This is a genomic window from Streptomyces sp. NBC_01390, from assembly GCF_045040105.1.
In the GTDB taxonomy this organism is placed as follows: domain Bacteria; phylum Actinomycetota; class Actinomycetes; order Streptomycetales; family Streptomycetaceae; genus Streptomyces.
Genome location: NZ_CP109551.1, coordinates 10,847,158 through 11,076,992, shown reverse-complemented (window position 1 = coordinate 11,076,992; position 229,835 = coordinate 10,847,158). Strand labels below are relative to the sequence as shown.

Here is a 229,835-nt window from a genome sequence, read left to right as displayed (position 1 = left end):
CTGATCCCGTAGGCGAGTTGTTCGGTCGCGCGGTGAGGTCTCGATCCCGGGAACCAGCCGGTGACTATCTCCCGATCGCCACCACTACGTAAAGGCACCCGAGAACCGCGACCACAAGAACAACAGCCAGGGCCAGCAACGCACAGCCGAGTGTCCCCACGCTTCCGGCGATCACTCCCCAGCCGAACCGCGTTGCTCGTTCGGCCCGTTGGACCGCCTGGTCGCGGTCACTGTCGTCGTACCAACCACGATCAGCCATGATCACACCCCCTCGCGGACCCTACAGGCCAGCTGCGAGACCGGGTAGGGACGGTGAGGTCAAGGGCAATGCAGGCGACGACCAAGTCGGCCGCGGGGGCTGGCCTCCGAGGCCGACTTCTGCGCGTACCGCGTCAGCTGATGCGGTGCACTCGCTGAGTGGTCAGCTCGTAGCGGGCGCCGACGATGGCCAGGGCGCCCGAGTCCACCTTGGCGGCGAGGTCGGGTTCCGCTGCGAGCCGTGCCCGTATGAGCCGTATGTTGGCGTCGATCGTCGCGTCGACACGCGCGTCGCCCTCCTTGCTGCGATCGATGGCCGGGGTGATCTGGTCGGCCAGGTACTGGATGTGGGCGGGCAGTCGCTCGCCCGACTGATCCGCCTGGACCGTGGCCTTCACTGCCCCGCACGACTGGTGGCCGAGCACCATGAGCAGGGGGATCCCCAGTTCGAGCACGCCGTACGCGAGGCTGCCGAGCACGGCCTCGTCGAGGACCTGACCTCCGCTGCGTATGGTCATCAGATCACCGAGGCCCTGGTCGAAGACCATCTCCGGAGGCACCCGTGAGTCGATGCAGCCGAGCACGAGCGCGAAGGGGTGCTGACTGGTCGTCAGCGCCTGCCGGACGGCGGGAGACTCGTCGGGGTGCTGCTGCCGGAAGGTACGCCAGCGACGGTTGCCCGCGGACAGCTCCCGCAGGGCCTCGTCGGCAGTCGTGGGCCGCTTTCGCGGAGCGGCGGCGTAGGGGGCGGGGGCGGCGACCGCGGGTTCGGCTCCGATGACCAGGCCGGCGCCGAGGACCGTGGTTCCGGTGAGCGCGGCACGCAGAAGGGAGCGCCGAGCGGGGGGTGTCGCACCGGAGAGCGGGGCGACGGATGCCGTCCGCTGCGGGTGGACGGCAGTGTGGGGTGCTGCTTGAGAGTTCACGAAAGGGAACGTATGTCCGACCCTGTGCGCTCCCGCACGGGTTGCCGAATCATGATCAAATACTGAACCGTTCTTGGCCGGAGCCGGGGGAATCCCTTGGCCAACGCTCGAATCCGGTTCGCGCAGGGCGGCTGGGCCGGCGCATGGACGGCCGGGTCCTGTGGCCTACGTGTCAGCCGATGCGTGTTCCCGCGCCGCCGACCCGGACGCGTGGGTCGCCCGCGCGCAGCGTCACCGTGAGTTCGCCGGGGCGGCCCAGGTCCTCGCCCTGGTGCAGGGTGAGGACGGTGTCCTCGGGGACCAGGCCGAGCTCCCGGGCATACGCGCCGAACGCTGCGGCGGCCGCGCCGGTGGCCGGGTCCTCGACGACACCGCCGACGGGGAACGGATCACGGACGTGGAAGACGGTGGCCGACTCGCGCCACACCAGCTGGGTCGTGGTCAGGTCCAAGCGGTGCATCAGGGCTTCGAGGCGCTCGAAGTCGTACGCGAGATCCGCGAGGCGGGCGCGTGTCGCCGCTGCGAGAACGAGGTGACGGGCGCCGGCAAAGGCGATGCGGGGCGGGAAGGCCGGGTCGAGATCATGGGCAGGCCAGTCGAGCGCGGCCAGTGCCTCCGTGAGGTCGGTGCCGGTGATCTCCTCGATCCGTGGCTCGACGCTGGTGAGTGTGGCGCGGAGGGTCCCGCCCTCCTCGGCCACCACCACCGGCACGATGCCGGCGCGTGTCGCGAACACCAGCTCTCCGGGGCCCCATCGCTCGGCGAGTGCGATGGCGGTCGCGACGGTCGCGTGCCCGCAGAACGGCACCTCGGCGCGGGGACTGAAGTAGCGGATGGCGTACGCCCTGCCGTCCTGGCCGCCGAGGCCGGCCGGCGGCGCGGTCAGGAACGCGGTCTCCGAGTATCCGAGGTCGGCGGCGATGGCCACCATGTCGCTGTCGTCCAGGCCGGTGGCGTCCAGGACAACGCCGGCGGGGTTTCCGCCGACGGGTGAGGTGGAGAAGGCGGTGTAGCGCAGCACCTCGGGCTTCGGCGTGTTCGTCGTCATGCCTGCCGCAACACGGGGCGAGGCCGCTGCTGTTCCCGGGCGTCCGGTCGCCTCGACGGACCAGCTCCGGGTTCCGGCGGCGCGGGACGAACACGTCGTAACGCTTCCGTGTCGCATCACGCGTCGCCTCACGTATCGCCTCACGTGTCGAAGGCGACTTCGAGCTCGCGCTTCAACCGGTACAACCCGCGTCGTGCGTGGCTCTTGACGGTGCCCAGCGGCCAGCCCGTGCGCTCGGCGATCTGGCTCTGGCTGAGGTCCTCGTAGAAGGCGAGCCGCAGCACCCGCTGCTGGGCCGAGGCCAACTTGGCGATTTCGGCGCGCACCACCATCCGGTCGAGGGCCCGCTCCAACCGGTCGTCCACGGGATCGGCGAGCGCCGGCCAGGAGTCCGGCGCGGCGACCGGCCGGCAGCGGCGGGTACGTGCGGTCAGCGCGTCGGCGATCCGGTGCCGGGCGATGCCCACGATCCACCCGGCGAGCGGCCCTCGGTCCGGCCGGTAGCCCCGCCGACCTCGCCAGACGCTGAGGAAGACCTGTTGGGTGACGTCCTCGGCCTCCTTGGCGTCTCCCAGGGAGCGCCGGGCCAGGGTGTGCACCAGTGCCGACCAGCGCCGGTACACGGCCGCCAGGCATGCTTCGTCGCCCGCGACGAGGCCCCGGACCAGCTCCTCGTCGTCCGGCGACGCGGCCGGCGCGGCGACCGGAGCGGTGCACTGGGGCATGTTCATGAGGGACTCCTCGTACGGGACCGAGCCGGCCGCCGCGATCCGGCGTACGGCGGTCCCGTCATCGTCGGAGTCCCTGGCACAGGGCGGCAACTCGCATCGATTCTGCGTCGTATGGGTGGCGGAAGTCGTAGAGTCGGCCCATGGACGGCACTCCGGGCGACAGGGCGGTGATCCGGAGCGAGCCGACGCCCCAGGACGTCGCGACCGGTCTCAGCACCGGCGGGCTGGCCCGCCGGCTGGGGGTGTCGCCCACCACGCTGCGTTCCTGGGACCACCGCTACGGCATCGGGCCCGCGATCCGCCCCGACGGCCGCCACCGCCGATGGGCCCCGCGCGATGTGGCCGTACTGGAGACGATGTGCCGGCTCACGTCCGCCGGTGTGCCGCCCGCAGAGGCGGCTCGCGCCGCGCGGGCGGCGGCCGGGGCCCCGGGCGACAGCCGGGCGTCTGCCGACGCGCCACGGCCGGCTGCCGGCGCCCGCTCCCACGCGGCGGGCCCGCTTCCGCTGGGCGATGTGCGCCGGGAGTGCAGGGGACTCGCCCGCGCCGCCGTACGTCTCGACGTGCCCTCCGTGGAGCGACAGCTGGCCAAGGCGGTCGAGGCGCACGGTCTCGTGGTCGCCTGGCAGGAGGTGATGGTGCCGACGCTGCGCGCCGTGGGCCGCAAATGGGCCTCGTCCGGCGACCGTTACGTCGAGGTGGAGCACCTCCTGTCCTGGCACGTGTCGACCGCGCTGCGTCGCTTCGCCCCACCGGCGGTCGGCAGCGGCGGTGGCCCGGCGCCCGGGCCGGTGGTTCTGGCCTGTATGCCCGGCGAACAGCACACGCTGGCGCTGGAGGCGCTGCACGCCGGACTGGGTGAACGGGGCCTGCCCGCCCGGATGTTCGGGGCCGCCGTCCCCGCGGAGGCACTGACCGCGGCGGTCGAGCGGCTCGGCCCGGCGGCCGTCGTCCTGTGGGCGCAGGTCCGCTCCACGGCGAGCCTCCCGCTGGCCCGGCGCGTCGCCCGCGCCCGGTGGGGGGTGAAGGGCGCCCGCCTCAGCCCCCTGGTGCTGCCGAGCGGCCCGGGCTGGATCGGCCGGTCCGACCCGGGCATGCCGTGGCCCACCTCCCTGAAGGATGCTCTGGACACACTGGGGGCTCTGTACAGCGGCGACGCTCCCCCGACGGGCCGGTGAGATCGTCCGCGACGGCCACTGTGGTCAGGGCGGTCAGAGCGGTCAGAGCGGTAGAGCGGTCAGGGTGACGGCTCAGTCGAGTCCTCGAGCCCGCTTGAAGCGGTCGAGCCCGTCGGACAGGCCGACGATCGGGTCCGGGTAGTCGACGGCGGCACGGTCCAGGCCGCGCAGTTTCCACGGCTCGTGCACCGCCGGGCCTGCCAGTGACCGCAGTTCGGGCACCCATCGGCGCACATACGCGCCGTCGGGGTCGTACCGCTTGGACTGGGTGACGGGGTTGAGGACCCGGTTGGGCCGCGAGTCGGTCCCGGTACCGGCCATCCACTGCCAGTTGAGCTGGTTGTTGGAGATGTCACCGTCCACCAGCAGGTCCAGGAAATGCCGGGCGCCGACACGCCAGTCGACGTACAGCGTCTTGGTGAGGAAACTCGCCGTGAGCAGCCGTCCCCGGTTGTGCATCCAGCCCTCGTGCCGCAGCTGGCGCATCGCGGCGTCGACGATCGGGTATCCGGTGCGGCCCTCCTTCCACGCCTCGACGTCCTCGCGCGCCTGCCGTCCGGACCGCCAACGGTCGTGCCGGGTGCGGTAGTCGGCGGCCGCCGTGTCCGGGCGGGCCGCGAGCACCTGACGGTGGAAGTCGCGCCAGGCGAGCTGCCGTACGAAGGCGTCAGCGCCCGCTCCACCCGCACGGCGGGCCCTGTGCACGAGTTCGACGGCGGAGAGCGTGCCGAAGTGCAGATGCGGCGAGAGCCGGGAGGTGGCGTCGCCGGCCAGGTCGTCATGGCGGTCCTCGTACGACGCCACCCCGGCGCGCAGCCATGCGGTGAGCCGGGCGCGGCCCTCGGTCTCACCCCCGGCGGCGAGCCCCTCCGAGAGTCCCGGCAGGCCGCTCCTGGACGGCAGGGAATCGGACTCGACGCCCTCCGGCACCCGTACCGTCCGCGGCGCCCCGAGCGGCTCCCGCAGCGGGTGCCGCGACCAGTGCCGGAAGTAGGGCGTGAAGACCGCGAAGTGGTCGGAGGCGGCCGGAACCACCGCACCCGGGGCGACGGCGACCGTCACGGTGTCGTGGACGTGCAGCCGTACGCCGTCGGCCTCCAGGGCGCGTCGCAGCCGGTCCTCCCGGCGGCGCGCGTGGCCGCTGACGTCGGCCGCCATGTGCACCTCGTCGGCGTCCACCTCGGCGGCGACCCGGCACACCTCGCGCACCAGGTCGCCGTGGCGCAGGACCAGCCGTCCGCCCCGCTCGCGCAGACCGGCGTCGAGGTCGCGCAGACAGTCGGCGAGGAAGGCCAACCGGTTGGGTACGGCGAACCCGGCGCCGTCCACCGCCGGGTCCCGCACGAACAGCGGGACGACCGTGCGGCTGTCGTCCAGCGCGGCCCGCAGCGGCGGATGGTCGTGCAGCCGCAGGTCGGCGGTGAACAGGACGACCGAGACGTTCATGGTGCGCACTCCGGGGAGCAGGAGGAGGGACTGACGGGCGGTGCCCGCTGGTGACCACTTCCAGGTGTGGGCACGCATTGGATGCGCACCGGCGGAATCCGTGTTCCCGGGACACAGTTCATATCACCACAAAGGCGTCATTTTTCCGCCAATTCCTCCTTCTACTCCTCTCTACATCCTCACTACTCCTCTGCGATGAGGCGGATCAGCAGCACAGCGGGCGTGCGCGGGAGCGACACCGTCAGCTCGTCGCGGTCCCCGTCCCAGGCCGCCGAGCCGGCGGTCTCAGCGGTCTCAGCGGTCGGGTGCAGGATCTCCGCGCGGACGTCCCGGCCCGCCAAGTGCGCGACGGGCAGGCGGAGTTCGGGCTGTCCGCCACGGCGCCAGACGGAGAGGTAGGACGTACGGTCTCCGGGCACCCGCATGCCCAGCGCCAGCCACTCGTCCGTCCACCCCGGCAGACCGAGCGGCCAGAACTGTACGGCCCGCGCGAGATCGCCGCGGAGCGTCTTGTACACGGTCACCGCGTCCCGTACGAGGGCGAGCTGGTACTCCGACATCCGGTCCAGATGGCCGGAGAGATGGATCCGGCCGAGCAGCGCCCCGCCCAGGGTGAAGGTGATCAGGTCGTCGTCGAACCCCGGCTGCGGGTAGGCCCAGACGGCACCCTGCTCGGGCGGCACCGCAGTGGGCGCGGCGGCGGCGATCGGCGGGTACCGGAGCGGGTCCTGCTGGTCGCTGGTGGACTGGAGCTGGGTGACGGCCAGGGTGGCCCCGTCCATGCGCATCCCGCCCGAGGCGCAGTTCTCGATCACCAGGCCCGGGTGCCGGTCCAGTACCTCGGAGAGCCAGGCCAGATACGCCTCGGCGTGGCCGAGCAGTCCCGCTCCCGGCGCGATGTCCCCAGGGGCGCAGGTGCCCGGGTCGACGGCGATGTTGTAGTCCAGCTTGAGGTAACCGACACCCCAGTCGCCGACGATGCGGTCCACCGTCTTGTCGAGGTGCGCGCGGGCTGCGGGGTGCCGCAGGTCCAGCTGGTGGCGGCCCTGTTCCGTCAGACGTACGCCGTCCCGCTGGAAGAAGGCCTCCGGCGGGAGTTCCGACGCGACGGGGCTGCGCACGCCCACGACCTCCGGCTCCAGCCACAGGCCGGGCACCATGCCGCGCTCCCTGATCCGGGCCAGGACCGCCTGGATGCCTCCGTCGGGGAAGCGGCGCGTCGAGGGCAGCCACTCGCCGACGCTGTCCCACCAGCCCTCGGTGCTGTCGTCGTACCAGCCGGAGTCGATACAGAAGTACTCCGAGCCGGCCCGGGCCGCGGCGTCGATCAGCGGCAGCAGTTTCTCCGTCGTCGGGTCACCCATCAGGGTGTTCATGTAGTCGTTGAAGACGACCGGCAGCGCGCTGTGGTCCGGGTGCGGACGACGTACGGCGCGGCGGTACGAGGTCAGGGCGGCGAAGGCGTCGTCGAGCCCCGAGCCGAGGGCCAGGACGCCGGGCACGGTGGTGAACTCGGCGCCGGGCGCGAGGCGGACCCGCCACTGGTGTTCCGCGTCCACGGGCCCGTTCAGCGCGAGATACGTGCCGTGGTCGCGCTCGCCCGCGTCCCAGCGCCAGCCGGCCGGGGACTCGACCTGCCACAACCAGGCCCGGCCACCGCCGCGTTCGGTGATGGCACCCATCGGAAGGTGCCCGTCGGAGGGCCAACTGCCGCGTCCGGTCAGGGTCAGTGCCGCCCGGCTGTCGTGCTGGTGGACGTCGACCTGGATGTCGCTGACGGTGTCGCGCAGCGGCTCGGTGTACCAACGGCACTCCGCCAGCCAGTCGTTGCGGGCGCGGTGGATGTCGAGGCGGTCGGGAGAGGGCAGTGCGCCGAGCAGCAGGCTGCTCACGGACTGGATGACGAGCGGCTCCTCTCCCCCGTTGCGGAGGCGGACTCGGGAGCGCAGCACGGGCAGCCCGAGGGGCGAGGACAGTTCGACGGATGCCGTCAACCCGGTCCCGGCATCGTGGAGTTCGACGGTCAGATACGTCCAGCCGCCGGCTTCCCGGGTGGTGTGGCTCCGGTGCCGCAGCCGGGCGCCGAACGCCGTGCCGGTGAAGCGGGGGCCCGACCAGCCGCTGCCGTGGCCGAGGGCGGTGAGCTCCACGAGGTGGAGGGGTGCGTCGGGGCCCGGTACGGGCGCCGAGTCGCCGGTGCGGGACCCCGCGTCGGCACCGGGCCGCGGATCGGGACGCGGATCGGGACGGGTCAGCCGGACCAGGCGCAGGATCCCGTCGGCGCCGGTGGCGAACTCGGCCTCCAGGGCGCGGTGGCCCCAGACAAAGTGCTGCTCAGTGGCGGTGCGGGGGGCCGTGCCCGCCGAATCCGACGTACCGGTCAACGTCTTCCCCTCCCGAAGCCGCCTGGGCCGACGGTCTGATTCTGCCGCGTGAACTGATGGTTACGGTCTCTTGACGACCCTCATGTGACCGGTCACAATCCTGGCATGAATGTGACCGGTCACACAAGACGCTCAGTGAGCATCCGGGATGTCGCCACCGCGGCCGGAGTCTCCTACCAGACCGTCTCCCGGGTGATCAACGACCACCCCAGCGTCAAGCCGTCCACCCGTGACAGGGTGCTCGCCGCCATCGACGAGCTGGGGTTCCGGCGCAACTCCAACGCGCTCGCCCTCGCCAGCGGACGCACCCGTGCCGTGACCGTGCTCACCTCCAACACCACGCACTACGGCTACGCCTCGATCCTCCAGGGCATCGAGGAGGCCGCCCGCGCTGCCGCGTACACCGTCGGGGTCGGCGTCCTCGAATCGACCGGCGGCTCGGACGAGGCCGCCGACGAGGCCGCCGTCGGCGCCCAGGTGCGGCGGGCGGCGGACGCGGGCGGCGGACTGATCGTGATCGCATACGATCCCGCCGGTGTACGGGCCCTGGGCGCCGTCCCCGCCGACCTCCCCGTCGTCGGCGTGGTCGAGACCCCCGCGAGCCCGCCCGGCGGCGACCGCCCCTGGGTGTGGACCGACGACCGCGAGGCCGCCTACGAGGCGACCCGCCATCTGCTCTCCCTCGGCCACGAGACCGTGCACTACGTCGCCATCCCGTCCAGCACCCGGCGCACCAGCGCCCGCACGACCGGCTGGCAGCAGGCGCTCAGGGAGGCTGGAGCACCCGAACCCCGTCCCCTGCAAGGGAGTTGGGGCCCGGCAGGCGGTCACGCGGCGGGCCTCGAGCTCGCGAAGGACACCGCCGTCACCGCGATCCTGTGCGGCAACGACGACCTCGCGCTGGGAGTGATCCGCGCCCTCCACGAGACGGGCCGCGCGGTCCCCCGCGAGGTGAGCGTGGCCGGCTTCGACGACGCCCCGCACTCCGCCTATCTCACCCCGTCGCTGACGACCGTACGCCTGGACTTCACGGGCCTCGGCCGGTCCGCGTTCGCCCTACTGCACGGCGTGCTGGAGGAATCCGCGCCGATCGCCCCGCACCCCGTGTCCGTACCGGAACTGGTGGTGCGTGAGAGCTCGGGGCCACCGCCGGAAGGCGGCTGAACCCGTCACCACTGGAGCCTCGTCCTCATCCTGGGCGCCGGAGCCGCCTGGCTCGCGCCCCGCAGGTCGAACCTGGTCTCGGCGGCGTACGCGATCCGCTTCAGCGGACTGCTGTTGCCGCCCGCCGTCATCACCATCGTCATGGAACCGCGGCAGCTGGGGCTCTCGGGCACCCGGCCCGGAATGACCGGAGGTCCCTCAGCGTGAGCACCCCGACCCCCACACGAGCCCGCGCAAGATCCCGTACCGCAACTGTCCTTGTTTCAGCCGCACTTGGAGCAGCCGCCATGGCAGGCACCCTCCCCGCCGCAGGTCCCGCAGCAGCTGCCGAGCCGCAGCGCGTCACCGTAGACCTCGGCGCGTCCGAAGGGCCGGTGACGCTCGGCGCCAACGGCACCCTCTACGGGCTCAGCGACGACGGCGTGCCGAGCGACGCCATGCTGGTCCCCTTGAAGATCACCAGCATCTCGCAGAAGCCGGAGGGCGGCGCCCAGCACCCCAACGGTGACGCGCTCACGGTCTCCCGGTCGTTCTTCCGCAACGGCGGCGGCGAGATCAACGTGATGATGCAGGACATCTACGCGAAGTGGCCGTACGAGGACCTCGGCATCGAGGACTACCTCCCCAAGGTCGACAAGATCGTCAAGGAGGTGTCGGCGGACCCGAACAGCGAGCACTTCGTCTACATCCCCTTCAACGAGCCGGACCAGATCTGGTACAACCTCGGCACCTCGGACCAGGCGCAGTACGAGGTCAACCGCGACCGGTTCTTCAAGGACTGGAAGACGGTGTACGAGCGCATCCGCGCGATCGACCCGGACGCCAGGATCGCCGGCCCGAACGAGTCCGGGTACCACAACCGCCTGCTGACCGACTTCCTCGCCTTCGCCAAGCGGGAGAACGTCCTGCCCCAGGTCATGACCTGGCACGAGTTGGACTCCAGCTCACTGAAGAACTTCCAGGGGAACTACGACAACTACCGCTCGACAGAACGCCGACTGGGCATAGCGCCCCTGAAGATCAACATCGATGAGTACGCCAACCGCCGCGACCTGTCCGTGCCGGGCCAACTCGCCCAGTGGGTCTCGATGTTCGAGCGCAACAAGGTGTACGCCAACCAGGCCTACTGGGACGCCGCCGGCAACCTCGACGGCAATGTCGTACGCAGCAACATCCCCAACGGCGGCTGGTGGTTCTTCCGTTGGTACGCGGGAATGACCGGCGACACGGTCAAGGTGACCCCGCCGCAGGCCAACACCGTCGACACCCTGCAGGGGCTGGCCTCGTACGACGAGAAGCGCCGCCAGGCGCAGGTCCTGCTCGGCGGCTCGGCCGGTGACGCCGACGTCGTCGTGCGGAACGTCTCCCGGTCCGCCTTCGGGCGTACGGTCACCGCGACCGTCGCCGAGGCCGCCTGGTCCGGCTACGAAGGTCAGCACGCGGCGCCCCGTGTCCTCGCCCGTACGAAGGTGAAGGTCGCGGCCGACGGCACGGTGACCGTCCCGCTGCGCGGCCTGCACAAGATGTCGGCGTACCGGATCGTCCTCACCCCCGGCGGCTCCGGCACCCCGTCCGCCGCGACCGTCCCCTGGTCGGCGTCGTACGAGGCCGAGGACGCGGCCATCACCGACGGCAAGGTCTACACCCAGGGCACAGTCAGCAACGCCAACGGTTACGCGGCCTCCGGGACGAAGGACGTCGGCTCACTGAACGCGGCCACCAGCAAGGTCGACTTCACGGTGGACGTGCCCGCGGCCGGGACGTACGACCTGGCGATCCTCTACGGCAACCAGTCCGGGACGCCGGCCACGCAGAAGCTGTCGGTCGACGGCCAGGACCCGGTCACGGTCTCCTATCCCTCCACCGAGAACTGGACCTACCGCGCCAAGAAGGACGTCACCGTCGAACTGCCGGCCGGGCGCCACGTCCTGACGCTCGCCAAGGGCGACACCGAGGTCACCCTCGACCGCATCGACCTGACCGCCCGTACCTCCGCCGCGCCCTCGGCGTCGTACGAGGCCACGCTCGCGGACATCAGCGGCCGGCCGTCCTTCGACTACTCGTCGTCCGCCGGGGTCGGCACGGGCGCTCTCGTCCTGCACGCCGGTGACAAGGCGGTCTTCGACGTCTACGCGCCGCGCGACGGCTACTACTCGGTGGCGGCGCGAACCTCGGCGCCGGTACGGCTGGAGCTGCACGGCCAGAAGGTGACGGCGGTACCCGGCAAGGCGCTGCGGCTGTACCTGGTCGCGGGCAACAACCGCGTCGCGATGACGACCGCCAAGACCGCCGCCGTCCGTTCCCTCGATGTCTCGGGCAACGGCTCGACCGACGGCACCCTCTCCTACGAGGGCGCCTCGGCCACTCTCGCGGGCGGCGCCGAGCTCGTCGACTCCCGCTACGCGTCCGCCGGTTCCTACATCGGCCGGCTCGGCAACAGCGCGGCCAGCACCGCCGAGTTCACGGTGCAGGCGCCCAGGTCTGGCCGCTACATGCTGGTCATCAGCTACGCGCACAACGAGCGGCGCGACAACGGCCACTCCTACAACACGGACATCATGTCCCGTACGGCGGACCTCACGGTGGGGACGAGCGCTCCTCGGACGGTCACCTTCAAGAACACCTGGAGCTGGGACGACTACTGGACGCTGGGCGTCCCCGTCGACCTGAAGGCGGGCTCCAACAAGGTGACGTTCGGGAACGCGAGCGCGTGGGCCCCGAACATCGACCGCATCGAACTGGGCCGGGTCATCGGCTAGTCGGCCGACTCCGCAACAGGGCCGGGCCGGATCTCCACGTCAGATGCGGCCCGGTTCCGCGTCGGGGCCGTTGTCAGGGCGGTCAGAGATTCGCCGCCAGCGGGTTCAGGAACGTCAGCACGGAGGCGTCCTCCTCGATCAGCGGGACGAGGGCGGCGTTGAAAGGGCCGCCGTACGGGGCGTTCAGGTGTGCCTGGAAGGCGTCCTCGTCCCGGTACACCTCGAAGATCCAGAAAGCGCGTGGGGCGGTCGCCTTGGTGTAGACGTCGAAGGCGATGTTGCCTTCCTCCTCGCGCACCTTCAGGGCGTAGTCCCCGATCATGCGGGCGACCTCGTCCTGCGCTCCCTCGCGGGCGGTGAACTCGGCGAGCAGGGTCTTCTTCATGGTCTCGTGTCCTTGTGGGTCTGGGGCATCGGCTGTGGTCGTCGGTCTCGGGCGTCTGTTCTGGGCATCGGTCTGGGCGTCACTGGTGGGCGGAGCCGAGGTGCCGGACGACGGCACTGTCCAGGTTCACCGAACCGTTCTCGGCGAAGACCTCCACTCCCTGGCTCGCGGGGTCGGGGAAGATCTGGTCGGTGATCACGGCCTCGCCGCTGCCGCCGAAGACCTCGACCGAGGACCAGTCGACGAGGATCCGCAACGTCACCTTGCCGTTCCGCGCCGTCAAGGGTGCCGTCTGGACGCCGGGAAAGGTGCTGTCGAAGTCGACGGCGCCGGAGTGGGTGCGGTCGACGTACATCTCCTGTGTCGTGGTGTCATAGCCGATGACGGTCTCGTCGCCGTTCGCGCCCGTGCGCACCTTCAGGCCGAACCGGTCGGCGTCCTCGAGGGAGAACGTCGCCTCGATGTCGAGTGCCCTGCCCTGGGCCGCCGGGCCGATCAGAGGCTGGGAGGTGTTCTCGAGGGCGACGCCGGCCGCGGTTGCCGGCGCTCCCTGCCGCAGGGACGACACGCTGTTCACGGGCAGACTGGTCAGCCGGACCCGGCCGTCGACCGTACGCAGGGCCATCTCCCGGGGGATGCTCTGCGCGCCGCGCCAGGGGGATGTGGGGACGGCGCCGCCGTAGTCCCAGTTGTTCATCCATCCGATCATGTACCGCTTGCCGCCCGGGGCGTTCTCCCAGGACACGGCCGCGTAGTAGTCCTTGCCGTAGTCGGCCCAGTCGGCGCGCTGCACGACGGACTTCGCGGGCGCGTCGGCGACGGTGAACCGGTCGGCGAGGAGGTGGCCCCAGCCGGCGGTGTTCATGTCCACGAGCTGGATCCGCGCCTGCTTGCCGGCGTAGGGGCGCATGTCCCAGGAGGCCCAGTCCAGGGTTTCGCTGTTGGAGCCGGTGGCGCTGCGGACGACCTGGCCGTCGACGATCAGGTTGACGGCCGTCTCCCGGGAGACGGGCCGGGCCTGGGTGTCCGACAGCATGATGTGATCGACGTTGAGGTGTCCCCAACCGCCGGTGTTGTCGTCGACGATCTTGATCTGGGCCTTCTTGCCGACGAGGTCCCTGACGTCCCAGGAGGCCCAGTCGAGTGCCTCGGCGTTCTGTCCGGTGGCGCTGCGGACCACCTGGCCGTCGACGAGGAGTTCGACCGCTGTCGGGTTGTCGGAGCCGGCGGGGTGGTTGCCACCGCCGACCAGGAAGTTGACACGGTCCTTGTCGATGGTGAACTCGGGCGAGGTGAGGGTGCCGGTGGTGGAGTCGCCGGAGTGGAAGCTGTTGACCAGGCCGCTTCCCAGGTAGCCGGAGACCTGCTGCTGGTCGGGGAGGGTGCCTGGGGCCGGCGCCGTGCCGAAGGCGTCCCCGGTGGTCGTCCAGTCGCCGTAGGTGCCGCCCTCGAAGTCGGCGAGGACCGTGCCCTCGGGCGGCGGGCCCTGCTCCAGGACGGTTCCGTTCACGTGCGGGTGCCGGCCGCCGCCCACCTTGAAGTTCAGGTACTCGCTGTCGACGGTGAAGGAGGGCGAGGTCAGGGCACCGGTGGCGGAGTCGCCGGAGTGGAAGCTGTTGGCGAGACCCGTCCCGTCGTAGCCGTCGACCGTGCCCTGCCCGGCCAACGCACCGGCTGCCGGCGCCGCGCCGAACGCGGTGCCCGTGGTCGTCCACGAACCGAAGTCGGTGCCCTCGAAGTCCTGCGTCACCGTGCCGGTGGGCGGCGTGTAGGTGCCCTTGTCGTCGGCGGTGAACTTCCTGCCGTCGAAGTCACCGACGAAGTACTGGGCGGCCGAACCACCGGCGATACCACCGGGGTTGATGTTGACGACCAGGACCCACTTGATCTTCTTCTTGTCCCCGTCGACCGCCAGGGGGAACAGATCGGGGCACTCCCACACGCCGCCCGTGGCACCGGCCGGTCCGAACTCGCTCAGCTGTGTCCAGTCCTTGAGGTTCTGGGACGAGTAGAACCGCACCTTGTGCTCGGCGGACATCGACACCGTCATCAGCCAGCTCTTCGTCGGCGCGTACCACTGGACCTTGGGATCGCGGAAGTCCCTGGAGCCGATGTCGATGACGGGATTGCCCCCGTACTTGGTCCAGGTGCGTCCGCGGTCGGTGCTGTAGGCGAGGGACTGCGACTGAACGCCCGTGTCCTTGGCGTAGCTGGTGTAGATCGCCACCATGGCCGGGTTGCTCTTCGTGCCGAAACCGCTGGTGTTGTTCTGGTCGACGACCGCGCTGCCGGAGAACACCATCTCCTTGTCGTCGTGCGAAAGGGCGAGCGGCAACTGCTGCCAGTGCACAAGGTCCGTGCTCACCGCGTGGCCCCAGGACATGTCGCCCCAGGAGTTGCCACTCGGGTTGTACTGGTAGAAGAGGTGGTATTCGCCCTTGTAGTACACGAGACCGTTGGGGTCGTTCATCCAGTTCCGCTCGGGTGTGAAGTGGAACTGTGGCCGGTAGGTCTCGGAGTACGGCGGAGTGTCGGCGGCTACGGCCTGAGGCGAGAGCGGGGCGGCGGACAGGGCGCAGACGGTCGCCACCGCCGCGATCATCCGTGTGCGGGCATGCCGGGACACACGTCCAGATCTCATGGTGTCTCCTGTGCTGTGACCGTCCACTGGCCGGAACGTGCGGCACGTGTGGACCGGCCGAAGAGTGAGACCCCTGGGCAACGCCGTCGTCCACGCCGACGCCCACGGGTGTCAACGCTGACTTGTGTCATCGATGACATCGAGTGGCCCGATGATGGGCGGAAGCCGGGCCGCGCGTCAACGGGTGCGACAGACCTGTCCCTTTGGGGCCGCCCGGGGCGTCAGGCGCCACCTGCGGCCGTGACCTCGGCCAGCTGGTTTCCCCACGGCGGATTGGGACCGGCGACCGAGCAGGTCAGGGATGCCACCCGAGCGCCGAACCGGCAGGCGTCGGCGACCTCGTCGAGACCGAGCCCGACGAGTCGGCCGCCGAGGAGTCCGCGGGCGCCGAGGTGGTGCAGCAGGCCGGCCGTGAAGGAGTCGCCCGCCCCGACCGTGTCGACGACCCGCGTGGTCACCGCGGGCACCCGCAGCCGTTCGCCGTCGAGCGAGGCCAGGGCGCCACCGGCGCCGAGCGTGATCACGACGAGCCGCACTCCCGCCGCATGCCAGGTGTCGCACGCCTCCTCGGGCGCGGTACCCGGCAGGAGGAGTTCGAGGTCGTCCTCGCTCAGGCGCAGGATGTCGGCGAGCGCGCACCAGCGGGCCAGCCGGGCGCGGTAGACCTCGGGGCGCACCAACAGCGGCCTGACATTGGGATCGATGCTGATGGTAGCCCCCTCGGCCGCTGCCGCCGCGGCCAGGAACTCCTCCACCACCGCCCCGCCGGGCTCGCGGACCAGCGCCAGCGATCCGGTGTGCAGGCAGGCCGTTGTGGACAGGTCCACCTTCGCCAGTTCCGCCGCTGTCCACTGCCAGTCGGCCGTGTTCTGCGCGTGGAACGAGAAGGCGGCCTGCCCCTCCGCGTCCAGTTCCGCCACGGCCAGCGTGCTGGGCTCGGCGGCCGCGACGGCGTCCGACAGGTCTACGCCGGACGCCTCCAGGTGGGCCCGGAACAGACGGCCGAACACATCGCCGGACAGCCGGGCAAGAAAGCGGGCCGGGGTGCCGAGGCGGGCCAGGGCCACCGCGGTGTTCGCGGGTCCGCCGCCGGGCAGCACCCGCAGAGCGAGTTCGTTCGAGGCGCCTTTCGCCGGTTCGGTGAAGGCATCCGCGACGCACTCTCCCAGAACAGTGATCTGACGCGGGCTCATGGGCTGCTCTCTCTCGCAAAGGGCTCGGAAGGGACTCGGCAGAGCTCGGACGGGCTCGGTAGGGCTCGAACGGCAAGAAATGACGGGTACCGGAGAGGCTCGGCGACCCGTCCCCGACCGGCTGCTCGGAGACGGCGACGGGAGCGTTGCCGATTTGTGACGGGCGGAAGGCATTGACGTTGCCGGGATCCGGAGTCCATCATCCTCGCCAGGCAGTGTCAACGATGACATAAGTCAACGATGACACCTCGGACGGCATGCGCTGATCCCAACCCCAGTGCCGCTCGCTATCTCACAGGAGTCGATCATGTCTCGCACCACTCGCCTGTCCTCGTCCCTCCTCAGAGCAGCCGCGGTCACCGGGGTCGCGGCGCTCACCCTGACGGCCTGCGGGTCCGGCTCCGGATCGGGCTCGTCGGGCTCCGGCTCGGGCGAGGTCAAGGTAGGTCTCATCACCAAGACCGACACCAACCCCTTCTTCGTGAAGATGAAGGAGGGCGCGGAGCAGGCCGCCAAGGAGAACGGCGTCCAACTGTCCACCGCCGCAGGCAAGTTCGACGGGGACAACGCCGGTCAGGTCACCGCCATCGAGAACATGGTCGCCGCCGGAGTGAAGGGCATCCTGATCACTCCGAGCGACTCCAAGGCGATCGTGCCCGCGATCGCGAAGGCCCGCGCCAAGGGCGTTCTGGTCATCGCCCTGGACACCCCCACCGAGCCGGAGAGCGCGGTCGACGCCCTCTTCGCCACCGACAACCTGAAAGCCGGTGAGCTGATCGGCGAGTACGCCAAGGCCGCGATGAAGGGCAAGACGGCGAAGATAGCCGCGCTCGACCTCGCGCCGGGCGTCTCCGTCGGCGTTCAGCGGCACGACGGCTTCCTCAAGGGCTTCGGCGCCACCGAGAAGGACGTCGTGTGCGCCCAGGACACCGGCGGTGACCAGGCCAAGGGCCAGACGGCGATGGAGAACTGCCTCCAGAAGGAGCCGGACATCAACGTCGTCTACACGATCAACGAACCGGCGGCCCTGGGCGCGTACACCGCGCTGAAGAACAAGGGCCGGGAGAAGGACGTGCTGATCGTCTCCGTCGACGGCGGCTGCACCGGCACCCAGGCCGTCAAGGACGGCAAGATCGCCGCGACTTCACAGCAGTACCCGCTGAAGATGGCCGCCGAGGGCGTCAAGGCCGTCGTGACGTACGCCAAGGACGGCAAGAAGGCGTCCGGTTACACCGACACCGGCGTCACGCTGATCAGCGACAAGGCTCAGGACGGGGTCGCTTCGAAGGACACCGGCTTCGGTCTGGAGAACTGCTGGGGCTGAGCGGGCCGCTCCTCTGGGGGGCGCGGTGTTTTGCTGCGGGCCCGGTGGGGGCTGGTCGCGCAGTTCCCCGCGCCCCTTGAAGGCGCCCCTGCGGGGCGGCCTTCACCAGAACCACCCCCTTCACCCCGTCCCTCGCCCGCCGACAAGGACATCTGTCTTCCGACAAGGACTTCGCATGACAGCCACGACAACGCCGTACTCGGAGCTCAAAGCGCCGACCACGGCGCGCAGACTGCTCACGGCGCCGACCACCGGGCCTCTGGCCGCCCTCATCCTGGCCTGCGCCTTCTTCGCCTTCTCGACCGACCAGTTCCTGACCGGCGGGAACTTCTCGCTGATCGTGCAGCAGGTCATGGTCGTGGGCACCCTCGCCATCGGGCAGACCCTGATCATCCTCACCGCGGGCATCGACCTGTCGTGCGGCGCCGTGATGGCGTTCGGCAGCATCGTGATAGCCAAGATGGCCGCCGAGGGCTCCCTGCCCCCGCTCCTCGCCATCGCTCTGGGCCTGGTGGTCTGCGGTGGGTTCGGGCTGCTCAACGGTCTGCTGGTGCAGAAGATCCCGCTGCCGCCGTTCATCGTCACCCTCGGCATGCTCAACGTGGCGTTCGCGCTGACCCACATCTACTCCGAGGAGCAGACGGTCGCCAACCTGCCCGGCCCGCTGACCGCCCTCGGGGAGACCTTCCCGATGGGTCACACGGACATCACCTACGGCTCCCTCGTCACCATCGCCCTGTTCCTCCTGCTCGCCTACGCGCTGAGCAACACCGGCTGGGGCCGCCACGTCTACGCCCTGGGCAACAGCGCCGAGGCCGCCCGGCTGAACGGCATCCGTACCTCCCGCCTCACCATCGGCATCTACACCGTGGCCGGTCTGCTGTACGGGGTCGCCGCCCTGCTGCTCATCTCCCGTACCGGCGTGGGCGATCCGCAGGCCGGGCAGACCGACAACCTCGACAGCATCACCGCCGTGGTCCTCGGCGGCACCAGCCTGTTCGGCGGACGCGGCTCGGTTCTGGGCACCTTCATCGGCGTCCTCATCGTCGGGGTGTTCCGCAACGGCCTCCAGCTGATGGGCGTCGCCTCCATCTACCAGACCCTGATCACCGGGGTCCTGGTGATCCTCGCGGTGACCGTCGACCAGCTCTCCCGGAAGAAGGCCCGATGACCGCCACCTCCTCCCCCACGCCCGTGCTGCAGGCCCGCGGTCTGGTCAAGCGGTACGGACAGGTCACCGCCATCGACGGCGCCGACTTCGACCTGCTCCCCGGCGAGGTCCTCGCGGTCATCGGCGACAACGGCGCGGGCAAGACCAGCCTCATCAAGGCCCTGACCGGCGCGGTGGTCCCGGACGCCGGCGAGATACGGCTGAACGGCGAACCCATCACCTTCTCCGGGCCCCAGAGCGCTCGCGCCCACGGCATCGAGACGGTGTACCAGGACCTTGCCGTCGCCGCCTCGATGGACATCGCCTCGAACGTGTTCCTCGGGCGGGAGCTGCGCCGCCCCGGTGTCCTCGGCAGTGTCTTCCGCATGCTCGACAAGAAGCGCATGCGTCAGGAGGCCGCCGAGCACATGGCCGACCTGAAGATCGGTCTGCGGTCACTGACACAGTCGGTGGAGACGCTCTCCGGCGGACAGCGGCAGGCCGTGGCGGTCGCCCGTTCCGTTGCCTGGGCCAGCAGCGTCGTCGTCATGGACGAACCCACCGCCGCCCTCGGCGTCAAGGAGTCCGGCCAGGTCCTCGACCTGATCCGCCGGGTCCGGGACAAGGGCATGCCGGTCGTGCTGATCAGCCACAACATGCCGCACGTCTTCGAGATCGCCGACCGGATCCACGTACACCGTCTCGGCCGGCGCGCCGCCGTGATCAAGCCCTCCGACTACTCCATGGCCGAGGTCGTCGCCATCATGACCGGCGCACTCACCGTCGACGAGGCCGGAGATACTGTCGTAGCGGATTCGGAGGCCGCGAAGGCCGCCGGAGTCCAGGCCACCTGACAGAACAACCCCGCTCCCGCAGTTGCCGGCCGAGGCCGCGGCCGCAACCGAGAGCCCTCAGGAGACGGTTTCCTCCATGGCAGCGAACCGCCGCCCCACCCTGGCCGACGTCGCCCGCGAAGTCGGCGTCAGCGCCAAGACGGTCTCCCGGGTCCTCAACGAGGACGGACCCGCCTCCGCGCAGACCAGGGAACAGGTACTGGCCGCAGTGGCCAAGCTCGGCTTCCAGCCGAACCTGATGGCCCGCAACATCCGCGTCGGCGGCCCCGACACCACCATCGGCCTGGTCATTCCCGACCTCGCCAACCCCTTCTTCGGAGCCGTGGCGCGCGCCATAGAGGACACCGTCCGCGAACGCGGACTGACCCTGCTCATGGGCTCCTCGGCGGACGACCCCGAGCGCGAACGCGCCCTGACGGACAAGTTCCTGGCCCGCCGGGTCAGCATCCTGATGGTTGTGCCGTCCGTCGGCGCCGACCACTCCCACCTCAAGTCGCACCGTACGGCGGGACTGCCGGTGATCTTCCTCGACCGGCCCGGGGTCGGACTCGCCACGGACAGCATCGTCAGCTCCAACCGGGCCGGTGCCCACGACGGCGTCGCCCATCTCGTCGCCCACGGGCACCGGCGCATCGGTTTCGTCGGGGACCTGCCCCTGAACCTGTACACGCGCCGTGAACGTCTGGCCGGCTACCGCTCGGCGCTGCAGGAGGCCGGCCTCCCGCACGACCGCGCGCTCGTCACCAACGCCCATGACCAGCGGGGCGCCGAGGCAGCGACCGCCCAGCTCCTCGGTCTCCCCGATCCTCCCACCGCCCTGTTCGCCGGCAACAACATCATGGCGATGGGCACGGTCGCCGAACTGGCCCGCAGCGGGCGCAAGGACGTCGCCGTCGTCGCCTTCGACGACGTGGCGCTCGCCGAGGCGCTGGAGCCGGCGCTGACGGTCGTCGCCCAGGACGCGGAAGAACTCGGCAGGGCCGCGGCGAACACCGCCCTGGCCCGGCTGGACGGCGACCGCACCCGGGCCCGAACCGTCACTGTCCCCACACGCCTCATCGTCCGGGGTTCCGGCGAACTCCCTGTCCCCGTACTGCAGGAAGCGTGACCCGACGACGGGCGAGGAGGCGCGACCGGGCGAAGGCGCAGGTCGCATCGCCGGCGCTCCCGGTCCGCTGAGCGGAACAGAACGCGACAGAGGGTTTCCCGCCATGCCACGCTGTCGACCGGAATTCGACATCCCCAAAGAGATGTCGATCGCACGGTACCCATGTCAATCGCGGGGGCGAAAGTGACATCAGAGACAGTTGCGCTGGAATTGCGCGTGCTGGGACCGTTGGAGACCGTCGTCAACGGCAGATCCGTGGACCTCGGCGGTCCGCAACTGCGGTGCGTCCTCGCCCGGTTGGCGGTCGTACCCGGTCGGACGGTGAGCGTGGGGGCGCTCGCGGCCGAGTTGTGGGGTGGGCGTCCGCCGGCGGACGCCCACCGGACGGTACGTACGTATGTGTCGAGACTGCGCACCGCGTTGCGCTGCGCCGCCGGCCCGGAGGAACTGCTGGTCACCCGGCCGCCGGGTTACCAGCTGCGCGTGGATCCGACGGTCGTCGATGCCACGCGGTTCGAACAGCTGGCGGCGTCGGGTCTGCAGGCGCTGGCGGCGCGGCAGCCGCAGCTCGCCGTCCAGCGTCTGACGAACGCGCTGGGCCTGTGGCGGGGCGACGCCTTCGCCGAGTTCGACCACCACCCGGCGATCGCGGCCGAGGCGACCCGGTTGGAGCGGTCACGGATGTCGGCGATCGAGGCGCGGACCGAGGCATCCCTGGTCATGGGACTGCACGTCCAGGTGGCCGTGGAACTGGAATCACTGGTCCGGATCCATCCCACGCGGGAGGTGCTGTGGGGGCAGTTGATGACCGCGCTGTACCGCTCGGGACGACAGGCGGAGGCGTTGTCGGCGTTCCGGATCGCCCGTACCGTCCTGATCCAGGATCACGGGGTCGAGCCCTCACCGGGGCTTGTCGAGATCCATCGCCAAGTCCTGCAGCACGATGCGGCGTTGAGTCCCGCCAGGCGTTCCCCGTCCGCCGGCTCGGCCGTCATCCCGCTCGCCCGGAGTGACGACCGGCGGGCCGAGGCCGGGTCCGCCGGGGCGTTCGCCGCCCTCGGCGCCGCCCCGGACCATGGCTCACCCGTCGTACCGTGGGGCACGGCTGTCTGACGCCACGTCCTCGTCGGTCGCGTCACCGCCGAGCAGGGCGCGGTTCGCCAGACCCTGGCCGTACGGGGTCAGCAGCTTCATCAAGGTCATGGCGAACTCGACGGCATCCATCGGGTGGCTGTTGCGGAAGTCCGCCCACGTGAGATACCAGGCCGGACCGGGCAACCCGCCGGGCAGGCCGGAGACGAGGCTGAACCCGTCCGGGAGGCCGCCGCCGAGGAAGACCCAGTTCGCCACCTGCTCTCTCGTCACCGCCATGGGGAAGAGCAGACGCCATTGCGCGTGACCGGGGAAGGTGAACACCTTCGCCACGGGAGGCGCGGCGTTCGGCGGTTTCCGCCGGTCGCGTGCGGTTCGTGGCGCGGCTGTGGCCGGCGAACCGCCGGTACCCGCACTACCCGTACTGCCCGCAGGAAGCGAGCCCGCCGCGCGCAAGGGAACACCGACCGGGTCACCAGCCCCGCCGGCGCCGTCAGGGAGCCGGTGGAGACCGTCGGCGGACCGTCCGGGCCCGCCGACGTACGGCTCCGCGGCCGGCCCCCGTGCGGGCGTGGGTAAGGTCGTCCCGGCCGGGGCGACCTTACCCACGCCTCGGGCGACAGCGGCCAGTACCGTCGCGGTCAACCGCCGTCCCGTCTGCCGGGACATGCTGTCGGAGAGGGCGTCCGCTCCCTCGGCGACGCCAGGGAGGTGGTACTGCGGCCTCATCGAAGTCTCCCTAGTGGAGGTAGCGACCGAGGTCGGCGGCCGGGACCTGGACGAGGTCGTCGCGCTCGACCCAGAACTCGTTCAGCTCACCGATCGCGGCCGTCAAGCCGATGTCGGGATCGGGGTGCCGGTGATAGCGGGTGGTGCCGAAGCGAGGGTCTCCGGGCTTCGGGCCGGCGACGAAACTGTCGAGGACGTCGACGATCCTGCCCTCCCCGGGCTGCCGGTCCACGATCGGGCGACCGGCTTCCCTCACCTCGTCGAAGACGTCGTGGATGTCTCCTCCGACCCAGTACGCAGCGGCCAGTGCGACCCGTTCGGCGTCCGCGTTGGCCGGAGTGACACGGACTCGTAAGTCGGTGCTGAACCAGCCGCCGACATCCGTGTCCGGTCCGACCGCGCGCACCCATGGATCGGGCCCGAACAGTCGCTGGGAGTTGAGAATCCGCTGCTCCAGCCGGCCGCCCTTGTGCGCGGCCCGGTAGATCGTGGTCTCCGCGCCGTGCCTGAGCCGGAAGATCTGATGACGCTGGCCGGCGGAGAGAGTGCTGGTCCTGTCGCGCATGCCGGCATCGAGGGCGGCGAGCGCTGCGTCCCTGATCGGTGCGATCACCTCGGTGAGGTTGTACCGGTGCCGCCTCCCGCGATCGTCCTTGCTGACCTCGGCGTAGTACTGGACGTGTTCGGCCTGTGCCCGTTGCAGGGCGTTCGGGTGGTCGGGGATCTCCGGGTGCTCCACGATCGTTGCGAGTTCTCTGGCCGTGTTTATGAAGTACAGGAAGTCCCGGTAACTCCGTATCACACCGGGCAGGTTGCGCCGCAGCGCGTCGACGTCGATGTCGACCACGTACGGCCATGAGGAGGACCCGAACGTGCTGACGTCCGGTTCGCTGCCCGGCGGCAGCGGGCCCTTCCAGCTGTCCCACACCCCGGGGGTCGGTCTGGCGCCGGCCCAGGTCCAGAAGGCGAGTTCGGCGTTGCCGAGGTCGATGTTGTGCTGGGCCGAGCCGCGGGCGAGGTTGACGTAGGTGAGGATGTCGTTGACCGCTGCGATGGCCAGCGCCGCGCCCGCCACCGTCCGCTGTCCCCCGCTGTACCGGCTCGTCACCTCCGGTGGTCGGGGCGCCGTCGGCCGAACCGGCCCCGCGCCGACGGGCCCGACGCCCTCGGTCACCACGGAGGTCGGCGGGGTGCCCGCTCCGGGTCCTGGGACCGGTGGCTCCGCCGGGGCCTGCTCCGGCGTGGGCCGCGGCACGACGGGGGTCTCCGCCACCGCCTGGGCCGCGGCAGCCGTCGGCGTGCCCGGCGTGGCCGTACCGCTGATGGGCCGGAACGTTCTCGATCCGCCCATCCAGACGTACTTGATGATCGCGCGGGTTCGGCCCGCCGCTCTGAGCATGACCTCCCGGCAGGCCGAACAGGGGTTGTACTGACCGATGATGGTCATGACGTCCCCGGGGCGGAGGTCCGCCTCCCGCACTGCCCGCGCCTCGGTATGAGTGGCGTTCACGTTGTGCGGGAAGGGCAGGGCCGCTTCCTCGCTGGTCATGTTGCCGCTGACGAGATCTGTCCGCCGCCACACCTCGACGCCCTCGCGACGAACGGAGGCGGTGGCGTGGTGCGGCGGGCGGTAGTCGCTCTCCACCGCCTTGGCACGCGCGCTGTCGTTCGCCGGAATCCGCTGCCGCATGACGGCGCGCGCCGTTTCGTCGCCGTCCGCCATGCGGCGTGCCAGTTCGCGGTCGGACATGCTCGTGTATCTGTCGACCAGTTCGTGCGCGGCTGACGCGTCGGTCCGGGCCCGCCGGCGCAGGTCCTGGAGCCTGGGCGGCTTCGGCGGCTGCGGTCCGGCTGTGCCGGTCGCCCCCGGCGTTCTGCGCGGCGATGCCTTGGCCGGTGTTCTCGTGGCGGGCGGCGCCGCACCGGTTGCCGGGGCCGCCGGTGGTGTCTCGGCGGTCGGCGGTTCGGAACGGGGTGCGCCGGCCACCGGCCGGGTGCTGTCCGGGGTCGTCGCGGCCGGCGGTTGGGCACCGGTGGTCTCGGCCGCCGTCGGTGTCGTGACCGGTGCCACGCCGGTCGGCGGTTCTCCACCGGCGTTCTCGGCCGCCGTCGGTGCCTTCGCGGGCGGCGGCTCCGCACCAACTGCCTTGACTGTGGCGGGCGTTCGGGTTGCAGGTGGGCGGGCCGAAGTCCGTACCGCCGGTCGCACCGGAACGTCTGCCGGCGCTCCCTCGTCCTCATGGGCCGGTATGGCGTACGCGGCAGCGGCCCCCTGACCGGGTCCGTACGGTTCCCAGTCCGCCGGAGCGACCGCCGTGTCGCCGTGGTGCCGCTCGGCCAGTACCCGCTCGGCGTGCGCCAGCCGCGCCGCCACCGTGCGGGCCAACAGCTGACCGAGCGCCTCCAGTTGCGCCGGCGTCGGCTCCCCCACCATCCGCACGGCAATCGGGATGTGGCAGTTGGTCCGCATGTCACCACCTCGGGAACTGTCCGACAGATACGGGCTACAGGTACGGGCTACAGGTGCAGGGTGATCGACGCCGACGCCGACGCGGTCCCGCCGCGGGAGTCCGTGGCGGTGACCGTGAGGGCGAAGGTTCCGGTGGTGGGCAGCGCGATCTCGGCCCGCCAGGTCGACAGGTCACCACCGGCCGCGGTGTTCACGGCGGCCCCCGAGGGACCGTTCGCGACCGAGTACCGCACCTCAGTGACCCCCGAAGACGCCCCGGGTGTCGTCCCGGTCAGGGTGAGCCGGTAGGGCAGCGAGGCCACCTCCACGTCGCCGGCGAAGGCGTCGAGCGTGACCGTGGGCGGTGCGCCGTCGTGTCCCACGACCGAGCGGGTCTGGGTCGACGCGCGACCGTCCGGATCGGTGCACTTCACGGTGATCGACCGGGTTCCGAGCGGCGCCGGAGCGAGAGCGACGGTCTTCCGGAACTCGGATCCGCTGTACTGCTGGGTCGTTGTCATCCCGTCGAAGGTGATGTCGACCGAGAGCGGGTAGTACTGGTCGGCCGACGTCAGCACCACCTCCAGCGAGGCACCGCCGGGGGCCAGGTCGACGACGGTCCCGTCGGCCGGCGCCGCCCACGTGAAGACCGGCGGACCGGCGGGTGACACATGGACGTTCACCGGGTCCGCCGTGATGCGCGCTCCGTCGGACGTCACTCCTGCCGCCGACACCGTGTAGCCGCCCGGCCGGGGGAAGGTGACGGAGTAGGTTCCGCCGCCGCCTCTGTGGTCCCTGATCGACTCGACGCCCGGGATGTCCACCTCCGTCTCCGTGTAGGTGACGAAGTCCTCGCTGTCCCAGCTCTGGTCGGCGGGGATCCACTTCCAGCGGACACCCTCGTCGGCGATCACCGTGATCTGGACGGGCGTATTGGCCGTGACGTTCCCGGGCAGCGGCTTGATCTGCACCGAGGGCGGCCTGTTCTTCGGCGGAGCCACGGAGGCCGGGGTGTTGGTTGGCATGGGAGTTCCCTCAGGGGTTGGTGTAGGTGACCTGGACGGAGGCCAGGGTGACCGGGTCGGTGGTTCCCACTCCGGTGTTCGCCGAGATGACATAGCGGAAGTTCGCGAGATTGACGACGTTGACTTCGGCCGAGGGCAGCGTCAGCTCGGTGTTGAGCGGAACGGTGCTGGTGTCGAAGCTGATGATCTTCTGGCTGGTGCCGTCGCTCACGGACACCCGGTTGAAGAAGAAGCTCGTGTTCTGTCCGCTGGGCGCGACGCCCTTGCCGCGGACCCGCAGCGAGGTGATCGTCACGTGGTCGGGCAGTGCCAGGGGCAGCATTCCCGCCGGTGCGCCGGTTGTGGGTGCCACGGCGTTTCCCGAGGTCTGCAGTGCCCAGGCCGGTGAACCCTGGACCGGCAGGAGAGTCGGCGGGAACGACAGGGTGACCGTGTGCGGCACAGGTGGTACCCGTGCGTTGAGAAGGTCGAGTTGGGTGCCGATCTGGGCGACCACCGTGGACACGCCGTGGAGGTCGCTCTCGATGGTCTCGAACCGGATGTTGAAGCCGTTGGTGCCTCCGGCCTCGCACCGGTCGATGTTGTCGACCCAGGCGAAGTGGTGGAATTTCGGCGTGTAACTGAAGTCAGCCACGAGTGTTGTCCCTTCGTAGCGGTGGCAGCACGCTGCGGATGCGGAACTTCGGGAAGGTGAAGTCGGGGTTGACCTCGGCCAGATTGCCGCGGACCTCGACGGTGTGATCCCGGATCAGCTGGGTGTTGACCTCGATGCCCACCGGGTGCAGGGCGTTGAGGATGTTGAGGATCAGGTCGTACTGGTCCTTGGAGATCACCGTGTCCGGGTTGTCGAGCTCCGGCCGCAGGCCGACCCGGAAGGTGTACGGAGCGGGCAGGTCGCCGAGCAGGTAGCTCGCCTGCACCCAGGCCGGTCCCGCCGAGTCACCGCGCAGGACGGTGGACGACTGCTTGGGGTTGCCCAGGGAGACGTGGGCTGTGCCGAAGGTGCCCGTCGCCCAGCCGAGCCGGATACGGCCGGTGCCGGCCGGTCCGGGGGGCGCGTCGGGGTTCAGGGCCGGTTGTACCGACAGGTCCAGCGTCTCGCCCTCGTCGAGTTCGATGACCGGGGTTTTGTCCCTGGCGTCCGGGCCGTGCACCACGACGGGGTCCCCGGGGGCCTGCCGCACGGTCACCGTGTCGCCGGTGTGCGTGACATGGCCGAACCCGACGGCATGTGCCAGCCCGGCGAGCGCGCCGGGCGGGACGGTGGTGTGCTGCAGGGCCAGCATCCGGCCGTGGGCGCCGAACTCGTCACCGGCCGGACTGAACGCCGACGTCACCGTGAGCCGGCCGGCGGTCGATCGCCGGTCCAGTTCGGCGAGCAGGGCGTCCAGCGTCCGCCGGACTGCCGGCTGCATGAGGTGGTTGTTGTCGTCGCTGCCGTAGTTCACCCGTGGGTCGTCGTGGCGTGCCAGGAACTCCCGGTCGAAGAACTCGTCGGGGTCGCTCACTGTCCCGGCCGGTGCTCCGAGGGTGCCGTCGGCGGCGATCTTCCCGCCGTCCGGCAGGTCGGGCAGCCCGATGCGCAGGGGGCGACTCGCGGACACGGTGTGTCTGCCCCGGGTCACCTCCGCCTTGACGATCAGACCGCCGGGAGCGGCGGCCCGTATCTCCGTGACCGACGTCGGACGGCCCAGCACGCCGGTCGTGGTCAGCGTGGCGCGTCCGGGTCCGGCCGGTACGGTCAGCCAGCGCAGCACCGAGTCCGCGGGCGGCGTCGGACGCAGCGTCAGCGCCGCTGTCTGCCCGACGTCCAGGTCGGTCGGGCCGGCCGGGGCGGGGTCGAGGTCGAGGTCGACTGCGAAGTAGTCGCCGGGGGCGCTCGCCGCGTAGACCGACGCCCCGTCGCCCTTGCCGTCGGTGCGGAACTGCACGAAGTCGAAACCGGCGCGGTGGGCCAGCGCGGCCAGCCGGCCCGGGGCGATTCTGCTGTGTCCGAGCAGCACCGCCCGTCCGGTGGCCCGCAGGTCGGCCGCGCGGGGATCGAAGGCGGCGCCGATCCGCAGCCGGCCGGGGGCGCCCGGCTCCGCCGCCAGGGTGACCAGTCGGTTCAGGGTGTCCGCCAGGCAGACCTGCACCAGGTGCGGGTCGGGCGGGAGTTCACCGGGGTCGAGGTCGCGCGGTGGCGGCACGGTGAAGTCGACCGCCGTACTGTCGTAGCGCAGCAGGAACACGGGGTCGAACCGCTCCTCCTGCTGAGCGGTGCCCACGGTGTCCGCCTCGTTCACCCCGCGCCGCCCCGCCGCGTCGATGCTTTCCCCCTCGCGCAGCGCCACCGGCCGTATGCGGACCAACCGGCTGCCGCGGACGAGGGTGGCGTTGGTGTCCTGCACGACCAGGGGATCCCGCTTGCCGCCGATGGTTCCGACCAGTTCGTTGAGCATCGCCGCGAGGTTGGCCGGGGTCGGCAGCGCCCAGCGCCGGAACAGCCTGAGGCGCCTGCGGTAGTGCTCGTCCGCCTCGCCCAGCGCGGGCGCGAAGTCGGTCCGGGCCGTCGCGGAGATCCGTACCTCGTCGATCACTCCCCGGAAGGCGCTGTCCGCCGGGCCGATCCGTAGCGGCGCGGTGTTGACGACGGCGCCGAGTCGGCCGAGTGGCATTTCGGCGCGCAGTACCCCGTCGACGTAGAGCCGGAGCCTTCCCGCGGTCCGGTCCAGCACGCCGGCCAGGTGGGTGAAGGCATCCGTCGACAGGCTCAGGTCGGCGAACAGGGTGAGGGGTGGCGTGGTCCCGTCGCTGACGAGCAGCCGTGGGTTGCGGGCCACTCCGCGGCCGAACTCGCCGACGGAGAGCAGCCAGCCCGCTCCCGCGCCGCCCGGAGCCGGGTGCCGGAACAGCACCTGGCCGTCGCCGCCATCGGCGTCGGGCCGTACGAAACACTCGACCGTGGCGCTGCCGTTCGGGGCGATGTCGAACGCGGTGTCGGTCGCTACCTCGACGACCGCGTCCGGCAAGTTGAAGCCGAAGGCGGCGCCGTACCGGCCGGCCGCGCCTCGCTGTACAGACGTGTTCGGGGACCCTGGGTGGCCGGTGCGGCCGGGATACTGGCCGGTGACGTCCTGGGCCACCGTGCTGCCGGGGGCGTCGTCGAGGTGGTAGAGGGCGACGGTCGCGTCGTCGAAGCCGTAGGGCAGCGGCGGGAACCTCGGTACCCCGAGGTCGGCGCCGATCAGGTCGAGGCTGCGGCCGGTGGCCCTGGGCAGATGGCGCTGGGCGACCGTCCGGGCGAACTGCCCGCGCAGCTGGTCACGTTCACCGCCGAGCACCCACAGCACCTTGGCCGTGTTGCCCAGCAGGGCGGTCAGCCGCCAGGCCTGGTCCGGGTGGCCGTCCGGTGCGGCCGGCGCCGTCCGGAGGCCGGTCAGCCTCAGCTGCGCGGAGACGGGTATACCGAGCGCGACGGAGGCGCCGGCCACGGTGCCCGCCGGGAAGGTCGCCCGTACCGTCAGCGGTGGCCGGCCCGGCTCGGCGCAGGTCACCGTCACGGTGGTGTCGGCCGGCACGTCCCTCGCCGCGGCCAGCACATAGCTGGGCTCGGGCGGCCGGTCGAAGCGGCTCTGGTGTTCGGTGAAGTCGTACGGTGCCACCTCGGCGGCCGACGGGTCGGCGCCCGGCAGCAGTCGTAGCGTCAGGGTGTCGGCGCCACGTGCGAACGGCGTGGTCAGCCGCTCGCTCATCCGGACGGCGGCGAGCGTCGGCGCCGTCATGACGTCACCAGCGCGATGTCCAGGACGTCTCCGTCGGCCGAGAAGATGGCCAGTTCGGTCGGGCCCATGACCAGGTTCTCCCCCACCTCGGCCTCGATGGCGACGCTCTGCCCGGATGTCACCGGGCTGCGGCGCAGGTGCAGTTGCCGCACGTCGACCACTCCGGGCTGGGTCACGAATGCCCGCACCACCTGCGAGTACAGGACGTCACCGCCGAGCCGCAGACTGCTGATGTCGGTGGCCAGGCGCTGCCGGATGGAGGCCAGCAGGGCGGCCCCGTCGGAGCCGGGCTGTACGACGACCTTCGCCCGTACGCCGACCTTGACGTGGATGGCTTCGACGATGTTCGGGTGGACGCCGACCGGCCGGACCGTGTCGACGGCCGCGGTGACGCGCTCGAAGATCCCCTGGACGGGGCCGATGGTCCGCCACGGCGCTCGGGAGTCGTGTGCCACCAGGACGTTGAAGAAGTACGGTTCGCCGATCCGCCGGGCCTCTGAGCTGAAGGCGCGCTGATCGAACGCGAAGGTTCCGAAGTAGCTCTGTGAGACGTCCACTCCGCCGAGCGGATCGGAGAGCACCACGTCCAGCACGCCGCTCACGCCCAGGGCCGCCTGCGCCACCGACTCCACGGTCCACAGGTTGCGGGCCAGTCCGGCGAGCCGGGCGCGGTAGGTGTCGTCGGGTACGACCTTGTCGCCACCGCTGGTCGCCTTCGGGTTCGTCACGGTCAGGGTGGCGGTGCCGAGGTCGGCCAGGAATGTCGAACGGTACGTGGGGTCGACGGCGGCGATCGCGCCGGCGGCGACGTTGCCGTCGGGCCCCGGTTCGAAGGCGACCACGTCCACCGTGGTGGTCTGCTGTGTCGCGTCCAGTGTCACCGCGGCCGTGGCGGCGAAGGCCCGCACCGGCGCCGCGGTGACCAGGATGGTGCCCTCGGGCACGACGTAGCGTCTGCCGGGCGCGCCGCCGTCCAGCGTGATGCGCACTGTGCCGGTACTGGGAAGGTGCGGCCTGGCCAGGCCCATGTCCTCGCCGAGCAGGTCCAGGTTGTCGCCGGAGGCGGTGGAGACGAAGTTGCCGTAGTACAGGTCCTCCATCCGTTTCCACAGTTCGCCGTCCTCGGCGGCGGTGACCTCCAGGATCTTTCGCAGCGGGCTGGTCTCGGTCAGGTCGATGTCGTCGAAGACGGCACGGGCCCGCTCGAACGCCTCGCTGAGGATCCGATCGACCGGTTTGAGCACGAAGCCGTCGTCGGTCACTCCGAAGTCGCTCATCCCTCCCTCACACCCCCACATCGGCGAGCAGTGTCAACGGGTCGCCCGCAAGGGTGTCCAGCTCGACCCGCACGGTCCACACGCGTCGGTGGCGCGCGGCCGGGTCGTCGTCGAAGACGATCCGGCGGATGTCACGGACTCGTGGATCGGTGCCGAGGGTGCGGACCAGGTTCAGCTGCACCAGCTGCTTCACCACCGACACGGGGTTGGACTGCGTGAAGATCCGGCCGATGTCCAGGCCGTAGCCCGTGTTGAAGGGATCGGATCCGAGCGGGGTGAGTACGCGCAGCGTCAGCGCCTGGCTGAGGTTGGCCACCGACTCGACTTCGCGCAACTGCCCCTGGGTGACTACCAAGTCGCCGTCGTCGAGCAGCAGGCTGCGACCGAACGAGATGGTCATGCTGCCTCCAGTTTCGTCTGGCCCGCGTCGCTCGCCTGCCAGGTGCCGGCGTTGGTCGTCCCCTTCGCGGTGGCCAGCAGCACGGGCCGGCCGCCGACCGTCAGCGTCGTACTGACTCCCGCGGTGACCGCCGAGATCCGGACGCACGGAGCCTGAGCGATGCAACCGCTGATCACGGCGAGCCCCAGATCGTCCGCCAGCAGCACCGGCGATCCGTCCACCGTGAGCGTGTGCTGGCCGGCCGTCGCCCGCACGGTCCCCTGATGTACGCAGGCGAGCTTGGACGCCGTGGTCAGGACGGCCGGCATCACGTCACCGCCACGGAGGAGCCGTCGAGCTTCATGCTGACCGAGCCGTTGGTCAGGGTGATGGGCCGGTCCGATGTGCTGATCGTGACCGCGCCCCCGGAGTCCACTGTGATCATCGTTCCGCTCTGGTGTTCGATGGTGATCGAGTTGTCGGTGGGTGGATCGGGCCGGGTGCCGACCTCGGGCAGGGCGTCGGTGCCGACGAGTACGTGCAGGGCGGCCACCTGGATGACCCGCTGTCCGGCGCCGTCGGTGAGGTCGTTGGCCCCCTTGCCCCGTGGCAGGCCGTCCGCGCCCAGCTCGGTGGGCAACGCCAGCCAGTGGTCGCCCACCCGGTTGGGCGGACGCTCCTGGGCCGGGTTGTCCGGCCAGACGAAACCGGTGATCAGCGCGTCGTCGACCTGGCCGCGGTTGTGCGCCAGCACCGCGCGCATCTTCGGGTACACCGGAGTCATCAACCCGGTCCGGTGGAAAGCGAACGGCGACGCGATCGGCTTGTCGTTCAGCTCGACGGTGGTGTCGATCGGGGTGGCGACACTGGGCGCCACCGTTCCGGGCTCCGGCCGCTGCCCGTAGTACAGCGACGCCGCATGCCTGCCGTCGGCGCCGGGGACGTACTCCGTCACCTCGCCCAGATCGACCGACGGGTGATCCTCACGGCTTCGGTCCACGACGTCACGCCAGCGGTCCACCACACCCTGTACGCCGGTCCGGACCTGGGCCCGCTCTCCGGGGACGGCGGCGATCAGCAGGAGCCGCGCGGTGTAGCCCGCGCCGACCCGGAAGGAGTGCTCCACGTGAGACACCCTCAGCGGCCCGGCCGGCACACCGGACAGGCCGGTCGTGGTGGCCACCTGTCCCACGCGCAGCCGGGGATGGCCGAGCACCGTCAGGTCCAGTGTGGTGCGGACCGGAGGCAGCACCACCGGCGCGGCGCCGGGTACGTCGTCCTCGGCGGGCCGGGGCGGAAACGCGGGGCGGGCCTCGGTGTCCTCGGAGGTCGAGCTGCTGAGGGAGACCAGGTTGGTGTCCGGGTCGAACACGACCGGCGCCGGGTCGGTGAACGCACCGACCGCCGAGCCGAGGTAGACCTCGCCGTCCCGCACCACCAGCGGCACGTCCGCCTGCGCCGCCAGCTCGCCGAGGGCGTCAAGGGCGGATCCGGCCCGGACGGTGAGGTCCTTCGGGCCGCCGCCGATCGTGGAGCCGTCCGCCAGCGACACCCCGGCCGCCTTGGCCAGGGACTTGGCGAGGTCGACGGTTTCGGTGCCCGCGCGGCGGTCCAGCTCCACCGGCGTGTTGCGCAGCAGGTATCCGCCTTCCTCCTGGCCGCGGAGCACGGTGCGGGACAGTCCGTCGGCGCCGACACTGCCGGTGACGGTGACGACCCGGCCGACCAGTACCTGTCCCGCGGTGGTCCTGGTCGTCGGCTCGTCGAAGTAGCCGAGATGGATGGTGGCGTTCACCGGCCCGGCGGCATGGGTGTTCTTGATCAGGTCCGTGACCTGGCCGGGCAGGTTGATCAGGCTGATCTCGAACGTGTCCGCCGAAGCGCCGTCGGTCATCGTCACGGTGACGTCCGCGTCGATGACCAGTGAACCGCTCAGCACGTCGTTGGACACCTTGAGCGGCAGGCCCGGGCCGGACCGTGCGGCCACCGCCCCCGTCACCCGACCGCCGGGCAGGTCGGCCTCGGCGATCTCGATCATGTACCAGAGCACGAAACTCATCCGACTGCCACCCCGCCGACCACCTCGGAGCCGAACGAACCGGCCGAGTTGAGGTTCCGAAGGTCCAGCCGCAAGGTCCGGAAGGTCAGGACCAGTTCGGCCGCCCGGTACTCGACGCCGGACACCAGCTTGCGGCGCAGGATCGAGACGGGTCCGCCGGGTTCCTCCCGGTCCACCGAGAGCACCAGGAACGCCTGAGCGGCCGGCAGTTGGAGCGGCCCGGCCGGCGCGCCGCGGACGACGTCCTCCGCCACGTTGGCGTACAGCCGGAACTGGTAGTTGCGACCGGCCACGGCCAGCCGGAACGCCTGTGGGAAACCCTCGTCGGCGTCGATCGGCAACCGGAGAAAACTGCGCGTCGCCACGGATCGCCTCCTTCTCGTCCTGGTTCTGGTCCTGGTCCTGGTCTGGATCCGCCGGTCCGCCGATCCGTCGAGCGGCTACAACAGGCCCTGCACGGCACGGGCGATCGGGTTGGGTGCCACCGAGCCCGGCAGCAGCGCGGTCCCGGCCGCCACGGCGAGATCCGCCACCTCGCCGATCACCGCGGTCAGGCTGGACCGGGGCACCTCCAGCAGCGAGATCGACACGTCCAGGGCTTCCCGCCTGGCCACGCTCTGCGTGAAATGCAGCTCGGTGATCTGCATGTCCAGACTGATCGTCAGACCGGACACCACCGGGATGCCGTTGGGCAGCAGCGCCACCGAGGTCGCCACCAGCGCCCTGGACGTCAGCGCCAGGGCCTCCAGCGCCTTCTTCAGCCCCCACCGGCTCGGACCGATCAGCAACGCCTCGATGCTGATCTGCTTCTTGGTGGGATGGGTGGCCTGAAGGAACCGGCTGCCCATGATCCGCTCGATCTCGTAGCCCTCGACGACCGTCATCTTCTGTACGTAGAGCAGCGGCACCGGCCCCACCAGCACCGGAACGTTCGTCCCCGCAGCCATGTCTCCCCCTGCCCTTGTCGATCCGGCCCGCGCCCGGCGTCAGAGCCGGCTGGCGAGCTCCCGCCCGATCTGGTCGAACACCCGGCCGACCAGCTGCTCGCTCTCGCTCTCGGGCAGTGCGCCCAACGCCTGTATCTCGACCGGAAAGTGGTAGTTGATCACCGGGCCGGTGCCAGCTGCGTGCGGTGCGACCGCGAGCGGGTCGCCCGCCTCCTCCTCCGCGTCCACGGCGGCTATGCCTCCAGGCCCACGTCCAGCGCCAGACAGCTGAAGCTGGCCTGCGGAACGCCGTCGATCACCACGTTGCTGGGATTGGCCGAGGTGACGACGCAGCGGGCGAACTTCATGGAGTCGAACGCCCAGTCGGTGCCCTTCTTCTCGGCGACCACCACGGAGAACTCCTGACCGTTCGCGGCCAGTTCGGTCAGATCGGCGACCGCGGCCGCCACCGCCGGCACCGCCATCATGAAAGTGAAGGTGAACGGCTGGCGGACGAATCCGACGTTGTCCGCCTCAATGCTGTGCAGCACGGTGTGCGGCACGTTGAACGTCGGGGTGAAGCTCGAGATCGGGGTGATGGTGCTGTCCCCGAGCTTCACCTCGAGCCGTGTGTTCCAGTCCGGCATCGATGCTCCCTCAGTTGAAGTTCATCGCGATGGAAAGCCTGTGCGTGACACCGGCGTAGTGGATCGCGATCATGACCTGCACCATCCGCCCTACCTCGGCCTGGTGGATCTGCTCGGCCTCCGCGGCGGTGAGCGCCGCCGGGTCCTTGTCCAGCAGGGTCAGCAGCGGCACGAAGACCTCGAACCCGTTGAGCACCTCTCGCTGCACTTCCGGTCCGAGGATCGCCTCCAGCCGGGCGATCAGGGCACGCAGCCCCGAACGGCTGATCCGCACGTTCCCGATCGTCTTGATGAGCGACGCGTTGAGGCGGAAGTTGAGGTCGTCGACCGTGCGCATGGCGTCGATGTACTTCGTTCCGCCCGGATTCCCGGTGTAGCCCTCTCCCATGTAGACGCCGCTGCCGGGGATGATCGACGGGCTGGTCAGCCAGTTGACGCCGCGTCCGGCCGGGCCGGATTCGAACGTCTCCGGGCCATTGAGGGTCTCGATCGAGGCCTGGCTGAACGACGGGCTGGTGATGTTGACCGGCTTCAGCAGCAGGGAGATGTGCGGCTGGTGGCCGGCGATCGCGCCGGCCACGGCCGCCGCGGCGTCCTGGGTGCTGCGATGGGCGACGTAGACCATGCGGTCGTGGGCCAGGGTGCCCTGTACCGGGCCGGGGTCGGACGAGTCCTTGGGCAGCATGGCCACGCCCAGCCGCTGCCTGCCCTCGCCGCCGGTCTCCGACACCGAGGCGACATGCTTGGCCAGCGTCACCAACGCGCCTTCCGGGGCGTCGACATGAGCGGTGGTGGCGTTCAGCGGCGTGTTGGCGAGCACCACGAGTTGCACGTCCAGGCTCGCGACCACGTCCAGCGCGGCCTTCCAGTCCGGATTCTGCTCGTCCACCCGGACCGCCGTCACCAGGGACGGGCCCGGCGACTGCTGGAAAGCGAGCGCCACAGCTTCCCCGAGGTCGCCCGGAGCGCGTCGACGCGCCTCGGCCGGGTCGGTGAAGTCGATCGGTGTGTTCACCTTCGCCGGATCGGTCGGCGGTGACTTCGGCGGCAGCGTGACCTTGCCGACCACGGCGATGTTGCCGTAGGCGCGAACGGCTGGTGCGAACAGATCGACTACCGGGTTCATGCGGACGTAGCGGACGGTCATCGGCCCCTCCTCAATCTCTGTCAGGTATCTCTGTCGGAAATCTCTTCCGGGAATCTCTTCCGGGCCTGAAGTGCGCTGACTTTCAGTGGTATTTGCGCAGGAGCCGGGCGCGCAGGCGCAGCAACTCCTGGTGGGAGAGAACGGCGGGTGCGGGAGTTGCCCCACCGGGCGGCTCATCGGATTCCGCGCGGGTCTGCGCGTCAGCGATTCGGGCCGGTTCACTCTCGGCCGGTGTGCCCCGCTTCTCAGGATCCGGAGTGGGTGTGGATCGTTTTCCGGACGGCGTGTCGGTCGGCATGTCGAATTCCTCAGCTCGTGTTCAGGAAGAGCGCGGCCACACCTGCACCTGCGAACAGTCGCCCGACCTCGGCGGAGGTGATCCCGTCTTTTCCGGGGGCCTCCTCGGCGAAAATGACGGCGACCGCGTAAGCGGCGGTGCATTCGGCCACCACCGCCTTCGGTGGCGCCCCGGTGAGCTCTCTGCTTGCTTCCCGGACCGTTCGGGCGGCGCGCAGTCCCTCGGCGAGATCGAAGGGATCCACTGTCAGGGCGGCGAGCGCGACATTCAGGGTGTACGTGTTGGCCGGGTCGTCGGGATCGAAGGGCGCGGCGGCCCGCAGACGTACCGTCGTCCGCACGTACTGGGAGGCGTCGCGGAGTTGTTCCACGGTGCTGATGCCGTGCTCGGCCATGAACGCGTCCAGGTCGATGAACGGGAACTGCCGGCGGAACTCGTCCAGTGTGGAAAAGCTGTCAGCCGCCTCGGAGACGACCGATTCGGCACCGGCCGGATCGATCTCCGCGACCACCGTGACCCGTAACCGGGCCAGGATGTCGATCCACACCGGGTTCCGTGACGTCGTCCCGTCCAGGGCGAGTTCCGTCCGGGCAAAGCTGGGCACCGTCTGTGTCCAGGTGCCGGTCTTCCGGTCCGTCGCGAAGAGCGGGTGCTGCAACTCCAGTTCGCCCACCGTCACGTCCCGGACCCGGTCGATCCGCACCGCCGACAGGTCGTACGTCGCGGCCAGCATCGTACGGATCAGCTGCCGGTCGGGATCCCCGGCGGGCAGCAGCAGCGCGCCGAACGCGGCCGGATCGCCCAGCTCCAGCATCACCCGGTCCCTGAATGACGTCACGTGCGTGATCCCATCGGCTACAGGTGCAGGTTGATGGTTCCGGAGGCGGAGACGGTGCTCCCACGGGAGTTGGTGGCGGTGACCCTGAACGTGTAGCTCCCGGTGGTGGGCAGGGCGTCCCGCAACCGCCAGGCCGACCAGTCACCGCCCGGCGACGTGTCCTGCGCGACCCCCGACGGACCGTTGTCGAATGCGTAGGAGACCTCGGTGATCCCGGACGGCGCGCCGTTCGTCGTCCCGGTGAGGGTGATCGGGTGCGGCAGCGAGGTGACGGTCTGGTTCCCCTCGAAAGGGTTGAGCGCCGCGGTGGGCGGCACGCTGTCACGTCCCATCAGCGAGCGGGTCTGGGTCGAGGAGAGACCGTTCGGATCGGCGCACGTCACGGAGATCGACCGAGCGCCCACCGGCGTGGGCCCGAACGGGACCGTCTTCGTGAACTCCGTACCCGTGTACTGGTCCGTCGTTGCTGGAAGACCGTCGTGCGCGATGCTCACTGTGAAGGGATAGAACTGATCGCTCCCCGAGGTCAGCCGCAGGGCGACCTGCCCACCGGCCGGCCCCAGATCGACCATGTCACCGACGGCCGGAGTCGCCCAGGTGAACGCCGGCGGGCCCTGGGCGACCAGCGTGATGGTTCCGGAGGCGGAGGCCGTACTCCGACGGGAGTTGGTGACCGTGACCATGAACGGGTAGGTCCCGGTGGTGGCCAGCGGAGCCTGCACCCGCCAGGCCGACCAGTCCCGGCCGGACGAGGTGTCCTCCGCGGACCCCGACGGGCCGTTGGCGAACGCGAAGGCGACCCCGGTGACCGCGGACGCCGCCCCGTTCGTCCTCCCGGTGAGGGTGACGGTGTGGGGAAACGACCTGGCCGTCTGCCTGTCGCTGAAGGGGTCGAGTGTCACGGTCGGCGGCACGCTGTCACGCCCCACCAGCGAACGGGTCTGCGTCGACGAAAGCCCGTTCGGATCGGCGCACTTCACGGAGATCGACCGAGCGCCCACCGGCGCCGGACCGAACGTGACCGTCTTCGCGTACGAGGTGCCCGAGAACTGCTCGGTGAGAGCGGGCAGACCGTCGCGCGTGATGCTCACCGTGAACGGCTGGAACTGATCGCTCCCCGCCGTCAACCTCACCTCGGCCTGCCCACCGCCCGGCCCCACATCGAGCGCCGCGCCATCGGTCGGCGCCGTCCACGTGAATGCCGGAGGGAGCGCCTCGGCCACCGAGATGATCCGTGCGGGGGCCTGCAGCCAGGCTCCGCCGGTTGTCTCAGCGTCCGCCGAGAGGCCATGGTTGCCGGCGTTCGGGAAGGTCGCGGTATAGGTGAATCCGCTTGCTCCGGGAGAATTGATTTTCCTGCCCAGAATGTAGAGATCCGACTGGGTGAAGGTGACCAGAGGTTCCTTTTCCCATTTCCTTCGCTCCTGGTCCCAAGTCCAACCGGTGCCGCGGTCGACATTCACCGTGATCTTTACCGGCCTCCCCGCCCACACCGTTCCGGTTGGCCAGAAGATACTCACACTCGCCGGTATATCGGCCGGCTTGGTCGTCGCGTCAACAGACTCCGGCGATTCATCGACGGTCACGGATTCCCCCTTCAGGTAATGGCCGCTCACTCCGGACAACCGTCGCAGAGCCCGTCGACAGTCCGTCGACAGTTCATCGACTGTCGGCGGAACGAGTCATCTGGCGCCCAGCCGAGCGCTGATCGTCCGCCCCGTCTGCTGAACGACATCCACGAGCCGGTCCAGGCTGTGCGCGGGATCGGTCACGACGCTCAAGGAGGCCAGCGACACACCACTCGACCCGTACAACGGCACCGCCACACAGCACGCCCCCGCCGCCACTTCCTCCCGGTCGAAGGCGACACCCCGGTCACGGATGGCCTCGGACTCGCGTCGCCAGGACGCGGGCAGCGGCCCCAGCGGGATACCTGGGTGCGCCCCGGCCACCAGCACCTTGCCTGCCGCCGTGAACCAGGGCCAGACCACGCCGTTCGGCACGAGGTCGAGCGCGTCGCCGGTCTTGCAGGCCGTCCAGTCCAGGACCAGCGTCCGCCCCTCCCGCAGTACGTTGACCCCCACCACCGCGCCCGTGACCCGCGCCAGCCGGTGGGCCGGCCCCCGGGCGGCGGATCGCAGCCCCGGATACGGCTGCCACGCCTGCCCGAGCCGGAACAACCGCGAGCCCATGCGATAGCCCGCGCGGCTCCGCTCGACGGCGCCGAGGTCGACCAGTTGCTCCAGCAGCCGGTACGCGGTCGTCTTGGGCAGCCCGCATTCCGACGCGAGCCTCGTCAGTCCGGCCTGGCCGGCCCGCTCCACCGCGTCCAGTAACCCGAACGCGCCTTCCAGCACGCTCCGCCCGCCACCGTCCGGCGCCGTCGGCGCGTACACCCCCGCGACACGCTCGGACTCGGACTCGGCGGGCCGGTCCAGCCGCCGCACCGACAGAGCCGCCGTTCCTGCCGCTCCCCATGGCTCGTCCACGTTCGTCTCCCCCCCCACACAGCCCTCCACGCGCTCTCCGGCTCATTCGCTCCGCGCGCCACCGTCCCCCGGGTGCGGAGCGCCGCCGTGCGTCGACGCCTCTTCGACCCTCAGACTGGGGTTCGAATGTGGCTCAGAACGTTGTCGATAGGTTGTCGCGCAGCGTGAGATTGTGCGCGACACGTGGAGAAGATCTGCACGGGGGGTGCGGAGAGTGTGATGGATGTGCGACTTCTCGGTGCGGTGGAACTGTCGGTGCGGGGCCGGCCGGCGGAGGTCGGGCCACCCCAGCGCCGGGCCGTGCTGGCGGCGCTGGCGGTGGACACCGGCCGGCCCGTCACGGTCGACGTCCTGATCCAGCGGGTCTGGGGAGCGGATCCGCCCGACGGGGCACGACGCGCACTGCACGCCCATATCGCCCGGCTCCGGCGGCTGTGCGAGCAGACCGTGGACAGGGAGCGGGAGGACGCCCGGTTACGCCTGCTGCGCCGCTCCGGCGGTTATCTCCTGGAGGCTCACCCGGACCGGGTCGACATCCACCGATTTCGACAACTCACCTTGGCAGCAAGGGAGTTGGGGCGCACGGAGGAAACAAGGGCTTCGATGCTGCGCGAGGCCCTCGGCCTGTGGCGCGGCGAACCACTGGCCGGGCTGGACGGGCAGTGGGCGGGGCGGGTGCGGGAGGCGTGGCGGCAGCAGCGGGTGGACGCCGCCGTCGGGTGGGCCCACCTGGAGTCACGCACAGGTGATCCCGTCGCCGTGATCGGACCGCTGACCGAACTGGTCGGCGAGTACCCGTTGGTGGAGCCGCTCACCGGGGCGCTGATGCGGGCCCTGCACGCAGCCGGGCGCGGCGCGGAGGCTCTGGACCGCTATGCCACCGTCCGGCGGCGGCTGGCCGAGGAGCTGGGCGCCGACCCCGGGACGGCGTTGCGGGAGACGCATCAGGCGATCCTGCGGGGAGACGGGCCGGGCCCCTCGTCATGGCCGACACCCCGGCCGCCGGCCGAGGTCGCCCACCTCGCCGCTCCCCCGGCGCCCCGGCCGGCGGCGACCGTGCCGTGTCCGGGCGGGATTCCCGTACAACTGCCCATGGGTGTACGCGGATTCACCGGGCGCAGCAAGGAGCTCGCGCGGCTCGACGAGATCCTCGAATCGGCGTTGGACCAACCGTCGGCGGTGGTGATCTCGGCGGTGTCCGGTACCGCGGGGGTGGGCAAGACCGCGCTGGCCGTGCACTGGGCACGCCGGACCGGGCAGGCCTTTCCCGACGGGCAGTTGTACGTGAATCTGCACGGGTTCGATCCCGGCGGGCCGGCGGTGGGTCCGGCGGAGGCGGTACGGGGGTTCCTGGACGCCTTCGGGGTGCCGCCGGCCCGTGTCCCGGCCGGCCTGGAGGCCCAGGTCGGGCTGTACCGCAGCCTCCTGGCCGGGCGGCGGGTGCTGGTGGTGCTGGACAACGCCCGCGACGCCGAACAGGTCCGTCCGCTGCTGCCCGGGGCACCCGGGTGTCTGGCGCTGGTCACCAGCCGGAAGTCGCTGACCGGGCTGGCCGCGGCCGAGGGCGCCCATCTGCTGACCCTCGGCCTGCTCGGTCCCGTCGAGGCCCGGGAGCTGCTGATCGGCCGGCTGGGAGCGGACCGGGTGACGGCCGAACCCGCCGCCGTGCGGGAGATCGTAGGCCAGTGCGCGGGGCTGCCGCTGGCGCTGGCGATCGTCGCCGCCCGCGCCACCGCCCAGCCCGGTCTTCCGCTCGCGGCGCTCGCCGGGGAGCTGCGCCGGGCCGACGGACGCCTGGACGCCCTCGACGGCGGGGAGGCGGCCAGTCAGGTGCGGGCGGTGTTCTCGTGGAGCTACCAGGCGCTCGGCCCCGACACCGCCCGGCTCTTCCGGCTGCTGGGCCTGCACCCCGGACCCGACGCCGCCCTCCCGGCCGTCGCCGCGCTGGCCGGCGTACCGACACCGCGTGCCCGGGTCCTGCTGGCCGAGCTGGTTCGCGGGCACCTCCTCACCGAACAGGTGCCCGGCCGGTACGCCTTCCACGACCTGCTGCGCGCCTACGCCGCCGAACTCGTCGCCGCGCACGACAGTGCGGACGTCCGGCGCGGGGCCACGCACCGGATGCTAGACCACTATCTGCACACCGCCCACGCCGCCGACGCCCTGCTGACTCCCCGGCCCCACCCGACACCCCTGCCACCCGCCCGGCCGGGTGCCGCGCCCGAGGAGTTGTCGGACCATCCCCAGGCGCAGGCCTGGTTCGCCGCCGAGCACGCGGTCCTCCTGGCCGCCGTGGAACAGGCAACGCTCCAGGGCTTCGACAGCCATACCTGGCGGCTCGCGTCGGCGCTCACCACGTATCTCGACCGGCACGGGTACCGGCGAGCACTGACGGCCGTCCACACCACCGCGCTGGACGCCGCGCTGCGCCGGGGTGACAAGGAGGGGCAGGCCGACGCCCATCGCGGTCTCGGACTCGCCCAGGACCGGCTGGACCGTCCCGACGAAGCCCGCGCCCACTACCTGCGCGCGCTGGACCTCTTCGGCCAGGCCGGCAGCCACGCCGGCCAGGCCCGTATCCACCAGCACCTCTCCCGGATGTCCGAGACACAGGGCCGGCACCACCAGGCCCTCGGCCACGCCCACGACAGCCTCCGGCACCATCGGGCGGCCGGTGACCGGGCCGGGCAGTCGGCCGCGCTCAATCACATCGGGTGGATCCTCGCCCAACTCGGCGACCACCCCCAGGCTCTGGCGCACTGCCGCCAGGCCCTCGCTCTCGCCCGGGAGACCGCGGATCTCAACGGACAGGCCCATATCCAGGACAGCCTCGGCTACATCCACCACCGCCTCGGCCGGTACGAGGAGGCCGTCGCCTGCTACCGGCAGTCCCTCGACCTGTTCCACCGGACCGGCGACCGCCACGGTGAGGCCGCCGGGCTCGTCTGTCTCGGCGACATCCACCACGTCACCGCCCACACCCACGCCGCCACCGGCGCCTGGACCCAGGCCCTGGCGGTCATCACCGATCTCGGTCTCCCGGACACGGACCCCTTGCGTATCGGCCTCCTGGAACGTCTCGGTCCCGCTTCCGCACCCGCCGCCGCGTCCTCGCCGTGGATCGGCCGGGGCCCGACACCGGTCGCACCGGGCAGCGGAAGCGGGCCGAGCCCGGAGAGCCGTACTCCGGTCCGCCCCTAGAACTCCGTTGGAACTCCGTCCAAGCCCCGTCGATCTTTGTCCATGGACGGTTCCACCCGCCGGGAGTAAGGGTGGAGGGATGCGACGGATGCCGAGTGGACTGATCGCGCTGGCCCTGGGCGGTTTCGGTATCGGGCTGACCGAGTTCCTGATCGCCGGGCTGCTGCCGCAGGTGGCGTCGAGTTTCGACGTGTCGGAGGCTGTCGCCGGCCGGCTGATCTCCGGGTACGCGCTCAGTGTCGCGGTCGGCGCGATCGCGCTGACCGCTGCGACGGCCCGGCTGCCCCGCAAACAGGTGCTGGTCGGCCTTCTGACGTTGTTCGTCATCGGCAATCTGCTCTCCGCGGTGGCGCTCACCTATGAGGTGATGATGTTCGGCCGGATCGTCGCCGCGTTGTGCCACGGTTCGTTCTTCGGTATCGGCTCGCTGGTCGCACGCGGTCTGGTCGCGCCGGAGAGGAAGTCCCGGGCGGTGGCGGTCATGTTCGCCGGGCTGACGGTGGCGAACGTGCTGGGCGTGCCGTTCGGCGCACTCGTCGGTGAACGCTGGGGCTGGCGGGCGGCCTTCTGGGCGGTCACCGCGATCGGCCTGCTCGCGCTGGCCGGCATCGTCACCCTCGTACCGGGCCCGGCCGGTGAGCCCCGGCCGTCGGAGGTGACGGACCGTTCGGAGCAGGTGCCGCCCAGCGGTCTGCGGGCCCAGTTCCGTACGTTCCGCTCCTGGCAGGTCTGGCTCACGCTGACGGCCACCGCGCTCGGCTACGGCGGCATGTTCGGCGCGTTCACCTATATCGCCTACACGTTCACCGAGGTCGGCGGCTTCTCGTCGTCGGACGTCGCCTGGCTGCTGATGGTGTACGGCGTCGGCCTGGTCGTCGGGAACCTGGTGGGTGGCCGGGCCGCCGACCTGGACCGCGACCGTACGCTGGTCCTTTCCCTGCTCGGACTCACCGTCACCCTGGCCCTGTTCGGACTGCTGGCCACCAGCTCCGCCGCGTCGGTTGTACTGGTGTTCCTGATGGGAGTCACCGGGTTCGCCAGTGTCCCCGGCCTGATCACTCGCGTCACCGACCACGCCCATGGAGCCGCGCTGGCCGCCGGTGCCAATGTGTCGGCGTCCAACGTCGGCAACGCCCTGGGCGCCTGGCTCGGCGGCCTGGCCATCACCGCGGGCCTCGGCTACACGGCGCCGCTCTACGTCGGCGCCGGCCTCGTCCTGATCGCCGTCGTCGTCATGGCCGTTGCCGCACATCAGGCACGGTCGCCCGCACGGCGGTTGGAGCACCGCGTGTGAGGGGATGCCGGTCAGCCGTCGAGCACCGGGCCCGCACGCGACGCGGCGGCAGGCAGGCTTCCGGTGGCCCGTGGGGTCGCAGTCCTACGAGAGCTCTGATCCTGTCTCCACGCCCGGGAGTCGGCCCGCGCCGCCCTGGGACGGAAGGCTGGTGGGCCGGGTGCGGAGCACCTCTTCGACGGAGGAGAGGGCGAACCGTACCGCGCCGGTGATCACGGCCTCGTCGCCCAGGGCGGACAGCCGCCACTGGGGCAGGTCGACGAGGAGACTGCCGGCTTCCTCCTCGGCGGCCTTCAGGAGGAGTTCCGCCGCCGGCAGCAGGCCGGGCACCGGAAAGAGGCTGGTACCGAGCACGACCAGCGCCGGATCGAGGGCCAGCAGCACGGGGGCGATGCCGGCGGCCAGCCTCCGCCCGTACGAGGTGACGCCGGCGACCGCTTCCGGGTCCCCGGCGGCGGCGCCCCGGACGATGTCGGCGCCCGCGCGGTCCGGGGCGGCGCCGGCCGGTACCAGGGGTTCGAGGCCGGGTTGCGAGGAGGTGCTGCCGGGGAAGCGGATGAAGCCGATCTCCCCGGCCGCGCCGCGGTGTCCGCGCAGCAGGCGCCCGCCGGTGATGACTCCGGCGCCGAGGCGTTCACCGAGCAGGACGAAGACCATTTCGTCGGCGGCGCCGCCGACTCCGCGCCACTGTTCCCCGAGTGCGGCGAGGTTGGCGTCGTTCTCGACGGCCACCGGGCAGCCGAGGGTGTCGCCGAGAACGGTGACGATGTCCGCCTCGGCCCAGCCCTTGAGGTTGTCGGCCTGACGGATTCGGGTGTTGCCCCGGTTCACCAGGCCGGGGGTGCCCACGGTCGCGGCCCACACCCGCCGGGCGTCGGCTCCCGAGCCCTCAATGGCGCGCTGTACCACCGCGGTCACCGCGCGGGCGCGGGCTTGGCCGCCCAGGTCCGCGCGGACCGCCCGGCGTTCGACGGCCACCGTCCGGCCGTCGAGGTCGGCCAGACAGGCGCTCACCGACCGGGCCCGTACGTCCACGCCGACGACGAAACCCGCGTGCGGGCGGAAGCGGAACCGGCGGGCCGGGCGCCCGGGCGACCGCTGGCCCCGGGCGGAGACGGCGGGGGCGACCTCGATGAGGCCGCAGTCGGTCAGTTCCTCGACAATCGCCTCAACTGTGGGGCGGGAAAGCTTCGTTGCCTCGGCCAGCGCGGCGAGCCGGGGGTGCGGGTCCGTCGAGCGGACGGCGGCGAGAACCGCTGCCGCGTTCGTGGCCCGCAGGTCCGCGACGCCCACCACCGCGGGCAGTTCACGCCCCGGGGAGAGTGGCTGCGGCAGTCCTCCGAGCGGCCACCACACCTGCGGGGCGGGGGCCGTGGACGGGGAACGGTCCCTGGACGTGGCCAATGATCAACCTCCTGTGAAGCGGCACAACGGGACCGGCGCGGACCGCCCCGACGATAACAATCCAGCCATGACTCCTTGACGCATGCCGGAGCCACTCCGATTATAAAACGCAACTGCGTTATCGAACCAGGGCGCCTCCTCCCCTCGCGCCCTCTCGGCTCTCCTCTTGCTCCCTTCTCCCCTCGCGCCCGCTTCCCCGGCTCCCCACAGTCCCGTCATGTCTGTCCTGTCATGCCCAGGAGACCTCATGAGCCCCAGCCCGTCGTCCCTGTCCAGACGTACGTTCCTCACGGCCACCGGCGCGCTCGGCGCCGCGGCACTCACCGCCTGCAGCGATCTGACCCCGGGCGCCTCGTCGTCCGACAAGAGCAGCACCGGTCCCGTCTCGACGGCCGTACCGGCCGACAAGATCACACTGGTGGTCGCCGACGCCGACGACACCACCATGACCCCGGGCCTGATCGCGGCCTTCCGCGAGAAGCACCCCAACATCAGCGTCAAGCGCCAGTACACCGGCTGGGACGACTACCTCAAGAGCATCAACACGACCATGTCCGCCGACAGCGCTCCCGACATCGCCCAGTTCACCTCGGGCATGCAGAACCTCGTCCCCGGACGACTGCTCCTCAAGGTCGGCGAGTACGGCAAGGCGTACGGCTGGGCGGGGAAGTTCCCCGGCCTGGACCAGATCACCCTCACCACGGACGGCAAGACCGTCGGGACCGGTGACCTCTACGGGGTGGGCGCGGGCCTGTCGTTCGAAGGCGTCTACTACAACAGGACCAAGGCCAAGAAACTGGGCCTGACCGTCCCCCCGGCCACGCTGGAGGAGTTGGAGGCCCTGTTCGCCAAGGCCAGGGCGGCCGGTGAGACCGCGCTCGTCGCCGGCAATCTCGACGGCGGTCTCAACCACCCCTTCAACGTGCTGCTGTCGGCCTACCTGGCACCGAAGGACCGCGAGGCCTGGGCCTACGGTCACAAGGGCGCAACCATCGTGCTGCCGGAGGCGAAGACGGCGGCCGAGACGCTGCTGCGGTGGGTCGACAAGGGGTACGTCACGGCGAAGGTCAACGGCGTCAGCGACAACGACGCCACCGCCTCGTTCGCCAAGGGCGAGGGTGTCTTCAGGATCAGCGGCAACTGGGCGGCGGCCGCGGTGGCCAAGGGACTGGGCGAGCGGGCCGGGTACTTCAACATGCCGCCCGTCACCGCCGGCGGGAAGGTACGCACCACCGGCGCCGGGGTCTACTACTGCGTGTCCAGCAAGTCCCGCAACGCGGCCGCGGCCGCCGCGTTCCTCGACTTCGCCGCCAGTGCGCAGGCCGCCGCCGTCACCGCCAAGGCGGGCTTCATGGCTCCCGACGCGGGCGCCATGCCGAGCCAGAGCGGGCTCCTCGCCGATGTCCAGCAAGGCTGGCAGACGGTCGTCAAGGACGCCGGTCTGCAGCCGTTCATCCAGAACTCCTCCAGCCCGACGATGGGCGACACGCTCACCACCCAGCTGCAGCTCCTCGTCGGCGGGAAGGCCACCCCGGAGAAGTTCCTGGCCGGGCTCCAGACGGACTACGAGAACTACCACAAATGACCACTGCCGACCCTCGACCGGCCGACCCCCGACCGGCCGGTCCCGCCCTCGCCTCCCTCACCCCGCCTCCGACGGAGCGCGGCGCGGAGCACGCCCCGCGCCGAGGCCTTCGTACGGCCCGCTCCGACCGCCGCCGACGACGGGCCGTGGCGTTGCTGTACCTGCTTCCGGCCCTGCTGCCCTACACGCTCTTCGCCGTGCTGCCGACCCTGCACACCGCCTACCTCTCACTGTTCGACTGGGACGGCGTGACCCTCCCGTCCTTCGTCGGCCTCGACAACTACCGCCGTATCGCCGCCGACCCCCAACTGCGCGCCGCCGCCTGGCATGCCGGCGCACTGATCCTGTTCTTCTCCGTGCTGCCGATCTGCGTGGGCCTGGTCGCGGCGGCGATCGTGTCCCGGCGGGCAGGGCGCCGGGGTACCGGTCTGGTCCGCACGGTGCTGTTCCTGCCCCAGGTCATCCCGCTGGTCGCGGTCGGCATCCTGTGGCGCTGGGTGTACGCCGAGGACGGCATCCTCAACCAGGGACTGCGGGCGCTCGGTCTGGGCTCTCTCGCCGACGCCTGGCTGGGCAGCTTCACCTGGGCGCTGCCGGCCGTCGGACTGATCGGAACCTGGGTCGTCTCGGGCCTGTGCATGGTGCTGTTCCTGTCCGGGACCCAGCGCATCGACCAGGAGATCTACGAGGCGGCGCGGATGGACGGAGCGGGCCCGGTACGCGAGTTCGTGTCGATCACCGTCCCTCTGCTGCGACCGGAGTTCGCGGTCGCGCTGTCCATCACCGTGATCGCGGCCCTGTCCAGCTTCGACCTCATCTACATCACCACCGGAGGAGGCCCGGGCAACAGCACCGTCGTCCCCGGGATCCTCATCTACCGGCTGGCCTTCGGGGGTGGCGCCGTCGGGGTGGCCAGCGCGCTGGCGATCGTCCTGACGGCCGTCATCTCCGTCGCTGTCCTGGTGATCAACCGGCTGTCCAGGGAGGCACCGTGACCACAGTGATCTCAGCGACCTCGCCGGCGAGAGCGGTCGCGGGACGCTTCACCGCGCCCGTCGTCCTCGCGGTGTTCATGGCCGCCGTACTCGTGCCGTTCGCCTCCCTGCTGCTCGCGGCACTGCAGCCGGCGGGCGCGCCGCTGACCGGCTTCGCCCTGCCGGACGGGCTGCATCTGGAGAACTTCTCCCGCGCGTGGTCCGCGGCGGGGTTCGGCACGCTGCTGCGGTCGAGTGTGGTGATCGCGGTGTGCGTGGTGCCGGCCGCGGTGGTGTGCGCGACGCTGGCCGGGTACGCGCTGGCGACCCTGGACGTTCCCGGCCGGGGACGGTTCTACGCGTATCTGCTGCTCGGCCTGTCCATCCCCACCGAGGGCACCGTCATCCCCCTCTACTACGACCTGCGGGCCGTGGGGCTGACGAACACGGTGCCGGGGCTGGCCCTCGCGGAGATCGGCGCGTTCATGCCGTTCGGGGTGTTCTGGATGCGCGCCCACTTCGCGACCATGCCCCGCAGCCTCATCGAGGCGGCACGGCTGGACGGTGCCTCGTCGTGGGCGACGCTGTGGCGGATCCTGCTGCCCAGCTCCCGCCCCGCGGTGACCACCCTGGGCGTCCTGTACTTCGTCTGGAGCTGGAACCAGTTCCTGCTCCCGCTCATCCTGATCCAGGACCCGGCACGCCGTACGGCACCCGCCGGACTGGGCTTCTTCACCGGGCAGTTCGGCGTCGACGTGCCGCTGCTCGCCGCCGCCACCCTGATCGTGATCGCCCCGGTGGTGCTCGTCTACCTGTTCTTCCAGCGGCACTTCATCAGTGGCGTGCTCAGCGGCGCCCTCAAAGGCTGACCGCACCCGTGAACGAACGCACAGGAGGTCGGAGATTTCCATGGCAGAACTCGAAGTCGCGCTGATCGGCGCGGGCGGCATCGCCCGCACTCATCTGCCCGCGTGGACGGCCCTCGGCGCGCGGGTACGCATCTACGCGCCCGACGGCCAGGCCCCCGCCCTGGCCCGCGAGTTCGGCGCGACATCGGTGGGCACCCTGCGTGAGGCGATCACCGGCGCCGGTGTGGTGGACGTGTGCACGCCGACCGACAGCCACCGGGAGATCACACTGGCCGCCGTCGCGGCCGGGGCCCATGTCCTGTGCGAGAAGCCGCTCGCGCTCGGCGCCGCCGAAGCCGAGGAAATGGCTGACGCGGCGGAGGCGGCCGGGGTGCGGCTGTACCCGGGCCATGTCGTGCGCTTCTTCCCCGCCTACGCCCGGCTGCGCGACCTGGTCGCCGGGGGCGGCCTGGGCCGGGTGGCGGTCGCCCGGTTCACCCGGACCGGCCGCTATCCCACCTGGAGCGGCTGGTTCGCCGATCCGGCCCGCTCCGGCGGGATTCTGACGGACCAGATGATCCACGACATGGACATCGCCCGCTGGCTCTTCGGCGACGTCGTCCGGGTCCACGCGTCGCAGCAGGGCCATCTCACCGCGCCGGCCCCGGAAGGCGCGGTCGCCACCGGTACTGCCGTGCTCACCCACGCGGGCGGCACCATCACGCAGGTCGTGGGGGTGTGGGGGCCGCCGGCGACACCGTTCCGCACGACGTTCCATGTGGCGGGCACCGGCGGCACCGTCCAGCACGACTCCCAGGCCCACCTCGACCTGCGGATCACCGGCGGCACGTCCGGCGGTCCGGCGCAGGGCATACCGGCCGGGGACTTCGGGGAGTCGCCCTACCTCACCCAGATCCGTGAGTTCACCGAGGCGTTCGCGGGCGGTCCGGAACCCCGGGTGAGCGGCCGCGACGGTGTGGCGGCCGTCCGTATCGCCGAAGCGGCGGCCGAGTCGGCCCGTACCGGGCGGGCAGTGGAACTCGCCCCGCTCCCCACCACCGTCTCCACGGAGGGAATCGACCAGTGAGAGTCGCCGTACTGTCCTTCGCCCATCTGCACGCCGCCGCCTACATCGGGCTGCTGCGCGACCGCGAGGGCATCGAACTGATCACCGCGGACCCCGAGGCCCCACCCGGCGACCCCACCCGCGGCCGGCGCCTCGCCGAACGGCTGAACGCGGACTACGTCGACACCTGGGACGAGGTGTTCGCCCGACGCCCCGACGCCGTCGTGGTCACCAGCGAGAACGCCCGCCACCGGCACCTGGTCGAACGGGCCGCCGCGACCGGGGCACATGTGCTGTGCGAGAAGCCCCTCGCGACCACGGAGGCCGACGCGCAGGCCATGATCGACGCCTGCGCGAAGGCCGGGGTACGGCTGATGACGGCCTATCCCGTACGGTTCAGCCCCGCGTTCACCGCCCTGCGCCGCGCCCTTGCCGACGGCTTCCTCGGCGGGCTGATCAGCGTCCACGGCGCCAACAACGGCTCGAACCCGGCCCTTTCGCACCCCTGGTTCGCCGAACCCGAGCTGTCGGGCGGCGGAGCGCTGGCCGACCACACCGTCCATGTCGCCGACCTCGTCGACGCGCTGCTGGACGGCGAACAGGCGGCGGAGGTCTACGCCCAGGCGAACCGCGTCCTGGACGACGGCGGCCCCGAGCCGGCCGTCGAGACCGCGGGCCTGGTCACCATCCGGTACCCCAGCGGGCTGGTCACCGCGGTGGACGCCAGCTGGAGTCATCCGCCGAACCATCCGACCTGGGGCGGGCTCGCCATGACCTGCGTCGCCGAGAAGGCGATCGTGGAGTTCGACGCCTTCCCCCCGCTGCTCGGCGGCTTCGACTCCACCACCGGCCGCGGCCGTTGGGAGGCGGGCGGGGCGGATCTGGACGCCGCGATGCTCGACGAGTTCCTCGACGCCGTACGCACGGGACGGCGACCGTCCCCCGACGGCGAGGCGGGCCTGCGCACCCTGCGGATCGTGCTGGCCGCCTACGAGTCGCTGCGCACGGGACAACCGGTCGCCCTGCCGACGGGGTGAAGCCAGGCCTTCACACTGTCAGGGGTTGGCCACGCCGAGCAGGATGTCCCGCATGGACCCCATCCCGTACTTGTCCTCGCGGCTGGACAGTTCCGCCACCTCGCGCAGGATCGGTCCGAGGTCGACCCCCGCCGTCCGCGCGTCCGCGCACAGATCGCGCAGCGCGAGAAGTTCGTCGCGCGTGTCGGAGCCCTGGTCGACGGCGGACATGTGCAGCAGGCTCTGCCGGAAGCCTTCGGGGGTGGGTTCGAAGGGCAGATGGGTGGCCCAACGGAAGGAGGGGTGCCGGGAGAGGAGCGCGCGGACGGACACGCGAAGCGCCTCGTCGCCCTGTGCGTAGAGGGCGATGAGGGCCCGCAACGCCGACTCGGCCTCCGCCCGCACACCCGCTTCGTCCAGTGGCGCCGGCCCCTGCCGCATCCTTGTCACCCAGTCGGGATCGTTGACGTCCACCGGCCGGTTCGCGATGGGCCGGACAGCCGCGTCGACCAGAGCGACGCGTTGCGCCAGCTCCTCGATCCCGGTCGGCTGCTCCATGTCCCGCTCCCCCAGGGGCTGTTCAGTGCTCGGTCTTCTGCAACGCCGGCCCGGGTGCCTGGTCCACGACCTGGTCGTCCGTGTCGCCGCTGTGGTGTTTTGCCCGCTGGATCTGTTCGTAGACATGGGCGCGCAGTTCGGCGAAGCGGGGGCTGGAGCGGGTGTGCAACTGGTCGCGTTCGTCGGGGAGATCGATGGTGACGTCCTCCTGCACGACGGTCGGCGACTTGGACAGGATGACGGTGCGCTGACCGAGGTAGACGGCCTCGTCGATGTCGTGGGTGACGAACAGGACGGTGACGCCGAGGTCCCGCCACAACTGCCGGATAAGGTCCTCCAGTTCGGCCCGGGTCTGGGCGTCGACGGCCGCGAAGGGCTCGTCCATGAGCAGGACCTTCGGTTCGAAGGCGATGGCCCGGGCGATGGCGACGCGCTGCTGCATACCGCCCGACAGCTGCCACGGGTAGGCCTGGTGGGCGTCGGCCAGGCCGACCACCTCCAGCGCGTGGTCCACCAGTTCCGCCGTCCGCGCCTTGCCGAGCTTCTTGCGGCGCAGAGGCAGAGCGACGTTGTCGCGGACGTTCATCCAGGCGAACAGCGAGCGGCCGTACTCCTGGAAGACGACCGCCATTCCGGGCGGGGGCCCCACGACCGGGCGTCCGTCCAGGAGTACTTCGCCGTCGGTGGGTTCGAGCAGTCCCGCCATGCACTTCAGCAGCGTGGTCTTGCCGCATCCGGAGGGGCCGACCAGGCAGACGAGTTCACCGGCATCGATGTGGAACGTCAGGTTCCGAACGGCTTCGACGTTGCGGTTCCGTCCGGTGTAGATCTTCCGCAGGTTGCGTACGTCGAGCATCGACGGCTCCGTTTCAGGGGTTGCGCTGGGCGCGGCGCAGGCCGTGGTACCAGGCCAGGACCCGGTTCTCGGCGATCCGGAAGAGCAGGGACAGCAGGAAGCCGAGGATGCCGAGCAGCAGGACGCCGCTCCACATCTCGGGGATGGCGAACGAGCGTTGGAACTGCACGATCGTGAAGCCGAGGCCGTTGCTGGCGGCGAACATCTCGCTGATGACCATGAGGATGATCCCGATCGACAGCGCCTGGCGCATGCCCGTCACGATCTGCGGGCTCGCCGCGCGGAGCACCAGATGCCGCAGACGGGCGGCACCGGTGATGCCGTAGGACCGGCAGGTGTCGCTGAGCACCTCGTCCACGGCGCGGACGCCCTCGACGGTGTTGAGCAGGATCGGCCACACGCATCCACTGACGATGACGATCACCTTCATGGTGTCGCCGATACCCGCGAACAGCATGATCACCGGCACGAGTACGGGCGGCGGGATGGCCCGGAAGAGTTCGAGGACCGGTTCCAGGACGTCTCGTACGGCTCGTCGCATACCGACCAGCAGGCCGAGTCCCACTCCGGCGGCCACGGCGATGAGGTAACCGGCCGTGAGGCGCAGCAGACTCGGGACGACGTCGGACAGCAGCCGCTCCCCCGTCCAGACCTTGCCGAAGGCTTCCAGGATGCTGGACAGCGGCGGCACGTAGAAGTCGGTGCTGTCGGCGGTGGCGTACCACCACACGGCGAAGAGGACGGCGGGCAGGCCCAGCAGAAGCAGGGCGCGCCGCAGGACGCTGAGGACGGTCATCCGGCCACCTCCGTGCGTACGGACTGGTGCCAGTGCAGTGCCCGTCGCTCGACCGCCCGCGCCACCAGGTTGACGGCGACGCCGAGCAGTCCGGTCACCAGGACGAGAGCGTAGACCTGTGGCACTGCTCCGGACGTCTGTGCGACGGCGATCTCCTGGCCGAGACCGGGTGCGCCGATGACGAGTTCGGCGGTGACGGCGAGGATGAGCGCCACGGTGGCGGCCAGCCGTACACCTGTCATCACGTACGGCAGGGCGGTTGGCCACATGACGTGGCGCAGCCGTCCCCAGGTGCCGAGCTGATAGCTGCGGGCGGTGTCGTCGGCGACCGGGTCGACGTCCTGGATGCCGGCCAGTACCTGGACGATCACCTGCCAGAAGGCCGCGTACACGACGAGCAGCAGCTTGGACCTGAGGTCGGCGCCGTAGAGCAGGACGGCGACGGGGATCAGGGCGACGGACGGGATGGGGCGCAGGAACTCGATGGTGGAGGCGGTGACCGCGCGCAGGGCGGGTACGGAGCCGATGACGAGCCCGGCCGCCACGCCCGCCACGACGGAGATGGCCAGGCCCAGACCCCAGCCGGTGAGGGTGTCACCGAGCGCGGTCCAGAACGTCTGTTCGGCGAGCAGCGCCCACAGTGCCCGGACGGTCACCGAGGCCGGTGGCAGATAGTCGGCGGACACCAGGCCGGTGTGCGGCAGCACCTCGATCACCGCGACGAGCCCGGCCAGTCCGGCGAGCCCGCGCAGCGGAGCGACGGCCCGCTGCGGCAGCCGCCGGGCGGAGATCCCGGCGGGGCCCGTCGCATCGGCGGTGGCGGCGACGCGGGTCATGAGAAGAGGGCGTTCAGGTCGGGCTTCTTGCCGTCGAACAGGCCGTCCGTCTCACCCAGGGAGGCCAGCTTCTGCAGGGACGCCATGTCGATCTCCGCAGGCCAGGCGGGCAGCGTGAGCTTGTTCAGGACATCGCCGCCGATCTTCGTGTACGTGGTGAGGATCTGGCGTGCCTCGTCTGGGTGGTCGGTGGCGTACTGGAGCGACTCGCTCATGGCGGCGGCGAACTTCTTGACCAGGTCGGGCTTCTGCTTCGCGAGCTGAGTGGAGGTGAAGTAGGTCGCCACGGTGAGCTTGGGGTCCGTCTCGGCGAACGGCGAGGCCACCACGCGGGCCCCCTGTGCCTTGGCGATCGTCATCGCGGGGTCACCCATCCAGGCAGCGTCCACCCGCCCGCCGTCCAGTGCGGCCGGCATCTGATCGAACGGCATTTCGACGAACTTGACCTTCGACGGGTCGCCACCGGCCAGCCGCACCGACTCACGCACCGTGGTGGACCCGATGTTCTGCAGGGTGTTGACGGCGACCGTTCGCCCGGCGAGGTCCTTGGCCGACTTGACGGGGCTGTCCTTCTTGACGGCCACCCCGGTGACGTCCGCCCCGACCTTGCCGTTGGAGGCCGCGCCGTTGACCACGGACTTGATCGGTACGCCCTTGACCTGGGCGATCATCAGCGACGTGGTGTTGCTGAACCCGAACTGGAACTGGTCGCTCACCACACCCGGGATGATCGCCGCGCCGCCCTGGGCGGGCACCATCTCCAGGTCGATGCCCCTGCTGCTGAAGAACCCCTTCTTCTGGCCCAGGTAGAGCGGGGCGACATCGATGATGGGGATGATGCCGACCTTGACCTTCGTGGTGCCGCCGCCCGAGGCCGACGAACCACCGCCTGCCGGGTCCGACGACCCGCATCCGGCCGCGCCGACGACCGTGATCACTACTGCCGCAAGCCCGAGAACACGCCTCTTCATGGGCCTCTCCTGACGGAATCAACGGTGAACGGGGAGGGGACGCCCCGACGTGACGGAAGGGGTCGCGCGGACCTGCGACCCAAATGTTGTGCACTTTCTTGACGGCCGCAATGTACACACCTATGTTCGCGCTGTCAGTACTCAGGACAAGAGAGGCCCCGACAACTTCGACGAGCGCGGCTTTGCCAACGAGGCTCAGCCAAAAGGGAGTTCCGTCTGTGCAGCCCCGCATGACATTCCGCGGCCCCGTCGGCCCGACATCCACGTGACCTCGTCCGTCCCCCCTGACGCCGGGGATCTACCGGTCGGCCGTACCCTTTCCGACGTGCACGACGAGATCACCCAGGCCGCCGAGGAAACTCCCGCCGGACCGCAGCCGCGCCCCCAGTCACTCATGTTCGCCCTGTTCGGCAGTTACGTTCTGGAGGAGGAGCTCGGACACGTCTACTCGGGCAGCATCATCGACGTCCTCGCCCGCGCCGGAGTCGGGGAGCACGCGGTCAGGTCCACCCTCACCCGCATGGTCAACCGGGGTCTGCTGCGGCGTCAGCGCCATGGGCGCAGGATGTACTTCGGCCTGACCGAGCAGACGGCCGAGATCCTCCTGGACGGAAAACGGCGCCTCTGGCAGACCGACGCCGTCAACGACGACTGGGACGGCACCTGGACGCTGCTCGGCTTCTCACTCCCCGAGTCCTGGCAGCGCCAGCGGCACGATCTGCGCTCCCGGCTCACCTGGTCGGGTTTCGGCGCCCTGTACAGCGGGCTGTGGATCGCGCCCGGTGACATCGACGCCTCCGCGCTCGTCTCCGAACTCGGCCTGGCCGCCCACGTCAAGATCTTCCACGCCAGGGCCGACGACGCCACCGACATCGGTCTGATGATCCGGGACACCTGGGACCTGGCCGGCGTGGGCGCCCGGTACGCCGAGTTCGAGCAGCGCTGGTCCGGCTGGCCCGGCAGCGGCGCCGACGACCCGCTCGGTGTCCGGCTACGGGTGATCAGCGAATGGCTCGACACCATCCGCACGGACCCGAGGCTGCCCGCCGGCCATCTGCCTCCCGACTGGCCGGCGCGCTCGGCCCAGGAGACCTTCCACCGCATCGCGCGACAGACGGAGGCACCCGCCCGCCGGATGGCCGGCGAACTCCTGGAGACCACACCGGTACAGGTGCCCTGAGCGCCGGCCCCGCCCAAAGATCACGTGTCGGCAAAATCTCCCCATCACCACACGTATGAAGCAATGCTGATCCATTCGGTCGGAATCGAGATCAGGGAGTCACCAAGTGCCCATAAGACAGGCCAAGTTGGCAGCGCTTCTCTGCACAGCGGTGCTCGTGACCGGATGCGGTGGCGGCGGCGGTGACGATTCCGACGCGAAGGCCTCCCCATCGGGGGCCCCGTCCGTTTCCGCGCCCGCGTCCACAGCCACCTCGGCGTCCGCGTCCGCACCGGAGCCGGAGGCTGCCGCCGACCCGCTCGACGCGGCCGAGCTGAAGTCCGCGGCACTGTCCGGCACCGAGGTGGACGGCTTCCAGATCACCGACTTCCCCGCCAAGCCCGCCGGCGGCGGCACCGCCCGTCCCGCGGTCTGCCAGCCGCTGGAGGACATGCGCACAGCGTCCCCCAAGCCTGCCCCGAAGCAGTTCCACGGTCTCCTCGCCTACGCCACCGCCGGCTCGTCGGCCGGCTCCGCCACCACCATCGGTCTGATGGCCTACGACCAGCCGGACGCCGAAGGCGTCCTCGACGGCCTGCGCACCGCCCTGAAGGACTGCACCGCCTACGAGGGCGGCGTCCCCGCCCGGACCACCGCCAAGCCGGCCACCGCACCCGACGTGGGCGACGACGCCGTCGCCTTCGGCCTGCAGACCCAGGGCGACTCCCCGGACGCCTTCGTGGTCGTCCGCAGCGGCGCCACAGTCGTCATGTTCTACGCGGTGAGCGGCACCGGTTCGGCCGCCGAGGTACCGGCGGAACTGGTCTCGGCCCAGCTCGGGAAGCTGAAGCAGGCCTGACGCTCGGTTTCACCGCGGTCAGGTCTGCCGCAACGGCTCGTACACGTCTGCGCCGAGGCCGAACGTCCAGGCCACACCCTCGCGGGCGGTGCGGGTCGTCGGCGGCACCCGCAGCCAGTACGTACGGCTCGTACCGTCGGGCTCGGGTGTGGAGTTGACAACCTCGACCATCACCACGTCCTCGTCGCCGACGAGTTCGACCCGCCACAGCACCCCGGTCTCGTCACGGTGGACGGGCTTCGCGCCGGACTCGTCCAGGTACCGGTCGTAGCCGTAGAACTCCAGCATCACGCGCCGGAGTTCGGCGTTCTCCTCGCCGCGGATCCGCTCCGGGGTCAGTGCGGTCAGCTCGTCCAGGAAGTCCCGCGGCACCGGCATGCCACGCCAGGCGTACAGCTCGAACCCGTCCGAGTAGCCGAGGGCCGGGCCGTCGCCGCGGTCCAGGCGGCCCGCCTCGTCGCGGTGCAGGGTCAGGGGGCGTTCACTGACGATCGCCGTCTTCTCGTAGGGCCACCACCAGCCCGCTTCACGTGCCACGGCGGCCAGGCCCGCCAGGGGACTGTCGACGTCCGGCTCGAACGCGCACAGCCAAGCCGCGTCGTGCTGTCCCAGCGCGGCGTCCAGGAGCAGCAGGCGGACCTGAGCCTCCTGCTGCCGGTCGGCGGCGAGTTCCTCGACCACTCCAGCCCGCACCCGGTCGACCAGCATGCGGGTCGAGTCCCACAGGCCCGCTCCGGTGGCCCGCCAGTGCCCGCTCCACCGCTCCGGGCCCAACTCCGCGTGCAGCCGCTCCCGTTCGGCCGCCCAGGGCGCGCCCAGCACGGCGTCGCGGACACCGGCGCCGAGGGGGCCCAGCGCCGAGCCGTCCGCGTGAGCGGCCATGAGCACCTGTACGGCCTCGCGGGGCGAACGCGTCCACAGGACGCGGTCCGGTTCCGGCAGTCCGGCACGCCGGTACGCGAGCCGGACGCCCCTCTCGGCCGCCGCCCGGTCACCCGGTCCCGTCGCCGCTGCCGCCGTCCGCCAACTGCCCTGATCCGTCAACGCCGTTCCTCTCCAAGTGCCGTGCCAGGCCGCATCCCCGTGCCGCCCGGTCCTACGCTTCGCCCGTGTGTCCCGGTGTGTCAGTCGGCGACGACGCGCACCGAACCCGGGATGTACTCCCGCTGCCGGATCACCCGGTACCAGCCCTTCGGCAGGGGGATCGCCGCGTGCTCCTCGTGCACGACACGCGCGCCCTCGGGCACGTGCAGCAGCATCGGCCCGAACACGCCGGCCTCGCGGATCAGCCGTCCCGGACCGGCCACCGCATGGGCGTGGCCGGTGACTTCACCGAGGGCCAGGACGAGTCTGCCCCGGCCGTCACGCGGTTCGGACGCCGCGTCGAGCGCGTACTCCGGCACCGCGTCCTCGGCCAGCGACACGATCAGTACGTCTCCTTGCCGGTACATGGGTCTCCCTCCCGATGCGGCACTCCGTGTGCCATGGGAACGACCGTAGAGGCGACCACTGACAATCGGCCCTGGTCCGTGTGCCGTTCGGCCGTCCGCGACTCACCCACCGGTTGTCGGACCTGCCTCGGTGGGGCCCCTGTTCGCGGCGTTGTCAGTGGGGCTTGGTAGAACTCCTCTACCTGGACGCGGTCGGCGCGCGCCGGGCGCATGACCACGACCGCCGATCCACCGGCCTCTGGATCAGGGAGCACGCACGCATGACACTCGGTAGCCACCTCGGGGAATTCCACGGCCTGCCGGCCTTCGCCTTTCCCGAAGCCGGTGACGCCCAGGCGGACCTGTCCGCTCTTCCGTCGCCCGAGTCCGTCGCCTGGCGCATCGCCGCCGACTCCTACGACGCCAAGGAGCAGTGGGAGGAGACCTTCGCCCGCTTCCTGGAGTCGGTCGACACCCGGCGGGTGCGCGCGCTGATCGTCGGTGCGTGGAGCGACATGTACGACAGCGGCCCCGACGAGGTGATCGGGGCGCTGGTGGCGGCCCGCGACCGGCTGCCCGCCCTGCGCGGTCTGTTCCTGGCCGATGTCCTGTCGGAGGAGTGCGAGATCTCCTGGATCACCCAGGGCGATGTCACTCCCTTGCTGGAAGCCTTTCCCGACCTGGAGGAGTTCGGGGTCCGCGGCGGCAACGAGCTGTCCTTCCCCGCCGTCCGGCACGAGCGGCTGCGCACACTGACCGTCGAGACCGGCGGCCTGCCCGTCGAGGTGGTGCGCGGTATCGCGGGCAGCGATCTGCCCGCCCTCGTCGAACTCGACCTGTGGCTGGGCACGTCCGAGTACGGGGGCGACGCCGACGTGGCCGACCTGGAGCCCTTCTTCGCCGGCACCCGGCTGCCCGGCCTCAGGCGGCTCGCCCTGCGCAACAGCGAGATCCAGGACGCCGTCTGTTCGGCGCTCGCGTCCGCGCCGGTGGTGGCGCGTCTGGAGGTTCTCGACGTCTCGATGGGCGTGCTCACCGACGACGGTGCGACCGCCCTGCTGACCGGTCAGCCGCTGACCCATCTGAAGAAGCTCGACCTGCACCACAACTACCTCAGTGAGGCGCTGCGTACGCGGCTGCTCCAGACACTGGAGCCCGCCGGTGTGGAGGTCGACGTCGATCCCGACGACGCCGACTCCGACGAGGAGGACGACGGCACGGTGTGGCGTTTCGTCGCGGTGGGCGAGTAGCCCGACGGCGTCCGGACGGAACAGACCAGGGCACGCAGGCAGACAAGGGGGGGAGTGAGCGGCATGCGGTACAGGGAGGCGGAGAGCGCCCCGCCGAGATGGGCGGTGGTCGCCAACGGGGACAACCGCCGGGTGAGCCTTTTCCGCGCGGCCACCCGGGCCGCCGGTCACGGCACGCCGCGCGTGGTCGAGTGGCGGGACGTCCTGCGCGACGGGGGACACGACTTCGCCGACGACGAGTTCGTCCGCCTCGACTCCCCCGGGGAGAGCGCCGAGGTGGACGCGTTGTTGCGCGGTGTCGACGATCCGACGCGGGTGGAGGGGTCCGCGCGCTGGTACGGACGGTTCCTGCAGGGGGTGGCCTCGTTGCGCGGCGGACGGCGGCTCGACGACCGGGTGGATCTGGCCGTGATGTTCGACAAACGGCTGTGTCACGACCGGCTCGTCCGGGCGGGCGTGCCCGTACCGTCCTCCCCCACCTCCGGGGGCGGGGCGCCGGTGCGGGACTGGGCGGACGTACGCGCCCGTATGGCGGAGGCGGGCCTGCGGCGGGTGTTCGTCAAGCTCGCGCACGGCTCCTCCGCCTCCGGTGTCCTGGCGATCGAGACGACCGCGTCGGGGCGCATCCGCGCGACCACGTCCGTGGAGCGGACCGAGGAGGGCCGGCTGCACAACTCCCTGCGGGTGCGCCGCTACACCGAGGAGTGGGAGATCGCCGCGATCGTCGACACGCTCGCCCCCGACGGGCTGCACATCGAGCGATGGCTGCCGAAGGCGTCGCTCGGCGGCCGGTCGGCGGATCTGCGCATCGTGGTCGTGGGCGGCCGGGCCACCCACGCCGTGGTCCGCACCAGCCGTTCTCCGCTGACCAATCTGCATCTCGGCGGAGCGCGCGGCGACCTGGCGGCCGTACGGGCGCTCGCCGGTGACCGCTGGGCGACCGCCCTCGAAACGAGTGAGCGGGCTGCGGCCTGCTTCCCCGGCACCCTGTGCGTCGGTGTCGATCTGCTGCCGGCCATCGGCTGGCGCCGCTTCGCCGTCGGAGAGGTCAACGCGTTCGGTGACCTGCTCCCCCGTCTCACCGGCCTCCCCGGCAGCGGAGCGGAAGGCCTGGACACGTACGCAGCGCAGGTCGCCGCGGCAACGTCGTTCGCCCCCGGCCACTTCCAGCAGGCGCCGGAGCCGGGGCCGACGACACCAGCGGCATCAACTGTCCCACCCGTTGCACCCGTTCCACCGCACGAGCTTCCGAGGACCGCGCATGCCACCGTCTGAGCCCCTTCCCGCCCCGGCCGCCGGGCCGGACATGAACGACGTGGTGGGCCGTGACGACCTGTTGCTGCTCACCCTGGACACCCTCCGCCACGACGTGGCCGTCGAACTCGCCGCCGCCGGACGGCTGCCCAACCTCACCGCCCATCTGCCGGGCGGCACCTGGGAGAAGCGGCACGCGCCCGGCAGCTTCACCTACGCCTCCCACCAGGCGATGTTCGCGGGCTTCCTGCCCACACCGGCGGCTCCGGGGCCGCATCCCCGGCTGTTCGCGGCCCGGTTCGCGGGCAGCGAGACGACAGCGGACGGCACGTACGTCTTCGACACCCCCGACCTCGTGTCCGGACTGGCCTCGCACGGCTACCGCACGGTGTGCATCGGCGGCGTCGGCTTCTTCAACAAGCAGGGCGCCCTGGGCGACGTACTGCCCGGGTTCTTCCAGGAGAGCCACTGGGAGCCGGAGTTCTCCGTGGCCTCCCCGACCTCCTTCGAGGCACAGGTGGCGCGCGCCGAGAAGACGGTGTCCGAACTGCCGCCCGAGCAGCGGCTGTTCCTCTTCCTGAACGTCTCCGCGCTGCACCAGCCGAACTGGTTCCACCTGCCCGGCGCGACCCGGGAGGCGGGCGACAGCAGACTCACCCATGCCGCCGCGCTGGAGTACGTCGACCGTCACGTCGGGCGGCTGTTCAAGGCGATGAGTTCGCGTCGCCGCTGCTTCGCCATCGTCTGCTCCGACCATGGCACCGCCTACGGGGACGACGGTCACACCGGTCACCGCCTCGGCCATGAATCCGTGTGGACCGTGCCCTACGGCCACTTCTTCCTGGAGCCGTCCACATGAGCCCCACCGCCACCTCGACGGACACCTCCGCCACGGACACCGTCGTCCAGCCGCCGCGGCCCTACCAGAGCTATACGTACGCGTACCCGCACAAGACCGCCTACCGGCCGCTCACCCACGGGCCCCGGCTCGCGGACCTGTGGGCCGGGGAGTCCCGCCAGTCGCTCTCGCTCTACCTGCACATCCCGTTCTGCGAGGTCCGCTGCGGCTTCTGCAACCTGTTCACCCGGATCGGCGCGCCGGACGGTCTGACGGGCCGCTACCTGGACGCCGTGCGCCGCCAGGCCGTCGCGGTCCGCGAGGCCCTGGGTGACACGCAGGCCCCGCGGTTCGTCAACGCCGCGTTCGGCGGCGGCACTCCGACCTTTCTGGAGGCGGCGGAGCTGGAGCGGCTGTGCGACATCGCCGAGCAGGAGATGGGAGTGGATCTGCGGGCGGTCCCGCTGTCCGTGGAGGCGTCACCGTCCACGGCCACCGCCGACAGGCTGGCCGTGCTCGCCGAGCGGGGCGCGACCCGTATCAGCCTCGGCGTGCAGAGCTTCGTCGAGGAGGAGGCGCGGGCCGCCGTACGCCCGCAGCGCAGGTCCGACGTCGAGGCGGCCCTGGCCCGCATCCGTGAGGCCGCCGTGCCCGTGCTCAACATCGACCTGATCTACGGTATCGACGGGCAGACGGCGGCCAGTTGGCGCTACTCCCTCGACGCGGCCCTCGCCTGGCACCCGGAGGAGATCTACCTCTACCCCCTCTACATCCGTCCGCTGACCGGCCTCGGCCGCCACAGCGACCGGGGGGCCGCCGACCGGGAATGGGACGAGCAGCGGCTGCGCCGCTACCGGGAGGGCCGCGACCACCTTCTCTCCTCCGGCTACGAGCAGGTGTCGATGCGTATGTTCCGGCGCTCGGACGCGCCGCCCCAGGGTCCCGACGACTACGCGTGCCAGACCGACGGGATGATCGGTCTGGGCTGCGGTGCCCGCTCGTACACCTCCCGGCTGCACTACTCCTTCGACTACGCGGTCTCGATGCGGGAGATACGCGGCATCATCGACGACTACACCGCCACCGAGGACTTCTCCCGCGCGCTCCACGGCAGACGGGTCGACGAGGGCGAGGCACGGCGCCGGCACCTGCTGCAGTCCCTCCTCCAGGCCGAGGGCATGCCGCTGGCCGAGTACCGGCTCCGGTTCGGGTCGCAGGCGTACGACGACTTTCCCGCCGAGCTGGACACCCTCGCCGCGCGCGGCTGGCTCGACGACGGCGGCAGCACCGGTGCCGGTGCGGAGCGGCTGCGGCTGTCCGCCGAGGGGCTGGCCCACTCGGACGCCATCGGCCCGGAGTTCTTCTCACCGGACGTGCGCGACGCCATGGCCGCCTACGAGACGAAGTGAGAGGCGCCCGGTGGATCTGACGCTGCTGTACCGCGGGCCGCTCGCCTCCTGCGACTACGACTGCCCCTACTGCCCGTTCGCGAAGCGCCGCGACAGTACCGCGCAACTGCGCGCCGACCGCGCGGCACTGGAGCGCTTCACCGCGTGGGCGGGCGAGCAGCGGGAGGACGAGCTGTCGGTGCTCTTCACCCCGTGGGGCGAGGGGCTGGTCCGCTCCTGGTACCGGCGCGCGCTGGTCGAACTCTCCCACCAGCCGCACATACGCCGGGTCGCCATCCAGACCAACCTGAGCTGCCGCACCGACTGGCTCGCGGACGCGGACAGCGACACCGTCGCCCTGTGGTGCACCTACCACCCCGGGCAGACGCCCTACGAACGGTTCCTGGCCAGGACGTACGAGCTGTCCGCGCTCGGGATCCGCTTCAGCGTCGGCATCGTCGGCGTACCGGACCATCTGGAGCACGCGCGGAGGCTGCGCGCGGAGCTCCCGGAGCAGGTCTATCTGTGGGTGAACGCGGCCGAAGGGCACACCTACACCGACGAGCAGGCCGGTGAGTGGACCGCGTTGGACCCGCTCTTCCCGTTCAGCCGCCATCCGCACCGCTCGGCGGGCCTGCCGTGCCGCACCGGGGAGTCGGTCCTCTCCGTGGACGGTGAGGGCACCGTACGCCGCTGCCATTTCGTCCGCGCGGAACTCGGGAATCTGTACGACGGCTCCTACCGGGACGCGCTGCGCCCGCGGGCCTGTCCCTCGGGAGTGTGCGACTGCCACATCGGATACGTGCACCTGGAGACACTGCCGTTGTACGACGTGTTCGCGGGCGGCGTCCTGGAACGCGTCCCGAGGGCGCTGCCGGACCGGCCACTCCTGTCACTGGTCCCCGTCGAACGAACTGGCGTCGACGCGGCCGCCGTGACAGGGTCGCATCGATCGTGAACGTGTGAACGTGCAGTTGGTGAGAGGAAGTTCGTGGACACGCAGACCTGGGACGCCCTGGCCGCATCGATGAGGAACGCGTACGTCGCGGGCCCCGGCGAAGGGGAGCTGCCCCGCCCGGTCATCATGCCGCTGGTTCGCGGTGAACTGGTCGGCCTGATCTGGCTGCGTCCCGTCGAGACCGGCAAGGACGCGCTCACCGGCATCGCCCAGCTGTCGAACATCGCGGCGGCGGCCGGTGCCGACGAGGTCGTCCTCGCCTGGGAGACCCAGGACGTCGCCGCCACCTGCGAGTTGCCGGTCACCGGCCCGTCGCCGTGCCTGAACCTGGTGCACGCCACGAAGGACGGCCACACCCTGCACCGGTTCCCCTACGCCGAGCAGACCCCCACCGACTCCCCCGTGGGTCAGGCCGCGGCCGCCCCGGAGTGGCTGCCCGCACTCGAGCCGCTGCCGGGCGGCGAGCTGATCCCGCCGGTCCGGGCCGCGGTCGACTACTCGTTCATCCCGCTCGACATCGACCACCCCTCGCCCTTCGGGGTGACCGTCGTCCTGATGGAGGAGGACGGCTACAGCGTGCGCCTGACCGAGGCGTTCGCCCTCTGACGACGGGGTTCCAGGCAGCCCTTCCGGTCTGCGACCGAGAGGCTCCCGGGCAGGCTCCGGCCCGTTCCCGGCTCGGTGTCAGCGGCCCTTGCGGACTCGGGCAGCCGCTCGGGCTTCGGCCGTCTTGCGGGCCTCGGCGGCTTTGCGGGACTCCTTCGCCGGGCGGCCCGGGCGGGTGCCGATGCCCCGGAAGGGAGCGTTTCCGGTGTTCGTTTTCGTCTCGGTCGGCGGGCGCTTCGCGCCGGTGATGGCGGTCAGCTTCTCCTCGCCGGAACGTACCTGTGCGACCGTCGGGCGAATCCCGGCCTCCGTCATCATCCGGTTGACATCGCGCCGCTGGTTGGGGGTGACCAGGGTGACCACCTTCCCGGACTCCCCCGCGCGCGCCGTACGCCCACCACGGTGCAGATAGTCCTTGGCGTCGGCCGGCGGGTCGACGTTGACGACGAGGTCGAGGGCCTCGATGTGAATGCCCCGCGCGGCGACGTTGGTGGCCACCAGCACGGTGATCGCGCCGTCCTTGAACTGACCGAGGGTGTGCGTGCGCTGCGGCTGCGACTTCCCGCTGTGCAGCGCTCCGGCCCGTACCCCGCTGGCCCGCAGATGACGGGTGAACTGGTCCACACCCGTCTTGGTGTCCAGGAACATCAGCACCCGGCCGTCCCGCGCGGCGATCTCGGTCGCGGTCGCGTACTTGTCGGCGGCGTGGATGTTCAGGACGTGGTGTTCCATCGTGGCGACCGAGCTCGCCAGCCGGTCGACCGTGGCGAGCACCGGGTCGTGGAGGTGGTCGCGCACCAGCTGGTCGACGTTGCGGTCGAGCGTGGCCGAGAAGAGCAGCCGCTGTCCGTCGGCGGGGAGCTGGTCCATGAGCTCGGAGACCTGGGGCAGAAAGCCCAGGTCACACATCTGGTCCGCCTCGTCCAGCACCGTGATCCGCACGTGGTTCAGGACGCAGTCCCGGCGCGACACCAGGTCGGTCAGCCGCCCGGGGGTCGCGATGACCACGTCGGCGCCGGCCCGCAGCTCGGCCTGCTGCCGGTTGATCGACAGGCCGCCGACCACCGTCGCCAGTCGTACGTTCAGGGTCCGCGCGTACGGTGCCAGCGCGTCGCCCACCTGCTGTGCGAGTTCCCGGGTCGGCACCAGCACCAGTGCGAGCGGGCGCTTGGACTCCGCGCGGCGACCCGCCGTCCGGACGAGCAGAGCGAGCCCGAAGGCGAGCGTCTTGCCGGAGCCGGTTCGCGCTCGGCCGAGGACGTCACGGCCGGCCAGTGCGTTCGGCAGGGTCGCCGCCTGGATCGGGAAGGGCTCCGTCACCCCGAGGCCCGCCATCGTCTCCGCGAGCTCCGGCGGCAGCCCGAGCGCGTCGAAGGACACGGCCGGGGGCAGGCCCGGGGACACCGTCCGCGGGGTGGTGAGCTCACCCTGCGGCGCGTTGTGAGCCGACGGTTTGGCGTTCATGAGGAGCCTTCCTGGTCTGACGCCCGCAACGCACCGGGGCCCGTACCCCTTGGCACGGGCCCCGGCGGTGTCGAAGCGTGACCCCATTTTATCAGCGGTGGCATCGTCATTCAGTTGTGCGAGTGCTGAATGCGTTCGGATTCCCCTGTTGGACCTCTGGGCGTCGGCGAGCAAGGGTGGTGGGGCACATCCTTACGCCGCGACACCCGGAAGAGGTCACGAGCAATGCAGACTCGACGCATCGGTGACGTGGAGGTCAGCGCGATCGGTCTGGGCGGTATGCCCATGTCGATCGAGGGACGGCCGGACGAGGCCCGTTCGCTCGCCACCATCCACGCCGCGCTCGACACGGGCGTGACCCTGATCGACACCGCGGACGCCTACCACCTGCGTGCCGACGATGTGGGGCACAACGAGACCCTCATCGCCAGGGCGCTCGCCTCCCACGAGCGCGGCCCGGACGTCCTGGTCGCCACCAAGGGCGGACATCTGCGTCCCGGTGACGGCAGCTGGACCCTGGACGGCTCCCCCGCACACATCAGGGAGGCGTGCGAGGCCTCGCTGCGCCGCCTGGGCGTGGAGGCCATCGGGCTGTACCAGTTCCACCGCCCCGACCCGAAGGTCCCGTACGAGGAGTCGGTCGGCGCGGTCCGGGACCTGCTGGACGAGGGCAAGATCCGTATGGCCGGAATCTCCAACGCCGACCCGGATCAGATCCGGCAGGCAAGCGAGATCCTCGGCGGACGTCTCGTCGCCGTGCAGAACCAGTTCTCCCCGGCGTTCCGCTCCAGCGAGCCGGAGCTGCGGCTGTGCGACGAGCTGGGCATCGCGTTCCTGCCCTGGAGTCCGCTCGGCGGTATCTCCCGGGCCGGCGACCTCGGTTCGGCGTACGCCCCCTTCGCCAGGATCGCCGCGGCCCACGGCGTCAGTCCGCAGCGTGTGTGCCTGGCCTGGATGCTCGCCAAGTCGCCGGTGGTCGTGCCGATCCCCGGCGCCAGCCGTCCGGAGACGATCCGGGACTCCGCCGCCGCCGCTCAACTGACGCTCTCCGCCGAGGAGTCGGCGGAGCTGGACGCCGTCTGAGCCACTGGGCGCCGGGCCCGCCCGGACCCGGCGCCCTCTCCCTCCGTCACGGGCGGACAACTCGACGCGGTTTGACGGGAGTTTGGCCCCCCCGACGTGTGTGCATGGTCAACAGCGACCTAGAGTCTCCCCTTGGCCTCCGTGTGAGTGCCTTGTACTCAGTTTCACCGTGACATGGGGGGATCGGCGTGAGACGTCGATGGGTGAAGGTTCTGCTGATCACGGTCGTGGTGCTCGCCGCGCTGTTCACAGCGGCGGACCGCGTGGCCGTGCACTACGCCGACAAGGAGATCACACAGCTCGCCAAGGAGAAGTACGGCTACGCCAACACCACCGACGGCCACATGGACGTGTCGATCGAGGGTTTTCCGTTCCTGACCCAGGCCGCCGCCCAGAGCTTCGATCATGTGACGCTGACCGCCGAGCGGTTCCTGATCGACACCACGACCAACGCCCAGGGCGGCTATCTGGACGTCGACCGTCTCCACCTGGACCTACGGGGTGTGACGGTGACCTCGATGACCGCGCGCAGCGCCGAGGCGAACACCGCCACCGGCACCCTGACCCTCTCGTACAAGGAACTGTCCGGGGTGTTGACCCGACTCGCGGGCAACGGCGGCCCGCTGCAGGTGTCCCAGGCGCCCGGATCCAACGGCCAGGCGGCCCGCGTCAAGGTCTCGGGCACGGTCGACGGGGCGGCATCGAACACCACGGGAACACTGCTGGCGCAGGGCACGGAACTCTCCCTGACGGTCCCTGGAGTCGAACGGGCCGAAATCTCCTGGCGGGTCGGCCTCCCGCAGGGCGTCGGCTTCGAGGTGGCGCGCGCCACGGAGGACGGCGTCGAGATCAGCCTCGTCGGTCACCAGGTGACGCTCGGCTCGTCGCGCTTCGACGGCTGAGGTGCCCGTCGGTCGCCGAGGATGCCGCAGGGGCGCTACGGGAGCAGGCCGGCCCGGCGGGCCGCGGTGACGGCTTCGAGACGGGTGCTGGTGCCGAGCTTGCGCATCACCGAGCGCAGATAGCCCTTCACGGTCTCCAGGCCGATGTCGAGCCGGTCGGAGATGTCCAGGTTGGTACAGCCCCCGGCGACCGCGGCCAGGACGTCCAGTTCACGCGGGGACAGACTCGCCGCCGGTCGGGGTGAGGTCCGCTCCGCGCAGCAGCCCGACTCCAGCAGGGAACACACCTCGTGGAAGCGTTTCTTGAGGTGGTCCTCGCCGATCGTCTCCGTCAGGTCCAGCAACTCGGTGTGGACCGCGTGCACCTGTTTCAGGGCCGTCGTGTCATGGGGCGAGGGAGTGCTCGGCACGGCCCGCGCCTCCGAGAGGAGCCGGTGCGCGTGCTCGTGGGACGCGAGGAACTGCTCCAGGTCGCGAGCCGCCGCCGTCACCGCCGTCAGTACGCGGTCACTCAGCCGTACCGCCTCCCGTGACCCCACGAAGAGCGCGGCTCGTACCGTCGTACCCACGATCACGGGCGCCGCCACCATCGCCCGCACCTCCTCCTCCGTGATGAAGGAGTCGTACTCGTGGCTGATCTGCCGCGCCGCCCGGTAGTCGGTCACCGCTGCGAGCCGACGTGTCGTCAGCACCTTGCCGACCAGTCCCGTGCCCGCGGGCACGGGGAATCCTCGGCGTCCCTGCGTCTTCCTCAGTCCGCTGGTCTCACCGATCCGCAGCAGCCGCGGGTCGACGACCCAGGCCACTCCCGCGACAGCCATACCGCTGTCCCTGCGCAGCGCCAGCACCGCGGCACGGGCGGCCGCAGCCTCCGCACTGTCCTCCGCCGGCAACACGAGCGGGTCGACTCCTTGTCCGAGCACAGCGCCAACGACTTCGTCGGGACGGCGGTCCGCTGCCTCTCCTGGTGCGCGGAGGGGGCTGTTCCACTGTCGCCAGGAGAACAGTTCTGCAACAGTTCTTCGGCGTCAAGTCTCTTTCCAGAACGGGTAGTTGACTGTTTCTCACCTTCACCCGGAGGGGTGCGCCCACCCTCGGGATCCGGTACGCCCGCGGACGACTTTCGGCGACCCCTCATCCGGGGGTAGCTGTGCGGCCCGGTTTAGCTCAATCTTGGTGCCAGTAGAAAGCCGTTCCAGGTCCGGAGAACGGGATGTACAACCGTATGACCCGTCGCCCGGGCCACGCGCACCACCCCAGCGCGAGGCCCGCCGAGCCCGAGGTAGTCGTGTGCACCCGTCGGCTCCGAGCCTGCACCGCCCAGAGAGGAACCCCTCCCCCATGGATTTCTCCCGATTACCGCTTCCCGCCGGCCTCGGAGAAAGCGCTGTCGTCGACCCGCACCGCGGGCCGGTCGGCGCCTCCGGCACCCACGGATTCGGGATGCCGCCGCCCGCGCTCTCGCGGACCTTCGCCGGCTGACCCGCGCCACGGACACGGGCCCCACATCCGTCTGGTGGTACATGTGACACACACCGATCCGAGCAACTCACCCGCGACGAACCCCGATTGCCAGGGCCTACGGGACCGGCTGGAACCGCGCCGGCTCGTCCACACCCACGCGGCCGCCCTGGACCGGCGGAACCCAACGGTGTTCGCCTCGCTGCTCGACGGCGGCGGCGAGCTGATCCTGAATTCCCGGCCGGCGACAGCGCCTCGGGGGAGACCGACTCTCTCGCGCACGAGATGTACGCCGCTGCCGACGCCCACGCCAGAATGCGCGTGCGCGGCATCCGCTACCGCGACTCCTACCGGCGTACGACAGGAACCTGGCGCTTCTTCCGCCGGGAACTGACCGTCGACCGGGCCGAGGACCGCGTCCTCACAGCACCAACCGGCCACTGACCCCGGCCGCTCCCGCCCCCAAGGGAACGCACCACCGGAGCACTCTGTGCTCCCGCGCAGACCGAGGAAACGTATGACAGTGAAACCACCCCCCGTCTCGGACGAAGACCGCCAACTCAAGCGTGCCATCGACGCGTTACGCCACACCACCGACGTGGATCTCACCTTCGGCGGCGTCGTGACCAGAGGGCGGCACGCGCAGCTCACCGAGTTCGCCGGCAACTCGACCAGAGCCCTCATGGGACTGACTCTCGGGTTCGGTATGGGGCTCGGCGGCAAGGCGGTGGCTCTGCACCGCCCCATCGCGGTCAACGACTACGCGAACTCCAAGCGGATCAGCCATCACTACGACCTCATGGTCGCCGCGGAGGGCATCCAGGCCGTCGTGGCGGCGCCCGTGGTGGTGAACCGCACGGTACGGGCGGTGATGTACGGCGCGGTCCGCCAGTCCGTCGGGCTGGGCGACCGGACGGTCGACGCCGTCATGGACACCGCCCGCGCCCTGGAGCAGAACCTGGCGGTGCGCGACGAGGTGGTGCGGCGCCTCGGCCTTCTCGACGAGCCCATGGCCGCCGGCGAGCGCCCGCCCGAGCCGGCATCCCCTCACTGGGAGGCTATTCGCGAGGCATACGCCGAGCTTCGGGTGCTCGCCCAGCGCGTCACGGACACCGACCTGCGCGAGCGGGTCGCCGCGTTGAGCGACAAACTGGCCGGCGCCGGGGCACCCGCCTCCCGGCGTCCGTCCGACCCGGCCCTCTCGGCGCGAGAACTCGACGTCCTGTCGTGCGTCGCACTGGGACGGACCAATACCGACGTGGCGGACGAACTCGGCCTTCGGGCCGAGACGGTGAAAAGCTATCTGCGCAGCGCCATGCGCAGGCTGGGATGCCATTCACGGTTGGAGGCGGTCATGACCGCCCGCCAAATGGGTCTGCTTCCCTGAGAGGGGAAAAGGCCGCTGACGCATTCCGTGAGAGGACACGGTTCAAGAAGTGAGTGCTTCTTTGCGGAGCTGTTCGAGGACGGCCAGCCGGTCTTCCTGCTCGATACGCGCGGTGGTGGAGCGGTCGGGATAGCAGCGCATGAACATGTTCGTGAAGTGCGTGCCGTAGTGGATGAATTCGTCCGCCTCGGGCGCGTCCAAAGGACGGGCCACGGCCTGGAAGGACGGCTCGTGGAAGTACGCCATCGTAAAGCGCTCACGGTCGGCCAGGCGCACCTTGTGCGGGGTGGAGAGGAGGGTTCCCCCGGTGATGAACTGCATGATGTCGCCGGGGAAGACGGTGAAGACCGAGGGGGCCGGGGCCACGAAGGTCCAGGGGCCCTCGTTCTCGTAGCGCCCGGCCATGGACTCGTCGGGCAGCCAGTTGCGTCCCCGGGCCTCGCCGGGGACGGGCGGGCGGATGTAGAGGCCGCCGACCTCGTCCTGTGCGGCGATGACGAGCAGACCGTAGTCGGTGTGGGAGCCGATACCGCGCTCGGAGGTGGCGTCCGCCGGCGGGAAGCGCAGCACCCTCATGTGGTGCCAGCCGTCCTCGGTGAGCCGTGTGAAGTGCTCCATGTCGTCCAGGCCGAGGCCCAGCGCGGTCAGTTGGAGCAGTCGGTGGCCGATGTCTCCGACGACGTCCATGTAGTCCTTCATGGCGGCGGCGTACTGGTCGGACGGCCAGGGGGCGGGGCCGTGACACGGCCACCTGTCGAGGACGCGGGGGTCGTCGGCGGGGATGTCGGGGCAGACGGTGAAGATCTCCGAGCCGTCCTTCTCGCCGGCCGTCTCCTCCTCGCCGGATGCGACATAGCCGCTGTAGGTGAGGTCGGAGACGTACTGGGCCTTCTCCTTGAGCGGCCGGCCGACGAAGGCCCTGGATGCGTCGAGGGCCCGTCCAGTGGCAGCATCCTGTTCGGGGGTGGCCTGGATCTGGAAGATACCGTCGACCTGCCAGGCGGCTATGAGTGCCCGACCGAGTTCCCGGTCGGCTTCACTGCCTTCGACGGTCGCGGGCAGTGGGAATGTCTGCAGTTCGGTCATGCCCCCACCATGAACCGGACGCAGACGATCCACTACCCCCTTCTGAGGGGGCCGGACCGGCAAAGACCTGTCAGCAACACCCGTACCGACAAAGGGACTTACGAATGATTGTCTTCGGCACCAAGGGATATCTGTACCAGCTCGCGATACTCACACTGGTGTGCGGCCAGTGCGGGAATCCGTCGGCGCACGCGCTCCGGAAGCGCGTCACCAAGTTCACCCTGTTCTTCGTGCCCCTTTTCCCTTTCTCGACCAAGTACCTGACGCAGTGCACCTTCTGCGGTGCGGAGCAGAAGGTGACCAAGGAACAGGCGGAGCAGCTGCTGAGCGGCGGCGGCGACCGGACGAACACGCCGCCGCAGCAGTCCTACCGCCCCTGAACCCAGGTGCCCGCGGTCGTCATCGTGTTGCGTTCCTGATGCGGCGAAGCAGCAGGAAGCCGGAGATCAGGAGAAGCGCCCCGAGCCCGGCCGGCCACAGCTGGGTTCCCGTGTCGGCGAGATCGCCGGTGACGGCCTGCGGTTCGGGCCGTGTGGCGGAGGCGTCGTCACCGTTGCCCTCGTCGGCGGTCGCCGCGCTGCCTGTGTCGCCGCCGGCGTTGGTGTCCTGCGCCTGCGTCGGCGAGGCGGCCGTCTCGGCCCGCTGGGTGGCCGGCGGTGACGTGTAGGCCTTCGGCTCCGCCTCGACGGGCTCCTTCGAGGGAGCGGCGCTCGCCGGGTCCGGGGTCCGTGTACTCGGGGACGGCGAGAGCGAGGGCTCCGGCGTCTCGTCCTCGCTCGGGGTCACCGTGGGGTCGGTGGTCGGCTCGTCGGTCCCGCCGGACGGGGGGTCGGGAGTCGCGGTCGGCGTCGGGGTGTTCTCCGGGTCCTCACCGTTCGAGGAGCCGGCGCCGCACTGCCGTCCGGAGTTGATGCAGTCGACCATGTCCCGCATCAGGTTCTCGTCGAACACGTTGATGAAGTCACCGTGGTCCGTGACCGGTTTGTGCAGCTGCTCGGGGAACGAGTCGACCGCGAACAGGGGCGTCGTACGGCCGCCGTCCTGAAGGCTCGGTGCGTCGACGTCGTAGACGATGCGCTGGACCAGCTGCGGAATCGCCTGGAAGCCGTTCCCGCAGTTTCCGGCGGCGTCGGCGAAGGCCACATGGGTGCGGTGGTTGGCGCTGTCGATGTTCCTGCCGTCCCAGCAGCTCTGGAACCTGAACGTGCGCACAACGTCACTGCCCTGGGGGCACAGCGGGTACTTGTCCTTGAGCTGCCGGTCCTCGAACCCGGTGCAGCTCCAGGACGCGTTGGCGTTGGCGGTGCCGTTGACGAACGCCTTGGCGTCGCCGGTGATGATGCGCAGCAGCTTGGGCATGGCCACGACCTGGCTGCCCGGGTTGCCCACGAACGTCATCGTGACCTGCTTGGCCGTGACGATCTCGCCGGCGTTGCCTTCGATGCCGCCGCCGGGAGAAGCCGCGTCCTGTTCCTGCGTGCCGTTCTGCAGGCGCAGCACGGGCCAGAAGTAGGAGGACCTGTCGCCCTGGTCCACGCAGCTCGTCTGCGCTGCGGCCAGGTCGTCGTTGCTCGCGAACGCGTTGTTGGCCTGGTTGCCGACGTAGTCGTGGAAGTGGTGTGCGCCGTTGGACACGCCCGGGGCCACGATGACGTTGTCCGAGTTGAACAGACCGTTCGCGTTCACTCCACAGCTCGTGGCGAAGGTGCCGCGCGAGGCGTTGTTCTGCGGGGAGGGGTTCTGCGCGGTGGGCTGGACGGTGGTGATGTCCGCGTAGTCGTCGGCGACCGGGCCGTTGCCGGCCTGGCCGCCGTTGCCGTTCTGCTGGTCACCCTGGTCCTGGCCACCCTGACCGCCCTGGCCGTCACCCTGACCATCGCCCTGGTCCTGGCCGTCCTGGCCGGCGTCGTTCTGGTCGCCGTTCTGGTCCTGTCCCTCCTCGGACTGATCGTCGGAGGCGCGGAAGGTGCAGGCCGCCAGGTTCTCGAGTCCCTGGGGGCGGTCTCCCACCCGGTCGATGGCGATCGCGATCCGCTCGATGGTCGCGGACCGCTTCTCCTTCAGTGGGTTCATGATCGCGGAGTCGGCGAAGCCGCCGTCCTCACGTATCGCCTGCGCCGAGTTCTGCAGCCGCTGGTAGGCCTCGGCGATCTGCTGGTCCAGGGCGGCGAGTTCCTGGTCGACCTCCGAGCGAGCCTCGTCCGGTACGTCCGCCAACTGATCCCCGACATCGGGGCAGTCGATCGTCGCGGCTCCCGACGACAGAGTCCGGTCGGCCCAACTCTGCTGAGAGGAGTCGCCGTTCGGGCCGTTCTCGGTGGCCGAGGCGTAGACGTTCGCGACGACCAGTCCACCTCCGCCCAGCATCAGGGCGACCGCCGCAAAGGTGGCTCGGCGTGGACCTGTCGGGCGTCTGCGCGTGTTACGTCCCACGGATGTCTCCTGCGCTGCATGGCCGGTTCGGCATGTGAATGCCCCCAGCGTCATACGCGGGCGGACGCCCGGGTGTTCAAGCGCCACTCGGATTCATAGGAATCTCTCAGAGAACGGGGTCCCCGGGAGCGGCATCCAGACTCATAAGTCCACTTTATGAGCTCATAACCCCGACCCCCGTACCAGCTTAGGCTTGCCTTAGTTTAGGCTTCCTTCGAAGATCTCTTGTCATCACTCGAAGGGAACCTGATCATGCCTCGCGCACTGCGGGTGGCCATTGTCGGAGCCGGCCCCGCCGGGATCTACGCCGCCGACGCGTTGCTCAAGTCCGCAGTGGCCGCGGAGCCCGGCGTGTCCATCGACCTCTTCGAGCGGATGCCGGCCCCGTTCGGCCTGATCCGCTACGGCGTCGCCCCCGACCACCCGCGCATCAAGGGCATCATCACGGCCCTGCACCAGGTGCTCGACAAGCCACAGATCCGGCTCTTCGGCAACGTCGACTACCCGCGTGACATCAACCTGGACGACCTGCGCGCCTTCTACGACGCGGTGATCTTCTCCACGGGGGCCACGGCCGACCGGGCCCTCGACATACCCGGCGTCGAGCTGGACGGCTCGTACGGCGCCGCGGACTTCGTCTCCTGGTACGACGGGCACCCGGACGTGCCGCGTACGTGGCCCCTCGACGCGGAGAAGGTCGCGGTCCTCGGAGTCGGCAACGTCGCACTCGACGTGGCGCGCGTCCTGGCCAAGACGGCGGACGAGCTGCTGCCGACGGAGATCCCGCCGAACGTCCACGAGGGGCTCAAGGCCAACAAGGCGATCGAGGTCCACGTCTTCGGCCGTCGCGGCCCGGCGCAGGCCAAGTTCAGCCCGATGGAGCTGCGTGAGCTGGACCACTCCCCCAACATCGAGGTCATCGTCGACCCCGAGGACATCGACTACGACGACGGCTCGATCGCGACCCGGCGCGGCAACAAGCAGGCCGACATGGTCGCCAAGACGCTGGAGAACTGGGCCATCCGCGACGTCGGCGACCGGCCGCACAAGCTGTTCCTGCACTTCTTCGAGTCGCCCACCGAGATCCTCGGCGAGGACGGCAAGGTCGTCGGCCTGCGGACGGAACGGACCGCTCTGGACGGCACCGGCAACGTCAAGGGCACCGGCGAGTTCAAGGACTGGGACCTCGGCGCGGTCTACCGCGCGGTGGGCTACCTCTCCGACAAGCTGCCCAAGCTGCCCTGGGACGTCGAGTCGGGCACCGTTCCCGACGAGGGCGGCCGAGTGCTCCAGGAGACCGGCGAGCACCTCCCGTCGACGTACGTCACCGGGTGGATCCGCCGCGGCCCCGTGGGGCTGATCGGGCACACGAAGGGCGACGCCAACGAGACCGTCGCCAATCTGCTGGACGACTACACCAACGGCCGCCTTCCCGAGCCGGCTTCGCCCGCACCCGAGGCGGTGGACGCGTTCCTCGGCGAGCGGGCCGTCCGCTTCACCACCTGGGAGGGCTGGCACCGGCTGGACGCCGCGGAGAAGGCTCTGGGCGAGCCCCAGGGCCGCGAGCGGGTGAAGCTCGTCGAGCGCGAGGACATGCTCCGGGCCAGCGAGGCGTAGGCAGGACCAGTAGAACCAGAGAGACCAGAGGGACAACGACGACGGGGCTCGGCTCGCGGAATTCCGCGAGCCGAGCCCCGTCGTCGTTGTCGTCCCTCACCAGTTCTTGTCCGGGCGGGCGGTCGGCGGGGAGTCGAGTTCCGGCCCGCCGCCCAGTTCCCGCGCCTGTGCGCGCAGGCTGCGCAGGGCCAGCAGGAGTACGCCGATGTCGTCCAGGTAGACGGGGTCGGGCAACAGGTCGGTCGGCAGCACCAGATAGGCGACCGCGCCCCAGAAGACCCAGCGCGAGCCCGTCGGCAGACCGGCGCGGCGCAGATCCCGCCGGGTGCGGACCAGCCGTACCAACAGGGTGCCCGCCACGGCCAGCGCGGCCACCGCCAGGACCGCGACGATCAGGATCAGTGTCGTGGTGGAATCCATCGCCCCTCCGCCGTTCAAGGCCGGCCTTCGCCGCGACCTTCCTGCCCTTCGCTTTCCCCTTCACGATGTCTCCACACCGCGCTTCCCCACCTCTTCGTACAGCACATCCGTACGGCACATTTGAGCCAGTACTCAATAGTAATTCACAGCCGGTTGATTGTTCCGGAGTGCCACTGCCATAATCCGCTTCCAAACCCGTCGTCACCCCTGACGGGCCCTGGGCAGCCACGAAACTCCCCCGATGCTCCGCACCGGAATTCCTCGGCTATACGTCCGGATTCACGACTCCCCCACCAAGTCCGCACAAAAACGCAGCTCCGGCGTCCTCCGCCACCCCGGTGAGCTGGATGATCAACGGCTCGGAAGAGCTGGATGCGCGACATAATGCAGCGAAGAAGGTGCGTTCATGTCCAATTACTTCATGCGGCCGGACCAGCCGCCCGCATACAGGCCGACGTACACCGAATCCGCATCGGGACAGGCCATACACAGCCATCCTGAATTTCAGTCATTGCGGAACGGGTACCGCCGCTTTGCAGCCGCGTCGACAGCGGTCGCCGTCGGCGGGTTCCTGTTGTACATCCTGTTGTCGAACTTCGCACCCGGCATCATGAACCAGCCGATCGCCGGTCATCTCACCCTCGGTCTGACGCTGGGGCTGGGGCAGTTCGTGGTGATGGGGGTGACCGTCTGGCGCTACGTCCGGCGGATGCGCACCCACTTCGACCCCGTCGCCCGGGGGCTGCGCGCCCAGTCGGAGCAGCGTCGGCCCGGTCAGCGCCCGCCGGCCGAGCAGACCGGTCCCCGTCCGCGGAGCACGGGGGAGTACCGCACGTGGTGACCATCGGGGCCGGCGTCGTCGATCCCTTCAGCCGGCAGCTGACCTTCGTGCTGTTCCTGTCGGTCGTCGTGGTCACACTGTTCGCCGCGCTGCTGATCGCCCCGCAGCGCGACGAGGTCGGCGAATTCTATCTCGGCAACCGGGAGATGTCGCCGCTGCGCAACGGGCTGGCGATGTGCGGGGACTATCTCTCGGCCGCGACCCTGCTGGGCAGTACCGGGCTGGTCGCCCTCACCGGCTACGACGGACTGCTGTACCTGTGCGGCACCACGGTCGCCTGGATGATGGTGCTCCTGGTGATCGCCGAACCGCTGCGCAACTCCGGCAAGTTCACTCTCGGGGACACAGTCGCGCTGCGGCTGCCCCAGGGCGGACGGGGGGTCCGGATCGCGCTCGCCCTCTGCACCCTGACGATCTGCTGCCTCTATCTGGTGGCTCAACTCGTGGGCAGCGTCGCCCTGTTGACCCAGTTCACCGGCGTGCCCAGCACCACCACCCGCACGTTGTGCGTCGTCGTCATCGGCACCATCGTCATCGTGTACGCCTCGCTCGGCGGTATGCCCGGCGCGACGTTCATCCAGATCGTCAAGGCCGTCATGCTCGTGTCCGGCGTCGCCGTCACGGCCGTCATGGTCCTGCACCGCTTCGACTGGAACTTCGACGCGCTGCTGGAGGCCGCCACCGAGAACAGCGGCATCGGCCAGCGGTTCCTGGAGCCCGGTCTCCGCTACGGCGCGAGCACCACCAGCAAACTCGACTTCCTCAGCCTTCAGTTGGCCATCGTGCTCGGGCTCGCCGCACTCCCCCACGTGATGATGCGGCTGCTCGCCCCGCGCTCCACCAACGTGCTGCGCTCGTCGGTCGTCTGGGCCGCGGGTCTGGTCGGCTTCGTCTGTCTGGCCGCGGGCGTTCTCGGTCTGGGCGCCACCGCGCTCGTGGGCCGCGAGTCCATCATGGAGACCGACCCGAAGGGCGACGCGGCGGTGCTGCTGCTCGCGCAGTCCATCGGCGGCGGGATTCTCACCGCGCTCCTGTCCTGCCTCGCCTTCGTCACGCTGCTCGCAGTCGCGGCCGGCCTCACCCTCGCGGCGGCCTCGTCCCTCGCCCACGACCTGTACGGCGAGGTCATCCGCAATGGGCGCGCCACCCAGGCGGAGGAACTGGGCGCGGCCCGGCTGGCGGCGGTCCTCATCGGCGTGCTGGGGATGGGCCTGGCTCTGCTGTCGTGGGAGACCAACGTGTCCACGCTCGCCTTCCTCGCCTTCGCCATCGCCGCGTCCGCCCTGCTGCCCACGCTTCTCTACAGCCTGTTCTGGCGGCGCTTCAACTCCCGGGGCGCACTGCTCAGCCTGTGCGGAGGGCTGGTCTGCTCGGTGCTTCTGGTCGTGTTCTCGCCGGTGGTCTCGTCGACCGCGTCCTCCATCTACCCGTCGGCCGACTTCGCCTGGTTCCCGCTGCAGAACCCCGGCATCGTCTCCATCCCGGCGGGCTTCCTCCTCGGCTGGCTCGGCACCGTGCTGACTGACCGTCAGGACACGTCCGCGTACGAGGAGTTCGAGGTCCGTACGCTCGTCGGGGCCGGAGCCGACACCGACTAGCAGGTACGACGCCCGGGGGCGAGGTCCGCCTCTCCCCCGGGGCCGGCCGGGTCAGCGGCGTGGCAGCGGGCGTCCGCGCGACCAGCCCAGCAGGACCAGCGAGCAGAGCGCGGCGAGAGCGCACCAGGTCGACACGAACTCCAGTCGCCACAGCGCCCAGCACGCCGACGCGCCCGTCCCGGCCAGCAGCCCGAACACCACCAGACGGCGGTCGCCGGAGAGAAGCAGAGCGCCGACCGTGGCGATCAGATAGCCCGCGAGGATCGGTCCGGAGTGGGACAGGCGGATGCCGTAGCCGATCGTATGGCCGCGGATGTCCGCCGTGACCCGGTGGTTCGCAAGGTTGTACGCGAGTGCCGCGCTGGTCACGACACCCACGGCCAGCGGCAGCAGAAGACGGTGCCGCGCTCTTCTGGGCGCCGCGCACAGGACGGCCGCCGGCACCCACAGGACGAGGAGCGGAAGGGCGATGACCGCCCACGCCACGGTCGCCGGGCCGGATCCGCCGTCCGCCCGCCAGACCAGGGACTCGACGATCTGGTGGGCCCCCAGGAGCAGGGGCAGCGCGGCCAGCGGCAGATCACGGCCCCTGCCGGCCCGGGCCACCGCTGTCACGCACGCCACACCCACGGCGGCGATACCCATGCCCGCCGCCAGATCAGCCGTCGCACTCCAGCACATCGCGCCGCCACGGGGTCCGTCGTCGCCTGCCTCGGCTTCACAGCGGACCACGGCCGGGCTCGGGCCGCATGCCGAGCCCGGCGACACCCTGGGCAGGTCAGACCGGCCGGTGGGCCACCACGGCGAACATCGTCACCGACATGTGCAGCGCGCCCCGCTCCGCGGCTTCGGTCAGCCCCGCGTACAGGCGGTCGCGCTGCTCCTCGGTCATCAGTCCACGCCGTACGGTCGACTCGCCCATCATCCGGACCAGGGGCCAGGGCACCGTCGTGTGGTCCTGGAGCAGTGCCTGCGAGCCCCGGTCGTCGACGACCAACCCCGCCGCGGACAACTGGTCCGCGAGCCGCCGTCCGGAGTACGGGTTGGCCGCCGCGGCCACGGTTCCCGCCATCAGCGCAGCCACCGCGTCCGGCTCACCGGGGTACAGGAGCGCGGTGGCCCAGTCCGAGTCGATGAGCGCCACGCGTCCACCGGGGCGCAGGACCCGCGCGATCTCACCGACGGCCTTGTCCGGTTCGGACAGATGCTGCAGAACCCGTTCGCACCAGACCACGTCCACCGTGGCGTCGGGCAGCGGAAGGGCGAGCGCGTCGCCGTCCACGAAGCGGGCCGTACTGCCGGCCGCCGCCGCCCGCTGCTCGGCGACCTCGCGCAGCGCCGGGTTCGCCTCGACGCCCACGGCGTCGCCGGACGGGGCGACAGCCGCCGCCAGTGTCAGAGTGTGCGACCCCGTACCGCTGCCCACGTCGATCACGTGTTCGCCGGGGCCCGGGTTCAGCGCGCTCTGTGTCCAGGCGCGCAGCCGCCGTACGCCGTCGGCCCGGTCCTGCGCGTCGAGGGCCGCCACCAGCCGTCCGACATCCGCCGTGGAGAAGTTGCGGGCGTGGAACTCCGAGCTGGGCCGCGTGTCAGGTGATTCCCCCATGCGGCCCACTCTATGAGCCGGGGCACGCACCGACGACCGGAAACCGTCACTTCCTGCCGGAGCCGCCGCTGCCGAAGGAGCCGCTGTTGCCGGGTGACCAGCGTGGGCGGGTCTGGTCCTCGCCGCGCTTCGTGCCGGCGGAGTGGAGGTTGTGCGGATTGAGCCGCTCGCTCTCCTCCATGGTGTGCGGCACCTCGTCGGGCTCACGCATCTCGCGCTCCTCGTGCACCGGCCCGGACTCCGGCAGCCTGGGCTGCTCGTCGGGCCTGGGCGGGGGCGACTCCGCCTCCTTGGCCTTCACTCCCAGCCGTACGGCCCAGATCAGCAGGGCCACCACGATCAGGCCACCGGCGAAGGCGGCGATCACATTGAGTACGTCGCTCGATGCGGCGAGCACCTGTCCCGCGTCTGCTGCTTCTGCCAGTCTCATGGCGCCCGAGTGCCCAGGAACCCGTCGGCTACTCGCACCGCTCACCTGCGACGGCGACGACCGGGCTGGGGAGGGACGGGACCTGGTGCCGGAGGTTACGCGAGCGCGGGGGTGCGGCCGCACCCCCGTGCCGGCCGCCTCCCCCGCACCCGCGGGTCCTCGGGGCCGGTTTCCGGCCAGGCACCACGGCGCGGACACCGACGCTCCCGCACCCCGCCGGGGGAGGCGCGCAGACCGGAGCACCGACGTCCCGGCGAACCTACGTGCGGGCGGGCACGGTGTGTATCGCGCCCATGCCCCTTCTCCCCGGCCGAGGACTCACTCGTGCACGGTCCCGCCCGGCTGGCCCCGTTTCGTCCGGTCGGCGGCGGGTTCGTCGAGGTCACCGAGTGCCAGATGGGCGAGGACGACCTCGTACAGGTCACTGCCGCCGGCGAGCAGCTGGCGTTCGAGGACGGGTTCCGCGCTGCGTACGTGGTCGCGCACGGTCTGCGCGTGGATGCCGAGCACCTGTGCGGTGCGTTCCGCGTTGCCGCCGACGGCGATCCAGGTGCGGACCGTCCGTCGCAGGTCCCGCGTGTCCGTGGCGAGGCGGCCGAGGAGATCGTTCGCCCAGGCCAGCAGCGGATCCGTGCGCAGCAGTTCGGTCAGTCCGGCCGGCGGGGCCGCGGCCGGGCGCGGCTCGTCCGGGGCCGCCGCCTGGGTGTTCAGGGCCAGTTGGACTGCGGCCCGGGTCGTGAGGTCCGAGAAGTCGGCGTCGAGCAGCCCTTCCACGCGTTCCATCCGGGCACGCACGGTGTTGCGGCTGACGCCGAGGATGATCGCCGTCTTGACCGCGGTGAACGAGAACCCGAGCCGGGTGGTGGCGAGGAGTTCGGCGCGGGTGTGGTGGGGCAGGTCGTCGAGCGGGCTCAGCAGCCGGTCCGCCCAGCCGCGCAGCGCCAGTGGGTTCATCAGCCGCTCGGGGTGGGTGCGTTCGGCGTACACGGCGGCCCGGTCCGTGCGGAAGCGGGCCACGGCGAGGGCGCTGACGGCCTGTCCGTAGGCCGTGGCGGTCTGGGCCAGGCCGTGCCGGACGCTGCCGCCGACGAAGGTGTCCGGGCGTTCGCCGACGACCGAGCGCAGTTCCGGACCCGCCAGGTCCTGGCCGTGGTCGATGGGCGCGACGACGATCAGATGCTCGTCCACGGCCGGACAGCGCACGATCAACGCGTGTCCCCCGGCTGCCTCCTGGCACTCCACCGCGAGGTCGTCGCGGTGTACGGAGGGGACTTCCAGTACGTAGACACAGGTCGTGTCGGTGTCGAACAGGCCGGGCCAGAGACCGGCGGCGACCCGACGGGCCGCGATGGTGTCACCCACCATCAGCAGCTGCAGGATGGCGAGTCTGAGGTCGGCGGTCGCCCGGTCCAGCCGGTGTTCGGCGCTCACCGTTCCGCGTTCCCGCAGGAGCAGTTCGAGCACCCAGACCGTGCTGGCGACGATGTCGGTGGCACGCCGGTCGAACGGCCCGGTACGGGCCACCGCGAGCACACCCATGGTGCCGGGGTGTCCGAGTCCGGCCAGCCTGACGTGGCGTCCGTGTGCGTGCACCGCCGCGGAAGCGATTCTGCCGGTGGAGACGTCCCGCACCAGGTCGTCGTCCGCGGGCAGCCGGGGGCCGGCGAGGAGGGCACCGGTCACGTCCTGGAGGGACACCTCCGCCTCGATGGCCGCGGCGAGCCAGTCGGTCACCCTGCCGAGGTCACGGGCGCCCGGTCGCAGCTGGTCGAGGAGTTCGCCGGCCCAGCCGCCGGAGGCGTCGGCGCCCATGCCTCCGGTCCTGCTGCCTGGCACGACGGCTCTCCCCCGGTCGATCTGGTTCTCACGGCATCACCGTCCGGAACCTACCTCACCGAGGGCATAGGCTCGACGGATGGCAAGGTACTTCGACGTCCATCCCGACAACCCGCAGCCCCGCACGATCAGTCAGGTGGCGGACAGCATCCGCTCCGGCGCGCTGATCGCGTATCCGACGGACTCCTGCTTCGCGCTGGGGTGCCAGCTCGGCAGCCGTGACGGCATCGACCGCATCCGGTCGATCCGGCAGCTCGACGACCGTCACCACTTCACTCTCGTGTGCCAGAACTTCGCGCAGCTCGGCCAGTTCGTGCAGGTCGACAACGATGTGTTCCGGGCCGTGAAGGCGTCCACTCCGGGCAGCTACACGTTCATTCTCCCGGCGACCCGCGAGGTGCCGCGCAAGCTGCTGCACCCGAAGAAGAAGACCGTGGGTGTACGCATCCCCGATCACACGGTCGTGCAGGCGCTGCTGGCCGAGCTGGGCGAGCCGCTGCTGTCCAGCACGTTGCTGCTGCCCGACGAGAAGGAGCCGCTGACGCAGGGCTGGGAGATCAAGGAGCGACTCGACCATGTCGTGGACGCTGTCGTCGACTCCGGGGACTGCGGTACGGAGCCGACGACGGTCATCGACTTCTCCAGCGGGGAGGCCGAGATCGTGCGGCGGGGCGCGGGAGACACGTCACGGTTCGAGTGACGGCTCCCTGACCTCGTACGCCCCGAGTTCGTCCCGCGCGCGGGAGGCCGCCCCGACGGCCACGGCGTCGCTGCCGAGCCCGGCCCGTACGACGCTGACGGGCCGTCCGCTGACGGGCGGCTCGGCGGCGAGGGCCGCGCGGACGGCCGGTTCGAGCAGATGCCAGGCGCGGCTGACGCCGCCGCCGACGACGTAGTCGGTGACGTCCACCAGCCCGGCGGTGATGAGAATCGCCCGGGCGACCGCCTCCCCCGCCTCCTCGTAGACGACGGCGGCGTCGCGGTCGCCGGCGTCCGCGGCTGCCGCGACCGCTTTCGCGGTGAGCCCGGCGCGACCGGTGCGCTCGCCGTGGCGTCGCCCGATCGCCCGCCCGGAGGCGAGCGTCTCCAGATGTCCACGGCCACCGCACGTACAGGGCAGGTCACCGAAGCCGGGTACGTGCCCGATCTCCCCGGCCGCCCCGTGCGGACCCCCGTACAGCGCCCCGCCCATCCACAGCGCCCCACCGACCCCGGTGCCGAGCGTCATACCGAGCACATGGGGTACGCCCGCCACGGCGCCCCTGGTCGCCTCGCCCCGCAGGAACGCGTTGACGTCGTTGTCGAGGTACGCCGGGACCCCGAGCGCGCCCCGGATCGTCGCCGCCACCTCGAAGCCGGCCCAGCCGTGGAAGGAGTCGCTGACGACGAGCACACGCCCGGCCTCCGCGTCCACGATCCCCGCCGCTCCCACCCCCACACCGAGAAGCCGGGCCGGTGTCCGGGCGAGGAGACCGACGAGCGCACCCAACGCCGCATCGATCACGGCCTGCCCGCCGTGCGCCGCCGGGGTGGGCACCTCGGCCCGGGCGAGAACCGCGAGGTCGGGGGCGCACAGCACGACCTGCGTGGTCGTCCCGCCGATGTCGACACCGGCGTACACCTCGGGGAGGGGGCGGGTCACGCGGTGACCCCCGTTCCGTCGGCGGCGGGGGCGGCCCGGCGTCGCAGAACCGGGTCGGTCACCGGCATGGCGGCAGTCGGACGCGGGGGGTGATCCGCACCCGGGTACAGGAAGGTCGTCACGCCGAGGCCCCCGTCCCACCGGCAGCAGGCACAGCCCGGCGCTCCGTCCGCCGCCGGCGTTGCAGAACCGGGTCGGGGACGGGCACGGCGGCGATGAGGCGCCGTGTGTAGTCCGTGCCGGGGTGCAGGAGGGTCGTCGCCGTCGGGCCCTGTTCCTCGACCTGTCCGGCGCGCATCACGACCACCCGTTGTGCGAACTGCTGGACCACAGCGAGGTCGTGGGAGACGAAGAGGCAGGCGAAGCCCAGTTCGTCCTGGAGTTCGGTGATGACTTCGAGGACCGTCTGCTGGACGCTCACATCGAGGGCGCTGGTCGGTTCGTCGGCCACGAGGAGACGTGGTTCGAGAACGAGCGCGCGGGCCAGGCTGACCCGTTGACGCTGCCCGCCGGACAGCTCGCGCGGGCCGCGTCCCGCCAACGCCCTTGGCAGGCGGACCCGTTCGAGCACCTCGGCGACCCGCGCCCGGCGCTCCGCCGCCGGCATGCCCCTGCGGTGGACGCGCAGCGGCTCGGCGACGCATTCGCCGACGCTCATCCGCGCGTCCATGGAGGCCACCGGGTCCTGGAGGACCACGCCGACTCCCGCGAGCAGGGCGCGCCTCGCACGTCCCCGGGCCCGGCCCAGGTCGGTGCCGAAGAGCGCGACCGAGCCGGACGTCGGCGGGACGAGGCCGAGCGCAACCCTGGCCGCCGTCGACTTGCCGGAGCCGGACTCGCCGACCAGGCCCACGGTTTCGCCGGGGGCGACGGTGAGGGAGACGTCCTGCAGGGCCCGTACGGTACGGCGACCTCGGCCGAAGTGGACTGAGATGTCCCGGAGTTCGACCACGGGAGCGTCGGTGCGGACCTCGGGGGCCGGTGCGGGCACGTCTCCCGGCCCGGCGACCGTCAGTCTCGGTACCGCCGACAGCAGTCGTCGCGTGTACTCGTGGGTGGGCCGCAGGAGCACCTCTTCGGCGGGGCCCGTCTCGACGATCCTCCCCTGGAGCATGACGGCGACCCGGTCGGCGAAGTCCGCGACGACGCCCATGTTGTGCGTGACGAGCAGGACGCCGGTGCCGGAGTCGGCGGCCAGGGCGCGCAGGAGGTCGAGGATCTCGGCCTGGACGGTGACGTCGAGGGCGGTGGTCGGTTCGTCGGCGATGAGCAGGCCCGGCGAGTTGGCGATGGCCATGGCGATGACGACGCGTTGGCGTTGGCCGCCGGACAGTTGGAAGGGGAAGGCGGAGGCCCGCGTCCCGGGGTCGGGTATGCCTACGCGGCGCAGGAGTTCGACCGCTTCCGCCGCGGCCTCCTTGGTGGAGAGGGGGCGGTGGTTGCGTACGACCTCGGCGATCTGGGCGCCGATCCGGGTGAGCGGGTCGAGGGCGGTGGCGGGTTCCTGGAACACCATCGATGCCGTAAGGCCGCGCAACCGGGACAGGTCGGCCTCACTCGCGCCCACGACGTCCACTGCCCCGATCTCGACCCGGCCCGTGGCCCGTGCGTTGCCGGGCAGCAGCCCCAGAGCGGCGAGCGCGACCGTCGACTTGCCGGAGCCCGACTCACCGACGAGGGCCAGGGTTTCGCCGGGGCGGACGTGCAACGACACCTCGTGGACGGCGGGTACGTCGCCGGTCTCCGTGGAGAAGGTGACGTCCAGGTTCTCGATCTCCAGGATGTTCATCCACGCCCCTTGACGTCGAAGGCGTCGCGCAGCCCGTCGCCGATCGCGTTGAACGCGCAGACGACGAGGATGATGGCGAGGCCCGGTGGCACGATGAGCCACCAGCGGCCCGAGTACGCGGCGGTGAGGCCGGCCGACAGCATGCCGCCCCAGTCGGTCGACGGCGGCTGGACGCCGAGGCCGAGGTAGGAGACGTACGCGACGAGCAGGATCGCGTCGGCGACCTGGAAGGTGGCCGCGACGACGATGGTCGACACCGAGTTGGGCAGGATGTGCCGGGCGATCGCGCGGCCGTGGGTGCCGCCGATGGCGCGCAGCGTCAGGACGTAGTCGCGGTTCTTGAGGGTGAGGGTTTCCGCTCTGATCAGGCGGGACGGTACGAGCCACGACACCAGGCCCAGGACGACGATCAGGCCGAGGGTGTCCGGCGTGGTGATCGCGGAGACGACGAGCAGGATGAACAGCGCCGGGATGGCGATGCCCGCGTCGACGACCCGCATCATCACCGCGTCGATCCAGCCGCCCGCGTACCCCGCGACCGCGCCCCACAGCGTGCCGATGACGGTGGCGAGGATCCCGGCCGCGAGCCCGACGAGGAGGGACACCTTCCCGCCGTACATCAGGCGTCCGAGTTCGTCGTGGCCGACGGCGTCCGTGCCGAGCCAATGGGAGCCGTTCGGAGCGAGGTTGACCTGGGTGAGGTCGGTGTGGGTCTGGTCGGTGGAGTGGAGAAGCGGGCCCACGAAGCAGAAGAGGAGGAACAGAATCACTGCCGCCAGTCCGGCGACCGCGAGCCGGTTGCGTGCGAACCGGCGTAGCGGCAGGCGGTGTCCGGCGGCCGCCTCCACCGGTGGGGTCGTCGTCCGCAGTACGGCGCTCATGCTCGGCCGACCTTCACCCAGGTTCGCCCTGGGATGTTCACGCCGGTCATACCAACTGACCTGCCTTTCTGCTGGGGGTCCGGGAGTCATCCCCCGGGAGAATGCAGCACTCGGGGGTCGACCAGTCGTTGCACGATGTCGGCGAGCAGGGTGCCGACGACGGTCGCGACCGAGATGACGAGAACGCAGCCGAGCAGCACCGGGTAGTCGGATGACTGGGCCGCGCTCCAGAACAGCAGCCCCATTCCCGGGTAGTTGAAGAGCTGCTCGACGACGAGGGCGCCGCCGAAGAGCACCGGCACGTAGTAGCCGAGCATCGCGACGACGGGCGTGAGGGAGTTGCGGAACACGTGCCGGCGCAGGATGGCGCCCTGTCGTGAGCCACCGGCCCGGGCCGTGCGGACGTAGTCCTCGGAGAGGTTCTCCAGAGTCGCGGCACGCATGTAGCGACTGAAGACGGCGACCATCGAGGCGGCGCCGGCGACGACCGGCAGGACGAGTGCGTTCGGCTGGGAGAGGACCTGGCCGAGGGTCTCGCCCTGGGGTGCCTGGGACGGGAACCAGGGCAGCAGCTGGGTGAAGACCAGCACGAGGATCAGGCCGAGGAAGTACACGGGGGTCGCGTAGGCGACGAAGCCGAGCGTGGTGATGACGTAGTCGACGGGCTTGTTGCGCCGCACCGCCTGCCACATGCCGAGCGGGATCGCGAGCAGCAGCCCGACGAACGCGGACAGGACGGTCAGGACGAGGGTTTTGGGCAGACGCTGTTCGATGAGCGTGGAGACGGACTCGTTGAGGGTGTACGAGGTGCCCAGATCGCCATGGAGCAGGGTGCCCAGGTAGTGGACGTACTGCACGGGCAGTGCCTGGTCGAGGCGCTGTTCGTGGTTGAAGGCGGCGATCTGCTGGGCGGTGGCCTGCGGGCCGAGGATCCCGCGTGCGGGACCCCCGGGCAGCGCGTGCAGGAGGCAGAAGACCACCACGGTCACGATGATGATCACCGCGAGCGCCTGGAGGATCCGCCGGCTCAGGTAGAGGAAGGTGTCCATGCGAGGGGCCTCAGCTGGTCCACTTCCACTGGGCGGGGTGGAAGTTGGCGAGCGAGTCCTGGGAGAAGCCGCCGAGGCCGTTCCTGACGACGGAGATCTGGTAGACGGGCTCGGGCAGCCAGACCACGGGCAGGTCCTTGGCGAGGGCCGAACTGTAGTCCTGGATGGCCTGGTTGGACGTGGATGTGGTGGAGGCGGTGATGAGCTTGTCGACGTCCGGGTTGGAGTAGTTGCCGAAGTTGGAGCCGCCCTTGGTCTGGAAGAGCGAGTCGCCGGTCGGGAAGGCGTTGAAGTACCAGCTGCCCGCCGTGCCGAAGAAGGACAGCTGCCACTTGCAGATGGCCTGGCTCGCGGTGCACTGCGGGGTCTGCGCCAGCACGGAGTTGACGGGCGCGGTCTTGATCGAGAACTTGATGCCGGTCTTCGCGAGGGACGACTGGATCGCGCTCATCATGTTGTCGGTCACGGTCGAACCGGACTGCGACAGCACCTGCATCTCGAAATTCGTTCCCTTGGCGACGCCTTCACCGCACTGGGTCGCTCCTGTGCCCGCGTCCGTGCAGACCATGACCCCGCCCTGTTCCGTCCAGCCGTGACCGGTGAGAAGGGACTTGGCCTCCTCGGTCGAGAAGGGGTACGGGTTGCTCTTCTGGGTGGCGGAGAGGAAGTCGGAGGACTGTGCCTGCGGGATCGGGCCGTAGCCGGGGACGGCGGTGCCGTTGAGGATGACCTTGGCGAGACCGGCCTGGTCGATGGACTTCTGGACGGCCTGGCGGGCGTACAGCTGCTTGAACACGGCGCCCATGGTGGGGTTGTTGAAGTTGTACGGCAGATAGGTGATCGCCCAGCCGGACCAGGGCTGCACGGCGTAGCCCCGGTTGGTGAAGCTGTCCTTCTGGTCGAGGTCGGTGGCCTCGATGTAGCCGTAGTCGACGCTTCCGGAGCGCAGGGCGTTCTTCTCGGCGTCGGCCGTCGTGAACGGCAGGAGGTTCACGGTGGCGATGTCCGGCTTCTCACCGCCGTCGTACTTCGTGTTGGCGGCGAGGACGACCTTCCCCGACGTGGCGAACGACTTGATCGAGTAGGGGCCGCTGATGGTCTTCCACAGGGCGTCGCTGTCGTAGCCGGAGATGTTCTTCGCGGCCGTGTTGAGGTACGTCCACACCTGTTTGGCGCCCGCGGCCGTGCGGTCGGCGTCCGACACGGCGGCCGAGGTTCCGGCCTTGTCCCAGGCGTGCTGGGGCAGCGGGGTGATCTGGCTCAGCTCGTTGGCCAGCATCCACTGGGAGTTGTAGGCCTGGTCGAAGGTGATCGTGAAGTGCCGGTCGTCGACGGCCTTGAACGCGGTCCAGTTGTCGGGGGCCTTGCCGGGGTTGTAGCCGGCCCACTCAGCCTTGTTCGCCTTGATGACGTTGAACCAGAACTCGACGTCCCGTGCCGTGATCGGCTTGCCGTCGCTCCAACTCCGGTCGCCGAGCGTGATGGTGACGCTCTTTCCGTCGGCGGCGAAGTCCGCGGCGGTGGCGATCGACGCCTTCTTGTTCCAGGCGATCTTCCCGGTGGAGCCGTCGTACGCGATGAGCGGCTCCCACAGGCCGGCCGCGATGGAGTTGTTGTTGGTGTTGAGGTGGGCCGCGGTGCCGATCGGCAGGATCCAGTTCGGGGTGAAGTTCGCGGGCAGGGCGTAGTTGATGGAGTCCTTCGACGCGGACGACGTGTCACTCGTGCCGGAACAGCCTGCGAGCAGCAGCGCGCTCGCCGAGACGACGACACCGGCGACGAGCGCGGTGCGAGCAGGGGACGACATGGTTCTCCTCGGATCACCGGAGATGTGATGTGCGATCGATGAGCCAGTCAACGACTCGTGGGTACGAAGAAACAGACGCCCAGCCGTAAAAAGCCTGTTTCTGCTCTTCTGGAAAAAGCCGGAGGGCACGATCTGCGACCTATGCTCGTCACTCAAATCCCCGCCGTCGGAAGTTACTTCGCCCATGACCGAAAAAAGTGCCCCGCACCGAAGGACCTCCCCCGGTGTCTCCTCGCTGGCCGGGCGGGTGCTCGAACTGCTGTCCTCCGGGCAGGCGACGACACGGACCGAGCTGGCTGATCTGCTCGGCGCCGCGCCCTCGACGATCTCCTTCACCGTCGGCCAGCTGGTGACCCACGGGCTGGTCGCGGAGCACGGCACACGGTCCTCCACGGGCGGGCGGCCCCAGAAGGTGCTGCGGCTCGGCGGCAGTGACGGGTTCGCGGTCGCGGCGGACCTGGGCAGCAGGCACGCCCGGGTCGGGGTGGTGTTCCCCGGGGGCGGGCTCACCGACGTGTCGACGGTGCCGTTCGCCACCGCCGAGGGGCCGGAGGCGGCGCTGCCCGGTCTCGCCGAGACCCTGGACACGCTCGCCGCCCGGCACGGCCGGGAGCTGCTGCGGGGCGTCGGGCTGTGTCTGCCGGGCCCGGTGGACGTCGATTCGGGCGTCGTCACTCTCCCGGCGCGGATGCCCGGTTGGAACAGGTTCCCGGTACGGTCCTGGCTGGAGGACCGCTTCGGTGTCCCGGCGGCGATCGAGAACGACGCCAACTGCATGGCCGTGGGCGAGCACAGCGTCCAGCCCGCCGAACGGCGCCAGTCGATCATGGTCAAGATGGGCTCCGGCATCGGCGCCGGTGTCATCGCCGACGGCCGGCTGTACCGGGGCGGCACCGGAGCGGCCGGCGAGATCACCCACGTCCGCGTCGAGAACGAGAACGGCACGCCCTGTTCGTGCGGCAACACCGGTTGTCTGGAGACGGTCGCGTCAGGTGCGGCGCTGGTGCGGATCCTGCGGGAGCGGGGCGCCCGGGTCGACTCCATCGAGGACGTGGTCAAGCTGGCCACGGACGCCGACCCGGAGGCGACCGGTGCGGTGCGCCGGGCCGGCCGCCATCTCGGCACGGTCCTGTCGGCGAACGTCAACTTCTTCAACCCCGACGCCGTGTATCTGGGGGGTCTGCTGTCGACGCTGGAGCCGTTCGTGGCAGCAGTGCGAAGTCAGCTGTACGAGGGCTGCCATCCGCTGGTGACCGAGCAGCTGGTGATCGAGCGGGCGAGTCTCGGCGCCGACGCCGGACTGGTCGGCGCGGGACGGTTCGCGCTGCAACGGGCACTGGCGCATGCCTTGCGGACCCTGACCGGCCCCTGACCGACCCCTGCCCGGTCGCTCTCCGTCATCTCACCTCTGACCCCCTGCCGAGGAGCCATGCCCCAGTCCCGTACCGCCACAGCCCGTCCGGTGATCGCCGTCGCCGGGCTCGGTATCGAGTCGTCGACCTTCTCCCCCGCCCGCACCGAGGCGCCCGCCTTCCATCCGCAGCGCGGCGCGGACGTCCTCACGCGTTACCCGTTCCTGGCTCCCGGGGAGCCGTTGCGGGAGGCGGCAGAGTGGCGGGGCGCGCTGGTCGGCAAGGCGCTGCCCGGCGGGACGGTGACGGCTGCCGCCTTCGCTCTGCTCGCCGACGAACTCATCGACAGGTTGCGGGAGTCGGGGCCCGTCGACGGCCTCTGGTACGACATCCACGGCGCGATGACGGTGGAGGGTGTCGACGATGCCGAGGTGGTCCTGCTGGAGCGGATCCGGGAGGTCGTCGGCCCGGCCGTGATCGTCTCCACGTCCATGGATCTGCACGGCAACGTGTCGCGCGAACTCGCCCACCGGAGCGATCTGATCACCTGCTACCGGACGGCCCCGCACGAGGACCACATGGAGACGAAGGAGCGGGCGGTACGGAACCTGGTGAACGTCCTGGTCAGCGGCGCTCCACGGCCGGTCAAGGCCTGGATCCCGGTGCCGGTGCTGCTGGCCGGTGAGCAGACCTCGACGCGGATCGAGCCCGCGCGGAGCGTCTACGCGGCCGTCGCCGAGGTCGAGGCGGCCGACGGTGTGCTGGACGCCGCGATCTGGGTCGGATACGCGTGGGCGGACGAGCCGCGCAACCGGGCCGCGGTCGTCGTCACCGGGTCCGACGAGGCCGCCGTTTCCGCCGGCGCCGAGCGGCTGGCGCGCGGCTTCTGGGAGGCGCGGAGCAGGTTCGCGTTCGTCGCGCCGACGGGCTCGCTGGACGCGTGTCTGGACGAGGCGCTCGCGTCGGACGCCCGGCCGTACTTCATCAGCGACACCGGCGACAACCCGACGGCGGGGGGTGCGGGTGATGTGACCTGGGGGCTCGGGCGTGTGCTGGACCGGCCCGAGTTCAAGGACCCGGACGGTCCGACCGTGATCTACGCCTCCGTGCCGGGGCCCGCCGCCGTCGAGGCGGCGGTGACAGCCGACGTCGGGGCGGTTGTCACGGTCACCGCCGGCGCCGAGGTGGACGACCGGCATGCCGGGCCGCTCACCATGACCGGGGTCGTGCACGCGGTGCGGCACGGGGACCGGGACGCCGGGACCGAGGTCGTGCTGCGGGTCGGCAGCGTGCACGTGATCCTCACGCGGCTGCGGAAGCCGTACCACCACGAGCACGACTTCACCGACCTGGATCTTGATCCGCGCGGTGCCGATCTTGTCCTCGTCAAGATCGGCTATCTCGAACCTGAGCTGTTCGACATGGCTGTGGGGTGGAAGCTCGCGCTGACCCCCGGTGGTGTCGACCAGGACTTGGTGCGGCTGGGGCACCGGCGGATCCGGCGGCCCATGTTTCCGTTCGATCCGGAGATGGGTGAACCGGACCTCGCGGCGAGGATCGTTCCGCCGTCCGACCAGCCGCTCGGCGGAGAGGACGAACAGGGGGCCTCGTGAAGGTGCGGGGTGCGCGCGGGGCGTGGGCCGGGCATGGTGGTAGGGAGTCCGGTCGAGCAAGGAGACGTCATGCCGATCCAGCACTCCGATGCGCCCTCTCCCTCCGACGACACCACCACCCCCGACGCCCTGCTGCACACCGGTGCGGAGCATGGGGCGTCGGCGGAGGACCTGGTGCTGGCCACAGGCCGCGACCTCACTCCGCGCAACCTCGCCTGGGCGGAGCGGAAGCTGGCGAAGGAGGGTCGTGCGGCGCTGGACAAGTTGTTGCCGTGAGGGTCGTCTGTCGACTGCGGGCCGGTGGGGGCTGGTCGCGCAGTTCCCCGCGCCCCTAGCGGGGCGCGTCGTGCCGCACGGTCAATGGGTCGAAGGTGATCCTCGTGCGGGTGCCGTCCTCGGCCCAGGTGATCTCTGCGGTCGTGTCGGTCACCTCCACGTCCGAGACGACCCGCTCGGGCACCAGTGGTTCCGGGTCGGCCGTCAGGACCGCCAGCGCCACGTGCAGTGACGTGCCGGAGGTCTCCCCTGTCAGGCGTGGGACCACGGCCCAGCGGGTGTAGGCGGTGCCCTGCGGGGCGCGTGTCTCCTCGGCGTCCGGATTCCAGCCGTACAGGCCGTGCAGGGTGGATGTCACCTCCTCCTCGGGGCCCGTCGCCCAGCCCGTGTGGGTGACCCGTGCCCCGGCCGGAGCGCCGGTCACGCGGTGGACGCGCACTTCGTGGCGGCCCCGTACCACCGTGACGCTCTCCACCCGCAGCCCCGGCACCATGGGCGGCCCGGCGGTGAAGACGGGGCGGTGCCAGGACGCGGCCCAGCCCCAGCCGTCCCCGTGGCCCGCGCCCAGCGGGTGGATACGGCGCCGGACACTGCCCCGGCCGCCGATCTCCACGGAGAGGTGGTTGTCGGCGATGTTGGCAGGGGCTGTCGGACCGGAGTGGGTCGAGTAGGCCTGGCGGCCGTAGTGCGGATCGTCCTCGGCCGCCGACTCGCTCTCGTGCGGGCGGACGTGATCGCTGCCGTGGTTGTGCAGCCGTACGATCCCGTCCGCGCGGGTCGACTGCGCCAGCAGCCCCGGTGCGGGCAGCGCGAGCACCCGGTCGCGCTCCTCGACGGGCGCCGGTTCCTCGCGGGCCGTCCACAGCGGCGCGTCGGCGGGTGCGAGCAGGGACACGAAGGCCTTCGAGGCCCAGTACGGCGATGCCGGGCCCGAGTACGTCTGCAGGGTGGCCTGGTGCGGGCCGTGCCAGCCGAGAGTGAGCAGGCCGTCCTCGGTCAGGGCGCCCCGGTCCAGGAAGTGACGGAAGCTGCCGCTGATCAGCCGGCGGCTCGTGCCCGGGGTGAGCGGGGTGTGACCGGTGAGGGCGCCCAGGCCGACGGCGGCGGAGGCGGCGAAGCGGTACGAGAGGGAGCGGCCGAAGTGGATCGGGGCGCCGTCCCCGCCGAACATCAGCCCGAAGCCGTCGAGGTGTTCGCGCAGGCGGGGGCCGTAGCGGGCGGACAGTTCCCGGTCGTCGCCGAGGTGGGCGTCGAGGACCGGGTACAGGTGCAGGGCCCAGCCGTTGTAGTGGTCGAAGGCCCGGCCGTCGCCGTCCGCGTACCAGCCGTCGCCCCGGTACCAGGTCTCCATCAGCTCCAGGGCCCGCTGACGTGCCCTGGCCGTCTCGGCGTCGCCGCGTCCGACGGACTCCAGGAAGCCGGCGACCGTGTAGGGGAAGAGGTACCAGTTGTTGGGGGCCGGCGAGTGGCGCAGCGAGCCGCGCAGCCATTCCTCCGCCCGGTCCTGTACGGCGGAGTCGAGCCGTTTCCACAGCCAGGGCGCCGTCAGCCTGAGGCCGAGGGCCACGGACGCCGACTCGACCATCGGCTGGCCCTGCACGTCGTGGTCGAGGATGAGCGGCCAGGACTCGGTGTCCGCGCGGCCGGGGGTGAGGGTGCCCGCCGTGAGGCCCTCGGCGTACCGGTCGAGCCAGCCGTGCGGGTCGTCCCCGTTCGCGCCCGCGACACGGAAGGCGGCGGCGAGGAAGGTGCGGGCGTAGCCTTCGAGCCCGTCGGAGCGCACTCCCGAACGTGACGGGACGCCGGGCAGGTCGAGCAGGGCGCCGCCGGGGGTGCTCCAGCGCCACGCGGCGGCCAGCAGCCCGTCCGCCACGGCCTCCCAGTGGGTCCGGGTGTATCCGGTGTACGGGCTCGACTCGCGGTCCTCGGGCGGGAACTCGAAGGGGATGCCGCTGCTGCTGATACGGGTCGTGCTGCTCATGCGAGGAAGGCCAGCCTTTCGCGTCGTACGGGGTGGCGGAAGCCCGCGCCGGATGCCCAGTGTTCCGTCTCGGCGACGGCGAGATCGGCCAGGCGGCGCCACTCGTTGCCCTGGGATCCGGCGAGGTGGGGGGTGAGAAGCGCGTCGGGGCAGTCCCACAACGGGTGTTCGGGCGGCAGGACTTCGGGGTCGGTGACGTCGAGGACGGCGCGGATGCGGTGCTCGCGGACCGCGTCCGTCAGGGCGTCCTGATCGACGACGCCTCCCCTGGCGGTGTTGATGAACACGGCGCCGGGGCGCATGGCGTCGAGCAGGGCCCGGCTCACCAGGCCTCGGGTGCTGGGCAGCAGCGGGGTGTGCAGGCTGACGGTGTCGGCCCGGGCGAACAGTGCGTCCAACTCGACGCGTTCCACGCCGAGTTCGGCCACGTCGGCGTCGGCGACGTAGGGGTCGTACAGCAGGATGTCGAAGTCGTGGGGGCGTAGCAGTTCGATGACGCGTCGGCCGACCATGGAGGCGGAGACGATGCCGACGGTCCGGCGGTAGTTGCCGATCGTGCGGGAGGTGCGCAGCCAGTTGTCGCGGGTCTTCGTGGCGGCGTAGGCGTGGGCCCGTTCCAGGACCTGTTTGCCGCTGAGCAGGATCATGGCAAGGGTGTACTCGGCGACCGGCAGGGCGTTGGCGGCGGCGGCGGACGACACCTCGATGCCGCGTTCCCAGCAGGCGTCGGTGACATGCGGCCGGACGCTGCCCGCGGTGTGCACGACCGCCCGCAGCCGGGGCGCCGCCTCGAGAGCGTCGGTGTCCAGTACGGGGCAGCCCCAGCCGGTGACCAGGAGGTCGACGTCGGCGAGGATCCCGCGGGCGCGCTCGGTGGAGAAGTCGTCGAGTACCGGCAGCGGGGCGAGGTCGCAGACAGCGGCGAGGGCGGCCAGCGAGGCGGGGTCGAGGACGGCGGCCGCGGCGTCCGGGGACATGGCGAGGGCTGCACGGGGGCGGAAGCCGGGGCCCGGCGAGGACACGGTCATTCGGGGTCGGTCACTCCTTGCTGGTCGGGAACTCCGTTGATACGAACCGCTACTTGACGGAACCCGCGGTCAGACCGCTGCGCCAGAAGCGTTGCAGCAGGGCGAAGGCGAGGACGAGGGGAAGGACGGCGAGCAGCGATCCCATGATCACCACGGGGTAGTACTCGGGCGACACGGAGGCCGAGCTGTTCCACTGGTACAGGCCGAGGCTGACCGGATAGAGGTCCTGGTCGGAGAGCATCACCATGGGCAGGAAGAAGTTGTTCCAGATGGCGGTGAGCTGGAACAGGAAGACGGTGATCAGCCCGGGTCCGAGCATCCGCAGCGCCACCCGTACGTACGTGGTGAGTTCGCCCGCGCCGTCCACCCGGGCGGCTTCCAGGACCTCGTCGGGGACATAGCCCTGACTGAAGACACGTCCGAGGTAGACCCCGAACGGGTTGAACAGGACGGGGATGAACACGGCCCAGAAGGTGTTGACGAGGCCGGCCTTCGAGGCCATCAGGTACAGCGGCAGCGCGAGTACCGTCTGCGGCACCATGACGGCGGCCAGGACCAGACCGAACAGCTTCTCCTTGTGCTGGAAGCGGTACTTGTCGAAGGCGTAGCCGCAGGCCACGCTCACCAGGGCGCCGATGCCGGCGCCGAGGACGGCGTACAGCAGGCTGTTGCCGTACCAGCGGCTGTACAGGCCGTCGTCCATCGCGAACAGGTCGCGCAGGTTCTGCACGAACGAGAAGTCGCTCAGCGACAGGATGTTGCTGCTGAACAGCGCGTCCCGGTTCTTGCCGGCGGCGAGGACCAGCCACAGGACGGGCAGCAGGGTGTAGAGGACGGAGAGCGCGACCACCACGTTGACCGTGGCCCGGCCGAGCAGACGCGGGCGCATGAGGGTGCTGTCGCCGGTGCTCATCGGGCCGTCTCCTCGGGGGTGTTGGCGCGGCTGGTCCAGCGGGTGACGCCGTAGGACAGGGCGATCGTGCACAGGAGCAGGACGACCGATGCGGCTGCCGCGAGGCTGTAGTTGTTGCGGGTGAACGCGGCGTCGTAGATGTACATGCTCGGCGAGAAGCGGGAGTTGATCATCGGGGAGGACTGGCTGAGCAGGACGGGCTCGGTGAACAGCTGCAGCGCCCAGATGAGGGTGAAGATGGCGACCATCACGATCGACGTGCGCACGAGGGGCGTCTTGACCTGGAGTGCCGTGCGGACGGGGCCCGCGCCGTCGACGACCGACGCCTCGACGACCTCGCGGGGTACGGCCTGGAGGGCGGCGTAGAAGACGACCATGTTGTAGCCGAGGTTGCTCCACAGGGCGATGTTCACGATCGACGGGAGGACGGTGTGGATGCCGAGGAAGTCGATGGTGATGTCGGCCTTGGCGAACAGGTCGATGATCGGGCTGATGCCGGGTGTGTAGAGGTACAGCCAGATGAGGGCGGCGATGATGCCAGGCACGGCGTGCGGCAGGAACAGGCCTAGCTGGGCCCAGGCGCGCAGTCGTACGACGCCGGAGTCGAGGAGCAGGGCGAGGGCGAGGGCGCCGATCACCATCAGGGGGATGTAGATCAGGCAGTACAGGGCGACCGTGGCGAGCCCGGACAGGAACGTCGGGTCGGTGAGGACGGCGGCGTAGCTGCGCAGTCCGACGAAGACCGTACGTTCGGGGCCGAAGCCGAGGCCGGGCTGGTCGTCGCTGAAGAAGCTGAGGTAGACGGCGGTGCCGACGGGGATCAGGAAGACGGTGACCAGGAGGGCGAAGAACGGTGCCATCAGGACGGCGCACGCGGCGAGTCGACGGCGTCGGGCCGCCTTGCGGGCGCGGTGTGCCGAGGCCGGGGCGGCGGTGCGGGATGCGGCGGCAGGCGCGGTGTGGTGGGCCTGCGTGGTCGCGGTCATGGGGTGTCACCTGCCTTTGCCTTTCGGGCGGCTCGGAGGCCGTGTTCGGCGCGGGTGCTCATGTGGTGTGCTCGGTGGTCGACAGGCCGAGGGCCTTGAGGTCGGGCATGGTGCCGTCCTGCGCCGCGCGTACGGAGTCGATGAGGGAGCCCTGACCGCCGCCGACGCGCGCGAAGTTGTCCTGCATCACCCGCTGGGTGGCGGTGAAGCGAGGTCCCCAGACCCAGCCGTCACGGATTCTGTGGGCCTCCTCCTCGAAGAGGGAGTAGATGTCCTGACCGCCGTAGTAGGAGCGGTCGAACGCCTCGCGGCCCACGGCGACCAGTGCGGACGCGGCCGGGTACTGGCTGCTGGTCCCGCTGGAGAGACGGGCGCGCAGCGAGTCGGGGTGGGAGACCTGCCAGGCGATGAACTCCAGTGCCGCTTCCGGGTGTCGGCTGTCCTTGGTGACCGCGAAGGTCGAACCGCCGTGTGTGCCGACGGCCGGGTGGCCGGTGTCCCACCGGGGCAGCGGGGCGATCCGCCACTGGCCGGTCTGTGCGGGCCGCGCCTTCATCTGGGCGCCGGCGTCCCAGGCTCCGCTGAGCCGGGTGAGGACGAGTCCGTTCGCGATCTGCGCGTCGGACTGTCTGCTCTCGCCGGCGTTCATGAAGACGAGGTCCTCGTCGATGAGACGCTGCCAGTAGGCGGCGACGCGCCGGGTGGGGGCGTCGGCGAGGGAGACGTTCCAGGCGCCGCCCGCCGTGTCGAACCACTGGGCGCCGGCCTGCCAGGCGTAGGCGGCGAACTGGGTGCCGCCGTCCGTGGGGAAGAGGACCAGCCGTCGGCCGGGCAGCTTGCGGCGGACGGCCCGGGCCAGGTCCTCGAACTCCTCCCAGGTGCGCGGGACTTCGAAGCCGTACTTGGCGAAGAGGTCGGCGCGGTAGTGCATCACCATCGGTTCGACGTCCAACGGCACGCTGAACACGCGCTGTTCGAAGGTGGTGAGACCCAGCGCCTGGGGCAGGAGCTTGGCGCGCAGTTCGTCGCTGATCATCGAGGTGAGGTCGCGGGCCACGCCGTCGATGGCGAAGCCGGGCACCTGCGGGTACTCGATGGTGGCCACGTCGGGAGCGTTGCCTGCGCGGGCGGCGTTGCTCAGTTTCGCGTAGCCGCCCTGGCCGCCGGACGGGATCTGCTGGAAGTCGACCTGGATGCTGTCGTGGGTGCTGTTGAAGGCGTCCACCACCTCCTGGCTGCCGCGCAGCGCGGACCAGAAGGTGATGCGGGTGACTTTTCCGCCGGTACCGCTCGACGCGGAGTCCGCTCCTGCGCTGCAGGCGCTCACGGCGCCGGTCAGTGGCAGTGCGGCCATCGCGGCGAGCACGGACCGGCGGCTTCGTCGACGGTGACTCTGTCGACCAGGCATGTGGTGCCTCCCGCGGCTCCGGCGTGTCCCTGAGACACGTCCTGTTCGAGATACGGGAATCCTGATCGGCACAAGGAAAGCGGTCAAGACATCGATCAGAAGAAAATAAAGCGGTCAAACGCTCATCCAGCATCGGATCCGCGTGCGGATACGGACGCTCAGGAGGTCACCGCCCGGGTCGACCCGCGCACCTTCAACTGCGGCAGCAGCTCGATGCGCCGCACCGGCCCCGCCCCGCTGCCGCGCGGATCCCTCAGCCGCTGCAGAAGCAGTTCGGCGGCGGCCCGGCCGACCTCACCCTTGGGCGGGGACACAGCGGTGAGGGGGGTGCTGCCGAGGGCGGCCACGACATCGTCGTACGCCACGACCGAGCAGTCCTCCGGCACCCGGACGCCGTGTGCGGTCAGCTCCTGGACCAGCATCAGCGCGTCCACGTCGCCGTGCAACACGCATGCCGTGGCGTCGAGTTCGCGCAGGACACCGGGCAGGTCGACGGAGTGCCGGTCCACGCCGGACGTACGGTCGGGGCCCGCGTCGGGGGAACTCAGGGTGAGGGTCCAGGCGTCGAGGTCCGGATGGACGCCGGCGATCCCGGTGAGGGCGGTGCGCAGGGCGCGCGCGGTGGGGCTGTCGTCGCGGGTGGCGAAGACGATCCTGCGGTGACCGAGGGCGACCAGGTGCTCGACAGCGAGATGGGCGCCGTACCAGTGGTCGGAGCAGACGGAGTCCAGGGCGTGCATCGCGCTGCCGGGGCGCGGCCTGCGCTCCATCAGGACGGTCGGTACGCCGAGCCCGCACAGCCACTTCGCGTCGGCCTCCTCGGCGGCGAGGGTGCGCCAGCGGGGGGCGATCAGGACGCCCCGGGCGCCGTCCGCCAACGCCCGCTCCACCAGCGGCTGTTCGGCGCCGGCGACCTGCGGGGCGATATGCAGCGCGATACGCACGCCGGCCTCCGCCAGGACGGGGCGGGCGCCGTGCAGGGTCTCGTAGAGGTAGGAGTGGCGGGCGGGGACCACCAGGGCGACGATGTCACCGTCCCCGGCCGCGGTGACGGGCTCGGGCGGGGCGTCCGGCACCGGGAGGGTGGAGCGGGCGACGCCGTGGCCGCGCCGGAGCCTGCCCTCGCGGGCGAGTTCCTCCACGTCCCGGCGGACGGTCACCACCGAGACCTCCAGCTCGGCGGCGAGGTCGGTCACCCGGGCCGCGCCGCGCGCCTGCACGGCGGCCAGGATCCGCTGCCGCCTCAGTTCGACCGGCTCACGCATACCGTTCGCCCCCCTTGCTTCGTGCGCCGGCACACCCGCCACCGGAATGTTCGTTTGAGCGCTTTCCGCGCAGCATAGCGATCAGCGGTCCGGACGGCAGCATCAGCACCGGAACAAGGGCTTCCGGCCGATTCCCATCCCTTTTCGACCGTTCTTGACCATGGTTCAAACAAAATTCACCGAGTACTCGCGGTAACTGCTTGCTTTACCCACACTCGGGGCGAGAATTTCATCCCTCAACATCTTGCACCTCGGGGGGAATTGGCATATGCGAGGAACAATTGACGGATTCAGCTACGGGTTCGTCACCCCAGTGGCCGCCTACATCATGGCCTGCCTGGGAAGCGCCCTGGGGCTGCGCTGCGTGGTCAGATCACTGCTCAACCAGGGCTCCTGGAAGCCGGGTTGGCTGGCGCTCGGGGCGGCGGCCATCGGGTGCGGGATCTGGACCATGCACTTCATCGCGATGATCGGGTTCCAGGTCAAGGAGAGCGCGGTCCGCTACGACGTCGGGCTGACCGTCACGAGCCTCGCCGTCGCGATCGTCGTCGTCGGTATCGGCGTGTTCGTCGTCGGCTATCGCGGCGCCACACCCGCGGCACTGTCCACCGCGGGCATCGTGACCGGCCTCGGCGTCGCTGCGATGCACTATCTCGGCATGGCGGCGCTCCAGGTGAACGGCGCGATCCACTACGACACGGCGACCGTGGCACTCTCCGTGGTGATCGCCATCGTCGCCGCGACCGCCGCACTGTGGGCGGCCGTCTCCATCCGGGGCTTCGTGACCAGCCTCGGAGCCAGCCTGGTGATGGGCGTGGCCGTCAGCGGTATGCACTACACGGGCATGGCCGCCGTCAGCGTCCACCTGCACGAGGCGTCCAGCACCACCTGGTCCGGCACCTCCCCGACCTCACTGCTGCTGCCGATGCTGATCGGCCCGACCATCTTCCTGCTGCTGGCCGCCGTCGTGGTGATGTTCGACCCGCTGCTGGTCATGGGTGACAGCGAGTGGGGCGCGAAGGGCTCCCGGCAGACCGAGCCGACGTCACTGATACCGAAGCAGCCGGCGAAGCGGGAAACGTGGCGGCCGGCCACGAACCGGCAGCGGACCGCGACCCGGACGGATCTTCGACTGTAGGACATTGCTACGGTGCCCCGATGGCTGACTCCGCACCTGCCCACTCCTCCCGCGACACCGCCGAGGGCGCGGGCTGGGGCCTCGAAGACCCGGGAACCTACCGGGAGTTGATGCCCCGTCGGGTCGAGAAACTCTCGTGGGTCAATCCCCGGACGCTGTGGCCCGCCCGCAACGGCGTGCTGGCCTCCTGGTTCGGGGACCCCACGGGCCGTACCCGAAGCCGCTGGGCCGACCAACGGACAGCCGCGGGCGCGCCCGCCGACAAGGTGGTCAGGCGCGGCGACCCGGACCGCTTCTCCTTCATGGTCATCGGCGACACGGGCGAGGGCGACGCACCCCAGTACGCCGTCGTCCCGGGCTTCCTGAGGGTCGGTCAGGACACGGCGTTCACCGTGCTCGCCAGTGACGTGATCTACCCCGTCGGAGCCACCGACGACTACGGCACCAAGTTCTTCCGCCCCTACCAGGACTACCCCGCACCCATCTACGCGATCCCCGGCAACCACGACTGGTACGAGGATCTGAACGGGTTCATGCGCGTGTTCTGCGACGCCCCGCCCCTCCCGGCGGAGCCCGCGCCCCGCGCGCTCACACCCGCCCGGCTGCGCTCACTCCTGTGGCACAGGCCGAGCGCCGTCGACGAGCAACGCCTCGCCGAGGCGGCCAAGTTGCGCTCGGACCCCGCCCAACAGGCGGTCCAGCCCGGCCCGTACTGGGCGATCGACGCCGGACCCATACGCGTCATAGGCATCGACACCGGGCTGCTGGGCACGCTCGACGCCGAACAGGGCCGCTGGCTGAGGGAGGTGTCCGCCGGGCCGGTCCCGAAGATCCTCATCACCGGTTCGCCCCTGTACGTGGACGGCGAGCACCACCCCTGCCCCATCGATGGCGGCGGCACGGTCGACGACCTCGTCCGCGACCCGGAGCGGAACTTCGTGGCCGCGATAGGCGGCGACATCCACAACTACCAGCGCTATCCGGTGAGCGTGCCCGGCGACACCGGCCACCCCGGCCGGAACAGCCGGACCAGCCGGACCGTCCAGTACATAGTCTCGGGCGGCGGCGGCGCGTTCATGCACGCCACCCACACCATCGAGCGCGTCTCGGTCGCCGACGTCACCGAGGACGAGTTCCGCTGCTATCCGCTGCGCGGCGACTCGCTGGCCTTCTACAGCAGGCTCTACGGCCGACGGCTGCACCTGCGCCGCTTCTTCACCCTCACCGAGGCCGAGGCGACGGCCGTGATCGCCGAGCGCCTGGGCATCCGTCCGACCCGCGCGCCGGGCGAGTCGGTCCGCCTCACCCGGCGCATCCGGCTGGTCGCCGCTCTGCTGGGCACGGCCCGTCGTCCCGACCGTGCCCGGCGTCTGCGGCTCCCGGTCCGGAAGGCGTACACGCAACTGTTCTCGCCCGGCTCGGCGACGTACAGTCCACCGTTCTTCAAGAGCTTCCTGCGTCTCGACGTGTCCCCGGAGGCAATCCGGCTGCGCTGCTTCTCCGCGACCGGCAAGCTCAGGCAGGAGCTGGATCCGCCGGTCGAGGACGAGGTGGTCATCCCGCTGACCCGGCCTGCTGGCACAATCGACGAAGCGTGAACATCCGTACGACGATCGTTGGAGGAGCCCGTGCCGTCCCCCTCACAGCCGCTGCGCAAACTGGGCTTTCTCACCATCGGACTCTTCGACGGCGACGATCCGCGCGCCGGGCACGAGTCGACACTGGAGATCATCGAGCTGGGTGAGCGGCTGGGCTTCGACAGCGCCTGGCTGCGCCACCGTCATCTCCAGTACGGGATCTCCTCCCCCGTGGCCGTCCTCGCGGCGGCCTCGCAGCGCACCAGCCGTATCGAACTGGGCACCGCGGTCACCCCGCTCGGCTGGGAGAACCCGCTGCGCCTGGCGGAGGACTGGGCGACCGTCGACGTCCTCTCCGGAGGCCGGCTCAACCCGGGCCTGAGTGTGGGCCCGCCGATGAACTACGACCATGTCAAGGGTGCCCTGTACCCCGACACGGCGGACGCCGAGGACTTCAGCTACCAGCGGGTCGAGCGGCTGCTGGACCACGTACGTGGGAAGGCGGCCAGCGACTTCAGCGGGGTACAGGGGTTCGAGGTGTTCTCGGACCGGGTGCAGCCCCATTCCCCGGGCCTCGGCAGCCGGCTGTGGTACGGCGGCGGGAGCGTGCGGTCGGCTCGGTGGGCCGGTGAGCACGGCATGAACTTCCTGACCAGCAGTGTCGTCAAGGCCGAGGGGGACGACGAGTCACCCGACTTCGCCGAGATCCAGCTCGCGGGCGTCCGGGCCTTCCGCGCCGCACACCCGGACGGCGACCGGGCCCGGGTCTCCCAGGGGCTCGTCGTCATCCCCACCGACAGCGCCTCGCCCGCGCAGCGCGCGAAGTACGAGGAGTACGCGGCGAAGCGGCTGCCGCGCACCGCGACCCCGCAGGGTCCGGCGCGGCTGATGTTCGCGCCGGACCTCGTCGGCACCTCGGCCGAGATCGCCGAACGCCTGTACGCGCACGTCGCGTTCCAGGAGATCGACGAGGTGGCCTTCGCGCTGCCGTTCACCTTCGACCACGAGGACTACGTCCAGATCCTCACCGACATCGCGACCCGCCTCGGTCCCGCCCTGGGCTGGAAGCCGGCCACCGGCTGACCGCCCGCGGGCCCCTCACCACCGCCCGGGTTCGGTTCCGGTGACCGCCTCCGACCGCCTGCCGTCCACGCCCGCCGGGATGTCGCCGGTCAGCATCACGCGGTGCATGACCCGGGGGTGGCCGAGGTGGGCGTTGTCGCTGGGCGCGAGGTGAATGGTGGCCCGGTTGTCCCAGAAGGCGACGCTGCCGGGCTCCCAGCGGAATCGGACCGTGTACTCGGGCCTGGTCGCCTGTTCGAGCAGCATCTCCAGGAGGAGCCGGCTCTCCGCGCGCGAGACGTCCACGATCTGCTCAAGGTAGTAGCCGTTGACGAACAGCACCCGCTCCCCCGTCTCCGGGTGGACCCGCACGAGCGGATGCACCGAGGCGGTCTGGTGGTCGAGGAGATGCCGGAGATACGCGTCGTCACCGGGCCGCGCCTGGTAGCCGACGCCCAGCCGGTGCTCGGCCCGCAGACCGTCCACGAACTCCCGTACGGGCGCGGAGAGTCCAGCGTACGCGGCGGCCAGGTTGGACCAGGTGGTGTCGCCGCCGTACGGCGGGACGGTCTCGGCGCGCAGGATCGTCGCGGCGGGTGGGTCGATCCGGGCGCCGTGGTCGCAGTGCCAGCCGCGCAGAGTTGAGTGGCGGCGCCGCTCCAGCCACTCGGCGTGCTCCATGCCGTAACGTCCGCCCAGCTCCAGCCGGTCGGCGGTCGTCTCGATCTCGGGGAAGCCGGACGGCGAGGCGCCGCCGCGCCGCCCGAGGACGACCGGTTCGCCGAACCGGCGCGCGAAGGCGATGTGCCCGGCGTGGTCCAGCCGCTGGCCGCGGAAGAACACCACCTTCCAGCGCAGGACGGCCGCCCTGATGCCGGCGACCACGGTGTCGTCGAGGGGCTCGGTCAGATCGACTCCCGAGATCTCGGCGCCGATGTGCCCCGCGACGGGCCGCACCTCCACCCCGGCGACGTCCGCCGGCCTCCTCAACTCCTCGGCACCCGGCTGCACTTCACCGTTCATGGCCCGGTCCGTTGTCATGCACACTCCGCTCGTGGGTCCGTCGTGTCGGTCTCGTCCGTCGCGCCGGTCGATCTCGCTGGCGAGCGTGCCAGGATTCGGCGGGCGCGGCGACCGGGCGTCGGGCTCCGCCGGTCGTGCGGAGTCGGTACGGGGCTTCAGTGCGGCGGGCGTGACTGCGAGACTGCGGCAATGACCACTGCCGAGTCCGGTGACCCCCAGCCCAGTGCCTTCGTCCGGCGGCTGCCGGTCGGGGAGCGGTTGCCGATGCCGGAGAACCCGGTCACCGGGTGGGAGACCTTTCCCTTCGAACTGGCCGAAGGGGAGTTGCGGGTCAAGCCGTTGCTGCCTCCGGTGCTGCCCGAGCCGGAGCGCGACGGCGAGGCCGGGGCCGGGCACTGCGCGGTCTGCCGCAAGCCCGTGACGGAGGCTCTCTGGGCGGACGGGCACTGGCGGGTGGACGCGGTCGGCGGGGCCAGGCTGCCCGCCGTGGTGCTGCTGCAGCCGCGCGGTCACTACGACCTCGGCGATCTGCCCGCAGCCAGGTCGGCGGAGCTGGGCCCGATGCTGCAGCGCGCCGAGCGGGCCGTCCTGGCTGTGGACGGCGTCGCACGGGTGCACGTCAACCGGTGGGGCGACGGTGGGGCTCATCTGCACTTCTGGCTGCTGGCCCGACCGGCGGGGCTGACGCAGTTGCGCGGCACGTTCCTCCCCCTGTGGGAGGAACTGCTGCCCCCGGTACCGGAGTCGGAACGGCTGCGGGCCCATCGCCGGATCGCGGCCGAGCTGGCGGACGGGGGCGGGACGGCGTATGCGGGGTAGGGCGGGTTACGCACCCACCCCCGCCATCCGCCACCCTTCTGTCCGGTCGTGCTGGGAGACGGCGTCGGCCGTGGCCAGGACCAGCGGGACCAGGCGCGACGGCTGGAGCATGTGCAGCGGGCCCACGAGACCCACCGCCGCCACCACCGTGCCGCGCGCGTCTCGCACCGGGGCCGCGATCCCGCCCCGGCCCTCGCGCAGGGTGCCGCAGGCCAGCGCGTATCCCTCGCGTCTGATCCTGGTCAGCTGATTCCGCAGGGCGGCGCCGTCGGTGGGCGTGGCCCCGGTGTAGGCGCGAAGGGGGCCGGCGCAGATCTCGTCCTGCACCACGGCGCCCTCGTTCGCCAGCAGCACCAGACCCACCGCGGTGGCGTGCAGAGGGAGCCGATAGCCGAGGTCGCCCCCACGCGCGCTGAGGACTGGGTCGTTGGAGACGAAGGACAGACAGACGGTCTCCGTTCCGTCGCGCAGCGCGAGGACCGCCGCGCCGCCGTACTGCCCCTGGAGTTCGACGAGGTGCGGCTGCGCCGCCTCGGCCAGGTCCCCGTACCGGGGCGCCAGCGTGGCGGTCTCCCACAGTCTCAGGCCGATGCTGTAGCCACCTGCCTCTCCTCGTTCCAGTGCGCCCCAGCCATGGAGCTTGTTGACGATGCGATGAACCGTGGCGACCGGAAGACCGGCGCGCCGGCTGATGTCGCTCAGCGTCAGGGTGCGGTTGTCACGGTCGAAAACGCCGAGAATGCTGAGCGTGCGGTCGACAACCGAGCGCTCGGGGGCGCCGGGGTGGGTGGTCATCCCGTTTCTACTTCCCTTCACCTGCACATCATGTGGGGGCGGTTACTCGTGTACTCGTGCATGCGCCAGAAGTGATCCGGCTACGGGCGGCCACGCCTATCATTGATTTTTAAAGTAGCTTGAGAAAGGTCGATTCCGGAACGCTCATGGTCGATTTCGCTTCGTTACCGATCCCGGTGGTCCCCTACACCCCCACGTGCAGACCCGGGATCGGCCTGGCCATGGCCCCGCTCAGTGAGGTGCGCAAGAAGCTCCGTACGAACTTCGCCAGCGCTCCCCACCGGCTCGCCTTCCACCAGCTCCTGCTGGTCGAAGCGGGGGCCGGCGACTTCACCATCGACTCCACGCGGTACGCGTGCCGCACGGGCTCCCTGCTGTGGATCCGGCCGAACCAGGTGATCCACTTCGCGTCACCGGTGCAGATGGAAGCTCAGCTCGTCATGTTCACCGAGACCTTTCCCCTGCGGCTGCGTGCCCAGATGGGGATGCTCGACGACGTCCTGCGCCCCAGTCACTGGCAGCTCAGCGAGGACGAACTGGCCGGCTTCGGGCGCGTGCTGGCGTTGATGCGGGAGGAGTTCGAGCGGCCCGACCAGGGACTCGGCGAGGACATCCTCAAGCATCTGCTGGCGGTCGCCCTGATGCACATCGACCAGATGTGCCGCAGCCAGCGCACGGATCCGCAGCACGCCGAGAGCCCCTCCGGCGAGAACAGCGAGCTTTTTCTGCGCTTCCGGCGCGAACTGGAGGCCTCCTACCGCACGACCCGGCTGGTCGAGGACTACGCCGCCGCACTCAACTGCACGCCCCGCACCCTGTCCCGGGCCTGTCGTATCGTCGCCGGCACCTCCACCAAGGACCTGATCGACGCACGCGTCACCCTGGAAGCGAAACGTCTGCTGGTCCACACGGATCTGCCTGTCGGAACCATCGCCCGCCAACTCGGGTTCACCGAAGTCACGAACTTCGGCAAGTTCTTCGCCCGTAGAGTGAATATGACGCCCGGCACATTTCGGCGCACCGCCGATTCCCGGAATAAACGTCGGCGCCCGGCCGTCGGCCAGGACTTCACTCGGCAGTAACATTCAGCCTCGCGGTTCTACGCCCGTAAACAGGGATTTCTTTCCACTCTCCGGAAGCGTGGTTGTCCAGGATTCGGCGAACTGGCGAGACTGTGGGCCTGCATGCTTCGGGCGGCCACTCCCGAACACAGCTCCGGGTCAGCTGTCCGGCGCGTCCTCGTGCCGGCGGGCCGACTCGTTCTCCTGGGCCATGCGCCGCAGCGCCAGCAGCGCGGGCTCCAGGAGGACGGTGAGCAGCAGCGCGCGTTCGACGACCTCCAACGGGTCCTCGATTCCGTCCAGTTGGTCGAGGTCGAGGACCGCGGTCTGCTCGGCCAGCCGGGCGTACGGCAGGAGCACCCGCGCGTCGAGCGGTGAGCCGAGGGTGCGCAGAGAGGCGAGGGTGTCAGCCAGCGTGCCGCGAGCGGGCGCGGCCTGGTGCACGTTCCAGCCCAACTCCTGGATCAGCGCGTCGACTTCGGCCGGTTCCGGAGAGTCCGCCTCCGTCTCGTCGGCGAGCCGGATCGCCCCGAGCCCGAGCCCCAGCAGGCGGTGGGTGTCGGCGGTGTGTTCGTCGAGCGCGCCCAGCACCTCCCGGGTGGTGCTGACGGACAGTCCCCGTACGCCGATCAGCGCACGGATCAGCCGGAGCCTGCGGAGGTGGTTCTCGTCGTACTCGGCCTGCGTCGCCGACAGTTGGCGGCCGACCGGGAGGAGCCCTTCACGGAGGTAGTACTTGATCGTCGTGACAGAGACACCACTGCGGCGGCTCAGCTCGGACATACGCATCGGTCGGGCTCCGCTCTGGTCATTGGATACCTCTACTGTCTAACATGGATAGTGGAGGTATCCAAGTAGGCCTCCGCTCCGCCCTGCCTCTCGGAAGAAGGCCGCAGCCATGCCCACCCTGCCCTGGACAACCGTCAACGAGCCCGCTCCGGACGCGACTGCGTTCGTCATGGCGTCCCGTCTGGAAGTCCGCTCCCTGAAAGACGTTCCCCGCTTCTTCCTGCGGTCGCTCGCCGCCTGGAAGCAGGTCAGGAGCGCCCCCGGCGCCTACGGCGCCACACTGATCGCCGAGCCGCTCAAGCGCACCTTCTGGACCCTGTCGGCCTGGGAGGACAGGCAGGCCCTCTACACCTACGCGCGGACCGAGCCCCACAAGTCGGTCATGACCGGTCTGCGCTCCACGGTGAGCCGCTCGGTCTTCACCTTCTGGGAGACACCGGCCGCGGGCCTGCCCCTCGACTGGTCGGACGCACGCGACCGACTGGCCGCCCAGGAGCGCACGGACGCGGACGGCAATCCGCCGACCGCCTGAACCCCGTCCGCGCCCTCCGACCGCACCCGGCGTCTTCGCCGCATGGGAGACCCGGGTCCCGCAGCCGATGCTGCGACGGACGGGCGGCCATCGGCAGGCCATCGGCAGGGACCGTTGAGACGCTGCTCGCGTTCGTAGCCGTCTCGCGGACAATCACGCCCTCGCAGGGCCACACTGAGGTGTCATGGCGCGCTCACGCTCTCACCCTCGGGGGATCCAGCATGCGCAACCTGCTTCGCACCGCCACGGCCGGTGCCGTCACAGTCACCGCGGTCCTCGCCTGCGGTACGGCCCATGCCACGCCGCCCGGACCAGGAGTGTCGGGCCGGATTCTCGCCCAGACCACCATCGGCGACACCGACTACACGCTGCGGGAGGTCACCATCCCCGCCGGCCAGGCCACCGGCTGGCACTACCACGACGGCCCGCTCTACGGCCTCGTCAAGGAGGGCACCCTCAGCCACTTCGACTCCACCTGCGAGTCCGACGGTGTGTATCCGAAGGGCAGCGCCATCAGCGAACCGGCGGGCCCCGGGAACATCCACATAGGCCGGAACCTCGGCAGCACGCCCGTCGTACTCGACGTCCTGTACGTCCTGCCGCACGGCTCACCCTTCTCGGAGGACGCGCCGAACCCCGGCTGCGACTTCGAGTGACCGATCACCGAACCGACCCTTCACCGAACCGACTCACCCGCCCGGACCATCCGGCCGGCTTCGGACCGGCTCCCCTGTCGGCCCCGACGGTCTAGTCCGTCGGCAGCGGCTGCTCGGCCCAGATCGTCTTGCCGGTGCCCGTCTGGCGGCTGCCCCAGCGCTGGGTGAGCTGGGCGACGAGCAGCAGTCCACGGCCGCCCTCGTCGAAGGCGTGCGCCCGGCGCAGGTGCGGTGAGGTGGAGCTGCCGTCGGAGACCTCGACGATGAGGGCGCGGTCGCGGATCAGTCTCAGCTGGATGGGCGGCTCGCCGTACCGGATGGCATTGGTGACCAGTTCGCTGACGACCAGCTCGGTGACGAAGGCCTCCTCCTCCAGCCCCCAGCCGGCCAGCCGCTCCATGGCCGCCTGACGGGCGACGGACACCTGCGCGGGGTCCGGCGGCACGTCCCAGACGGCCACCCGGTCGGCGCCCAGCGCGTGCGTACGGGCGAGCAGCAGTGCCACGTCGTCGCCCGGCTGCTCGGGCAGCACGGCCTTGAGCACCGCGTCGCACACGGCGTCGAGCGAGGCGCCGGGCAGGTTCAGGGCTCGGCACAGCTCCGCCGTCGCGTGGTCGACGTCCCGGTCGCGGTCCTCGATCAGCCCGTCGGTGTAGAGGGCCAGGAGCGAGCCCTCGGGCAGTTTCAGTTCGGTCGCCTCGAAGGGCAGGCCGCCGACACCGAGCGGCGGCCCCGCCGTCACCTCGATCAGCTCGGCGACGCCGCCGGGCGGCACGACGGCCGGCGGCGGGTGTCCGGCGGAGGCGAGGCTCAGCCGGCGCGAGACCGGGTCGTAGACGGCGTAGAGGCAGGTGGCGCCCAGTTCGGCGACGTCGGCACCGTCCTCCTCGTCGGCCAGATGCGTGACCAGGTCGTCGAGGTGGGTGAGAAGCTCGTCCGGCGGCAGATCGACGTCCGCGAGGGTCCGTACGGCCGTACGGAGCCGTCCCATGGTCGCGGAGGACTGGATGCCGTGGCCGACGACGTCGCCGACGCAGAGGGCGACCCGGCTGCCGGACAGCGGGATGACGTCGAACCAGTCGCCGCCGATGCCGGCCACCGACCCGCAGGGCAGATAGCGGTGGGCGACCTCGACTGCCGCCTGGCCCGGCAGTCCTCGGGGCAGCAGGCTGTGCTGGAGAGCCAGCGCTGTCGTGCGCTCACGCTCGAAGCGGCGGGCGTTGTCGACGCAGACGGCCGCACGGCTGGCCAGTTCCTCGGCGAGAACGACGTCGTCCTCCGTGTAGGGGTCGGGGCGGCCGATGCGCAGGAAGACGGCGACGCCCAGGGTGGTGCCCCGGGCCCGCAGCGGCACGGTGACCATGGAGTGGACGCCCTTGCGGTACGGGCGGCCGACGGGCTCGCGGGCGTTGCGCTCCGCCACCCACTCGTCGAACGCCGGTTCACCGACCCGCCCGAGTACCGCCCGGCCCTCCGCCATCGCCCGCACCGGCGGGGTGAACGGCGGGTAGATGTCCTTCGCGCCCAGCGGAATGACCGCCTCGGGCGTGCCCTCGGTGACAGAGCCGTGGGCGACCCGGTGCAGGACGACCTCGTCGGCCCGCACCGCGGCGGGTTCGTCCGCGCCGAGCACCCAGTCGAGCAGGTCGACGCTGACGAAGTCGGCGAACCGGGGCACGACCAGTTCGACGAGTTCCTCGGCGGTACGGACGACGTCGAGGGTGGTGCCGATGGCGGCGGCCGCCTCGTTGAGCAGGGCGAGCCGCCGTCGGGCCCAGTGCTGGTCGCTGCTGTCGAAGGCGGCGATGCCCACCGAGGTGACGGCGCCCAGGTCGTCGCGCACCGGCCACATCTCGATGCTCCACGCGTATTCCCGGCCGCTGTCCGCGTCCTTGCCGAAGGATTCGTAGCGCACGGGGAGGCCGGTGCGGGCGACCTCGCGCAGGTTGAGCAGGAAGCCCCGGCTGGTCCGGTCGTCGGGCACGATCTCGCCGTAGAGCCGTCCGACGAGGGCCTGTTCCTCGACGCCCATCAGGTCGCAGGCGGAGTCGTTGAGCCAGGTGTAGCGCTGGTCGGTGTCGAAGGCGGACATCGACACGGAGGCCTGCCGGATGGCCCGCTCCAGCGGGGCGGGCCCCTGCGCGGCCGGCGACGGAGCGGGCGCCGCCGGTTCGGGGAGGGCGGTGACGACATATCCGCGCGTGTCGCCGTTCTCGTCCTGCACGGGGCACGCGCTGACGGCGAGTTCGACCGGGTGGCCGTCCCGGTGGCGGAGTGTGAGCACGCCCGCCAGCTCGGTCATCGCCGTCGACGCAGGGTCCTGTGCGAGGAGTACGGCGGCCGGACGTCCGACGACGGCCTCGGCCGTGTGCCCCGTCAACCGCCGGGCACCCTCGCTCCATCCCGTCACCATGCCTCGGGCATCGATGATCACCGCGGCGGCGACTTGTTTCATACGCCCCAGGATGGTCCCTGGGCCCCGGGGCATCAACCCCGACGGCCCACCTCGGCACGGCGATCCCGCCGAGCCGCCCCTCCGTGGGGCGGCCGGGCGCGGGTGCGGCGGTCGTCAGCCCTGGTGGGCGCGGAGCGCGGCGAGGGCACGGTCCGCGTGGGTGTTCATCCGCAGCTCGCTCGACACGACCTCCAGGACCGTCCGGTCCTCGGCGATGACGAAGGTGGCCCGTTTGGTGGGCATCATCGAGAAGCCGCGCTTCACCCCGAAGAGCTCACGGACCGTCCCGTCGGCGTCCGACAGCAGCGGCATGCCGAGCGTGTGGCTCTGTGCGAACTCCTGCTGACGGTCGACGGAGTCCCCGCTGATCCCGACCGGCCGCGCGCCGACAGCGGCGAACTCGGCGGCCAGGTCCCGGAAGTGACAGGCCTCGGCCGTGCAGCCGGGTGACAGGGCCGCGGGATAGAAGAAGAGGACGATCGGCCCCTCGGTGAGCAGTTCGGACAGTCGACGCGGCGCTCCGCTCTCGTCCGGCAGCTCGAAGTCCTCGATCTTGTCGCCGACGTTCACCTTGCTCATGACCGGCCTTCTCCATTCTTCGCGACACTGCGTGCCCACAGGACGAGCGGCACCTGAAGCGGCAGCCGCCCGATGGCTCCGGCCCGCAGGGCGGCGGGCCTGCCACGCCAGTCGAGGGCCATCTTCACGTTGGCCGGGAACACCCCGACGAAGAACCCCGCCGTGGCCAGGGCGGCGACCCGCCGGGTACGCGGCAGCGCGACCCCGGCCGCGAGCGCGAGTTCGGCGGCGCCACTGGCGTACGTCCAGGTCCTGGGCGTACCCGGCAGCGCGCGCGGCACGATCGCGTCGAACGTGCGGGGCACGACGAAGTGGGCGACGCCGCCGGCGGCCAACAGACCGGCGAGCAGCAGGGGCGAGCGTTGGGACCGGGGCACGCTTCCTCCTCGGATGGTGTGCCGGGCGATCCTACTGGACGGTAAATCCAGCTCCAGAGCCAGGTGTTCGATAGCCAGGTGTTCGACTACCGCCGATGATCCGCCATGGGCCCTCCATGATTCGCAAGCAGGAGACCTCCCGCTCGGTTCGCGTCGCCCGGCGCGGGGAACCGGGTGCGCTCCCGCACGGTGGACAGCCGACCGGGCACCCCGGTTCTCCCGCGGCCGGAACCGGTTGGCACACGGTCGACCTGGCGTTCGACGGGGAGTGGCCGATCGCACCGCGGGTGCGGTGCGACACGGCACGAGGTGCTGCGTCAGGCGTCGGGGAGGGGCTCGACGAGACCCACCACGCCGTCGTCATCGAGGGAGTAGGCCAGGAAATCGTCGACCATCCGGTGGAACAGACCGGCGAGCTGCTGAAGCTCCTCGGCGGACCAGTCGCCGAGGGCCAGTTGCATACCCCGCCGGCTCGCCTCCCGGACCCGCTCGACGGCCACCTCGCCCCTCGCGGTCAGCTCGATGCGCTGGGCGCGGCGGTCGTCCGGGTCGGGTACGCGGGTGACGTAGCCGGACTTCTGGAGCTGCTGCACCTGGCGGGTGACGTGGGACGCCTCGACCGCGAGCCGGTTGGCGAGTTCGCCGGGGCGCATCGGTTCGGAGTCGGCGATCTGCCGAAGAAGCGCGGTGGCGGCCCGGTCCAGCGGGACACCGGCGATCGCCATCAGACGTTCGTGCTGCCGGGCACGGCTGAGCAGATAGGAGATGCGGGTGAGAGCGCGCTCGATCTCAGCCACATCCTTCGGGGCGGGAGCGGTCTTGGGCGGCGGTGTGGACATACCCTCAAGTTACCATCTCGTTGCGTAACTCAAGTAAATTCCGCCGCCGGTACCTACGACACTCACGAGCGGCCTGCCATGCCCTTGCGGCACAGCCGGGAGACGAGCTGCTCGACGGCGTTGCCGCCCCGGTACCCACAGCCGGTACTCCGCCGGAGTCAGGTCGAGAGCACGCCGCCCCGGCGCGCCTCGCAACCGCCGGCCCGGGAAAGACCGTTCACAGAGGATCCAGGGCGAGGTGGGCCACGGTGCCCTCAAGGCCGTCGTCCGTCTCGATGGCGGCGAGCAGGTCGTCGACCATCCGGTCCACGAAGCCCGTCAGGCGCCGGAGATCCTGGGACGACCAGCCCTTCAGCGACATCCGCATGGTGCGGCACTTGACCCCACGGATACGGGCGACCGCCTCCGCGCCCGCCACGGTGAGCCGGACGAGCTGTGCACGCCCGTCGTCGGGGTCGGGGATCCGGGTGACATAGCCGGCCTCCTGAAGGCGCTGCACCTGCCGGGTGATGTGCGAGGCCTCCACGGCCAGCAGATTCGCCAGCTCCCCCGGGCGCAGGGGTTCGGAGTCGGCCACCTGCCGCAGGAGCACCACCGCGGCCCGGTCCAGAGGGACGCCGGCCAGTTCTCGAAGCCGCCCGTGCTGTCTGGCGTGGTAGGCCAGGTGAGCGATCCGGTTGAGGTTCCGGTCGATCTCGGCCACGTCCCGCTCCGCCGGAGAGAGGGCTTCCGACGACAGCGATGCGGGCCCGCCCACCCTGTCCACATCCTGCTCGCGCGACTCGAGCAAAGCCACCCACACCCCTTCCGGGCTCGACCTCGATCCCACATTAGCTTGCTTGACTCAAGTAATTCAATGTGCTTGCCTTACTCAAGCAAAACAGGGTTCGTCGCCGTCGGAAACACCCCGGCGCCCATGGACCCTCGCTCGACGAACGCAGGAGCTCTCATGACCCGCACCACCTGACCACCCTCCCCGGTGACCGACCAGGTCACCGAAGCCCGCGCCGCGAAGAGCCGCGGGCACCCGGACCGGGGCCGCCTTTGAGCGGAGGAGGCCCCGCCGCGCCGAAACCCGTGGGGACGGGGACCGGCGCGCTCCCCGGGCTCGGCGCCGGACAACTCCCCCCGTCCGGCGCCGAGCCCGGGGACACATCCACCCCGTTCCGACGGCGACTCCTCGTGACCACTGGGCACCCCCTGGCCCACTCCCCCGGCGCACGAGGCCGACAGCGCCGTCGGCTCCGTGTCGCTCACCGCCCACCGTCGTCCCCCGGGCCACGCGCCCCCGAAGCGAGCGATACCGGCCCGGCCGGTATCAGGAGACGGAAGGCAGGACACCGCGATGAGGAACTCCGCGCGAGCCGGACTGGCCGGGGCGGTCGCCTTCGGCGCGCTGGTCACCGTGATCACCGTAGGACGCGGCGGCGACGACGATCCGGCCCCGCCGCAGGGCCCGTACGTGGCGCTGGGCGACTCCTACACCTCGGGCCCGGGGATTCCCACCCAGGCCACCGCCCCCGCGGGCTGTGACCGTTCCGACCGGAACTATCCCTCTCTCGTAGCGCGACAACTGGCCCTGGGCACGGCCGACTTCCGGGACATGAGCTGCAGCGGCGCGAAGATCGCCGACCTCTCCTCGGCCCAGTCCACCCAGGACGGCATCAACCCGGCCCAGCTGTCCGCGCTCACCGTGAGGACCGCGCTGGTCACCATCGGCGTGGGCGGCAACGACATCGGTTTCGCCGCCACAGTCCGGGAGTGCGTCAAGAAGGGCCTCGTCCGCCGGCTGACCGGCAGCGGAAGGTTCACCGGGGACGACGCGCCCTGTCGCAGGGAGTACTCCTCCGACGGCACCGACGAGGTGGCGCGGCGGATCGACGCGGCGGGGGCGCGGCTGACCGGCGCACTCGCCGAGGTGAAGCGCCGGGCACCGCGGGCCGAGGTGTACGTCGTCGGCTACCCGACGATCCTGCCGTCCGAGGGGAACCGCTGCGACGACGACATGACACTCGCCCCCGGCGATGTGCGGTTCCTGGACGCCAAGGAGCAGCAGCTCAACGCCACCCTGCGAAAGCGGGCCGCGACCGCCGGTGCGGTGTACGTCGACACCTACGGGCCGTCGGTCGGCCGTGATGCCTGTGCGGCCGGGGGCACCCGCTGGGTCGAGCCCCTGCTGCCGGTGGCGGACGCGGCCCCTCTTCACCCCAACGAGCGAGGTGAGCGCGGCATGGCCGACGCCGTGCTGCGCGCTCTGAAGGCCACGGGATGAGCACCCATGTCTCATGAGCATGTCTCCTGAGGCGGACAAGCCCCCAGCGGCCCGAGCGGCATCCCCGGAACCCACCCCTCCCGCCAGCAACACCCTTACACAGAAGGCGAGTTACCCATGTCCACCACGATGAGGTCCGCGCACACCGCGAAGGACAAGGTCGAGGTCGTCGACGTCGAACGCCCCGTGCCCGGCCCCAAGGACGCCCTCATGCGCGTCCGCGCCTGCGGAATCTGCGGCACCGACACCTTCTTCCTCCACCTCGGCGGCATGCCCGGCGCCGACGGCACCACCCGGTCCATCCCCCTGGGCCACGAGCCCGCCGGCGAGATCATCGAACTGGGCGCCGAGGTGAAGTACCTGAAGGTGGGCGACCGCGTCGTCGTCAACCCCCAGGGCGTGTCCTCGGGCATCATCGGCTGCGGCGGCGCGCACGGCGCCATGAGCCAGTACCTGCTCCTCGACGACTGCGAGGTCGGCCGGACGGTCGCCGTCTTCCCCGACACCGTCCCCTTCGACGTGGCCTCTCTCAACGAACCGATGGCTGTCGCCCGGCACTGCGTCAACCGTTCCGCGGCGACCCCCGACGACACCGTCGTCGTCTTCGGCGCCGGACCCATCGGCCTGGGCGCCACCATCTGGCTCAAGCTCCGCGGCGTCAAGCACGTCGTCGTCGCCGACGTCATCCCCGAACGCCTCGAAACCGCGCTGGCCGTCGGCGCCGACGCCGTCATCGACTCCCGCACCGAGAACGTCACCGAGCGGCTCACCGAACTCCACGGCCAGGCCGCCAACGCCCTCGGGCAGCCCCGCCCCGCCACCGACATCTACATCGATGCCGCCGGCGTCCCCGCCGTCTTCAACACCACCGTCGAATCCGCCAAGTGGGGCGCCAAGCTCGTCATGGTCGCCGTCCAGAAGAAGTCCGACCAGATCGACCTCGGCGGCATGCTCCGCAGCGAGCTCACTCTTATCGCCTCCCAGGGCTACCCGACCGAGATCTTCGAGGTCACTCCCGAACTCGTCGAGCACCACGAGACCTTCGCCAAGCTCATCAGCCACCGCATCCCCTTCACCGACGTCGGCACCGCCTTCGACCTCGCTCTCACCCCCGGAGCCGCCGAGAAGATCGTCGTCACCTTCGACGAAGAGGACACCGAGTAGCACGAACAGCCGGTCGGTCCGGCGGGCAGCGGGAGGGGTCCGGGGAGTCGTGACTCCCCGGACCCCCCCTGGCCCCCACCTGCGGTGAGGGCCGGTGGCGGGGCTAGTGCGGCCTGCACGCGCGGTGCGAACTGCCTGGGCGAAGCCACTGGTTCGGAGAAGGAGGGGGTCGGGAGGGTCTATCGTGTCGGCATGTCCGTCCCTGAACTGATTCGTATCGTCTCCCGCGACTCGCCCATGGCACTGGCCCAGGTGGAGCGGGTACGCGCCGAGCTCGCCGTCGTCCACCCGCACGTCCGCACCGAGGTCGTCCCCGTGAAGACGACCGGCGACAAGTGGATGGGCGATCTGTCCCTGGTCGAGGGCAAGGGGGCGTTCACCAAGGAGGTCGACGCCGCGCTGCTGGCCGGTGAGGCCGATCTCGCGGTGCACTGTGTGAAGGACGTACCCGCCGACCGGCCGCTCCCGGCCGGCACGATGTTCGCCGCGTTCCTCCGGCGGGACGACATCCGTGACGCCCTGATCCACCCGGGCGGCCGCACCCTCGACGAGTTGGCGGACGGCACCCGGATCGGTACGTCCTCGGTGCGCCGGATCGCCCAGCTGGCCGCATCCCACCCGCACCTGGAGTGCGTGCCGTTCCGCGGCAACGCCAACCGGCGGCTGGAGAAGCTCGCGGCCGGGGAGGCGGACGCGCTGCTTCTCGCCGTGTCCGGTCTGGAGCGCATCGGCCGGATGGACGTCGTCAGCGAGATCCTCTCCCCCGAGACGATGATGCCGCCGATCGGCGCGGGCATCCTCGCCCTCCAGTGCCGCGAGGGCGACACCGAGGTGATCGACGCCGTCAGCGACCTCGGCGACCCGGACACGCATCGGGAGGCGACGGCCGAGCGCATGTTCCTGCACGTTCTCCAGGGGCACTGCAACAGCCCGATCGCCGGGTACGCGAAGGTGGCCCGCAACGGTGAACTCTCGCTGCGCGCCTGCGTGTTCACTCCGGACGGCAAGGTCCAGCTCAACGCCCACGAATGGGCGGGCCGCCTCGACCCGGCCACGCTCGGCACGTCCGTGGCGGTGGCGCTGCTGCGGCAGGGCGCGCGCGAGCTGATCGACGACATCGCCCACTGAGGGCACGGGGGCACGGAGAACAACGACGGGGGAACGAGAGACGGGGCACGGGAGCGCGGGCCGTCCGGCGGCGGTGAAGGTGGCACGCCGGTTCGGCCGGTGGCTCAGGTGGGTTCCGTCTGGCCCTTCTGGTCCCGCTGCTCCCTCAGCTCCCGCTGCTCCTTGAGGAAGTCGCTCGCCTGGTGGGCCACCCCCTCGCGGGCCGGGCCGTGGTGCGCGCCGGTGCCGGTGAAGTCCTCGGGGAGCCCGATCCCGCCCGCCCAGAGGTGCCGGGGGGTCCACTCCTCCTCGACCCGCAGCTGGATCTGTACGTCCACCTGCGCCAGCGAGGCTTCCGGACCGGCCGCGTAGAGAACGGCCGTGGCGCGACGCAGCGGATGTACGTCGAAGCCCTCGATGAACTGCGAGTTCCGCCAGTCGATGAAGGCGCCCTCGCCGTCGGGGCCGAGCCGGACGTCGATCTGTCCGTCCTCCAGATGGACGCCGAAGTGCCGGTCGCCGCGGTTCTCGACCGTCACCCGGAGGCTGAAATAGGTCAGTCCCTCGGCTGCGTCGTCCCGCCCGCGCGGCGGTTCGGCCGCCACCAGACGGTGGACGCGGACACGCAGGCCGGCATGCTCGTCGTACTCGTGCCAGTCCCCGACCACGTTCGGCTCGCGCACAGTCCACCTCTCGACTCGGATGGCTGCTTCCTATCCTTGTGTCCGGCGCACAGTCAAATGAGCAGAATGCGCTGTGGCCAGCGAATTCGCCCCCTTGATCACTGATCAAGCGGTGTGCAGCGGAAATTCGCCGAAGGACCTTCCCACACCAGGTGGGCGCGTGCCGCACATCACGTTCCCGTGCATGGTCGTGACCGGCGTTCAGCGGGCCAGCCGGCCGACGCGCTCGGCCCGCTCGCGACGCGGGACGCCGAAGACCCGAGGCGAACAGGACGAGGTTCTCGCGTCCGGTGAGCCAGGAGTCCGGTGAGCCCGGAGGCGGCGGACAGCTGCTGCGGTACGTATCCGAGTTTATGTCGATTTGTTTCCATAGCGTCCGGAGCGGGAATCAGTCACCTAGTGCTTCGGACTGGAGGCACGCCCGTGGGAGCCGGTTCGCCGGACTCCGGCCGACCTCCGTCCGGTCCGTGAGCGCACCCTCCCCCGGTGTCTGTCCATCCAGCACCAACCGAGGAAGGTGCGCGCGATGCGTATCGCCACCAGAACGAGGCAACATCCGCACGACGACGCCCCCGACACCGCCGCCGACTTCGAGCGGCTTGCCCGACTCCCCGAAGGACCGGAACGTCAGACGCTCCGGGACGACCTCGTGCGGGCCTGGCTGCCCATGTCGGAACGGATCGCCGTCCGGTTCCGGGGCCGCGGTGAGTCTCTGGAGGACCTCTACCAGGTCGCCGCCGTCGGGCTCGTCAAGGCCGTCGACCACTACGACCCCGAGCGCGGCGCCGCCTTCGAGGCCTACGCCGTACCGACGGTCACCGGTGAGATCAAGCGCCACTTCCGCGACCATCTGTGGGCGCTGCATGTGCCGCGCCGGGTGCAGGAACTGCGCAACCGGGTGCGCACCGCCTCCAGGGAACTCGCCGCCACCATCCCGGGACGGCCCCCGACCGACGCCGAGATCGCCGCGTACGCGCAACTGAGCGAGAGCGAGGTGCGTGCCGGCATGGAGGCCCTGGAGTGCTTCTCCGTACTGTCGCTGGAGGCCGAGATGCCGCGCACCGACGGATACGCGCTCACGGACACCGTCGGCAGAACCGACCCCGGCTTCGACAGAATCGTCGACCGGACAGCCGTCGGTCCCTGTCTGCGGGCTCTGCCCGAGCGCGAGCGCACCATCCTCTACCTGCGGTTCTTCGGCGGGATGACACAGAGCCGGATCGCGTCGCAACTCGGCATCTCGCAGATGCACGTCTCCCGGCTGCTCAGCACCTGCTGTGCGCGCATCCGTGAGGAGCTCGACGAGGAGTCCGCCGCCGAGCCTTCCGTCGAACACGCCGGGAGGAGCCGGACGCGGTACGGGGACATGCTCGCCGACGCCTGCTGAGGGCGGGCCGGACCCGTACACACCACAGTCGCCCGGGCGATTGCTTCAATGCCGGGCGACTGGGGGACGGGCTCACTGCCGAACCCTCCCGGGAACGGTTCACCAGCGCACCCACCCCTCCCGGTTGCACCGGAGAGACGGAGTTGAAACACCCTCCCGTCGCGGGACTTCGCGCGTCGCCGGCGAACCGCGTCGGCGAACCACCCAGGTGCCGACAGGCCCGATCGGGGTACTCGACAGGCACCGGGACGGGGTTCGGTCGGAGACTGGTGTCGGACCGGTGCCCGCCGGTCGACGAAGTCAGGACACGAGTGCCATGAACCACCCGACACATCCCCGCGGCGCGACGGACGTCGTCTCGACGCATTCCGTGTTCGGCGCACCCTGCTGGGTGAGTCTGACCAGCCGCGACCTGCGGGCCACCGAGTCGTTCTACAGCGCCGTACTGGGCTGGCGATGGCGGCCGGCCCGGCTGGGCGACCGCTTCCGGGTCGCCCTGGTGGACGGCACACCGGTCGCGGGGATCGCCGCGGTGGCCTCCGTATGGCAGATGGTGGTCGCCTGGACCCCGTACTTCGCCGTGCCGAGCGCTGACGACGCGGTGGCCCGGGTCCGCGAGCGCGGAGGCACGGCGGCGGTCGGGCCGCTCTCCCTCCCGCCCGGCCGGGCGGCCCTGCTGGCCGACCGTGACGGCGCGATCTTCGGGGTCTGGGAGGGAGAGCTGCTGGCCGGCTGGGAGGCCTGGCGGCGGTCGGCGCCGACGTTCGTACGGCTGCACACCCGTGACGCGTTCGACGCGGCCATCTTCTACGGCGAGGTCCTCGAGTGGGCTTCGGACCGGCCCGGATGCTGCCAGGTCCTCTACGAGGGCAACGAGGTCGTGCTGCGCAGCCGGGGCGATGTCGTGGCCCGCATCGTGTCGGGTGCGCTGGAGGCCGCGCCCGATCCCACGATCCGGCCGCACTGGCAGGTCCACTTCGCGGTCGAGGACGTGACGGCCTGCGTCAAGGCCGCGCAGGACAACGGCGGCAGCGTCCTGCGGCACGTCTCCGGTTCCGTGCCCTACGAGGCGGTGCTGCGCGATCCGGACGGGGCTCAGTTCACGGTGACCGCACGCATCCCGCGCTGAGCCCGGCGGCTACCGGACCGACGAGTGCAGACGCCGGTCGCCGCCTTCCCGAATCCCGGTGTGCACCGGGCCGATCCAGAGCAGCAGGCCGTGGCACCGCTCCCAGCGGGCGACCCGCCACCCGCGGGCCAGCCACGCCGCCGCGAAGAGCAGCGGCCAGAGCGCCAGTGTTCGCCACCACAGCAGTCCACCGCCCAGCGCGGACGCCACCATGACGACGAAGAGATACACGTTCACGCAAGTGCGGTACTCCTTGCCCGGCGCCGGCAGCACCGCGCCGGGCTCCTCCAGCGCGACCGCCCTGTCGAAGTCCCGCCCTTCCCCGAACCACTTAAGCCGGGAGACGGTGAGCACCCCGAACCCCGCGGCGCACGCCAGGGCGAGCAGACCGAGGGCGATCGCCGGACCGACACCTCGCGGCGCCTCCGGAGCACCCTCCACCCCGACCACCACCCCAGCGCTCACCGCTGTCGCGCAGACCGCGAGGATCCCGCACGTCACTTCGTAGTGGACATACCGGACCACGGCGTTCCCCCTGTGCCCCACCCCGCCCCCGTAGCAGGGTGCCAACTTCACTATGCCCAGGGAGAGTCGGCCGTACCGCTGCTACGCGTTCACGAGAACGCCCGGTGCCCGGCATCCCTCTCGCAGGGTCGGCGCGGGCGGGGCCGGGATCAGCGGCACGCCTTCGCAGGAGCGGGCCCGGCGCGAGAACCAGATGACCTTGGCGCTCGTGTCGGTGTCGCAGCAGCCCCAGCCGTCGCTCGCCGCGGCGATCCAGGCCAGGCAGTTGCCGAGTTCCTGGTCGAGCCGCAGGTCACGGTCGTGTTCGGCGATGGCGGTGATGAGGTGCTGGCCGCTCCACCACATCTCGATCACCGCACGCTTGTCGGTGGCGTGCCCGTCGATGGCGCGCAACAGAGCTTCGATGCCGTCACAGACGGACCCGACCAGGTGTTCCAGGTCCCAGAGCCGGAGGTGGGCGGCCAGGATGCGGCCCACCTGCCCGATCCGTTCCGGACAGACCTCCACGTCGAGGTGGTAGTAGCGGGACTCTGCGGTCTTCATCTTCGTTGGCTCCTCACGGCGGCGGCCCACGTTCCGCACGCTCTGCGGGGCACGGCCCCGAGCGCGAAGCGTGAGCACTGTTCGCTTCTGAGTCACCTCCCAGAGTGAGAGCGCTAGTCCATTCGTGCAACACGAGCACCACGCACAGTGGTTGAAGATCCAACAAGACGCTGGGTCGTCGCGCATGCACCATGAGTGAAGGTCTCGCCGCAGAAGCAGAGTCACGAGGAAGGGGACCAGCGCCATGCTGTTGCCCGCCAAAGCCGAGGTCGCCCGACAGCTGAACAGGTACCGGGAGTGGGAGCGCGTCATGCTCGCCGCCCCGTCCGACCGTGAGGCGCGGGACAGTTTCGAGGACTCGGGCTACACCCTGTGCGTGCTGATGGGGAAGCGATGCGCGCGCGAGGCCGTACACGCCGCCGAGCGCTATCTCCGTACCAGCCTGGTCGCCTACCTCCGGGAGCAGGCGGGACGGGCCCACGCGGACCGCTTCACCGGGCGCACTCCCCCGGCCGTGCAGCGCTCCACGGCCGGCGGATAGCACCACCCACGGCCCCTGCCAACCCCGACCGACCCCGACACCGACACGCCCCCGCCCCCGACCAAGCCAGAGGTGAGACCCATGAGCCCGACCCCGGCCATCGGCCGCATCCCGGTGCGGGAAGTGCGCCCGGCCGTCGAAGGCGGCAGACGCCCGGCCAAGGCCGTCTCGGGAGAGACCTTCCAGGTCACCGCGACGGTCTTCCGTGAGGGCCATGACGCGGTCGGCGCGAACGTGGTGCTGTGCGACGCGGAGGGCCGGCCGGGCCCCTGGACGCCGATGCGTGAGCTGGCCCCGGGCACGGACCGCTGGGGCGCGGACGTCACCCCGGACACGGTGGGCCGGTGGACCTACCGGGTCGAGGCCTGGGGCGACCCGGTCAGCACCTGGCGGCACCACGCGGGCATCAAGATCCCGGCCGGGATCGATGTCGGGCTGGTGCTGGAGGAGGGCGCGCTGTTGTACGAGCGGGCCGCCGCGGGTGTGCCGGAGCGGGCGGCGCGGGCTGTCGTACTGGCCGCGGCACAGGCTCTGGGCGACGACTCGCTCCCGGTCACGGATCGTCTCGCACCGGCGCTGACTCCGGCGGTGGCCAAGGTGCTGCGCCGGTTTCCGCTACGAGACCTGGTCACGTCGAGTGAGCCGTTGGCGCTGACGGTGGAGCGGGAGCGGGCCCTGTACGGGGCGTGGTACGAGTTCTTCCCGCGGTCCGAGGGCACGCCGGAGCAGCCGCACGGTACGTTCCGGACGGCGGCGCGGCGGTTGCCGGCGATCGCCGCGATGGGTTTCGACGTGCTGTATCTGCCGCCGATCCATCCGATCGGGCGGACCTTCCGCAAGGGGCCGAACAACACGCTGTCGGCGTCGGCGCAGGATGTGGGGGTGCCGTGGGCGATCGGTTCGGAGGCGGGCGGTCATGACGCCGTGCATCCGGATCTGGGGACGCTGGAGGACTTCGACTTCTTCGTGGCCGAGGCGGCCCGGCACGGTCTGGAGGTGGCGCTGGACTTCGCGCTGCAGTGTTCGCCGGATCATCCCTGGGTGCAGAAGTATCCGCAGTGGTTCCATCACCGCCCGGACGGGACGATCGCGTACGCGGAGAACCCGCCGAAGAAGTACCAGGACATCTATCCGATCGCCTTCGACGCGGATCTGCCGGGTCTGGTCGCGGAGACGGTGCGGGTGCTGCGGCACTGGATGGGTCACGGGGTGCGGATCTTCCGGGTCGACAATCCGCACACCAAACCGGTCGTCTTCTGGGAACAGGTGATCGCGGAGATCAACGGCACCGACCCGGACGTGATCTTCCTGGCGGAGGCGTTCACCCGGCCGGCGATGATGCACGCCCTGGCCCAGGTCGGCTTCCAGCAGTCGTACACCTACTTCACCTGGCGTACCGGCAAGGGCGAACTCACCGAGTACCTGACCGAGTTGTCCGGTGAGGCAGCCGCGTACATGCGCCCGAATTTCTTCGTCAACACGCCGGACATCCTGCACGAGTACCTTCAGCAGGGCGGACGCCCAGCCTTCGAGGCGCGAGCCGTGCTGGCCGCGACACTCTCCCCGACCTGGGGCGTGTACAGCGGCTACGAACTGTGCGAGAACACCCCGCTGCGCGAAAGCAGCGAAGAATACCTGGACTCCGAGAAATACCAACTCCGCTCCAGGGACTGGGAATCGGCCGAACGGAACGGGCATTCGATCGCCCCGCTCATCGCCGCCCTCAACCGGATCAGACGCGAACACCCCGCCCTGCGCCGGCTCAGGAACCTGCACTTCCACCGGACCGACAACGACGCGGTGATCGCGTACAGCAAGCGCACCGGTGAGGACACGGTTGTGGTGGTCGTGAACCTCGACCCCCACCACACCCAGGAGGCGACGGTCTCGTTGGACATGCCGCAACTCGGCCTGGACAAGCGGGAAGACGAGGAGTGTTCCCTCGTGGTGCGTGACGAACTGAGCGGTGAGACCTACCGCTGGGGCCGCACCAACTACGTACGTCTGGAACCGGGCAGGACGCCCGCGCACGTGTTCCACCTGCTGCGGTACTCGACTGGAGGCCAGTAACACCGTGACCGTCAACGAGCCTGTTCCGGACACCTTCGAGGACACTCCCGCCAAGGACCGGGACCCCGAGTGGTTCAAACGCGCCGTCTTCTACGAGGTCCTCGTCCGCTCCTTCCAGGACAGCAACGGCGACGGCATCGGCGACCTCAAAGGCCTCACCGCCAAACTCGACTACCTCCAATGGCTCGGCATCGACTGCCTCTGGCTCCCCCCCTTCTTCAAATCCCCCCTCCGCGACGGCGGCTACGACGTCTCCGACTACACCGCCGTCCTCCCCGAATTCGGCGACCTCGCCGACTTCGTCGAATTCGTCGACGCCGCCCACCAACGCGGCATGCGCGTCATCATCGACTTCGTCATGAACCACACCAGCGACCAACACCCCTGGTTCCAGGAGTCGAGAAACGACCCCGAAGGCCCCTACGGCGACTACTACGTCTGGGCCGACGACGACAAACAGTTCCAGGACGCCCGGATCATCTTCGTCGACACCGAGGCCTCCAACTGGACCTTCGACCCGGTCCGCAAGCAGTACTACTGGCACCGCTTCTTCTCCCACCAACCGGACCTCAACTACGAGAACCCGGCGGTCCAGGAGGAAATTCTCGCAGCTCTCCGATTCTGGCTGGACCTCGGTATCGACGGGTTCCGTCTGGACGCGGTGCCCTACCTCTACCAGGCCGAGGGCACCAACTGCGAGAACCTGCCCCGCACTCATGAATTCCTGAGGCGGGTCCGGCGCGAGATCGACGCGATGTATCCCGACACGGTGTTGCTGGCGGAGGCGAACCAGTGGCCCGAGGACGTCGTCGACTACTTCGGTGACTTCCAGAGCGGCGGCGACGAATGCCACATGGCATTCCACTTCCCCGTCATGCCCCGCATCTTCATGGCCGTCCGCCGCGAATCCCGCTACCCGGTCTCCGAAATCCTCGCCAAAACCCCCGCCATCCCCTCAAACTGCCAATGGGGCATCTTCCTGCGCAACCACGACGAGCTCACCCTCGAAATGGTCACCGACGAAGAACGCGACTACATGTGGGCCGAATACGCCAAAGACCCCCGCATGCGCGCCAACATCGGCATCCGACGCCGCCTGGCCCCCCTCCTCGACAACGACCGCAACCAGATCGAACTCTTCACCGCGCTGCTGCTGTCGCTCCCCGGGTCCCCGATCCTCTACTACGGCGACGAGATCGGCATGGGCGACAACATCTGGCTCGGCGACCGCGACGCCGTCCGCACCCCCATGCAATGGACCCCCGACCGCAACGCGGGCTTCTCCTCCTGCGACCCCGGCCGCCTCGTCCTGCCCACGATCATGGACCCCGTCTACGGCTACCAGGTCACCAACGTCGAAGCCTCCATGTCGTCCCCGTCCTCGCTCCTGCACTGGACCCGGCGCATGATCGAGATCCGCAAACAGAACCCCGCCTTCGGCCTCGGCTCCTACACCGAACTCCCCTCCTCCAACCCCGCCGTCATCGCCTTCCTGCGGGAGTACAAAGACGATCTCGTCCTGTGCGTCCACAACTTCTCCCGCTTCGCCCAGCCCACCGAACTCGACCTGCAGGCCTTCAACGGCACCCACCCCGTCGAACTCATCGGCGGAGTCCGCTTCCCCGCCATCGGCGAACTCCCCTACCTCCTCACCCTCGCAGGCCACGGCTTCTACTGGTTCCGGCTCACCCGATCCGCCCCGCGCACCGCCCGACGGCCGTGACCGTGTCCCCCGCGAAAGGAGCGTCACCATGCCGAAGACCGCGTCTCTTCGCCCGAGCCGGACGGCGGCCCTCGCCGAGCCGCTGAGCTCGCTCGGTGGACTGCTCCGCGAGTGGCTGCCGCAGCAGCGCTGGTTCGCGGGCAAGGACCGGCCTGTCACGGACCTGGACCTGCTGTCCGTGACGGAGCTGTTTCCGGGCTGCCTGCACCTTCTCGTCCGCACCGGCCACACGGCCGTCCCCGTCCCCGGCGGCCCTCCCCCGCCCGGCGACTGCTACCAACTGCTCCTCCGCGTCCGGGACCGCCCGTCGCCGCGCCTCGGCCGGGCTCTCATCGGCCGCGCGCACGAAGGGCCCTTGGCCGGTCTGCTGGTCTACGACGCCTTGCGGGACCCCCGGGCGGCGGAACTGCTGCTGGAGCGCCTCCGGCACCCCTGCACGTCCGGCCCCCTGCGCTTCGAGGCCGACCCCGCCGTCAGCGTGCCCGCCGGACTCGCCCCGCGTCTCCTCGACGTCGAACAGTCCAACTCCTCGCTCGTGTACGGCGACTCGTTCATCCTGAAGGTGCTCAGACGCGTCCAGCCCGGCGTCCACCCCGATCTGGAGGTGCCCGCCGCCCTCGCCCGACAGGGCTGCGCCCGGGTACCCGCACCGGCCGCCTGGTTCAGGACCGATCTGCCTCAGGACGCGACCCTCGGAGTGCTCCAGCCGTTCCTGCCCGGCGCCTTTGACGGCTGGACCCTCGCCCTGCGCGCTCTCGCCTCGGGGCACGCCTTCACGGACGAGGCCCACGAGTTGGGCCGCGCCACCGCCGATGTCCACCTGGCTCTCGCGACAGCCTTCCCGTGCGACACCCGCGGCGACCGGCACAGCAGGCGTACGGCGGCGGCGATGACCGACCGTCTCGATGCCGCCGTGCACTGCGTACCGGCGTTGCGGCCGTACGCCCGGGGGCTGCGAGCCGCGTTCGACACCCTGGCCGGGTTCGACGCCGGCCCGGCCGCGCAGCGCGTCCACGGTGATCTGCACCTCGGACAGGTGCTGCGCACGGGCGGTGCCGGCGGGGACTGGTACGTGATCGACTTCGAGGGCGAGCCCTCCCGCCCGCTCGCGGAACGGCGCAGCGCCCAGTCACCGGTGCGGGACATCGCCGGCATGCTGCGCTCCTTCGACTACGCCGCCCGCACCCGGCTGCCGTGGCACCCCGAGTGGGCCCGGCGCTGCCGGGACGCCTACTGCGCGGGGTACGCCGCCAGGGCCGGGTGGGACCCGCGCCACGACCCCGGGCTGCTGCGCGCGTACGAGACTGACCGCGCCGTGTACGAGGTCGTCTACGAGGCCAGGCACCGCCCGGACTGGCTCCCCGTTCCCATGGCGGCGATCGAACGACTCGCCGTCCGAGGAGGCTGACCGCTGTGGCCCTGCACGACCCCTCCCTCCCCGACACGCCCTCCCTGGGCAGGCCCGACGCCCTGTGGGATCCCGAAGACAGGCAGCGTCTGCTCGCCGGCACCCATCACGACCCGCACTCGGTCCTGGGCGCACATCCCCTGCCGGTCGGCGGGGTGGTCTTCCGTGCGCTGCGCCCGTTCGCGCGGGGTGTGAGCGTGCTCGTCGACGGGCGGCCGCACACGCTCGACGACGACGGTGACGGGTTCTTCAGCGCCGTACTCCCCTTCGGTCCCTCCCCCGCGCTTCCCGACCACACGCTGCTGGTGTCGTACGAGGGCGGTACGTCGGAGGTCGGGGATCCGTACCGTTTCCTGCCCTCGCTCGGTGAGCTGGATCTGCATCTCATCCGGGAGGGGCGGCACGAGGAGCTGTGGAAGGCGCTGGGTGCCGAACCGATGACCCATCAGGGCGTCGCCGGTACCCGCTTCACCGTCTGGGCGCCGAACGCGCAGGGGGTGAGGGTCGCCGGTGACTTCACCTGCTGGGACGGCACCGCCCACCCGATGCGCTCGCTCGGCGCCGCCGGGGTGTGGGAGCTGTTCGTGCCCGGTGTGGGTGAGGGCGAGCGGTACAAGTTCGAGGTCGTGGGTCGGAGCGGCGGCCGGGTCATGAAGGCGGACCCGATGGCCCGGCGCACCGAGGTGCCGCCCGCGACCGCGTCCGTCGTCACCGCCTCCCACTACGACTGGGGCGACGAGGAGTGGCTCGCACACCGGGCCGGTTCGCGCGTGCACGAGGAACCCTTCTCGGTGTACGAGGTCCATCTGCCGTCCTGGCGACCGGGACTGACGTACCGTCAACTGGCCGATGAACTCCCCGCGTACGTGGCCGACCTGGGCTTCACCCATGTACAGCTCATGCCGGTCGCCGAGCATCCCTTCGGCCCGTCCTGGGGGTATCAGGTCACCTCCTACTTCGCGCCGACCGCCCGGCTGGGTTCCCCCGACGACTTCCGGAATCTGGTCGACGCGCTGCACCGGGCCGGTGTCGGCGTCCTGTTGGACTGGGTGCCCGCGCACTTTCCCAAGGACGAGTGGGCGCTGGCCAGGTTCGACGGGGAACCCCTCTACGAGCCCGGTGACACACGGCGTGCCGAGCATCCGGACTGGGGGACGTACGAGTTCGACCTCGGGCGGACCGAGGTGCGCAACTTCCTGGTCGCCAACGCCGTGTACTGGTGCGAGGAGTTCCATCTCGACGGGCTGCGGGTGGACGCGGTCGCCTCGATGCTCTACCTCGACTACTCGCGCGATTCGGGGCAGTGGACGCCGAACGTGCACGGCGGGCGGGAGGATCTCGACGCGGTCGCCTTCCTCCAGGAGATGAACGCCACCCTGTACCGGAGGGTCCCGGGGGTCATGACGATCGCCGAGGAGTCGACCGCGTGGGACGGGGTGACCCGGCCCACCGACAGTGGCGGGCTCGGCTTCGGCCTGAAGTGGAACATGGGCTGGATGCACGACTCGCTCGGCTACGTCCAGCACGACCCGGTCCACCGCAAGCACCACCACCACGAGATGACGTTCTCCATGGTGTACGCGTACAGCGAGAACTACGTCCTGCCCATCTCCCACGACGAAGTCGTCCACGGCAAGCGGTCGTTGGTGTCGAAGATGCCTGGCGACTGGTGGCAGCAAAGGGCGAACGAACGGGCGTACCTGGCCTTCATGTGGTCCCACCCCGGCAAGCAACTCCTCTTCATGGGCCAGGAGTTCGCCCAGGGTTCCGAGTGGTCCGAGGCCGACGGGCCGGACTGGTGGCTGCTGGACCCGGAGTACGCGGCCGAGCCCGATCACCGGGGTGTCCGCGATCTCGTCCGCGATCTCAACACCCTCTACCGGCGCACCCCCGCGCTCTGGCAACGCGACACGGACCCCGCCGGATTCCGGTGGGTGGCCGGGGACGCCGCCGAGGACAACGTCTTCGCCTTCCTCCGCTACGACGCGGAAGGAGTGCCCTTGTTGGCCGTCAGCAACTTCTCGCCGGTGGTCCGCCACGAGTACCGTCTCGACGTCCCCGGCCCGGTCATCGCCTGGCAGGAGGTCCTCAACACGGATGCCGCCCGTTACGGAGGCGGTGACGTCCTCAACCCCGGGGCGGTGACGTGCAGGTCGTCGGGCGTCCGGCTGACCCTGCCACCACTCGCCACGGTATGGCTGACGCCGGCCCGAATGAGGTGAAGTGAGGTGAGGTGAGATGAGGTGCGGTCACGGAAGTTCTCTTCCGAAACCTCCAGAGGACAACGACTTCACAGTTCCCGACAACAAAGCCCGTGACCTGAGCTAGATTCGTTCACCGTCGATAACTCCACTCGTCGGCGCGGTCACAGTCAGTACGATCCAGGAGCAGCGCATGCGCGACTTCGCCCTCGCTCCCCCCACCTCCGCACCGTTGACGGGCGGACTCGCCGACAGCGTCTTCGACACGGCGATCCGGGAACCCGACATGGTGCAGCTCGCGCGTCGCATCGATCCGGCGAAGCAGCTCTGGACCAAGGTGACGGCCGCGGAACTGCGGGACGAGGTTGTCGATCTGGCCAAGGGGTTCTTCGCCTCCGGCATCTCGCCGGGCCACCGGGTGGCCATCATGGCCCGCACCCGTTACGAGTGGACGGTGCTCTGCTACGCGCTCTGGGCGGTGGGCGCCGAGGTCGTGCCGATCTATCCGACCTCCTCGCGCGACCAGGTCGCCTGGATCCTCGCGGACTCGCAGTGCAGCGCCGTCGTCGTCGAGGACGAACAGGGCCTCATGACCGTCGGATCGGTGTGCACCTCACTGCCCCTGCTGCGCAACGTGTGGCAGCTGGACGACGGAGCCCTCGCCCAACTCGTGGAGCTGGGCCGGTCGGTGGCGACGACCACGGTCGACTCGCTGCGCCGGATCGTACTGCCGGACTCGGCCGCGGTGATCGCCTACACGTCGGGCACGACCGGGCATCCGCGCGGCTGCGCCCTGAGTCACCGCAGTCTGGCCAGCCCCTGCGACACCCTGCTCGCGGGCTGGCGACACACGGCTGCGCCGCCCGGCGAACAGCCGAAGGTTCTCGCCTTCCTGCCCTTCTCGCACGTGTACGGCCTGATGATCCAGGGCCTGTGTCTGCGCGGCGGCCTCCTGATGGGCCACGAGCCCGACCTGAGCGCGGAGGCGCTGTCCTCGGCGATGCTCTCCTTCCGGCCGACGTACCTGTACGCGGTGCCTTCGGTGTTCGAGAAGATCTACAAGAACTTCCTGCGCGCCGCCCAGAGATCGGGCCGGGGCAGCCTGTTCGAGCGTGCCGTCGACACCGCCCGGGATTTCGCGACGGCCGTCGAACGGCAGCGACTGGGCACGGGCTCCGGACCTGGCCTCGACCTGCGGCTCCAACACGCCCTCTACGAGCGGACGGTGTACCGCAAACTCCGTGGCGCGCTGGGCGGACGGGTGTGCGGCGCGGTGTCGGGCGGCTCGCCCCTCAACCGTGAACTCGCCCTGTTCTACTCGGGGATCGGCATCCTCGTCCACGACGGCTACGGCCTCACCGAGACCTGCGGGGGCGTCACCGCGCAGCCCGTGGGCCAGGAGAAGTTCGGGACGGTCGGAAAGCCACTGCCCGGCACGGAGATCCGGGTCGCGGAGGACGGCGAGATCCTGGTGTACGGCGCCTCCGTCTTCCAGGGGTACGTGAACGACGAGGCCGGGAACCGGGCGGCGCTGCGCGGCGGTTGGCTGGCCACCGGGGACATCGGGCGGCTGGACAAGGAGGGGTATCTGACGATCACCGGGCGCAAGAAGGACATCATCATCACCAGCAGCGGCAAGAGCATCGCTCCCGCCGCCCTGGAGCATCGGCTGCGCATGCATCCGCTCGTGCACCAGGCGGTGATCGTGGGCGACAACCGGCCGTGCGTGGGGGCTCTGATCACCCTCGACCCGGAGTTCCTGGCCCACTGGCGGGCCTCGCTGGCCCTGCAGGACGACACGCCGCACCGCCAGGCGCGCGAGGAGAACGCCCTGCGGGAGGAGGTCGCCCGGGCCGTCGCCGCCGCCAACAGCTCGGTGTCGCGGTCCGAGTCGATCCGGGTCTTCCGGGTCCTCGCCGAACCCTTCGCGCTCAGCAACGGCATGCTGACCCCGTCGATGAAGCTGCGCCGGGACGCGATCGTGCGGCACTACGCCTTCGAGATCGACGCGATGTACCAGGCCAGGACGCGCTCGCCCCGGCCGAACGCGGCGGCGGACGAACTCGCGCACTGGGACGACTCGGACAACGTGTTCCGCTGATCGTGGGCCGCGTATGCGGGGCAGTTCTTGGTTGACGGTACGACGGACGGGCCCGCAGAGTGATCTCCGAATCGGCTCCCGTACGGATTGGACGATCCCCGTGACCAGTACCGCCGCACCGTGGTCGCACGCCCCCGTCAAGGTCGGGCTCGTCGGCGCCGGGCCCTGGGCGCAGTGGGTGTACGCACGCATGCTGGCCGCCGGGCCCGAGACCGAACTCGCCGGCGTCTGGGCGCGCCGCCCGGAGGCGGCCAAGGAGGCGGCGGCACCGTACGGCGCCCCGGTCGCGGCCCGGTTCGAGGAACTGCTCGACTCCTGCGAGGCGCTGGCGTTCGCCGTGCCGCCCGCCGTCCAGGCCGAGCTCGCCCTGCGCGCCGCGAAGGCGGGCAAGGCGCTGCTGCTGGAGAAGCCGATCGCGGAGGATCTCGGGGCGGCCCGGCTGCTGGTGGACGCGATCGACGAGGCCGGGGTCGTCTCCCAGGTGACCCTGACGAACCGCTACCACCCCGAGACGCGCCGGTTCCTGGCGGCGGCGCGTGAGGCGGACGTGTTCGGCGCTCGGGCGGCCTTTCTGAGCGGTGCCTTCCTCGGCGGCGCGTTCGCCAGCCCCTGGCGGCTGGAACAGGGCGCGCTGCTCGATCTGGGGCCGCACGTCCTCGACCTCCTCGACGCCGCCGTGGGGCCGATCACGCGGGTGCGCGGCACCGGGGATCCGCGCCGCTGGATCGAACTCACCTGCGAGCACGAGAACGGCGCGGTGAGCCAGGCCTCCCTGTCCGGTTCGGTGAACGTGACACAGGGCTCCGCCCGGGTCGAACTCTACGGATCCGGACCGGAGTTGGTGTTCGACAGCGCCGAACTCGACCACGAGGAGACCTGGCCGGTACTGCGCCGCGAGTTCGCGACCGCCGTACGCACCGGTGTCTCCGGTGAGCTCGACGCCCGTCGCGGCCTTCGTCTGCAGACGCTGATGGCCCAGGTGGCCGAGTGACGTGGATCACGCGCCGCTTCGGAGTCGATGCGGAACAACGCGGAGGGGCCGGCCGTTCTTGTCTACGTGGCTGCGGAGGGGACAGTGTCCCCGGGCCTCACCTATAGCCCATGGGGAAGATCGTTCGGCTGAAGCCCCATGGAGCCTTTCGCCGCGAGGCGACCGCCCTCCGCGTGCCACCACCTACGGCCCTGGCTGGTCTCCCCCGTCCAGCCAGGGCCTTTTTCTGTCAAAAAGCAGATTCTTGCCCGCCGCCGAGGTGCCCGGCGCGTCCGCAACGGCTCAAATGGGTGTAGGGGAAGCCGCCGAACCCTGACAGCGCGCTGCCGTGGCGGACGCCTTCCCTCCGGATCGCCGGTGAGGAGCCCTGCTCATGACCAAAGCGACAAAGCTGCTGACCGCCCTTCCCCCGCCACGCCGTGAGCGGCTGCTCGCGCTCGCGACGGAGGTGTCCTTTCCCGAGGACTTCAAGATCTTCGAGGCGGGCGGCACCGCCGACCGCTTCTGGGTCGTCCGCTCGGGCGCGGTCTCCCTGGTCCAGCAGGTGACGCCGGTGCAGCGGGTGACCGTGGCCGGGCTCGGGGCGGGCGATCTGCTCGGCTGGTCGTGGCTCTTCCCTCCCCACCAGTGGGACTTCGGCGCCGAGGCATTCAGTCCCGTACGCGCATACGAGTTCGACGCCGCGTCGGTGCTCGAACTCTGTGAGGAGGACCCGGCCCTCGGGCTGCAGCTGGTGCGGGTCATCGCCGAGATCCTCGCCCATCGGCTGGAGCTGACCCGGGGCAGGCTGATGGAGCAGTTCGCCCCGCACAGGCGTGGCTCCGGGTGACGAGTCCGGTCCGGGGCTCAGACGCGGTAGCGGCGCAGCGCCGGCATCGCGGCCGTCAGGGCCAGGGTGACGGCGACGACCAGGAGTCCGCCGCCGGCGACGGCCGTGCGGGGGCCCAGGGCTGATGCCGTGGTGCCGTGCAGCAGGTCGGCCAGTCGGGGACCGCCCACGACGACCACCGTGAAGACGCCCTGCATCCGGCCGCGCATCTCGTCGGTCGCCGCCGACAACAGGATCGCCACCCGGAAGACACTGGAAACCAGGTCGGCGACTCCGGCGACGGCCAGGAACGCCACCGCCACCCACAGGCTGGTGCTCAGTCCGAAGCCCGTGATCGACAGCCCCCAGGCGACGACCGCGCCGATCACCATCCAGCCGTGCCGGCGCGCCCGCGAGAACGTACCCGAGAACAGTCCGCCGAGCACCGCGCCCACGGGGATCGCCGCGAACAGCAGACCGAGGGCGAGCCCCTCCCCGTAGGGGGCGTACGTCTGGGCCGCCAGCTGCGGGAACAGGGCGCGGGGCATGCCGAAGACCATGGCGACGATGTCCGCGAGGAAGGAGAGCAGGAGCACCTTGTGCAGGGCGATGTAGCGGAAGCCGGCCACGATCTCCTGTGCGCCCGCCTTCCGGGAGGCCGCCGGCCCCGGCGGCAGCGCGGGCAGCCGGACGACGGACCACAGGGTGACGCACAGGGCGAGCGCGTCGAGCAGATACAGCTCGGCGAGACCGACGACGGGTATCAGGGCCCCGGCGAGCAGCGGTCCCGCGACCAGGCCGGTCTGCATGACGGTCGTCCCGAGGGCGTTGGCCGCGGCGAACTCCTCCTCGGGGACCAGCTGGGCGACGACGGCGCTTCGGGCCGGTGAGTTCAGGCCGAAGAACGCCTGCTGGAGGGCGAGCAGAAGCATCAGGGTCGTCACCGAGTCGAGGCCGACGAGGGCCTGGATCCAGAACAGCAGCGAGGTGACGGCGATGCCGGTGTTGGTGATCAGCAGCAGCTTGCGGCGGTCCATGCTGTCGGCGATCGCGCCGCCCCACAGGGCGAACACGACCAGGGGCACGAGCCCGGCCAGGCTCGCGTAGCCGACCCAGGCGGAGGAGCCGGTGATGTCGTAGATCTGCTTGGGCACGGCGACCGCGGTGAGCTGGCTGCCGACGGCGGTGACGGCGGTCGAGGACCACAGGCGGCGGTAGGCGGGGCGGCGCAGGGGCCGGGTGTCCATGGCCCAGCGGCGCCCGGCCGGGCGGGGTTCGTCCGGGGGCACGGTCGGCTGGGGGTCAGAGTCCTTGCCGGTGCTGCTGTCGCTGGGGTCCACAGGTGTCCTGGTTGCTCGGTACATCCAATCGGCTCAGCTTTCAATATCACAAGTACTGCCGGGGCCCTTTCCGGCGAGCGTCCGTGCCGCACTGTCCAGCAGCATGTCGAGGGCCGTCGGATAGGCGCTGGCGACCATCCGGGCGGCCAGCAGCGGGGCCGCTTCGGCGATGCGGGGGTGGGTGGTGCGGGGCAGCCGGGCGTAGGTCGAGCGCCACATGTCCTCGTCGGCGGTGAGGCTGGCGCGCGGCAGAGCCAGGGAGGCGGCGTCGAGGGCGGCGAAGGCCAGCGTCTGGTCGATGAAGGCGTGGTAGATCCGTACCGTCTCCGGCAGCGGGAAACCGGCCGTGCGCAGGACGTCGAGGATGGCCTCGTCGGCGGCCAACTCGTTGGCGCGGCCCGTGACACGGCTGGCGGTCAGCACGGCCGCCTGCGGATGGGCGACGTACACGGCATGGACGCGCAGCCCGATGGCGCGCAGGTCCGCCGACCAGTCCCCCGTGGGCCGCCAGCCGTGCAGCGCCTGGCCGATGAGGGCGTCGCCGATGGCGAGGGTCAGCTCGTCCATGCCCCGGAAGTAGCGGTAGAGGGTGCTCGGGTCGGCGTCCAGGGCGAGGCCCAGGCGGCGGGCGGTGAGGCCGGCGCTGCCGTGTTCACGGAGCATGCGCAGGGCGGTGGCGACGATCAGCCGCTCGGACAGCACGGTGCCGCCCCTGGTGGGACGACGGCGCCGACGCTTCTCCTCCGGCACGACCTGCTTGGGCACAGCGCGCCTCCCTGTTCCCTCTCTTATGCCAACGCCATTGACCTTAGACGACGGCACAGCGTTGGATCGGGCGGACAACGGGTCCGAACCTTCGCGAACAGGGAGATTTGCCATGCGTGTGCTGCTCGTCGGAGCCGGCGGTGTAGGGACCGCCATCACCCGGATCGCCGCCCGGCGCTCCTTCTTCGACCGGATGGTCGTCGCCGACTACGACCCGGCGCGGGCCGAGGCCGCGGTCGCGGCGCTCGATGCCGGGGAGCGGTTCGTGGCGGAGCGGGTCGACGCGTCCGACGAGAGTGCGGTGACGGAACTGCTGACCCGGCACGGGTGCGACGTGCTGCTCAACGCGACCGACCCGCGCTTCGTGATGCCGCTGTTCCGCGCGGCCCGTGCAGCCGGGGTGACCTATCTCGACATGGCGATGTCCCTGTCGCGGCCACACCCCGAGCGCCCGCACGAGGTGTGTGGGGTAAAGCTCGGCGACGAACAGTTCGCTGCGGCGGACGAGTGGGCGAAGGCCGGCGCGCTGGCCCTGGTCGGCATGGGTGTGGAGCCGGGCATGTCCGATGTGTTCGCCCGGTACGCGGCCGACGAGCTCTTCGACGAGATCGAGGAGATCGGTATCCGCGACGGAGCGAACCTCACCGTCGACGGCTACGACTTCGCGCCGTCCTTCAGCATCTGGACGACGATCGAGGAGTGCCTCAACCCGCCGGTCGTCTACGAGTCCGGCCGGGGCTGGTTCACCACACCGCCGTTCAGCGAGCCGGAGGTGTTCGACTTCCCGGAGGGCATCGGCCCGGTGGAGTGCGTGAACGTCGAGCACGAGGAGGTGCTGCTGGTGCCGCGCTGGATCGACGCGCGCCGCGTCACCTTCAAGTACGGCCTGGGCGAGGAGTTCGTCCAGACCCTCAGGACGCTCCATCTGCTCGGTCTGGACCGCACCGACCCCGTGACCGTCCCGAGCGCCGCCGGACCCGTCTCGGTGTCGCCCCGGGACGTCGTCGCCGCCTGTCTGCCCGACCCGGCGACTCTGGGCGACCGTATGCACGGCAAGACGTGCGCGGGGACCTGGGTCAAGGGCACGAAGGACGGGGCGCCGCGCGAGGTGTACCTGTACCACGTGGTCGACAACCAGTGGTCCATGGCGGAGTACGGTTCCCAGGCGGTGGTGTGGCAGACGGCGATCAATCCGGTCGTCGCCCTGGAACTCGTCGCCACCGGCGCCTGGTCCGGCTCGGGTGTCCTCGGCCCGGAGGCGTTCCCGGCGCGCCCCTTCCTCGACCTGCTGACGGCGTACGGCTCGCCGTGGGGCATGCGCGAACTGTGAGGTGGCCTCCCCGGGCCGGAACCCGGGGAGGCTGGTGGTTTCCACTGCGAGGCTCTACGGCTCTACGGCGCGGAGGGCTTGCCCTTCGTGCCGATCCAGGTCAGGAACAGCTGGTCCAGGTCCTTGCCCGAGATGTGCTCGGCGAGGGCGGTGAACTGGGCGGTCGTACCGTGCCCGCCCCGGTGCTCGGTGGCCCAGGTGCGCAGGATCTTGAAGAACGCCGGGTCACCGACCGCTTTGCGGAGCTTGTGCAGGGCCATGGCGCCACGGGAGTAGACAGGCGTGCCGAAGATGTTCGCGCCGCTGCCCGGGTCGGCCGGCGGGAACGACCACAGGTCGTCGTCCTTGGGCTTGGCGTACAGGCCGTCGAAGGTCTTCTGGGCGCTCGGGCCGCCGTGCTGTTCCTCGTACAGCCACTCCGTGTACGTCGCGAAGCCCTCGTTGAGCCAGATGTCCTTCCAGGTGGTGAGGGCAACGGAGTCACCGAACCACTGGTGCGCGTTCTCGTGGACGAGGGTGCTCAGGTCGGGTGCCTGGTCGTAGACGGGACGGGTCTGTGTCTCCAGGGCGAAGCCGACCTGCGGGGCGCGGTCGACGATGGATCCGGCGGCCTTGTACGGGTAGGGGCCGAAGAGTTTCGCCTCCCAGTCCAGTACGGACGGCAGCTTCTTCAGCACGGGCGCGGCGGCGGAGGCCTCGCGCGGGTCGACGGCGTTGTAGACCTTGATGCCGCCGCGGGTGGTGTACTGCTCGACCTTGAACCTCCCGACCGTGGCCGTGGCCAGGTAGGCGGCCATCGGCTCGGTCTGGCGCCAGCGGAAGGTGGACTTGCCGCCCGCCGTCTTCTGGCTCAGGAGGACACCGTTGGCGACCGCGGTGCGGCCCTGGGGGACGGTGATCGTGAAGTCGTACGACGCCTTGTCCTTGGGGTGGTTGTTACCGGGGAACCAGCTCATGGAGCCCTGCGGTTCGCCGGCGACGAACACGCCGTCGTCGGTGGCTATCCAGCCGTCCTTCGAGCCGTCCGGGTCGATGACGGCCTTGGGGACACCGGAGTAGGTGACGGCGACCTGGAACGTCTGGTTCTTGTTCAGCGCGCGGCGCGGGCTGACGATCAGCTCCTGCCCGGAGCGCCGGAAACCGGCCTTCGCACGGTCGACGGTGAGGGCGGTGACCTTCAGGCCGCTGAGGTCGAGGTTGAAGCGGGTCAGCTTCTGGGTGGCGCGGACGGTGAGCACCGCCTTGCCGTCCAGGCGGCGGCTCACGGGGTCGTAGCGGAGGTTCAGGTCGTAGTGGGCGACGTGGTAGCCGCCGTTGCCGGACAGCGGGAAGTACGGGTCGCCGACGCCGGAGGTGCCTGTCGTCGCGGCTGAGGCGGGTGCGGCGGCGGCCAGCAGGGCCGCGAGAGCGACGGGCACGGTCGCGACGACGGCGTCACGGCGGAGGACTGCGGTGCGGCTGCCTGCGTACTTCCTGGGGGGTCTCACGCGAGCTCCTACGGTGATGGGTCTGATCATCTTCAGGTCTTTCACCCTAGAGGCGCCACCGCGAGGATTCCTCCTCCTTCTGGTCAAGTTGCGAGTCCTGGAGACCGGCCGCATCATTCTTTCGGCCCTCTCTCCCCACCCCGCCGGAGGTTCACCGTGACCGTCCGCGTCCGTCGAGTCCACGAACCGCCCGAGCAGGAGGACGGCGTCCGCGTCCTGGTCGACCGGCTGTGGCCGCGTGGACTGTCCAAGGACGCGGCGCACATCGACGAATGGCCGAAGGCGCTGACCCCGTCGACCGAGCTGCGCCGCTGGTACCACGCCCAGGAGGACGCGGCGGCCACGTACGACGAGTTCCGGCGCCGGTACGAGGCGGAGCTGGCGGCGCCCGAGGCGGCGGACTCCCTGGACGCGCTGCGCGCAATGGCCGGCAGGGGACCGGTGACGCTCGTGACCGCCACCAGGTCCCCCGCGCGGAGCCATGCCTCAGTACTGGTCGATCTGCTGACGTCCGGGGGCGGCCACTGAAGGAGTCTCAGGCCGTTGCGCGGGCCGCCGCCCGTCCCGCCGCGCGGCCCGAGAACAGGCAGCCGCCGAGGAACGTGCCCTCCAGGGCGTTGTAGCCGTGCACGCCGCCGCCGCCGAAGCCGGCGACCTCACCGGCCGCGTACAACCCCTCGACGGGCTCGCCCGTCGCGCCCAGCGCGCGTGAGTCGAGGTCCGTCTGGATGCCGCCGAGGGTCTTGCGGGTGAGGGTGTGGAGTTTGACGCCGATGAGCGGGCCGGCCTCGGGGTCCACGATGCGGTGCGGGACGGCGGTGCGGCCGAGCCGGTCGCCGATGTAGCGGCGGGAGTTGCGGATGCCCTGGACCTGCGCGTCCTTGCTGTACGGGTTGGCGATCTGGAGGTCGCGGGCCTCGATCTGGCGGCGCACCAGGTCCACGTCGAGGAGCGGCTTGTCGGTCAACTCGTTCATCTTCACGATGAGTTGGTCGAGGGAGCCCGCGACCACGAAGTCCGCGCCGTGCTTCACGAAGTCGGCCACCGGGCCGGGGGCGCCCTTGCCGAGGATTCGTTCCTTGAGGAAGGCCTTGCGGTTCTTGGCGGTGATGTCGGGGTTCTGCTCGGAGCCCGAGAGCGCGAACTCCTTCTCGATGATCTTCTGGGTGAGGATGAACCAGGAGTGGTCGTGCTCGGCGATGTCCTCGGTGGTGCGCAGGTACTTGAGGGTGCCGAGGGTGTCGTACCCGGGCAGGCAGGGGTCGGGGAGACGGCGGCCGAGCGCGTCGAACCACATGGAGGACGGGCCGGGCAGGATGCGGATGCCGTGGCCGGGCCAGATCGGGCTCCAGTTCTGGATGCCCTCGGTGTAGTGCCACATGCGGTCACGGTTGACGAGGCGGACTCCGGCCTCGGCGCTGATGTCGAGCATCCGCCCGTCGACGTAGGCGGGCACCCCGGTGACCATGTTGGCCGGCGCTGTGCCGAGCCGCTCGGGCCAGTAGCGCCGCACGATGTCGTGGTTGGCGCCGATGCCGCCGGTGGTGACGACCACGGCCTGGGCGGTGAGTTCGAAGTCGCCGATCCGCTCCCGGCTGGAGGCCACCCCGCGCGCGGAGTTGTCCTCGGCGAGGACCGTGCCGCGTACACCGCGCACGGCGCCATCGGTGACGACGAGCTCGTCGACCTGGTGTCGGTGGTAGAAGGTCAGCAGTCCGGCGCGGGACGCCTGCTTGGCGCTGAGCACGAACGGTTCGACGACCCCGGTGCCCGTGCCCCACGACACGTGGAAGCGGGGTACGGAGTTGCCGTGCCCGTGGGCGCGCAGGTCACCGCGCTCCGCCCAGCCGACCGTCGGCAGGAAGGAGATGCCGTGACCGGCGAGCCAGGACCGCTTCTCCCCGGCCGCGAACTCGACGTAGGCGCGCGCCCATTTCACCGCCCAGGAGTCCTCGTCGTCGAGGCGGTCGAAGCCGGCGCTGCCCTGCCAGTCGCTCCAGGCGAGGTCGAAGGAGTCCTTGATGCCGACGCGCCGCTGCTCCGGGGAGTCGACGAGGAAGAGCCCGCCGAAGGACCAGAAGGCCTGCCCGCCGAGGTTGGCGGCGTTCTCCTGGTCGACGAGTGCGACCCTTCGGCCCTTGCTGGTCAGTTCGTGTGCCGCGACCAGCCCGGCGAGGCCGGCTCCGACGACGATGACGTCCGCATCCATGGCGACCGTTCCCTTTCTCATCCGCCGCTGTGCGCGGTCGGGTTGTCATGGCCGTCGGTGAGCAGTGCGGTGAGCAGCTGCTTGAGCCACGCGCGCGCGTGCTCGACGTCCTTGTCCAGCAGCAGTTGGGTCGTGACCCCGTCGTAGGCGGCGATCACCGCGTGGGCGGCGCCCTCGGCGCTGCCGAGTACGGCGGGCAGTTCGGTGTGTGCGGTGGCGCGGGCGAGCCGGTCCGCGACGGCCCGTCGCAGCCGCTCGCGGTGTTCCAGGAGGGTCTGTGCGACGGCGGGGACCCGGGCCGCGTGGACCAGGAAGTCGGTCTTGACCAGCAGCCAGTCGTGGTCGAGCAGCAGGACCTCGGTGACCCGGTCGACGGCCGCGGGGACGTCGAGATCCGGGCCGTCCAGAGCGAGGGCGCCCGCGACCTGGTCGGCGATCAGGCCCGCGCGTTCTCCATAGAGGGCGAAGAACAGTTCGTCGAGGCTGTCGAAGTTCGAGTAGAAGGCGCCTCTGCTGTAGCCGGCGGCCTCGCAGACCTCCTCGATGGAGACGCGCCCGAACCCCTTCGCGGCGAACACCGCGAAGGCGGCCTCCAGCAGATTGGCCCGCGTCCGCACCCGGCGCTTGGTCACCCGCCCCGTCGTTCCCTCGACCGCCATGTCCGTCCCTCCGTTCGATACGCGAATGTATCCGATGCATCGATGTATCCAAAGGGTTCGGGAGAGACGGAATCTCGGGTGACCGTTCGCGGGTGTTGGCGATTGAGGTGAGGTGGCTTCGCTGCTCGCGCGGTTTCTAGAAGGGCTTCGCTGGTCACGAAGAGTGTTTGGCCCGGTTATTTCCCGTGGCTATGCAGACCCCGAGAGCCCGTCCGCGTGCGGGGCGGTCACCAGGTCATCGTTTTGAGCGAACCCGTCGTGACAGTCAGAACCAATGATTGGTCGACAAGCAGCACGTCGTCGCGACGAAGCAATCGATCGCGGACTCGGTGGACTCGTGCAGGGCGCAGGGCGCGCCGAACTTCTCCTCATACCAGAGGTGCATGCGCGGGGGTGCGGCTGGAGCCGGGGCCTGCCCCGACTTGACGGGCACGCACGGGCAACGGCCCGATCACCATCCACATCGAAGATCAGCCACGGCCAACCCGCCCCACACGAACGGCGAGCCCCACGCTCCTACGAGATGCCATCGGGCGCGAGGTGCAACGGGGTTGACACCTACCGGAAACCCATCGCCCGTCTACTGGAGTTACCTTTCGTTTCACTGGAATGGACTCTTCGAGGGGTTGAGACGAGCGCCACGCGTGGCTCAATCCGCAAGGTCGGAGGTGGGTCCCAGCACGTGCCGAGCAGCAAGACGGGGTGCGGCACGGCGCCGGGCCCGCCGAAGTCCGGATCCGCCTGACGGACTGCCCCGAGAAGCGGGCGCTCTGCCCGCACATCAAGGACGAGAGGTATCCCGAACGGGGGCGCGACCGGCGCCTCCTGTCGACGGTGAAGGCCTGCCCGACCGCTGCACCTCCCGGTCCAGGTCCGGCATCTGATCCGGCTCGCCGGTTCTGGCCGATCCTGCTCCGGACCGGCACCCACCTCGCCGCCTCACCAAACTTGCACAAGTTCCCGCCCGGAATTTCCTGTTCGCCTCTGTTCTCGCCGGATTCCCCGGCACAGGGCCGGTGGCAAGGGGCCCATGCGCCGCCGCGACACCGCCGCACAGTTGCTCGCCGACTGCTGGAAGGACATGCCGTGACAGTTCCCCGTGAAATCACCGGCTCGGAGCCCGTACCGAGCACTGCCACGGTCACCGTCGATGACCGCTCACTGCTCAAGACCATGCACTGGTACGACGGCTTCGTCATGGCGCTGTCGAACCCCGGCTTCATCATCGCCAACATCGGCTACACCACCGGGCAACTCGGCGCCCTCGGAGCTTTGGCCGTCTGGCTCGGCTCCATGGTCATCGCCGTACTACAGAACAAGATCTACACCGAGCCGGCCACGATGTTCCCCACCCACTCCGGCGGCATCGCGATGTACGCCTTCGAAGGCTGGCGCAAGCGGTTCAGCCTGGCCGGGCCGATGTCAGCCGTCGGATACTGGGCAGGCTGGTCGTCTGTCCTGGCGATTTTCGGGATGACCATCGGGGGTCTGGCGCAGTCGGAGTGGTTCCCCGGCCAGACGTGGAGCACGTCCGGCCTGATCCATCTGGACCTGCCACGGGTCATCGCCATCGGACTGATCCTGGCCATCTGGGTCATCAACGCGCTGGGCATCAAACCGGTCAAATTCCTCGGTTACCTGACCGGCGGGCTGCTCATGGTGCCGCTGGTGCTGTTCGCGCTGGTGCCGTTCTTCCTGTCGGACTTCGAGTGGTCGCGGATGAGCTGGGGGTTCGGCGGGGCCGGCGCCTCGGGCTGGGGCACTGCGCAACTCGCGCTCGTCTGGCTGTACTTGAACTCCTGGTCCGCCTACGGGGTGGAGGTCAGCGCCACCTTCGCGCCGGAATACCACGACACCGAGCGGGACACCCGGCTGGCCCTGCAGCGTGGGGCGATGTTCTCACTCGCCGTGTACGCGCTGCTCCCCCTGGCCCTGGGCGGGGTGATCGACCAGCAGGCCATGGCGGAGTCACCGCTCGGGTTCTACACGGACCTCCTCCACCGGGAGATCGGCAGCGGGCTGTCGAATGTCGTGATCATCTTCATGATCGGCAGTTTCATCCTGGGCATGAACGCGGCGAGCGCCGGCGGGGCCCGGACGCTGTACGGGATGTCCAGGGCCGGAATGACCGTGCGCTGGCTCGGTCACCTCAACAAGCACAACGTGCCCAACCGAGGCATGTATGTGGACGTGGTGGCCAACATTCTCGCGGTGCTGCTGCTCCCGACCACCGTCGCGGTGCTCGCCGCGAGCAACCTCGGCTACGTCCTGTGCCATGTCCTCGCGCTGTCCGCCGTGGTGCTGATGCGCCGCGACCGGCCCGCATGGCCGCGGCCCCTGCGGCTGGCCAAGGGGTGGGTGGTCCTGGCCGGTGTGCTGGCCATGTTCAACCTGGTGCTGCTCGTCGTGGGATCCCTGTCGTTCGGACTGACCGGGTACGGCGGGTACGGTCAACTGCTCATCGGCATCGGCCTGCTGGCCTTCGCCTGTGTGCTGTATGTGTACCGGCAGGTCGTCGAGGACAAGAAGAGCTTCCGGCTCCGCGACGACGCTGACACTGAGGCTGACGACGCTGTCGAACAGGTCGCGGCGTGAACCTGACGATCACCTGCGTATGCGGCGCCACCGGCAGGATCCGGTACACCGGAGTCGACCAGGCCTGGCAATGCCCGGACTGCGGCTCCGCCTGGCAGGCCGACCAGCGATCCACCGCCGGGCTCGCCGGGTTCGCCGCCGAACTTCGCCGGATCCGGCTCACGGTCCTCCTCGCTGTGCTGTCGGCGGTGACCGCCGCCGCGGTTCTCGCCTTCATCGAACCTGGCCGGATCCTGCTGGTACCCATCGTCCTCGGTGTCGCCGCATTCCTGTACCGGCCGCGCTACCGGCGCCGGCTGGCCCAGGTGTACCAGCATCTGCCCCAGGCCGTATCACCGAGTAAGCGATCATGACCTTCGCCCCGCCTCTCGCCCGGCTGCTGCCCGACCGGATGCGGACCGACGGGCTTTGAGCGTCCCGGCCCGGGCTCCGCCCCCTCGCGGAGATCACGGCATCACCCACCGCACCAGCCGTTTATGCTGCCCGAATGGACGGCAAAGGATGAACGAGGAGCAGGACCGAATCGACCACGGCCCGGCCGCCCGCGAGGTCAACCAACCGGCCCCCGTCGATGGAGTCCTGGAGCGGGCGATCGCGGTGCAGGTGCGCCGCTACCGACTGGCGACAGGGCTCACCGTCGGGGACATGGCGAAGCGGGCGGGCATCTCCAAGGCCATGCTCTCGAAGATCGAGAACGCCCAGACCTCGTGCAGCCTCACCACCCTGTCCCGTCTCGCGGCGGCGCTCGACGTGCCGGTGACCGCGCTGTTCCGGGGTGCCGACGACAACCGCGAGGCGGTGTTCACGCAGGCCGGCACCGGAGCGCGGATCGTACAGCGCGGTTCGCGCGTGGGGCACGACTACACCCTGATCGGCGCGCTGCGTGGACAGCACAAACGGATGGAGGCACATCTCGTCACCCTGACAGAGCGGAGTGAGGTGTTCCCGCTCTTTCAACACCCGGGCACCGAGCTGCTGTTCATGCTGGAGGGCGAGATGGTCTACGGGCACTGCGACGCCTCGTACCTGATGCGTCCCGGTGACGCGTTGCAGCTGGACGGCGAGGGCATGCACGGCCCGCAGGAGCTGGTTGAGCTGCCGATCCGCTTCCTCTCCGTCGTGGCGTACGGGGACATGGAGGCCTGACGCCGCACGGCGCGAAGGCAACTGTGGAGGACACACCGAAGAGCTGACCGAAGCAGAGGAAGACAAGCCTGGCCCGCCCCCGTAAGCCGACGGGGATGTCGACGGCCGGGCTTTCCGTTTGCCGGCACGGACCGAGCGTCGACCTTTACATGTCGTAACCGCCCCGAAACCAGCGAGTCTGTTTCCTCTCGCGATACTTAATTTCACCAGAGGACACGAGAGGTGAGCTCGCATGGCACAGTTGTCCCCGCCGCCCCCACGACTCCTCCTTCCCGGCCTCATCCCCCGCGAGCCGGGGCTCGAGACCTATCCGGTGCGCCCTGGCGGTCTCACCGGCGTACGGCTGGCCCCCGGCGACCGGATCACCGTGATCGACCTGCACGGTCGGCAGCCCGCCGAGCTCACGGTCCTTGACCGCACGGGCTGCACCGGCGCCGCGCTCGGGATCACCCTGGACGTGCCTGCGACGGTGTTGCGCGCCTCGACCGCTTCACCAGTGGCCGCCGAGCACGGCGTCGATCCCCACCAGGCCCTGGCGGTACAGCTGTTCGGGCCCTGGTCCGCCGCCGGGTCCCAGGAGGTGTTCACCGCCGCCGAGGAGGCCGTCGCCCTGGTCGCGGCTCCCGCCGCTCCCATGGACGTCCACGATGCCACCGCGAATCCGCCCTCCGACCTGCTCCTCGAAGTACGCCGTGCGACCCCTCGCCGCACATTCGAGCCGCTGCTGCCCGAGCCACTCGCCGAGCCCGTGCTCGATCTGCGGATCGATGCCACGAGCGCCCGCGCGTACGAGGTGAAGAAGGGCCAGTACGTCCAGGTCATCGATGTCGAGGGGCGCCAGTGCTCCGACTTCCTGGCCTTCGGCGCCCGGCAGTTGCAGCAGGGCGTCGAGCGCGGTCTCGACGCGACCACCACCCGCTATTTCACGGGCCGCGCCTATCCGCGGCCCGGCCTGCACGGCAAGTTCTACGACGAGGAGGCGCAGCCACTGGTGGAGGTCGTCCGCGACACGGTCGGGCGCCACGACACCTTCGGACTCGCCTGCAACGCCAAGTACTACGAGGACATGGGCTACCCGGGCCATCCCAACTGCACGGACAACTTCAACGAAAAGCTCGGCGGCTACGGCGTCGCCGCCCGTGCCGGCTGGCCCGCCCTGAACCTCTTCTACAACACCGCCTTCGACGACGACCATCAGCTGATCTTCGACGAACCGTGGTCTCGTCCCGGCGACTACGTCCTGCTCCGTGCCATGACGGACCTCGTCTGCGCCTCCTCCGCCTGCCCCGACGACATCGACCCGTCGAACGCCTGGGTGCCGACCGACATCCACGTCCGCGTCTACGACGCGAGGAGGTCCTTCTCCATGGCCATCGCCCACCGTGTCACCCCGGAGGCCGAGCCGACGCTCAGCAAGCAGACGGCGTTCGCGCCCAGGACCCGGGCGCTGACCCGTCAGTTCACCGAATACCGCGGATTCTGGCTGCCCGACAGCTACGACAACCACGGCCCGCAGGCCGAGTACTGGGCCTGCCGCGAGCGCGCCGCGGTCATGGACCTGTCCCCACTGCGCAAGTTCGAGGTCACCGGCCCGGATGCGGAGGCGCTGCTCCAGGCGACCCTCACCCGCAACATCCGCAAGCTCTCGCACGGCCAGGTCGTCTACTCGGCGATGTGCAACGAGACCGGTGGAATGCTCGACGACTGCACCGTCTTCCGGCTCGGCGACACCAACTTCCGCTTCGTGGGCGGCGACGACTACGACGGCGTCTGGCTGCGCGAACAGGCCGAGCGCCTGGGCCTGGACCGTGTCTGGGTCAAGCCGTCCACCGACCAGCTGCACAACATCGCGGTCCAGGGACCGGCGAGCCGTGAACTGCTCGCCCAGATCATCTGGACTCCGCCGACCCAGCCCGCCTTCACCGAGCTGGGCTGGTTCCGCTTCGCGATCGGCCGGCTCGGTGACCACAACGGGATTCCGCTGCTCGTCTCCCGTACGGGCTACTCCGGCGAGCTCGGCTACGAGATCTGGACGCATCCCCGCAACGCCACCGCTCTGTGGGACGCGGTACGCGAGGCCGGTGAACCGTTCGGCCTGACCCCGCTCGGCCTCCAGGCGCTCGACATGCTGCGGATCGAGGCCGGGCTCGTCTTCGCCGGACACGACTTCAGCGACCAGACCGACCCGTACGAGGCTGGCATCGGTTTCACCGTCCCGCTGAAGTCCAAGGAGGACGACTTCGTCGGCCGCGAGGCGTTGCTCGCCCGCAGGGCCAACCCCCAGCGCACCCTTGTCGGACTGGAGCTGGAGGGCAACGAACCCGCCCGGCACGGCGACTGCGTGCATGTCGGCCGCTCCCAGGTCGGCGTGGTGACGAGCGCGACCCGGTCCCCGGTCCTGCGCAAGAACATCGCCCTGTGCCGGATCGCCGTCCAGTACGCCGATCTCGGCACGGCCGTCGAGATCGGCAAGCTCGACGGCCACCGCAAGCGCATCCCTGCCCAGGTGGTCCGCTTCCCGTTCTACGACCCGGACAAGACCCGCCCCCGCTCATAGGCCTGCCCCGTCTTCCGCCTCCGGTCAGAGGCCTGTCCCCGCCTCCCGCCCCGGCCATAGACCAGTCCCCGCACCCCGCACAGAGACCTACCCGCGCTTCCCGCACCCGCTCACAGACCTACCCCTCTCCCGCCCCCGGAGGTTCAGTATGTCCCGCGTTGCCATCATCGGTGCCGGCCCCAGCGGCCTGGCCCAGCTCCACGCCTTCGAGGAGGCCCGGCGCGGTGGCGCCGACGTCCCCGAGGTCGTGTGCTTCGAGAAGCAGAGCGACTGGGCCGGACTGTGGAACTACACCTGGCGCACCGGCCTCGACGAGCACGGCGACCCCGTCCACGGCTCGATGTACCGCTATCTGTGGTCCAACGGGCCCAAGGAATGCCTGGAGTTCGCCGACTACACCTTCGACGAGCACTTCGGCGGGCCCATCCCGTCGTTCCCTCCGCGGGAGGTGCTCCACGACTACATCACCGGCCGGGCGAAGAAGAGCAACGTCCGCCAGTACATCCGGTTCGACTCGCCCGTCCGCCGGGTCGCGTACGACGCGACGTCCGAGCTCTTCACCGTCGCGGTGGAGAACCGGGCCGACGGCACGAGTCGTACCGAGGAGTTCGACTGGGTGATCGTCGGCACCGGGCACTTCTCGACGCCCAACTTCCCCGAGTACCCGGGCTTCGCGGCCTTCCCGGGGCGCATTCTGCACTCGCACGACTTCCGTGACGCGGGCGAGTTCGCCGGCAAGGACCTGCTGATCCTGGGCAGCAGCTACTCCGCGGAGGACATCGCGCTGCAGTCGCTCAAGTACGGCGCGAAGTCCGTCACCATCTCGTACCGCAGCAGCCCGATGGGCTTCGGCTGGCCGGACGGCATCAGCGAGGTTCCCGGCCTCGATCGGGTCGAGGGGCGTAGCGCGCACTTCGCCGACGGCACCGCACGGGATGTGGACGCGATCATCCTGTGCACCGGCTACCAGCACAGCTTCCCGTTCATGGACGAGGAGTTGAGGCTGCGCACCGGCAACAACCTGTACCCGGAGAAGCTGTACAAGGGAGTGGTCTGGAAACCCAACCCCAAGCTGATGTACCTGGCGATGCAGGACCAGTACTACACGTTCTCGATGTTCGACGCGCAGGCGTTCTACGTGCGTGACGTCGTCCTCGGCCGGATCGAACCGCCCGGCGCGGACGCGATGGAGGCCGACATCGCAGCCTGGCGCGGCCGCCTGGAGACCCTCGACGGGCCGATGGACGAGATCGACTTCCAGACCGACTACCTGCGCCAACTCCTCGCGGCCACCGACTACCCGGACTTCGACCTCGCCCTGGCCCGAGAGCACTTCGCGACCTGGGAACACCACAAGGAGGAGTCCATCACCGGCTACCGGAACAAGTCCTTCGCCTCCCCGTGCACCGGCACGGTCGGCCCGGTCCACCACACCCCCTGGTGGGACGAGCTCGACGACTCCCTGGCCACCTTCCTCCGGACGAAGTGACCGGCCATGGACCGCTATCTCGTGACGCTGAAGTGCCGGGACCGGCCCGGCATCGTCCGGGCGCTCGCGGACGCCGTCTACGAGGTCAAGGGCGACATCACCGAGAGCGCCCAGTTCTCGGACCCGAGCACCGGGCTGTTCTGCATGCGGACAGTGTTCGCGAGCCCCGAGACCGATCACTCGGTCGTACGGGACACGCTCGGCACGAAGCTTGCCGGCTTCGGGCCCGTGCTGACCGTGCGCGCCGAAAAAACCTGGCGGCGGGCGCTGTTGATGGTGTCCAGGTCAGAGCACTGTCTCGATGATCTGCTCTACCGGCGGCAGACCGGCGAACTGCCGGTCGAGATACCGGTCGTGGTCTCCAACCACGCGTCCGCACGGGCCACCGCCGAGCGCTACGGCATCCCCTTCGTGCATGTCCCGGTGACGCCCGCCACCAAACGCGAGGCCGAGGACCGGCTGCTCGAGATCGTCGCCGAGTACGCCGTCGACTTCGTGGTTCTCGCCCGCTACATGCAGGTGCTGACCGACGAGCTGTGCCGGGAGCTCCCGGGCCGGATCATCAACATCCACCACTCCTTCCTGCCGGGCTTCAAGGGTGCGAAGCCGTACCACCAGGCGCACGAACGGGGCGTGAAGCTGATCGGCGCCACGGCCCACTTCGTCACTCCCGACCTCGACGAGGGCCCGATCATCGAGCAGGACGTCGTACGGGTGGGCCATCGCCACACGGCTGAGGAGCTCGTGGCGATCGGCCGCGACATCGAGCGGCTGGTGCTGGCGCGGGCGGTGCGGATGCATGCAGAGGACCGGGTGCTGCTCACCGGACACCGCACCGTCGTCTTCGGCTGAGCGGGACGTACCCCGAGTTCACAGGGGTGTAACCCATCCATCGTTTCACCGTATGACACTAGATTTCACGTCAGGATACACATCAGGAGGGTGAGGATGACCACGACCGAAGGTCCGATCCTGAAGGTGCAGGACGGCGCGACCAACCTCCCGAGCATGGAGGTCGAGGGATCCAAGGCGTTCATCGGCGACGCGTTCGTCAACCCGGGCGGCGCGGTGATCTGCTCCGGCTTCTTCGAGCTGTTCCACTCCGAGCCGCTCATCTACGAGTACACGTACGACGAGACCAAGTACGTCGTCGAGGGCGACTTCACCCTCACCGACATGGCGACCGGGCAGGTCGTCACCGCGGTCAAGGGGGATGTGCTGTTCTTCCCCAAGGGCACGACGGTGAAGTTCGAGACCTCCGGCCACGCCGTCGGCTTCTACGCCGGCCACCGCACCTTCGCGCCCTGACATGGGCCTGAAGCACTCGAGTGTCCCGCGCTGGCCGACGGCCGACCCGGGCCTGGACCGCTCCGGGAACGCGTACGCGGTGATGACCTTCGGGCCCGCCGCGTACGCGCTCGGGGCCGCCTGGCGGGGCGAGTTGGCGGCCCTGGGGCGAGCGGTGTGGCCCTGGCACGGCGATGCCGCCACGGGGGTCGGCCTCGCCTGGCTCCGCGAGCAGATCGCCGCCGCCACCGTGGGGTGGCGGCTGCTGCTCGCGGGCCCGGAGCCCGAGGTGCTGCTCGCCTACGCCGAGGCGGTGGCGGGCGGGGTCCTCGATGCGGAGATCACCGTGGTGGTCACGGACACGGCGCGGCGCCGGGTGTGGTGCTCGCACTGCCGGACGACGACCGTCGCCGAGGTGGCGCTCGGTGCGGAGACCGAATGCGCGGGATGCGGGCGCTCGCTGCTCGTGTATCACCACGTGTCGCGGCGGCACGCCGCCCACCTCGGGTTCATGGCCGACGCGGAGGAACTGCCATGACGCTGAAGCTGATCGTCCGGCGCAGCACCGAGATCGCCGACGGCATCCGCGAACTCGCGCTCGCCCGCTCCGACGGCGGCCCGCTGCCCGCGCATCCGCCGGGCAGTCATGTGGTCGTCGAGTGCGGGGCGCGACGCAACGCCTACTCGCTGACGAGCAGCGGGATCGAGCCGTACGAGTACACCGTCGCCGTTTTGCGGCTGCGCGGCGGAAACGGCGGGTCGGAGCAGATGCATCGCTTCCGGACCGGTGACCGGGTGGGGGTGTCCTCCCCGCGCAGCGACTTCCCGCCGGTGTCCACCGCGCGGCGCCATCTGCTGATCGCCGGGGGCATCGGGATCACCCCGATGCTGAGCCACGCGCGCGACGCGGTGCGCTGGGGACGGGACGTACGGCTGCTGTACGGCCACCGCGCCGGCCAGGGAGCGTACGTCGAGGAGCTGACCCGGCTGCTCGGCGGGCGCATGCAACGGGCCGCCGGCTCGGGCGAGTTCGCGGGGCTGCTGCACGAGGCGCTGCACTCGCAGCCGATCGGCACGCATCTGTACATGTGCGGTCCGGAGTCGCTGATGGACCGGGTGACCGAGGAGGCGACCACCGCCGGCTGGCCGCCGCAGCGGTTGCATCTGGAGCGGTTCACGCCCGCCGAACTCGATCCGGGACAGCCGTTCACGGCGCGGCTCAGGCGTTCGGGCCGCAACATCACCGTACCGGCGGGCACGAGTCTGCTCGACGCACTGGAGCGGGCCGGGGTGCCGGTGGCGAGCATGTGCCGACAGGGCGTGTGCGGCGAGTGCCGGGTACCGGTCCTCGCCGGGCGGCCGTTGCACCGCGACGAGTTCCTGTCCGAGGACGAGCGTGCGGCCGGCGACAGCGTCATGTGCTGTGTGTCCCGCAGCGAGACCGAGAACCTGGAGGTGGACCTGTGACGGTCACCGCACTCCCCGCCCGGATCACCCGCTTCCCCTTCCCGTTCCGCACCGACTCCTACCGTTACTCCACCAACGTCGAGCCCGCCCGGGTGCCCGTCGCGACGGAGGCGGGCGAGTGGGGCGCCACCGTCGTCGACGTCGACGACGAGTACGCGGACGAACTCGCCCAGCGCGAGCGGATCCTGGCGGCCGACCCGACCCGGCTCACCGTGCTGCCTCATATGCGCCCCGCCTGCTGGGACGCCCTGCACACGGTGCTGCGCGAGCTGGCCGCGCTCCGTCCGGACGTGATGGAGCTGCGCCGGGAGGGGCACGATCTCCTCTGGCGCAACGACCTCCTCGGCGTGGAGCAGCGTTTCCGCGACGGCGACGACGACGCGCTGCCCGGCGGACCGCTCGGGTTCCTCGGCAGTCAGGTCCAGGACGACATCGTGCTGCTCGACCAGCGCGAGGGGTCCCTGTGGGCCGACGCCGGACTGGTCACCTTCGCGGCCGACTGGTCGATGCACTTCGACGTCGGGATGCGCTTTCTGGAAGTGCACGGCCCGGTGCCGCGCGTCCACGAGGAGGGCATCATCCCGCGTGCCGAGCGCTTCCTGATGCGGCTGCTGCCCGGCCAGGAGTACCGGCGTACCAACTGGACGATGTCCGTGGACCGGCGGCTCGACCAGTCCACCGAGGTCTATCCGGCCTGGGGCAGGGACCGGCGCACCATCGCGGAAGCGCCCGAGCGGGAGCTCGCCGAGCGGCTTCAGCTGCGCGTCGAGGTGCAGCACCTCATCCGGCTCGGCGCCTCCGGGGCCGTGATGTTCCTCATCCGCACCTACATGCTGTCGCTGGCCGAGCTGGCGCAGGTGCCGGCCTGGCGAGCGCGGTTCGGGCACGTCCTGGCCGAACTGCCCGACGACATGGCCGACTACAAGGGTCTGACCCGCTTTCGCCACCAGGCGGCGGACTGGCTGCTGTCCCCTCAATCGCCTCCGGAGTCCTCATGACCGACGAAGCCCTCACGTCCGCCCCGTCCGCCGACCTCGCCGCACGTGCCCGCGCCGACGATGTGAAGTTCCTGCTCGCGCTGTTCGTGGATCTGACGGGCAAGCCGTGCGCCAAACTCGTCCCTGTCGAGGCCGCGGACGAACTCCAGCACGAGGGCGTCGGTTTCGCCGGATACGCGGTCGGCGCGATCGGCCAGCAGCCCTGCGACCCCGACCTGATCGCCATACCCGACCTGGACTCGTACACGCCGCTGCCGTGGGTCCGCGAGGGCCTCGCTCTCGTGCACTGCGATCCGCATGTCGAGGGAAAGCCGTGGCCGTACGCACCGCGGGTGATCCTCAGGACACTGCTCGAGCGGGCCAGGGAACGGGAGTTGGAGCTGTACGCCGGCGCGGAGGTCGAGTACTTCCTGGTCGAGCGTGACGGCGGGGGCCGGATCGCGCCCGCGGACGCCAAGGACACCAGCGCCCAGCCCTGTTACGACGCGCGCGGACTGACCCGGATGTACGACCACCTCACCACGGTCTCGGTGGCGATGAACAAGCTGGGCTGGGGCAACTACGCCAACGACCACGAGGACGGCAACGGCCAGTTCGAGCAGAACTTCGCCTACGCCGACGCGCTGACCACGGCCGACCGGGTCATCACGGCCCGCTATCTGATCTCCATGCTCGCGGAACAGCGCGGCATGACAGCGACGTTCATGCCCAAGCCGTTCACCGACCGCACCGGCAGCGGCATGCATCTGCACCTGTCGTTGTGGAACGGCGACACCGCCCTGTTCCCCGAGGCGGAGGACGAGCGGGCGCTGGGCCTGTCCCCGCTGGCGTACTCCTTCCTCGCGGGAATCCTGGAGCACGCGCCCGGCATGCAGGCGGTGCTCGCACCGACCGTCAACTCCTACAAGCGCACGGGCGCCGTCTCCACCCGCTCGGGCGCCACCTGGTCGCCCCGGCACGCCAGTTACGGCGGCAACGACCGTACGCACTTCGTCCGCGTCCCCGACGGCAACCGCATCGAGCTGCGCGGCGGCGACGGTTCCGCGAACCCGTATCTGGCGCTGGCGGCGGCCCTCGCGGCCGGGCTCGACGGGATCGGACGGAACCTGGACCCGGGCTCGCCGGGGACGGACGGTGCCAAACGCCCCGAACTGCCGATGACGCTGCTGCACGCCGTCGAGGCGCTCGCCGAGAACCCCGTGATCAGCGGGGCACTCGACGCCGCGGGCGCGGGGGTGGCCGACTACTTCGCCGGGCTGAAGCGCGAGGAGTTCTTCGCCTGGCACAGCACGGTCGGCTCGTGGGAGATCGACCGCTATCTCACCGCGTTCTGAACCACCATGAATCACCGTGAACCACTGTTGACCATGCGATTTCCGGAAGGGGGAAGCGCCCATGTGCGGGATTGTGGGGCTCCACTTGCGTGACCCCGAACTGCATCCGCAGCTCGGCATCCTGCTCGACGCCATGCTGGGCCAGGTCGTCGAGCGCGGCCCCGACTCGGCCGGCGTCGCGGTCTACGGCGACCGCCGCCGCTGCCCGGAGGGTCACGCGGCCGTGTCGGTTCTCCACGCGCCGCCCGATCTCGCGAAGGCGCTGCCCGACGCGCTGATCACGACGGCCGGGGACACCACGGTCGTCGCCGCGCCCCTCGCGGTCGACGCACTCTCCACGGCCGTACGGGAGGCCGCCCCCGACGCCCGGATCGTCGGCACCGGCACCGAACTGACCGTCTACAAGGGCACCGGCCACCCGAACGCCCTGTCCGCGACCTACGACCTGGCCGGCGCACAGGGCTGGCAGGGGCTGGCCCACACCCGGATGGCCACCGAGTCGGCGGTCACCCCGGAGGGCTGCCACCCCTTCTCGGTCGGCGACGACCAGTGCCTCGTCCACAACGGGTCCTTCGCCAACCACGCCACGATCAGGCGGGAGCTGCAGGCCGAGGGTGTGGTCTTCGACAGCGAGAACGACTCCGAGGTCGGCGCCCGTTTCGTCGCCTCGCGGCTCGCCCAGGGAGAGGACCTGGAGAAGGCGTTGCGCACCCTGTGCGAGCGATTCGACGGCTTCTACACGCTCCTGGTGACCAACGGCGACGGCTTCGCGGTGGTCCGCGACGCCATCGCCTGCAAGCCCGCGATCATCGCCGAGGCCGAGGGATGGGTGGCGATGGCCTCGGAGTTCCGCGCCCTGGCCGTGCTGCCGGGCATCGAAGACGCTCGTATCTACGAGCCCGAACCGGAGAGGGTCTACGCATGGCACCGCTGACGTCACGGGTCGACCTGGCGACGAGCCCCGTACGGGATCTCAACGCCAAGCTGCACACCGGCTCCGTCGAGGCCTGTCAGGTACTCAACCCGGGCGGGCGGCACGCCATCGCGGTCGGACTGCGCCATCCGGTCACCGTCGACATCCACGGGCACGCGGGCTACTACTGCGCGGGCATGAACGACGGCGGCTCCGTCACCGTGCACGGCAGCGCGGGCACCGGAGTCGCCGAGAACATGATGTCGGGGACGGTACGGGTGCGCGGCGACGCCTCCCAGTCGGCCGGGGCCACCGCGCACGGCGGGCTGCTGGTCGTCGAGGGCAGCGCCTCGATGCGCTGCGGGATCTCGATGAAGGGCGTGGACATCGTGGTGGGCGGCGATGTCGGCCCCATGAGCGCGTTCATGGCGCAGGCCGGACGCATGGTCGTCTGCGGGAACGCGGGCGAGGCGCTCGGCGACTCGGTCTACGAGGCCAGGCTGTACGTACGCGGCTCGGTGGCCTCCCTCGGCGCGGACTGCGTCGAGAAGGAAATGCGGGCCGAACATCGCGCGGAGATCGCCGAGTTGCTGGCCGCGGCGGGCATGGACCATGACCCGGCCGAGTTCCGCCGCTACGGCTCGGCGCGCACGCTCTACCACTTCGCGGCCGCCAACTCCGCCGCGTACTGAGGAGGACCTCGTATGACCACCTCGCATCTGCGCGAGTCCGCCACCTTCGACCGCGCCACCATCGCCGCGATCCAGCACGCCGCCGAGACCGGCGTGTACGACATTCGCGGCTGGGGCGCCAAGCGACCGCTGCCCCACTTCGACGACCTGCTCTTCCTCGGCGCGTCCATGTCCCGCTATCCGCTGGAGGGTTACCGGGAGCGCTGCGACACCGACGTCGTGCTCGGCGACCGCAACGCCGCCTTCCCGCTCCACCTCGACATCCCCGTCACCATCGCCGGGATGAGCTTCGGGGCGCTGTCCGCACAGGCCAAGGAGGCGCTGGGACGCGGCGCCAGTGAGGCCGGGACGTCCACCACGACGGGCGACGGCGGAATGACGCCGGAGGAACGCGGCCAGTCGAAGCACCTGGTCTATCAGTACCTGCCGTCGCGCTACGGCATGAACCTGGAGGACCTCCTCAAGGCCGACGCCATCGAGATCGTGCTCGGCCAGGGCGCCAAGCCGGGCGGAGGCGGCATGCTGCTCGGCCAGAAGATCAGCGACCGGGTCGCCGAGATGCGCACGCTCCCGCCCGGGATCGACCAGCGCAGCGCCTGCCGTCACCCCGACTGGACGGGCCCCGACGACCTGGCCATCAAGATCCTCGAACTGCGGGAGATCACCGACTGGGAGAAGCCGGTCTATGTCAAGGTGGGTGCCACCAGGACGTATTACGACGTGAAGCTCGCGGTCGCGGCCGGTGCGGACGTGGTCGTCGTGGACGGTATGCAGGGCGGCACCGCCGCCACCCAGGAGGTGTTCATCGAGCATGTCGGCATCCCGACCCTCGCCGCGATTCCCCAGGCCGTACAGGCACTTCAGGAACTGGGCCTGCACCGCAAGGTCCAGCTGATCGTCTCCGGCGGTATCCGCACCGGCGCCGATGTGGCCAAGGCGATGGCACTGGGTGCGGACGCCGTCGCGATCGGCACGGCCGCGCTGATCGCGCTGGGTGACAACCATCCACAGCATGCGGCGGAATACGAGCGGCTCGGTTCCGCGGCAGGCTTCTACGACGACTTCCAGGACGGCCGGGACCCCGCTGGCATCACCACCCAGGACCCCGGTCTCGCCGCTCGTCTGGACCCGGTGGAGGGCGGCCGCCGGATCGCCAACTATCTGCGGGTCCTGACCATGGAGGCGCAGACCCTGGCCCGCGCGTGCGGCAAGGCGCACCTGCGTCACCTGGAGCCCGAGGATCTGGTGGCTCTGACCATCGAGGCGGCGGCGATGGCCCGGGTACCGCTGGCCGGGACGACGTGGATCCCCGGGAGTGGACTGTGAGCACCGGTACGGCCGACGTGGTCATCGTCGGGGGCGGAGTCGAGGGAACAGCCACGGCCTGGGCGCTGGCCCGGCGCGGCATCACCGATGTCGTCGTCTGTGAGCGCGACACCATCGGCTCCGGCGGCACGGGCAAGTCCAGCGGCGTCGTCCGCTGCCACTACGGCGTGGGTTCCCTCGCCGCCATGGCCTGGAAAAGCCTGCATCTCTTCGAGAACGCGGCCGGCATCCTCGGCCGGGACATCGGCTTCCACCAGACCGGTTACGTCGTCGGCGTCGGAGAACGGAACGCCGACGCCCTTCGCGCCAACCTGGATGCCCAGCGTGCCCTCGGCATCGAGACAGGCACGATCTCCCACGAGGAGGTGGCCGCTCTGTGGCCGACAGCGAAGCTGGACGACTTCGCGGCGTTCGGCTGGGAGCCGCGCGGCGGCTACGGCGACGGGTATCTCACGGCACAGGCGTTCGCCGCGGTCGCCCGCCGCGCCGGCGTACGCGTCCGGCAGGGCACGGCGGTCACCGGACTCCTCACCGACCGGAAGGGGGTGTCCGGGGTCCGGCTCTCCTCCGGGGAGGAGATCGCCACCCGTTCGGTCGTCGTCGCGGCGGGCCCCTGGTCGGTCGGTCTCCTCGCACCTCTCGGCATCGATCTGCCGGTCACTGTGCACCGCGAACAGATCGTGCTGGTCTCGCCGGGCCCGGGTGTCGACGTCTCCAAGGTGCCGGTCCTCTCCGACCTCGTGTCGCTGCAGTACATCCGGGCGGAGACCTCCGGGGACCTGCTCTTCGGCAACAGCGACCTGAGCCGCCCGGAACCCGCCGACCCCGACCGCTACACCGACCGGGCCGACCCCGCCTTCGTGGAGTCGGCGGTGGAGAAACTGGCCCACCGGCTCCCCGGTCTGACGGACGCGTCCGTGGCGAGTACCTACGCGGGCTGCTACGACGTGACACCCGACTTCAACCCGGTCATCGGCCCCGCCGGTGCGGAGGGGCTGATCGTCGCGGCTGGATTCAGCGGCCATGGCTTCAAGATCTCCCCCGCGGTCGGTGAACTCGTCGCAGACCTCGTCCACGACGCGGACTCCCGTGACCCGGGGGTGCCCGCCGCGGATTTCCGGCTCGACCGGTTCGCCGAGGGCAGACCGCTCACCAGCCCGAGGCCGTACATCGGCGCGGGAGAAATGCGCTGACGTGGCGTCGCCGGTCGCGTGCGGTCATGGCGATCATGGTCTTCGGCATGAACTGACGCCGCCAACAAGCCTGAACGGTCACATCTCGCCACCCGTCACCCAGCCTCGTCACCTCCAAATGATAGGAACGTGCATTCGAATACGGGGGTACGCTGATGTCATGACCGCGCATCTTCAGGGTTCACTCTTCGACCAGACGGACGAGCTTCGGCTCGACACCCTGGCCGGAATGCGCCGTACGCCGCTGGGCCAGGGCGCCTGGATCGACGAACTGCCCGGCTGGCTGCACGGAGCGGACGCCCTGTTCGAACAGCTGGCGGCCGAGGTCCCCTGGCGGGCCGAGCGCCGGAAGATGTACGACCACGTCGTGGACGTACCGAGGCTGCTGGCGTTCTACAGCGAGGCGGACGCCCTGCCGCACCCGGTGCTGTCCCGCGCGCGGGACGAGCTCGCCGCGCACTACGCCGCCGAGCTCGGGGAGCCGTTCACCACGGCCGGGCTGTGCTACTACCGGGACGGGCGGGACAGCGTCGCCTGGCACGGGGACCGGACCGGGCGGGGTGCCCGCGAGAACACAATGGTCGCGATTCTGTCCGTGGGCACGCCGCGCGATCTGCTGCTGCGGCCGGTGGGCGGCGGGGAGGCGGTGCGGCGCGCGCTGGGGCACGGGGACCTGATCGTGATGGGCGGCTCCTGTCAGCGGACCTGGGAGCACGCCGTTCCCAAGAGCACACGGGTCACGGGTCCGCGCATCAGCGTGCAGTTCCGGCCGCGCGGGGTGCTGTGAGACACGGAGGGATGTGCCCCGTCGTGCTCCGCTCCGGCGCCGTCTGCTTTGCTGTGCGTCATCCGGCAGCGAACTGCAGAACGGGAAGATCATGCGGGCAGACGTCCAGCAAGTCGCCGATGGCATTTACCTCGTACACGGGAGCAACACCAACTGGGTGATCCTCACCGAGGGGGACGCCGCCACCCTGATCGACACCGGATACCCCGGCGACCGGCAGCTGGTCCTCGACTCGCTGGCGCAGGTGGGCAGTTCACCGGAGGCGGTCGCGGCGGTACTCGTCACCCACGCCCACAACGACCACATCGGCTCGGCCGAGTACCTGCGCTCCACGTACGGCACGCCGGTGCTGACGCACGAGGCCGAAGTACCGCACGCGCGCCGGGACTTCCTGCACCAGGTGACCGTCGGGGAGGTGCTGAGGAACGGCTGGCGGCCGGGTGTGCTCCCCTGGGCCGTGCACGCGATCCGCTCCGGCGGCACCGCGCAGGTCCCGGTCGCCGAGCCGCAGCCGTTCCCGGAGGCGCTCGACCTGCCGGGCGGGCCCATCCCCGTACACACCCCCGGGCACACCGACGGGCACTGCGCCTTCCACCTCCCGGACGCCGGGGTCGTGGTCTCCGGTGACGCCCTGGTCAGCGGGCATCCGACCTCTCGGCTCAAGGGCCCGCAACTGCTGCCGGACATGTTCCACCGAGAGCGCGCGCGTGCGCTGGCCTCGCTGGACCTGCTGGCGAAGCTCCCGGGCGACGTCGTACTGCCCGGGCACGGGCCCGTGCACCACGGCAGCGTGCTGGAGGCGGCCGGGCAGGCGCGGGAGCGGGCCCTGTGAGACGGCGCTCTACAGTGATGTGACGATCACCGGCAAAACGAGAACGGTCGAGCCATGGCATTGCAGATCAGCGCCACCAACCCCGAGCACCCCGCACTCCTGCTCGAACTGCCGTGGGACCTCCCCCTGGAGGAGTGGCCCGACCGCTACCTCGTTCCGCTGCCGCGCGGTATCTCCCGGCACGTCGTGCGCTACGCACGCGCCGGCGACGAGGTGATCGCCGTCAAGGAGCTGGCGGAACGTCCCGCCCTGCGTGAGTACGAACTGCTGCGCGACCTGGACCGGCTCGGCATCCCGGCCGTCGACCCCCTCGCCGTCGTCACCGGGCGGGCCACCGACGAGGGCGGCGCCCTGGAGCCGGTGCTGATCACCCGGCACCTCGGCGGTTCCATGCCGTACCGCTCGATGTTCGAGACGACGATGCGCCCGGCCACCATGCACCGTCTGATGGACGCGCTGGCGGTCCTGCTGGTCCGGCTCCACCTCGCCGGGTTCGCCTGGGGCGACTGCTCCCTGTCCAACACCCTGTTCCGGCGTGACGCGGGCGCCTACGCCGCCTACCTGGTCGACGCCGAGACGGGCGATCTGCACCCGCAGCTCAGCGACGGACAGCGCGAGTACGACCTCGACCTCGCCCGGGTGAACATCAGCGGTGAGCTGCTGGACCTGGAGGCGTCCGGGGCGCTGCACCCCTCCGTGGACCCGATCGAGTTCGGCATGGAGATCTGCGCCCGCTACCAGCGGCTGTGGCAGGAGCTGACCCGGACCTCCGTCTACCCGGCGGGCAAGTACCACTACATCGAGCGCCGGATCCGGCGCCTCAACGAACTCGGTTTCGACGTGGCCGAGATGCAGATCGAGCACTCCTCGAACGGCGACACCGTGACCTTCGTACCGAAGGTCGTCGACGCCGGCCACCACCAGCGCCAGCTGCTGCGGCTGACCGGGCTCGACACCGAGGAGAACCAGGCGCGGCGGCTCCTGAGCGACCTGGAGAGCTGGATGGCCACCCAGGACGACTACGAGCCTGGCGATCCCCTGGGTGCCAGCCCGGAGGTGCTCGCGCACCGGTGGGTGCGCGAGGTGTTCCGGCCGACCGTGCGCGAGGTGCCGCGCGAACTGCGGGGGAACGTGGACCCCGCCGAGATCTACCACCAGCTGCTGGAGCACCGCTGGTACCTCTCCGAGCGGGCACAGCACGACATAGGTCTGGACGAGGCGGTCAAGGACTACATCGTCAACATCCTGCCCAAGGCCCGCCAGGCGCTGCCCCTGCCGACGGACGAGACGGACGAGACGGCACCGCCCGTCTGAGTCACTCGTGCGGGACCACGGCCACCGGGCAGTGCGCGTGGTGCAGTACGCCGTGGGCGACCGAGCCGATCCGCGCGCCCACGGCGGAGCGGTGCGCGCGCCGCCCGACGACCAGGAGCTGCGCGTGCGGGGCCACCGAGAGCAGTACCTCCCCCGCGCTGCCCATCTCCACCTGCTGGGTGACCGGCACCTCGGGGAACCGATCGCGCCACGGCTCCAGCGCGGCGGCGAGCGCGTTCCTCTCGTACGGTTCCAGCCCCCCGGCCTCGTCGAGGAGCTTCATCGAGCCGGGACTGTACGCGAACACCGGCGGCAGACTCCACGCGCGGACGGCACGGACGGCCGCGCCACGGGCCGCCGCCGCCTCGAACGCGAACCGCAGGGCCGGCGCGCTCTCCTCCGGGTCGCCGTGCTGCCCGACGACGACCTCACGCCCGGCGGCCTCGTCGGAGGCGCGGTCCTCGGCGCGGACGAGGACGACGGGCCGCGTGGACTCGGCGATCACGTGCTGCCCGACCGAGCCGAGCAGGAACCCGACGACACCGCCGTGCCCACGGGAGCCGAGCACCAGCATCTCGGCCTGCGCGGCGGCCTCGGCGAGCGAGTGCGCCGCGCCGCCCTCGACCACGTCGACGGTCATGTCCAGCCCCGGATGGCGTTCGGTGACGCTCCGCGCGGCCTCGTCCACCCCCTCCCGCACCCACTGGTCGTGGGTCTCCCGGGTCCCGGCCCCGAACGCCTGGTCCGGCACCAGCTGCCAGACGTGCACGACCCGCAGGGCGAGGTCCCGGCGGACGGCCTCCCGGGCTGCCCAGGCCAGCGCGGCGTGACTTTCGGCAGTTCCGTCCACCCCTGCCGTGATCGGACGCGTCATACGGTTCCCTCCGGGTCGTGATCATGCTTACCGGGCCCAGTGTTCACCACCCTGTGCCCATGCCCTCGCAGTGGGAACAAGTGATCGTGGACGCGGCGACCCCGGAGGGCGACGAACTCCCCGTGCTCGGCGAGCGGATGAGCCGACCGGAGCGGAGCGCGGCTCGCCATCCAGCGGGGCGTCCGGGACGACAAGCACGGCTGGATGCCCCGACTGGGCTGAGCCCCGCATGCCACTCGGCCCGCAGCCCTTCCAGGGCCCGTCCGGACGAGTTCCAGGCGGGCTCGCTCTGCGTATTCCCTCCCGTTCCCTCCCGTCCATGCAGCCGCCCGAACCGGCCAGGCTGCCGTACGGATCCTCCTCGACCGGGAACTGGACGACTCCGCGTTCGACGCCCTGCACGACCTGGGTCTGACCGGATTCGGCAGCGTAACCCTGCACTACGACACCACCGAGGCCTGCTGGGTCCCGGTCCCCGCCGACGACAGCCCGGAAGCCGACTGGCCGAGCCGGTCCGGCGGCTCGACGAGATGCCCGCGTACCCCGGGTGGGACGGGTTGCGGACGATTCTCGGCCACGTGCGGGCGTTCCTGGACGAGCCTCTCCTCGCGGACGCGTGACCTTCCGTCCGGGTTGTACGCAACAAGGCCGATTGACCCTGTGGTAGTTGATGCGTTTGCCTCGAAGGGAGCCCTCGGCGCGGGGCCGGGGGTCATGCGTCAACGGGGAACACAAGGGGGAACATGTCCAAGGCTTCAGCCATGTCCGGCAGAGCTGAGACCGTGTCCGGCATTTCCTTGTCGACGGCGCTGCTGCTCGCGTTCACCGGAACGACCGCCGGTGCCGCGCAGCACGCGCCCCGGACGGAGCGGGTCAGCACCGCCGCCGACGGCACCCAGGGCGACGGCGCCTCCAGCGCGGCCGTCACCACGCCGAACGGCCGCTACATCGCGTTCCGTTCGTCGGCCACCAACCTCGTGCCCGAGGGGGTCACCCGCCCGGGCGCCTACTCCTACATCCGTGACCTGACAACCGGCGAGGTCACCAAGATCGAGCAGGCGCTGAGCACGCCCCGGCCCAGCGCCGACGGCCGCTGGGCCACGTACACCGACTGGGGCAGCCGCAACATCAACGTCTTTCTGTCCGACCTGAGCACGGGCACCAGAATCCGGGTCGGGGCCCCCGCCGGCCGGGACACCGCGTCCTCGCCGACCATCAGCGAGGACGGTCGCTACATCGCCTACCGGTGGCTCGGGCACCCTGAGTTCCCGAATCGCATCGACCTCTACGACCGTCTGACCGGCACCCGTGAGACCGTCAGCGCGGGCCCGCAGGACTCCAACCGGGACATGGACAGACCGTCGATCAGCGGCGACGGCCGCCGGGCCGCCTACCAGGACAACGGCACCGGTGACGTGTGGGTCGCCGACCGCGTCACCGGCGCGCAGACCGAGGCCGACGACGGCACGCCCTCGACCGTGGTCCAGCTGAGCGCCAACGGCCGTGTCCTGGCAATGGATTCGGCCGACGGCTCCTATGTACGGGACCTGCGCACGGGCTGCGTCCGGCACTTCCCCGGCGTCCGGGTCCTGGCCGTCAGGCCGGACGGGCAGCGGCTGTTGACGCGGGACACGGACGCGAACCCGACCCTGCGCGGCGGACGCGAGATCCCCGTCGGACACGGCAGCGCCACCGCGGGCTCGGTCTCCGCCCACGGCCGCTCCGTCGTCTACTCAACGGAGGACCCGGACGTCGTCCCCGATGACACCAACGGTCTGTACGACGTCTTCCAGTGGAGGTCACGCTGATGTTCCGCGCCTCAAGAGCCGTGCTCGGCGCGGCAGTCGCGATCGCGCTCGCCTGGACGCCGGCGGCCGCCGCACAGGACCGGGGTCACCAGAGGCCCGACGAGCCCCGTACCGAGCGGGTGAGCACGGCCGCCGACGGCGGTCAGGCCGACGGACCGTCGAGCGGGGCCTCGATCAGCGCCGACGGCCACCAGGTCGCGTTCACGTCCACCGCGCCGAGCCTCGGCTGCGAGCGCCTCTCCCCGTGCCTGTTCCTGAAGGACCTGACCGACGGCGGCCTGACCAGGATCGACCTCGGCAGCGGCCACACCTACGACGCGCCGCTGTCCAGCGCCGACGGGAGCCGTGTCGCCTTCTCCGCCGGCACCCGCTTCCAGGCTCCTTACCTGTACGACAGCGCCACCGGCCGTTCGGAGCGGCTGTGGCCCGAAGACCCGCCCGGCTCCGCCGAGTTGGGCCGCGCCCAGTCGATCAGCCCCGACGGCACGCACGTCGCGTACACCGTCGGCGGCCGCAACGGAGGGCAAACCGCGCGGCTGCTGTACATCCGGGACACGGAGACCGGCACCGAGGAGCTGATCTCGACCGCCGAGGAGGGCGACAAGAGCAAGGCCTCGGTGAGCGGTGACGGCAATCGGGTCGCCTACTCGGTCCAGGGGGACATCGAGGGCGACGACCCGAACGACGTCTTCGTCAAGGACCGGGCGACGGGCCAGCGCATCCACGTCGACGCGGACCTCGGTGTCGCCCATCTGATCCGGATCACGGCGGACGGCCGCCGGGTCCTCCTCAACGCCAACACCGGGGTGTACGTCCACGACTTGAGCACGGGCACATCGCGACGGGTGGCCGAAGGAACCGCCTCCTCGGCCACGGCGGACGGCCGGTACGTCGTCGTCACGGGCACGGACGGCGTGCGGGTGCGTGACCTGCGCACGGGGCTGCGAGGGGCCACCCTCTCGTGGACCGCCACGGTGATGGGCGACTCTCTGTCCGCCAAGGGACGTGTGGTGGCGTTCAGTTCGACGGAATCCCACCTGGTGCCGGGCGACACCAACCGGCAGTCGGACGTGTTCGCCTTCTCGGGCGACCTCGGGAAGAACCCGGCCCCGATGCCGTCCGTCACCGAACGGCTCGGCGGACCGGCCGGGGCGTCCCACGCCCCGGAGATGGATGAGCGCAAGCTCGTCACCTTCACCTCGGAGGAAGACGTCTTCATCAACGCGCCCCTCCGCGTCGTCCAGGTCAACTCCGACACGGAGAAGCCGTCGTCGGAGAGCACTCTCTGCTCCAACGGACGCATCGTGGGCTACCTGGTCCCGTCCGCCGCCGACGGCGCCCCGGAGGTCCACGTCCGCTACCGCTCAGTCGGCCAGGTCACCACCCTGGACTCCTACCAGGGCGTCCGCTTCACCTGGATGGGGCGGCCCCGGATCAGCCCCACCTGCCAGTGGATCACCTACGCGGCGACCCTGCCCGCCACCGACGCCGACCCGGACCCGCAACCCCGCGTCTACCGCTTCAAGTTGGACAGCGGCACCACGGACGTGGTCAGCGCGCCCTCGGGCGGTCCGGCGGGCAACCCGTCCATCGACTACGACGGCCGGTACATCGCCTTCGAGCAGGGAGGCGACGTCTACGTCCATGACCTGGACACCGGCGACCTGTCGAAGGTCGCGCACGGCGCCTCGGCCCCCTCCCTCAGCGGCCGGACGATCGCCTTCCAGCAGGGCCGGTACGTCTGTGTCCGGAACCTCGACACCGGCACCACCACGGCCCGGGTCAGGGGCGCCCAGCCCTCGCTCTCCAGGCACGGCACAGAGTTCGCGTACACCTCGGGCCGTTCCGTGTACCTGCTCGAAATCGCCACGGGGAAGAACCAGTTGGTCAGCGTCGATCGCTGGGGCGGCCGCAACGACCTCCCGGCCGGGCACCCCTCGGTCAACGCCGACGGCACGGTCGTCGCGTTCGAGTCGGCCTCACCCGATCTGGTGGAAGGGGACACGAACGGGGTGACGGACATCTTCCTGCGGACAGTGCGGTAGCAGGCGACAACCACCACGAACAACAGGCAACACCACAACGGGGGACCATCATGCACACAACACCGAGCGAGTCTTCGCGCTCGCGCGCACGCCAGTGGTGTTCCTCGGCGAAAGCCCTGCGCCTGCCGAAAAACTCATCCGTCCTGGTGGGGGCTGGTGTACGGGTGGTGTCGAGCGCGGGCGCTCGGGCGGGTGCTCCGGGCACCTGGTGAGTGCACCGGCAGGATGATCTGTCGTGCTGCTGCGACTGGCCTGTCTGGGTGTGGCGAACGTGTTCGCCCTGCTGCGGCTGCTGCCGGTGAGCAACGAGGACACGGCTGCGGAGATCCTCGCGCTGCGTCATCGGATCACGGTGCTGGAACGCCAACTCGACGGGGATCGGGTGTTGTTCGCCCCGAGTGACCGGGTGTTCCTGGCCGCGCTGCGGCGGGTGCTCGCGGACGTGCCGGTGGACGGACAGTGGATCGTCGTCTCGGTTCGCGTCCGCCGCCTGGCGTGCCCGGTTCTCGACTGCCCGCGGCAGACGTTCCGTGAGCAGGTTCCCGGCGTCGTGGAGCGCAGCCAGCGCGGCACCGACCGTCTGACCGACCAACTGAACTCCGTGGTCTAGGAGTTACTGACCTTTTCGGGTTGCCTTCGGGTGGTGACGTTGGGTGATCCCTGCGGTATGCCGGTGTTGTGCGGTACGCGGATGGTGAGGGCCTGACTGCTGAGCGGCGGGCCGTGCGTGAAGGGATCCGGCTGGAGGCCGGGCAGAGGTTCGCACGAGGTGACAGGACTGCGGACATCGCCAAGGACGCGCGGGTGAGCGAGCGTTCGGTGGGGCAGTGGCGCCGGGCCTGGCGTGAAAGCGGCATGGAAGGTCTGACCGGGCGCGGGGCGGAAGCCCTTGCGGGAGGCCGATCCGGGGCAGGTGCCCGCGTTGCCGGCGCTGGTCGAGCCGGACCAGCGCGGCGACCCGAAATCTCCTCTGCTGTGGACGGTGAGGTCCACCCGGAATCTGGCGGCCGAGCTGACGCGCCAGAGGCACCGGGTCGTATCGGACACAGTGGTCACGCCGTTGAAGGCGGAGGGGCTTCTCCCTGCAGGGCACCTCCAGGACCACCGAAGGGGCCCGGCATCCGGATCGGGACGCCCAGAGCTTTCCGACACCGTTCACCGACTGGCATGCGCTGTCGCCCTGCGTACGTTTCCAAGTACGCAGCCCAGCCCTGCAGGACCGGGTTGAGATCGGCGACCACAGCGGATACCGGCCGCTCAGTCTTCGAACGAGCGGTCGCCGCACGGACTTTGCCCCGCAGTACCCGCATCGCCCTCGCCGAGGGAGCCTCCCATTTCCCGGTTCTGCCAGTTACAGGAAGGCCACGCTTCCCGGGCCGCAACTCCGCTCCAGGTCCGAGATCGTCTTCCGTGGCCTTCGCCAAACTCAACTGGCTTCTGACGGAAAATATTCATGGCAGGGACATGACGAACAATGGCCACAGGGCATACCCTCGCAACGCCCCGGAGGGGCGGTCGACGGAGCGTCCGGCCCCCACCGGACAACCCGTACCGCTCATTCGCGGACCCGGCCCCGCCGGGGCCGGATTCCCCCCACGGATGAAGGATCAGCAATGTCCCTCGGCACTTGGCTCAAGGCAGGCACTTCCGCCACAGCGCTCGTCCTCGCCATGGCGGGCGCCGCGACCGCCGCCCCCGCTCCCCCGGATGAATCGTCCACTGCGCAGGCGGCAACGGTGACGCTTCGCTACGACGACAGTCGCGCCCCAGGCTGGGAGGCCGCGATCGCGGCAGGAGTCGCCTCGTGGAACGCGAACGTGAGCAACGTCCATCTGGTAGAGGCGGCGCCCGGCACCGTGGCCGAGATCGTGATCGTCGCCACCACGGGCTGGCCGCAGGCCACGCTCGGCCCCGTTCGTCCGGGCCGTCAGGTCCGCGTCGAACTCGGCAGCCAGGCCGTGGACCAGGGCTACAACAAGACCCGGATCGCCGCTCACGAGCTGGGACACAGCCTGGGCCTGCCGGACACCAAGCCCGGCCCATGCTCACAGCTGATGTCGGGGTCGAGCCCCGGCACAGCCTGCACGAACGCCACACCGAACGCCACCGAGCGCTCCCGCGTACAGTCCGCCTACGCAAGCGGAATCGCCGCGTTCGCACCCACCGACGGCCGGATCCTCATCGACGCACCCTGACCACACAGCCATCAAGCGGACGTGCGTCCCGGGGATGTCGGAGATCCCCGGGACGTGGCGACCATCGCGGCGTCCAAAGCGTCTTCTGTCGCTCCGCGAGGATGAGCATCCGCACTTGCCCGCAGCTCACGGGCGCGACGCCGTCCGCAGTCCCCATCTCCCCGTCAGGCCGTGGCAGGCTTGATCTTCATGTCGACGCCGTTCACCCGCACGGCGACCCGCCTCCGGTCTCGTGCACGGTCGGCCACGATCTTGTAGGAGGTGACTCTCCCGCCCCGCCACGCACAGCTGACGTCGTAGCCGCCCCGGGCGCGGAGCCCCTTGAAGGAACCCTTGGCCTTCCAGCTGTCCGGCAGGGCAGGCAGCAGATGGATCACGCCGTCGTGGCTCTGCAGGAGCATCTCCGCCACGGCTCCCGAGGTGCCGAAGTTGCCGTCCATCTGGAAGGGCGGATGGTTGCAGAACAGGTTCGGCAGCGTGCTGTACGTCAGGAGGCCGCGCAGCATGATCTGGGCGCGGTGGCCGTCACCGAGGCGGGCGAAGAGCGCGGCCCGCCAGGGCCAGGTCCACGAGCGGCGGCTGTCACCCGACACCGTCGCGGCGGTGAAGGGAACCCCTTCCTTCTCGCCACACCGTGCCTTGAGCGAGACGAGCGCGGCGGCCGCGAAGCCGGCTGTCCTCGGGGTGATCTGACGACCGGGATAGACCGCGAAGAGATGCGAAGTATGGCGGTGGATGTCCGTGGGGCTGTCGATGTCCTCCTGCCATTCCTGCAACTGCCCCCACTTTCCTACCTTGTTCGGTGCGAGACGCGCCTGCATGTCGGCGACCTTCGCCCGGTAGGCGGGGTCGGCCTGGAGGACCGCCTCGCAGTCGAGGTAGTTCTGGAAGAGGTCCCAGATGATCTGCTGGTCGTACATCACGCCGTCCTCGCGCGGCCCGTGCTCCGGCGACCAGCCGTTCGGCGAGACGAGGAGCCCGTCTTCGCGCTCCTTGAGGTGGTCCTCCCAGAACTCGCAGATCTCCTTGATCATCGGGTGCGCGACGGTGCGGAGATAGTCCAGATCCTGGGTGAACGCCCAGTGCTCGTAAAGGTGTTGGGCGTACCAGGCACTCGCGACGGTGTTCCACTCCCACGCGTTGCCGCCGAAGACACTCTGGCTGGTGCGGGCAGTCCAACCGCGCGTGTCCTTGCCGAAGGCGTTGCGGGTGGCCACGCGGCTGGGCACCGCGACCTGCCTGATGAACTCGACGAGCGCCTTGTGGCTCTCCGGCAGGTTCGTGGTCTCGGCTCCCCAGTAGTTCATCTGGATGTTGATGTTGGTGTGGTAGTCCGAGGCCCAGGCGGGCGCGTTGCTGTCGTTCCACAGGCCCTGGAGGTTGGCGGGCAGGCCGCCCGGTCGGGAGGAACTGATCAGCAGGTAGCGGCCGTAGTCGAACATCGTCTGCTCGAGGGTCGGGTCGTCGCCGCCGGCCGCGTAGCGCGCCAGCCGCGCTTGGGTGGGCAGGGCGACGACGGCGTCCTCGGAGGTGCCCCAGTCGACGGAGACCCGGTTCATGAGGGTACGTACCTGGGCGGTGTGCTCGTCGCGCAGTGCGCTGTAGGACCGTCTCGCGGCCGTGTTGAGCGCCTTGTCGATGGCGGGCTGCGGGTCGGCTCCGCGCCACCCGGCGGCGGCGTCGAGCTTGTAGTCGGTGCGGGCGTCGAGCAGCAGGGTCAGCGTCGTGCAGCCGGTGAACCTGAGTGCCGAGCCGTCGGCACTCACGGTTCCGTCGGTATGCAGGACCCGGACGGCGCACGCGTGCTTGAGGCCGTTGCCCATGACTCCGTGGAAAGCGAGCCGTCGGGCGTCGGCCGTCGTCGGGGCTCCGTCCTGCGCGGACGTCAGGGAGACTGTTCCGGACAGTTCCCGTGCACTCGCCGACGTGTACCTGAAGACCATCACATCCGCGGAGCGGCTCGCGAAGGCCTCCCGTTGAAAACGCCGTCCCGGTGCGCCGAAGCGGGTGGTGTGCACCCCTTGGGTGAAGTCCAGGGCGCGTTGGTAGTCGACGAACGTGCGCTGTGTGCGGGTGTCGAACTCCGCGCCCGCCAGGGCGACTTCCGCGACCTGGAAGCCGGTGGACGATTCGCCGGGCGAGAACGTGATCCGGTACGTCTGGTACTCGGTGGTGTTGGCGATCCGGTAGGTCCGCGTCTCGCCGCGCCCGGCGAAAGGCGCCGCGAAGCTCTGCGTGTCGAGCGTCACCCACGCCTGCCCGTCCTGGGAGCCCTGGAGCGTCCACCGCCGGGGGTCGTCCCGCGGCCGGTCCGGGGCCGCCGTCAGGGAGTACGAGGTGACGGCGGCCGCACCGGCCAGATCGGCCTGCCATACGACCGTCCGCGCGGCACCGCCAACCCGCCAAACCGTACCGGGATCACCGTCCACCGAACGGGAGATGTCCGTTTCCCGCGAACCGGTCCCAAACCCCCCTGAGTGTCCGCTCGGCGAGGACAGGTACACCGGACCGACGCCGGAGCCGAGGTCGACACCCGACAGCCCGATCTCGCTCACCTGGAAATGGCTGACCCCCGCCTTGGGGACGAAGTCGAACCGGTAGAAGCGGTACGACCCACTGGCGGCACAGGTGAAGTCCTTTGTCTGTAACCGGCTTTCGAAAGGAGTCGACAGGGAGCGGTCGTCCAGCGTGGTCCAACTTGCACCGTCGGCGGAACCGGAGAGCGTCCAGTGTTGCGGGTCCCGCTCCGGTACGTCGTTGGCACTGGTCAGCCGGTAGGACGTGACCGCGACGGGGTCGGGCAGCTCGACCTGCCACTGCACCTTCGAACCGGGCCCGTCGATACACCACTTGGTGCTCGATGTCCCGTCGTACGACTTGTCGACCCCTTCCGCCGAGGAGGAGTTGTACGGCCCTCCCGGGGCCGTGACCTTCGGCCGGGCCCCGTGGGACCCGAACGCCACGACGACGTCTCCGAAGTTCCGGTACGAACCGAAGCCCGTCATGCCGGTGTCGAACGCACTGTCCGGCTGACCCGCTAGGGCGTTGTCGTAGTCGTTGACCCCACCCCACAGACTCTGCTCGTTGAACTGGATACGGTCCACGGAGGGATCGCCGAAGAGCATGGCGCCCAGCCTGCCGTTCCCGATCGGCAGTGCCTGCGACTCCCAATCCGCAGCGGGGACCGAATACGTCAGCGCCTCGCGCGACAGGTCGGGCCACTGGACGGCTGATCGCCTTGCGCTGTCGGCGACGGCCGGTCCCCCGAAGAGCCCGTCGGCCAGCGGTGCGAGGGCGAAGGCGCCGCCGAACTTGAGGACGCTCCTTCGCTGCGGTTGGGGCACTCGGGTCACAGCAGGTCTCCCAGGCAGTGGTCAGTTCCGGACATCAGGGAATCGCGGCCTCATCGCCCCACGCTACGTTGACATCAGCCCCATCATCGTCAGCTGATAGATAGGACGTCTAGAGGTGTGAGCGCCATGAATTACGACTTGCCCTCGCAGAATCAGTCCAGTGAATCACGATACATGGGACGTATTGGTCAGATCGGCCACGCTTGAGATCACACCACCTCAAACGCACGGAAGCGTTGTCCCGAAGGCAGGACTGAGACCTCCCGGGGATCTTGCTGGTCGAGCGCAGCCAGCACGCGAGTCGGATCGTCGATCAGATCGAACAGGCCGCTGGCCCGTCGCGCCCACTTCTCTGGATCCTCTCCCTCCGCGAACGCCGCGGCCGACGCGAACTGGTCCTGGAGGTTGGCCGGCAGTCTGCCGGCCAGGGACGCACCGAGCTCTCGGCCCAGGACGGCTCGCGACGATGGCGGCCACATGGAGCGGGCCGGCTTGCCGGTCGCCAGGACGGCGGTGCCGCTCACGCCCTCGAGAGCCGCGACGGCATCGCGCACCCAGCCACCGTCCCAGGTGTCGGGGAGCGGAACAGTGATCCACTGAACGCTGGCGATCACGTCCCTCCCCAGCGCGAGCGAGAGCCCTCCCGGATCCTCGTGGTAGTTCAGGTAGCGGGCGACGTCGACGCCTGACGGGCAGACCTCGTCGAGCCCGACGTCGCCGACGAAGTTGCTGGGATCGACGAGCCATCCCTCCCGCACCACGACGGACGGATTCAGATGGACTCGGTACAGGCAGAATTGGTTGCCCCGGTCGGCCTGGTCGCGGATCCGCCTGAGCATGTTGTGGACAGGGACCTCGTACGTGCCGACGTGGAGGGCCTTCGCCCGCTGGCGTGCGGCCCAGGCGGAAACCCGCTGCTCTCCGCCCATCCTGCTGCGGGTCTCGGGAGTCAAGACGGCTGCCGGGTCGAAGTGCCGCGTCGGCCAGTCCGGCTGCGTGCTCGTGTGGATGGTGTGGCTTCAACTGCCGCAGCGGCGGGCTACGAGCACAGCACCCCGTGGCGGCCGCGGCTGCCGAACTCGCCGGAGGGCGACAGAAGCCTGGGCCCTGCAGATCGCGCACGCCTGCCTGACGATCCTGGCGAGCAGTGAGCGGTTCAGCATCCCCGGGGCCGTGGAGCGGGCGGTCGGTCATGTGTGCGGTCCACCGCTTGCGGACTGGGCGTACGTCTGTGTCAGCGTCACCTCTAGGGCGCTCCATCCGTCGACATCGGTGGGTGGCAGCTCGCTGCGTTCGACTACGCCGGCGATCCGCTGCTGCCGCCGAACCCGGCAGTTCCGGTGTACTGGCGCTGGACCCCGACCGTGTGGGTGCCCTTCTTTCACGTCGTCGGTCTCGTCGACCACCAGGACCGCGGCATCGTCAGAGAGGTGCTCGACGACATTTTCGCGCACGTCATCACGGAGGCCGTCGGCATCCCAGACGGCTCGGCACAGCAGATGCTGCATGCCGTGCGGGCTGGCCTCCCCGGCCCACTCCGCGATCGTCCAGCAGTTCTTCCTCGGCAGGTCCAACAGCAGACCCAGCACCAACCGCCCGGTCGCTGTGCGTCTTCAGGATTTCCATTACATGGGCTTTCTCTGCATTTCTTGAAGCAAGACGTCCAGATTCTGCAAACCGCTCAACACGGCTTCCGCCGGAAGGCCGAAGTCGATGAGGCAGGCGATTTCATCGACGCCTATCCGGCTGAAGTCCTCGGCGACAGAAAGGGCATGGTCAACCGTGCCGATGAGACTGCAATCGTGCATGTACTTCTCATACGCCGGCTGAACCGCGAGGCGAGCGAGCCTAAGTTGGCTCCGGGCATCAACGCGGGAGCCATCCGCGGGCCGCATCAGGTTCATCGCGCTCATGAGGTACTCCTCCAGCGGGCCCCGAATCTCCTGCTCAACCTCGGATTTTCGCTGACCCACGTAGGTGTGGAGCATGAGCGTGACATGTCCCAAGCCCGGGCTTCCGCTGTCCCGAAAGGCTCTGCGGTACTCCTGGATCCGTTGAGCCAACACCGCGGGGGACTGGGAGGCCAGATGGGTCAGTACGCCGACGCCGAGACTGCCGGCTGCAGCAAAGGTCTCAGGGCTGCCTCCGGAAGAAAGCCAGAGCGGAATTTCCGGGTCGCCGTCCTGTCGCATTTTCCGAAGAGCATGCACGGCCTCCGTTGTCGACCGAACGCGGTCTTCAAATCCGGTCGGGTTCAGGACAAAATCACCACGATTCCATCCTGAAGCGAGCGACACACCGGCCCGCCCGTTCGAGGAGGCGTTGATCAGCCACCAGTCCCTGGCGATCTGCTCGGGGTTGTGAAGCGGCGCGACAACGCTTCCAGCACGTACCGCAACCCTTTCCGTGACAGCCGCAACGGCTGCCCCGGTGACAGCGGGATTCGGATAGTTTCCGCCGAAGCGATGAAAGTGACGCTCGGGCGTCCACACAGCGGTGAAGCCATGCGTGTCGGCGAACCGTGCACCTTGCAGCAACAGATCGTAACGCTGTGCGGCTTGACGGTTCGAATCATCCGCGAAGTAGAATACGCTAAAATCCACGATTAGGCTTCCTCTCTCCGGCCTGGTCGATTGTCGAGGATGCTTTGAGAAGAATTATCGGCCGAAGTACTCGGTACCGTGATCGGGACCATGCGCCAGGAATCCCGCCACCGCGTGACCGTGATCTGCGGTCCTCGAGACGCTGTGCGCCACTGTCGGCAGGACGGCGTCAGCCGCCACCACGCCGCCACTGAGGTACTCCCTGATGACCTGCTTCGTCGCCGCGTGTGCCTGAGTAGGACCGGTGGCAAGATCCAACGAGAATGCGTGCGCTTCATCCGCGAACTTCGCGGGCTCGAACAGGGCGTTGACGACCCCCCAGTCCGCAAGCGTCGACGCTCGGTACAGCCTGCCCGTCATCACGAGCTCCCGGGCTCTTGAGACCCCTGCCCGTTCGGCGAGGCGTTGCGTCCCGCCCATCGCAGGCGTGAACGCCACTCTTCGCTCGACCAATCCGAACCGCGCACCACTCACGGCAACGATGAAGTCGCAGGCCAGCGCGATTTCGAAGGCGGCGGTGAGAGTGAGTGAATGGGCTGCGAACACCGTAGGGCACGGCAGCCGCTCCAAGGTTTGGACGATACTCAGATTGCGGCGCCAGCACTCCTCAACCTTGTCAGCAGGGGTGTCGCGGAAGATTCGGACATCGACACCCGCGCTGACGACACGACCCTCTGCCCTGATCAACAAGGCCCGCGGCACGTTGTGTTCCAGCCAGTCGGCGGCTGCGAACCACGCCTGCCACATTCCATCGTCGAAGAGGTTGTGCGGCGGATTGTCCATCGTGATCACCGCGAGGGGGCCGTCGAACGACAGACGCAACGGAGCGTTGGGATCGCCCAGGGCACCAGGCACCGCAGTACCGCCCGAATCAGAGTTGGGCACCGGGTCGTTCACGACATCCGCCGAAAGATGCTGATCGCATTGTTTCCGCCGAATCCGAATGCGTTGTTCTGAACGTAACGGACATTCGGAACCGGGCGGGCGGCCCCGGTGACGAGATTCAGGTCGAGTTCGATCTCGCTCGAATCGACCACGGTGGGCGGCACCAGGCGATGCCTCAGCGTCAAGCAGGCTGCCACGGCGCCGGCTGCGCCGGCAGCGCCCATCATGTGCCCGATTGTTCCCTTCACGGCCGTCACCGCGGCGTGGGGAAAGTCGTCGACGAAGATACGTCCCTCAATCTCGTCGTTGATGCGGCTGCCGGTGCCGTGGGCATAGATGACATCGATGTGGGACGCTTCGAGGCCCGCCTCTTCAAGGGCACGGCGATGGCATCTCCTGACGCCTGCAGGATCAGGCGTTGTCGGGTGGCTGGCGTCGTTGCTGATCGATGCCGCAACCAGTTCCGCGTAGGGATGCTGGTCCTGCCGCAAGGAGCGCTCTGTCTGAAGGACCAGTGCTCCTGCACCCTCGGCGGGGGTGACGAAGCGTCGGTCCCTTGAGAAGGGCCGGCATCCCTTCGGACCGATGGCCTGCAGGCTGCTGAAACCGATGATGTTCTTCTGCGAATAGGCATCGCAGCCCACCACCACCGCCGTCTCGGCCATGCCCGAGACAAGCACATCCCGCGCGCATGAGAGGGCGGCGTTCGTCGATGCGCAGGTCGCCTGTACCGCGAATGCAGGCCCGGCACTTCCGACGACCTGGGCAACGGAGGACGGGATGCCGGCACTCGAGAAACGTGAGGACCCGTCACCATCGCCCGCGTAGATCGCCTCAAGGGCGTCGGCCTGGCCGTCACTGGTACCGACGCACACCACAGATCGGGACAGTGAGGGGTCTCCGGCGAGGAAACCGGCGTCCTCGATGGCTTCCGTCGCGGCGTACGCGGCGTAGACCTCCGCCATCCGAAGCTTCACACCCGCGTCGCTCTTGATCACAGCGATGGCAGCCTCGCGGGCCGACTCCGGTACACATGCTCCCAGCGCTCCGGGCTTCATTCCCGCGTAGAGGGGCGGCAGCTCATCGAAGTGGGGCGCTGCTGAGGAGAGGCCGTCCCAGTAGGCCTGCCTGCCTGCTCCTGCGGGTGAGATGATTCCGACACCCGTCACAAACACCCTCGACACGGTGGCTGTCATCGGCCACTCCGTCCCATATTCGCACCTTGCTCTGACAGACGGGTGATCGTCACTTTCCCGCGAGGCCCTCTGAAGCTGAGGCACTCCATGCTGACGCTCTCCCCGATTTCCATGCGGCGGGAGGCCCGGAGAAGATCCGCCAGGGCGAAGGCACTGTTGCGGCCGTAGCGAGCGCAGGTAGCCCCAATCGGCCCGCGCAGGTATATCCGGGAAATCGGCGGCTCGCCGATCTCGTCTGCTTCGTCCGGCGCATTGAACTCAAAGCCTGCTTCGAATTCGGAGCCCGCCGTGAGACATGTGTGCACGAGCCCGGGCTCACACGCGAGATCCGGTGTTTCTTTCCCTGCGTCCGCACGGGATTCCGGGCAATAGATGTCACCCACAAGCAGCCTGCTCCCGGAGCTCTCCGGGTATCCCAGACCACACAGCGCCTGCCAAAATGCCATGATCGGGGTGAGGAGACCGGCGTTGATCGTATAGTTTCCGCCAGTGGCTCCGATGCGCATGCTCAGGAATGCCGCAGCGGAACTCGAGGTTGCGCTCGGGAAGTACTGCGAGGACATTCGCCGCCCTTGGGACTCTGCCGCACGCTGAAGTCCTAGGAGAGCAGGGGTATTTCCGTACTCGGTGCCGACGACAATAACCTGGTTGGCGGCATCTTGGGCCGCGTCGAAGGACCTCCCCACCGCATAGAGGCACATGCGAGTGAACCAGTCGCGATAGCGGTCGCCACCGGTTTCTATGACGTCGTATAGATCTTCGGGCGGAGAAGAAGGCTCAGAGGAGTCACCTGGCACATCAAGGGAAACCAGGTCGACCTCGCCGAAATTGAACTTGAACAAGATTTCACCTCCAGCCATTAAATGCAGCGCTCATAACTCATCCGGGCTACAAGTTTTACGGGTACACCTGCTGCACCATGTTGTATCAAGGGCTCTTCGAAGTGGTCGCTTCGGATCCGCCACAGAACATTGCGCGGAGACCTCGTGGTTGGCCAGTCCTCCGGGTTGACAACGCCCCAGCGTGCGAGAGTCTGAAGAAAGAACGGGTCCGCAGCGATCCACTGCCCGTTCACGTCGACGTCGAGCCATATGTGCGGTACGAGAAAAGGGGTACCCACGAAGTATCCCGACGCCTGACGCACCACCAGTCCGGCTTCGGCGGCCACACCGGCGAGATGGATGCTTGCTGACCTGCAGTCGGCGATACGGTGCTCACAGAGAAAATCCATATCTTGCGCGAGTTCGCGACTCAGCCTATGGAAGTGGAGCTTTTCGGCCTCTTCGACAAGAGCGGCGAACCCATCCTGGAATATATGGTCGTCATTCAACAGCTGTATGTTCAGGTCTGCGTTCCAGCCGGAGCTGTCATATACTGCCAGACCTGCTGACTGACTTTCGATTCGAGGGCTCATGGTGAATTCGCAGCCACAATCTCCTGCATGCTCCGGTACCGGACAGGACCATGAAATCTGTACGGTACAGCGGGCTGTGGCCAAGCGAGCCGGGTTCCTGAATGTCCTCGCCCAGAGCGACATGGCGGTACGACTCGCCGACGTCAGCTCCAGATCCAACCCCAGATTTTCAAGGTCCAGTGGATCGAATGTGACCCGCTCACCCCGGCCCTTATAGGGAAAACCCACACCGATCAGCGCATCGACAAGCTTACTGTTGACGCCGTACAGCGCACGTGCCTCAGCCGGCGATACACTGTACGACCTACACCACTCAGGTTTCACCAGTGCACGATCTACGGCTTGCTTGAGTCTTTGCGAGCCTACGTCGTCGTATCCCATATCCCCTCACCCTTGAAGTAAAATAAAGATGAGATCACTCTCGCCGCGCGCTCTCACTCATCGCCATCAAATCGTTGGCGTGCGCGAGTTCTGTAATGGCTTCGGTGAGACTGCCGCTGGCCGCTTCGATGTCGAGCTCGTGTACGACTTCCTCGACGCCGAGAGCATGGATTCCCTGGATCTCTTCCGGACTCAGTGCCGTGCCGGCCGCGACGGCCACTCGCCCAGGCCTTCCGTTCACTGCCCAGAACTGTTCTTCCGACAGCGCGACCCGCTCCGCGATCTCATCGAAGGCAAGCGCATCGATGATGTAGACGCCGGTGTTCAACTCCGCGGAAAGCCTGAGTCCAAGCCCATCGCCGCAGTCAGCAAGCCAGAACGCCGGATCGGCATGCTGCGGAGCAGGGTATGTGTGAACGCTGTACTCCTCCTCCTCGGGTCCAGCTCGTAGCACGTGCTTTCCGCTCCAGAGGTGACGGGTGGAAAGGATCTGCGCACGGGCATGGTCGACACCATCGGAAGGACCGCCTGGGAGTGACTCTCCCTCCTTTCGGCGCCCGACCCTCGAGAGCAGCTCTACGCGCGCGTTCGAGAGGTTGTCCACGACTGACCAGTCCTCCGCTATTCGCAGAGGGTCATGTCCCGGTTGCTCCGCCTTTTCGACACGCACCCGGATGTGCTGGGTGCTGACCGATACGGCTGCGGCTACGAGCACGGGATTCGGCTGGGCCGCGTCGACGCCACAGTCACCATGGGTTAGCCAAATAGAGTGGAAGCCACAGAGCTCCGCGATACGTGCGGCTTCCACCACCGCCCGCCAGCCCTCTTTCTCCCAACGGTCGCCGACGCCGAGTGATACTGAAAGCCCGCAGAGCCGTTTATCGTCGCCGCGCTGCGCCTCACGCGAAGTCGTCATTTCCTATTCCCCAACCCCGTAGCCAGAGCTTCCCATAGGTGGGCGGTGGCCGTACCCAAACGTTCGAAACGCTCGTCCATCCGAGCCGCGATCGAGGTCGATGGCATGGATTCGAACTTGAGCGACTGCAGTCCGAGTACACGCCAGTCGTTCATGAGTATCCGGCACAGATCGGAGACATACTCCGGTGCTTCGGCCCGGCGTAATGAATGTTCAAGCAGTTTCAAACTCGGGAGAACGTAGAGAACGTTCACATGGTCGAAGAGACGCCGTGCCGCATTCTTGGAGACATCCTCTGCGCTCGCCATCACCTCTCGGCACAGAAGCCTGTATTCGTGGATGGCGTTGAAATAACAGGAATTCGTGCGGAATGCCTCCGCTTGCCTCAGAAGGCCCGTCGTCGCGACATCCCTGCTGTCGGCCCCATGTTCACGCACCGCGACCAGTGTGTGGAATCTTCCCATGTGATCGAGGGACTTGGAGCGTATGCGGTCAAGCATTGCACCTTCGAACGCGGTGTCCGTCATCCAAGCAACACAGGAATAACGGCTGCGCTCATCGACGAGCGAGTCGAAGACCTTGATTCGCCTCAGATCTCCCGACTGCTCCAAGACCAAGACGGCGTGCATGAAGCCTGGATGGGATGAGTAGACATCGGCATAGTCCAGATGCGCGGAGTTGACCCAGACGGTGACACCGGCGTGCTCGGCCAACAGGTCCTGCAGTTGCTCCCGCCACTCGTCTGGCTTGATCGCGACGGCTTGAGTCTCGTACCCGAGCGAGCTCAGGCCAGAGAGGATGACGGACTCCACTCCGAACACCAGTTCCGGGCGTGACCGTTCATCCAGGCCGGCCTGGAGGAGGTAGCCACCCCCAGCCTCCATGATGGCAGCCTCCTCGACCTGCCGATCAAGGAGTAGCGCCATCCGCTGGAGGCTCCCCGAGAAGCAGTTGCGGGCCGCTACGGGGAATTGCTCGACTTTACCCGCCTTCACGTTTTCGATTTCAGATCCCATGAGCAGACCTTCAGATCTCGTCGAGCGCAGCGATGAGACGCTGAGGGTCGTGGTTCTCCGTGTGGGCCAGCAGGCCCAGCAGCATGCGCTCGATACCAAAGGCGATGCACATGGAATGCATCGCAGGGCCTTCCGTCGCGGTACCTATGTGAAAGGACGTAGTGAACAGATCTTGATGCAGGTTGCGAGAGCCGATGGCGACCTCGCTCCCGTCGCCCCAGGGAACAGATATTTCCCGCTTGACCCCCCGCGCGAGCTGCACCCTGCGCGTCACCTCTGCGCGGTCGCCGTAAAAGACGTCGTTCGCCTTGCTGACGGACACCTGACTGTGCAGCTTGCCGACCAGATCGACGGCTTCGTTGAACGCCGACTCGCCGTGGCTCACCACCAGGTCTTCATCGCCGATGAGGACAAACTCACGCATCGTGAAGCTTGCCAGTCGGAAGGCCTCGAGCGAGGGTTCGAACCGATGGCAGGTCCCACGTGCCGTGTAGCAACGCAGGTCCCAGCGCTGGTCGATGCCCGAGAGGTGGGCGAACGTGTGGTAGCAGGTGGACGGGCTGAGCACCCACTCGTCCTGCTTCGAAATCTCAACCGAAGCGACCTCATGGGGCACCGCACTCATGGGAATGCAGGGGAGCTTGTCGAAGAAATCTATCGCCTCGAGCACATCCCGCTGAACCAAAGTGGTACAGGAATGCGGAAAAAGCGGGAAGCGCTTCTCGAAGAAGAGAACCAGCGCGCGGTCCAGCGCCTCGAACGCTTCGAAGAGCGGACCGTAAAAACGGTAGCCGATGAGCCCGGTCTCATTCACTACCGATGAAATCAAATGCTGGGCACGCAACTCGTCGAGCATGGTGTCGCCGCACATCTTGGAGACCTCCTGCGTTCCTTGCATTCAGTCCGCCTCCTGGCTGATCTCAAGCCAGAGTTCTTCGACGGTTCTCACATCTGCCGAAACGTCATCGCTCAACTCGATACTGTACTCGCCCTCCAGGTTCACGATGAGATCCATGAGCTTCAGCGAATCGACGCCCAGCTCACTCCGCAGGTTCTGCTCGCCGGTGATCACGAGATCCTCCGGAAGTTCTGCGACGGACCGCAATATGGCTTCGAATCGGGTATCGAACATTGCCGCTCCACCTTCTTTCGTTCATACGGCGCGCCGGTCGGTAATCGGCACAGGCTGCACGGTTTGAGGGACACGTCGGCCTACGTGGGACTACGCAAGATACTTCAGTACCGTGAGCCGTAGGCTACGGATACTCTTGAAGGTCTCAAAAGAAAGATCCTCATCGGAGAGGGCGACATTGAAGGCTTGCTCCACTGCCACGAGGATTCCGATCGTGCCCACCGAGTTCAAGCCGAAGTCCTTCAGGTTGTCATCCGGGTGGATAGAAATATGGGGTTCGAGATCGGGGCAATACTCCCTGATAATGCTTTCCAACTGCGCATCAATCGTTTCTGTGCTCATGCGAGACCTCCTGCAGTAAGGAGCCGAAAGTCGTCCAGTTTCCCTGACTACCCACTCCAAGCCTCCTTCGTCGAAGCGCTTCGACGAATTCGGGGTCGAAGATGGCCTCCCCCGCGTCAGCTCGCCGTATAGGCGGTCGCCTGGATTCCGTAGAGGTTGGCGTAGCGCCCGCCGAGAGCGAGGAGTTCCTCGTGAGTGCCCTGTTCGGCCAGGCGGCCCCGGTCCATGACCAGGATGAGGTCGGCACCGCTGAGGGTTGAGAAACGGTGGGACACGATCACCGTGACGGCTCCGGTGCGGGCGGCGAGACTGCGGGCACGGTCCATGTAGCGCTGGAAGATCTCTCTCTCGCTGGGTGCGTCGAGCGACGCCGTCGGCTCGTCGAGGACTAACAGGAGCGGGCTCTGACGCATGGCGGCGCGCGCCAACGCCGTCTTCTGCCACTGTCCCTCCGAAAGGTCGACGCCGCCGAGTTCCCTGCCGAGGCGGGTGTCCAGTCCCTCTGGAAGGCTGTCCACGACCGACTCGGCGTCCGCCGCGGCCACCGCCTCGGCGATCCGGCTGGGCTCGTCCTTGTGAGGCAGGTCGCCGAGGCCCACCGTCTCCGCGAAGACCGTGCGGAACCGGCCGAAATCCTGGAAGGCGGCGCTGATGCGGGCGCGCCACGCATCAGTGTCCAGTGAGGCCAGGTTGCACCCGTCCACCGTGATCCGGCCGGAGTCGGGGCGGTAGAACTTGGCCAGCAGCTTGACCAGGGTCGTCTTGCCGGATCCGTACTCACCCACGACCGCCACCACCGCTCCGGCCGGCAGCGTGCACGAGACCGCGTCGAGCGCGATACGGTCGGTGCCGGGGTAGGTGTACGTGACCTGCTCCACGCGGATGCCCTCGCGCAGTGATCCAGGGACGGTCTCGGTCCCCCTGGCGCGGGCGCGGTCCCGGGCAGCGTAGGCCCTCAGCCACAGGAACGGTTCGACCAGACGCATCCCGTCGAGGGTCTCCCCGGCGCGGGCCAGGGTCTGCTGTACCGCCTGGCGCAGGGTGGCCGCCACCGTGATGGTGAGGACCACGTCCCCGGAGCTGCCCTGCCCGTGTGCGGCCTGCCACGCCACCAGTCCGAGTCCGCCGCCGAAGCCCATGGTGAAGACGGCCCAGCCGGCGGCCTTGACCGCCGACGCCCGCAGCCGGGCCCGGTAGCGCGCGCGCATCGCCCGATCCCAGGCGGCGGACTGCCGTTCGGCGAGCGCGGCGGTGGCGCCTGCGACCCGGATCTCCTTGCCGGAGCCGGCGTCGGTGGCGAGTTCGAAGAGGTGGCGCTGCAGCCGGAAGTCCTCGGCGGTTTCGGTCTCCGCGGCGGTGACCAGACGCTGGGCGCGGTAGTTGGCGAGCAGCGGCAGACAGGCGGCGGGCAGGAGCAGCAGCAGCCAGGGGCTGACCGTACCGAGAAGGCAGAGCAGCACGACCAGCTGCAGGGTGTCGGCGAGCATACCGATGGCACCCCACAGACTGTTGGCGATCCCCCACGCGGAGCGGCTCACGGTGGTGACCCGGTCCAGGAAGTCGGTGCGCTCCAAGTGTTCCAGACCTTGCAGGGTGCCGATGTCGCGATAAATCTCGCTGTTCACGTCCGTCAGGCCGACGCGCTCGACGGCCACCACCCGCAGGGTGCCGGACATGAGGGCGCTCATGTGGGAGACCGCGTAGCAGACCGCGGCTGCGGCGGCGCCGACGACAGCGGCATTCCGGTTGCCGCCCGCCATCCCGTCCACGGCCCGCGCCAGGGCGACGGCGGTGCCGCAGGTCGCCACCACACCGAGCGAGAGTACGGCGAGGTTACCGGCGACGACGCCGGGCGTGCGGCGCCAGGACAAGGCGAAGAGTTCCGCCCAGAGGGACACGACGCGCTTCATGCCGATTCTCCTTGGGTGGTTCCCGTCCCGGGACGATCGTCCGGCGGGCCATCGAGCCGGTCGTCGTAGCCCCGCCGGAACCGTTCGGCTTGGATGTGGAACATCTCCGCGTACGTTCCGCCGAGCGCCATCAGCTCGTCATGGGTGCCCTGCTCGGTGATGCGGCCGCCGTCGAGGAGCACGATGCGGTCCGCCTGACGGACGGTGGACAGGCGGTGCGAGATCAGGACCACGCCTGCGTCTCCCCTGCGCCGTGCAAGTCGCGCGAACACGTCGAACTCGGTGCGGACGTCGAGATGGGCGGTCGGCTCGTCCAGCACGAGAAGCCCGGCCCCGCTGTGCACGGCGTACAGGGCGCGGGCGAGGACGACCTGCTGCCACTGCCCGCCGGACAGGTCGACGCCGCCGGTGCGGCTACGCGCCAGCGGCGTGTCCCAGCCTGCGGGCAGCCGCTGCAGCACAGGGCTGAGACCGGCGTCGGCCGCAGCCCTGGCCAGTGCTTGCTCGTCGCGAGGCCGGTCGGCCCGGCCGAGGACGACGTTCTCCGCCGCGCTGAGTTCGTAGCGGACGAAGTCCTGGAAGACCATGGAGACATGGCGTCGCCATGTCTCTGGCGCGACGTCGGCCAGGTCCGTTCCGCCCGCCGTGATCCGTCCGGAGGTGGGGGTGTAGAGGCCGGCCAGCAGTTTGATGAGGGTGGACTTTCCGGCGCCGTTCATTCCGACGATCGCGAGGAGTTCACCGGGTGCGATCTCGAGGTCCAAGCGGTCGAGCACGGTGCGGTCGGTGCCCGGGTAGCGGAAGGAGACGTCCTCGAACCGAACGGTGAAGGGACCCTCGGCGAGGTCCGCCGCCCCAGCCGCCGGCCTCACGGGCAGCAGACGTTCCAGTTCGGCGGCGGCCTCCAGACAGGCACGGGCTCCCACGACATCGCGGGGATCGCAGTACTCGGCGAGCGTGAACAGCGACCAGCCCGCGCTGATTGCCGCCGTCGCCGCCGCGACCGTGCTCTCCCGGCCGGCTGCCGAGGAGGCCGCGGGGACGAACACGCACAGCAGCACCACCAGGACGACCGCACCATGGGCGAGGCAGCGCCACAGATGCCGAATGTGCTCCCGCCACAACGGTTCGAACATCTCCAGCAGGTGGTGGCGGAGGCGGCCCACCATCCATTCGCCGAGACCGAAGACGCGTACGTCCTTGCCGGCCCCCGCCGACGCCAGGGCGGTGGCCCATACCATCATCTGGTCCCACGACCCGGTCCCGGCGAGCCAGCGGCGGACGAAGGCGGAAATGGAGCGGCCGAAATGCACCCGCAGGGCGACGGCGGGAACCACCAGGACCGGCACCGTCCACCAGGCATAGCCGGCCAGGACGACGGCCGAGGCACCGAAGCCGACGGCCGCGCAGAGCAACCGGAGCTGGGCGACGGCCCCGTCAGACGGTTTGCGCTCGGTCCAGTTCTCGGGATCGGCTGCGGCGGTACGCAGCAGCCGCCGGGTGTCGGGCCGCTCCAGTACCTCCAGCGTCGGCGTGCCGGCCGCGCGCAGCAGCAGCCGTCTGCGGTGGTCGCCGTCGACCCTCGCGCGGGCCATGAAGTCGAGCGGTTCGGTGAGGCACTCCAGGAGGTGGGCGCCGAGGAGCAGCCCGGTGAAGGCCAGCAGCGGCCAGAGCACGGCCTGCCACAGTTCCTCGCCGGGGACGCCGCGCACGCGCCCGACCAGTTCTCCCATGGCCAGTGCGGTGGCGGCCGGCAGCAGGGCCTGGAGCAGCAGGAGGGTGAGAAGCGCGGTGAGGAGGACGGGCCCGGCGGCCCGCAGCGGGCGGAGGAAGACGATGCGCATGGTCATCCTGCGGCCGGCTCGGCGGCGAGGTAGCGGGTGAGCGCCTCAATGGTGGGGTGGTCCCAGGCCGGCGTGGACTCCGCTTCCAGTCCGTAGCGGTCCTGGACTTCGCCGCACAGGGACAGGGCGTGGATCGAGTCCTTGCCGAGGTCGCTGAGCTTGTGCTCCGGATCGAAGCCGAGCGGGTCGTTCCGGTCCTGAGGGCCACCGAGGAGCTTCTCGATGCCGCTGCCGTCCCGTGTGGAGTCAACCGGCGTGTTCTGCTTCTGCTCGGTGCCGATACTCATCCCTGCGCCTCCGCAAGTCGTGCCGTCAGCGGCGAGAAGAGCTCGCCGCTGTCGTACTGAGCAAGGAGCTGCTCCGGTGTCGGCGCGCGAACTCCGCGACGAGCCGCAGCGCCCGGTCACCCGCGCCGAGCGAGAGCCCCGCACCGAGTGTGTGGGTGATCTGGAGGCCCTTGAGGACGGTCTCCACGCCCGCCCTCGCATAAGAACCCCATCGAGACGCCACGCCAGCATCGCTGATCAGCAGGAATCAGGACGCCGGGGCTTCATCGACCGTGGCAGGAGTCGACTTGTCGAAGCGCTTCGATCGTCTAATCCTTACGACTGACAACCAGCCGTGTCAATGGGACTGGGGCCTGCATGTGCTCCCTTGCGTTGGGGAATGTCCATTTTGATGGCATGTCCCCTGAGGGTATTTCTTGTAAGTGTTGACAGGCTCAGGAGGCGCCCTCTACGGTCAATGCCCAAGCTGAATTAATTCATTAATTCACATTCTCTGGCGTATGCGGGGGCGGCATGGAAGAGCATTATCTAGTGCGCTGGTTCGACATGATCCGTGGTTTCTCCAAAGAGGTTTGGGATCACGTGCAACACAGTGATGAATCTATTTCTGAACTGTCGTCGAGTGTTCCCGAGTTGGCGCACCTCATGCACCTGGTCGAAACGTACGAGGTGCAGTCCGTCATAGAGGTCGGCTTCAACATCGGTTTCTCGAGTCATGCGTTTCTTAGTGCGTCCGACAGTGTCCAGGTGGTGTCGTTCGACCATCCCAAAAACCTGGCGTCGTCCGTCGCCAAGCAGTTCATCGATCAGAGGTTTCCCGGCCGTCACCAACTGATTTTGGAGGACTCCCGTACGGCTCTTCCCAAGTACCTCACGGAGCACGGGGAGTCGCTCTTCGATATGGCTTTCGTTGACGGCGGCCACGAATACGACGTGGCGAAGTCCGACCTCGGGAACTGTCAGCTTCTGTGCCGGCCGGGGAGCCTCGTCGTGGTCGACGACCTCACCCCGTGGGTTCCCTGGGGTGTCGGCCCCACGCGTGCCTGGAGCGAGGCGCTGGACGCGGGGGACGTCAAGCAGGAGGAGATCTACCGGGACGGCGTCTTGGCCGACCGCGTCGAAGGCCCTGCGGACCGTGTCTGGGTTCAGGGGCGCTTCAAGTAGGGGTTCTCAGGCCTGAGTCCGTGAGTGAGATGCTCCGTGCCCGAAGGCAACGCAGTTCGCAGAGTGGTCGAAGAGCTTCTTCAAGATGGCCGCCGATCAGGTGACGGTTCACAGACCGCAACGAGCGAGGTCCCCGGGCTGTTGATCGAGTTGTCTGACGTCTCAATCACGCTGCTCGGGGGCCTCGTTGGTCATCTGTCCTGCCGCACTCGACCTGCCGCATGCGCTCGTGGAATGGGTAACCACCGCCCGTGAGGGCGACCGGCGCCGCAAGCTCCGCCCGTCGCAGCGTGCGATGGCGGCACTGGTTGCGGCGCGTGATCCCGGGGTTCGTCGCCGAAATCTGGGCACCGTCATCTGGAGCACCAGCGCCGGGAGTTCTGCGAGGACGTCACCTACGACGATTGGATCGACCGGTGGCGGGCCGAGGCGGGATCCCCAGGCGTGGCTCGAGCGACTGGTTCAACCCGGCCCGCCGGGCGGCCATGGCGGACGAGCCCCTGTTCGACTTCGCCTTCAACCGCCGAAGCGACCCGAGGCCGCCGGGGTGGGCTGCTTCAATCTGCAGTTGCCAGATGTGAGCGACACCGATCACCCGCGCCTGCCGGCCGAGATTCGGTGAAGGGTGCCGTGTGTGGAGGAACGAGAGGTACGTGAGTGAGCCAGAGATCTGCTGTCACGCGACGTGAGCTCGTCTTCCAGGCGGAGCGTGGCGGCACGTTCGCCGCGACCTGGGGTCAGCGGCATATCAGAGCCGAGATTCAGCGGTTCGGCCCGGTGGACGACTGGAACCTACGGTTCCGTTGCCGTGTACCGGCCGGCGCGGACGGTCCGGTGACGGTGCAGCACGCGCTTGACGTCATACACATTCTGATCGAACGGCACGTCGCGTTGCGCACCCGGTTCCGGCTCGACGCGTCCGGCGGTGTCGTGGAGCAGATCGTCGACGCGGGCGGGCGGATCGGTGTGGACATCGTCGCCGAGGACAGTCCGGAGCGGTGCGAGCAGGCGTTATCGGCGCACCTGGACGCCACGGCGTCCCGGCGCTTCGACCTCGAATTGGACATGCCGGTCCGGTTCATCCTCGGCGTGTGCGGCGCGAGCGCGTACATGTTCGGGATCGTCGTGTCGCACGTGAGCCTGGACGGGGCAGGCGCCCTGGCGCTGGTTGAGGACCTGCGGCGGATCGTGTCCGGGCGCAAGCCGGAACCGGTCGCATTCGATCCGATCGCCGCGGCGGCCGAGGAGAGCAGCGCGCTCGCCCACGCCCGCAGCGAGCGGGCGCGGGAATTGATGCGCCCGGCCATCCTGGCCGCGGCGGACAATCCGCTACGCACCCCGCGCCACGCGCCGGCGGTCCCGATGGTCCGGGGCGCGCATCTGAGCACTGACTCCTTCCAGTCAGCGCACGAATACCTGGAGCGTAGGCTCGGCCTGTTCACCTCGGGCGCGATCACGATCGTCGCCGCGGCCACAGCCGTGCACCGGGTGCTGGACGCGCCGCGCGCGGTGTTTAAGATCGAATGCGGGGACCGGTGGACGCCCGCGACCCAAGCCTATGTGGGCCATCGCTCCCAGCCCATCTATATCGCGGTGGCGGGCGATGCCGCGGACGCGGTGGCCGAGATCCGCGGCGTGGACCGGGCGATCTTCGCCGCCGCGCGCCGTTCCCCGTATGACCCGGACGTTATGCAGGCGCTGATCGAGCAGGTAGGTGCCGACTCCTGGATCAGCTTCAACGACGTACGCTCGGCCGCTGGCAAACCCAGCCTGCGCACGGCGCGCCCGGAACTCGCCGACGCGTTCCTGCGCCACGATGAGGACGCGCCCCCGACGCCCCTCGAACACCACGATTCACGCGCCGTCGGCGCCGGCCCGCTCCGGGTCCAGGCGATGATCCACCTGTGGGGGAGCCACCTGGACCGGCTCAACCTGTCGCTCGAAGCGGACGACGAATACCTCGACACCGCGGAGATATCGGCACTGCTGCGCGAGATCGAGCGCACTGTGATCGCCCTTGCGCGCTAATCACGCAAAGTTCGAAGCGCTTCGATAGAGCTGATGGGTTCGTCAACGCTCGCGAGGTCGCGAGAATCGCAATAAAGGGGGCGCGCTGACGGCGGCCGTGGAAATCTGACTCTTCCAAGATTTTCGTGAAGCCGGTCATGCGGCCGTCATTGTTGTCACCCTGTGTGCAAGGCCCCGTGGAGAGTCGGGTCCGCCCGTTTTGATCATGGGGTGCCGTCAAGAGTGAGGACGGTATCGGGTGGGGTGTGAGCGCGCCGGCCGCTGGCGATGTTGGTCCAGCCTGCGCGATGGAGCCCGGCGTGGGCGAGGTCGCGGAAGACGCTCATGACAGCGGGGGGTGTGGTGGCGGCGGACCTGGCTCAAGTCCTCGCCGAAGACCACGTCCTTGGACCAGTGCACGGTGGAGTACGAGTCGGCCAGGGGCGCGGTTCCGCCGGGCGTTTCCCCTGGCCGCTCGCCCGAACCCGGCGTGGCAGTTTCCCGGCACCGGGCTCTCCACAAGTCCCTCAGGCTGTGGCCTGGGCTGGTCGCGCGGACCACGGGGTGGGGATGGTGTCGCCTCGGTAGCGGTATCGCTGGACGGGTACCTTCGCGGGGTTGAACAGGTCCACGCCGTCGGCGGTGAAGCCCCACCGGTTGTGGGGGGGGGTGCCGTAGGCGCGGACGATCCGTCTCCAGTTCCGGCGCCGGTGGCGTCGGCGGAGCCACTTCCACACTCAGTGCGACAGGTAGTGTTCCAGCTCACTGAAAGTGATCTTGGATGCGCCGTGGCGGAAGTAGGTGGTCCAGCCCCGCAGGGCCTGTCCCACGAGGATGAAGGCCCTGCGGGGGTCTGTGTTCGTTGTCTGTCGTCCGGTCAGCACCTTGATCTTGGACTGGACCGATTTCACTGCTCTGTCGCTGGGATAGGTGTAGACCAGGCGGCGGCTGGAGCCCTACTGGGTGTGGCGCTGGATGCTTCGCGGCGGTGGCGGGCGCCGGTGCCATTCCTTGGACCTTCACCGCCGCCCAAGCCGTGACCGCCGCGGCCCTGTTCATCGGCTGGGACCTGCTGGGCGCCCGATCCCTCAAGCCCGAGCGGCAGCTCAGTGCGTCGACCCTGTTCGACCTGGTCAAGCTCGCCTTCGGCGTGCTGACTGGATCAGGGGCGCTGGTGGCTCTGGTGGTCGCCTACCTGCAGGTACTCACGTGCTGCCCGGATCACCGTTGCCGTCGCCGTGGCCCCTCCCCGTCACGTACGGTCGTTCTATGGCGCCCGAGAGGTCTACCGTAGGTGTAATCATGACCGTGGACGACGACCCCGGGGTGTCCCGGGCCGTCGCCCGCGACCTGCGGCGGCGCTACGGCGAGTCGTACCGGATCGTGCGCGCGGAGTCCGGCGAGTCCGCGCTGGAGGCGCTGCGGGAGCTGAAACTGCGCGGTGATCTGGTGGCGGTGATCCTGGCCGACTACCGCATGCCCCAGATGAACGGCATCGAGTTCCTCGAACAGGCCCTGGACGTCTATCCCGGCGCGCGCCGGGTGCTGCTCACCGCGTACGCCGACACCAACGCGGCGATCGACGCGATCAACGTCGTCGACCTCGACCACTACCTCCTCAAGCCCTGGGATCCGCCCGAGGAGAAGCTCTACCCGGTGCTCGACGATCTCCTGACGGCCTGGCGGTGCAGTGACTTCCGGCCCGTGCCGAGCACCAAGGTGGTCGGTCACCGGTGGTCGGCGCGCTCGTCGGACGTACGGGAGTTCCTGGCCCGCAACCAGGTGCCGTACCGCTGGTACTCCACCGAGGAGCCCGAGGGGCAGCGGCTGCTCGCGGCCGCGGGCCAGGACGGGCAGCGGCTGCCGGTCGTGATCACGGCGGACGGTACGGCGCTCGTCGAGCCGGAGGTGCCCGAACTGGCCGCGCACGTGGGGCTGGCGACCACGCCCACGGCCGACTTCTACGACCTGGTCGTCATCGGCGGCGGACCGGCCGGGCTCGGCGCCGCCGTGTACGGGGCCTCCGAGGGGCTGCGTACGGTGCTGGTGGAGCGGTCGGCCACCGGCGGGCAGGCCGGCCAGAGTTCACGCATCGAGAACTACCTGGGCTTCCCGGACGGGGTGTCCGGCGGCCAGCTCACCGACCGGGCGCGGCGCCAGGCCACCAAGTTCGGCGCCGAGATCCTCTCCGCGCGCGAGGTGACCGGCCTGGAGGTGAGCGGCTCGGCTCGGCTCGTGCGGTTCGCGGACGGGTCGCAGATCGCTGCGCACAGTGTGATCCTGGCGACCGGTGTGTCGTACCGGCAGCTGGAGGCGCCGGGCGCCACCGAGCTGGCGGGCTGCGGGGTGTTCTACGGGTCGGCGCTGACCGAGGCCGCCGCCTGCCAGGGCCACGACATCTACATCGTGGGCGGCGCCAACTCGGCCGGGCAGGCGGCGATGTACCTGTCCAGGGGCGCCAAGTCGGTCACGCTGCTGGTGCGCGGAGCGGATCTCACGGCGTCGATGTCGCACTATCTGATCCAGCAGATCGCCCAGTCGCCGAACATCTCGGTGCGGGCCCACACGGTCGTCGAGGCCGCGCACGGCGACGGCCACCTGGAGCAGCTGACCCTGCGCGACACGACGAGCGGGCAGACCGAACTGGTCGACGCGCAGTGGCTGTTCGTGTTCATCGGCGCGGCCCCGCTGACCGACTGGCTGGACGGCACGGTGCTGCGCGACGAGCGCGGGTTCATCCTCGCCGGGCCCGACATGACCGCCGACGGGCGGCCACCGGCCAACTGGGAGCTGGACCGGCCGCCGTACCACCTGGAGACCAACATCCCCGGCGTGTTCGTCGCCGGGGACGCTCGCGCGGAGTCCGCCAAGCGGGTCGCGTCCGCCGTCGGAGAGGGAGCCATGGCCGTGATGCTCGTACACCGGTATCTGGAGCAGTCGTGAGCGGCCGCCTGATGCCGTGCAGCCCCGGCGAGATCGGGGCGCTGTTCCTGTTCGAGAAGCTGACCGCCGAGCAGCTGGGCAGGCTGTGCAGCGAGGGCCGGGTAGAACTGTTCGACCCGGGGCCGGTGTTCGCCGAGGGTGACCCGGCCACCTGCTTCTACGTGATGATCGAGGGCACGGTCATCATGTCGCGCCGGGTGGGCGGCGACGACGTCGAGGTGAGCCGGACGTCCCAGAGCGGGGTGTACGCGGGGGCCGTGCAGGCGTACCTCGGGGACGGGAAGCCTCGGGGGTACGTGAACTCGTTGCGGGTCTCGGAACCGACCCGGTTCTTCGTGCTGCCCGCCGATTCGTTCTCGGCCGTCATGCACGAGTGGTTTCCGATGGCGGTCCATCTCCTGGAGGGGCTCTTCCTCGGTACGCAGACCACGCAGCGGGCCGTCGGGCAGCGCGAACGGCTGCTCGCGCTGGGCTCGTTGTCCGCCGGACTGACGCATGAACTGAACAACCCGGCCGCCGCGGCGGTGCGGGCCACGTCGACGTTGCGCGACCGAGTGGCCCATATGCGGCAGAAGCTCGGAATCCTCGCCTCGGGCCCCTACCAGCGCGAGTCCCTGAAGAGCCTGGTCGACATCCAGGACCGGACGGCCGAGCGGGTCGCGAAGGCGCAGTCGCTGAGCCCGCTCGAAGCGTCCGACCGGGAGGACGAACTCGCCGACTGGCTCGAGGACCACGGTGTGCAGGGCGGCTGGCAGATCGCACCGGCCTTCGTGCAGGGCGGTCTCGACGTCGACTGGCTCGAACAGGTCGCGGCGGCCGTGGACACGGAGATGCTCCCGAATGCCGTCAGGTGGCTCAACTACACGGTCGAGACCGAGCTGTTGATGTCCGAGATCGAGGACTCCACCACGCGCATCTCGCACCTCGTCGACGCCGCCAAGCAGTACTCGCAGCTGGACCGCGCCCCCTATCAGGTCGCCGACGTGCACGAACTCCTCGACAGCACCCTGCTGATGCTGTCGGGGAAGATGGGCTCACGCGTCAAGGTCGTGAAGGAGTACGACCGTTCGCTGCCGCGGATTCCGGCCTACCCCGCCGAGCTGAACCAGGTGTGGACCAACCTGATCGACAACGCGGTGTCCGCCATCAACAGCGCGGGCGGGGACGGCACGTTGACCGTTCGGACGGCGCTGGTGCACGACCGGCTGCTGGTGGAGTTCCGCGACACGGGCCCGGGGGTGCCGGCCGAGATCCGCGGCCGGATCTTCGACCCGTTCTTCACCACCAAGCCGGTGGGCGAGGGGACGGGGCTGGGGCTCGACATCTCCTGGCGGATCGTCGTCAACAAGCACCACGGCGATCTCAAGGTCGAGTCCGTACCCGGCGACACCCGCTTCCAGGTCCTGCTCCCCCTCACCGCCACGGACCCCGAGACCGGGACCGACACCGAATCCGACCCCGACCCGGCCGTGGGCTCCGCCCCGGCCCAGGAGCCGTCATGACCAAGGACACCGGAATCGACCCCAGCGTCCCGCCCAGCGGGGCGGGATGCGTCGAGTGCGACGCCGTCGGCGGCTGGTGGTTCCATCTGCGGCGCTGCGCCCAGTGCGGGCACATCGGCTGTTGCGACGACTCACCTGCCAAGCACGCCACCGGCCACTTCCGGGACACCGGCCATCCGGTGATCCGCAGTTACGAGCCCGGCGAGGCCTGGTTCTGGAACTTCGAGACGTCCGAGCTGGAGGAGAACGGCCCGGCCCTCGCTCCCCCGGCCAGCCACCCGCTCGACCAGCCCGCGCCGGGGCCCGCGGGACGCGTCCCGGCGAACTGGGCGGAGACGCTGCGCTGAGCCCCCGGGCAGCCGCACTGGCCCCGGCGGCCCGGGGGCGAGCAGGTCGTCGGCGCGCGCGTGCCAGGATTGATCCGTGCCGCAGAACCTGTACAACACCCCGCTCATCGGCCGGGACGACGAGCTGAGCCGCCTCGGCGGTGTGCTGGACCGTGCCCGTGTCCGTGAGGCCCGTGCCGTGCTCATCGCCGGGGACGCCGGGGTGGGCAAGACGCGGATCCTGGCGGAGGCCGCCGGGCGGGCCTCCGACCGGGGAATGACCGTGCTCACGGGGCACTGCGTCGATCTCGGTGACGTCGGGCTCCCGTATCTGCCGTTCACCGAGATCCTGGGCGTGCTGGCCGCCGACGAGCGGTTCGCGGCGGCGCTCGCCGCGCATCCCGTGGTCGGCCGGCTGCTCGGCGGCGGGGCGGAGGACGGAGTGCAGGACGCCGGCGGGCGGCTGCGGCTGTTCGAGGGGATGGCCGGGCTGCTGGCCGCCGTCACCGAGGTCGCTCCCCTGCTGCTCGTCCTGGAGGACCTGCACTGGGCCGACCAGTCGTCCCGGGATCTGCTGCGCTTCCTGCTCAGCCGGGGCGTGCTCCAGGCGCCGGCGGGCGGCGTGCCCGGCCACCGGCTCGCGGTGTTCGCCTCGTACCGCGCGGACGACCTCCATCGCCGCCATCCGCTGCGCCCCCTTCTCGCGGAGCTGGTGCGGCTGCCCGCCGTGGAGCGGCTGGAGCTGCGGCCGATGGCCGACGCCGAGGTGGCCCGGCTGGTGCGTGCCCTGGGCGAGGGGCCGCTGCCCGACATGACCGTCCGCCGGATCGTCGAGCGGGCCGAGGGCAACGCGTTCTACGCGGAGGAGCTGCTCGCGGCCACCGACGCGGAGTCGGGGGGCGTACCCAGCGGGCTCGCCGACGTTCTCCTCATCCGCTTCGAGCAACTGAGCGACACGGCCCAGCAGGTGCTGCGTACGGCGGCCGTCGCGGGGCGGCGCGTCGAGCACGAGCTGCTGAGCGACGCCGTGCGGCTGCCGGAGGACGAGCTGGAGTCGGCGCTGCGCGAGGCGGTCGGACGCCAGGTGCTCGTCCCCGGCGAGGGCGACACGTACTCCTTCCGGCACGCGCTCGCCCGTGAGGCCGTCTACGCCGATCTGCTGCCCGGCGAGCGGTCGCGGCTGCACGGGGCGTTCGCGCGGCTGCTGGCCGGGAGGGGGCGCCCGGCCGAGAGCGCGGCGGAGCGGGCCCACCACTACCGGGAGAGCCACGATCTCGCCGAGGCGCTGACGGCGTCCCTGGAGGCGGCCGATCACGCCCATCGTGTCGGCGCGCCCGCGGAGGAGCTGCGGCATCTGGAGGCCGCCCTCGACATGTGGCCGGCGGTGGAGGCGGGCGCCCGTCCCACGGGCGAGGGCGTGGACACGGTGACATTGATGCTGCGGGCGTCGGCGGCGGCGGCGCACGCCGGGGACTCGCACCGCGCGGTGTCACTCACCCGGGCCGCTCTCGCCGGGGTCGGCCAGGACACGGACACCGAACTCGCGGCCCGTGTCCGCTACACCCTCGCCGACAACCTCATGAGCATCGACCACCTGGCGGCGGCGTTCGCGTACAGCAGTGAGGCACTTGCCCTGATCCCGGCCGACCCTCCGTCACGGACGTGGGTGTGGGCGGCGGCCACGCATGTCATGGCGGCACGGCAGATGGGCGACAACGAGACAGCGCTGCGAGTGGCGCGGCAGGCGCTCACCGTGGCCGAGGAGCTGCAGGCCCTCGACGCGCAGGCCGACCTCATGATCTCCGTGGCCGGTCTCGAAGCGGGGGGCCGGCGCACGCCCGAGGCCCGCGAGCGGCTCCGGGAAGCCAGGGAACTGGCCCGGCGGGCGAGCTGTACACCGGTGGAGATGCGGGCGCTGTTCAATCTGGCGATCGGCTCCTTCGAGTCCGGTCTGCTGGAGGAGTGCCTGCCGTGGCTCTCGGAGGGCCTGGACCGCGCCCGCCGCGCCGGCCTCCTGTCATCGCCGTACCCCCTGGAGATGCGCTATCTGCACTCCCTGGTGCTGTACACCCTGGGCCGGTGGGACGAGTGCGTCCGCGCGGCGGCGGCCGACACCGAGGTGCTGCCCGCGGCCGCCGGTTACGTGGCCGGGCCCTCGCTGTACGTCGCCCTGGCGCGCGGTGACCTGGGCGCCGTGGACCGGGCCCGGGCTCTCCTCGACGGCCCGTTCGACTGGATGGCCACGCTGGTCGCGAGCGTGGTGCTCACGGACGCCGCCGCCCTGGCGGGTGACCCCGAGGCGGCCGTGGAGCGTGTGCACAGCACGGTGAAGGCGCTCACCGACGACGCCGGGGCGCGTCCGGAGGTCGCGGTCCGGCTCGTCGCCCTCGCACTGGCCGCCGTCGCCGACACGACCGGCCGGCTTCGCCGGAACGGCGACGAGGAGGGGACCGCGCGGTGGACGGACACGGCGGCCGAGCTGCTGGAGCTCGCCCGGTCCCGGGGCTCGATCGGCCGCGACGGATCCCCGCAGGGCCCGGAGGGACACGCCTGGCTGGCCCGTGCCGAGGCGGAGTGGGCCCGGGCGACCGCCGGTCCCGAAACCCAGGCGTGGGAGCGGGCGGTCACGGCGTTCGACTTCGGCGACGTCTATGAACAGGCGCGCTGCAGAAGGCGGTTCGCCGAGGCCCTGCTGGCGGACGGCCACCGTGCGGAGGCGGCCGCGCAGGCTCGCGCGGCACGGGAGACGGCGCTGCGCCTGGGCGCCGCACCCCTGCTCCGGGACGTGGACGCCCTGATCCGGCGCGGCCGGCTCACGGACCCCTCCCCCGCCGAGGACGCCGGCGCCGCCTCGTCACCGACCCCGCTCACCGCCCGTGAACAGGACGTCCTGCGGTTGCTCGCCCTCGGCCGCAGCAACCGTCGGATCGGCGAGGAACTGTTCATCAGCGGCAAGACGGCGAGCGTCCATGTCTCCAACATCCTGGCCAAGCTGGGCGCCGCGAGCCGCGGGGAGGCGGTGGCGGTCGCCTACCGGGAGGGGCTGATCCCACCGGCCTCGACGGCGGCGACCGCGTCCACGGCGGATCCCGCGCCGGAGCCACGCTGACGCGAGGTCCTGACCCGCTCTGCTCCTACTGTTCCGCTCTGACGAAGGACCGGATCGCCGTCGCCGCCGCCCCACGCGCCCACTCCTCGAAGGGCAGCGGCCGGGTCAGCAGCTCGCAGCGGGCGGCGGAGCCGAAGGCGGTGGCGGTGAACGCGTCGCGGATCTGGTCGGCGAACAGGTCGTACGCGGCCAGCCCCTCGCCGGAGATGATCACGCGCTCGGGGCCGAGCAGATTGGCGACGGTGGCGATGCCCCGGCCGATCGCCTCACCCGCTCGCGCGTACACCTCCCGCGCTCCGGGATGACCCGCGTGGGCCAGGGCGACGGCCTCTGCGCTGTCGATGACTCCGGAGCCCGTGGCCTCCCGGACCCGGGCGACGATCTCCGCGTCCCCCGCGAACGCCTGCAGGCAGCCCCTCTTGCCGCAGTGACAGGGCGGGCCCGCCGGATCGACGACGAGGTGCCCGATCTCGCCGGCCACGCCGTGCGTCCCCTCGACCACGCGCCCGTGGACCACGAGCCCGCAGCCGATGCCGGCGCCGACGGTCACCACGGCGAAGTCGGACAGCCCCACCCCGGCGCCGAACCACTGCTCGGCGACGGTGAGCGCGCGCACGTCGTTGTCGACCGTGACGGGCAGCCCGATGGTCATGGCGGCCGGCTCGGCAAGCCGCATGTCACGCCACTGAAGGAACGGCGAGTACCGTACGACGCCCTCGGCGCGGTCGATCTCTCCGGCGACGGCGATACCGCAGCCGAGCACCGGCACCCCGAAACCGTCCGCCTCGGTGAGCAGCTCCCGGACCAGCTCGGCGACCGAGACCAGCACCGCCCTCGGGGCCCGGGCGGTGAGCGGCAGGTTCCGGGCGACCCGGACACGGCAGCACAGGTCGGTGAGCACGCCGAAGATCTCGTCGCCGGTGATCTTGATGCCGATGAACAGTGCCCGGCCGCCGTCGACACGTATGGGGTTCGCGGGGCGCCCCAGCCCGGGACGGGTCTCCGCATCCTCGTCCTCGACCAGATAGCCGGCCTCGATCAGCGGGCGGACCGCTTTGGTGACGGCGGCGGCGGACAGCCCCGCGCGCCGGGCCGCGTCGGCTCGGGTGAGGGGGCCGTGGGACAGGACCGTGGTGAAGATCAACGAGGCGGTCGGCGTACGGGCCGGAAACGCCTCGGCACGGAAGGTCGAGGGCATGGCCGGGAACCCTAGCTTATTTTCCCCTGTCAATGAAAGAAGCACCAAGGAGACGAACCATCCCTGGAGAGGCATCTAGACTTGCGAAAAGCCGATACAGACATCCCATTGACACGAGTTCCATGGCTGCGCTTGGCTTCGCCCAGTAACGCCAGTACCACGAACGTGAGGCACCATGCCGCTGATCTCCCACTCCCCGGACACCGGGGTCTGGCTGCTGACCACACCGCGCACGTCGTACGCGCTGCGGATCGACGAGAGCGGCGCGCCGTGTCATCTCGCGTGGGGGCCACGGCTGACCCTCACGGAGGCGGGCGCGCTGGTCGCCCCGGCTGAGGACTCGGCGAGCAGCTTCGAGGGCCGGACCCCGGTGGGCGAGGAACTCCCCGTCGACGGCGGCACCCGCTACGGCCCGCCTTCTCTCCAGGTGCGGTACGCGGACTCCTCCCGCGGCTTCGAATGGGTGCCGACCGGTCACCGGGTCCTCGAACCGGCCCCCGGAGTCGGTGAGTTGGTGCTGGAGTTCCGCGACCGTCTCTACCCCCTCGACGTCGCGCTGCACTACACGGTCCGCACCGACTCGGACGTCATCGAGCGCCGGACCGTGGTGCGCAACGCCGGTGACGAGCACGTCGACCTGCTGCGTGCCGACTCCGCCGCCTGGACGCTGCCGCCGCTGCGCGACTACCGGCTCAGCCATGTCACCGGCCAGTGGTCGGCCGAGAGCCAACTGCGGCGCGACACGCTGCCGTTCGGCGAGACGGTGCTGACCAGCCGACGCGGCATCACCAGTCATCACGCGAACCCGTGGGTGATGCTCGACGCGGGCGGGGCGACGGAGGAGCACGGCCGGGTGTGGAGTGCGGCCCTTGCCTGGAGCGGGAGTTGGCGCATCACCGCGCAGCGCACCCCCGACGGGCTGGCCGGGTTCACCGGGGGCGTGGGCCATGAGGGTACGGGTGTTCCGCTCGCGCCGGGCGAGGAGTTCACCACGCCGGTGTTCGCCGGACTGTGCACGGACGGCGGGTTCGGTGCGGCGAGCCGCGCCTGGCACACGTACACGACGACCCATGTGCTGCCCACCGCACGGGAGTTGGCGCCGGTGCTCTACAACTCGTGGGAGGCCACCGGCTTCGACGTCGACGAGGCGAGCCAGCTGGCGCTGGCCGAGCGGGCCGCCCTGCTCGGGGTGGAGCTGTATGTCGTGGACGACGGCTGGTTCGGGGCGCGGCGCAGTGACCGGGCGGGGCTGGGCGACTGGACGCCGACTCCGGAGCGCTTCCCCGACGGGCTCAAGCCGCTGACCGACGCCGTGCACGGGCTGGGCATGCGGTTCGGGATCTGGGTCGAGCCGGAGATGGTCAACCCGGACAGCGAGCTGTACCGCGAGCACCCCGACTGGGTGCTGCACCTTCCCGGCCGGTCCCGCACCGAGCTGCGCAACCAGCTCGTCCTGAACTTCGCACGCGACGAAGTGGCCGAGTGGGCGTACGGCTGGCTCACCCGGCTGGTCGGGGACCACGGGATCGACTTCCTCAAGTGGGACATGAACCGCTCGTTCGGCGAGTCGGGCTGGTCGGGGCGGCCGGACGGCGACGACCGGCTGTGGACGCGGTACGTGGCGAATCTGTACGACGTCATCGACCGGCTGCGCGCCGACCATCCCGGACTGCGCGTGGAGACGTGCAGTGGCGGCGGCGGCCGGATCGACCTCGGCATCCTGTCCCGTACGGACCAGGCGTGGACGTCCGACAACACGGACGCCGTGGACCGGCTGGTGATCCAGCACGGGTTCGGACAGGTGTATCCGGCGCGTGCCATGTCCGCCTGGGTGACCGACGTGCCCAATCAGCTCACCGGGCGTTCGGTGCCGTTGCGGTTCCGTTTCCATGCGGCGATGTGCGGGCTGCTCGGCATCGGCGGTGACCTCACCCGCTGGTCGCAGGAGGAGCTCGCGGAGGGCGCGGCGCTCGTCGCCGAGTACAAGACGGTGCGGCATCTGGTGCAGCACGGTGAGCTGTACCGGCTGTCGGGGCCGCTCGGGGAGGAGCCGACGGCTCTGCAGTACGTCGGCGAGAACGGGGCCGAGGCCCTGGTGCTGGGCTTCCGCTACGGCCCCCGGCACGGCCTTCCGCGGATTCCGGTGCGGCTGCGGGGCCTCACCCCCGGCGCCCGGTACCGGGACGCGCGCACGGGTGCCGTCCACCACGCGAACGTGCTCGTCGACTACGGGATGCGGCTCGACCTCGCGCCCGGCGACTGGTCCAGCACGGCCGTGCACCTGGTGCGCGTCGAGGAGGCGTAGCCGGCCCGTTCCCCGGTCGGCTGTCGCAACGGCCGGGGAACCGCGGCGCCCCGGCCGTGCGTTACAGGGGCAACGCCCCCGAGGGCGCGAACGACGACCCCAGGGCAGGCGCGATGAGCGAGTTGGTCCCCGGGGGCAACACGCCCCTTCCGGGCGGCACCCTGACGCTCCGGGTGCCGGGCCCCTTCGATGTGAGCGCGCTGGTGACCGACGACGGCGGCAAGGTCGGCGGCGACGCCGACTTCGTGTTCTACAACCAGCCGGCCGCACCAGGAGCCCGGCTGCACGGCGACACCCTCACCGTCGATCCGGCGGCTCTGCGGCCCGGCGCCACCCGGGTCACGGTGGTGGTCAGCCCGGCCGATCCGGGTGCGGCGCTGGGCGGGCTCCCCGCGCCCACACTCCAGGTCACCGGCCCCGGAGGCCGTCCGCTCGCCCGGTTCACGCCGCCGCGCCCGGAGCGGGAGACGGTCCTGCTGCTGGCGGAGCTGTACCGGCGGGGCGCGGGCTGGAAGCTGCGTGCACTGGGGCAGGGGTACGCGGACGGGCTGGCGGGCCTGGCCCGGGACTTCGGGGTGGACGTCACGGACGACGCCTCCTCGGCGCAGCCCTCGCCAGGGTTCACCGCACCGCCTTCGACGGCCGGTGTGCGGATGGGCGCACCGGCCCGGTTGTCCGGCGCCGCCTCCCGGTTGTCGGGCGTGGCCTCCCGTCTGTCGGAGGCGGCTGCCCGGCGGTCCCGGCCGACGGGCGGCCCGTCATCGGCCGGCGCCGGCGGGTCGGCTCCCCCGGCCGGCGTGTCGCCGGGGTCGGGGTACCCGGCCGCCGGAACACCGGGCCCGCTCGCTCCCGCCGACGGGTTCCTCGGCCTCGTGAACTCCGCCCGGGCCGCTGCCGGTTCTCCGCCCGTCTCCCTCGACGGGCGGCTCGGCGCCGCCGCGCAGGCGCACGCCGACGACATGGCGTCGGCCGGCCGCCTCGGCACCGAGAGCCGGGACGGCACCTCGGTCCACCAGCGCGTCACCGACACCGGGTACACATATCTGACCGTCGGCGAGCACCTGGTCTCCGGCCCGCGTACGCCCGAGGAGTTCGTCGACTACTGCCTGCGCACCGAACAGGCCCGGCGCACCCTGCGCGACCCCGCGTTCACCCAGGTCGGCGTGGCACACGTCACCGGGTCCCGTACGGGTGACACGTACTGGACCGCCCTCTGGGCCCGCCCCCTCATGCCCGGTGACCTGGTACGAACGGCCGCCGAGGTCACGGACCTCACCAACCGGGAGCGCACCCGGGCCGGGCTGCCGCCGTTGGCCACCGACACCCTGCTCACCCGGGCCGCGCAGGCACACAGTACGGACATGGTGGTCCGCGCGTTCTACTCGCACACCGGGCCCGACGGCAGCCAGCCGTGGGACCGGGCAGCCGCCGCGGGGTCCACCCGGCGGACGATCGGCGAGAACATCGCGTGCGGGCAGCGCTCCCCCGCCGAAGTCGTGGAGGGGTGGATGAACAGCCCCGGGCACCGCGCCAACATCCTCAAGCGGGAGTTCACGCACATAGGCATCGGTTTCGCGGGCGGCGGCAAGGCGGGCACGTACTGGACCCAGCTCTTCGGCGCCTGACTCCTCTCCCCAACGGTCGCCGCCCGTCTACGGTTTGCGTGCGACACCGCCCAGGGCGATCACCTCGCCGGTCGTGGCGGCCGTCCCGGGATCGGGGCGCCAGTCGGTGAGGGGGACGACTCCGGGGGCCAGCAGTTCCAGGCCGTCGAAGAACCCGGCGAGTTGCTGCGGGCTCCGCAGGTGGTAGGGGGCAGCCCCGCTCTCGTTGTAGAGGCGGGTGGCCTCGGCGTTGGCCTTGTTGGTGTCCACGCTGTCGTTGAAGGCGAGGAAACTGCCCGACGGCAGGGCGCCCAACAGCGCCCTGACGATGGCGCGCGCCTCGTCGTAGTCGGCAATGTGCCCGCTGACCTGCATCAGGGTGAGAGCGACCGGCCGTTCGAGGTCCAGGGTCCGCGCCGCTTCCCGGAGGACGGCGTCGGGATCGTGCAGGTCGGCGTCGACATAGGCGGTCACGCCCTCGGGAGAACTGGTGAGCAGGGCCGCGGCATGAGTCAGGACGAGGGGGTCGTTGTCCACGTAGACGACACGGGCGTCGGGAGCCACCCGCTGGGCGATCTCGTGAGTGTTGTCCGCCGTGGGCAGGCCGGTGCCGATGTCGAGGAACTGCCGGATCCCGGCTTCGCCGGCCAGGTGACGCACGGCGCGGCCGAGGAAGGCACGGGAGTCACGGGCCAGGTCGGTGATGCCCGGGAAGACCTCGCGGAAGGCGTCGCCCGCCGCGTGGTCGACCGGGTAGTTGTCCTTGCCGCCGAGCCAGTAGTTCCAGATCCGGGCCGAGTGCGGCACCGTCGTGTCGATCTTCTCGGGCGTCTGTGTGCCGGGGGCGGACGAGTCCTGCGTCACCGGGCAACCTCCTTGTGGGGAACAGTAGTTGGCCCTGCCCTACAACGTAGCGTCACCGGCACCGCCGACGGCGCGGATCGTCCGGACCCGGAGCTCCCTTCCGGTCGCCGTTCGCCTGCTCGTCGCCCCTTTCCGCGCGTTCTCCTGGCGGAACGGCACCCTCCGGGACACGATGCCCGCATGAAGGGTGACCTCTTTTCCAGTGAGTACATGGTGCAGCCGGCCACAGCGCCCGGTATGACCACCGAGAACGCCAAGTCGATCAAGTACGCGGTCAACGGTGAGATGTTGGCCCGCCAGGGCGCGATGATCGCCTACCGCGGCAACCTCCAGTTCGAGCGCAAGGGCCAGGGCGTCGGCGGCATGCTGAAGCGCGCGGTCACGGGCGAGGGGCTGCCGCTGATGACGGTGCGCGGACAGGGCGAGGCCTGGTTCGCACACGAGGCGCAGAACTGTTTCATCGTCGAGATCGACCCGGGTGACGTCTTCACGGTCAACGGACGCAACGTGCTGTGCTTCGACGCGTCCCTGACGTACGAGATCAAGACCGTGAAGGGGGCGGGAATCAGCGGCGGCGGCCTGTTCAACAGTGTCTTCACCGGGCAGGGGCGGCTGGGGCTGGTCTGCGAGGGCAATCCGCTGGTGATCCCGGTCTCGCCGCAGTATCCGGTGTACGTCGACACGGACGCGGTGGTGGGCTGGACGGCGAGCCTGCAGACGTCGCTGCACCGTTCGCAGTCCATCGGCTCGATGATCCGCGGCGGTTCCGGCGAGGCCGTCCAGCTCATGCTCCAGGGCGAGGGGTTCGTCGTCGTACGGCCGAGCGAGGCGACTCCGCAGAAGGCCCAACAGCACTGACGCTCCCGCGACTCGTGCCTCGGCACGTGATCGCTGCGGGCGCTGCTGGGCTTCCTCGTGCACCGGGAAGTGTGAGGGGGGAGGCGGGGATCCGGTGGAAAGATCGTGTGCGGGCCGTCACGCGCTGCCATGGAAAGTCCCCGTTTCTTCGCACACCCGCTCGCCGCAGATGAATAAAAGGAAAATCGGGCCCGGGAGTTGCGGAATTATTGAACAGACCCCGTCGCACCCCTCGTACCTCTGGGAAAGGTGAAAGCCAGGGGTTCAGCGAGGGATGGCCATGGTCAAGGCGCACGTCTCCACACACGAGTTGGTGGCCGGAAGGTACCGACTCCTCGATGTCGTCCATCGCGAAACGAACCGGGTCTCCTGGTACGGCGAGGACACCTCGTCCGAGCGCCCGGTCGTCCTCACCCAGATCCAGCTCCCGCCCGACCCCCGGGAGCAGACCGCGCGCCGGGCCATCGCCCGGGTGATGCGCGCCTCCGAGATCCTCGGACTGGTTGTGCCCGGCCGGGTGGGCGTCGTGATCGACGTCCTCGAGGAGTTCGGCACCCTGTGGACGGTCGCCGAGTGGATCGACGGCACACCGCTCAGCGAACTCCTCGAACGGCAGGGCACGTTCAACTACGTGCGGGCGGCGCGCATCACCCTCGAAGTGCTCGACGTGCTGGAGGCCGCGCACCGCGAGGGCATCGTGCACGCCGAACTCAGTCCCGGCCAGGTGTTCGTGCGGGACCAGGGGCCGGTCGTGGTGACCGGCTTCGGTCTGGCGGGGGCCACGTCCGCGTCCCGGGTCGGCGCGCCCTCGTTCGCCTCACCCGAGCAGGCCCACGGCGCGCGCGCCGAGCCGTCGGACGACCTGTGGGCGCTCGGCGCGCTCCTCTACGCGATGGCCGAGGGGCGGCCGCCCTTCCGTGACCGGGGGCGGCCCGACGCCACGCTCAAGGCGGTCGACCGGCTGCCGCTGCGCAGCCCGGTGCGCGCCGGTCCTCTCACCCAGGTCATCCAGGGGCTGCTGCGCAAGAACGCCCGGGAACGGCTGACCGCTCCGGTGGCACGGGACGCCCTGCTGCGCGTCATCAGGGACGAACCCGACACCTCTGACGAACCGCTGCCCTCGGTCCGGCCGCGCGGCGCCGGCGCCAGTGCCGTCGTCGGAGCGCGGCGCGTCGGCCGGATCGGGAACGGAGGTGCCGCCCGCAAACTCGTCCTCGCCGGTACGGCCCTGGCCGTCGTCACCGTCGCCGTTCTCGCCACGACGGACAACCTGCCCGGCATCGACGCCTCAGCGTCCGGCGCGGACACCACACCGTCCGCCGTCGCTCCCGTCCCGTCCATCCCCTCCACGGGCGGCGGCGCCAGCATCCCCGACCAGATCCCACAGCCGAGTCCCTCCCCCTCCGTACCGGCCTCGCCGACTCCGTCGGCGCCGCCCTCCACGCCTCCCGCGCCCACCCCCACTCCCACGCCCTCGCCCACCGGCGGGACCGCCGAGGCCCTGCCTGCGGGGTTCCGGGTGTACAACGCGCCCGAAGGGTTCACCATCGCCCTCCCCCAGGGGTGGAAGCGGCTGAGTGAGGAGGTCTCCCCCGGCAACGTGGCCTACCGCATCGTGTTCGGCGCCGACGACGACCCGCGCACCCTGACCGTCACGTACAGCCAACTGCTGCGCCCGGACCCCGTGGCCGTGTGGCGCGACGACGTCCAACCCGGCCTGATCCAGGCGAACATCGGCTTCCAGCGGATCGGCGCGATCAGGGCGACGACGTATCACGGGCGGAGCGGGGCCGACATGGAGTGGCTGTCCGACTTCGAGGGCACCCGCATCCGGACCTTCGGCCGGGGTTTCCTCACCGGCGAGAAGACGGGCTACTCGCTGCGCTGGACGACACCTGCGGCCGACTGGAACGACACCGCCAACCGGCAGGCACTGGACACCTTCCTGCGGACCTTCAGAGAGTGAACCGCCCGCAGCCATGGGCGGGTACACGTGTCGACCACCGGGTGTACGGACCCGGTGACAGGCCGGGATCCGGGGTCGGGCCCGGTCTGTCAAAGCAGCGTCAATGCGCGCATATAGGCTGCCTGTCTGCACCTTCGCACTCCGTCCAGCCTGCCCGGGAGAGTCACCTGTGACCGTAGCGATCGCCCCGTCCGAAACGTCCGGGACGCCTGAGCCCGCCGAGACGCCCGAGATGCCCCCCGTGTCCGAGGAGTTCGACGGGTCCGAGTGGTCCGAGCCGTCGGCGGAGCGGGACGCCACCGACGACGCCGATGACACCGATGACGCCGACGACACCGACGCCGCCTCCGTCGCCCCCGCCGACGTGTCCCCCCTCGTGGCGCGCGACGCACAGGAGTTCGGGGCCTACGTGCGCACCGGAGGCTGGGCCTTCGGGCTGAGGGTGGCGCGGAGTGTGCGGCCCGGTGGTCAGGCCGCCGGTGAGACGCCGAAGGTCTCCGCCAAGGAGTTCGCCGCCCTCGCCGACTGCTCGCCCGAGCGGGTCATGCGCTACTACAAGGCCTGGGACAAGGCCGCCGACGACGGTGTCGTCCCGCACTTCGAGGCGCTGGCCCCGGGCGCGGAGGTCGAACTCCCGGGCGCCGACCTGTGGCTCACCTACTACAGCTCCCGTTCCAGCGCGGGCTCGGAGCGCGGCGTCGCCATCTCCGAGGCCGCCGAGGCGGAGGGCATCCGGCCGACCAAGGCGCTGGAGGTCGCCGAGAACCCCACCGCGCTGCGGGCCGCGATCATGGCCGACCCCTCGACCGCCCGCGCCGCCCGGCACGCACTGCTCGACCGGATCAAGGAGGACCCGGACCTCCAGGCCGAGCTGGCCCGTGACATCGTCCGCGCCGACGACCTCAAGAAGGCCGTGGCCACCGAGTCCCGGTCGGCCGACCGCGTCGGATACGTGCGCCAGATCGCCGAGTCCGGCCAGGTGAAGACGCCCGCCGGACAGACCATCGAAGCCCCCGTCGACCTGCGTCAGGAGGCCGAACGGCATCTGTCCCTCCTCGACGAGCTGGACGAGGACGAGGACACCGGCGAGTGGGCGAGCGAGGCCTACGACACCCTCAAGAACCTCGTCGTCGAGGCCGTGGAGGCCGACCCGGAGCTGCGCGTCCAGGAACGGCGGACCAAGTTCTACAGCAGCCTGACGAAGGCGACGAAGGCGTTCGAGGAGCTGACCTTCGACGACGTCCAGGAGTTCGCCGAGGACGACATGGTCCAGCAGCTGGAGGAGCTCCAGGAGGCCATCGCCTCGTGCATCACGGCGCTGCGCGGGGCACGTACTTCGCCCGCGTAGCACCTGAGGACACGGGCGCCCCCGCTTGAGTACGCGTACTCAAGCGGGGGGCCGGGACGCTCCGCCACGATGGTGCTCCACCACAAGGAGCGTCCCGATGCCCGCAGTTGACACCGCCTCCCGCCTTGTCCCCGCCGCCACCGGCGCCCCGCGCCGACACCTTCCCGTGCTGCTCGCCGGGCTGGTGACCGTCGCGCTGGCGGTCTCCGTCTGGCAGCCGCACGACCTGATGACCTGGTTCCTGGAGACGTTCTGGATCCTGGTCGGGCTGCCCGTGATCGTCCTGACCTGGCGGCGCTTCCCCCTCACCAACCTGCTGTGCTGCCTGCTCGCGCTCCACGCGCTCGTCCTGATGGTGGGCGGCCACTACACCTACGCACAGGTCCCGCTGGGCGACTGGGCGCGCGACACGTTCGGCCTCGACCGCAATCCGTACGACCGGCTCGGCCACCTGATGCAGGGCTTCGTGCCGGCCGTGCTCGTACGGGAACTGCTGAGCCGGACGTCACCGCTGCGCGGCAGCCGCTGGCTCGCGCCGCTGACCGTGTGCGCCTGTCTGGCCTTCAGCGCGCTGTTCGAGATGTTCGAGTGGGCGGCGGCCGTGATCGGTGGCGCCGCGGCCGACGACTTCCTGGCCACGCAGGGCGACGTGTGGGACACGCAGTGGGACATGTTCTGCGCGCTGATCGGTGCGACCCTCTCGGTGCTCCTGCTGAGCCGCCTCCACGACCGGCAGCTCGCGGCGCTGCGCGCCCGCGCTCAGTCCGTGGTGTAGCGGTACCGCGTCCACAGCGGCAGCACGAACCAGCAGGCCAGGTACCAGGCGACGATCCCCGCGACCAGCCAGGGCACGTACGCGTCGTGGGTGGCCACCCTGAGGACCAGCAGCAACGCCGAGGTCATGGTGGCGAGCAACAGCACCAGACCGGTGAAGGTCAGGCGCGAGGCCCAGCGCACGGCCTGCGGTTTCACCCGGCGTCCGGAGACGATCCGGTGCAGGGAGACCGGCCCGATGAGGGCGCCGGTCGCGGCGGCCCCCAGCACGACGGTGACGATGTAGATCGTGTGTTCCGTCTGGCCCAGCTGCGGGTACCTCGGGGTGAAGACGACGGTCAGCAGGAAACCGAACAGGATCTGCACACCCGTCTGCGCGACCCGCACCTCCTGGATGAGCTCGCCCCACATACGGTCGGCCCGCTCGTCCTCGGTCTCCGTGCGCCCACGTTCGCGCGAGCCGGCCGCGCCGTCCGTGTCCACCATGATTCCTCCCGGCCCACTCGCCCTCGCGTCCTGTCGGCTACGGGTTCCCCGTCTCCGCGAAATCGATCAGGTCCGGACCGGCGGGTTTGAGTGATCGGGGGGAGGGCTACTCGTATCGCACCACGGTGCCCACGTCGAGAAGAGGTCCGGCCATGTCCGGGACGCAGCTCACCCTCACGGTCAGTGGCGGCACCGCCGCCGACGCTCAGACGATCGTACGAGCCCTGGAATCGGCCTTCGGGCCGGCGGACGAGTCCCCGGGGGACGACGACGGACACTCGACGGTGCACACGGCCGCGTTCACCGTCGGTACGGCGTCACTCGCGCCCGGTCATCCGACCAGGACGCCGCTGTCGGCGCCGGTGATGGTCACCATGCAGGGCACTCCCACGGCCGTCCGCTGCGCGGGCGACACCCTCACCGGTACGTTCACCGCCCACGACCAGGGCAGTGTCTCCGGCGACCAGGAACAGGAACGGCAACTGCTCCTGGAGCCGTGACACGCGTACGCCGGTCCGCTACCAGCGGCTCTCCACCTGAGCCTTGATCCGGCGCTCGTAGAGGTCCTGGATCGCGGTGAGCGTCTCCTGCGACAGCGGCGGCAGGGCGGCGGTCGCCGCGTTGGCGCGGGCCTGCTCGGCCGAGCGGGCGCCCGGGATCACCGTGGTCACACCGGGCTGCTCGAGGATCCAGCGCAGGGCCAGCTGCGCCGGCGTGTACCCCTCCGGGGCCAGCGCGGAGAACTCGGCCGCCGCCTCGACGCCGGTGGCGTAGTCGACACCGGAGAAGGTCTCGCCCTGGTCGAAGGCCTCGCCGTGGCGGTTGTACGTGCGGTGGTCGTTCTCCGGGAACACCGTGTCCTTGGTGTACTTGCCCGACAGCAGGCCCGAGGCGAGCGGCACCCGGGCGATGATGCCGACGCCCGCCTTCTCGGCGGCCGGGATCACCTCGGCGAGGGGCTTCATCCGGAACGCGTTGAGGATGATCTGCACGCTGGTCACGCCGGGGCGGGCGATCGCGGTGAGTGCTTCCGCGCAGGTCTCGACGCTGACGCCGTACCGGGCGATACGCCCCTCCTCGACCAGGGTGTCCAGTGCGTCGAAGACCTCGCCGGAGGAGTAGACCAGGGTCGGCGGGCAGTGCAACTGGACCAGGTCGATCCGGTCGACGCCGAGGTTGCGCCGCGAACGGTCGTTCCAGGCACGGAAGTTGTCGAGGACGTAGTTCTCCGGGAGCTGGTCCAGCCGACGGCCCATCTTGGTCGCGACCAGCACGTCCAGCTCGGGCCTGCCGCGCAGGAAGGCGGCGATGGTCTGCTCGCTGCGCCCGTCGCCGTACACGTCGGCCGTGTCGAAGAAGGTCACTCCCGACTCGACCGCCGCGTCCAGCACCGCGAGGGCGTCCTTGTCCTCCACGTCGCCCCAGTCGGCGCCCAGCTGCCATGTTCCGAGGCCGATGACCGACGCCCGCTGACCCGACCTACCGATTGCACGTTCTTCCATGGCGCCAGTCTTTCATCCGTCCGACCTGCCCGCGGACCAGGGCCGCATGTCACCCACACGGGTGAATCGATGAACGCGGCAACTAATTCGAGCTCGTCACCCTTTAGCGTGACCTGATGGCTGATCACTTGGCGCGTCGCGGTTTCCTGCTCGGCGCGGCCTCCCTCGCCCTGGTTCCGATCGCCGCCGACCCGGCCGTCGCCGCCGACGAGCTTCCCGGCTTCCCGGCGGCCGTCACGCCCTACCGCTCCGGCTACCGCAACTGGGTCGGCGAGATCACCGCCGACGGACTGTGGGCCTGCGCGCCGGCCGACCCGGACCAGGTCGTCGCCGTGGTCAACTGGGCCTGGCAGCAAGGCTGGACGGTCCGCGCCCGGGGCTCCGCGCACGGCTGGTCGCCCCTCACGCTCACCGCCGGTACGGAGCCCGGCGCGCGCGTGCTGATCGTGGACACCGCTCCCCAGCTCACCGGCCTCGCCCTGGAGTCCACCGGCCCGGCCTCCGTGCGCGCCGGTACCGGTGTCACCCTGGAGGCCCTCCTCACCTACCTGGAGCGGCACGGACTCGGGGTCACCGCGGCGCCCGCACCCGGCGACCTCACGCTGGGCGGCGCGCTGGCCGTCGACGCGCACGGCACCGCCGTACCGGCCGCCGGCGAGACCGCGGTGCCCGGCCACACGTACGGCTCGCTCAGCAACCTCGTGCTGCGGCTTACGGCGGTCGTGTGGGACGAGGACTCCGGCGCCTACGTCCTGCGGACCTTCCACCGCGACGAGGCGGACTGCGCGGCGCTCCTCACCCACCTCGGCCGGTCCCTGGTCGTCGAGGTGGTGCTGCGGGTGGGGGCGAACAGCAATCTGCGCTGTGTCAGCCGTACGGACATCTCGGCGGCGGAGCTCTTCGCGGCACCCGGCGGCGGCTCCGGCGGGCGGACCTTCGCGAGTTTCCTGGACGAGGCCGGGCGGGTCGAGACGATCTGGTTCGCCTTCACCGAGTCCCCCTGGCTGAAGGTGTGGAGCGTCGCGCCGACCAGACCGCTGGCCTCGCGGCACGTGTCGTCGCCGTACAACTACCCCTTCTCCGACAACGTCCCGACCCTGGTGGCCGACCTCGTCGGGCGGATCCTCTCCGACGGGGCCTGGTATCTCGCGCCGGTGCTCGGCAACGCGCAGCTGGACGTGGCCGCGCTCGGGCTCGTGGCGACGCTGTCGGCGGACATCTGGGGGCCGTCGAAGAACACGCTGCTGTACGTCAGGCCGACGACCCTGCGGGTCACCGCGAACGGGTACGCGGTGCTTACCAGCCGGGCCCAGGTGCAGCGGGTCATCGCGGAGTTCACCGGGTTCTACCGGGAACGTCTGGCTGCGTACGCCGCGTCGGGCCGCTTCCCGGTCAACGGCACGGTCGAGATCCGCGCCACCGGTCTCGACCGCCCGGGCGACGCCGACTCGGCCGGCGCCCGTGCCCCGCTGCTGTCCGCGCTGCGACCGGTCGACGGGCATCCCGAGTGGGACACCGCCGTCTGGCTGGACGTACTGACGCTGCCCGGGACGCCGTACGCGGAGGAGTTCTTCCGCGAGCTCGAACAGTTCCTCCTCGCGACGTACGACGGCGGGCACGCGCTGACCAGGGTCGAGTGGTCCAAGGGCTGGGCGTACACGGACACGGCCGGGTGGAGCGACGAGGAGGTCATCGGCACGGCGGTCCCGGCCTCCTACGGCGACACCGTGTGGCGGGAGGCCGTCGGCACCCTGGACCGGCTCGACCCGCACGGCGTGTTCGGGAACGCGTTCCTCGACCGGCTGCTGCGCTGAAGCCCCGTCAAGGAGTGAGCAGGGCCTGCACCGTGGGGGCGTAGCGGCTCACGATGTCGTCGATCGTCGCCTCCCGCAGATGCGTTCCACGGGCGATGCCGTACATGACGCCCAGGCCGAGCAGGGTGGCGACGGCCAGTTCGGCGCGCAGGCCCGGATCGGGGCCGGTGAGGCGGCCGGCGAGGCGGTCGCTCACCTGGGTGCGGAAGTTGGCGCGCATGATGTCGCCGCGGTCGCCCTGGAAGGGGGCGAACACGATCCGCAGGACGGGGTCGGCGCCGCGCTCGGTCTGGCCGGTGAGGAGATGGCGGACCATATGGCGGCCGAGGTCGTCCAGGGGCGCGTCGAGGAGGGCGTCGGCGTCCTGGTCGAAGGACATGACGCGGGCGAAGAGGCCGTCCTTGTTGCCGAAGTACTTGAGGATCAACGGCGGGCTGACACCGGCGCGTTCGGCGACCGCCTTGAGTGTGATGTCCGCCTGGGAGTGGCGGGCGAGGAGGTGGCGGGCGGCGCGCAGGATGGCGGCCCTGGTCTGCTCCGCGTCCCGGCGCGGGGCCGTGGCCGGGGACGGATCGTCGTCGGTCGTCGGTGGTGTGGGCACGGGACTCATGTTCCCTCCATCGCCCCGTCCCGTGCTGCCGGTGTGTGCTCACGGGCGCGCCGGGTGGAGCCGGTGACCGGGTCGCCGGGGATGGCGAGGGCCGCCGTGCAGGCCAGCAGGGCCACGACGCCCGCCATCCCGAAGGCCAGCAGATAGCCGTGCAGGGTGGGTACCGGGACACCGCCGACCGGGCTGGTGTGGCGTACCAGCACGGCGACGACGACGGCGCTGCACATGGCCTGGCCGACCGTGCGCATCAGGACGTTGACACCGTTGGCGGAGGCGGTCTGACCGGGCGGCACGGCCCCCAGGATCAGCATGGGCAGCGCCGAGTAGGCGAAGGTGGTGCCCATCCCGACGACGGCGGCGCCCACGATGATCATCCAAAGGTCACGGCTGTCCGCGATGCGCACCACATAGCCGAGGGCGATGACCGCCGTGCCGACGGCCAGGGTGACCCGCGGTCCGTACCGTGCCGAGAGGCGGGCCGAGACGGGCGAGAACACCAGCATGATGATGCCGCCGGGCAGCAGAACGAGGCCCGTCTGGACGATGGACAGGCCGAGCCCGTAGCCGGTGGCCTCGGGGGCCTGGACCAGCTGAGCCGTCACCAGGGAGTTGGAGTAGAAGGCGAAGCCGGTCAGCAGGGCGGCGACATGGGACAGGCCGACCCGGGGCCGGGACACCAGCCGCAGGTCCACCAGGGGCCGCGGGGTGCGCAGTTGGTGCCACCACCACAGGCCGAGCATCGCGACGGCACCGAGGAACAGCCCCAGGACGCGCGCGCTGCCCCACCCCCACGCACCGCCCTCGACGATGCCGAGGAGAAGACACACCAGCCCGACGGCCAGCCCCAGCGCGCCCACGACGTCGAAGCGCCCCGGCTCACGGACGGGCGATTCGCGCACCGCCCACCACACGGCTGTCACGCCCACCGTGCCGAGGCCCGCGGTCGCCCAGAACATGACGTGCCAGTTCGCGTACTGGACGATCAGCGCGGCGAGCGGCAGCCCGAGGGCGGCGCCGATCCCGACAGTGGAGCTCATCAGCGCGACGGCGCTTCCGGTGCGCTCGGGCGGCAGTTCGTCACGCAGGATGCTGATCGACAGAGGGACGACGGCGGACGCGGCGCCCTGCAGGGCGCGGGCCGTGATGAGCACGCCGATGTCGGAGGACAGGGCGCACATGACCGAGCCGAGGACCATCAGCCCCAGAGCCGCGATCAGTACCCGCCGTTTGCCGTACATGTCGCCGGCGCGGCCCAGCACCGGGGTGAGGACGGCGCCGGACAGCAGGGTCGCGGTCACCATCCAGGAGACCGCGCCGGGTGAGGCCCCCGTCAGCCGGGGCAGGTCGGGCAGCAGCGGGATGACCACGGTCTGCATGACCGCCATGAGCATCCCGCCGAACGCCAGCGCGGGAACGGTCATCCGGTCGCGCAGGGGCCGCCGGGCGGACGGATCGGACACCGCGGACAGGTCAGAGGGGGCGGATGGGGCGGGTATCGGGACAGGCTGGTCCATCGGTGCTCCAGCGGCCGGCCGCTCTGCGCGACAAAGAAAGGGGTGAATGGCGATTCACCATAGCGGTGAATCGCCATTCACCCAATAACAGCCGCTGTGACCTGGCTGTTCGCCGTCAGACCTCGGCGTCTTCCCGGGTACGGGAGGCCAGTGCCCGGGTCTGTGCGGTGCGGGCGAGCTTCGGGCCGAGCCACCGCTTGAACCGGCGCAGCGCCTCCAGGCGCCCCGCCGCCCGGTCGATGCCGTAGTACAGCTGGGGCGGCACATAGGGCAGCAGGGGCGAATGGCGCTGGCCGAGGAGGGCGAACATCCGGGCGGGGGGCAGCCGGATGTAGCGCGGCAGGTTCTCGTACCACTGGGCGCTGTAGCGGGCCGCGCTCTGGATGGAGAGCAGTTCGGACTTGCGCCGTTCCTCGTACGCGGCGAGCGCGGCGGGGAGTTCGGCGTGCTCGCGGATGGCATCGGCCAGGGCGATGGCGTCCTCCAGCGCGAGGGTGGTGCCGGCGCCGATGGAGTAGTGCGTGGTGTGGGCGGCGTCGCCGAGCAGGACGAGGTTGCCCCGGTGCCAGGTCCGGTTGGTGAGGGTGCGGAAGTTGAGCCACTGGGCTGCGCCGTCGGCGGCGGCGCGGCCGATCAGGGGGTGACCGTCCAGCAGGTCGCCGAAGAGCTTCTCCAGCAGGGCCAGACCGTCGGCCTCGTTCGCCCGGTCGAGGCCGAGTCCGCTCCACGTCTCGGGGGCGCACTCGACGACGCAGGTGCTGTGGTCCTGGCTGTAGCCGTAGCCGTAGCACCAGATCCAGCCGTGCTCCGTCTCCCTGAAGTCGAAGGTGAAGGCGTCGAAGACCTTGGTGGTGCCGAGCCAGATGTACCGGTTGCGTCCGGCCCTCAGGTGGGCGCCGAAGTGTTCGGTGTGCTGTTCGCGCAGCGCGCTGTTGACACCGTCGGCGGCCACGACGAGGTCGGCGTCGGCCAGTGCCTCGTCGTCGGCGTCGGTGATCCCGTGCTCGAACTCCAGCCGTACGCCCAGTTGCCGGGCCCGGTCGGCGAGGATGTCGAGGAGCTTGTGGCGGCCGATGCCGAAGCCCTCGTCGCCCGGGTGTCTGGTCTCGCTGTCACCCACGCGGGCGACCCCGTCGTTCCAGGACACCGAGGCGTCGCCGACGGCCCGCGCGGACTCGGGGTCGTGCTCGTGGAGTTTGTCGAGCAGTCCGCGCCAGTAGGTGACGCCCCAGCCATAGGTCGAGCCCGCCGGGTCGCGCTCGTACACGGTGATGTCATGGGACGGATCCTGGAGCTTCAGCAGGATCGAGAGATACAGGCCGGCGGGCCCGCCTCCGACACAGGCGACCTTCACACACACCCCTAGCGATTACGGAAGGTGGTCAGTTCGCGTCGGAGGGTAGCAGGATGCGGGAACGCCGAAACGCCGTCCACCGCGGTGGTCGGGTGACTGGCCCGGTGACGTGGGGTGAGGTCGGATGCCCTCAGGCGTCGGCCGTACGGCACTCCGGGTGACCCCAGCCCTGGGCGTTCTTGGCGATGGTCTCGCCGGCCGCGTAGGCCTTTCCGCAGAGGCAGCGGCCGGGGAACTTGGCCTTGAGGGTGCGGCCGGAGCTGCCCGAGTTGCCGCTTCGCGGACGGGACGTCTTCGTGCCGGCGGTACTGGACGTGCCTGACGTGCCGGACGACTTCGTGGCCGTGGAGCGTGGGGTGTCGGGCGAAGCCGGGGGGCGGGGGGAGCCCAGGTCGCTGCCGGCCGGCTGCTGCACGATCGCCGCCTGGCTGGCGGCGCGGTCGGCGAAGTCGTTCAGCTTGTCGCCGTCGACCTGGTGGGCGGGTACGTAACGGAACTCGACCGAGCGGCCGGCGAGCAGTTCGTCGATGCGGACGACGAGTTCCTGGTTGGCGACCGGCTTGCCGGCGGCGGTCTTCCAGCCCTTGCGCTTCCAGCCGGGCAGCCAGGTGGTGACGGCCTTCATCGCGTACTGGGAGTCCATCCGGATCTCCAGCGGTACGTCCGGCGCGACAGCCGTCAACAGGCGTTCCAACGCGGTCAGTTCGGCGACGTTGTTGGTGGCCCGGCCGAGCGGTCCGGCCTCCCAGCGATCCGGGTTCTCCGAGCCGTCGGCCACCACCCAGGCCCAGCCCGCCGGTCCCGGATTTCCTTTCGAAGCCCCGTCGCACGCGGCCACCACACGTTCACGCATGGGCTCGATCATGCCATGCGTGCGGCGGGCTCCCGGCCTTCGTGGGCTGCCTCGCTCAGCCCACGTCCACCGACTTGGGCAGCTCACCCGCCGTCGTCGTGACGTCGATGACGGAGAAGTTGGCGCCCTGCGGATCGCTCAGGGCGGCGAACCTGCCGAACGGGGTGTCCATGGGCCCGAAGCGCAGTACGGCGCCGAGCTTCGTGGCGGCGGCGACGGCGTCGTCGCAGTTGCCGACGTTGAAGTACACGTTGATGTACGGCGGCATCTCGGGCGGAAACTCCTCCGTCATCCGCATCCGGCCGAGGACGGTGTCGTCGCCCAGGTTGTACATGCGGAAGTCGACGGCGTCGTCCTGCATCTGCTTGGCCGAGTAGCTGAAGACGTTCTGGAAGAAGGTGTCCGACTTCTCGGTCTCGCGCGTGAAGACCTCGGCCCAGCAGTAGGCGCCGGGCTGTTCCGGTCCCGCTTCGAAGCCCTCGTGGATACCGCCCTGCCAGACACCGAAGACGACACCGCTGGGGTCGCGGGCCAGGCACATGGTGCCGAACTCGCCCACCTGCATCGGCTCCATCAGCAGTTCGCCGCCGTTGTCCCGGATCCTGGTGGCGGTGGCGGCGGCGTCCGGTGAGGCCAGGTACAGGCACCACGCCGACTGCCCTTCCTGGCCGGGCATGGGCGGGACGACCGCGGCGACCGCCTTGCCGTCGGCGTACGCCTGCGTGTAGTTGCCGTACTCCGACGACGACTCGCCGAACGTCCAGCCCAGCACCTCGCCGTAGAAGCTCTTGGCTCCCTCGACGTCGCGGAACATCGCGTCGGCCCAACAGGGGGTTCCTTCAGGTTTCACGGCCATGGCTGCGGCCTCTCCGGTCTCGTCGAACTCGCGGGTTGTCCGGATTTCACGCTAGCCAGGCTTGGTCCGGGCCGCGCGCCGAACGGTCCGGGCTGTTACAGACCGGGGAGCCGGGGGACCTGTCCTCGCCGTGCGGCTCTCCTTCAGCCGCCGCAGCCCGGGGCGCGGCAGCAACACGCCGCTGCGGTCTGATAATTTCATCGGCGCTCGTCTCCTTGGCCCCTCCCCTACCTCCAGGTGTCCAGATGTCCGCTGCACGGGTGCGACGCCGCCTCGCGGCGCGGCATGCCCGCGGCGGCCTCCCGCACCTTCTGGGCGGCGTCATGGTCCTCGTACTCGCCCTCGCGACGTTCGCGTTCACCTGCGCCGGCTCCCTGCCCTCGCCGGACGCCGGGACCTCACGGTCGGCGTCCGCGCACGCCGTGCACACCGTCGACCGGGACCCCTGCCAGGAGAGTCCGCACCACGGCTGTCACGCCCCCGGACAGCACGGCGTCCTCAACCACGCCCCCTTCGTCGGCGCGGACCGGGCCGCAGCGCTGGACCAGCCGAGCACCGACCCCGCCCGGCTGCCGCTCGGCCCGTCGAGGGTCCCCGGCACCGCCCGCCCTCCCGATCTCCACGAACTGCAACTGCTCCGGGTCTAGACCGTGGCCGACCCACCCAGCCACGACCATCACCCCAGCTTGCAGCGCCGTGCCCGGAGACAGGCACGGCACGGAGAAGGACATCCCATGGGTACATCCAACGCCAAGGCGAAGACCGCGGCCCGCCGCGCCCACATGGAGGAGCTGCGCAAGACGGAGCAGGCCCGTGAGCGCCGTATGCGTCTGCTCACGCTCGGCGCGACCGGCGTCATACTCGTCGGCCTGGTCGGCGGCGGCTGGCTCCTCGTCGACTCCGCCCAGGACAAGGAGGAGGCGAAGGCGGCGCCGATCTCAGGTGTGAAGACCTGGTCCAAGCTCACCCAGAACCACGTCGCGAAGCCCGTCACCTACAAGATGAGCCCGCCCGTGGGTGGCGACCACAACCCGGTGTGGGTGAACTGCGACCGGCAGGTCTACACGAAGGTGGTCCCCAACGAAAACGCGGTGCACGCCCTCGAACACGGCGCCGTGTGGATCACGTACAACGACAAGGCGGCCAAGGCGGACGTCGAGACGCTCTCCGAGAAGGTGACGAACACGTCGTACACCTTCATGAGTCCGTACGAGGACCAGTCGTCGCCGATCGTGCTCAGCGCCTGGGAGCACCAGCTCAAGGTCGACAAGGCGTCGGACCCCCGGGTCGCCAAGTTCCTCGACAAGTACGTACAGGGCGAGCAGACGCCCGAGCCCGGTGCCGCGTGCACCAACGGGATGACACCGTGAACTGAGGTCCGGCCGCGGGGCGTTCGCACCGGACGACCCCGCGCCGGCGCCCGTGTGTCCGGGTGTCCGTGCCGTGGAAATTCGGTGGACCACGGGCCCGTCGGCGGCTGGGATGGGCCCATGTGTGCCCTGAAGATGCATGCGGACGAGGTGGAGATCGATGCCTCGCTGGTCCGACGCCTGATCGCCCGCCAGTTTCCCGAGTGGGCGGGTCTGCCGGTGGAGCGGCTGGAGTCCGCCGGGACCGAGAACGCCATGTTCCGGCTCGGCTGTGATCTGGTCGTCCGGCTGCCGAGACATCCCGGCGCGGTCAGCAGCATCGAGCACGAGCAGCGCTGGCTCTCCCTGCTGGGGCCCCGGCTGCCGGTCGCCGTGCCCGAGCCGCTCGGGCGGGGCGGCGCCGACGAGGAATTCCCCTGGCCCTGGTCCGTGTTCGGCTGGCTCGACGGGCGGAATCCGGCGGTCGACGCCCTCGGCTCACCCGAGACACTGGCCCGGGAACTCGCCGGCTTCGTCCGCGCCCTGCGCCGCGTCGACGCCGGCGACGGGCCCGCCCATGCCCGGGCCGTTCCGCTGTCGGCACGGGACACGGACACGCGGGCGGCCCTCGCCCGGCTGACGGGGACGGCGGACCCGGTGGACACGGAGGCGGTGACAGCCCTGTGGGAGAAGGCCCTGCTGGCTCCCGAACACACGGGCCCGCCGGTCTGGGCGCACGCGGACCTCTCCCCGGGGAACGTGCTGGTCACCGAGGGACGACTGAGTGCCGTGATCGACTTCGGCTGTACCGGGATCGGTGATCCGGCCGTCGACCTGATCGTGGCCTGGAACCTGCTGCCCGCCGGTGTCCGTGACACCTTCCGCGAGGCGGTCGGCGCCGACGACGCCGAGTGGGCGCGCGGGCGGGGCTGGGCGCTGTCGATCTCGCTGATCCAGCTGCCGTACTACCGGGTGACGAATCCGGTGCTCGCGGCGAACTCCCGGCATGTGATCAGGGAGATCCTGGCCGAGTGAGCGGCCTGAACCGCCCGGGAGGGGGCGGCTCGGGCCCGACGGCCGGGCGGGTGCGCCGCTACTCCCCCGCGTACGCCTTCTTCAGGGCGGCGATGTCCAGCTTGCCCATCGCGTACATGGCTTTGGTGGTCCGGACGGCCTTCTCCTGGTCCGGGTCGCTGATCATCTCGATCAGGCCGTCCGGGACGACCTGCCAGGACAGGCCGTACTTGTCCTTGAGCCACCCGCAGGGGCCGCCCTCGCCGCCGCCCTCGGTGAGCTTCGCCCAGTAGTGGTCGACCTCCTGCTGGTCCGCGCAGTAGATCTGGAAGGAGACGGCCTCGGTGAACTTGAACTGCGGGCCGCCGTTCAGAGCGACGAACTTCTGGCCGTTGGCCACGAAGTCGACGGCCAGCACACCGCCGGCGGGGGCGGGGCCCGCCTCGTTGTAGTAGCCGATCCTGCCGATGGTCGAGTTCTTGAAGACGGAGACGTAGAAGTGGGCGGCTTCCTCGGCCTGGCCGTCGAACCAGAGACACGTGGTGAATCCGTCGGTGGTCATGGAGTACCTCCTGGAGCGGGAACCTGTCACCTCTTTCGACCGATCCTCGGACGGAAACTCATCGGTGGCGCGACGAGTTCTCCGTCCGGGCCGTCTCAGCACCCCTCAGCGCTGACGAGGCGCTCCCGCACCGGTGGTCACTGACCCACGCGGCCGTCGATGCACTCGCGCAGGAGGTCGGCGTGGCCGCAGTGGCGCGCGTACTCGTTGACATGCGCCGACAGGACGTCGCGGAGCTGGAGCTGCCCGCCGGGCTCGGCGCCGAAGTCGGAGTGGCCGGCGTTCGTGGTGCCGAGGTCGGCGACACCGGCGATGAACCGGTCGGTGAGTTCCGTCTCCGCCCGCCACTGCTTCCAGGCATCCTCCACGACGGCCGGATCGGCGACCGCGCCGTTCCAGTCGCCGTCACGGTCGTCGTCGGTGCGGTACAGCTTGGGCGCATCCTCCCCGGCCATCACCCGGCGGAAGTGCCGTTCGTCCTCGGTCAGGTGCCGTACCAGCCCGAGCAGGGACATCGTGGACGGCGGTACGGATCGCCGGGCCATCTGTTCGGCGTCCAGGCCCGCGCACTTCATCTCCACGGTGAGGCGGTAGTGGCGCAGGCCCTCGAGCAGCGTGCCGCGTTCGTCGACGATCTCGGTGTCGGTCTCGCGCGGGTCGTCGTCCGGGTCGACCCACATGTCGTCATAGACGGTCGCGACCGTCCACCGGGCCGCCGTTGTCCCGCTGCCGTGCTCACGCGAATCCATGGGGGCATCGTCGCGCCCGTCGACACGGCCCGCCACCGGTTTTCGGGGCCGGCGCGGGGCCTTTCCCCACCGTCTGCCGCCGGTGGTTCCGCCTACCGCGCCTGGTGCACGATCTGGATCAGATTGCCGCAGGTGTCGTCCAGCACCGCTGTGGTGACCGGGCCCATCTCCCGCGGCTCCTGGGTGAAGCGCACGCCCAGCCCGCGCAGCCGGTCGTACTCCGCGTGCACGTCGGCCACGGCGAAGGCGGTGGCCGGGATTCCGTCCCTGGCCAGGGCGTCCCGGAACGGCTTCACCGCGGGGTGGCCGGAGGGCTCCAGCAGCAGTTCGGTTCCGCCGGGGTCCTCCGGCGAGACCACGGTCAGCCACCGGTCCGCGCCCAACGGCACCTCGGTCTTCTTCACGAAGCCCAGCACGTCCGTGTAGAAGCGCAGGGCCTCCTCCTGGTCGTCGACGAAGACGCTGGTCAGATGGATCCTCATGGTGTGCTCTCTGATCGTCGGGGTTCGTCCTGGTTCGCCCTGGTCCAGGGCCGTCTACGAGGCGGCGTCGGTCCACATCGCGGTGAGTCCGTCGTCCACGGCCGGGGCTCCGCCTATCGGCTGCTCCGCCCAGATGGTCTTGCCGCTGTGGTGGTAGCGGCTGCCCCAGCGTCTGGTGAGCTGGGCCACCAAAAACAGCCCTCGGCCGCCCTCGTCCGCCGCTCGTGCCCGGCGCAGGCGTGGCTGGGTGTTGCTGGAGTCCCGGACCTCGCACACCAGGGTGGTGCCGTCGTGGAAGAGGCGCAGCCCGACGGTGCCGCCCGCGTACCGCATCGCGTTGGTGACCAGTTCGCTGACGATCAGCTCCGTGCTGAAGGCCAGGTGGTCGAGCCCCCAGTCGGCGAGTCGGCGCGCGACCACGTTGCGCGCGTCGGCCACCACCGCCGGGTCGTCGGGAAACCGCCAGTCGGCGATGTCGTTCGCCGGAAGCAGCCGGGGGCGGGCCAGGAGCAGCGCCATGTCGTCGCGGGGCGGCGGCTCGGCGGCGCCCGCCATGACGGCACTGCCCATGTCCTCCAGGGTCCCGGTGCCCCGGCAGAGCGACGAGAGAGTGTCGAGCAGTTCTCGGGTGCCCTGGTCGACGTCACGCGCGCCCCGCTCCACGAGGCCGTCGGTGTAGAGCGCGAGGGTACTGCCGGGTTCCAGGGAGACGGTGGTGACCTCGAAGGGCATGCCACCGACGCCGAGGGGTGGCCCCGGGGACACCTCGACCGGCCGGGCGGTGCCGTCGGGCCCGATCACGGCGGGTGCCGGATGCCCCGCACTGGCCAGGGAGCAGCTGCCGGAGAGCGGATCGTAGACCGCGTACAGGCAGGTGGCGCCGACGGTGTCCCTCTCCTGGGGGTCGACTTCCTCGGCGAGTTGCTGGACGAGGTCGTCCAGGTGGATGAGGAGCTCTCCCGGTTCCAGTTCGAGGTCGGCCAGGGTACGGATCGCGGTCCGCAGGCGCCCCATCATCGCCGCGGCGTGCAGACCGTGGCCGAAGACGTCGCCGACGACGAAGGCGACCCGCAGCGACGGCAGCGGGATGGCGTCGAACCAGTCACCGCTGATGTCCGCGCCGCCCCCGGCCGGTACGTAGCAGCCGGCCGACTCGGCCGCCGCGGTCCTGGTGGTGGCGCGTGGGAGCAGGCGCTGTTGCAGCGCGACCGCCGCCCGGTGTTCGCGCGTGTACTGGCGCGCGTTGTCCACGCTGAGCGCGGCCCGTGAGGCGATGTCGAACACGAGGTCGGCGTCTTCCTGTTCGAAAGCCTCCGGCTGTTCGGTCCGCCAGACGGTGACGAACCCCAGCAGCAGACCGCGCGCGTACAGCGGGGACACCACGGCGGAGTGCCCCTGCTCGGGCATCGTCGCCCGGATGAGTTCGGGATCGCCGAGAAGGTCGACCATCTCCTGCCGGGTCGTGTTGAAGACGGTGTCCCCGTGGATGGCGGCCCGCCGCACCTGCGGCACATCGGGGAACCGCGGGATCAGACCGCCCACGGGGACGAGTTCGGCGGGCCAGGGGCCGGTGTCGGAGGCGACAGCCACCCGGCGGAGCCGCAGCCAGTGGCCGGGAAGGATCACCTTCGACGGTTCCTCGCCCTCCAGGACCGCCTCGGCCATCTCCACCGTCGCCATGTCTCCCAGGCCGGGGACCAGCACATCGGCGATGTCCTGGGCGGTACGGGTCACGTCCAGGGAGTCCCCGATGCGTGCCGACGCCTCGTGGCCGACCTTGGTGCGCCGCCGTGCCCGCCGCTGTTCCGTGCTGTCGGTGAAGAACGCCGCGATGCCGGCCGGGCGGTCCTGGCCGTCCGCCAGCCGGAAGGCGGACACCGACACGTACCGTTCCCGCCCCGATCCGTCCGGCGCGCGCATCCGCTGTTCCCGTGCGAGCAGCGGCGCCCCCGTCTCCAGTACCCGGCGCAGCTGGTCACCGACCTCCTGTGCGTCCTCGGCGGCGATGACGTCCTCGACCCGGTGTCCCGGTCGCAGCAGCGGCCAGCCGTGGACCTCGGCGGTGACGTTCGTGAGAAGAACCCGCAGTTCGGTGTCGCAGAGGACGACCCCGAGCAGGGACTGGGCCAGCAGGGCGGTCAGCAGCGACGATCCCTGTTCCTGTCCGCCCTCGTCGCGGGCCGGCGCCGCAAGCAGGACGATCTTGGAGGAGCCGTCCAGGTGCACCTCGTCGACGGTGGCCTCGACGGGCACGCCCGAGGCGTGCCGGAAGACGGTCGGTCCCGTTGGTACGAACGGGGTGTCGCCGCGCGCGTCCACACCGTTCGTCGACACCGGATCGACGAGCAGCCCCGCCATCGGCCGACCGCAGACCTGTTCGGCCGACCGCCCCAGCAGTTCCGCCGCCGCGTGCGACCAGCCCTGCACGATCCCCGCGCTGTCGAGCAGCATGACGGCGACCTCGTCGGCCGACTCGGCCGACACGTCCGCGTCGTCGTGCTCGCTCAGGGCTGCCATGGGCCACCTCACCTGCGGCGCTGTCTCCGGCGCCGCCCTCCCCCTCATTATGGTGCGCCGCGCGGGGTCACGCCCGGCACTCCGGAGCGCCGGCCCGCTGCCCCGACACGCGTCGGGCCCACCGGGCCGGTACGGTCGACGGACCCGGTCTGCGGGAGGGGCGTGAAGGCCTCCCGCCGCCGTCGTCGCGGGGTCCCGGACCACCGTGAGGCCGACGTCACAGATCGGTCGAGTTCAAGGTCACAGCCTGGGGCTCTGCTGCGGCCGGACCTCTCTGCCCTAGCATCCGGGCATGACAGTCCTGCCCAACGACGGGCTCTCGCTGGCCGCCGAGTTCCCCTCCACGTCCCATGAGCAGTGGCAGCGCCTGGTGGAAGGCGTTCTGCGCAAGGCGGGCAAGGAGGTCTCCGCCGCGACAGCCGAGGACGCGCTGTCCACCGCGCTGGAGGACGGGCTCACCACCCGGCCCCTCTACACGGCGCACGACGAGTCCCCCGACCCCGGCTTCCCCGGCTTCGCCCCCTTCGTACGCGGCGGACGCCCCGAGGGGAACACGGTCGGAGGCTGGGACGTACGGCAGCAGCACACGACCCTCGTCGGCGACTCGGTCCTCGCGGATCTGGAGAACGGTGTCTCCTCGCTCTGGCTGATGGTCGGCCCGGACGCGATCCCGGTGTCGTCGCTCGCCCGGGCCCTCGACGGCGTGTATCTGGACCTGGCCCCCGTCGTCCTCGACGCCGGACGTGAAGTCGAGCCCGCTGCACGGGAGTTGCTGCGGCTGTACGAGGAGCGGGGCGTCGCCGGGGAGGCGGCGCGCGGCAACCTCGGTGGCGACCCGCTGGGCCACGAGGCCCGTACGGGTGAGGAGTTGGCCTTCGCACCGGTCGTCGAGCTGGCGCGGCTGTGCGCCGAGGAGTACCCGGGGCTGCGCGCGCTGACCGTGGACGCGCTGCCGTACCACGAGGCGGGCGGCTCGGCGGCTCAGGAGCTGGGCGCGTCCCTGGCGACCGGGGTCGCCTACCTGCGGAAGCTGACCGAGGCGGGGCTGTCCGTCGAACAGGCCTGTGCGCAGCTGGAGTTCCGGTACGCGGCCACCGCCGACCAGTTCCTGACGATCGCCAAGCTGCGCGCGGCCCGGCGGCTGTGGGCCCGGGTCGCCGAGGTGTCCGGGGCGCCGACGGCCGGGGCGCAGGTGCAGCACGCCGTGACCTCGCCGGTGATGATGTCGCGCCGCGACCCGTGGGTGAACATGCTCCGCACGACGGTCGCCACCCTGGCAGCAGGGGTCGGCGGCGCCGACTCGGTCACCGTCCTCCCCTTCGACCACGCGCTGGGCCTGCCGGACGCGTTCGCGCGCCGTATCGCCCGCAACACGTCGACGATCCTGGTCGAGGAGTCCCATCTGGCGCGGGTGATCGACCCGGCGGGCGGCTCCTGGTACGTGGAGCGGCTCACCGACGAACTCGCCCACGCGGGCTGGGAGTTCTTCCAGTGGATCGAGGGTTCGGGCGGTCAGGCCGCCGCCCTGCGTTCCGGGCGCCTCGGTGAGGCGCTGGCCGCCACCTGGGCGGCCCGTTCCGCCAAGCTGGCCAAGCGGCGCGAGCCCATCACCGGGGTCAGCGAGTTCCCGAACCTCGCCGAGCGCCTCCCGGACCGCGAGCCCGCGCCCGAGCCGTCGTCCGGAGGGCTTCCCCGGGTACGGCGCGACGAGGCGTACGAGGCTCTGCGCGCCCGCTCCGACGCCCACCTCGCCGCCACCGGGTCCCGGCCGCGCGTCTATCTGGCGACCATCGGTCCGGCCGCCGCCCACAGTGCGCGGACGACCTTCGTCTCGAACCTCTTCCAGGCCGGCGGTATCGAGCCCGTCACGGCGGGCACGTTCGAGGAGAGCGGTGCCACCGAGGTGTGCATCTGCTCCAGTGACACGCTGTACGAGGAGCAGGCGGCCACCGTGGCCGCGGAACTCAAGGCGTCCGGCGCCTCTCATGTGTTCCTCGCCGGCCGTCCCGGGCAGTACACGGACGTCGACGCGTACGTCTTCGCGGGCTGCGACGCCGTCGCCGTGCTCTCCGCCACCCTCGACCGCATGGGAGCGATCTGATGGGAATCCCCGACTTCTCCAAGATCGAACTGGGGACCCCGGCCGCCCAGGCCGACGCCGGCGACTGGCGTACGGCTGTCAAGGGAGCCACCGGCTCGGACAGCACCTTCTGGGAGACCCCGGAGGGCATCGCCGTCAAACCGCTGTACACCGGCCGCGACCTGGAGGGCCTGGACTTCCTGTCCACGTACCCGGGTGCCGCGCCGTATCTGCGGGGCCCCTACTCGACGATGTACGTCAACCAGCCCTGGACGATCCGCCAGTACGCGGGTTTCTCCACCGCCGAGGAGTCGAACGCCTTCTACCGCCGCAACCTCGCGGCCGGCCAGAAGGGCCTGTCCATCGCCTTCGACCTGCCCACGCACCGGGGTTACGACAGCGACCACCCGCGCGTGACCGGTGACGTCGGTATGGCGGGCGTGGCGATCGACTCGATCTACGACATGCGGCAGCTCTTCGACGGCATCCCGCTCGACAAGATGACCGTGTCGATGACGATGAACGGCGCGGTGCTGCCCGTGCTCGCGCTGTACATCGTGGCGGCGGAGGAACAGGGCGTGCCGCCCGAGAAGCTGGCCGGGACCATCCAGAACGACATCCTCAAGGAGTTCATGGTCCGCAACACCTACATCTATCCGCCGAAGCCGTCGATGCGGATCATCTCCGACATCTTCGCGTACACCTCGCAGCGGATGCCCCGCTACAACTCCATCTCGATCTCCGGCTATCACATCCAGGAGGCGGGTGCGACGGCCGATCTGGAGCTGGCGTACACGCTCGCCGACGGGGTCGAGTACATCCGGGCGGGCCGTGAAGTGGGCCTGGACGTCGACGCGTTCGCGCCCCGGCTCTCGTTCTTCTGGGCGATCGGCATGAACTTCTTCATGGAGATCGCCAAGCTGCGCGCGGCGCGCCTGCTGTGGGCGAAGCTGGTGCGGCAGTTCGACCCGCAGAACGCCAAGTCCCTCTCCCTGCGCACCCATTCGCAGACCTCCGGCTGGTCGCTGACCGCGCAGGACGTGTTCAACAACGTGACGCGTACGGCCGTGGAGGCGATGGCCGCGACGCAGGGCCACACCCAGTCGCTGCACACCAACGCCCTGGACGAGGCGCTCGCGCTGCCCACCGACTTCTCGGCGCGTATCGCCCGCAACACCCAGCTGCTGATCCAGCAGGAGTCGGGTACGACCCGGGTGATCGACCCGTGGGGCGGCAGCGCGTACGTGGAGAGGCTGACGTACGACCTCGCGCGCCGCGCCTGGCAGCACATCGAGGAGGTCGAGGCGGCGGGCGGTATGGCCAAGGCCATCGACGCGGGCATCCCCAAGCTGCGCATCGAGGAGGCCGCGGCCCGCACCCAGGCCCGGATCGACTCCGGGCGCCAGCCGGTGATCGGCGTCAACAAGTACCGCGTGGAGACCGACGAGCAGATCGACGTCCTGAAGGTCGACAACTCCTCCGTACGCACCCAGCAGATCGAGAAGCTGCGGCGGCTGCGCGCGGAGCGCGACGAGCGGGCCTGCCAGGACGCGCTGGACGCACTGACCCGCGCGGCCGGCGGTACGGGCAACCTGCTGGAGCTGGCGGTGAACGCCGCCCGCGCGAAGGCGACGGTCGGGGAGATCTCCGACGCGCTGGAGAAGGTGTACGGGCGGCACGCGGGCCAGATCCGTACGATCGCCGGGGTGTACCGCAACGAAGCAGGCGAGTCCCCGTCCGTCGACCGCACCCGCACCCTGGTGGACGCCTTCGAGGAGGCCGAGGGGCGCCGGCCGCGCATCCTGGTCGCCAAGATGGGCCAGGACGGCCACGACCGAGGCCAGAAGGTGATCGCCACCGCCTTCGCCGACCTCGGCTTCGACGTCGACGTCGGCCCCCTGTTCCAGACCCCCGGCGAGGTCGCCCGGCAGGCGGTGGAGGCGGACGTCCACATCGTCGGGGTGTCCTCGCTGGCCGCCGGGCACCTCACCCTCGTACCGGCGCTGCGCGAGGAGCTGGCGGCCGAGGGACGGGAGGACATCATGATCGTCGTCGGCGGGGTGATCCCGCCGCAGGACGTGCCGACCCTGCTGGAGATGGGCGCGGCTGCCGTGTTCCCGCCCGGGACGGTGATCCCGGACGCGGCGTACGACCTCGTCCAGCGGCTCTCGGCCGACCTCGGGCACGGCCTGTGATCGATCTCGACGCGTACGTCAAGGGCGTGGTCGACGGGAAGCGGGCCATGGTGGCCCGGGCGATCACGCTCGTCGAGTCGACCCGGCCCCAGCACCGGGCGCTGGCACAGGAGTTGCTGACCGCGCTGCTCCCGCACAGCGGCCGGGCCCGGCGGATCGGGGTCAGCGGGGTGCCGGGGGTCGGCAAGTCGACGTTCATCGACGCGTTCGGCACGATGCTGACGGGGCTGGGACACCGGGTGGCGGTGCTCGCCGTGGACCCGTCCTCCAGCCGTACGGGCGGCTCGATCCTGGGCGACAAGACCCGGATGGAACGGCTGGCCGTCGACCCGGCCGCCTTCATCCGGCCCTCCCCCACCGCCGGCACGCTGGGCGGAGTCGCGAAGGCGACGCGTGAGTCGATCGTGGTGATGGAGGCGGCGGGCTACGACGTGGTGCTGGTGGAGACGGTCGGCGTCGGCCAGTCCGAGACGGCCGTCGCCAACATGGTCGACTCGTTCCTGCTGCTGACGCTGGCGCGCACCGGCGACCAGTTGCAGGGCATCAAGAAAGGCGTCCTGGAGCTGGCGGACGTCATCGCCGTCAACAAGGCGGACGGCCCGCACGAGCGCGACGCCCAGGCCGCCGCACGGGAGTTGGCGGGCGCCCTGCGGCTGATGCACGGCAGGGACGTGGCCTGGACACC

General features: G+C 70.2%; 203 protein-coding genes and 7 pseudogenes (2 of these 210 only partly in view). 106 read left to right on the top strand and 104 right to left on the bottom strand.

The annotated features are described in order from the left end of the window. A protein-coding gene (locus OG241_RS49385; RefSeq protein ID WP_405825694.1) for a hypothetical protein crosses the window boundary here: on the top strand, positions 1-4 show its 3' end. Its footprint begins 674 nt before the window's first position; 4 of the gene's 678 nt are visible here — the last part of the coding sequence; its start codon lies beyond the left edge, outside the window; its stop codon occupies positions 2-4. A gap of 388 nt (positions 5-392) precedes the next feature. Here OG241_RS49385 and OG241_RS49380 read toward each other — a convergent pair whose 3' ends face one another. The 3 genes from OG241_RS49380 to OG241_RS49370 all read right to left on the bottom strand — a co-directional run bounded on the left by OG241_RS49380 (position 393) and on the right by OG241_RS49370 (position 2,963). Continuing rightward, the gene (locus tag OG241_RS49380) at positions 393-1,184 is read right to left on the bottom strand and encodes a carbonic anhydrase (protein WP_405825692.1); all 792 of its coding nucleotides are present in this window, start codon (positions 1,182-1,184) and stop codon (positions 393-395) included. A gap of 172 nt (positions 1,185-1,356) precedes the next feature. Continuing rightward, positions 1,357-2,232, bottom strand: coding sequence for a PhzF family phenazine biosynthesis protein (locus tag OG241_RS49375; RefSeq protein WP_405825690.1), 876 nt, complete (start codon positions 2,230-2,232; stop codon positions 1,357-1,359). 140 nt (positions 2,233-2,372) lie between these two features. Next, on the bottom strand, positions 2,373-2,963 hold the full coding sequence (locus OG241_RS49370) for a sigma-70 family RNA polymerase sigma factor (RefSeq protein ID WP_405825688.1): 591 nt from the start codon (positions 2,961-2,963) through the stop codon (positions 2,373-2,375). A gap of 140 nt (positions 2,964-3,103) precedes the next feature. On the opposite strand from OG241_RS49370, the gene OG241_RS49365 reads away from it, so the two are divergent. Next, a complete protein-coding gene (locus tag OG241_RS49365) occupies positions 3,104-4,141 on the top strand; it encodes a MerR family transcriptional regulator (protein ID WP_405825686.1) in 1,038 nt (345 codons plus the stop codon). Between the two features lie 72 nt (positions 4,142-4,213). Here OG241_RS49365 and OG241_RS49360 read toward each other — a convergent pair whose 3' ends face one another. After that, on the bottom strand, positions 4,214-5,587 hold the full coding sequence (locus OG241_RS49360; RefSeq protein ID WP_405826857.1) for a cryptochrome/photolyase family protein: 1,374 nt from the start codon (positions 5,585-5,587) through the stop codon (positions 4,214-4,216). A 182-nt stretch (positions 5,588-5,769) separates the two neighbouring features. Continuing rightward, a complete protein-coding gene (locus tag OG241_RS49355) occupies positions 5,770-7,971 on the bottom strand; it encodes an alpha-galactosidase (protein ID WP_405825684.1) in 2,202 nt (733 codons plus the stop codon). Between the two features lie 84 nt (positions 7,972-8,055). Between OG241_RS49355 and OG241_RS49350 the strand changes: the two genes are divergently transcribed. From OG241_RS49350 to OG241_RS49340, 3 genes and pseudogenes are all read left to right on the top strand, one after another. Further along, entirely contained in the window at positions 8,056-9,135 is a 1,080-nt protein-coding gene (locus OG241_RS49350; protein WP_405825682.1) for a LacI family DNA-binding transcriptional regulator, read from the top strand. 18 nt (positions 9,136-9,153) lie between these two features. Then, positions 9,154-9,321: pseudogene (locus OG241_RS49345) on the top strand (carbohydrate ABC transporter permease); the annotation flags it as partial. A 101-nt stretch (positions 9,322-9,422) separates the two neighbouring features. Further along, positions 9,423-11,894 carry a CBM35 domain-containing protein gene (locus OG241_RS49340; protein WP_405825680.1) on the top strand — a complete coding sequence of 824 codons (2,472 nt, stop codon included), beginning with the start codon at positions 9,423-9,425 and terminating at the stop codon, positions 11,892-11,894. A gap of 82 nt (positions 11,895-11,976) precedes the next feature. Here the strand turns inward: OG241_RS49340 and OG241_RS49335 are convergent, their stop codons facing one another. The 3 genes from OG241_RS49335 to OG241_RS49325 all read right to left on the bottom strand — a co-directional run bounded on the left by OG241_RS49335 (position 11,977) and on the right by OG241_RS49325 (position 16,113). Further along, positions 11,977-12,279, bottom strand: coding sequence for a putative quinol monooxygenase (locus OG241_RS49335; RefSeq protein ID WP_405825678.1), 303 nt, complete (start codon positions 12,277-12,279; stop codon positions 11,977-11,979). A gap of 79 nt (positions 12,280-12,358) precedes the next feature. After that, positions 12,359-14,920 carry a GH32 C-terminal domain-containing protein gene (locus OG241_RS49330; protein WP_405825676.1) on the bottom strand — a complete coding sequence of 854 codons (2,562 nt, stop codon included), beginning with the start codon at positions 14,918-14,920 and terminating at the stop codon, positions 12,359-12,361. A 221-nt stretch (positions 14,921-15,141) separates the two neighbouring features. Then, positions 15,142-16,113, bottom strand: coding sequence for a carbohydrate kinase (locus tag OG241_RS49325; protein WP_405825674.1), 972 nt, complete (start codon positions 16,111-16,113; stop codon positions 15,142-15,144). Between the two features lie 307 nt (positions 16,114-16,420). On the opposite strand from OG241_RS49325, the gene OG241_RS49320 reads away from it, so the two are divergent. The 5 genes from OG241_RS49320 to OG241_RS49300 all read left to right on the top strand — a co-directional run bounded on the left by OG241_RS49320 (position 16,421) and on the right by OG241_RS49300 (position 21,662). After that, positions 16,421-17,437 carry a sugar ABC transporter substrate-binding protein gene (locus OG241_RS49320; protein WP_405825673.1) on the top strand — a complete coding sequence of 339 codons (1,017 nt, stop codon included), beginning with the start codon at positions 16,421-16,423 and terminating at the stop codon, positions 17,435-17,437. A 175-nt stretch (positions 17,438-17,612) separates the two neighbouring features. Next, complete coding sequence (locus OG241_RS49315) at positions 17,613-18,608, top strand: ABC transporter permease (RefSeq protein WP_405825671.1); 996 nt, start codon at positions 17,613-17,615, stop codon at positions 18,606-18,608. After that, positions 18,605-19,441, top strand: coding sequence for an ATP-binding cassette domain-containing protein (locus tag OG241_RS49310; RefSeq protein ID WP_405825669.1), 837 nt, complete (start codon positions 18,605-18,607; stop codon positions 19,439-19,441). The genes OG241_RS49315 and OG241_RS49310 overlap by 4 nt, the downstream gene beginning before the upstream one ends. Before the next feature lie 76 nt (positions 19,442-19,517). After that, complete coding sequence (locus OG241_RS49305) at positions 19,518-20,549, top strand: LacI family DNA-binding transcriptional regulator (RefSeq protein WP_405825667.1); 1,032 nt, start codon at positions 19,518-19,520, stop codon at positions 20,547-20,549. A gap of 216 nt (positions 20,550-20,765) precedes the next feature. Beyond that, positions 20,766-21,662 (top strand): BTAD domain-containing putative transcriptional regulator, encoded by an 897-nt coding sequence (locus OG241_RS49300; protein ID WP_405825665.1) that lies wholly within the window; start codon positions 20,766-20,768, stop codon positions 21,660-21,662. Here the strand turns inward: OG241_RS49300 and OG241_RS49295 are convergent. The 18 genes from OG241_RS49295 to OG241_RS49210 form a co-directional block, all read right to left on the bottom strand. Beyond that, entirely contained in the window at positions 21,630-22,370 is a 741-nt protein-coding gene (locus OG241_RS49295; RefSeq protein ID WP_405825663.1) for a hypothetical protein, read from the bottom strand. The two genes, OG241_RS49300 and OG241_RS49295, sit on opposite strands and share 33 nt — an antisense overlap. 10 nt (positions 22,371-22,380) lie before the next feature. Next, complete coding sequence (locus OG241_RS49290; RefSeq protein ID WP_405825661.1) at positions 22,381-24,840, bottom strand: hypothetical protein; 2,460 nt, start codon at positions 24,838-24,840, stop codon at positions 22,381-22,383. Positions 24,841-24,887: 47 nt separating this feature from the next. Next, positions 24,888-25,844 (bottom strand): hypothetical protein, encoded by a 957-nt coding sequence (locus OG241_RS49285; RefSeq protein WP_405825659.1) that lies wholly within the window; start codon positions 25,842-25,844, stop codon positions 24,888-24,890. Positions 25,845-25,854: 10 nt separating this feature from the next. Beyond that, positions 25,855-26,478, bottom strand: coding sequence for a hypothetical protein (locus tag OG241_RS49280; protein ID WP_405825657.1), 624 nt, complete (start codon positions 26,476-26,478; stop codon positions 25,855-25,857). After that, positions 26,471-29,608, bottom strand: a complete 3,138-nt coding sequence (locus tag OG241_RS49275; protein WP_405825655.1) for a LamG domain-containing protein — start codon at positions 29,606-29,608, stop codon at positions 26,471-26,473. Before OG241_RS49275 ends, OG241_RS49280 begins: the two co-directional genes overlap by 8 nt. Beyond that, complete coding sequence (locus OG241_RS49270) at positions 29,605-30,885, bottom strand: baseplate J/gp47 family protein (RefSeq protein ID WP_405825653.1); 1,281 nt, start codon at positions 30,883-30,885, stop codon at positions 29,605-29,607. Before OG241_RS49270 ends, OG241_RS49275 begins: the two co-directional genes overlap by 4 nt. A 7-nt stretch (positions 30,886-30,892) precedes the next feature. Continuing rightward, positions 30,893-31,285, bottom strand: coding sequence for a hypothetical protein (locus tag OG241_RS49265; protein WP_405825651.1), 393 nt, complete (start codon positions 31,283-31,285; stop codon positions 30,893-30,895). Next, positions 31,282-31,593 (bottom strand): hypothetical protein, encoded by a 312-nt coding sequence (locus OG241_RS49260; protein ID WP_405825649.1) that lies wholly within the window; start codon positions 31,591-31,593, stop codon positions 31,282-31,284. The genes OG241_RS49265 and OG241_RS49260 overlap by 4 nt, the downstream gene beginning before the upstream one ends. Continuing rightward, the gene (locus OG241_RS49255) at positions 31,593-33,323 is read right to left on the bottom strand and encodes a hypothetical protein (protein ID WP_405825647.1); all 1,731 of its coding nucleotides are present in this window, start codon (positions 33,321-33,323) and stop codon (positions 31,593-31,595) included. Before OG241_RS49255 ends, OG241_RS49260 begins: the two co-directional genes overlap by 1 nt. Continuing rightward, complete coding sequence (locus tag OG241_RS49250) at positions 33,320-33,688, bottom strand: hypothetical protein (RefSeq protein ID WP_405825646.1); 369 nt, start codon at positions 33,686-33,688, stop codon at positions 33,320-33,322. The genes OG241_RS49255 and OG241_RS49250 overlap by 4 nt, the downstream gene beginning before the upstream one ends. 75 nt (positions 33,689-33,763) lie before the next feature. Further along, on the bottom strand, positions 33,764-34,270 hold the full coding sequence (locus OG241_RS49245) for a hypothetical protein (RefSeq protein ID WP_405825644.1): 507 nt from the start codon (positions 34,268-34,270) through the stop codon (positions 33,764-33,766). Positions 34,271-34,309: 39 nt separating this feature from the next. Then, a complete protein-coding gene (locus tag OG241_RS49240; protein WP_405825642.1) occupies positions 34,310-34,498 on the bottom strand; it encodes a hypothetical protein in 189 nt (62 codons plus the stop codon). 5 nt (positions 34,499-34,503) lie between these two features. After that, the gene (locus OG241_RS49235) at positions 34,504-34,896 is read right to left on the bottom strand and encodes a hypothetical protein (RefSeq protein ID WP_319094399.1); all 393 of its coding nucleotides are present in this window, start codon (positions 34,894-34,896) and stop codon (positions 34,504-34,506) included. Positions 34,897-34,906: 10 nt separating this feature from the next. Further along, a complete protein-coding gene (locus OG241_RS49230; protein WP_405825641.1) occupies positions 34,907-36,043 on the bottom strand; it encodes a hypothetical protein in 1,137 nt (378 codons plus the stop codon). Between the two features lie 82 nt (positions 36,044-36,125). Beyond that, a complete protein-coding gene (locus tag OG241_RS49225; RefSeq protein ID WP_405825639.1) occupies positions 36,126-36,341 on the bottom strand; it encodes a hypothetical protein in 216 nt (71 codons plus the stop codon). A 10-nt stretch (positions 36,342-36,351) separates the two neighbouring features. Next, complete coding sequence (locus OG241_RS49220) at positions 36,352-37,179, bottom strand: hypothetical protein (protein WP_405825637.1); 828 nt, start codon at positions 37,177-37,179, stop codon at positions 36,352-36,354. 17 nt (positions 37,180-37,196) lie between these two features. Next, a complete protein-coding gene (locus OG241_RS49215; RefSeq protein ID WP_405825635.1) occupies positions 37,197-38,402 on the bottom strand; it encodes a hypothetical protein in 1,206 nt (401 codons plus the stop codon). A gap of 459 nt (positions 38,403-38,861) precedes the next feature. Beyond that, complete coding sequence (locus tag OG241_RS49210; RefSeq protein ID WP_405825634.1) at positions 38,862-39,668, bottom strand: IclR family transcriptional regulator; 807 nt, start codon at positions 39,666-39,668, stop codon at positions 38,862-38,864. Positions 39,669-39,887: 219 nt separating this feature from the next. Between OG241_RS49210 and OG241_RS49205 the strand changes: the two genes are divergently transcribed. Both OG241_RS49205 and OG241_RS49200 read left to right on the top strand, forming a co-directional pair. Then, entirely contained in the window at positions 39,888-42,869 is a 2,982-nt protein-coding gene (locus OG241_RS49205) for an AfsR/SARP family transcriptional regulator (RefSeq protein ID WP_405825632.1), read from the top strand. Between the two features lie 88 nt (positions 42,870-42,957). After that, the gene (locus OG241_RS49200) at positions 42,958-44,163 is read left to right on the top strand and encodes an MFS transporter (protein WP_405825630.1); all 1,206 of its coding nucleotides are present in this window, start codon (positions 42,958-42,960) and stop codon (positions 44,161-44,163) included. Positions 44,164-44,247: 84 nt separating this feature from the next. On the opposite strand, the gene OG241_RS49195 is transcribed toward OG241_RS49200, so the two are convergent. Further along, on the bottom strand, positions 44,248-45,567 hold the full coding sequence (locus OG241_RS49195; protein WP_405825628.1) for an ROK family protein: 1,320 nt from the start codon (positions 45,565-45,567) through the stop codon (positions 44,248-44,250). A gap of 247 nt (positions 45,568-45,814) precedes the next feature. On the opposite strand from OG241_RS49195, the gene OG241_RS49190 reads away from it, so the two are divergent. From OG241_RS49190 to OG241_RS49170, 5 genes are read left to right on the top strand one after another with little or no spacing between them, the layout of a single operon-like run. After that, entirely contained in the window at positions 45,815-47,152 is a 1,338-nt protein-coding gene (locus OG241_RS49190) for an ABC transporter substrate-binding protein (protein WP_405825626.1), read from the top strand. After that, positions 47,149-48,147 (top strand): carbohydrate ABC transporter permease, encoded by a 999-nt coding sequence (locus tag OG241_RS49185; protein WP_405825624.1) that lies wholly within the window; start codon positions 47,149-47,151, stop codon positions 48,145-48,147. Before OG241_RS49190 ends, OG241_RS49185 begins: the two co-directional genes overlap by 4 nt. Then, on the top strand, positions 48,144-48,995 hold the full coding sequence (locus OG241_RS49180; protein ID WP_405825622.1) for a carbohydrate ABC transporter permease: 852 nt from the start codon (positions 48,144-48,146) through the stop codon (positions 48,993-48,995). The genes OG241_RS49185 and OG241_RS49180 overlap by 4 nt, the downstream gene beginning before the upstream one ends. A 40-nt stretch (positions 48,996-49,035) precedes the next feature. Beyond that, positions 49,036-50,061 carry a Gfo/Idh/MocA family protein gene (locus tag OG241_RS49175; protein WP_405825620.1) on the top strand — a complete coding sequence of 342 codons (1,026 nt, stop codon included), beginning with the start codon at positions 49,036-49,038 and terminating at the stop codon, positions 50,059-50,061. Then, on the top strand, positions 50,058-51,077 hold the full coding sequence (locus OG241_RS49170) for a Gfo/Idh/MocA family protein (RefSeq protein WP_405825618.1): 1,020 nt from the start codon (positions 50,058-50,060) through the stop codon (positions 51,075-51,077). Before OG241_RS49175 ends, OG241_RS49170 begins: the two co-directional genes overlap by 4 nt. Before the next feature lie 18 nt (positions 51,078-51,095). On the opposite strand, the gene OG241_RS49165 is transcribed toward OG241_RS49170, so the two are convergent. From OG241_RS49165 to OG241_RS49145, 5 genes are read right to left on the bottom strand one after another with little or no spacing between them, the layout of a single operon-like run. After that, positions 51,096-51,614: a hypothetical protein gene (locus tag OG241_RS49165; RefSeq protein ID WP_405825617.1), complete on the bottom strand. Its 519-nt coding sequence runs from the start codon at positions 51,612-51,614 to the stop codon at positions 51,096-51,098. Positions 51,615-51,636: 22 nt separating this feature from the next. Continuing rightward, a complete protein-coding gene (locus tag OG241_RS49160; RefSeq protein WP_405825615.1) occupies positions 51,637-52,470 on the bottom strand; it encodes an ABC transporter ATP-binding protein in 834 nt (277 codons plus the stop codon). 13 nt (positions 52,471-52,483) lie between these two features. After that, entirely contained in the window at positions 52,484-53,266 is a 783-nt protein-coding gene (locus OG241_RS49155; RefSeq protein WP_405825613.1) for an ABC transporter permease, read from the bottom strand. Next, on the bottom strand, positions 53,263-54,102 hold the full coding sequence (locus OG241_RS49150; protein WP_405825611.1) for an ABC transporter permease: 840 nt from the start codon (positions 54,100-54,102) through the stop codon (positions 53,263-53,265). Before OG241_RS49150 ends, OG241_RS49155 begins: the two co-directional genes overlap by 4 nt. Continuing rightward, complete coding sequence (locus tag OG241_RS49145; protein ID WP_405825609.1) at positions 54,099-55,073, bottom strand: ABC transporter substrate-binding protein; 975 nt, start codon at positions 55,071-55,073, stop codon at positions 54,099-54,101. The genes OG241_RS49150 and OG241_RS49145 overlap by 4 nt, the downstream gene beginning before the upstream one ends. Positions 55,074-55,398: 325 nt before the next feature. Between OG241_RS49145 and OG241_RS49140 the strand changes: the two genes are divergently transcribed. After that, the gene (locus tag OG241_RS49140; RefSeq protein WP_405825607.1) at positions 55,399-56,253 is read left to right on the top strand and encodes a PaaX family transcriptional regulator C-terminal domain-containing protein; all 855 of its coding nucleotides are present in this window, start codon (positions 55,399-55,401) and stop codon (positions 56,251-56,253) included. Between the two features lie 106 nt (positions 56,254-56,359). Beyond that, positions 56,360-57,091: a hypothetical protein gene (locus OG241_RS49135; protein ID WP_405825605.1), complete on the top strand. Its 732-nt coding sequence runs from the start codon at positions 56,360-56,362 to the stop codon at positions 57,089-57,091. Positions 57,092-57,109: 18 nt separating this feature from the next. Here OG241_RS49135 and OG241_RS49130 read toward each other — a convergent pair whose 3' ends face one another. Continuing rightward, positions 57,110-58,135 carry a DUF6745 domain-containing protein gene (locus OG241_RS49130; RefSeq protein ID WP_405825603.1) on the bottom strand — a complete coding sequence of 342 codons (1,026 nt, stop codon included), beginning with the start codon at positions 58,133-58,135 and terminating at the stop codon, positions 57,110-57,112. An 80-nt stretch (positions 58,136-58,215) separates the two neighbouring features. After that, the gene (locus OG241_RS49125) at positions 58,216-58,542 is read right to left on the bottom strand and encodes a hypothetical protein (RefSeq protein ID WP_405825601.1); all 327 of its coding nucleotides are present in this window, start codon (positions 58,540-58,542) and stop codon (positions 58,216-58,218) included. A 260-nt stretch (positions 58,543-58,802) separates the two neighbouring features. Between OG241_RS49125 and OG241_RS49120 the strand changes: the two genes are divergently transcribed. The 6 genes from OG241_RS49120 (at position 58,803) to OG241_RS49095 (ending at position 64,815) form a co-directional block, all read left to right on the top strand. Continuing rightward, entirely contained in the window at positions 58,803-59,771 is a 969-nt protein-coding gene (locus tag OG241_RS49120; protein ID WP_405825599.1) for an STM4015 family protein, read from the top strand. 63 nt (positions 59,772-59,834) lie between these two features. Next, positions 59,835-61,046: an STM4014 family protein gene (locus OG241_RS49115; RefSeq protein ID WP_405825597.1), complete on the top strand. Its 1,212-nt coding sequence runs from the start codon at positions 59,835-59,837 to the stop codon at positions 61,044-61,046. A 31-nt stretch (positions 61,047-61,077) separates the two neighbouring features. Then, complete coding sequence (locus OG241_RS49110; RefSeq protein ID WP_405826856.1) at positions 61,078-61,884, top strand: STM4013/SEN3800 family hydrolase; 807 nt, start codon at positions 61,078-61,080, stop codon at positions 61,882-61,884. Beyond that, a complete protein-coding gene (locus tag OG241_RS49105) occupies positions 61,881-63,272 on the top strand; it encodes an STM4012 family radical SAM protein (RefSeq protein WP_405825595.1) in 1,392 nt (463 codons plus the stop codon). Before OG241_RS49110 ends, OG241_RS49105 begins: the two co-directional genes overlap by 4 nt. Positions 63,273-63,282: 10 nt before the next feature. Beyond that, the gene (locus tag OG241_RS49100; RefSeq protein ID WP_405825593.1) at positions 63,283-64,209 is read left to right on the top strand and encodes an STM4011 family radical SAM protein; all 927 of its coding nucleotides are present in this window, start codon (positions 63,283-63,285) and stop codon (positions 64,207-64,209) included. Positions 64,210-64,242: 33 nt separating this feature from the next. Continuing rightward, positions 64,243-64,815, top strand: coding sequence for a hypothetical protein (locus tag OG241_RS49095; protein WP_405825592.1), 573 nt, complete (start codon positions 64,243-64,245; stop codon positions 64,813-64,815). Between the two features lie 78 nt (positions 64,816-64,893). On the opposite strand, the gene OG241_RS49090 is transcribed toward OG241_RS49095, so the two are convergent. Next, complete coding sequence (locus tag OG241_RS49090) at positions 64,894-66,279, bottom strand: DEAD/DEAH box helicase (RefSeq protein WP_405825590.1); 1,386 nt, start codon at positions 66,277-66,279, stop codon at positions 64,894-64,896. A 225-nt stretch (positions 66,280-66,504) separates the two neighbouring features. Here OG241_RS49090 and OG241_RS49085 point away from each other — a divergent pair, with 225 nt between their 5' ends. Continuing rightward, positions 66,505-67,362 (top strand): aldo/keto reductase, encoded by an 858-nt coding sequence (locus OG241_RS49085; protein ID WP_405825589.1) that lies wholly within the window; start codon positions 66,505-66,507, stop codon positions 67,360-67,362. A gap of 188 nt (positions 67,363-67,550) precedes the next feature. Then, positions 67,551-68,264 (top strand): DUF2993 domain-containing protein, encoded by a 714-nt coding sequence (locus tag OG241_RS49080; RefSeq protein ID WP_405825587.1) that lies wholly within the window; start codon positions 67,551-67,553, stop codon positions 68,262-68,264. A 35-nt stretch (positions 68,265-68,299) separates the two neighbouring features. Here the strand turns inward: OG241_RS49080 and OG241_RS49075 are convergent, their stop codons facing one another. Beyond that, positions 68,300-69,160 (bottom strand): LuxR C-terminal-related transcriptional regulator, encoded by an 861-nt coding sequence (locus OG241_RS49075; RefSeq protein WP_405825585.1) that lies wholly within the window; start codon positions 69,158-69,160, stop codon positions 68,300-68,302. Between the two features lie 445 nt (positions 69,161-69,605). Here OG241_RS49075 and OG241_RS49070 point away from each other — a divergent pair, with 445 nt between their 5' ends. The 3 genes from OG241_RS49070 to OG241_RS49060 all read left to right on the top strand — a co-directional run bounded on the left by OG241_RS49070 (position 69,606) and on the right by OG241_RS49060 (position 71,112). Then, positions 69,606-69,746 (top strand): hypothetical protein, encoded by a 141-nt coding sequence (locus OG241_RS49070; RefSeq protein WP_405825584.1) that lies wholly within the window; start codon positions 69,606-69,608, stop codon positions 69,744-69,746. An 87-nt stretch (positions 69,747-69,833) separates the two neighbouring features. Further along, positions 69,834-70,169, top strand: coding sequence for a nuclear transport factor 2 family protein (locus tag OG241_RS49065; protein ID WP_405825582.1), 336 nt, complete (start codon positions 69,834-69,836; stop codon positions 70,167-70,169). Positions 70,170-70,242: 73 nt separating this feature from the next. Beyond that, positions 70,243-71,112 carry a response regulator transcription factor gene (locus OG241_RS49060; protein ID WP_405825580.1) on the top strand — a complete coding sequence of 290 codons (870 nt, stop codon included), beginning with the start codon at positions 70,243-70,245 and terminating at the stop codon, positions 71,110-71,112. Positions 71,113-71,154: 42 nt separating this feature from the next. On the opposite strand, the gene OG241_RS49055 is transcribed toward OG241_RS49060, so the two are convergent. Then, positions 71,155-72,198, bottom strand: a complete 1,044-nt coding sequence (locus OG241_RS49055) for a 2-oxoglutarate and iron-dependent oxygenase domain-containing protein (RefSeq protein ID WP_405825578.1) — start codon at positions 72,196-72,198, stop codon at positions 71,155-71,157. 104 nt (positions 72,199-72,302) lie between these two features. On the opposite strand from OG241_RS49055, the gene OG241_RS49050 reads away from it, so the two are divergent. Beyond that, a complete protein-coding gene (locus OG241_RS49050; protein WP_405825576.1) occupies positions 72,303-72,578 on the top strand; it encodes a zinc-ribbon domain-containing protein in 276 nt (91 codons plus the stop codon). A gap of 19 nt (positions 72,579-72,597) precedes the next feature. Here OG241_RS49050 and OG241_RS49045 read toward each other — a convergent pair whose 3' ends face one another. After that, positions 72,598-74,631, bottom strand: coding sequence for a DUF1996 domain-containing protein (locus OG241_RS49045; RefSeq protein WP_405825574.1), 2,034 nt, complete (start codon positions 74,629-74,631; stop codon positions 72,598-72,600). Between the two features lie 252 nt (positions 74,632-74,883). On the opposite strand from OG241_RS49045, the gene OG241_RS49040 reads away from it, so the two are divergent. After that, a complete protein-coding gene (locus tag OG241_RS49040) occupies positions 74,884-76,248 on the top strand; it encodes an FAD-dependent oxidoreductase (RefSeq protein ID WP_405825572.1) in 1,365 nt (454 codons plus the stop codon). A gap of 96 nt (positions 76,249-76,344) precedes the next feature. Here the strand turns inward: OG241_RS49040 and OG241_RS49035 are convergent, their stop codons facing one another. After that, positions 76,345-76,668: a YkvA family protein gene (locus OG241_RS49035; RefSeq protein WP_405825570.1), complete on the bottom strand. Its 324-nt coding sequence runs from the start codon at positions 76,666-76,668 to the stop codon at positions 76,345-76,347. A gap of 406 nt (positions 76,669-77,074) precedes the next feature. Between OG241_RS49035 and OG241_RS49030 the strand changes: the two genes are divergently transcribed. Both OG241_RS49030 and OG241_RS49025 read left to right on the top strand, forming a co-directional pair. Beyond that, a complete protein-coding gene (locus tag OG241_RS49030) occupies positions 77,075-77,509 on the top strand; it encodes a DUF485 domain-containing protein (protein ID WP_405825568.1) in 435 nt (144 codons plus the stop codon). Next, a complete protein-coding gene (locus OG241_RS49025; protein WP_405825566.1) occupies positions 77,503-79,107 on the top strand; it encodes a cation acetate symporter in 1,605 nt (534 codons plus the stop codon). The genes OG241_RS49030 and OG241_RS49025 overlap by 7 nt, the downstream gene beginning before the upstream one ends. Before the next feature lie 51 nt (positions 79,108-79,158). Here the strand turns inward: OG241_RS49025 and OG241_RS49020 are convergent, their stop codons facing one another. The 4 genes from OG241_RS49020 to OG241_RS49005 form a co-directional block, all read right to left on the bottom strand. Continuing rightward, a complete protein-coding gene (locus OG241_RS49020) occupies positions 79,159-79,788 on the bottom strand; it encodes a DUF6629 family protein (RefSeq protein ID WP_405825564.1) in 630 nt (209 codons plus the stop codon). A gap of 97 nt (positions 79,789-79,885) precedes the next feature. Further along, complete coding sequence (locus tag OG241_RS49015) at positions 79,886-80,713, bottom strand: methyltransferase domain-containing protein (protein WP_405825562.1); 828 nt, start codon at positions 80,711-80,713, stop codon at positions 79,886-79,888. A 46-nt stretch (positions 80,714-80,759) separates the two neighbouring features. Next, the gene (locus OG241_RS49010) at positions 80,760-81,143 is read right to left on the bottom strand and encodes a DUF6479 family protein (protein WP_405825560.1); all 384 of its coding nucleotides are present in this window, start codon (positions 81,141-81,143) and stop codon (positions 80,760-80,762) included. A gap of 318 nt (positions 81,144-81,461) precedes the next feature. Continuing rightward, positions 81,462-82,955 carry a helix-turn-helix domain-containing protein gene (locus OG241_RS49005; RefSeq protein WP_405826854.1) on the bottom strand — a complete coding sequence of 498 codons (1,494 nt, stop codon included), beginning with the start codon at positions 82,953-82,955 and terminating at the stop codon, positions 81,462-81,464. 103 nt (positions 82,956-83,058) lie between these two features. On the opposite strand from OG241_RS49005, the gene OG241_RS49000 reads away from it, so the two are divergent. Continuing rightward, on the top strand, positions 83,059-83,679 hold the full coding sequence (locus OG241_RS49000; RefSeq protein WP_006376425.1) for an L-threonylcarbamoyladenylate synthase: 621 nt from the start codon (positions 83,059-83,061) through the stop codon (positions 83,677-83,679). Here the strand turns inward: OG241_RS49000 and OG241_RS48995 are convergent. The 5 genes from OG241_RS48995 to OG241_RS48975 all read right to left on the bottom strand — a co-directional run bounded on the left by OG241_RS48995 (position 83,665) and on the right by OG241_RS48975 (position 90,147). Then, positions 83,665-84,621: an ROK family protein gene (locus OG241_RS48995; RefSeq protein ID WP_405825558.1), complete on the bottom strand. Its 957-nt coding sequence runs from the start codon at positions 84,619-84,621 to the stop codon at positions 83,665-83,667. The genes OG241_RS49000 and OG241_RS48995 overlap by 15 nt on opposite strands. A gap of 118 nt (positions 84,622-84,739) precedes the next feature. Continuing rightward, the gene (locus OG241_RS48990) at positions 84,740-86,410 is read right to left on the bottom strand and encodes a dipeptide ABC transporter ATP-binding protein (RefSeq protein ID WP_405825556.1); all 1,671 of its coding nucleotides are present in this window, start codon (positions 86,408-86,410) and stop codon (positions 84,740-84,742) included. Then, on the bottom strand, positions 86,407-87,291 hold the full coding sequence (locus OG241_RS48985) for an ABC transporter permease (protein ID WP_405825554.1): 885 nt from the start codon (positions 87,289-87,291) through the stop codon (positions 86,407-86,409). Before OG241_RS48985 ends, OG241_RS48990 begins: the two co-directional genes overlap by 4 nt. An 86-nt stretch (positions 87,292-87,377) precedes the next feature. Beyond that, positions 87,378-88,340 carry an ABC transporter permease gene (locus tag OG241_RS48980; RefSeq protein WP_405825553.1) on the bottom strand — a complete coding sequence of 321 codons (963 nt, stop codon included), beginning with the start codon at positions 88,338-88,340 and terminating at the stop codon, positions 87,378-87,380. Positions 88,341-88,350: 10 nt separating this feature from the next. Next, positions 88,351-90,147, bottom strand: coding sequence for a peptide ABC transporter substrate-binding protein (locus tag OG241_RS48975; protein ID WP_405825551.1), 1,797 nt, complete (start codon positions 90,145-90,147; stop codon positions 88,351-88,353). Positions 90,148-90,331: 184 nt separating this feature from the next. Between OG241_RS48975 and OG241_RS48970 the strand changes: the two genes are divergently transcribed. From OG241_RS48970 to OG241_RS48960, 3 genes are all read left to right on the top strand, one after another. After that, positions 90,332-91,519: an ROK family protein gene (locus tag OG241_RS48970; protein WP_405825549.1), complete on the top strand. Its 1,188-nt coding sequence runs from the start codon at positions 90,332-90,334 to the stop codon at positions 91,517-91,519. Between the two features lie 57 nt (positions 91,520-91,576). After that, on the top strand, positions 91,577-93,112 hold the full coding sequence (locus OG241_RS48965) for a M81 family metallopeptidase (RefSeq protein WP_405825547.1): 1,536 nt from the start codon (positions 91,577-91,579) through the stop codon (positions 93,110-93,112). A 69-nt stretch (positions 93,113-93,181) separates the two neighbouring features. Continuing rightward, a complete protein-coding gene (locus tag OG241_RS48960) occupies positions 93,182-93,388 on the top strand; it encodes a hypothetical protein (RefSeq protein WP_405825545.1) in 207 nt (68 codons plus the stop codon). Between the two features lie 55 nt (positions 93,389-93,443). On the opposite strand, the gene OG241_RS48955 is transcribed toward OG241_RS48960, so the two are convergent. The 6 genes from OG241_RS48955 to OG241_RS48930 all read right to left on the bottom strand — a co-directional run bounded on the left by OG241_RS48955 (position 93,444) and on the right by OG241_RS48930 (position 100,969). Continuing rightward, on the bottom strand, positions 93,444-95,369 hold the full coding sequence (locus OG241_RS48955) for a DUF2264 domain-containing protein (protein WP_405825544.1): 1,926 nt from the start codon (positions 95,367-95,369) through the stop codon (positions 93,444-93,446). After that, entirely contained in the window at positions 95,366-96,397 is a 1,032-nt protein-coding gene (locus OG241_RS48950; RefSeq protein ID WP_405825542.1) for a hydroxyacid dehydrogenase, read from the bottom strand. The genes OG241_RS48955 and OG241_RS48950 overlap by 4 nt, the downstream gene beginning before the upstream one ends. A 49-nt stretch (positions 96,398-96,446) precedes the next feature. Further along, the gene (locus OG241_RS48945) at positions 96,447-97,310 is read right to left on the bottom strand and encodes a carbohydrate ABC transporter permease (RefSeq protein WP_319094433.1); all 864 of its coding nucleotides are present in this window, start codon (positions 97,308-97,310) and stop codon (positions 96,447-96,449) included. Continuing rightward, complete coding sequence (locus OG241_RS48940) at positions 97,307-98,296, bottom strand: carbohydrate ABC transporter permease (RefSeq protein ID WP_405825540.1); 990 nt, start codon at positions 98,294-98,296, stop codon at positions 97,307-97,309. The genes OG241_RS48945 and OG241_RS48940 overlap by 4 nt, the downstream gene beginning before the upstream one ends. Before the next feature lie 58 nt (positions 98,297-98,354). Then, a complete protein-coding gene (locus OG241_RS48935) occupies positions 98,355-99,704 on the bottom strand; it encodes an ABC transporter substrate-binding protein (RefSeq protein WP_405825538.1) in 1,350 nt (449 codons plus the stop codon). Positions 99,705-99,862: 158 nt separating this feature from the next. Then, the gene (locus tag OG241_RS48930; RefSeq protein WP_405825537.1) at positions 99,863-100,969 is read right to left on the bottom strand and encodes a substrate-binding domain-containing protein; all 1,107 of its coding nucleotides are present in this window, start codon (positions 100,967-100,969) and stop codon (positions 99,863-99,865) included. Between the two features lie 268 nt (positions 100,970-101,237). Here OG241_RS48930 and OG241_RS48925 point away from each other — a divergent pair, with 268 nt between their 5' ends. Genes OG241_RS48925 through OG241_RS48915 form a run of 3 tightly spaced genes read left to right on the top strand, consistent with a single transcriptional unit; the run spans position 101,238 to position 104,767 of the window. Then, the gene (locus OG241_RS48925) at positions 101,238-102,107 is read left to right on the top strand and encodes an MHYT domain-containing protein (protein WP_405825535.1); all 870 of its coding nucleotides are present in this window, start codon (positions 101,238-101,240) and stop codon (positions 102,105-102,107) included. A 20-nt stretch (positions 102,108-102,127) separates the two neighbouring features. Next, entirely contained in the window at positions 102,128-103,705 is a 1,578-nt protein-coding gene (locus OG241_RS48920) for a metallophosphoesterase family protein (RefSeq protein WP_405825533.1), read from the top strand. A gap of 30 nt (positions 103,706-103,735) precedes the next feature. Further along, the gene (locus OG241_RS48915) at positions 103,736-104,767 is read left to right on the top strand and encodes an LLM class flavin-dependent oxidoreductase (protein ID WP_405825531.1); all 1,032 of its coding nucleotides are present in this window, start codon (positions 103,736-103,738) and stop codon (positions 104,765-104,767) included. A gap of 15 nt (positions 104,768-104,782) precedes the next feature. On the opposite strand, the gene OG241_RS48910 is transcribed toward OG241_RS48915, so the two are convergent. Further along, positions 104,783-105,787, bottom strand: a complete 1,005-nt coding sequence (locus OG241_RS48910; protein WP_405825529.1) for a TauD/TfdA dioxygenase family protein — start codon at positions 105,785-105,787, stop codon at positions 104,783-104,785. Positions 105,788-105,958: 171 nt separating this feature from the next. Here OG241_RS48910 and OG241_RS48905 point away from each other — a divergent pair, with 171 nt between their 5' ends. Beyond that, on the top strand, positions 105,959-106,588 hold the full coding sequence (locus tag OG241_RS48905; protein ID WP_405825527.1) for a hypothetical protein: 630 nt from the start codon (positions 105,959-105,961) through the stop codon (positions 106,586-106,588). Between the two features lie 6 nt (positions 106,589-106,594). On the opposite strand, the gene OG241_RS48900 is transcribed toward OG241_RS48905, so the two are convergent. Next, complete coding sequence (locus tag OG241_RS48900; protein WP_405825525.1) at positions 106,595-107,383, bottom strand: IclR family transcriptional regulator; 789 nt, start codon at positions 107,381-107,383, stop codon at positions 106,595-106,597. Positions 107,384-107,604: 221 nt separating this feature from the next. Between OG241_RS48900 and OG241_RS48895 the strand changes: the two genes are divergently transcribed. Continuing rightward, positions 107,605-108,465, top strand: coding sequence for a helix-turn-helix domain-containing protein (locus OG241_RS48895; RefSeq protein ID WP_405825523.1), 861 nt, complete (start codon positions 107,605-107,607; stop codon positions 108,463-108,465). A gap of 138 nt (positions 108,466-108,603) precedes the next feature. Here the strand turns inward: OG241_RS48895 and OG241_RS48890 are convergent, their stop codons facing one another. Further along, positions 108,604-109,233, bottom strand: a complete 630-nt coding sequence (locus OG241_RS48890) for a MerR family transcriptional regulator (RefSeq protein WP_405825521.1) — start codon at positions 109,231-109,233, stop codon at positions 108,604-108,606. Between the two features lie 109 nt (positions 109,234-109,342). Here OG241_RS48890 and OG241_RS48885 point away from each other — a divergent pair, with 109 nt between their 5' ends. Further along, positions 109,343-109,765, top strand: a complete 423-nt coding sequence (locus tag OG241_RS48885; RefSeq protein WP_405825519.1) for a DUF3291 domain-containing protein — start codon at positions 109,343-109,345, stop codon at positions 109,763-109,765. A gap of 221 nt (positions 109,766-109,986) precedes the next feature. Further along, a complete protein-coding gene (locus tag OG241_RS48880) occupies positions 109,987-110,421 on the top strand; it encodes a cupin domain-containing protein (RefSeq protein WP_405825517.1) in 435 nt (144 codons plus the stop codon). Positions 110,422-110,512: 91 nt separating this feature from the next. On the opposite strand, the gene OG241_RS48875 is transcribed toward OG241_RS48880, so the two are convergent. From OG241_RS48875 to OG241_RS48855, 5 genes are all read right to left on the bottom strand, one after another. Further along, positions 110,513-112,876 carry a SpoIIE family protein phosphatase gene (locus tag OG241_RS48875; RefSeq protein ID WP_405825515.1) on the bottom strand — a complete coding sequence of 788 codons (2,364 nt, stop codon included), beginning with the start codon at positions 112,874-112,876 and terminating at the stop codon, positions 110,513-110,515. Positions 112,877-112,990: 114 nt separating this feature from the next. Continuing rightward, positions 112,991-113,455, bottom strand: a complete 465-nt coding sequence (locus OG241_RS48870) for a peroxiredoxin (RefSeq protein WP_405825513.1) — start codon at positions 113,453-113,455, stop codon at positions 112,991-112,993. Beyond that, positions 113,452-113,832: a hypothetical protein gene (locus tag OG241_RS48865; protein ID WP_405825511.1), complete on the bottom strand. Its 381-nt coding sequence runs from the start codon at positions 113,830-113,832 to the stop codon at positions 113,452-113,454. Before OG241_RS48865 ends, OG241_RS48870 begins: the two co-directional genes overlap by 4 nt. A gap of 317 nt (positions 113,833-114,149) precedes the next feature. Further along, positions 114,150-114,671, bottom strand: coding sequence for a MarR family winged helix-turn-helix transcriptional regulator (locus OG241_RS48860; protein WP_405825509.1), 522 nt, complete (start codon positions 114,669-114,671; stop codon positions 114,150-114,152). Positions 114,672-114,888: 217 nt separating this feature from the next. Further along, positions 114,889-115,374, bottom strand: a complete 486-nt coding sequence (locus tag OG241_RS48855) for a MarR family winged helix-turn-helix transcriptional regulator (RefSeq protein ID WP_405826853.1) — start codon at positions 115,372-115,374, stop codon at positions 114,889-114,891. Between the two features lie 642 nt (positions 115,375-116,016). Between OG241_RS48855 and OG241_RS48850 the strand changes: the two genes are divergently transcribed. The 3 genes from OG241_RS48850 to hemC all read left to right on the top strand — a co-directional run bounded on the left by OG241_RS48850 (position 116,017) and on the right by hemC (position 119,235). Further along, entirely contained in the window at positions 116,017-116,943 is a 927-nt protein-coding gene (locus OG241_RS48850) for an SGNH/GDSL hydrolase family protein (protein ID WP_405825507.1), read from the top strand. Positions 116,944-117,060: 117 nt separating this feature from the next. Then, the gene (locus tag OG241_RS48845) at positions 117,061-118,107 is read left to right on the top strand and encodes a zinc-binding dehydrogenase (RefSeq protein ID WP_405825505.1); all 1,047 of its coding nucleotides are present in this window, start codon (positions 117,061-117,063) and stop codon (positions 118,105-118,107) included. 192 nt (positions 118,108-118,299) lie between these two features. Beyond that, entirely contained in the window at positions 118,300-119,235 is a 936-nt protein-coding gene (gene hemC / locus OG241_RS48840; RefSeq protein WP_405825503.1) for a hydroxymethylbilane synthase, read from the top strand. Between the two features lie 104 nt (positions 119,236-119,339). Here the strand turns inward: hemC and OG241_RS48835 are convergent, their stop codons facing one another. Next, positions 119,340-119,897, bottom strand: coding sequence for a hypothetical protein (locus tag OG241_RS48835; protein WP_405825501.1), 558 nt, complete (start codon positions 119,895-119,897; stop codon positions 119,340-119,342). A gap of 526 nt (positions 119,898-120,423) precedes the next feature. Here OG241_RS48835 and OG241_RS48830 point away from each other — a divergent pair. After that, positions 120,424-121,284: a SigB/SigF/SigG family RNA polymerase sigma factor gene (locus tag OG241_RS48830; RefSeq protein ID WP_405825499.1), complete on the top strand. Its 861-nt coding sequence runs from the start codon at positions 120,424-120,426 to the stop codon at positions 121,282-121,284. Between the two features lie 316 nt (positions 121,285-121,600). Continuing rightward, positions 121,601-122,413, top strand: coding sequence for a VOC family protein (locus tag OG241_RS48825; RefSeq protein WP_405825497.1), 813 nt, complete (start codon positions 121,601-121,603; stop codon positions 122,411-122,413). Between the two features lie 9 nt (positions 122,414-122,422). Here OG241_RS48825 and OG241_RS48820 read toward each other — a convergent pair whose 3' ends face one another. Together OG241_RS48820 and OG241_RS48815 are read right to left on the bottom strand one after the other, a co-directional pair. Next, entirely contained in the window at positions 122,423-122,938 is a 516-nt protein-coding gene (locus OG241_RS48820; RefSeq protein ID WP_405825496.1) for a hypothetical protein, read from the bottom strand. 81 nt (positions 122,939-123,019) lie between these two features. After that, positions 123,020-123,481 carry a pep a2 gene (locus OG241_RS48815; RefSeq protein WP_405825494.1) on the bottom strand — a complete coding sequence of 154 codons (462 nt, stop codon included), beginning with the start codon at positions 123,479-123,481 and terminating at the stop codon, positions 123,020-123,022. Between the two features lie 244 nt (positions 123,482-123,725). On the opposite strand from OG241_RS48815, the gene OG241_RS48810 reads away from it, so the two are divergent. The 8 genes from OG241_RS48810 to OG241_RS48775 all read left to right on the top strand — a co-directional run bounded on the left by OG241_RS48810 (position 123,726) and on the right by OG241_RS48775 (position 135,345). After that, a complete protein-coding gene (locus OG241_RS48810; protein ID WP_405825492.1) occupies positions 123,726-124,022 on the top strand; it encodes a DUF5133 domain-containing protein in 297 nt (98 codons plus the stop codon). 81 nt (positions 124,023-124,103) lie between these two features. Then, positions 124,104-126,092 carry a maltotransferase domain-containing protein gene (locus tag OG241_RS48805; protein WP_405825491.1) on the top strand — a complete coding sequence of 663 codons (1,989 nt, stop codon included), beginning with the start codon at positions 124,104-124,106 and terminating at the stop codon, positions 126,090-126,092. Positions 126,093-126,096: 4 nt separating this feature from the next. Further along, complete coding sequence (treS, locus tag OG241_RS48800) at positions 126,097-127,815, top strand: maltose alpha-D-glucosyltransferase (RefSeq protein ID WP_405825489.1); 1,719 nt, start codon at positions 126,097-126,099, stop codon at positions 127,813-127,815. A 28-nt stretch (positions 127,816-127,843) separates the two neighbouring features. Next, entirely contained in the window at positions 127,844-129,223 is a 1,380-nt protein-coding gene (locus OG241_RS48795) for a maltokinase N-terminal cap-like domain-containing protein (protein WP_405825487.1), read from the top strand. Between the two features lie 5 nt (positions 129,224-129,228). Next, complete coding sequence (gene glgB / locus OG241_RS48790; RefSeq protein WP_405825485.1) at positions 129,229-131,445, top strand: 1,4-alpha-glucan branching protein GlgB; 2,217 nt, start codon at positions 129,229-129,231, stop codon at positions 131,443-131,445. A gap of 172 nt (positions 131,446-131,617) precedes the next feature. After that, positions 131,618-133,525, top strand: a complete 1,908-nt coding sequence (locus tag OG241_RS48785; protein WP_405825483.1) for an AMP-dependent synthetase/ligase — start codon at positions 131,618-131,620, stop codon at positions 133,523-133,525. A gap of 100 nt (positions 133,526-133,625) precedes the next feature. Beyond that, positions 133,626-134,516, top strand: coding sequence for a Gfo/Idh/MocA family protein (locus OG241_RS48780; RefSeq protein WP_405825481.1), 891 nt, complete (start codon positions 133,626-133,628; stop codon positions 134,514-134,516). Between the two features lie 373 nt (positions 134,517-134,889). Next, positions 134,890-135,345 carry a Crp/Fnr family transcriptional regulator gene (locus OG241_RS48775; protein WP_405825479.1) on the top strand — a complete coding sequence of 152 codons (456 nt, stop codon included), beginning with the start codon at positions 134,890-134,892 and terminating at the stop codon, positions 135,343-135,345. A 17-nt stretch (positions 135,346-135,362) separates the two neighbouring features. On the opposite strand, the gene OG241_RS48770 is transcribed toward OG241_RS48775, so the two are convergent. Next, complete coding sequence (locus tag OG241_RS48770; protein WP_405825478.1) at positions 135,363-136,688, bottom strand: MFS transporter; 1,326 nt, start codon at positions 136,686-136,688, stop codon at positions 135,363-135,365. A gap of 9 nt (positions 136,689-136,697) precedes the next feature. Then, on the bottom strand, positions 136,698-137,429 hold the full coding sequence (locus tag OG241_RS48765; RefSeq protein WP_405825477.1) for a TetR/AcrR family transcriptional regulator: 732 nt from the start codon (positions 137,427-137,429) through the stop codon (positions 136,698-136,700). A 112-nt stretch (positions 137,430-137,541) separates the two neighbouring features. On the opposite strand from OG241_RS48765, the gene OG241_RS48760 reads away from it, so the two are divergent. After that, positions 137,542-138,759: a saccharopine dehydrogenase family protein gene (locus OG241_RS48760; RefSeq protein ID WP_405825475.1), complete on the top strand. Its 1,218-nt coding sequence runs from the start codon at positions 137,542-137,544 to the stop codon at positions 138,757-138,759. Positions 138,760-138,821: 62 nt separating this feature from the next. Here the strand turns inward: OG241_RS48760 and OG241_RS48755 are convergent, their stop codons facing one another. Further along, entirely contained in the window at positions 138,822-140,246 is a 1,425-nt protein-coding gene (locus OG241_RS48755) for a M1 family metallopeptidase (protein ID WP_405825473.1), read from the bottom strand. 156 nt (positions 140,247-140,402) lie between these two features. Here OG241_RS48755 and OG241_RS48750 point away from each other — a divergent pair, with 156 nt between their 5' ends. Further along, on the top strand, positions 140,403-140,774 hold the full coding sequence (locus OG241_RS48750; RefSeq protein ID WP_405825471.1) for a DUF488 domain-containing protein: 372 nt from the start codon (positions 140,403-140,405) through the stop codon (positions 140,772-140,774). Positions 140,775-140,781: 7 nt separating this feature from the next. On the opposite strand, the gene OG241_RS48745 is transcribed toward OG241_RS48750, so the two are convergent. Together OG241_RS48745 and OG241_RS48740 are read right to left on the bottom strand one after the other, a co-directional pair. Then, positions 140,782-142,455 carry an FAD-binding dehydrogenase gene (locus OG241_RS48745; RefSeq protein ID WP_405825470.1) on the bottom strand — a complete coding sequence of 558 codons (1,674 nt, stop codon included), beginning with the start codon at positions 142,453-142,455 and terminating at the stop codon, positions 140,782-140,784. 17 nt (positions 142,456-142,472) lie between these two features. After that, a complete protein-coding gene (locus OG241_RS48740; RefSeq protein WP_405825468.1) occupies positions 142,473-143,114 on the bottom strand; it encodes a TetR/AcrR family transcriptional regulator in 642 nt (213 codons plus the stop codon). Positions 143,115-144,200: 1,086 nt separating this feature from the next. Here OG241_RS48740 and OG241_RS48735 point away from each other — a divergent pair. The 18 genes from OG241_RS48735 (at position 144,201) to OG241_RS48650 (ending at position 163,044) form a co-directional block, all read left to right on the top strand. Continuing rightward, positions 144,201-145,709 (top strand): APC family permease, encoded by a 1,509-nt coding sequence (locus OG241_RS48735; RefSeq protein ID WP_405825466.1) that lies wholly within the window; start codon positions 144,201-144,203, stop codon positions 145,707-145,709. Further along, entirely contained in the window at positions 145,706-146,062 is a 357-nt protein-coding gene (locus OG241_RS48730; protein WP_405825465.1) for a hypothetical protein, read from the top strand. Before OG241_RS48735 ends, OG241_RS48730 begins: the two co-directional genes overlap by 4 nt. A 148-nt stretch (positions 146,063-146,210) precedes the next feature. Then, positions 146,211-146,855, top strand: a complete 645-nt coding sequence (locus tag OG241_RS48725; RefSeq protein ID WP_405825463.1) for a helix-turn-helix domain-containing protein — start codon at positions 146,211-146,213, stop codon at positions 146,853-146,855. A gap of 232 nt (positions 146,856-147,087) precedes the next feature. Then, positions 147,088-149,412, top strand: coding sequence for a DUF1989 domain-containing protein (locus OG241_RS48720; RefSeq protein ID WP_405825462.1), 2,325 nt, complete (start codon positions 147,088-147,090; stop codon positions 149,410-149,412). A 148-nt stretch (positions 149,413-149,560) separates the two neighbouring features. Continuing rightward, a complete protein-coding gene (locus OG241_RS48715) occupies positions 149,561-150,901 on the top strand; it encodes a flavin-containing monooxygenase (RefSeq protein WP_405825460.1) in 1,341 nt (446 codons plus the stop codon). Between the two features lie 6 nt (positions 150,902-150,907). After that, positions 150,908-151,753 (top strand): formyltetrahydrofolate deformylase, encoded by an 846-nt coding sequence (gene purU, locus OG241_RS48710; RefSeq protein ID WP_405825459.1) that lies wholly within the window; start codon positions 150,908-150,910, stop codon positions 151,751-151,753. Between the two features lie 96 nt (positions 151,754-151,849). Next, the gene (locus tag OG241_RS48705; protein WP_405825457.1) at positions 151,850-152,209 is read left to right on the top strand and encodes a cupin domain-containing protein; all 360 of its coding nucleotides are present in this window, start codon (positions 151,850-151,852) and stop codon (positions 152,207-152,209) included. Between the two features lies 1 nt (position 152,210). Next, complete coding sequence (locus OG241_RS48700) at positions 152,211-152,726, top strand: dimethylamine monooxygenase subunit DmmA family protein (protein ID WP_405825455.1); 516 nt, start codon at positions 152,211-152,213, stop codon at positions 152,724-152,726. Then, on the top strand, positions 152,723-153,655 hold the full coding sequence (locus tag OG241_RS48695; protein WP_405825453.1) for a PDR/VanB family oxidoreductase: 933 nt from the start codon (positions 152,723-152,725) through the stop codon (positions 153,653-153,655). The genes OG241_RS48700 and OG241_RS48695 overlap by 4 nt, the downstream gene beginning before the upstream one ends. Next, on the top strand, positions 153,652-154,653 hold the full coding sequence (locus OG241_RS48690; protein WP_405825451.1) for a heme-dependent oxidative N-demethylase family protein: 1,002 nt from the start codon (positions 153,652-153,654) through the stop codon (positions 154,651-154,653). Before OG241_RS48695 ends, OG241_RS48690 begins: the two co-directional genes overlap by 4 nt. Further along, positions 154,650-155,987, top strand: coding sequence for a type III glutamate--ammonia ligase (glnT, locus tag OG241_RS48685; RefSeq protein WP_405825449.1), 1,338 nt, complete (start codon positions 154,650-154,652; stop codon positions 155,985-155,987). The genes OG241_RS48690 and glnT overlap by 4 nt, the downstream gene beginning before the upstream one ends. Before the next feature lie 61 nt (positions 155,988-156,048). Then, positions 156,049-156,921 (top strand): glutamine amidotransferase, encoded by an 873-nt coding sequence (locus tag OG241_RS48680; RefSeq protein WP_405825447.1) that lies wholly within the window; start codon positions 156,049-156,051, stop codon positions 156,919-156,921. Continuing rightward, positions 156,909-157,592 (top strand): glutamate synthase, encoded by a 684-nt coding sequence (locus OG241_RS48675; RefSeq protein ID WP_405825445.1) that lies wholly within the window; start codon positions 156,909-156,911, stop codon positions 157,590-157,592. The genes OG241_RS48680 and OG241_RS48675 overlap by 13 nt, the downstream gene beginning before the upstream one ends. Positions 157,593-157,604: 12 nt before the next feature. Then, positions 157,605-158,918, top strand: coding sequence for an FMN-binding glutamate synthase family protein (locus tag OG241_RS48670; protein ID WP_405825443.1), 1,314 nt, complete (start codon positions 157,605-157,607; stop codon positions 158,916-158,918). Further along, positions 158,915-160,111 carry an NAD(P)/FAD-dependent oxidoreductase gene (locus OG241_RS48665; RefSeq protein ID WP_405825441.1) on the top strand — a complete coding sequence of 399 codons (1,197 nt, stop codon included), beginning with the start codon at positions 158,915-158,917 and terminating at the stop codon, positions 160,109-160,111. Before OG241_RS48670 ends, OG241_RS48665 begins: the two co-directional genes overlap by 4 nt. A gap of 160 nt (positions 160,112-160,271) precedes the next feature. After that, positions 160,272-160,898: an alpha-ketoglutarate-dependent dioxygenase AlkB gene (locus OG241_RS48660; RefSeq protein ID WP_405825440.1), complete on the top strand. Its 627-nt coding sequence runs from the start codon at positions 160,272-160,274 to the stop codon at positions 160,896-160,898. Between the two features lie 91 nt (positions 160,899-160,989). Beyond that, positions 160,990-161,730 carry an MBL fold metallo-hydrolase gene (locus OG241_RS48655; RefSeq protein WP_405825438.1) on the top strand — a complete coding sequence of 247 codons (741 nt, stop codon included), beginning with the start codon at positions 160,990-160,992 and terminating at the stop codon, positions 161,728-161,730. 54 nt (positions 161,731-161,784) lie between these two features. Beyond that, entirely contained in the window at positions 161,785-163,044 is a 1,260-nt protein-coding gene (locus OG241_RS48650; RefSeq protein ID WP_405825436.1) for a DUF4032 domain-containing protein, read from the top strand. Between the two features lies 1 nt (position 163,045). On the opposite strand, the gene OG241_RS48645 is transcribed toward OG241_RS48650, so the two are convergent. Beyond that, positions 163,046-163,918, bottom strand: coding sequence for a universal stress protein (locus tag OG241_RS48645; protein ID WP_405825434.1), 873 nt, complete (start codon positions 163,916-163,918; stop codon positions 163,046-163,048). 440 nt (positions 163,919-164,358) lie between these two features. Continuing rightward, positions 164,359-164,496 (bottom strand): hypothetical protein, encoded by a 138-nt coding sequence (locus OG241_RS48640; RefSeq protein ID WP_266834533.1) that lies wholly within the window; start codon positions 164,494-164,496, stop codon positions 164,359-164,361. A 183-nt stretch (positions 164,497-164,679) separates the two neighbouring features. Between OG241_RS48640 and OG241_RS48635 the strand changes: the two genes are divergently transcribed. The 5 genes and pseudogenes from OG241_RS48635 to OG241_RS48615 form a co-directional block, all read left to right on the top strand. Beyond that, a complete protein-coding gene (locus OG241_RS48635; protein WP_405825432.1) occupies positions 164,680-165,726 on the top strand; it encodes a protein TolB in 1,047 nt (348 codons plus the stop codon). Further along, positions 165,726-167,771, top strand: a complete 2,046-nt coding sequence (locus tag OG241_RS48630; protein WP_405825430.1) for a hypothetical protein — start codon at positions 165,726-165,728, stop codon at positions 167,769-167,771. The genes OG241_RS48635 and OG241_RS48630 overlap by 1 nt, the downstream gene beginning before the upstream one ends. A gap of 235 nt (positions 167,772-168,006) precedes the next feature. Continuing rightward, a pseudogene (locus OG241_RS48625) lies at positions 168,007-168,378 on the top strand (hypothetical protein); the annotation flags it as partial. A gap of 71 nt (positions 168,379-168,449) precedes the next feature. Then, positions 168,450-168,626 (top strand): annotated as a pseudogene (locus OG241_RS48620) (helix-turn-helix domain-containing protein); the annotation flags it as partial. A 13-nt stretch (positions 168,627-168,639) separates the two neighbouring features. Further along, a pseudogene (locus OG241_RS48615) lies at positions 168,640-168,910 on the top strand (ISAzo13-like element transposase-related protein); the annotation flags it as partial. A 69-nt stretch (positions 168,911-168,979) separates the two neighbouring features. Here the strand turns inward: OG241_RS48615 and OG241_RS48610 are convergent. Continuing rightward, positions 168,980-169,081 (bottom strand): annotated as a pseudogene (locus OG241_RS48610) (hypothetical protein); the annotation flags it as partial. 303 nt (positions 169,082-169,384) lie between these two features. Here OG241_RS48610 and OG241_RS48605 point away from each other — a divergent pair. Beyond that, on the top strand, positions 169,385-169,966 hold the full coding sequence (locus OG241_RS48605) for a snapalysin family zinc-dependent metalloprotease (protein ID WP_405825428.1): 582 nt from the start codon (positions 169,385-169,387) through the stop codon (positions 169,964-169,966). 164 nt (positions 169,967-170,130) lie between these two features. Here OG241_RS48605 and OG241_RS48600 read toward each other — a convergent pair whose 3' ends face one another. The 17 genes and pseudogenes from OG241_RS48600 to OG241_RS48520 all read right to left on the bottom strand — a co-directional run bounded on the left by OG241_RS48600 (position 170,131) and on the right by OG241_RS48520 (position 187,468). After that, positions 170,131-173,319, bottom strand: a complete 3,189-nt coding sequence (locus OG241_RS48600; RefSeq protein WP_405825427.1) for a glycosyl hydrolase family 95 catalytic domain-containing protein — start codon at positions 173,317-173,319, stop codon at positions 170,131-170,133. Between the two features lie 209 nt (positions 173,320-173,528). Continuing rightward, positions 173,529-174,158 (bottom strand): hypothetical protein, encoded by a 630-nt coding sequence (locus OG241_RS48595; protein WP_405825425.1) that lies wholly within the window; start codon positions 174,156-174,158, stop codon positions 173,529-173,531. A 488-nt stretch (positions 174,159-174,646) separates the two neighbouring features. After that, positions 174,647-174,911: pseudogene (locus OG241_RS48590) on the bottom strand (transposase); the annotation flags it as partial. A gap of 33 nt (positions 174,912-174,944) precedes the next feature. Further along, on the bottom strand, positions 174,945-175,922 hold the full coding sequence (locus tag OG241_RS48585) for an LLM class flavin-dependent oxidoreductase (protein ID WP_405825423.1): 978 nt from the start codon (positions 175,920-175,922) through the stop codon (positions 174,945-174,947). Between the two features lie 54 nt (positions 175,923-175,976). Beyond that, positions 175,977-176,819, bottom strand: a complete 843-nt coding sequence (locus tag OG241_RS48580) for an enoyl-CoA hydratase/isomerase family protein (protein WP_405825421.1) — start codon at positions 176,817-176,819, stop codon at positions 175,977-175,979. After that, positions 176,816-178,003, bottom strand: coding sequence for a beta-ketoacyl synthase N-terminal-like domain-containing protein (locus tag OG241_RS48575; protein ID WP_405825419.1), 1,188 nt, complete (start codon positions 178,001-178,003; stop codon positions 176,816-176,818). The genes OG241_RS48580 and OG241_RS48575 overlap by 4 nt, the downstream gene beginning before the upstream one ends. Continuing rightward, positions 178,000-178,845 carry a hypothetical protein gene (locus tag OG241_RS48570; RefSeq protein WP_405825417.1) on the bottom strand — a complete coding sequence of 282 codons (846 nt, stop codon included), beginning with the start codon at positions 178,843-178,845 and terminating at the stop codon, positions 178,000-178,002. Before OG241_RS48570 ends, OG241_RS48575 begins: the two co-directional genes overlap by 4 nt. Positions 178,846-178,862: 17 nt before the next feature. Next, positions 178,863-179,798 carry a hypothetical protein gene (locus tag OG241_RS48565; RefSeq protein ID WP_405825415.1) on the bottom strand — a complete coding sequence of 312 codons (936 nt, stop codon included), beginning with the start codon at positions 179,796-179,798 and terminating at the stop codon, positions 178,863-178,865. Positions 179,799-179,832: 34 nt separating this feature from the next. Continuing rightward, on the bottom strand, positions 179,833-180,714 hold the full coding sequence (locus tag OG241_RS48560) for an LLM class flavin-dependent oxidoreductase (RefSeq protein WP_405825413.1): 882 nt from the start codon (positions 180,712-180,714) through the stop codon (positions 179,833-179,835). Beyond that, positions 180,711-181,730, bottom strand: a complete 1,020-nt coding sequence (locus OG241_RS48555) for a hypothetical protein (protein WP_405825412.1) — start codon at positions 181,728-181,730, stop codon at positions 180,711-180,713. Before OG241_RS48555 ends, OG241_RS48560 begins: the two co-directional genes overlap by 4 nt. A gap of 10 nt (positions 181,731-181,740) precedes the next feature. Continuing rightward, on the bottom strand, positions 181,741-182,628 hold the full coding sequence (locus OG241_RS48550) for a hypothetical protein (protein WP_405825410.1): 888 nt from the start codon (positions 182,626-182,628) through the stop codon (positions 181,741-181,743). After that, positions 182,629-182,862: an acyl carrier protein gene (locus OG241_RS48545; protein WP_405825408.1), complete on the bottom strand. Its 234-nt coding sequence runs from the start codon at positions 182,860-182,862 to the stop codon at positions 182,629-182,631. A gap of 90 nt (positions 182,863-182,952) precedes the next feature. Continuing rightward, on the bottom strand, positions 182,953-183,204 hold the full coding sequence (locus OG241_RS48540; RefSeq protein ID WP_405825406.1) for a phosphopantetheine-binding protein: 252 nt from the start codon (positions 183,202-183,204) through the stop codon (positions 182,953-182,955). 116 nt (positions 183,205-183,320) lie between these two features. After that, positions 183,321-185,114 carry an ATP-binding cassette domain-containing protein gene (locus OG241_RS48535; RefSeq protein ID WP_405825405.1) on the bottom strand — a complete coding sequence of 598 codons (1,794 nt, stop codon included), beginning with the start codon at positions 185,112-185,114 and terminating at the stop codon, positions 183,321-183,323. Next, positions 185,111-186,958, bottom strand: a complete 1,848-nt coding sequence (locus tag OG241_RS48530) for an ABC transporter ATP-binding protein (protein ID WP_405825404.1) — start codon at positions 186,956-186,958, stop codon at positions 185,111-185,113. Before OG241_RS48530 ends, OG241_RS48535 begins: the two co-directional genes overlap by 4 nt. Before the next feature lie 2 nt (positions 186,959-186,960). Further along, complete coding sequence (locus tag OG241_RS48525; RefSeq protein ID WP_405825402.1) at positions 186,961-187,245, bottom strand: acyl carrier protein; 285 nt, start codon at positions 187,243-187,245, stop codon at positions 186,961-186,963. 25 nt (positions 187,246-187,270) lie between these two features. Continuing rightward, entirely contained in the window at positions 187,271-187,468 is a 198-nt protein-coding gene (locus OG241_RS48520) for a hypothetical protein (RefSeq protein WP_405825401.1), read from the bottom strand. Between the two features lie 290 nt (positions 187,469-187,758). Between OG241_RS48520 and OG241_RS48515 the strand changes: the two genes are divergently transcribed. The 3 genes and pseudogenes from OG241_RS48515 (at position 187,759) to OG241_RS48505 (ending at position 190,437) form a co-directional block, all read left to right on the top strand. Further along, the gene (locus tag OG241_RS48515; protein WP_405825399.1) at positions 187,759-188,409 is read left to right on the top strand and encodes a class I SAM-dependent methyltransferase; all 651 of its coding nucleotides are present in this window, start codon (positions 187,759-187,761) and stop codon (positions 188,407-188,409) included. A gap of 187 nt (positions 188,410-188,596) precedes the next feature. Next, positions 188,597-188,731 (top strand): annotated as a pseudogene (locus tag OG241_RS48510) (IS5/IS1182 family transposase); the annotation flags it as partial. 335 nt (positions 188,732-189,066) lie between these two features. After that, positions 189,067-190,437, top strand: a complete 1,371-nt coding sequence (locus OG241_RS48505; protein ID WP_405825397.1) for a hypothetical protein — start codon at positions 189,067-189,069, stop codon at positions 190,435-190,437. A 716-nt stretch (positions 190,438-191,153) separates the two neighbouring features. Here OG241_RS48505 and OG241_RS48500 read toward each other — a convergent pair. Then, positions 191,154-191,327 carry a group II intron maturase-specific domain-containing protein gene (locus tag OG241_RS48500; RefSeq protein WP_405825395.1) on the bottom strand — a complete coding sequence of 58 codons (174 nt, stop codon included), beginning with the start codon at positions 191,325-191,327 and terminating at the stop codon, positions 191,154-191,156. A 77-nt stretch (positions 191,328-191,404) separates the two neighbouring features. Between OG241_RS48500 and OG241_RS48495 the strand changes: the two genes are divergently transcribed. From OG241_RS48495 to OG241_RS48475, 5 genes are all read left to right on the top strand, one after another. Then, positions 191,405-191,710: a hypothetical protein gene (locus OG241_RS48495; RefSeq protein ID WP_405825393.1), complete on the top strand. Its 306-nt coding sequence runs from the start codon at positions 191,405-191,407 to the stop codon at positions 191,708-191,710. Then, positions 191,686-193,359: an FAD-dependent oxidoreductase gene (locus OG241_RS48490; RefSeq protein ID WP_405825391.1), complete on the top strand. Its 1,674-nt coding sequence runs from the start codon at positions 191,686-191,688 to the stop codon at positions 193,357-193,359. The genes OG241_RS48495 and OG241_RS48490 overlap by 25 nt, the downstream gene beginning before the upstream one ends. Next, positions 193,356-194,861, top strand: a complete 1,506-nt coding sequence (locus OG241_RS48485; RefSeq protein WP_405825389.1) for an ATP-binding protein — start codon at positions 193,356-193,358, stop codon at positions 194,859-194,861. Before OG241_RS48490 ends, OG241_RS48485 begins: the two co-directional genes overlap by 4 nt. After that, complete coding sequence (locus tag OG241_RS48480; protein WP_405825388.1) at positions 194,858-195,208, top strand: UBP-type zinc finger domain-containing protein; 351 nt, start codon at positions 194,858-194,860, stop codon at positions 195,206-195,208. The genes OG241_RS48485 and OG241_RS48480 overlap by 4 nt, the downstream gene beginning before the upstream one ends. Positions 195,209-195,284: 76 nt before the next feature. Continuing rightward, entirely contained in the window at positions 195,285-198,296 is a 3,012-nt protein-coding gene (locus OG241_RS48475) for an AAA family ATPase (protein WP_405825386.1), read from the top strand. Between the two features lie 25 nt (positions 198,297-198,321). Here OG241_RS48475 and OG241_RS48470 read toward each other — a convergent pair whose 3' ends face one another. Further along, the gene (locus OG241_RS48470; RefSeq protein ID WP_405825384.1) at positions 198,322-199,494 is read right to left on the bottom strand and encodes an ROK family protein; all 1,173 of its coding nucleotides are present in this window, start codon (positions 199,492-199,494) and stop codon (positions 198,322-198,324) included. Between the two features lie 175 nt (positions 199,495-199,669). Between OG241_RS48470 and OG241_RS48465 the strand changes: the two genes are divergently transcribed. After that, positions 199,670-201,799 carry an alpha-galactosidase gene (locus tag OG241_RS48465; RefSeq protein WP_405825382.1) on the top strand — a complete coding sequence of 710 codons (2,130 nt, stop codon included), beginning with the start codon at positions 199,670-199,672 and terminating at the stop codon, positions 201,797-201,799. A 113-nt stretch (positions 201,800-201,912) separates the two neighbouring features. Then, positions 201,913-203,424 (top strand): CAP domain-containing protein, encoded by a 1,512-nt coding sequence (locus OG241_RS48460; RefSeq protein ID WP_405826851.1) that lies wholly within the window; start codon positions 201,913-201,915, stop codon positions 203,422-203,424. A 27-nt stretch (positions 203,425-203,451) separates the two neighbouring features. Here OG241_RS48460 and OG241_RS48455 read toward each other — a convergent pair whose 3' ends face one another. Continuing rightward, on the bottom strand, positions 203,452-204,267 hold the full coding sequence (locus OG241_RS48455; protein ID WP_405825381.1) for an SAM-dependent methyltransferase: 816 nt from the start codon (positions 204,265-204,267) through the stop codon (positions 203,452-203,454). Positions 204,268-204,447: 180 nt separating this feature from the next. On the opposite strand from OG241_RS48455, the gene OG241_RS48450 reads away from it, so the two are divergent. The 4 genes from OG241_RS48450 (at position 204,448) to OG241_RS48435 (ending at position 209,214) form a co-directional block, all read left to right on the top strand. Further along, complete coding sequence (locus tag OG241_RS48450) at positions 204,448-205,125, top strand: AIM24 family protein (RefSeq protein ID WP_405825379.1); 678 nt, start codon at positions 204,448-204,450, stop codon at positions 205,123-205,125. 280 nt (positions 205,126-205,405) lie between these two features. After that, positions 205,406-207,091, top strand: coding sequence for a serine/threonine-protein kinase (locus OG241_RS48445; RefSeq protein WP_405826849.1), 1,686 nt, complete (start codon positions 205,406-205,408; stop codon positions 207,089-207,091). 169 nt (positions 207,092-207,260) lie between these two features. Further along, positions 207,261-208,439 (top strand): hypothetical protein, encoded by a 1,179-nt coding sequence (locus tag OG241_RS48440; protein ID WP_405825378.1) that lies wholly within the window; start codon positions 207,261-207,263, stop codon positions 208,437-208,439. Positions 208,440-208,536: 97 nt separating this feature from the next. Further along, positions 208,537-209,214, top strand: a complete 678-nt coding sequence (locus OG241_RS48435) for a DUF2238 domain-containing protein (RefSeq protein WP_405825376.1) — start codon at positions 208,537-208,539, stop codon at positions 209,212-209,214. Here the strand turns inward: OG241_RS48435 and OG241_RS48430 are convergent. Continuing rightward, on the bottom strand, positions 209,199-209,699 hold the full coding sequence (locus tag OG241_RS48430; RefSeq protein ID WP_405825374.1) for a DUF6328 family protein: 501 nt from the start codon (positions 209,697-209,699) through the stop codon (positions 209,199-209,201). The two genes, OG241_RS48435 and OG241_RS48430, sit on opposite strands and share 16 nt — an antisense overlap. A gap of 152 nt (positions 209,700-209,851) precedes the next feature. Here OG241_RS48430 and OG241_RS48425 point away from each other — a divergent pair, with 152 nt between their 5' ends. Next, on the top strand, positions 209,852-210,199 hold the full coding sequence (locus tag OG241_RS48425) for a hypothetical protein (RefSeq protein WP_405825372.1): 348 nt from the start codon (positions 209,852-209,854) through the stop codon (positions 210,197-210,199). Between the two features lie 18 nt (positions 210,200-210,217). On the opposite strand, the gene OG241_RS48420 is transcribed toward OG241_RS48425, so the two are convergent. Next, positions 210,218-211,201: an aldo/keto reductase gene (locus tag OG241_RS48420; protein WP_405825370.1), complete on the bottom strand. Its 984-nt coding sequence runs from the start codon at positions 211,199-211,201 to the stop codon at positions 210,218-210,220. Positions 211,202-211,317: 116 nt separating this feature from the next. On the opposite strand from OG241_RS48420, the gene OG241_RS48415 reads away from it, so the two are divergent. Beyond that, positions 211,318-213,015 (top strand): cholesterol oxidase substrate-binding domain-containing protein, encoded by a 1,698-nt coding sequence (locus tag OG241_RS48415; protein ID WP_405825368.1) that lies wholly within the window; start codon positions 211,318-211,320, stop codon positions 213,013-213,015. Positions 213,016-213,022: 7 nt separating this feature from the next. Here the strand turns inward: OG241_RS48415 and OG241_RS48410 are convergent, their stop codons facing one another. The 5 genes from OG241_RS48410 to OG241_RS48390 all read right to left on the bottom strand — a co-directional run bounded on the left by OG241_RS48410 (position 213,023) and on the right by OG241_RS48390 (position 218,202). Further along, the gene (locus OG241_RS48410) at positions 213,023-213,625 is read right to left on the bottom strand and encodes a TetR family transcriptional regulator (protein WP_405825367.1); all 603 of its coding nucleotides are present in this window, start codon (positions 213,623-213,625) and stop codon (positions 213,023-213,025) included. Next, positions 213,622-215,139 (bottom strand): MFS transporter, encoded by a 1,518-nt coding sequence (locus tag OG241_RS48405; protein ID WP_405825365.1) that lies wholly within the window; start codon positions 215,137-215,139, stop codon positions 213,622-213,624. The genes OG241_RS48410 and OG241_RS48405 overlap by 4 nt, the downstream gene beginning before the upstream one ends. 115 nt (positions 215,140-215,254) lie before the next feature. Next, entirely contained in the window at positions 215,255-216,493 is a 1,239-nt protein-coding gene (locus OG241_RS48400) for an FAD-dependent monooxygenase (RefSeq protein WP_405825363.1), read from the bottom strand. Positions 216,494-216,623: 130 nt separating this feature from the next. Continuing rightward, positions 216,624-217,358 (bottom strand): ribonuclease H, encoded by a 735-nt coding sequence (locus OG241_RS48395; RefSeq protein WP_405825361.1) that lies wholly within the window; start codon positions 217,356-217,358, stop codon positions 216,624-216,626. A gap of 43 nt (positions 217,359-217,401) precedes the next feature. Further along, on the bottom strand, positions 217,402-218,202 hold the full coding sequence (locus OG241_RS48390; protein WP_405825359.1) for a VOC family protein: 801 nt from the start codon (positions 218,200-218,202) through the stop codon (positions 217,402-217,404). A 245-nt stretch (positions 218,203-218,447) separates the two neighbouring features. Here OG241_RS48390 and OG241_RS48385 point away from each other — a divergent pair, with 245 nt between their 5' ends. The 3 genes from OG241_RS48385 (at position 218,448) to OG241_RS48375 (ending at position 220,586) form a co-directional block, all read left to right on the top strand. Next, the gene (locus OG241_RS48385) at positions 218,448-218,849 is read left to right on the top strand and encodes a hypothetical protein (RefSeq protein ID WP_405825358.1); all 402 of its coding nucleotides are present in this window, start codon (positions 218,448-218,450) and stop codon (positions 218,847-218,849) included. Between the two features lie 87 nt (positions 218,850-218,936). Then, complete coding sequence (locus tag OG241_RS48380) at positions 218,937-219,572, top strand: DUF3105 domain-containing protein (RefSeq protein WP_405825356.1); 636 nt, start codon at positions 218,937-218,939, stop codon at positions 219,570-219,572. 120 nt (positions 219,573-219,692) lie between these two features. After that, complete coding sequence (locus OG241_RS48375; protein WP_405825354.1) at positions 219,693-220,586, top strand: aminoglycoside phosphotransferase family protein; 894 nt, start codon at positions 219,693-219,695, stop codon at positions 220,584-220,586. A 58-nt stretch (positions 220,587-220,644) separates the two neighbouring features. On the opposite strand, the gene OG241_RS48370 is transcribed toward OG241_RS48375, so the two are convergent. The 4 genes from OG241_RS48370 to OG241_RS48355 form a co-directional block, all read right to left on the bottom strand. Beyond that, positions 220,645-221,127, bottom strand: coding sequence for a VOC family protein (locus OG241_RS48370; RefSeq protein WP_405825352.1), 483 nt, complete (start codon positions 221,125-221,127; stop codon positions 220,645-220,647). Positions 221,128-221,264: 137 nt separating this feature from the next. Then, the gene (locus OG241_RS48365; protein ID WP_405825351.1) at positions 221,265-221,876 is read right to left on the bottom strand and encodes a DinB family protein; all 612 of its coding nucleotides are present in this window, start codon (positions 221,874-221,876) and stop codon (positions 221,265-221,267) included. 92 nt (positions 221,877-221,968) lie between these two features. Further along, complete coding sequence (locus OG241_RS48360; protein ID WP_405825349.1) at positions 221,969-222,358, bottom strand: VOC family protein; 390 nt, start codon at positions 222,356-222,358, stop codon at positions 221,969-221,971. A 54-nt stretch (positions 222,359-222,412) separates the two neighbouring features. Continuing rightward, on the bottom strand, positions 222,413-224,875 hold the full coding sequence (locus OG241_RS48355; RefSeq protein WP_405825347.1) for a SpoIIE family protein phosphatase: 2,463 nt from the start codon (positions 224,873-224,875) through the stop codon (positions 222,413-222,415). 292 nt (positions 224,876-225,167) lie between these two features. Here OG241_RS48355 and OG241_RS48350 point away from each other — a divergent pair, with 292 nt between their 5' ends. The 3 genes in view from OG241_RS48350 to meaB are tightly spaced (each overlapping or abutting the next) and all read left to right on the top strand, a layout consistent with a single transcriptional unit that may run on beyond the window. Continuing rightward, positions 225,168-226,976 (top strand): methylmalonyl-CoA mutase family protein, encoded by a 1,809-nt coding sequence (locus OG241_RS48350; RefSeq protein WP_405825345.1) that lies wholly within the window; start codon positions 225,168-225,170, stop codon positions 226,974-226,976. Further along, positions 226,976-229,150, top strand: coding sequence for a methylmalonyl-CoA mutase (scpA, locus tag OG241_RS48345; RefSeq protein ID WP_405825343.1), 2,175 nt, complete (start codon positions 226,976-226,978; stop codon positions 229,148-229,150). The genes OG241_RS48350 and scpA overlap by 1 nt, the downstream gene beginning before the upstream one ends. Further along, positions 229,147-229,835, top strand: the 5' portion of a protein-coding gene (gene meaB / locus OG241_RS48340; RefSeq protein ID WP_405825341.1) for a methylmalonyl Co-A mutase-associated GTPase MeaB. Its footprint extends 295 nt past the window's final position; the window shows 689 of its 984 coding nt (coding positions 1-689); its start codon is at positions 229,147-229,149; its stop codon lies beyond the right edge, outside the window. Before scpA ends, meaB begins: the two co-directional genes overlap by 4 nt.

Excerpts from the sequence above, each read along its gene's own strand:
- OG241_RS49375 (WP_405825690.1), bottom strand. The coding sequence starts at position 2,232 with ATGACGACGAACACGCCGAAGCCCGAGGTGCTGCGCTACACCGCCTTC.
- OG241_RS49370 (WP_405825688.1), bottom strand. The coding sequence starts at position 2,963 with ATGAACATGCCCCAGTGCACCGCTCCGGTCGCCGCGCCGGCCGCGTCG.
- OG241_RS49365 (WP_405825686.1), top strand. The coding sequence starts at position 3,104 with ATGGACGGCACTCCGGGCGACAGGGCGGTGATCCGGAGCGAGCCGACG.
- OG241_RS49360 (WP_405826857.1), bottom strand. The coding sequence starts at position 5,587 with ATGAACGTCTCGGTCGTCCTGTTCACCGCCGACCTGCGGCTGCACGAC.
- OG241_RS49340 (WP_405825680.1), top strand. The coding sequence starts at position 9,423 with ATGGCAGGCACCCTCCCCGCCGCAGGTCCCGCAGCAGCTGCCGAGCCG.
- OG241_RS49335 (WP_405825678.1), bottom strand. The coding sequence starts at position 12,279 with ATGAAGAAGACCCTGCTCGCCGAGTTCACCGCCCGCGAGGGAGCGCAG.
- OG241_RS49330 (WP_405825676.1), bottom strand. The coding sequence starts at position 14,920 with ATGAGATCTGGACGTGTGTCCCGGCATGCCCGCACACGGATGATCGCG.
- OG241_RS49325 (WP_405825674.1), bottom strand. The coding sequence starts at position 16,113 with ATGAGCCCGCGTCAGATCACTGTTCTGGGAGAGTGCGTCGCGGATGCC.
- OG241_RS49320 (WP_405825673.1), top strand. The coding sequence starts at position 16,421 with ATGTCTCGCACCACTCGCCTGTCCTCGTCCCTCCTCAGAGCAGCCGCG.
- OG241_RS49315 (WP_405825671.1), top strand. The coding sequence starts at position 17,613 with ATGACAGCCACGACAACGCCGTACTCGGAGCTCAAAGCGCCGACCACG.
- OG241_RS49310 (WP_405825669.1), top strand. The coding sequence starts at position 18,605 with ATGACCGCCACCTCCTCCCCCACGCCCGTGCTGCAGGCCCGCGGTCTG.
- OG241_RS49305 (WP_405825667.1), top strand. The coding sequence starts at position 19,518 with ATGGCAGCGAACCGCCGCCCCACCCTGGCCGACGTCGCCCGCGAAGTC.
- OG241_RS49295 (WP_405825663.1), bottom strand. The coding sequence starts at position 22,370 with ATGAGGCCGCAGTACCACCTCCCTGGCGTCGCCGAGGGAGCGGACGCC.
- OG241_RS49290 (WP_405825661.1), bottom strand. The coding sequence starts at position 24,840 with ATGCGGACCAACTGCCACATCCCGATTGCCGTGCGGATGGTGGGGGAG.
- OG241_RS49285 (WP_405825659.1), bottom strand. The coding sequence starts at position 25,844 with ATGCCAACCAACACCCCGGCCTCCGTGGCTCCGCCGAAGAACAGGCCG.
- OG241_RS49275 (WP_405825655.1), bottom strand. The coding sequence starts at position 29,608 with ATGACGGCGCCGACGCTCGCCGCCGTCCGGATGAGCGAGCGGCTGACC.
- OG241_RS49270 (WP_405825653.1), bottom strand. The coding sequence starts at position 30,885 with ATGAGCGACTTCGGAGTGACCGACGACGGCTTCGTGCTCAAACCGGTC.
- OG241_RS49265 (WP_405825651.1), bottom strand. The coding sequence starts at position 31,285 with ATGACCATCTCGTTCGGTCGCAGCCTGCTGCTCGACGACGGCGACTTG.
- OG241_RS49260 (WP_405825649.1), bottom strand. The coding sequence starts at position 31,593 with ATGCCGGCCGTCCTGACCACGGCGTCCAAGCTCGCCTGCGTACATCAG.
- OG241_RS49255 (WP_405825647.1), bottom strand. The coding sequence starts at position 33,323 with ATGAGTTTCGTGCTCTGGTACATGATCGAGATCGCCGAGGCCGACCTG.
- OG241_RS49245 (WP_405825644.1), bottom strand. The coding sequence starts at position 34,270 with ATGGCTGCGGGGACGAACGTTCCGGTGCTGGTGGGGCCGGTGCCGCTG.
- OG241_RS49235 (WP_319094399.1), bottom strand. The coding sequence starts at position 34,896 with ATGCCGGACTGGAACACACGGCTCGAGGTGAAGCTCGGGGACAGCACC.
- OG241_RS49230 (WP_405825641.1), bottom strand. The coding sequence starts at position 36,043 with ATGACCGTCCGCTACGTCCGCATGAACCCGGTAGTCGATCTGTTCGCA.
- OG241_RS49225 (WP_405825639.1), bottom strand. The coding sequence starts at position 36,341 with ATGCCGACCGACACGCCGTCCGGAAAACGATCCACACCCACTCCGGAT.
- OG241_RS49205 (WP_405825632.1), top strand. The coding sequence starts at position 39,888 with ATGGATGTGCGACTTCTCGGTGCGGTGGAACTGTCGGTGCGGGGCCGG.
- OG241_RS49200 (WP_405825630.1), top strand. The coding sequence starts at position 42,958 with ATGCCGAGTGGACTGATCGCGCTGGCCCTGGGCGGTTTCGGTATCGGG.
- OG241_RS49190 (WP_405825626.1), top strand. The coding sequence starts at position 45,815 with ATGAGCCCCAGCCCGTCGTCCCTGTCCAGACGTACGTTCCTCACGGCC.
- OG241_RS49185 (WP_405825624.1), top strand. The coding sequence starts at position 47,149 with ATGACCACTGCCGACCCTCGACCGGCCGACCCCCGACCGGCCGGTCCC.
- OG241_RS49175 (WP_405825620.1), top strand. The coding sequence starts at position 49,036 with ATGGCAGAACTCGAAGTCGCGCTGATCGGCGCGGGCGGCATCGCCCGC.
- OG241_RS49165 (WP_405825617.1), bottom strand. The coding sequence starts at position 51,614 with ATGGAGCAGCCGACCGGGATCGAGGAGCTGGCGCAACGCGTCGCTCTG.
- OG241_RS49160 (WP_405825615.1), bottom strand. The coding sequence starts at position 52,470 with ATGCTCGACGTACGCAACCTGCGGAAGATCTACACCGGACGGAACCGC.
- OG241_RS49155 (WP_405825613.1), bottom strand. The coding sequence starts at position 53,266 with ATGACCGTCCTCAGCGTCCTGCGGCGCGCCCTGCTTCTGCTGGGCCTG.
- OG241_RS49150 (WP_405825611.1), bottom strand. The coding sequence starts at position 54,102 with ATGACCCGCGTCGCCGCCACCGCCGATGCGACGGGCCCCGCCGGGATC.
- OG241_RS49145 (WP_405825609.1), bottom strand. The coding sequence starts at position 55,073 with ATGAAGAGGCGTGTTCTCGGGCTTGCGGCAGTAGTGATCACGGTCGTC.
- OG241_RS49125 (WP_405825601.1), bottom strand. The coding sequence starts at position 58,542 with ATGTACCGGCAAGGAGACGTACTGATCGTGTCGCTGGCCGAGGACGCG.
- OG241_RS49120 (WP_405825599.1), top strand. The coding sequence starts at position 58,803 with ATGACACTCGGTAGCCACCTCGGGGAATTCCACGGCCTGCCGGCCTTC.
- OG241_RS49115 (WP_405825597.1), top strand. The coding sequence starts at position 59,835 with ATGCGGTACAGGGAGGCGGAGAGCGCCCCGCCGAGATGGGCGGTGGTC.
- OG241_RS49110 (WP_405826856.1), top strand. The coding sequence starts at position 61,078 with ATGAACGACGTGGTGGGCCGTGACGACCTGTTGCTGCTCACCCTGGAC.
- OG241_RS49105 (WP_405825595.1), top strand. The coding sequence starts at position 61,881 with ATGAGCCCCACCGCCACCTCGACGGACACCTCCGCCACGGACACCGTC.
- OG241_RS49090 (WP_405825590.1), bottom strand. The coding sequence starts at position 66,279 with ATGAACGCCAAACCGTCGGCTCACAACGCGCCGCAGGGTGAGCTCACC.
- OG241_RS49085 (WP_405825589.1), top strand. The coding sequence starts at position 66,505 with ATGCAGACTCGACGCATCGGTGACGTGGAGGTCAGCGCGATCGGTCTG.
- OG241_RS49070 (WP_405825584.1), top strand. The coding sequence starts at position 69,606 with ATGGATTTCTCCCGATTACCGCTTCCCGCCGGCCTCGGAGAAAGCGCT.
- OG241_RS49060 (WP_405825580.1), top strand. The coding sequence starts at position 70,243 with ATGACAGTGAAACCACCCCCCGTCTCGGACGAAGACCGCCAACTCAAG.
- OG241_RS49055 (WP_405825578.1), bottom strand. The coding sequence starts at position 72,198 with ATGACCGAACTGCAGACATTCCCACTGCCCGCGACCGTCGAAGGCAGT.
- OG241_RS49050 (WP_405825576.1), top strand. The coding sequence starts at position 72,303 with ATGATTGTCTTCGGCACCAAGGGATATCTGTACCAGCTCGCGATACTC.
- OG241_RS49040 (WP_405825572.1), top strand. The coding sequence starts at position 74,884 with ATGCCTCGCGCACTGCGGGTGGCCATTGTCGGAGCCGGCCCCGCCGGG.
- OG241_RS49035 (WP_405825570.1), bottom strand. The coding sequence starts at position 76,668 with ATGGATTCCACCACGACACTGATCCTGATCGTCGCGGTCCTGGCGGTG.
- OG241_RS49030 (WP_405825568.1), top strand. The coding sequence starts at position 77,075 with ATGTCCAATTACTTCATGCGGCCGGACCAGCCGCCCGCATACAGGCCG.
- OG241_RS49020 (WP_405825564.1), bottom strand. The coding sequence starts at position 79,788 with ATGTGCTGGAGTGCGACGGCTGATCTGGCGGCGGGCATGGGTATCGCC.
- OG241_RS49015 (WP_405825562.1), bottom strand. The coding sequence starts at position 80,713 with ATGGGGGAATCACCTGACACGCGGCCCAGCTCGGAGTTCCACGCCCGC.
- OG241_RS49010 (WP_405825560.1), bottom strand. The coding sequence starts at position 81,143 with ATGAGACTGGCAGAAGCAGCAGACGCGGGACAGGTGCTCGCCGCATCG.
- OG241_RS49005 (WP_405826854.1), bottom strand. The coding sequence starts at position 82,955 with ATGGGCGCCGACGCCTCCGGCGGCTGGGCCGGCGAACTCCTCGACCAG.
- OG241_RS49000 (WP_006376425.1), top strand. The coding sequence starts at position 83,059 with ATGGCAAGGTACTTCGACGTCCATCCCGACAACCCGCAGCCCCGCACG.
- OG241_RS48990 (WP_405825556.1), bottom strand. The coding sequence starts at position 86,410 with ATGAACATCCTGGAGATCGAGAACCTGGACGTCACCTTCTCCACGGAG.
- OG241_RS48985 (WP_405825554.1), bottom strand. The coding sequence starts at position 87,291 with ATGAGCGCCGTACTGCGGACGACGACCCCACCGGTGGAGGCGGCCGCC.
- OG241_RS48980 (WP_405825553.1), bottom strand. The coding sequence starts at position 88,340 with ATGGACACCTTCCTCTACCTGAGCCGGCGGATCCTCCAGGCGCTCGCG.
- OG241_RS48975 (WP_405825551.1), bottom strand. The coding sequence starts at position 90,147 with ATGTCGTCCCCTGCTCGCACCGCGCTCGTCGCCGGTGTCGTCGTCTCG.
- OG241_RS48970 (WP_405825549.1), top strand. The coding sequence starts at position 90,332 with ATGACCGAAAAAAGTGCCCCGCACCGAAGGACCTCCCCCGGTGTCTCC.
- OG241_RS48965 (WP_405825547.1), top strand. The coding sequence starts at position 91,577 with ATGCCCCAGTCCCGTACCGCCACAGCCCGTCCGGTGATCGCCGTCGCC.
- OG241_RS48960 (WP_405825545.1), top strand. The coding sequence starts at position 93,182 with ATGCCGATCCAGCACTCCGATGCGCCCTCTCCCTCCGACGACACCACC.
- OG241_RS48955 (WP_405825544.1), bottom strand. The coding sequence starts at position 95,369 with ATGAGCAGCACGACCCGTATCAGCAGCAGCGGCATCCCCTTCGAGTTC.
- OG241_RS48950 (WP_405825542.1), bottom strand. The coding sequence starts at position 96,397 with ATGACCGTGTCCTCGCCGGGCCCCGGCTTCCGCCCCCGTGCAGCCCTC.
- OG241_RS48945 (WP_319094433.1), bottom strand. The coding sequence starts at position 97,310 with ATGAGCACCGGCGACAGCACCCTCATGCGCCCGCGTCTGCTCGGCCGG.
- OG241_RS48940 (WP_405825540.1), bottom strand. The coding sequence starts at position 98,296 with ATGACCGCGACCACGCAGGCCCACCACACCGCGCCTGCCGCCGCATCC.
- OG241_RS48935 (WP_405825538.1), bottom strand. The coding sequence starts at position 99,704 with ATGCCTGGTCGACAGAGTCACCGTCGACGAAGCCGCCGGTCCGTGCTC.
- OG241_RS48930 (WP_405825537.1), bottom strand. The coding sequence starts at position 100,969 with ATGCGTGAGCCGGTCGAACTGAGGCGGCAGCGGATCCTGGCCGCCGTG.
- OG241_RS48925 (WP_405825535.1), top strand. The coding sequence starts at position 101,238 with ATGCGAGGAACAATTGACGGATTCAGCTACGGGTTCGTCACCCCAGTG.
- OG241_RS48920 (WP_405825533.1), top strand. The coding sequence starts at position 102,128 with ATGGCTGACTCCGCACCTGCCCACTCCTCCCGCGACACCGCCGAGGGC.
- OG241_RS48910 (WP_405825529.1), bottom strand. The coding sequence starts at position 105,787 with ATGACAACGGACCGGGCCATGAACGGTGAAGTGCAGCCGGGTGCCGAG.
- OG241_RS48905 (WP_405825527.1), top strand. The coding sequence starts at position 105,959 with ATGACCACTGCCGAGTCCGGTGACCCCCAGCCCAGTGCCTTCGTCCGG.
- OG241_RS48900 (WP_405825525.1), bottom strand. The coding sequence starts at position 107,383 with ATGACCACCCACCCCGGCGCCCCCGAGCGCTCGGTTGTCGACCGCACG.
- OG241_RS48895 (WP_405825523.1), top strand. The coding sequence starts at position 107,605 with ATGGCCCCGCTCAGTGAGGTGCGCAAGAAGCTCCGTACGAACTTCGCC.
- OG241_RS48890 (WP_405825521.1), bottom strand. The coding sequence starts at position 109,233 with ATGCGTATGTCCGAGCTGAGCCGCCGCAGTGGTGTCTCTGTCACGACG.
- OG241_RS48885 (WP_405825519.1), top strand. The coding sequence starts at position 109,343 with ATGCCCACCCTGCCCTGGACAACCGTCAACGAGCCCGCTCCGGACGCG.
- OG241_RS48880 (WP_405825517.1), top strand. The coding sequence starts at position 109,987 with ATGCGCAACCTGCTTCGCACCGCCACGGCCGGTGCCGTCACAGTCACC.
- OG241_RS48875 (WP_405825515.1), bottom strand. The coding sequence starts at position 112,876 with ATGAAACAAGTCGCCGCCGCGGTGATCATCGATGCCCGAGGCATGGTG.
- OG241_RS48870 (WP_405825513.1), bottom strand. The coding sequence starts at position 113,455 with ATGAGCAAGGTGAACGTCGGCGACAAGATCGAGGACTTCGAGCTGCCG.
- OG241_RS48860 (WP_405825509.1), bottom strand. The coding sequence starts at position 114,671 with ATGTCCACACCGCCGCCCAAGACCGCTCCCGCCCCGAAGGATGTGGCT.
- OG241_RS48850 (WP_405825507.1), top strand. The coding sequence starts at position 116,017 with ATGAGGAACTCCGCGCGAGCCGGACTGGCCGGGGCGGTCGCCTTCGGC.
- OG241_RS48845 (WP_405825505.1), top strand. The coding sequence starts at position 117,061 with ATGTCCACCACGATGAGGTCCGCGCACACCGCGAAGGACAAGGTCGAG.
- hemC (WP_405825503.1), top strand. The coding sequence starts at position 118,300 with ATGTCCGTCCCTGAACTGATTCGTATCGTCTCCCGCGACTCGCCCATG.
- OG241_RS48830 (WP_405825499.1), top strand. The coding sequence starts at position 120,424 with ATGCGTATCGCCACCAGAACGAGGCAACATCCGCACGACGACGCCCCC.
- OG241_RS48825 (WP_405825497.1), top strand. The coding sequence starts at position 121,601 with ATGAACCACCCGACACATCCCCGCGGCGCGACGGACGTCGTCTCGACG.
- OG241_RS48815 (WP_405825494.1), bottom strand. The coding sequence starts at position 123,481 with ATGAAGACCGCAGAGTCCCGCTACTACCACCTCGACGTGGAGGTCTGT.
- OG241_RS48810 (WP_405825492.1), top strand. The coding sequence starts at position 123,726 with ATGCTGTTGCCCGCCAAAGCCGAGGTCGCCCGACAGCTGAACAGGTAC.
- OG241_RS48805 (WP_405825491.1), top strand. The coding sequence starts at position 124,104 with ATGAGCCCGACCCCGGCCATCGGCCGCATCCCGGTGCGGGAAGTGCGC.
- OG241_RS48795 (WP_405825487.1), top strand. The coding sequence starts at position 127,844 with ATGCCGAAGACCGCGTCTCTTCGCCCGAGCCGGACGGCGGCCCTCGCC.
- OG241_RS48785 (WP_405825483.1), top strand. The coding sequence starts at position 131,618 with ATGCGCGACTTCGCCCTCGCTCCCCCCACCTCCGCACCGTTGACGGGC.
- OG241_RS48775 (WP_405825479.1), top strand. The coding sequence starts at position 134,890 with ATGACCAAAGCGACAAAGCTGCTGACCGCCCTTCCCCCGCCACGCCGT.
- OG241_RS48770 (WP_405825478.1), bottom strand. The coding sequence starts at position 136,688 with ATGTACCGAGCAACCAGGACACCTGTGGACCCCAGCGACAGCAGCACC.
- OG241_RS48760 (WP_405825475.1), top strand. The coding sequence starts at position 137,542 with ATGCGTGTGCTGCTCGTCGGAGCCGGCGGTGTAGGGACCGCCATCACC.
- OG241_RS48745 (WP_405825470.1), bottom strand. The coding sequence starts at position 142,455 with ATGGATGCGGACGTCATCGTCGTCGGAGCCGGCCTCGCCGGGCTGGTC.
- OG241_RS48740 (WP_405825468.1), bottom strand. The coding sequence starts at position 143,114 with ATGGCGGTCGAGGGAACGACGGGGCGGGTGACCAAGCGCCGGGTGCGG.
- OG241_RS48725 (WP_405825463.1), top strand. The coding sequence starts at position 146,211 with ATGAACGAGGAGCAGGACCGAATCGACCACGGCCCGGCCGCCCGCGAG.
- OG241_RS48720 (WP_405825462.1), top strand. The coding sequence starts at position 147,088 with ATGGCACAGTTGTCCCCGCCGCCCCCACGACTCCTCCTTCCCGGCCTC.
- OG241_RS48715 (WP_405825460.1), top strand. The coding sequence starts at position 149,561 with ATGTCCCGCGTTGCCATCATCGGTGCCGGCCCCAGCGGCCTGGCCCAG.
- purU (WP_405825459.1), top strand. The coding sequence starts at position 150,908 with ATGGACCGCTATCTCGTGACGCTGAAGTGCCGGGACCGGCCCGGCATC.
- OG241_RS48705 (WP_405825457.1), top strand. The coding sequence starts at position 151,850 with ATGACCACGACCGAAGGTCCGATCCTGAAGGTGCAGGACGGCGCGACC.
- OG241_RS48700 (WP_405825455.1), top strand. The coding sequence starts at position 152,211 with ATGGGCCTGAAGCACTCGAGTGTCCCGCGCTGGCCGACGGCCGACCCG.
- OG241_RS48695 (WP_405825453.1), top strand. The coding sequence starts at position 152,723 with ATGACGCTGAAGCTGATCGTCCGGCGCAGCACCGAGATCGCCGACGGC.
- glnT (WP_405825449.1), top strand. The coding sequence starts at position 154,650 with ATGACCGACGAAGCCCTCACGTCCGCCCCGTCCGCCGACCTCGCCGCA.
- OG241_RS48680 (WP_405825447.1), top strand. The coding sequence starts at position 156,049 with ATGTGCGGGATTGTGGGGCTCCACTTGCGTGACCCCGAACTGCATCCG.
- OG241_RS48675 (WP_405825445.1), top strand. The coding sequence starts at position 156,909 with ATGGCACCGCTGACGTCACGGGTCGACCTGGCGACGAGCCCCGTACGG.
- OG241_RS48670 (WP_405825443.1), top strand. The coding sequence starts at position 157,605 with ATGACCACCTCGCATCTGCGCGAGTCCGCCACCTTCGACCGCGCCACC.
- OG241_RS48660 (WP_405825440.1), top strand. The coding sequence starts at position 160,272 with ATGACCGCGCATCTTCAGGGTTCACTCTTCGACCAGACGGACGAGCTT.
- OG241_RS48655 (WP_405825438.1), top strand. The coding sequence starts at position 160,990 with ATGCGGGCAGACGTCCAGCAAGTCGCCGATGGCATTTACCTCGTACAC.
- OG241_RS48650 (WP_405825436.1), top strand. The coding sequence starts at position 161,785 with ATGGCATTGCAGATCAGCGCCACCAACCCCGAGCACCCCGCACTCCTG.
- OG241_RS48645 (WP_405825434.1), bottom strand. The coding sequence starts at position 163,918 with ATGACGCGTCCGATCACGGCAGGGGTGGACGGAACTGCCGAAAGTCAC.
- OG241_RS48635 (WP_405825432.1), top strand. The coding sequence starts at position 164,680 with ATGTCCGGCAGAGCTGAGACCGTGTCCGGCATTTCCTTGTCGACGGCG.
- OG241_RS48630 (WP_405825430.1), top strand. The coding sequence starts at position 165,726 with ATGTTCCGCGCCTCAAGAGCCGTGCTCGGCGCGGCAGTCGCGATCGCG.
- OG241_RS48605 (WP_405825428.1), top strand. The coding sequence starts at position 169,385 with ATGTCCCTCGGCACTTGGCTCAAGGCAGGCACTTCCGCCACAGCGCTC.
- OG241_RS48595 (WP_405825425.1), bottom strand. The coding sequence starts at position 174,158 with ATGCTCAGGCGGATCCGCGACCAGGCCGACCGGGGCAACCAATTCTGC.
- OG241_RS48575 (WP_405825419.1), bottom strand. The coding sequence starts at position 178,003 with ATGACAGCCACCGTGTCGAGGGTGTTTGTGACGGGTGTCGGAATCATC.
- OG241_RS48565 (WP_405825415.1), bottom strand. The coding sequence starts at position 179,798 with ATGGGATACGACGACGTAGGCTCGCAAAGACTCAAGCAAGCCGTAGAT.
- OG241_RS48560 (WP_405825413.1), bottom strand. The coding sequence starts at position 180,714 with ATGACGACTTCGCGTGAGGCGCAGCGCGGCGACGATAAACGGCTCTGC.
- OG241_RS48555 (WP_405825412.1), bottom strand. The coding sequence starts at position 181,730 with ATGGGATCTGAAATCGAAAACGTGAAGGCGGGTAAAGTCGAGCAATTC.
- OG241_RS48550 (WP_405825410.1), bottom strand. The coding sequence starts at position 182,628 with ATGCAAGGAACGCAGGAGGTCTCCAAGATGTGCGGCGACACCATGCTC.
- OG241_RS48545 (WP_405825408.1), bottom strand. The coding sequence starts at position 182,862 with ATGTTCGATACCCGATTCGAAGCCATATTGCGGTCCGTCGCAGAACTT.
- OG241_RS48540 (WP_405825406.1), bottom strand. The coding sequence starts at position 183,204 with ATGAGCACAGAAACGATTGATGCGCAGTTGGAAAGCATTATCAGGGAG.
- OG241_RS48535 (WP_405825405.1), bottom strand. The coding sequence starts at position 185,114 with ATGAAGCGCGTCGTGTCCCTCTGGGCGGAACTCTTCGCCTTGTCCTGG.
- OG241_RS48530 (WP_405825404.1), bottom strand. The coding sequence starts at position 186,958 with ATGCGCATCGTCTTCCTCCGCCCGCTGCGGGCCGCCGGGCCCGTCCTC.
- OG241_RS48525 (WP_405825402.1), bottom strand. The coding sequence starts at position 187,245 with ATGAGTATCGGCACCGAGCAGAAGCAGAACACGCCGGTTGACTCCACA.
- OG241_RS48515 (WP_405825399.1), top strand. The coding sequence starts at position 187,759 with ATGGAAGAGCATTATCTAGTGCGCTGGTTCGACATGATCCGTGGTTTC.
- OG241_RS48490 (WP_405825391.1), top strand. The coding sequence starts at position 191,686 with ATGGCGCCCGAGAGGTCTACCGTAGGTGTAATCATGACCGTGGACGAC.
- OG241_RS48480 (WP_405825388.1), top strand. The coding sequence starts at position 194,858 with ATGACCAAGGACACCGGAATCGACCCCAGCGTCCCGCCCAGCGGGGCG.
- OG241_RS48470 (WP_405825384.1), bottom strand. The coding sequence starts at position 199,494 with ATGCCCTCGACCTTCCGTGCCGAGGCGTTTCCGGCCCGTACGCCGACC.
- OG241_RS48465 (WP_405825382.1), top strand. The coding sequence starts at position 199,670 with ATGCCGCTGATCTCCCACTCCCCGGACACCGGGGTCTGGCTGCTGACC.
- OG241_RS48460 (WP_405826851.1), top strand. The coding sequence starts at position 201,913 with ATGAGCGAGTTGGTCCCCGGGGGCAACACGCCCCTTCCGGGCGGCACC.
- OG241_RS48450 (WP_405825379.1), top strand. The coding sequence starts at position 204,448 with ATGAAGGGTGACCTCTTTTCCAGTGAGTACATGGTGCAGCCGGCCACA.
- OG241_RS48445 (WP_405826849.1), top strand. The coding sequence starts at position 205,406 with ATGGTCAAGGCGCACGTCTCCACACACGAGTTGGTGGCCGGAAGGTAC.
- OG241_RS48435 (WP_405825376.1), top strand. The coding sequence starts at position 208,537 with ATGCCCGCAGTTGACACCGCCTCCCGCCTTGTCCCCGCCGCCACCGGC.
- OG241_RS48430 (WP_405825374.1), bottom strand. The coding sequence starts at position 209,699 with ATGGTGGACACGGACGGCGCGGCCGGCTCGCGCGAACGTGGGCGCACG.
- OG241_RS48425 (WP_405825372.1), top strand. The coding sequence starts at position 209,852 with ATGTCCGGGACGCAGCTCACCCTCACGGTCAGTGGCGGCACCGCCGCC.
- OG241_RS48420 (WP_405825370.1), bottom strand. The coding sequence starts at position 211,201 with ATGGAAGAACGTGCAATCGGTAGGTCGGGTCAGCGGGCGTCGGTCATC.
- OG241_RS48415 (WP_405825368.1), top strand. The coding sequence starts at position 211,318 with ATGGCTGATCACTTGGCGCGTCGCGGTTTCCTGCTCGGCGCGGCCTCC.
- OG241_RS48410 (WP_405825367.1), bottom strand. The coding sequence starts at position 213,625 with ATGAGTCCCGTGCCCACACCACCGACGACCGACGACGATCCGTCCCCG.
- OG241_RS48405 (WP_405825365.1), bottom strand. The coding sequence starts at position 215,139 with ATGGACCAGCCTGTCCCGATACCCGCCCCATCCGCCCCCTCTGACCTG.
- OG241_RS48395 (WP_405825361.1), bottom strand. The coding sequence starts at position 217,358 with ATGATCGAGCCCATGCGTGAACGTGTGGTGGCCGCGTGCGACGGGGCT.
- OG241_RS48390 (WP_405825359.1), bottom strand. The coding sequence starts at position 218,202 with ATGGCCGTGAAACCTGAAGGAACCCCCTGTTGGGCCGACGCGATGTTC.
- OG241_RS48385 (WP_405825358.1), top strand. The coding sequence starts at position 218,448 with ATGTCCGCTGCACGGGTGCGACGCCGCCTCGCGGCGCGGCATGCCCGC.
- OG241_RS48380 (WP_405825356.1), top strand. The coding sequence starts at position 218,937 with ATGGGTACATCCAACGCCAAGGCGAAGACCGCGGCCCGCCGCGCCCAC.
- OG241_RS48375 (WP_405825354.1), top strand. The coding sequence starts at position 219,693 with ATGTGTGCCCTGAAGATGCATGCGGACGAGGTGGAGATCGATGCCTCG.
- OG241_RS48370 (WP_405825352.1), bottom strand. The coding sequence starts at position 221,127 with ATGACCACCGACGGATTCACCACGTGTCTCTGGTTCGACGGCCAGGCC.
- OG241_RS48365 (WP_405825351.1), bottom strand. The coding sequence starts at position 221,876 with ATGGATTCGCGTGAGCACGGCAGCGGGACAACGGCGGCCCGGTGGACG.
- OG241_RS48360 (WP_405825349.1), bottom strand. The coding sequence starts at position 222,358 with ATGAGGATCCATCTGACCAGCGTCTTCGTCGACGACCAGGAGGAGGCC.
- OG241_RS48355 (WP_405825347.1), bottom strand. The coding sequence starts at position 224,875 with ATGGCAGCCCTGAGCGAGCACGACGACGCGGACGTGTCGGCCGAGTCG.
- OG241_RS48350 (WP_405825345.1), top strand. The coding sequence starts at position 225,168 with ATGACAGTCCTGCCCAACGACGGGCTCTCGCTGGCCGCCGAGTTCCCC.
- scpA (WP_405825343.1), top strand. The coding sequence starts at position 226,976 with ATGGGAATCCCCGACTTCTCCAAGATCGAACTGGGGACCCCGGCCGCC.